Annotated in this window: 223 protein-coding genes, 4 pseudogenes and 1 riboswitch (1 of these 228 only partly in view); of the genes and pseudogenes, 94 read left to right on the top strand and 133 right to left on the bottom strand. The window is 70.7% G+C overall.

Annotation, left to right across the window (positions count from 1 at the left end; genetic code table 11):
- Positions 1 to 81: 81 nt before the first annotated feature.
- Both ACLJOK_RS30175 and mshB read right to left on the bottom strand, forming a co-directional pair.
- Positions 82 to 519, bottom strand: a complete 438-nt coding sequence (locus ACLJOK_RS30175) for a hypothetical protein (RefSeq protein WP_410821910.1) — start codon at positions 517 to 519, stop codon at positions 82 to 84.
- Between the two features lie 17 nt (positions 520 to 536).
- Positions 537 to 1,463 (bottom strand): N-acetyl-1-D-myo-inositol-2-amino-2-deoxy-alpha-D-glucopyranoside deacetylase, encoded by a 927-nt coding sequence (gene mshB, locus ACLJOK_RS30170; protein ID WP_410821909.1) that lies wholly within the window; start codon positions 1,461 to 1,463, stop codon positions 537 to 539.
- 87 nt (positions 1,464 to 1,550) lie between these two features.
- Here mshB and ACLJOK_RS30165 point away from each other — a divergent pair, with 87 nt between their 5' ends.
- The 3 genes from ACLJOK_RS30165 to ACLJOK_RS30155 all read left to right on the top strand — a co-directional run bounded on the left by ACLJOK_RS30165 (position 1,551) and on the right by ACLJOK_RS30155 (position 5,201).
- Positions 1,551 to 3,695: a prolyl oligopeptidase family serine peptidase gene (locus ACLJOK_RS30165; RefSeq protein ID WP_410821908.1), complete on the top strand. Its 2,145-nt coding sequence runs from the start codon at positions 1,551 to 1,553 to the stop codon at positions 3,693 to 3,695.
- Between the two features lie 126 nt (positions 3,696 to 3,821).
- Positions 3,822 to 4,742 carry an alpha/beta fold hydrolase gene (locus tag ACLJOK_RS30160; RefSeq protein WP_410821907.1) on the top strand — a complete coding sequence of 307 codons (921 nt, stop codon included), beginning with the start codon at positions 3,822 to 3,824 and terminating at the stop codon, positions 4,740 to 4,742.
- Positions 4,743 to 4,988: 246 nt separating this feature from the next.
- Positions 4,989 to 5,201: a DUF1737 domain-containing protein gene (locus ACLJOK_RS30155; protein ID WP_410821906.1), complete on the top strand. Its 213-nt coding sequence runs from the start codon at positions 4,989 to 4,991 to the stop codon at positions 5,199 to 5,201.
- A 30-nt stretch (positions 5,202 to 5,231) separates the two neighbouring features.
- Here the strand turns inward: ACLJOK_RS30155 and ACLJOK_RS30150 are convergent, their stop codons facing one another.
- Both ACLJOK_RS30150 and ACLJOK_RS30145 read right to left on the bottom strand, forming a co-directional pair.
- Positions 5,232 to 5,645 carry a nuclear transport factor 2 family protein gene (locus ACLJOK_RS30150; protein WP_410822218.1) on the bottom strand — a complete coding sequence of 138 codons (414 nt, stop codon included), beginning with the start codon at positions 5,643 to 5,645 and terminating at the stop codon, positions 5,232 to 5,234.
- 253 nt (positions 5,646 to 5,898) lie between these two features.
- Positions 5,899 to 6,297: a winged helix-turn-helix transcriptional regulator gene (locus ACLJOK_RS30145; protein WP_410821905.1), complete on the bottom strand. Its 399-nt coding sequence runs from the start codon at positions 6,295 to 6,297 to the stop codon at positions 5,899 to 5,901.
- A 104-nt stretch (positions 6,298 to 6,401) separates the two neighbouring features.
- On the opposite strand from ACLJOK_RS30145, the gene ACLJOK_RS30140 reads away from it, so the two are divergent.
- From ACLJOK_RS30140 to ACLJOK_RS30115, 6 genes are all read left to right on the top strand, one after another.
- Positions 6,402 to 7,304 carry an NADP-dependent oxidoreductase gene (locus ACLJOK_RS30140; RefSeq protein WP_410821904.1) on the top strand — a complete coding sequence of 301 codons (903 nt, stop codon included), beginning with the start codon at positions 6,402 to 6,404 and terminating at the stop codon, positions 7,302 to 7,304.
- A gap of 133 nt (positions 7,305 to 7,437) precedes the next feature.
- The gene (locus ACLJOK_RS30135; RefSeq protein ID WP_410821903.1) at positions 7,438 to 8,175 is read left to right on the top strand and encodes an ABC transporter ATP-binding protein; all 738 of its coding nucleotides are present in this window, start codon (positions 7,438 to 7,440) and stop codon (positions 8,173 to 8,175) included.
- A complete protein-coding gene (locus ACLJOK_RS30130) occupies positions 8,172 to 9,512 on the top strand; it encodes an FtsX-like permease family protein (RefSeq protein WP_410821902.1) in 1,341 nt (446 codons plus the stop codon). The genes ACLJOK_RS30135 and ACLJOK_RS30130 overlap by 4 nt, the downstream gene beginning before the upstream one ends.
- Positions 9,509 to 10,726: a sensor histidine kinase gene (locus ACLJOK_RS30125; protein WP_410821901.1), complete on the top strand. Its 1,218-nt coding sequence runs from the start codon at positions 9,509 to 9,511 to the stop codon at positions 10,724 to 10,726. The genes ACLJOK_RS30130 and ACLJOK_RS30125 overlap by 4 nt, the downstream gene beginning before the upstream one ends.
- Positions 10,717 to 11,367 carry a response regulator gene (locus tag ACLJOK_RS30120; protein ID WP_410821900.1) on the top strand — a complete coding sequence of 217 codons (651 nt, stop codon included), beginning with the start codon at positions 10,717 to 10,719 and terminating at the stop codon, positions 11,365 to 11,367. The genes ACLJOK_RS30125 and ACLJOK_RS30120 overlap by 10 nt, the downstream gene beginning before the upstream one ends.
- Positions 11,368 to 11,652: 285 nt before the next feature.
- The gene (locus ACLJOK_RS30115) at positions 11,653 to 12,120 is read left to right on the top strand and encodes a nuclear transport factor 2 family protein (protein ID WP_410821899.1); all 468 of its coding nucleotides are present in this window, start codon (positions 11,653 to 11,655) and stop codon (positions 12,118 to 12,120) included.
- Between the two features lie 49 nt (positions 12,121 to 12,169).
- On the opposite strand, the gene ACLJOK_RS30110 is transcribed toward ACLJOK_RS30115, so the two are convergent.
- From ACLJOK_RS30110 to ACLJOK_RS30075, 8 genes are all read right to left on the bottom strand, one after another.
- Entirely contained in the window at positions 12,170 to 13,270 is a 1,101-nt protein-coding gene (locus tag ACLJOK_RS30110) for a hypothetical protein (protein WP_410821898.1), read from the bottom strand.
- Complete coding sequence (locus tag ACLJOK_RS30105; RefSeq protein WP_410821897.1) at positions 13,267 to 14,292, bottom strand: hypothetical protein; 1,026 nt, start codon at positions 14,290 to 14,292, stop codon at positions 13,267 to 13,269. The genes ACLJOK_RS30110 and ACLJOK_RS30105 overlap by 4 nt, the downstream gene beginning before the upstream one ends.
- A gap of 144 nt (positions 14,293 to 14,436) precedes the next feature.
- Complete coding sequence (pip, locus tag ACLJOK_RS30100) at positions 14,437 to 15,396, bottom strand: prolyl aminopeptidase (protein ID WP_410821896.1); 960 nt, start codon at positions 15,394 to 15,396, stop codon at positions 14,437 to 14,439.
- Between the two features lie 62 nt (positions 15,397 to 15,458).
- Positions 15,459 to 17,201 (bottom strand): ABC transporter substrate-binding protein, encoded by a 1,743-nt coding sequence (locus tag ACLJOK_RS30095; protein ID WP_410821895.1) that lies wholly within the window; start codon positions 17,199 to 17,201, stop codon positions 15,459 to 15,461.
- Between the two features lie 147 nt (positions 17,202 to 17,348).
- A complete protein-coding gene (locus ACLJOK_RS30090; protein ID WP_410821894.1) occupies positions 17,349 to 18,335 on the bottom strand; it encodes an ABC transporter permease in 987 nt (328 codons plus the stop codon).
- An 11-nt stretch (positions 18,336 to 18,346) separates the two neighbouring features.
- Positions 18,347 to 19,354 carry an ABC transporter permease gene (locus tag ACLJOK_RS30085; RefSeq protein WP_410821893.1) on the bottom strand — a complete coding sequence of 336 codons (1,008 nt, stop codon included), beginning with the start codon at positions 19,352 to 19,354 and terminating at the stop codon, positions 18,347 to 18,349.
- A complete protein-coding gene (locus tag ACLJOK_RS30080; protein ID WP_410821892.1) occupies positions 19,351 to 20,406 on the bottom strand; it encodes an ABC transporter ATP-binding protein in 1,056 nt (351 codons plus the stop codon). Before ACLJOK_RS30080 ends, ACLJOK_RS30085 begins: the two co-directional genes overlap by 4 nt.
- Before the next feature lie 55 nt (positions 20,407 to 20,461).
- Positions 20,462 to 21,526, bottom strand: a complete 1,065-nt coding sequence (locus ACLJOK_RS30075) for an ABC transporter ATP-binding protein (RefSeq protein ID WP_410822217.1) — start codon at positions 21,524 to 21,526, stop codon at positions 20,462 to 20,464.
- Positions 21,527 to 21,803: 277 nt separating this feature from the next.
- Here ACLJOK_RS30075 and ACLJOK_RS30070 point away from each other — a divergent pair, with 277 nt between their 5' ends.
- From ACLJOK_RS30070 to ACLJOK_RS30045, 6 genes are all read left to right on the top strand, one after another.
- Positions 21,804 to 22,352 (top strand): Uma2 family endonuclease, encoded by a 549-nt coding sequence (locus tag ACLJOK_RS30070; protein ID WP_410821891.1) that lies wholly within the window; start codon positions 21,804 to 21,806, stop codon positions 22,350 to 22,352.
- Between the two features lie 32 nt (positions 22,353 to 22,384).
- A complete protein-coding gene (locus tag ACLJOK_RS30065; protein WP_410821890.1) occupies positions 22,385 to 23,821 on the top strand; it encodes a TldD/PmbA family protein in 1,437 nt (478 codons plus the stop codon).
- Between the two features lie 58 nt (positions 23,822 to 23,879).
- Positions 23,880 to 25,286 (top strand): TldD/PmbA family protein, encoded by a 1,407-nt coding sequence (locus ACLJOK_RS30060; protein WP_410821889.1) that lies wholly within the window; start codon positions 23,880 to 23,882, stop codon positions 25,284 to 25,286.
- Between the two features lie 265 nt (positions 25,287 to 25,551).
- Complete coding sequence (locus tag ACLJOK_RS30055) at positions 25,552 to 26,358, top strand: hypothetical protein (protein ID WP_112583731.1); 807 nt, start codon at positions 25,552 to 25,554, stop codon at positions 26,356 to 26,358.
- A 12-nt stretch (positions 26,359 to 26,370) separates the two neighbouring features.
- Positions 26,371 to 28,299: a fumarate reductase/succinate dehydrogenase flavoprotein subunit gene (locus ACLJOK_RS30050; RefSeq protein ID WP_410821888.1), complete on the top strand. Its 1,929-nt coding sequence runs from the start codon at positions 26,371 to 26,373 to the stop codon at positions 28,297 to 28,299.
- The gene (locus tag ACLJOK_RS30045) at positions 28,296 to 29,360 is read left to right on the top strand and encodes a succinate dehydrogenase/fumarate reductase iron-sulfur subunit (protein WP_410821887.1); all 1,065 of its coding nucleotides are present in this window, start codon (positions 28,296 to 28,298) and stop codon (positions 29,358 to 29,360) included. The genes ACLJOK_RS30050 and ACLJOK_RS30045 overlap by 4 nt, the downstream gene beginning before the upstream one ends.
- Positions 29,361 to 29,496: 136 nt before the next feature.
- Here ACLJOK_RS30045 and ACLJOK_RS30040 read toward each other — a convergent pair whose 3' ends face one another.
- Positions 29,497 to 29,940, bottom strand: coding sequence for a (deoxy)nucleoside triphosphate pyrophosphohydrolase (locus tag ACLJOK_RS30040; RefSeq protein WP_210785865.1), 444 nt, complete (start codon positions 29,938 to 29,940; stop codon positions 29,497 to 29,499).
- A gap of 183 nt (positions 29,941 to 30,123) precedes the next feature.
- Here ACLJOK_RS30040 and ACLJOK_RS30035 point away from each other — a divergent pair, with 183 nt between their 5' ends.
- Together ACLJOK_RS30035 and ACLJOK_RS30030 are read left to right on the top strand one after the other, a co-directional pair.
- Positions 30,124 to 30,432 carry a 4a-hydroxytetrahydrobiopterin dehydratase gene (locus tag ACLJOK_RS30035; protein ID WP_030491895.1) on the top strand — a complete coding sequence of 103 codons (309 nt, stop codon included), beginning with the start codon at positions 30,124 to 30,126 and terminating at the stop codon, positions 30,430 to 30,432.
- A 117-nt stretch (positions 30,433 to 30,549) separates the two neighbouring features.
- The gene (locus ACLJOK_RS30030) at positions 30,550 to 30,873 is read left to right on the top strand and encodes a hypothetical protein (protein WP_410821886.1); all 324 of its coding nucleotides are present in this window, start codon (positions 30,550 to 30,552) and stop codon (positions 30,871 to 30,873) included.
- 66 nt (positions 30,874 to 30,939) lie between these two features.
- Here ACLJOK_RS30030 and ACLJOK_RS30025 read toward each other — a convergent pair whose 3' ends face one another.
- The gene (locus ACLJOK_RS30025; RefSeq protein WP_410821885.1) at positions 30,940 to 31,341 is read right to left on the bottom strand and encodes a VOC family protein; all 402 of its coding nucleotides are present in this window, start codon (positions 31,339 to 31,341) and stop codon (positions 30,940 to 30,942) included.
- The gene (locus ACLJOK_RS30020; RefSeq protein WP_410821884.1) at positions 31,338 to 31,691 is read right to left on the bottom strand and encodes a DUF1801 domain-containing protein; all 354 of its coding nucleotides are present in this window, start codon (positions 31,689 to 31,691) and stop codon (positions 31,338 to 31,340) included. Before ACLJOK_RS30020 ends, ACLJOK_RS30025 begins: the two co-directional genes overlap by 4 nt.
- Positions 31,692 to 31,805: 114 nt before the next feature.
- On the opposite strand from ACLJOK_RS30020, the gene ACLJOK_RS30015 reads away from it, so the two are divergent.
- The 7 genes from ACLJOK_RS30015 to ACLJOK_RS29985 all read left to right on the top strand — a co-directional run bounded on the left by ACLJOK_RS30015 (position 31,806) and on the right by ACLJOK_RS29985 (position 36,862).
- Positions 31,806 to 32,690, top strand: a complete 885-nt coding sequence (locus ACLJOK_RS30015) for a LysR family transcriptional regulator (protein WP_410821883.1) — start codon at positions 31,806 to 31,808, stop codon at positions 32,688 to 32,690.
- Positions 32,687 to 33,442 carry a class I SAM-dependent methyltransferase gene (locus ACLJOK_RS30010; protein ID WP_410821882.1) on the top strand — a complete coding sequence of 252 codons (756 nt, stop codon included), beginning with the start codon at positions 32,687 to 32,689 and terminating at the stop codon, positions 33,440 to 33,442. The genes ACLJOK_RS30015 and ACLJOK_RS30010 overlap by 4 nt, the downstream gene beginning before the upstream one ends.
- Before the next feature lie 10 nt (positions 33,443 to 33,452).
- On the top strand, positions 33,453 to 33,815 hold the full coding sequence (locus tag ACLJOK_RS30005; protein ID WP_030337500.1) for a PH domain-containing protein: 363 nt from the start codon (positions 33,453 to 33,455) through the stop codon (positions 33,813 to 33,815).
- 223 nt (positions 33,816 to 34,038) lie between these two features.
- A complete protein-coding gene (locus ACLJOK_RS30000; RefSeq protein WP_410821881.1) occupies positions 34,039 to 34,770 on the top strand; it encodes a class I SAM-dependent methyltransferase in 732 nt (243 codons plus the stop codon).
- Between the two features lie 99 nt (positions 34,771 to 34,869).
- Positions 34,870 to 35,070, top strand: a complete 201-nt coding sequence (locus tag ACLJOK_RS29995) for a hypothetical protein (RefSeq protein WP_410821880.1) — start codon at positions 34,870 to 34,872, stop codon at positions 35,068 to 35,070.
- A gap of 151 nt (positions 35,071 to 35,221) precedes the next feature.
- Positions 35,222 to 35,503, top strand: coding sequence for a hypothetical protein (locus tag ACLJOK_RS29990; RefSeq protein WP_410821879.1), 282 nt, complete (start codon positions 35,222 to 35,224; stop codon positions 35,501 to 35,503).
- Between the two features lie 81 nt (positions 35,504 to 35,584).
- The gene (locus ACLJOK_RS29985; protein WP_410821878.1) at positions 35,585 to 36,862 is read left to right on the top strand and encodes an MFS transporter; all 1,278 of its coding nucleotides are present in this window, start codon (positions 35,585 to 35,587) and stop codon (positions 36,860 to 36,862) included.
- On the opposite strand, the gene ACLJOK_RS29980 is transcribed toward ACLJOK_RS29985, so the two are convergent.
- Genes ACLJOK_RS29980 through ACLJOK_RS29970 form a run of 3 tightly spaced genes read right to left on the bottom strand, consistent with a single transcriptional unit; the run spans position 36,846 to position 38,097 of the window.
- On the bottom strand, positions 36,846 to 37,289 hold the full coding sequence (locus ACLJOK_RS29980; RefSeq protein ID WP_410821877.1) for an SRPBCC family protein: 444 nt from the start codon (positions 37,287 to 37,289) through the stop codon (positions 36,846 to 36,848). The two genes, ACLJOK_RS29985 and ACLJOK_RS29980, sit on opposite strands and share 17 nt — an antisense overlap.
- A 2-nt stretch (positions 37,290 to 37,291) precedes the next feature.
- On the bottom strand, positions 37,292 to 37,642 hold the full coding sequence (locus ACLJOK_RS29975) for an ArsR/SmtB family transcription factor (protein WP_410821876.1): 351 nt from the start codon (positions 37,640 to 37,642) through the stop codon (positions 37,292 to 37,294).
- Positions 37,639 to 38,097 carry an SRPBCC domain-containing protein gene (locus ACLJOK_RS29970; RefSeq protein WP_410821875.1) on the bottom strand — a complete coding sequence of 153 codons (459 nt, stop codon included), beginning with the start codon at positions 38,095 to 38,097 and terminating at the stop codon, positions 37,639 to 37,641. The genes ACLJOK_RS29975 and ACLJOK_RS29970 overlap by 4 nt, the downstream gene beginning before the upstream one ends.
- A gap of 114 nt (positions 38,098 to 38,211) precedes the next feature.
- On the opposite strand from ACLJOK_RS29970, the gene ACLJOK_RS29965 reads away from it, so the two are divergent.
- The 3 genes from ACLJOK_RS29965 to ACLJOK_RS29955 all read left to right on the top strand — a co-directional run bounded on the left by ACLJOK_RS29965 (position 38,212) and on the right by ACLJOK_RS29955 (position 39,928).
- Positions 38,212 to 38,586, top strand: coding sequence for a VOC family protein (locus ACLJOK_RS29965; protein WP_410821874.1), 375 nt, complete (start codon positions 38,212 to 38,214; stop codon positions 38,584 to 38,586).
- A 184-nt stretch (positions 38,587 to 38,770) separates the two neighbouring features.
- Positions 38,771 to 39,040, top strand: coding sequence for a hypothetical protein (locus ACLJOK_RS29960; protein WP_410821873.1), 270 nt, complete (start codon positions 38,771 to 38,773; stop codon positions 39,038 to 39,040).
- An 81-nt stretch (positions 39,041 to 39,121) separates the two neighbouring features.
- Positions 39,122 to 39,928 carry a nucleotidyltransferase domain-containing protein gene (locus tag ACLJOK_RS29955; RefSeq protein ID WP_410821872.1) on the top strand — a complete coding sequence of 269 codons (807 nt, stop codon included), beginning with the start codon at positions 39,122 to 39,124 and terminating at the stop codon, positions 39,926 to 39,928.
- Between the two features lies 1 nt (position 39,929).
- Here the strand turns inward: ACLJOK_RS29955 and ACLJOK_RS29950 are convergent, their stop codons facing one another.
- Positions 39,930 to 40,259 (bottom strand): hypothetical protein, encoded by a 330-nt coding sequence (locus ACLJOK_RS29950; protein WP_410821871.1) that lies wholly within the window; start codon positions 40,257 to 40,259, stop codon positions 39,930 to 39,932.
- Between the two features lie 47 nt (positions 40,260 to 40,306).
- Positions 40,307 to 41,077, bottom strand: coding sequence for a class I SAM-dependent methyltransferase (locus ACLJOK_RS29945; protein WP_410821870.1), 771 nt, complete (start codon positions 41,075 to 41,077; stop codon positions 40,307 to 40,309).
- Positions 41,078 to 41,117: 40 nt separating this feature from the next.
- Between ACLJOK_RS29945 and ACLJOK_RS29940 the strand changes: the two genes are divergently transcribed.
- Both ACLJOK_RS29940 and ACLJOK_RS29935 read left to right on the top strand, forming a co-directional pair.
- On the top strand, positions 41,118 to 41,672 hold the full coding sequence (locus ACLJOK_RS29940; protein WP_410821869.1) for a DUF3592 domain-containing protein: 555 nt from the start codon (positions 41,118 to 41,120) through the stop codon (positions 41,670 to 41,672).
- A gap of 108 nt (positions 41,673 to 41,780) precedes the next feature.
- Positions 41,781 to 42,128 (top strand): hypothetical protein, encoded by a 348-nt coding sequence (locus tag ACLJOK_RS29935; protein ID WP_410821868.1) that lies wholly within the window; start codon positions 41,781 to 41,783, stop codon positions 42,126 to 42,128.
- A 44-nt stretch (positions 42,129 to 42,172) separates the two neighbouring features.
- Here the strand turns inward: ACLJOK_RS29935 and ACLJOK_RS29930 are convergent, their stop codons facing one another.
- Positions 42,173 to 42,523 (bottom strand): hypothetical protein, encoded by a 351-nt coding sequence (locus ACLJOK_RS29930; protein WP_410821867.1) that lies wholly within the window; start codon positions 42,521 to 42,523, stop codon positions 42,173 to 42,175.
- 57 nt (positions 42,524 to 42,580) lie between these two features.
- Complete coding sequence (gene ychF, locus ACLJOK_RS29925; RefSeq protein ID WP_410821866.1) at positions 42,581 to 43,666, bottom strand: redox-regulated ATPase YchF; 1,086 nt, start codon at positions 43,664 to 43,666, stop codon at positions 42,581 to 42,583.
- A gap of 102 nt (positions 43,667 to 43,768) precedes the next feature.
- On the opposite strand from ychF, the gene ACLJOK_RS29920 reads away from it, so the two are divergent.
- A complete protein-coding gene (locus ACLJOK_RS29920; protein WP_410821865.1) occupies positions 43,769 to 44,380 on the top strand; it encodes an exonuclease in 612 nt (203 codons plus the stop codon).
- Positions 44,381 to 44,383: 3 nt separating this feature from the next.
- On the opposite strand, the pseudogene ACLJOK_RS29915 reads toward ACLJOK_RS29920, so the two are convergent.
- Both ACLJOK_RS29915 and ACLJOK_RS29910 read right to left on the bottom strand, forming a co-directional pair.
- Positions 44,384 to 45,117, bottom strand: a pseudogene (locus tag ACLJOK_RS29915) (Type 1 glutamine amidotransferase-like domain-containing protein).
- Positions 45,118 to 45,238: 121 nt separating this feature from the next.
- A complete protein-coding gene (locus tag ACLJOK_RS29910; RefSeq protein ID WP_410821864.1) occupies positions 45,239 to 45,742 on the bottom strand; it encodes a hypothetical protein in 504 nt (167 codons plus the stop codon).
- A gap of 139 nt (positions 45,743 to 45,881) precedes the next feature.
- Between ACLJOK_RS29910 and ACLJOK_RS29905 the strand changes: the two genes are divergently transcribed.
- The 10 genes and pseudogenes from ACLJOK_RS29905 (at position 45,882) to valS (ending at position 58,779) form a co-directional block, all read left to right on the top strand.
- Positions 45,882 to 46,391, top strand: coding sequence for a SigE family RNA polymerase sigma factor (locus ACLJOK_RS29905; protein WP_410821863.1), 510 nt, complete (start codon positions 45,882 to 45,884; stop codon positions 46,389 to 46,391).
- Entirely contained in the window at positions 46,388 to 46,888 is a 501-nt protein-coding gene (locus tag ACLJOK_RS29900; protein WP_410821862.1) for a hypothetical protein, read from the top strand. The genes ACLJOK_RS29905 and ACLJOK_RS29900 overlap by 4 nt, the downstream gene beginning before the upstream one ends.
- Positions 46,889 to 47,105: 217 nt before the next feature.
- Entirely contained in the window at positions 47,106 to 48,530 is a 1,425-nt protein-coding gene (locus ACLJOK_RS29895; protein WP_410821861.1) for an FAD-binding oxidoreductase, read from the top strand.
- Positions 48,531 to 48,608: 78 nt separating this feature from the next.
- Positions 48,609 to 49,631, top strand: a pseudogene (locus tag ACLJOK_RS29890) (bifunctional transcriptional activator/DNA repair enzyme AdaA); the annotation flags it as partial.
- A gap of 81 nt (positions 49,632 to 49,712) precedes the next feature.
- Positions 49,713 to 50,090 (top strand): annotated as a pseudogene (locus tag ACLJOK_RS29885) (DNA-3-methyladenine glycosylase family protein); the annotation flags it as partial.
- Positions 50,087 to 50,596, top strand: a complete 510-nt coding sequence (locus tag ACLJOK_RS29880; RefSeq protein ID WP_410821860.1) for a methylated-DNA--[protein]-cysteine S-methyltransferase — start codon at positions 50,087 to 50,089, stop codon at positions 50,594 to 50,596. The pseudogene ACLJOK_RS29885 and the gene ACLJOK_RS29880, both read left to right, overlap by 4 nt.
- A gap of 38 nt (positions 50,597 to 50,634) precedes the next feature.
- Positions 50,635 to 52,491: an ABC transporter ATP-binding protein gene (locus tag ACLJOK_RS29875; RefSeq protein WP_410821859.1), complete on the top strand. Its 1,857-nt coding sequence runs from the start codon at positions 50,635 to 50,637 to the stop codon at positions 52,489 to 52,491.
- On the top strand, positions 52,488 to 54,368 hold the full coding sequence (locus ACLJOK_RS29870) for an ABC transporter ATP-binding protein (protein WP_410821858.1): 1,881 nt from the start codon (positions 52,488 to 52,490) through the stop codon (positions 54,366 to 54,368). The genes ACLJOK_RS29875 and ACLJOK_RS29870 overlap by 4 nt, the downstream gene beginning before the upstream one ends.
- Positions 54,369 to 54,491: 123 nt before the next feature.
- On the top strand, positions 54,492 to 56,054 hold the full coding sequence (locus ACLJOK_RS29865; protein ID WP_410821857.1) for a trypsin-like serine protease: 1,563 nt from the start codon (positions 54,492 to 54,494) through the stop codon (positions 56,052 to 56,054).
- A 160-nt stretch (positions 56,055 to 56,214) separates the two neighbouring features.
- Complete coding sequence (valS, locus tag ACLJOK_RS29860; RefSeq protein WP_410821856.1) at positions 56,215 to 58,779, top strand: valine--tRNA ligase; 2,565 nt, start codon at positions 56,215 to 56,217, stop codon at positions 58,777 to 58,779.
- Between the two features lie 44 nt (positions 58,780 to 58,823).
- Here the strand turns inward: valS and ACLJOK_RS29855 are convergent, their stop codons facing one another.
- From ACLJOK_RS29855 to ACLJOK_RS29835, 5 genes are all read right to left on the bottom strand, one after another.
- Positions 58,824 to 59,468: a hypothetical protein gene (locus tag ACLJOK_RS29855; protein WP_091406529.1), complete on the bottom strand. Its 645-nt coding sequence runs from the start codon at positions 59,466 to 59,468 to the stop codon at positions 58,824 to 58,826.
- Positions 59,469 to 59,561: 93 nt separating this feature from the next.
- Positions 59,562 to 60,272, bottom strand: a complete 711-nt coding sequence (locus ACLJOK_RS29850; RefSeq protein ID WP_210785834.1) for an ABC transporter permease subunit — start codon at positions 60,270 to 60,272, stop codon at positions 59,562 to 59,564.
- 1 nt (position 60,273) lies between these two features.
- Positions 60,274 to 61,185 (bottom strand): ABC transporter ATP-binding protein, encoded by a 912-nt coding sequence (locus ACLJOK_RS29845; RefSeq protein ID WP_410821855.1) that lies wholly within the window; start codon positions 61,183 to 61,185, stop codon positions 60,274 to 60,276.
- Positions 61,185 to 62,090 carry an ABC transporter permease gene (locus tag ACLJOK_RS29840; RefSeq protein WP_410821854.1) on the bottom strand — a complete coding sequence of 302 codons (906 nt, stop codon included), beginning with the start codon at positions 62,088 to 62,090 and terminating at the stop codon, positions 61,185 to 61,187. The genes ACLJOK_RS29845 and ACLJOK_RS29840 overlap by 1 nt, the downstream gene beginning before the upstream one ends.
- Positions 62,083 to 62,997 (bottom strand): ABC transporter ATP-binding protein, encoded by a 915-nt coding sequence (locus ACLJOK_RS29835; RefSeq protein ID WP_238681676.1) that lies wholly within the window; start codon positions 62,995 to 62,997, stop codon positions 62,083 to 62,085. The genes ACLJOK_RS29840 and ACLJOK_RS29835 overlap by 8 nt, the downstream gene beginning before the upstream one ends.
- Before the next feature lie 239 nt (positions 62,998 to 63,236).
- Here ACLJOK_RS29835 and ACLJOK_RS29830 point away from each other — a divergent pair, with 239 nt between their 5' ends.
- The 4 genes from ACLJOK_RS29830 to galT all read left to right on the top strand — a co-directional run bounded on the left by ACLJOK_RS29830 (position 63,237) and on the right by galT (position 68,379).
- Entirely contained in the window at positions 63,237 to 64,751 is a 1,515-nt protein-coding gene (locus ACLJOK_RS29830; RefSeq protein WP_410821853.1) for a glycosyltransferase family 2 protein, read from the top strand.
- Positions 64,752 to 64,839: 88 nt separating this feature from the next.
- Positions 64,840 to 66,369, top strand: coding sequence for an adenylyl-sulfate kinase (gene cysC / locus ACLJOK_RS29825; protein WP_410821852.1), 1,530 nt, complete (start codon positions 64,840 to 64,842; stop codon positions 66,367 to 66,369).
- 112 nt (positions 66,370 to 66,481) lie between these two features.
- Entirely contained in the window at positions 66,482 to 67,306 is an 825-nt protein-coding gene (locus ACLJOK_RS29820; RefSeq protein WP_410821851.1) for a DeoR/GlpR family DNA-binding transcription regulator, read from the top strand.
- Positions 67,303 to 68,379, top strand: coding sequence for a galactose-1-phosphate uridylyltransferase (gene galT / locus ACLJOK_RS29815; RefSeq protein ID WP_410821850.1), 1,077 nt, complete (start codon positions 67,303 to 67,305; stop codon positions 68,377 to 68,379). The genes ACLJOK_RS29820 and galT overlap by 4 nt, the downstream gene beginning before the upstream one ends.
- A 316-nt stretch (positions 68,380 to 68,695) precedes the next feature.
- Here galT and ACLJOK_RS29810 read toward each other — a convergent pair whose 3' ends face one another.
- The gene (locus ACLJOK_RS29810; protein ID WP_124773753.1) at positions 68,696 to 69,913 is read right to left on the bottom strand and encodes an NADP-dependent isocitrate dehydrogenase; all 1,218 of its coding nucleotides are present in this window, start codon (positions 69,911 to 69,913) and stop codon (positions 68,696 to 68,698) included.
- Positions 69,914 to 70,050: 137 nt separating this feature from the next.
- Here ACLJOK_RS29810 and ACLJOK_RS29805 point away from each other — a divergent pair, with 137 nt between their 5' ends.
- Positions 70,051 to 70,860 (top strand): MBL fold metallo-hydrolase, encoded by an 810-nt coding sequence (locus ACLJOK_RS29805; RefSeq protein ID WP_410821849.1) that lies wholly within the window; start codon positions 70,051 to 70,053, stop codon positions 70,858 to 70,860.
- Positions 70,861 to 70,994: 134 nt separating this feature from the next.
- Here the strand turns inward: ACLJOK_RS29805 and ACLJOK_RS29800 are convergent, their stop codons facing one another.
- A complete protein-coding gene (locus ACLJOK_RS29800; protein ID WP_091406331.1) occupies positions 70,995 to 71,945 on the bottom strand; it encodes a malate dehydrogenase in 951 nt (316 codons plus the stop codon).
- A 139-nt stretch (positions 71,946 to 72,084) separates the two neighbouring features.
- Positions 72,085 to 72,945 carry a bifunctional methylenetetrahydrofolate dehydrogenase/methenyltetrahydrofolate cyclohydrolase gene (locus ACLJOK_RS29795; RefSeq protein WP_410821848.1) on the bottom strand — a complete coding sequence of 287 codons (861 nt, stop codon included), beginning with the start codon at positions 72,943 to 72,945 and terminating at the stop codon, positions 72,085 to 72,087.
- A 483-nt stretch (positions 72,946 to 73,428) separates the two neighbouring features.
- On the opposite strand from ACLJOK_RS29795, the gene ACLJOK_RS29790 reads away from it, so the two are divergent.
- The 5 genes from ACLJOK_RS29790 to ACLJOK_RS29770 all read left to right on the top strand — a co-directional run bounded on the left by ACLJOK_RS29790 (position 73,429) and on the right by ACLJOK_RS29770 (position 79,222).
- Positions 73,429 to 75,030, top strand: a complete 1,602-nt coding sequence (locus ACLJOK_RS29790; protein WP_410821847.1) for an ABC transporter substrate-binding protein — start codon at positions 73,429 to 73,431, stop codon at positions 75,028 to 75,030.
- Positions 75,031 to 75,227: 197 nt separating this feature from the next.
- Positions 75,228 to 76,166: an ABC transporter permease gene (locus ACLJOK_RS29785; RefSeq protein ID WP_410821846.1), complete on the top strand. Its 939-nt coding sequence runs from the start codon at positions 75,228 to 75,230 to the stop codon at positions 76,164 to 76,166.
- Positions 76,167 to 76,208: 42 nt separating this feature from the next.
- Entirely contained in the window at positions 76,209 to 77,165 is a 957-nt protein-coding gene (locus ACLJOK_RS29780) for an ABC transporter permease (RefSeq protein WP_410821845.1), read from the top strand.
- 7 nt (positions 77,166 to 77,172) lie between these two features.
- Positions 77,173 to 78,204, top strand: a complete 1,032-nt coding sequence (locus tag ACLJOK_RS29775; protein ID WP_112583768.1) for an ABC transporter ATP-binding protein — start codon at positions 77,173 to 77,175, stop codon at positions 78,202 to 78,204.
- Entirely contained in the window at positions 78,185 to 79,222 is a 1,038-nt protein-coding gene (locus ACLJOK_RS29770) for an ABC transporter ATP-binding protein (RefSeq protein ID WP_410821844.1), read from the top strand. Before ACLJOK_RS29775 ends, ACLJOK_RS29770 begins: the two co-directional genes overlap by 20 nt.
- Before the next feature lie 95 nt (positions 79,223 to 79,317).
- Here the strand turns inward: ACLJOK_RS29770 and purH are convergent, their stop codons facing one another.
- The 3 genes from purH to ACLJOK_RS29755 are packed head-to-tail and all read right to left on the bottom strand — an operon-like array spanning position 79,318 to position 81,784.
- Positions 79,318 to 80,889: a bifunctional phosphoribosylaminoimidazolecarboxamide formyltransferase/IMP cyclohydrolase gene (gene purH, locus ACLJOK_RS29765; RefSeq protein ID WP_410821843.1), complete on the bottom strand. Its 1,572-nt coding sequence runs from the start codon at positions 80,887 to 80,889 to the stop codon at positions 79,318 to 79,320.
- Positions 80,886 to 81,506 (bottom strand): phosphoribosylglycinamide formyltransferase, encoded by a 621-nt coding sequence (purN, locus tag ACLJOK_RS29760; protein WP_091406347.1) that lies wholly within the window; start codon positions 81,504 to 81,506, stop codon positions 80,886 to 80,888. Before purN ends, purH begins: the two co-directional genes overlap by 4 nt.
- Complete coding sequence (locus tag ACLJOK_RS29755; protein ID WP_410821842.1) at positions 81,503 to 81,784, bottom strand: hypothetical protein; 282 nt, start codon at positions 81,782 to 81,784, stop codon at positions 81,503 to 81,505. The genes purN and ACLJOK_RS29755 overlap by 4 nt, the downstream gene beginning before the upstream one ends.
- Before the next feature lie 12 nt (positions 81,785 to 81,796).
- On the opposite strand from ACLJOK_RS29755, the gene ACLJOK_RS29750 reads away from it, so the two are divergent.
- On the top strand, positions 81,797 to 82,351 hold the full coding sequence (locus ACLJOK_RS29750) for a DUF4190 domain-containing protein (protein ID WP_112583772.1): 555 nt from the start codon (positions 81,797 to 81,799) through the stop codon (positions 82,349 to 82,351).
- Positions 82,352 to 82,405: 54 nt separating this feature from the next.
- Here the strand turns inward: ACLJOK_RS29750 and ACLJOK_RS29745 are convergent, their stop codons facing one another.
- Entirely contained in the window at positions 82,406 to 83,695 is a 1,290-nt protein-coding gene (locus ACLJOK_RS29745; protein WP_410821841.1) for a DUF6350 family protein, read from the bottom strand.
- Positions 83,696 to 83,895: 200 nt separating this feature from the next.
- Between ACLJOK_RS29745 and ACLJOK_RS29740 the strand changes: the two genes are divergently transcribed.
- Complete coding sequence (locus ACLJOK_RS29740) at positions 83,896 to 84,162, top strand: hypothetical protein (protein WP_091406354.1); 267 nt, start codon at positions 83,896 to 83,898, stop codon at positions 84,160 to 84,162.
- Positions 84,163 to 84,235: 73 nt separating this feature from the next.
- On the opposite strand, the gene sucD is transcribed toward ACLJOK_RS29740, so the two are convergent.
- The 3 genes from sucD to ACLJOK_RS29725 form a co-directional block, all read right to left on the bottom strand.
- Positions 84,236 to 85,123: a succinate--CoA ligase subunit alpha gene (gene sucD, locus ACLJOK_RS29735; RefSeq protein ID WP_410821840.1), complete on the bottom strand. Its 888-nt coding sequence runs from the start codon at positions 85,121 to 85,123 to the stop codon at positions 84,236 to 84,238.
- A 2-nt stretch (positions 85,124 to 85,125) separates the two neighbouring features.
- Positions 85,126 to 86,304 carry an ADP-forming succinate--CoA ligase subunit beta gene (sucC, locus tag ACLJOK_RS29730; RefSeq protein ID WP_112583775.1) on the bottom strand — a complete coding sequence of 393 codons (1,179 nt, stop codon included), beginning with the start codon at positions 86,302 to 86,304 and terminating at the stop codon, positions 85,126 to 85,128.
- A 432-nt stretch (positions 86,305 to 86,736) separates the two neighbouring features.
- On the bottom strand, positions 86,737 to 87,141 hold the full coding sequence (locus tag ACLJOK_RS29725; protein ID WP_088950145.1) for a cobalamin B12-binding domain-containing protein: 405 nt from the start codon (positions 87,139 to 87,141) through the stop codon (positions 86,737 to 86,739).
- 485 nt (positions 87,142 to 87,626) lie between these two features.
- On the opposite strand from ACLJOK_RS29725, the gene ACLJOK_RS29720 reads away from it, so the two are divergent.
- Positions 87,627 to 88,334, top strand: a complete 708-nt coding sequence (locus ACLJOK_RS29720; RefSeq protein WP_354947888.1) for a M23 family metallopeptidase — start codon at positions 87,627 to 87,629, stop codon at positions 88,332 to 88,334.
- Between the two features lie 273 nt (positions 88,335 to 88,607).
- Positions 88,608 to 89,378: a M23 family metallopeptidase gene (locus ACLJOK_RS29715; RefSeq protein ID WP_410821839.1), complete on the top strand. Its 771-nt coding sequence runs from the start codon at positions 88,608 to 88,610 to the stop codon at positions 89,376 to 89,378.
- 97 nt (positions 89,379 to 89,475) lie between these two features.
- On the opposite strand, the gene pcrA is transcribed toward ACLJOK_RS29715, so the two are convergent.
- On the bottom strand, positions 89,476 to 91,881 hold the full coding sequence (gene pcrA / locus ACLJOK_RS29710; RefSeq protein ID WP_410821838.1) for a DNA helicase PcrA: 2,406 nt from the start codon (positions 91,879 to 91,881) through the stop codon (positions 89,476 to 89,478).
- A 326-nt stretch (positions 91,882 to 92,207) separates the two neighbouring features.
- Here pcrA and ACLJOK_RS29705 point away from each other — a divergent pair, with 326 nt between their 5' ends.
- Positions 92,208 to 92,597: a chorismate mutase gene (locus ACLJOK_RS29705; RefSeq protein ID WP_410821837.1), complete on the top strand. Its 390-nt coding sequence runs from the start codon at positions 92,208 to 92,210 to the stop codon at positions 92,595 to 92,597.
- A 179-nt stretch (positions 92,598 to 92,776) separates the two neighbouring features.
- Here ACLJOK_RS29705 and ACLJOK_RS29700 read toward each other — a convergent pair whose 3' ends face one another.
- From ACLJOK_RS29700 to ACLJOK_RS29670, 7 genes are all read right to left on the bottom strand, one after another.
- A complete protein-coding gene (locus ACLJOK_RS29700) occupies positions 92,777 to 93,790 on the bottom strand; it encodes an ABC transporter ATP-binding protein (protein WP_328652170.1) in 1,014 nt (337 codons plus the stop codon).
- Positions 93,783 to 94,811, bottom strand: coding sequence for an ABC transporter ATP-binding protein (locus ACLJOK_RS29695; protein ID WP_410822216.1), 1,029 nt, complete (start codon positions 94,809 to 94,811; stop codon positions 93,783 to 93,785). The genes ACLJOK_RS29700 and ACLJOK_RS29695 overlap by 8 nt, the downstream gene beginning before the upstream one ends.
- A 26-nt stretch (positions 94,812 to 94,837) precedes the next feature.
- Positions 94,838 to 95,806 carry an ABC transporter permease gene (locus ACLJOK_RS29690; protein ID WP_410821836.1) on the bottom strand — a complete coding sequence of 323 codons (969 nt, stop codon included), beginning with the start codon at positions 95,804 to 95,806 and terminating at the stop codon, positions 94,838 to 94,840.
- Complete coding sequence (locus ACLJOK_RS29685) at positions 95,799 to 96,725, bottom strand: ABC transporter permease (RefSeq protein WP_210783360.1); 927 nt, start codon at positions 96,723 to 96,725, stop codon at positions 95,799 to 95,801. The genes ACLJOK_RS29690 and ACLJOK_RS29685 overlap by 8 nt, the downstream gene beginning before the upstream one ends.
- 148 nt (positions 96,726 to 96,873) lie before the next feature.
- Positions 96,874 to 98,514, bottom strand: coding sequence for an ABC transporter substrate-binding protein (locus ACLJOK_RS29680; RefSeq protein ID WP_410821835.1), 1,641 nt, complete (start codon positions 98,512 to 98,514; stop codon positions 96,874 to 96,876).
- A gap of 580 nt (positions 98,515 to 99,094) precedes the next feature.
- On the bottom strand, positions 99,095 to 99,781 hold the full coding sequence (locus ACLJOK_RS29675) for a response regulator (protein ID WP_030337843.1): 687 nt from the start codon (positions 99,779 to 99,781) through the stop codon (positions 99,095 to 99,097).
- Between the two features lie 2 nt (positions 99,782 to 99,783).
- Complete coding sequence (locus ACLJOK_RS29670; RefSeq protein ID WP_410822215.1) at positions 99,784 to 101,049, bottom strand: PspC domain-containing protein; 1,266 nt, start codon at positions 101,047 to 101,049, stop codon at positions 99,784 to 99,786.
- A 155-nt stretch (positions 101,050 to 101,204) separates the two neighbouring features.
- Here ACLJOK_RS29670 and ACLJOK_RS29665 point away from each other — a divergent pair, with 155 nt between their 5' ends.
- From ACLJOK_RS29665 to ACLJOK_RS29655, 3 genes and pseudogenes are all read left to right on the top strand, one after another.
- Positions 101,205 to 102,992 (top strand): PspC domain-containing protein, encoded by a 1,788-nt coding sequence (locus ACLJOK_RS29665; RefSeq protein ID WP_410821834.1) that lies wholly within the window; start codon positions 101,205 to 101,207, stop codon positions 102,990 to 102,992.
- Positions 102,989 to 103,237: pseudogene (locus tag ACLJOK_RS29660) on the top strand (hypothetical protein); the annotation flags it as partial. The gene ACLJOK_RS29665 and the pseudogene ACLJOK_RS29660, both read left to right, overlap by 4 nt.
- A 601-nt stretch (positions 103,238 to 103,838) precedes the next feature.
- On the top strand, positions 103,839 to 105,092 hold the full coding sequence (locus ACLJOK_RS29655) for a phosphatidylserine decarboxylase (protein ID WP_410821833.1): 1,254 nt from the start codon (positions 103,839 to 103,841) through the stop codon (positions 105,090 to 105,092).
- 75 nt (positions 105,093 to 105,167) lie between these two features.
- On the opposite strand, the gene ACLJOK_RS29650 is transcribed toward ACLJOK_RS29655, so the two are convergent.
- From ACLJOK_RS29650 to ACLJOK_RS29640, 3 genes are all read right to left on the bottom strand, one after another.
- Positions 105,168 to 106,118 (bottom strand): CDP-alcohol phosphatidyltransferase family protein, encoded by a 951-nt coding sequence (locus ACLJOK_RS29650; RefSeq protein ID WP_410822214.1) that lies wholly within the window; start codon positions 106,116 to 106,118, stop codon positions 105,168 to 105,170.
- A 330-nt stretch (positions 106,119 to 106,448) separates the two neighbouring features.
- Positions 106,449 to 107,459 carry an NUDIX domain-containing protein gene (locus ACLJOK_RS29645; protein WP_410821832.1) on the bottom strand — a complete coding sequence of 337 codons (1,011 nt, stop codon included), beginning with the start codon at positions 107,457 to 107,459 and terminating at the stop codon, positions 106,449 to 106,451.
- Between the two features lie 673 nt (positions 107,460 to 108,132).
- A complete protein-coding gene (locus ACLJOK_RS29640; protein WP_410821831.1) occupies positions 108,133 to 109,083 on the bottom strand; it encodes an NUDIX hydrolase in 951 nt (316 codons plus the stop codon).
- A gap of 143 nt (positions 109,084 to 109,226) precedes the next feature.
- Here ACLJOK_RS29640 and ACLJOK_RS29635 point away from each other — a divergent pair, with 143 nt between their 5' ends.
- Positions 109,227 to 109,595 (top strand): PspC domain-containing protein, encoded by a 369-nt coding sequence (locus ACLJOK_RS29635; protein WP_124822169.1) that lies wholly within the window; start codon positions 109,227 to 109,229, stop codon positions 109,593 to 109,595.
- 7 nt (positions 109,596 to 109,602) lie between these two features.
- Here ACLJOK_RS29635 and guaA read toward each other — a convergent pair whose 3' ends face one another.
- Positions 109,603 to 111,159 carry a glutamine-hydrolyzing GMP synthase gene (guaA, locus tag ACLJOK_RS29630; protein WP_410821830.1) on the bottom strand — a complete coding sequence of 519 codons (1,557 nt, stop codon included), beginning with the start codon at positions 111,157 to 111,159 and terminating at the stop codon, positions 109,603 to 109,605.
- A 145-nt stretch (positions 111,160 to 111,304) separates the two neighbouring features.
- Positions 111,305 to 113,002, bottom strand: a complete 1,698-nt coding sequence (locus ACLJOK_RS29625; RefSeq protein ID WP_410821829.1) for an FAD-dependent oxidoreductase — start codon at positions 113,000 to 113,002, stop codon at positions 111,305 to 111,307.
- Positions 113,003 to 113,147: 145 nt separating this feature from the next.
- Between ACLJOK_RS29625 and ACLJOK_RS29620 the strand changes: the two genes are divergently transcribed.
- Positions 113,148 to 114,266: an LCP family protein gene (locus ACLJOK_RS29620; protein WP_410821828.1), complete on the top strand. Its 1,119-nt coding sequence runs from the start codon at positions 113,148 to 113,150 to the stop codon at positions 114,264 to 114,266.
- Between the two features lie 7 nt (positions 114,267 to 114,273).
- Here ACLJOK_RS29620 and ACLJOK_RS29615 read toward each other — a convergent pair whose 3' ends face one another.
- Both ACLJOK_RS29615 and ACLJOK_RS29610 read right to left on the bottom strand, forming a co-directional pair.
- Positions 114,274 to 115,731 carry a M1 family metallopeptidase gene (locus tag ACLJOK_RS29615; protein ID WP_410821827.1) on the bottom strand — a complete coding sequence of 486 codons (1,458 nt, stop codon included), beginning with the start codon at positions 115,729 to 115,731 and terminating at the stop codon, positions 114,274 to 114,276.
- 110 nt (positions 115,732 to 115,841) lie between these two features.
- On the bottom strand, positions 115,842 to 117,266 hold the full coding sequence (locus ACLJOK_RS29610) for a M1 family metallopeptidase (RefSeq protein ID WP_410821826.1): 1,425 nt from the start codon (positions 117,264 to 117,266) through the stop codon (positions 115,842 to 115,844).
- A 184-nt stretch (positions 117,267 to 117,450) separates the two neighbouring features.
- Between ACLJOK_RS29610 and ACLJOK_RS29605 the strand changes: the two genes are divergently transcribed.
- A complete protein-coding gene (locus ACLJOK_RS29605; protein ID WP_410821825.1) occupies positions 117,451 to 118,566 on the top strand; it encodes a sugar phosphate isomerase/epimerase family protein in 1,116 nt (371 codons plus the stop codon).
- A gap of 71 nt (positions 118,567 to 118,637) precedes the next feature.
- Here ACLJOK_RS29605 and ACLJOK_RS29600 read toward each other — a convergent pair whose 3' ends face one another.
- Positions 118,638 to 119,756: a GuaB3 family IMP dehydrogenase-related protein gene (locus ACLJOK_RS29600; protein ID WP_410821824.1), complete on the bottom strand. Its 1,119-nt coding sequence runs from the start codon at positions 119,754 to 119,756 to the stop codon at positions 118,638 to 118,640.
- Between the two features lie 30 nt (positions 119,757 to 119,786).
- Complete coding sequence (gene guaB, locus ACLJOK_RS29595; RefSeq protein ID WP_091406429.1) at positions 119,787 to 121,349, bottom strand: IMP dehydrogenase; 1,563 nt, start codon at positions 121,347 to 121,349, stop codon at positions 119,787 to 119,789.
- A gap of 185 nt (positions 121,350 to 121,534) precedes the next feature.
- On the opposite strand from guaB, the gene ACLJOK_RS29590 reads away from it, so the two are divergent.
- Positions 121,535 to 121,954 (top strand): DUF5319 domain-containing protein, encoded by a 420-nt coding sequence (locus ACLJOK_RS29590; protein ID WP_030337860.1) that lies wholly within the window; start codon positions 121,535 to 121,537, stop codon positions 121,952 to 121,954.
- A 176-nt stretch (positions 121,955 to 122,130) separates the two neighbouring features.
- Here the strand turns inward: ACLJOK_RS29590 and ACLJOK_RS29585 are convergent, their stop codons facing one another.
- Positions 122,131 to 122,946: a response regulator transcription factor gene (locus ACLJOK_RS29585; RefSeq protein WP_410821823.1), complete on the bottom strand. Its 816-nt coding sequence runs from the start codon at positions 122,944 to 122,946 to the stop codon at positions 122,131 to 122,133.
- 253 nt (positions 122,947 to 123,199) lie between these two features.
- Between ACLJOK_RS29585 and ACLJOK_RS29580 the strand changes: the two genes are divergently transcribed.
- On the top strand, positions 123,200 to 123,583 hold the full coding sequence (locus ACLJOK_RS29580; RefSeq protein WP_410821822.1) for a WhiB family transcriptional regulator: 384 nt from the start codon (positions 123,200 to 123,202) through the stop codon (positions 123,581 to 123,583).
- Positions 123,584 to 124,293: 710 nt separating this feature from the next.
- On the top strand, positions 124,294 to 124,857 hold the full coding sequence (locus ACLJOK_RS29575; protein ID WP_410821821.1) for a hypothetical protein: 564 nt from the start codon (positions 124,294 to 124,296) through the stop codon (positions 124,855 to 124,857).
- A 314-nt stretch (positions 124,858 to 125,171) separates the two neighbouring features.
- Here ACLJOK_RS29575 and ACLJOK_RS29570 read toward each other — a convergent pair whose 3' ends face one another.
- The 3 genes from ACLJOK_RS29570 to groES form a co-directional block, all read right to left on the bottom strand.
- Entirely contained in the window at positions 125,172 to 126,797 is a 1,626-nt protein-coding gene (locus ACLJOK_RS29570; RefSeq protein WP_410821820.1) for a molybdopterin-dependent oxidoreductase, read from the bottom strand.
- Positions 126,798 to 126,935: 138 nt separating this feature from the next.
- A complete protein-coding gene (gene groL, locus ACLJOK_RS29565) occupies positions 126,936 to 128,576 on the bottom strand; it encodes a chaperonin GroEL (RefSeq protein WP_410821819.1) in 1,641 nt (546 codons plus the stop codon).
- Between the two features lie 70 nt (positions 128,577 to 128,646).
- Positions 128,647 to 128,961, bottom strand: a complete 315-nt coding sequence (gene groES, locus ACLJOK_RS29560) for a co-chaperone GroES (RefSeq protein ID WP_030330046.1) — start codon at positions 128,959 to 128,961, stop codon at positions 128,647 to 128,649.
- A 259-nt stretch (positions 128,962 to 129,220) separates the two neighbouring features.
- Here groES and ACLJOK_RS29555 point away from each other — a divergent pair, with 259 nt between their 5' ends.
- From ACLJOK_RS29555 to ACLJOK_RS29520, 8 genes are all read left to right on the top strand, one after another.
- Positions 129,221 to 130,417 (top strand): THUMP-like domain-containing protein, encoded by a 1,197-nt coding sequence (locus ACLJOK_RS29555; RefSeq protein ID WP_410821818.1) that lies wholly within the window; start codon positions 129,221 to 129,223, stop codon positions 130,415 to 130,417.
- Between the two features lie 47 nt (positions 130,418 to 130,464).
- On the top strand, positions 130,465 to 130,947 hold the full coding sequence (gene ybaK / locus ACLJOK_RS29550) for a Cys-tRNA(Pro) deacylase (protein WP_410821817.1): 483 nt from the start codon (positions 130,465 to 130,467) through the stop codon (positions 130,945 to 130,947).
- Between the two features lie 179 nt (positions 130,948 to 131,126).
- A complete protein-coding gene (locus ACLJOK_RS29545; RefSeq protein WP_410821816.1) occupies positions 131,127 to 132,212 on the top strand; it encodes a sugar ABC transporter substrate-binding protein in 1,086 nt (361 codons plus the stop codon).
- A gap of 114 nt (positions 132,213 to 132,326) precedes the next feature.
- The gene (locus ACLJOK_RS29540; protein WP_238679445.1) at positions 132,327 to 133,145 is read left to right on the top strand and encodes an ATP-binding cassette domain-containing protein; all 819 of its coding nucleotides are present in this window, start codon (positions 132,327 to 132,329) and stop codon (positions 133,143 to 133,145) included.
- Entirely contained in the window at positions 133,142 to 134,404 is a 1,263-nt protein-coding gene (locus ACLJOK_RS29535; RefSeq protein ID WP_410821815.1) for a sugar ABC transporter permease, read from the top strand. The genes ACLJOK_RS29540 and ACLJOK_RS29535 overlap by 4 nt, the downstream gene beginning before the upstream one ends.
- A gap of 22 nt (positions 134,405 to 134,426) precedes the next feature.
- Positions 134,427 to 135,608: an ROK family protein gene (locus ACLJOK_RS29530; protein WP_410821814.1), complete on the top strand. Its 1,182-nt coding sequence runs from the start codon at positions 134,427 to 134,429 to the stop codon at positions 135,606 to 135,608.
- Positions 135,609 to 135,627: 19 nt separating this feature from the next.
- Positions 135,628 to 135,924: a DUF1707 domain-containing protein gene (locus ACLJOK_RS29525; protein WP_410821813.1), complete on the top strand. Its 297-nt coding sequence runs from the start codon at positions 135,628 to 135,630 to the stop codon at positions 135,922 to 135,924.
- Positions 135,925 to 136,049: 125 nt separating this feature from the next.
- Complete coding sequence (locus ACLJOK_RS29520; protein ID WP_410821812.1) at positions 136,050 to 136,790, top strand: DUF4142 domain-containing protein; 741 nt, start codon at positions 136,050 to 136,052, stop codon at positions 136,788 to 136,790.
- A 33-nt stretch (positions 136,791 to 136,823) separates the two neighbouring features.
- Here ACLJOK_RS29520 and ACLJOK_RS29515 read toward each other — a convergent pair whose 3' ends face one another.
- Genes ACLJOK_RS29515 through tsaB form a run of 4 tightly spaced genes read right to left on the bottom strand, consistent with a single transcriptional unit; the run spans position 136,824 to position 139,288 of the window.
- Positions 136,824 to 137,078: a hypothetical protein gene (locus tag ACLJOK_RS29515; protein ID WP_053660576.1), complete on the bottom strand. Its 255-nt coding sequence runs from the start codon at positions 137,076 to 137,078 to the stop codon at positions 136,824 to 136,826.
- Between the two features lie 14 nt (positions 137,079 to 137,092).
- Entirely contained in the window at positions 137,093 to 138,139 is a 1,047-nt protein-coding gene (tsaD, locus tag ACLJOK_RS29510) for a tRNA (adenosine(37)-N6)-threonylcarbamoyltransferase complex transferase subunit TsaD (RefSeq protein WP_410821811.1), read from the bottom strand.
- Positions 138,132 to 138,614 (bottom strand): ribosomal protein S18-alanine N-acetyltransferase, encoded by a 483-nt coding sequence (gene rimI / locus ACLJOK_RS29505; protein ID WP_410821810.1) that lies wholly within the window; start codon positions 138,612 to 138,614, stop codon positions 138,132 to 138,134. The genes tsaD and rimI overlap by 8 nt, the downstream gene beginning before the upstream one ends.
- A complete protein-coding gene (gene tsaB / locus ACLJOK_RS29500) occupies positions 138,611 to 139,288 on the bottom strand; it encodes a tRNA (adenosine(37)-N6)-threonylcarbamoyltransferase complex dimerization subunit type 1 TsaB (protein ID WP_410821809.1) in 678 nt (225 codons plus the stop codon). Before tsaB ends, rimI begins: the two co-directional genes overlap by 4 nt.
- A 378-nt stretch (positions 139,289 to 139,666) precedes the next feature.
- Here tsaB and ACLJOK_RS29495 point away from each other — a divergent pair, with 378 nt between their 5' ends.
- Complete coding sequence (locus ACLJOK_RS29495; RefSeq protein WP_410821808.1) at positions 139,667 to 139,858, top strand: hypothetical protein; 192 nt, start codon at positions 139,667 to 139,669, stop codon at positions 139,856 to 139,858.
- Positions 139,859 to 140,071, top strand: a complete 213-nt coding sequence (locus tag ACLJOK_RS29490) for a hypothetical protein (RefSeq protein WP_410821807.1) — start codon at positions 139,859 to 139,861, stop codon at positions 140,069 to 140,071.
- Between the two features lie 26 nt (positions 140,072 to 140,097).
- On the opposite strand, the gene ACLJOK_RS29485 is transcribed toward ACLJOK_RS29490, so the two are convergent.
- The 6 genes from ACLJOK_RS29485 to ACLJOK_RS29460 form a co-directional block, all read right to left on the bottom strand.
- Positions 140,098 to 140,799, bottom strand: a complete 702-nt coding sequence (locus ACLJOK_RS29485) for a uracil-DNA glycosylase (RefSeq protein ID WP_410821806.1) — start codon at positions 140,797 to 140,799, stop codon at positions 140,098 to 140,100.
- Between the two features lie 65 nt (positions 140,800 to 140,864).
- Positions 140,865 to 141,347 carry a tRNA (adenosine(37)-N6)-threonylcarbamoyltransferase complex ATPase subunit type 1 TsaE gene (tsaE, locus tag ACLJOK_RS29480; protein WP_410821805.1) on the bottom strand — a complete coding sequence of 161 codons (483 nt, stop codon included), beginning with the start codon at positions 141,345 to 141,347 and terminating at the stop codon, positions 140,865 to 140,867.
- Positions 141,344 to 142,447, bottom strand: coding sequence for an alpha/beta fold hydrolase (locus ACLJOK_RS29475; RefSeq protein WP_410821804.1), 1,104 nt, complete (start codon positions 142,445 to 142,447; stop codon positions 141,344 to 141,346). Before ACLJOK_RS29475 ends, tsaE begins: the two co-directional genes overlap by 4 nt.
- A complete protein-coding gene (alr, locus tag ACLJOK_RS29470; RefSeq protein WP_354944288.1) occupies positions 142,444 to 143,562 on the bottom strand; it encodes an alanine racemase in 1,119 nt (372 codons plus the stop codon). Before alr ends, ACLJOK_RS29475 begins: the two co-directional genes overlap by 4 nt.
- 90 nt (positions 143,563 to 143,652) lie before the next feature.
- Entirely contained in the window at positions 143,653 to 145,122 is a 1,470-nt protein-coding gene (locus tag ACLJOK_RS29465) for an NAD(P)H-hydrate dehydratase (protein ID WP_410821803.1), read from the bottom strand.
- Between the two features lie 55 nt (positions 145,123 to 145,177).
- Positions 145,178 to 145,546 (bottom strand): holo-ACP synthase, encoded by a 369-nt coding sequence (locus tag ACLJOK_RS29460; RefSeq protein WP_328652141.1) that lies wholly within the window; start codon positions 145,544 to 145,546, stop codon positions 145,178 to 145,180.
- 173 nt (positions 145,547 to 145,719) lie between these two features.
- Here ACLJOK_RS29460 and ACLJOK_RS29455 point away from each other — a divergent pair, with 173 nt between their 5' ends.
- Complete coding sequence (locus ACLJOK_RS29455) at positions 145,720 to 146,016, top strand: hypothetical protein (protein WP_410821802.1); 297 nt, start codon at positions 145,720 to 145,722, stop codon at positions 146,014 to 146,016.
- Positions 146,013 to 147,605, top strand: a complete 1,593-nt coding sequence (locus tag ACLJOK_RS29450; RefSeq protein ID WP_410821801.1) for an alpha/beta hydrolase — start codon at positions 146,013 to 146,015, stop codon at positions 147,603 to 147,605. The genes ACLJOK_RS29455 and ACLJOK_RS29450 overlap by 4 nt, the downstream gene beginning before the upstream one ends.
- A gap of 3 nt (positions 147,606 to 147,608) precedes the next feature.
- Here the strand turns inward: ACLJOK_RS29450 and glmS are convergent, their stop codons facing one another.
- Positions 147,609 to 149,522, bottom strand: a complete 1,914-nt coding sequence (glmS, locus tag ACLJOK_RS29445; protein ID WP_354944292.1) for a glutamine--fructose-6-phosphate transaminase (isomerizing) — start codon at positions 149,520 to 149,522, stop codon at positions 147,609 to 147,611.
- Between the two features lie 435 nt (positions 149,523 to 149,957).
- Between glmS and ACLJOK_RS29440 the strand changes: the two genes are divergently transcribed.
- The 3 genes from ACLJOK_RS29440 (at position 149,958) to ACLJOK_RS29430 (ending at position 152,047) form a co-directional block, all read left to right on the top strand.
- Complete coding sequence (locus tag ACLJOK_RS29440; RefSeq protein ID WP_410821800.1) at positions 149,958 to 150,260, top strand: hypothetical protein; 303 nt, start codon at positions 149,958 to 149,960, stop codon at positions 150,258 to 150,260.
- 25 nt (positions 150,261 to 150,285) lie between these two features.
- The gene (locus ACLJOK_RS29435) at positions 150,286 to 150,810 is read left to right on the top strand and encodes an MmpS family transport accessory protein (RefSeq protein ID WP_410821799.1); all 525 of its coding nucleotides are present in this window, start codon (positions 150,286 to 150,288) and stop codon (positions 150,808 to 150,810) included.
- Positions 150,811 to 150,889: 79 nt separating this feature from the next.
- Positions 150,890 to 152,047 (top strand): pyridoxal phosphate-dependent aminotransferase, encoded by a 1,158-nt coding sequence (locus ACLJOK_RS29430; RefSeq protein ID WP_410822213.1) that lies wholly within the window; start codon positions 150,890 to 150,892, stop codon positions 152,045 to 152,047.
- Here ACLJOK_RS29430 and ACLJOK_RS29425 read toward each other — a convergent pair.
- Positions 152,013 to 152,645 (bottom strand): PadR family transcriptional regulator, encoded by a 633-nt coding sequence (locus tag ACLJOK_RS29425; RefSeq protein ID WP_410821798.1) that lies wholly within the window; start codon positions 152,643 to 152,645, stop codon positions 152,013 to 152,015. The genes ACLJOK_RS29430 and ACLJOK_RS29425 overlap by 35 nt on opposite strands.
- A gap of 72 nt (positions 152,646 to 152,717) precedes the next feature.
- Here ACLJOK_RS29425 and ACLJOK_RS29420 point away from each other — a divergent pair, with 72 nt between their 5' ends.
- A complete protein-coding gene (locus ACLJOK_RS29420) occupies positions 152,718 to 155,543 on the top strand; it encodes an FtsX-like permease family protein (RefSeq protein ID WP_410821797.1) in 2,826 nt (941 codons plus the stop codon).
- A 5-nt stretch (positions 155,544 to 155,548) separates the two neighbouring features.
- Positions 155,549 to 156,295: an ABC transporter ATP-binding protein gene (locus ACLJOK_RS29415; RefSeq protein ID WP_410821796.1), complete on the top strand. Its 747-nt coding sequence runs from the start codon at positions 155,549 to 155,551 to the stop codon at positions 156,293 to 156,295.
- 18 nt (positions 156,296 to 156,313) lie between these two features.
- Here ACLJOK_RS29415 and glmM read toward each other — a convergent pair whose 3' ends face one another.
- The 7 genes from glmM to ACLJOK_RS29380 all read right to left on the bottom strand — a co-directional run bounded on the left by glmM (position 156,314) and on the right by ACLJOK_RS29380 (position 161,839).
- Positions 156,314 to 157,669, bottom strand: a complete 1,356-nt coding sequence (gene glmM / locus ACLJOK_RS29410) for a phosphoglucosamine mutase (protein WP_410821795.1) — start codon at positions 157,667 to 157,669, stop codon at positions 156,314 to 156,316.
- A gap of 120 nt (positions 157,670 to 157,789) precedes the next feature.
- Positions 157,790 to 158,281, bottom strand: a complete 492-nt coding sequence (gene rpsI, locus ACLJOK_RS29405) for a 30S ribosomal protein S9 (RefSeq protein WP_410821794.1) — start codon at positions 158,279 to 158,281, stop codon at positions 157,790 to 157,792.
- 20 nt (positions 158,282 to 158,301) lie between these two features.
- Positions 158,302 to 158,745, bottom strand: coding sequence for a 50S ribosomal protein L13 (gene rplM, locus ACLJOK_RS29400; protein ID WP_238679468.1), 444 nt, complete (start codon positions 158,743 to 158,745; stop codon positions 158,302 to 158,304).
- A gap of 209 nt (positions 158,746 to 158,954) precedes the next feature.
- Positions 158,955 to 160,337: a nitrate/nitrite transporter gene (locus ACLJOK_RS29395; RefSeq protein ID WP_357199086.1), complete on the bottom strand. Its 1,383-nt coding sequence runs from the start codon at positions 160,335 to 160,337 to the stop codon at positions 158,955 to 158,957.
- A 176-nt stretch (positions 160,338 to 160,513) separates the two neighbouring features.
- Positions 160,514 to 160,807: a hypothetical protein gene (locus ACLJOK_RS29390; RefSeq protein WP_091402325.1), complete on the bottom strand. Its 294-nt coding sequence runs from the start codon at positions 160,805 to 160,807 to the stop codon at positions 160,514 to 160,516.
- Positions 160,797 to 161,054, bottom strand: coding sequence for a DUF6364 family protein (locus tag ACLJOK_RS29385; RefSeq protein ID WP_091403518.1), 258 nt, complete (start codon positions 161,052 to 161,054; stop codon positions 160,797 to 160,799). The genes ACLJOK_RS29390 and ACLJOK_RS29385 overlap by 11 nt, the downstream gene beginning before the upstream one ends.
- Before the next feature lie 89 nt (positions 161,055 to 161,143).
- On the bottom strand, positions 161,144 to 161,839 hold the full coding sequence (locus tag ACLJOK_RS29380; RefSeq protein WP_410821793.1) for a class I SAM-dependent methyltransferase: 696 nt from the start codon (positions 161,837 to 161,839) through the stop codon (positions 161,144 to 161,146).
- A gap of 267 nt (positions 161,840 to 162,106) precedes the next feature.
- On the opposite strand from ACLJOK_RS29380, the gene ACLJOK_RS29375 reads away from it, so the two are divergent.
- From ACLJOK_RS29375 to ACLJOK_RS29355, 5 genes are read left to right on the top strand one after another with little or no spacing between them, the layout of a single operon-like run.
- Positions 162,107 to 164,281 carry a molybdopterin oxidoreductase family protein gene (locus tag ACLJOK_RS29375; RefSeq protein ID WP_410821792.1) on the top strand — a complete coding sequence of 725 codons (2,175 nt, stop codon included), beginning with the start codon at positions 162,107 to 162,109 and terminating at the stop codon, positions 164,279 to 164,281.
- Positions 164,278 to 165,717, top strand: coding sequence for an FAD-dependent oxidoreductase (locus ACLJOK_RS29370; protein ID WP_410821791.1), 1,440 nt, complete (start codon positions 164,278 to 164,280; stop codon positions 165,715 to 165,717). Before ACLJOK_RS29375 ends, ACLJOK_RS29370 begins: the two co-directional genes overlap by 4 nt.
- Entirely contained in the window at positions 165,714 to 168,251 is a 2,538-nt protein-coding gene (gene nirB / locus ACLJOK_RS29365) for a nitrite reductase large subunit NirB (RefSeq protein WP_410821790.1), read from the top strand. The genes ACLJOK_RS29370 and nirB overlap by 4 nt, the downstream gene beginning before the upstream one ends.
- Positions 168,248 to 168,595, top strand: coding sequence for a nitrite reductase small subunit NirD (gene nirD / locus ACLJOK_RS29360; protein ID WP_091402335.1), 348 nt, complete (start codon positions 168,248 to 168,250; stop codon positions 168,593 to 168,595). The genes nirB and nirD overlap by 4 nt, the downstream gene beginning before the upstream one ends.
- On the top strand, positions 168,595 to 169,683 hold the full coding sequence (locus ACLJOK_RS29355; RefSeq protein WP_327033960.1) for a uroporphyrinogen-III synthase: 1,089 nt from the start codon (positions 168,595 to 168,597) through the stop codon (positions 169,681 to 169,683). Before nirD ends, ACLJOK_RS29355 begins: the two co-directional genes overlap by 1 nt.
- Before the next feature lie 44 nt (positions 169,684 to 169,727).
- Here ACLJOK_RS29355 and ACLJOK_RS29350 read toward each other — a convergent pair whose 3' ends face one another.
- The 4 genes from ACLJOK_RS29350 to ACLJOK_RS29335 form a co-directional block, all read right to left on the bottom strand.
- Entirely contained in the window at positions 169,728 to 170,351 is a 624-nt protein-coding gene (locus ACLJOK_RS29350; RefSeq protein ID WP_030329978.1) for a GTP-binding protein, read from the bottom strand.
- Entirely contained in the window at positions 170,332 to 170,697 is a 366-nt protein-coding gene (locus ACLJOK_RS29345) for a DUF742 domain-containing protein (RefSeq protein WP_410821789.1), read from the bottom strand. Before ACLJOK_RS29345 ends, ACLJOK_RS29350 begins: the two co-directional genes overlap by 20 nt.
- A gap of 89 nt (positions 170,698 to 170,786) precedes the next feature.
- A complete protein-coding gene (locus ACLJOK_RS29340; protein WP_007465177.1) occupies positions 170,787 to 171,194 on the bottom strand; it encodes a roadblock/LC7 domain-containing protein in 408 nt (135 codons plus the stop codon).
- On the bottom strand, positions 171,191 to 174,355 hold the full coding sequence (locus tag ACLJOK_RS29335) for a nitrate- and nitrite sensing domain-containing protein (RefSeq protein ID WP_410821788.1): 3,165 nt from the start codon (positions 174,353 to 174,355) through the stop codon (positions 171,191 to 171,193). Before ACLJOK_RS29335 ends, ACLJOK_RS29340 begins: the two co-directional genes overlap by 4 nt.
- A gap of 444 nt (positions 174,356 to 174,799) precedes the next feature.
- Here ACLJOK_RS29335 and ACLJOK_RS29330 point away from each other — a divergent pair, with 444 nt between their 5' ends.
- Positions 174,800 to 175,978 carry an ABC transporter substrate-binding protein gene (locus tag ACLJOK_RS29330; RefSeq protein ID WP_410821787.1) on the top strand — a complete coding sequence of 393 codons (1,179 nt, stop codon included), beginning with the start codon at positions 174,800 to 174,802 and terminating at the stop codon, positions 175,976 to 175,978.
- Between the two features lie 204 nt (positions 175,979 to 176,182).
- Here ACLJOK_RS29330 and ACLJOK_RS29325 read toward each other — a convergent pair whose 3' ends face one another.
- Together ACLJOK_RS29325 and ACLJOK_RS29320 are read right to left on the bottom strand one after the other, a co-directional pair.
- Positions 176,183 to 177,040: an ABC transporter permease gene (locus tag ACLJOK_RS29325; RefSeq protein WP_410821786.1), complete on the bottom strand. Its 858-nt coding sequence runs from the start codon at positions 177,038 to 177,040 to the stop codon at positions 176,183 to 176,185.
- A gap of 103 nt (positions 177,041 to 177,143) precedes the next feature.
- Entirely contained in the window at positions 177,144 to 178,175 is a 1,032-nt protein-coding gene (locus tag ACLJOK_RS29320; protein WP_410821785.1) for an ABC transporter substrate-binding protein, read from the bottom strand.
- Positions 178,176 to 178,445: 270 nt separating this feature from the next.
- Here ACLJOK_RS29320 and ACLJOK_RS29315 point away from each other — a divergent pair, with 270 nt between their 5' ends.
- The 4 genes from ACLJOK_RS29315 to ACLJOK_RS29300 all read left to right on the top strand — a co-directional run bounded on the left by ACLJOK_RS29315 (position 178,446) and on the right by ACLJOK_RS29300 (position 183,808).
- Positions 178,446 to 179,231 (top strand): ABC transporter ATP-binding protein, encoded by a 786-nt coding sequence (locus ACLJOK_RS29315; RefSeq protein WP_410821784.1) that lies wholly within the window; start codon positions 178,446 to 178,448, stop codon positions 179,229 to 179,231.
- Positions 179,232 to 179,233: 2 nt separating this feature from the next.
- Positions 179,234 to 180,184: an LLM class F420-dependent oxidoreductase gene (locus ACLJOK_RS29310; RefSeq protein ID WP_410821783.1), complete on the top strand. Its 951-nt coding sequence runs from the start codon at positions 179,234 to 179,236 to the stop codon at positions 180,182 to 180,184.
- The gene (locus ACLJOK_RS29305) at positions 180,181 to 180,489 is read left to right on the top strand and encodes a cupin (RefSeq protein WP_410821782.1); all 309 of its coding nucleotides are present in this window, start codon (positions 180,181 to 180,183) and stop codon (positions 180,487 to 180,489) included. The genes ACLJOK_RS29310 and ACLJOK_RS29305 overlap by 4 nt, the downstream gene beginning before the upstream one ends.
- A 76-nt stretch (positions 180,490 to 180,565) precedes the next feature.
- Positions 180,566 to 183,808, top strand: a complete 3,243-nt coding sequence (locus ACLJOK_RS29300; protein WP_410821781.1) for a hypothetical protein — start codon at positions 180,566 to 180,568, stop codon at positions 183,806 to 183,808.
- 161 nt (positions 183,809 to 183,969) lie between these two features.
- Here ACLJOK_RS29300 and thiC read toward each other — a convergent pair whose 3' ends face one another.
- The 7 genes from thiC to thiE all read right to left on the bottom strand — a co-directional run bounded on the left by thiC (position 183,970) and on the right by thiE (position 189,786).
- Complete coding sequence (gene thiC, locus ACLJOK_RS29295) at positions 183,970 to 185,562, bottom strand: phosphomethylpyrimidine synthase ThiC (protein WP_410821780.1); 1,593 nt, start codon at positions 185,560 to 185,562, stop codon at positions 183,970 to 183,972.
- Between the two features lie 17 nt (positions 185,563 to 185,579).
- On the bottom strand, positions 185,580 to 186,365 hold the full coding sequence (gene thiD, locus ACLJOK_RS29290; protein ID WP_410821779.1) for a bifunctional hydroxymethylpyrimidine kinase/phosphomethylpyrimidine kinase: 786 nt from the start codon (positions 186,363 to 186,365) through the stop codon (positions 185,580 to 185,582).
- Entirely contained in the window at positions 186,362 to 187,039 is a 678-nt protein-coding gene (locus tag ACLJOK_RS29285; protein WP_410821778.1) for a thiamine phosphate synthase, read from the bottom strand. The genes thiD and ACLJOK_RS29285 overlap by 4 nt, the downstream gene beginning before the upstream one ends.
- The gene (locus ACLJOK_RS29280; protein WP_410821777.1) at positions 187,036 to 187,815 is read right to left on the bottom strand and encodes a thiazole synthase; all 780 of its coding nucleotides are present in this window, start codon (positions 187,813 to 187,815) and stop codon (positions 187,036 to 187,038) included. Before ACLJOK_RS29280 ends, ACLJOK_RS29285 begins: the two co-directional genes overlap by 4 nt.
- Positions 187,812 to 188,012 (bottom strand): sulfur carrier protein ThiS, encoded by a 201-nt coding sequence (gene thiS / locus ACLJOK_RS29275; RefSeq protein WP_410821776.1) that lies wholly within the window; start codon positions 188,010 to 188,012, stop codon positions 187,812 to 187,814. Before thiS ends, ACLJOK_RS29280 begins: the two co-directional genes overlap by 4 nt.
- Positions 188,003 to 189,166, bottom strand: coding sequence for a glycine oxidase ThiO (thiO, locus tag ACLJOK_RS29270; protein WP_410821775.1), 1,164 nt, complete (start codon positions 189,164 to 189,166; stop codon positions 188,003 to 188,005). The genes thiS and thiO overlap by 10 nt, the downstream gene beginning before the upstream one ends.
- Positions 189,160 to 189,786 (bottom strand): thiamine phosphate synthase, encoded by a 627-nt coding sequence (thiE, locus tag ACLJOK_RS29265; RefSeq protein WP_410821774.1) that lies wholly within the window; start codon positions 189,784 to 189,786, stop codon positions 189,160 to 189,162. The genes thiO and thiE overlap by 7 nt, the downstream gene beginning before the upstream one ends.
- Positions 189,781 to 189,890: riboswitch (TPP riboswitch) on the bottom strand. (Overlaps the previous gene by 6 nt.)
- A 312-nt stretch (positions 189,891 to 190,202) precedes the next feature.
- Between thiE and ACLJOK_RS29260 the strand changes: the two genes are divergently transcribed.
- Positions 190,203 to 196,034, top strand: a complete 5,832-nt coding sequence (locus ACLJOK_RS29260) for a ThuA domain-containing protein (protein WP_410821773.1) — start codon at positions 190,203 to 190,205, stop codon at positions 196,032 to 196,034.
- Between the two features lie 71 nt (positions 196,035 to 196,105).
- Positions 196,106 to 196,648 carry a hypothetical protein gene (locus ACLJOK_RS29255; protein ID WP_410821772.1) on the top strand — a complete coding sequence of 181 codons (543 nt, stop codon included), beginning with the start codon at positions 196,106 to 196,108 and terminating at the stop codon, positions 196,646 to 196,648.
- Positions 196,649 to 196,836: 188 nt separating this feature from the next.
- Here the strand turns inward: ACLJOK_RS29255 and ACLJOK_RS29250 are convergent, their stop codons facing one another.
- Genes ACLJOK_RS29250 through ACLJOK_RS29240 form a run of 3 tightly spaced genes read right to left on the bottom strand, consistent with a single transcriptional unit; the run spans position 196,837 to position 200,162 of the window.
- Positions 196,837 to 197,799, bottom strand: a complete 963-nt coding sequence (locus tag ACLJOK_RS29250) for an aldo/keto reductase (protein WP_410821771.1) — start codon at positions 197,797 to 197,799, stop codon at positions 196,837 to 196,839.
- A 36-nt stretch (positions 197,800 to 197,835) separates the two neighbouring features.
- Positions 197,836 to 199,515, bottom strand: coding sequence for an ABC-F family ATP-binding cassette domain-containing protein (locus tag ACLJOK_RS29245; RefSeq protein WP_410821770.1), 1,680 nt, complete (start codon positions 199,513 to 199,515; stop codon positions 197,836 to 197,838).
- 41 nt (positions 199,516 to 199,556) lie between these two features.
- Positions 199,557 to 200,162, bottom strand: coding sequence for a class I SAM-dependent methyltransferase (locus tag ACLJOK_RS29240; protein ID WP_410821769.1), 606 nt, complete (start codon positions 200,160 to 200,162; stop codon positions 199,557 to 199,559).
- Positions 200,163 to 200,264: 102 nt separating this feature from the next.
- On the opposite strand from ACLJOK_RS29240, the gene ACLJOK_RS29235 reads away from it, so the two are divergent.
- Complete coding sequence (locus ACLJOK_RS29235; RefSeq protein WP_410821768.1) at positions 200,265 to 201,374, top strand: hypothetical protein; 1,110 nt, start codon at positions 200,265 to 200,267, stop codon at positions 201,372 to 201,374.
- Between the two features lie 12 nt (positions 201,375 to 201,386).
- On the opposite strand, the gene truA is transcribed toward ACLJOK_RS29235, so the two are convergent.
- The 38 genes from truA to ACLJOK_RS29045 all read right to left on the bottom strand — a co-directional run.
- Entirely contained in the window at positions 201,387 to 202,217 is an 831-nt protein-coding gene (truA, locus tag ACLJOK_RS29230; RefSeq protein ID WP_410821767.1) for a tRNA pseudouridine(38-40) synthase TruA, read from the bottom strand.
- A 68-nt stretch (positions 202,218 to 202,285) separates the two neighbouring features.
- Complete coding sequence (rplQ, locus tag ACLJOK_RS29225) at positions 202,286 to 202,843, bottom strand: 50S ribosomal protein L17 (protein ID WP_091402374.1); 558 nt, start codon at positions 202,841 to 202,843, stop codon at positions 202,286 to 202,288.
- Between the two features lie 34 nt (positions 202,844 to 202,877).
- Positions 202,878 to 203,900 carry a DNA-directed RNA polymerase subunit alpha gene (locus ACLJOK_RS29220; protein ID WP_007465227.1) on the bottom strand — a complete coding sequence of 341 codons (1,023 nt, stop codon included), beginning with the start codon at positions 203,898 to 203,900 and terminating at the stop codon, positions 202,878 to 202,880.
- Positions 203,901 to 203,998: 98 nt separating this feature from the next.
- Positions 203,999 to 204,625 carry a 30S ribosomal protein S4 gene (rpsD, locus tag ACLJOK_RS29215; protein WP_030489600.1) on the bottom strand — a complete coding sequence of 209 codons (627 nt, stop codon included), beginning with the start codon at positions 204,623 to 204,625 and terminating at the stop codon, positions 203,999 to 204,001.
- A gap of 13 nt (positions 204,626 to 204,638) precedes the next feature.
- Positions 204,639 to 205,046 (bottom strand): 30S ribosomal protein S11, encoded by a 408-nt coding sequence (gene rpsK / locus ACLJOK_RS29210; RefSeq protein WP_030329919.1) that lies wholly within the window; start codon positions 205,044 to 205,046, stop codon positions 204,639 to 204,641.
- Between the two features lie 87 nt (positions 205,047 to 205,133).
- Positions 205,134 to 205,514, bottom strand: a complete 381-nt coding sequence (gene rpsM / locus ACLJOK_RS29205; RefSeq protein ID WP_030329917.1) for a 30S ribosomal protein S13 — start codon at positions 205,512 to 205,514, stop codon at positions 205,134 to 205,136.
- A gap of 267 nt (positions 205,515 to 205,781) precedes the next feature.
- Positions 205,782 to 205,895 (bottom strand): 50S ribosomal protein L36, encoded by a 114-nt coding sequence (rpmJ, locus tag ACLJOK_RS29200; protein WP_088952025.1) that lies wholly within the window; start codon positions 205,893 to 205,895, stop codon positions 205,782 to 205,784.
- A 91-nt stretch (positions 205,896 to 205,986) separates the two neighbouring features.
- Positions 205,987 to 206,208, bottom strand: a complete 222-nt coding sequence (gene infA / locus ACLJOK_RS29195; RefSeq protein WP_007073013.1) for a translation initiation factor IF-1 — start codon at positions 206,206 to 206,208, stop codon at positions 205,987 to 205,989.
- A gap of 321 nt (positions 206,209 to 206,529) precedes the next feature.
- Entirely contained in the window at positions 206,530 to 207,063 is a 534-nt protein-coding gene (locus ACLJOK_RS29190; protein ID WP_410822212.1) for a DUF1707 domain-containing protein, read from the bottom strand.
- Positions 207,064 to 207,207: 144 nt separating this feature from the next.
- Positions 207,208 to 208,059: a type I methionyl aminopeptidase gene (gene map, locus ACLJOK_RS29185; RefSeq protein WP_410821766.1), complete on the bottom strand. Its 852-nt coding sequence runs from the start codon at positions 208,057 to 208,059 to the stop codon at positions 207,208 to 207,210.
- An 87-nt stretch (positions 208,060 to 208,146) separates the two neighbouring features.
- A complete protein-coding gene (locus tag ACLJOK_RS29180; RefSeq protein ID WP_088950228.1) occupies positions 208,147 to 208,800 on the bottom strand; it encodes an adenylate kinase in 654 nt (217 codons plus the stop codon).
- Positions 208,801 to 210,129 carry a preprotein translocase subunit SecY gene (gene secY, locus ACLJOK_RS29175; RefSeq protein WP_124860510.1) on the bottom strand — a complete coding sequence of 443 codons (1,329 nt, stop codon included), beginning with the start codon at positions 210,127 to 210,129 and terminating at the stop codon, positions 208,801 to 208,803.
- A gap of 232 nt (positions 210,130 to 210,361) precedes the next feature.
- Positions 210,362 to 210,805: a 50S ribosomal protein L15 gene (gene rplO, locus ACLJOK_RS29170; protein ID WP_030329906.1), complete on the bottom strand. Its 444-nt coding sequence runs from the start codon at positions 210,803 to 210,805 to the stop codon at positions 210,362 to 210,364.
- Positions 210,805 to 210,987 (bottom strand): 50S ribosomal protein L30, encoded by a 183-nt coding sequence (gene rpmD / locus ACLJOK_RS29165; RefSeq protein WP_007465262.1) that lies wholly within the window; start codon positions 210,985 to 210,987, stop codon positions 210,805 to 210,807. Before rpmD ends, rplO begins: the two co-directional genes overlap by 1 nt.
- Entirely contained in the window at positions 210,987 to 211,601 is a 615-nt protein-coding gene (gene rpsE, locus ACLJOK_RS29160; RefSeq protein WP_007465263.1) for a 30S ribosomal protein S5, read from the bottom strand. The genes rpmD and rpsE overlap by 1 nt, the downstream gene beginning before the upstream one ends.
- A 33-nt stretch (positions 211,602 to 211,634) precedes the next feature.
- Positions 211,635 to 212,012: a 50S ribosomal protein L18 gene (gene rplR, locus ACLJOK_RS29155; protein ID WP_181518401.1), complete on the bottom strand. Its 378-nt coding sequence runs from the start codon at positions 212,010 to 212,012 to the stop codon at positions 211,635 to 211,637.
- Positions 212,013 to 212,020: 8 nt separating this feature from the next.
- Entirely contained in the window at positions 212,021 to 212,563 is a 543-nt protein-coding gene (gene rplF / locus ACLJOK_RS29150; protein WP_091402383.1) for a 50S ribosomal protein L6, read from the bottom strand.
- A 16-nt stretch (positions 212,564 to 212,579) separates the two neighbouring features.
- Positions 212,580 to 212,987, bottom strand: a complete 408-nt coding sequence (rpsH, locus tag ACLJOK_RS29145) for a 30S ribosomal protein S8 (RefSeq protein ID WP_007465270.1) — start codon at positions 212,985 to 212,987, stop codon at positions 212,580 to 212,582.
- A gap of 116 nt (positions 212,988 to 213,103) precedes the next feature.
- Positions 213,104 to 213,289: a type Z 30S ribosomal protein S14 gene (locus ACLJOK_RS29140; RefSeq protein ID WP_007465272.1), complete on the bottom strand. Its 186-nt coding sequence runs from the start codon at positions 213,287 to 213,289 to the stop codon at positions 213,104 to 213,106.
- A 1-nt stretch (position 213,290) separates the two neighbouring features.
- Complete coding sequence (gene rplE, locus ACLJOK_RS29135) at positions 213,291 to 213,857, bottom strand: 50S ribosomal protein L5 (RefSeq protein WP_091402385.1); 567 nt, start codon at positions 213,855 to 213,857, stop codon at positions 213,291 to 213,293.
- A complete protein-coding gene (rplX, locus tag ACLJOK_RS29130; RefSeq protein ID WP_172899047.1) occupies positions 213,857 to 214,177 on the bottom strand; it encodes a 50S ribosomal protein L24 in 321 nt (106 codons plus the stop codon). The genes rplE and rplX overlap by 1 nt, the downstream gene beginning before the upstream one ends.
- A complete protein-coding gene (gene rplN, locus ACLJOK_RS29125; RefSeq protein ID WP_007465279.1) occupies positions 214,174 to 214,542 on the bottom strand; it encodes a 50S ribosomal protein L14 in 369 nt (122 codons plus the stop codon). The genes rplX and rplN overlap by 4 nt, the downstream gene beginning before the upstream one ends.
- Positions 214,543 to 214,639: 97 nt before the next feature.
- Entirely contained in the window at positions 214,640 to 214,918 is a 279-nt protein-coding gene (gene rpsQ, locus ACLJOK_RS29120; protein WP_030489590.1) for a 30S ribosomal protein S17, read from the bottom strand.
- Positions 214,915 to 215,151 carry a 50S ribosomal protein L29 gene (rpmC, locus tag ACLJOK_RS29115; RefSeq protein WP_007465283.1) on the bottom strand — a complete coding sequence of 79 codons (237 nt, stop codon included), beginning with the start codon at positions 215,149 to 215,151 and terminating at the stop codon, positions 214,915 to 214,917. The genes rpsQ and rpmC overlap by 4 nt, the downstream gene beginning before the upstream one ends.
- A complete protein-coding gene (gene rplP / locus ACLJOK_RS29110; protein ID WP_053653940.1) occupies positions 215,151 to 215,576 on the bottom strand; it encodes a 50S ribosomal protein L16 in 426 nt (141 codons plus the stop codon). Before rplP ends, rpmC begins: the two co-directional genes overlap by 1 nt.
- Positions 215,577 to 215,579: 3 nt before the next feature.
- Positions 215,580 to 216,449: a 30S ribosomal protein S3 gene (gene rpsC, locus ACLJOK_RS29105; protein ID WP_091402401.1), complete on the bottom strand. Its 870-nt coding sequence runs from the start codon at positions 216,447 to 216,449 to the stop codon at positions 215,580 to 215,582.
- Positions 216,449 to 216,907 (bottom strand): 50S ribosomal protein L22, encoded by a 459-nt coding sequence (gene rplV, locus ACLJOK_RS29100; protein WP_007465297.1) that lies wholly within the window; start codon positions 216,905 to 216,907, stop codon positions 216,449 to 216,451. Before rplV ends, rpsC begins: the two co-directional genes overlap by 1 nt.
- A 41-nt stretch (positions 216,908 to 216,948) precedes the next feature.
- On the bottom strand, positions 216,949 to 217,230 hold the full coding sequence (gene rpsS / locus ACLJOK_RS29095; RefSeq protein ID WP_007465299.1) for a 30S ribosomal protein S19: 282 nt from the start codon (positions 217,228 to 217,230) through the stop codon (positions 216,949 to 216,951).
- 12 nt (positions 217,231 to 217,242) lie between these two features.
- Entirely contained in the window at positions 217,243 to 218,082 is an 840-nt protein-coding gene (gene rplB, locus ACLJOK_RS29090; protein ID WP_088950237.1) for a 50S ribosomal protein L2, read from the bottom strand.
- A 12-nt stretch (positions 218,083 to 218,094) separates the two neighbouring features.
- On the bottom strand, positions 218,095 to 218,397 hold the full coding sequence (gene rplW / locus ACLJOK_RS29085) for a 50S ribosomal protein L23 (RefSeq protein WP_007465304.1): 303 nt from the start codon (positions 218,395 to 218,397) through the stop codon (positions 218,095 to 218,097).
- Positions 218,394 to 219,044, bottom strand: a complete 651-nt coding sequence (gene rplD, locus ACLJOK_RS29080) for a 50S ribosomal protein L4 (protein ID WP_410821765.1) — start codon at positions 219,042 to 219,044, stop codon at positions 218,394 to 218,396. The genes rplW and rplD overlap by 4 nt, the downstream gene beginning before the upstream one ends.
- Positions 219,041 to 219,706 carry a 50S ribosomal protein L3 gene (rplC, locus tag ACLJOK_RS29075; protein WP_366612191.1) on the bottom strand — a complete coding sequence of 222 codons (666 nt, stop codon included), beginning with the start codon at positions 219,704 to 219,706 and terminating at the stop codon, positions 219,041 to 219,043. The genes rplD and rplC overlap by 4 nt, the downstream gene beginning before the upstream one ends.
- Before the next feature lie 11 nt (positions 219,707 to 219,717).
- Complete coding sequence (gene rpsJ, locus ACLJOK_RS29070) at positions 219,718 to 220,026, bottom strand: 30S ribosomal protein S10 (RefSeq protein ID WP_007073037.1); 309 nt, start codon at positions 220,024 to 220,026, stop codon at positions 219,718 to 219,720.
- A 350-nt stretch (positions 220,027 to 220,376) separates the two neighbouring features.
- Positions 220,377 to 221,570, bottom strand: a complete 1,194-nt coding sequence (tuf, locus tag ACLJOK_RS29065; RefSeq protein WP_030489585.1) for an elongation factor Tu — start codon at positions 221,568 to 221,570, stop codon at positions 220,377 to 220,379.
- Positions 221,571 to 221,782: 212 nt separating this feature from the next.
- Positions 221,783 to 223,879, bottom strand: a complete 2,097-nt coding sequence (gene fusA / locus ACLJOK_RS29060; RefSeq protein ID WP_410821764.1) for an elongation factor G — start codon at positions 223,877 to 223,879, stop codon at positions 221,783 to 221,785.
- Between the two features lie 74 nt (positions 223,880 to 223,953).
- Positions 223,954 to 224,424: a 30S ribosomal protein S7 gene (rpsG, locus tag ACLJOK_RS29055; protein WP_007465317.1), complete on the bottom strand. Its 471-nt coding sequence runs from the start codon at positions 224,422 to 224,424 to the stop codon at positions 223,954 to 223,956.
- Between the two features lies 1 nt (position 224,425).
- Complete coding sequence (gene rpsL, locus ACLJOK_RS29050) at positions 224,426 to 224,800, bottom strand: 30S ribosomal protein S12 (protein ID WP_007465318.1); 375 nt, start codon at positions 224,798 to 224,800, stop codon at positions 224,426 to 224,428.
- A gap of 508 nt (positions 224,801 to 225,308) precedes the next feature.
- Positions 225,309 to 225,609, bottom strand: partial view of a hypothetical protein gene (locus ACLJOK_RS29045; RefSeq protein WP_410821763.1) — the 3' portion only. The gene runs 80 nt beyond the window's last position; the window shows 301 of its 381 coding nt (coding positions 81-381); its start codon lies off the right edge, out of view — the gene reads right to left on this strand; it ends in the stop codon at positions 225,309 to 225,311.

The following is a 225,609-nucleotide window of genomic DNA, read 5'->3' as shown; positions in this document are numbered from 1 at the left end:
GGTTCGCATCCTGGCAGGAATATCTACCACCCTTACCTGGGAGACGTCATCATCCTGCAGCAACCCGGAACCAGCCCGGCGTCAGCTGCCGAGCATGGGCGGCTGCGGGGCGAGGATCTGCCGGAAGCCCATCACCGCGAAGGTCATCGCTCCGGCCACGATCATGGCCAGCCCGACCCAGTTGTCGCCGGCCAGCAACAGGTCGCCCTCGTTGGTCCGGATGGCGGCGACAGCCATCAGCGCGAACCACGGCACCGCCGGCAACGCCACCGCCCAGCGACGGCCGACCGCCTCGTACGCGAACCAGCTCAGCACGATGTTGGCGCCGATGGCGAGGAGTACCGACACGCCGACCAGTTGCCCGCCGACGCGGACCGTGGCGAGCAGCAGCTCCAACACGCCGGTCAGCACGCCGGCGAGGACCACAACGATCGCACCGACCAGCCGGACGCCCAGGTCCAGCAGTCGCGGCGGGGGCCCCGCCGGGGGCGGGGCTTCCTGGTCCTCCACGACCGTCATCGGTGCGGCCGGCAGGCTCACCGGAGACCCGCCGCCGCGACCGGGGACCGGTCCGGCGCGGTCTCCGCGGGCAGGCCGGCGAAGAGGTCGTCCTCCCAGCCGTACGGCCCGGCGCCCGGGCCCTTCTCACCGACAGCGAGGGTGAAGAACTCCACGCCCATGAACTCGCCACCGAAGTTGCCGGCGATCGAGTAGAGCCAGGAGTTGGCCGGGATCTGGGTGGCGTGCGCCCGCATCGCGGCCTCCTTGGCCGTGTGCTGGTCGGTGCCGTCGATCCGGGCGGCGATCTGGGCGTCCGGGGTGCCGAAGGGCAGGTCGGCGATGTCCTCGATGCCGCCGAACGGGTTGTCCGACGACTCGGCGAAGTGCGCCATGCCGGCCTCCAGGACGCTGAGCGGCATGGCCGTCCAGTAGACCTTGAGCGGGGCGCAGCCCTCGACGGTGGCCAGCTCGACGGCGCGCATTGCCACCCGGTGCGCCTGGATGTGGTCGGGGTGGCCGTAGAAGCCGTTCGGGTCGTACGTGACGAGCACCTGCGGGCGTACCTCTCGCATGATCTCCACGAGGTGCCCGGCGGCCTCGTCGAGGTCGGCCTGCCAGAAGGCCCGGGGGTGCTCGTTTGTCGCGAGCCCCATCATCCCCGAGTCGCGGTAGCGGCCGGCGCCGCCGAGGAAGCGGTGGTCGCCGACGCCGAGCGCGGCGCACGCGGCGGCCAGCTCGGCCACCCGGTACCCGCCGAGCTGGTCGGCCTCGGCGGCCGCGAGCTGCGCGAGCGCGGGCACGTGGATCTCGCCCTCCTCGCCGAGCGTGCAGGTCACCAGCGTGACGTGCGCGCCGTCGGCGGCGTAGTGGGCCATCGTCGAGCCGGTGCCGATCGACTCGTCGTCGGGGTGCGCGTGGACCAGCAGCAGGCGGCGGTCGGGCAGCATCGTCACGACGGTCACTCTAACCGGCGGTTCTCCCCCGGCCGACGCTGACGCGTCCGCCCAGGTCGGCCACATCACCTCCGCTCCCGCTCTACGATTTGGGCTGTGGACTTTCCGGAGCTGGCCGCCCGCACCCGCCGGTTCAGCCACGGCGCGCCACGCGCTGTCTCGGTGGCTGAGGACGGCTCCCGGGTGATCTTCCTGCGCTCCGCCGGCCCCGAGGATCCGGCGGACGCGCTCTGGTTGCTGGACGTGGGCAGCGGCGAGGAACGGCTGGTCGCCGATCCGGCGACCCTGCTGGGCGAGAACGGGGACGTCCGGTCCCTCTCCCCCGGTGAACGCGCCCTGCGCGAGCGGCTGCGGCTCAGCGCCGCCGGCATCGGCTCGTACGCCTTGGACGCGGCCGGTCGGGTTGCGGTGTTCGCGCTGGCCGGGCGGTTGTTCCGGGCCGATCTGGTGCACGGCGACGTGGTGGAGGTGGCGGCCGTCGGCCCGGTGCTGGACCCACGCCCCGACCCGAGCGGGCAGCGACTGGCGTACGTGACCGACGCGGCCGAGGGTGTGCGCCGGGGTGAGCTGCGGGTGATCGACCCCGACGGCACCGACACCCTGCTGGCCGGCGAGGACGCCGGGGTGAGCTGGGGGTTGGCCGAGCACATCGCGGCGGAGGAGTTCGGCCGGTTCCGGGGGTACTGGTGGGCCCCGGACAGCCGCTCGGTGCTGGCCGCCCGGGTCGACGAGTCCCGCCTGGAACGGTGGCACCTGCACGACCCGGCCGAGCCGGCGAGCCCGCCGACCGCCGTCGCGTACCCCCGGGCAGGCGGGCCGAACGCGGAGGTCAGCCTGCACCTGCTGGACCTGGACGACGGCTGGGTCGACGTGCACTGGGACCGGGAGACCTACCCGTACCTGACCGGGGTGAGCTGGGGTGAGGGCAGCCCGTTGATCACCGTGCTGCGCCGCTCGCAGCAGCACGGGCTGGTGCTGGCTGTGGACCCGCGTACTGGTGAGACGCAGGTGCACGCCGAGCTGGCCGATCCGCGCTGGGTCGAGCCGATCGCCGGGACCCCCGCGCACCTGCCCGACGGCCGGGTGCTGGTCGGTGGGGAACTGGCCCACGACGGGTACGACGCCCGGTGCCTGTTCGCGGACGGCACCCTGCTCACCCCGCCGTCGCTGTACGTACGACGGGTGGTGGGTCGGCTGCCGGCCACCACCGGCCCGGCCGACCTGCTGGTGGAGGCGAGCGACGGCGAGCCGAGCGAGCGGCACCTGTTCCGGGTCCGCACCACCATCGGCGGTGGGGTGGACGCGCGCCGGCTCACCACCGACTCCGGCTGGTACACCGCCGCGGTGGGCGGGGACGTTCTGGCCGTCGGCGTCGCGTCGCTGGATCACGCCGGGGTGCGCTGGACGGTCCGCCGCGGTGATCAGGGAATCGCCGAGCTGCGCTCGTTCGCCGCCACCCCGCCGTACTCGCCGTTGCCGCTGCTGGAACGGGTGACCGACCGGCGGCTGCCGGCGGCGGTGCTCTACCCGGACAACCACGTGACGGGCCGGCGGCTGCCGGTGCTGCTGGACATCTACGGCGGCCCGGGGCACCAGGAGGTCGTGGCGGCGCGGGCCGCGTGGTTGGAACGGCAGTGGTGGGCCGACGCCGGGTTCGCTGTGGTCACCATCGACAACCGGGGTACGCCGGGCGTGGCGCCGTCGTTCGAGAAGGCGATCCACCGGCGGCTCGCCGACGTGATCCTGACCGACCAGATCGACGCGCTCACCGCGCTCGCCGGCAAGCACCCGGACCTGGACCTGGGGCGGGTCGGGGTGCGTGGTTGGTCGTTCGGCGGGTGGCTGGCCGGGCTGGCGGTGCTGCGCCACCCGGAGTTGTTCCGCTGCGGGATCGCGGGTGCCCCGGTGACCGACTGGGCGCTCTACGACACCGCGTACACCGAGCGTTATCTGGGGTTGCCGGAAGACGGCCAGGACATCTACGCGCACCACTCGCTCGTCGAGTTGGCCGCCGAGCCGGTCACCAGCCCGGACCAGGCCCGCCCGTTGCTGCTGGTGCACGGGATGGCCGACGACAACGTGGTGGCCGCGCACACGCTCCGGCTCTCCGCCGCCCTGCTGAGCACCGGCCGGCCGCACGCCGTGCTGCCGCTGACCGGGGCCACCCACCTGGCCGCGAACGGGACCGCCGAGCGACTACTCCCGCTGGAACTCGACTTCCTCCGCACCCACCTGCTGTAAGCGCCGTTCGATAAGTGAGTTCGGCATACCGAGCCGTCCGGTGAATGCCATGCTGGCCGAAGCGGTACCGGCGGCGCGATCACCCCGTGGAGACACGGCTTTCCCTTATGCCGAAAGGACTCCAGGATGGTTGGCATCGCGCAGAAACCCTCGGTCGCCGCCGTCCAGGAAGGCGAACTTCCGGTCACGCACTTTCGCACGGCGACAGTGAACGGGATCGACATCTTCTACCGCGAAGCCGGACCGGCCGACGGGCCCGCAGTCCTGCTGCTGCACGGATTCCCCACATCCTCCGCGCAGTTCCGTCATCTGATCCCCCTGCTCGCGGACCGCTACCGGGTGATCGCGCCGGACTTCCCGGGTTTCGGCCACAGCGCCAGCCCGGACCGGTCGACGTTCGACTACACGTTCGCCAACTTCGCCGACCTGATGGACGGCCTGATCGGTCAGCTCGGCGTGGATCGCTACGCGCTCTACTGCTTCGACTACGGGGCACCGACCGGTTTCCGGCTGGCCCTCAAGAGGCCCGAGCGGGTCAGCGCGCTCATCGTGCAGAACGGCAACGCGTACGAAGAGGGCCTGAGCCCGTTCTGGGATCCGATCAAGGCGTACTGGGCGGAGAACACCGACGAGCGCCGCCAGGCCATCGCGTTCATCCTCAACTCCGACACGGTCAAGCAGCAGTACACGGCAGGGGTGAAGGACCTCACCCGGCTCGACCCCGACATGTGGCTCCACGACGACGCGCAGCTCGCCCGCCCCGGAAACGCGGACATCCAGCTGGATCTGTTCTACGACTACGGCAGCAACGTCACGTTGTATCCGGAGTTCCATGCCTTCTTCCGCGACCACCAGCCACCGACGTTGATCGTCTGGGGCCAGAACGACGCCATCTTCCCGCCCGATGGCGCCCATCCCTATCGGCGCGACCTGCCGTCGGCCGAGTTTCATCTGCTCGACACCGGCCACTTCCTGCTGGAAGACAAGCTCGACGTCGCTGCGCCGATGATCCACGATTTCCTGGACCGCTCCATCGGCCGCTCCTGAACGCAGGAGCAGATTGGCCAGTCCGCCGCCCAAGATCGCACTGGATCCAGGATTTAGTGGCATTCCGGCGTCAAATGGCCACTAGATCCAGGATCGGGCGCGATCTTGAACGAGGCGGGGCAAGCCCAGCTTCGACCGGAAGGGCTCGGCGCCCTACGCCGGCCATCCGCCTGGATCCTTCCGAGGCTGCACAACGGGTTGCTGGCCGGGACGACGTTCTGACATCCGAGCAGGGACAATGCGGCGGTGTCGGATTTCGCGAAGCCGCTCGGCTACCGCCTCATCACCGGGCCCGATGATGCCGAATTCTGCGCCCGCGTCAGCGCGCTGCTCGATCAGGGCTATCAGCTGCACGGGTCGCCGGCGCTGACCTTCGATGGCGACCGCGTCATCGCCGCCCAGGCGTTGGTGCTGTCGCACCCTGCCGGCTCCGAGGCGGCCGAGGAAAGCCCCAGGTAGAGACGCATGCTCATGGCGGCAAGCTGACGATCACCAACGTTCCACGAGGTGTTCCCGGCCCTGCGGCGGGTCGTACGGTTCGGGCCAGTAGTCGATGATCTTGCTGATCAGCCCCTGCTCGGACATCTCCAGCCAGACGCACGCGTCCTGCTGCTCGTCGCCGACACTAACGTCGAGCACCAGGGCAGCAAGACGGCCATCGGCGATCACCCGTCGTGGCCGCAGGTGCCAGTCGCCCGGATACTCGGTGTTGAACCGCAGGAACGCGTCCTTGCCGCGAATGCGCTCCCGAGTCTGCGGCATCTCGTAGACCACATCATCGGTGAGCAGGGCGGCCAACCCGGACCAGTCGCGGCGCTCCGAAAGATCAACGTAGGCGTGGGCGGTCCGCCGAGCCGTCGAGGTGTCATCCACGGCCCGGACCCTAGCCGCCGCCAGCGACAATCTGGCGAGCCGTCGGTGCATCACCGGCCTTGCCCGCACCGATGCCCGCAGCACGTCTCCCCAGGCCGGATGACCTGATCTGGCGACGCCGAAAACGTGAATCTTGGACAGTTTCCGTCAGCGTGGAACGGAAACTGTCCAAGATCTCTTCTTCGCGCAGCGGCAAGCGACGGTGATCTTGGCGGTCCACATCAGCGAGGCCGTCGAACGGATACCGTGCGGCGGACTCTGACGTCATCGGCGTCGCAGGTTCTCAGGGGCGTGCGTCGTATCGGGTCCGGGCTTCGAAGACGCGGTCCATGTGCGTCTCCGCCCAGTCCTTGATCGCGATCATGACCGGGAACAGTTCATGGCCGAGCGGGGTGAGCTCGTAGTCGACGCGGACCGGTACCGAGGCAGTGACAGTGCGGGTGACCAGGCCGTCGCGCTCCAGGGTGCGCAGGGTCTGGGTGAGCATCTTCTGGCTGACGCCAGCGATGCGCTGGGCCAGCTCGCCGTGCCGCTGCGGGCCGTCGACGAGCGCCGGGATCACCAGGGCGACCCACTTGTCGGTGAGCCTGCTCAGCAGCTCACGGGTCGGGCACTGGTCCAGGAACGCGTCGTAGTCAAGTTTCGCCTGCTCACGGCGTTGCGCTGCGGTCGACGTCGCCATTCTTTCCTCCTTGGTGCCCTAGGCACTTTAAGGTACCTACTTTCTCATAGTGCCGATGATTCGTACGGTCGTGGTGATCACGAAATCCCACGAAGGAGACGGCGATGCGCGCAGTCAGCTATGACAAGTTCGGAGGGCCGGAGGTCCTGCACGTGGCCGAGGTGCCGGTGCCCGAGGCCGGCCCGGGGCAGGTGCGGGTGCGGGTCGCCGCGTCGGTCGTACACCCGGTCGATCTGATGGTCCGCTCCGGGCGGTTCCCGGCCCCGTTGCCGACCGGCCTGCCGTACACGCCCGGCTGGGACGTCGCCGGCAGCGTCGACGCGGTCGGCCCGTCGGTCGACGAGTTCTCGATCGGCGACGAGGTCATCGGCTTCTCGCCGTGGCTGCAAACCACTGCCGGCGCCCACGCCGAATACGTACTCCTCGACGCCGCCTGGCTGACCCCCGCGCCCGCCGGCGTCCCCGCCACCGAGGCGGCGACGCTGCCGACCAATGGCCTCGCCGCCGCCCAGGCACTCGACCTGCTCGCGCTCCCGGCGGGTTCCACGGTGCTCGTCACCGGCGCCGCCGGGCAGGTCGGCGGGTTCGTTCTGGCGCTGGCCCGGGCGACCGGTCTGCACGCCACGGGACTCGCCGGGGCCGGCGACCGCGAGTTCGTCGAGTCGCTTGGCGCGGCGTTCCTGTCGCGCGACGACGATCCGACGGGGACGTTCGACGCGGTCGTCGACCTGGCGGTGATCGGGGCCTCGCTGCTGGACCTCATTCGGGACGGCGGCGGCTACGTGGCCGCGTCGCCTCCGCTGCGCCCGGAGCCGGTGCGGGGAATCCGGACCTTCGCGCTGGAGGTGCTACCGGACGGAACCCGGTTGGGCGAACTGGTCAAACTCCTCACCAGCGGCGACATCCCGCTCCGGGTCGCTGACGTGTACCCCTTCGCCGACGCGGCAGCGGCCCACGAGCGGCTGGCCCAGGGCGGCGTCCGCGGCGGTGTGGTGATCGTCCCCTGATCGGCGGCGGAAGCTCGATGAGAGGCTTGCATCTCAAGCCGCTTGAGATCGCAGGGGTGGTACGGATAACCGCACCCGTACCGTGCGGGCCACCCGGATGTCCGTGCCGCCGCCAGCGCCGAGGCTGGAACGCATGGACAACGTGGTGGAACTCGACGGGGTGACCCGCATCTACGGCTCGCGCCGCCGGCCGGTCGCCGCTCTTCGCAGCGTCTCACTCGCGGTGGCGGCCGGCACGTTCGTGGCGGTGATGGGCTCGACCGGATCGGGCAAGAGCACGCTGTTGCAGTGCGCGGCCGGGCTGGACCGGCCGACGTCGGGCCGGGTCCGGCTGGTCGGCCGGGACGTCACGCGGATGCGCGAGGGTGCGCTGACCCGGCTGCGCCGCGACCGGGTGGGTTTCGTTTTCCAGTCGTACAACTTGCTGTCGGAACTGACGGTGCGGCAGAACGTGCTGCTGCCCCGTCGGCTGGGTGGTCCGCGCCCGCGCCCGCTCGACGAGGTGCTGGCCGAGGTTGGGCTGTCCGGGATGGCTGGCCGGTCGGTCGGTGAGTTGTCCGGTGGCCAGCGCCAGCGGGTCGCCATTGCCCGTGCGTTGGCTGGCCGTCCCGCCGTGGTGTTCGCGGATGAGCCGACCGGGGCGTTGGACCCGACCACCGGTGGGCAGATTTTGCAGTTGTTCCGTAGCGGGGTCGACCGGGCCCGGGTGACGGTGGTGATGGTCACCCACGACCCGGCGGCAGCGGCCTGGAGTGACCGGCTCATCCTGCTGCGCAACGGCGAGGTGGTGGCGGACGGCCCGACGCCCGATTCGACAAGCATCGCGGAGCGGCTGGCCGCCACCGTGACCGACCCGGTGGTGGCCCGGTGAACGCGGGGCTGACCAGGCAGGCGTTACGCAAGCAGCCGTGGGCCTTCGCTGGACCGTTCGTCACGCAGTGCCTGGCCGCCGCGCTGGTGTCCGGAGCGCTCGGCGCCAGTTCCTCGATGTCCGGTGCGCGGTTGGACCCGGCCGCACGGCAGGCGCTGACCGAGAGCTCGCTTCCCGAGATGGCCGCGCTGTTCGTGGTGATGTCGGTGTACCTGACCGCGTTGATCGTCGGGTTGACCATGACGTCGTCGATCGCCCGGCAGGGCCGGGACATCGCGCTGGTGCGGGCGGTCGGTGCCACCCCTGGCCGGGTGCGCCGCGCGGTGGCGGCCCAGGCGGCTGCGGTGGCGGTGCCGGCGACACTGCTCGGTGTGCCGCTCGGTGCCCTGCTCGCCCGCGCCTGGTTGGCGGGGCTCACCGGGCACGGGGCGATCCCACCCGGCGTGACGTTCCACAATTCGGCTGCGGCACTGCCCGCCGCGTTGGGCATCACCGTCGGGGCGTCGCTGGTTGGCGCGCTGGTCGCCGCGATACGCCCAGCGCGAGTACGCCCCGCCGCCGCGCTGACCGAGACGGCCGTCCCGCGGCGTCGGATCAGCATTGTGCGTACCGCGATCGGGGTGGTGCTCGTGGCTGGCGGCGTGGTGCTGTCGGTCCTGATCGCGAAGGGCGACCCGGCGAAGGCTGGTGAGTTGGGCTTCTTCACGATGCTGGCGATGTGCGTAGGGGTCGGCTTCCTCGGTCCGGTCCTGCTGCGGCTGGTCGCCCCGCTGGCGCGACTGTTCGGGGGTACCGGGGCGCTGGCCGCGGACAACCTCGCGGTGCGATCCAAGGCGCTGTCCGGCGCCCTGGTACCGCTGGTCCTCGCGATCGCGTTCGCCACGGTGAAGGTGGTCACGCACACCACGTCCGTGTACGTGCGCGCCGCGCCCGACCCACCGGCACAGGTGTGGACGGAGTACTCCGGTACCGCCGTCTACGTCGCTTTCGCCGCGGTCGCCGCGGTGAACACGCTGGTGACCGTGCTGCTGGCCCGACGTCGGGAGCTTGCGGTGACCCGGCTGGTCGGCGCGAGCAGGACGCGGGCGCTGGCCGTGGTCGTCTGCGAAGCTCTGATGGTGACAGTGACCGCGCTGGCGGTGGGTACAGTGGTCGCGATGGTCACCGTGGTGCCGATGCTGCACGGCATGCTGGGCACGTGGATGCCGTACCTGCCGACCGGGCAGCTGATCGTCGGCCTGGCCGCGGTGATCGGCCTGGTCCTGCTGGGCACCGTGGTGCCGGCGCTGGTCGCGATGCGCCGCCCGGCGGTGGAGTCGCTGGCGGTGGACCCGTGAGGTCGGTCGTCAGCAGCGTCCTGCGCGCGCCGGTGGCCGCCCGCACCTGGAGTGAGGTCGGGTACGCGGTCACCGGCGCGGTACTGGCCGTGCCGACGTTCGTGATCGCACTGCTGGGGCTGGTGTTCTCCGCGCTGTCGCTGCTGACGATCGGGCTACCGCTGCTGACAGGTGTACTGGTGCTGGCCCGGCTGACCGTGCGGTACTTCCGTGGGCCGGCCCGGCTGTTCCTCGGCTGGAGTTGGCCGAACCCGCCGCCCGTACGCCGTCGCGGGCCGGGCCCTGTGCGCTGGGCCGGCGCGGTGCTGACCGACGCCAGCGCTTGGAAGGCCCTCGCGTACTGCTTCGCCCGGCTGCCGCTGATGACCGCGGCCGCCTACCTCGGCGGGGTCCTCATCGTCGGAGGGCTGCTGGGAATCACCTATCCCCTGTGGATGAACAGGTTTCCGCAGGATTCGCCGTGGGGCGGGCCCTGGGGTCTGGCCGCGCAGGGGTTGGCCGCGCTGCTGGCGTTTCCGTGGTACTTCCGGCTGATCGTGTGGCTGGACCGGCGGTTGGTGGGGGCGCTGCTGGAGCCGGGCCCGGAGCGAGCCCGGATAGCGGCGCTGGAGGCCAGCCGGGCCGCCTTGCGGGCGGACGCGGCCGCGCTGCTGCGCCGGGTGGAGCGGGACCTGCACGACGGTACGCAGGCCCGGCTGGTCGCGCTGGGCGTGGCGCTGTCGCGCATCGAGCGGCGAGCCGGCGAGCCGGAACTGCGGGCGCTGGTGACGCAGGCCCAGGGTGCGGTGGTGGAGGCGCTGACCGAATTGCGGGACATCGTTCGGGGCATTCACCCGCCCGCGCTGGACGCCGGCCTGAGCACGGCGATCGAGACGCTGGCCGCGCGCAGCGCGGTGCCCGTCGACGTGCACGTGGACCTGCCCCAGCGACCAACGCCCGAAATGGAGTCGGCGCTCTATTTCAGCGCCGCCGAACTGCTCACCAACGTGGCAAAGCACGCCGGGTCCAGCCGGATCCGGCTGGACCTTCGCGCGCTGGGTGGCGTGCTACGCCTGACTGTCACCGACGACGGGCGCGGCGGGGCGAGGCCGGGGAGCACGGGTACCGGCCTGGCGGGGCTGGTCCGGCGGGCCGAGTCGCTGGACGGCGCGCTGCGGGTGGACAGCCCACCCGGCGGGCCGACGACCATCACCGTGGAGTTGCCATGCGAGTAGTGATCGCCGAGGACAACCCGTTGCTGCGCGACGGGATCAGATTGCTACTGACCGATCACGGCATCACCGTCGTGTCGACGGTGGACAACGGTGAAGACCTGCTGGCGGCGGTCGGCGAGCACCGGCCGGAGGCGGCGGTGGTCGACGTGCGAATGCCACCGACCTTCACCGACGAAGGCTTGCGTGCGGCACTGGCGATCCGAGCGAGGTACCCGGAGACCGGCGTGCTGGTCTTCTCACAGTGGGTGGAAACCCGGTACGCGCGGCAGCTGATCGCCGAGCACCCCGGGCGGGTCGGGTATCTGTTGAAGGACCGCATCGTCAGCACCGACGACTTCGTCGACGCGCTGCGAAGGGTGGCCGCCGGCGGGACAGCACTGGACCCGGAGGTGGTGCGGCAGTTGCTGGCGGCGCCGGCGGTGGACGCGGGCGTCGCCCGCCTCAGCGAGCGGGAACGAGAGGTCCTGGGGATGCTGGCCGAGGGCCGGTCCAACGCTGCCATCTGCGAGTCGCTGCACCTCGCCCCGCGCAGCGTGGAGAAGCACGTGACAGCCATCTTCACCAAGCTGGACCTACCCCAGGCGCGGACCGACCACCGGCGGGTACTGGCCGTGCTGCGCTACCTGAACGCGGCGCGCTGAGCCCAGCGGGAGCGCAACCTCCAGCGTGCGCTCTGCCCGCATGTCGATGCAGGTAACGGACGGTGTCGAGCCTGGCCACGCCAACGCGCAAGCCGCTCGCGAACCCGGGCCGTGGGAGCTGACCTTCCGGGATGCTTCGACGTCCAAGGCGACGCTCGACCAGTAAAATACCTCGCCCGAATAGCACGCTCTGCTGATGACAACGCACTCGATGGGGCTGCGGCCAATCCCGAATCTGGTCCTCGGCGTGCCCAGGTGACATCCACCCCTTTGAAGGAGCCCGGCATGAGTAGCCCACGCGAAACCTTCCTCCGGCTGGTGAACGGTGTCTGCGCCGGTCCGTACGATGACTTGGCTGACCTGTACGCCGAACAAACCCATGTCACGCATCCGTTCCACCCGCTCAACCCGCCTCCGCTGCTCAGCCGCAGCGAGCTGCACGAGCACTTCACCGCGCCACCTCCGGTCGCCCGGACGCTGAACCGTAAGCCGGTCGACGTGACGATTCATGAAACCGCCGACCCGGAGGTGATTGTCGCCGAGTTCGCCTATCAGGGGCGGGTCAACGAGACAGGCGAGGCGTTCACGGTGCCGTGTGTCTTCGTGATGCGCATCCGCGACGGGCTCATCATCGAGTCCCGGGACTACATCGACCACATCTCCAGTGCGCGGGCCTGGGGTCAACTCGACAGTCTGCTGGCCGCGCTTCGTCCGCAGGAAAGCACCATCATTGAAAGTGCAGCCCAGCCCTGATTCAAGTCCGACGTCCTGCGCACGGTTCTGCCGCAATGGCCTGAAGAGCTCACGCGCGTCCACGTCTCCGGTCATCTCGCTTCAGCTCGTCGCCGGGGCCACAGGCAGCACATTGCTCGCGGCGGCGGAGGTAGTAGGCGTAGGCCGCGACACCGAGCGCGACCGCCCATATCGGCCACAGTGCGTGGATACCAACCAGCCACGGCTGCGCCCCGAGTTCGCCGAAAAGGATGTCGGTGTTGCTGAGCAGACCCAACCCGGCCGACATGATCAACACAGCGATCACCATGGCCGGGATCACCGCCAGGCGCACCGGCACCCGCCTCCCCCCGAGCCGGAAGACCCACCGAGGGAACACCTCTCCCCAGTGCTGCACAAGTCCCAGCGTCAGCCCCGCCCCGATCACGGCAAAGGTGGCCAGTGCACCACCGCGCCACCGACCGTCGGTGTCCAGCAGATGCCGCATCGCCGCGTCATTGATACCGAGTGGAACACCGGCCATCCAGGCGTACCGGGTGGCCGCGAACAGCAGTGGCACGGCGATCGCCACGGCTGTCGCCCATCGACCCACCGTGGCCACGGGCGTGGACGGTCCGGTGCGGGGATGCACCCGGCCGCACGTGACGCAGGCGCCCCGGCTGCCGCGCTGCCAACGCACCATCCTGATGGCCACCAGCACTCCTGCGAACACACTGACGCCCTGCCAGGCTATCGGCGCGGTGACGATCGAGCTGTAATCGACGTCCGGCCAGCCGAACGGCGCTCCCAGAACGAGCATCGGCAGGTAGGCGACCAGGGCCAGGAGCCGGATGTCGGGCACCACAAACAGCAGCACAACCACCGCCGTCCAACCCAGCGCGAGCATCGAAGCCCGACCCGCGCCCGAACGCGCGGCACGTTGACCCCCCGTCCCGAGCATGATCAGCACCGACACGAACAGAATGCTCGCCAACAGTGCTGCACCGATCCCCGCCGGAACGGCACGGATCAGCGACATGTCATCGACCGGGTCGTTGGGTCCGAACGGATAGCCCTGCCCGGTTACCGCGCACAGGAACGCCAACATGGCCAGACCACCGGTGACGATCGCAGCGGCGTCGCCGTACCGGTCCCGGGTCCGGACACGGCCAGGACGGTCCGCCGCGGTCACAGCGTGTCCCCGGGCAACGGAGCGTGATTGTTGCCGGTTCGGCGTTCCAGGAGGTGCAGAGCACCGGCGATCGCCAGGACTGGCCCGGCGAGCAGCGCACCCAACTGGGTGAGCCCGTTCAGGGCGGTGACGTTGTCCGACTCGGGCGCGCCGAGCACCACCGCCAGGAGGGTCAGCATCGCGTATCCGAACATCGCGCCTGTACCGATCCAGGTGAGCACCAGCCCCACCCGCGTGCGGCTGCCACTCGCAGGCCAGCGCAGCATGAGCAGCACGCCGGCGGCAGCGGACACCGCCATCACCCCGTTCACCACCTCACCCGAGCGAGCCGTGTACTCCCAACCCTCCTGGTAGGCACCCGTGAAAGCGCCTTCCGCGCTGAACGCCATCACCAGGTGAGCGACCGCGACCGCCCCAGCAGCGGTGCCACCCGCCCAGGCGAGCACCACCTGCAGACCACGGGTCGCGCCGGTCCCGGCGGCCGGAGGCCGGTCGAAGATGTACGACCAGCGCGTTCGCGCGTACGCGACGAAGGCGGCACCCAGCAGCAGGCCCTGCAACGCGAACGACGTGTAGACCACCACATAGACCCACGGGGCCACGAGTCCACCGGCAAGACTCACTTCCCGGCCACCGGTTATCGCGCCGGCCAACGCCCCATTGACCACCTCGATCACGGCCGGCATCAGCAGCCCGGTCCCGACCCAGACCGGCGCCAGCACCAGCCACACCGGCAACCGCATCCCCCAGCGGTGTGTGAAGGCCAACGCGACAAGGATGGCCACAACGTCCATCGTCGCGGTGACGACGTTCGGCCCGACGAAGTCCGCTCCACGCGCCGGCGAACCCTCAGGCACGCCGACCATCACCCCGCCGATCCACAGCACCTTCAGCAACAGATACGGCAGCACCGCAACGACAACCCCGTAGCCGACCATCAACCGGGTCACCCGCGCCCGACGTGACCGGTCGACAACCGGCCCGTCCGCACCAGAATTACGCAACGAAACATCGACAGCCATAGGCCGATGATCCGTGTCGACGGGGCGGCACTCCTCCCCACCTGAAGCGAACTCTCTCCCTCTACCGAGGGAGCGCCGGCTGTCCGAGTACCACGGCGCGATTCAACTCCTGGTCGAGCCCACCCGCCGACGGTTACGCAGCCCTCAAGAGCGGATTGAAGCGAGGAACTGGGTGGTGGCTTCGATGAGCAGGCTGCGGGTGCCAGGTTCGGAGCCGCTGTGGCCCGCGTTCTCCACGATGTGGAACGTCGCCTCAGGCCAGACCCGATGCAGGTCCCAGGCTTGGTTCGGCGGCGTCTTGATGTCGTAACGGCCGTTCACGATGACCGTCGGGATGTGTCGAATGCGGTCGACGCCCGCCAGGAGACCTTCCGGCGGGAGGAAGCCGCCGTTGCTGATGTAGTGGTGTGTGATGCGGGCGAACGCCAGCAGGCTGCTGTCGTCGATGCCGGGCGGCGTCATCGGCAGCAGAGTGTTGGCCGAGAGCTCCCAGCTCATCCAGGCGCGGGCCGCCGGGCCGTGTACCGCGGGGTCAGGGTCGGTGATGCGGCGGCCATAGGCGCCGACAAGATCGTCTTGTTCCGTCACCGGGATCGCAGCACGAAATGCCGCCCACTCGGCGGGGAACAGGTGCGCTGCGCCCGCCGGGGTGAACGCCCATGCCTCGTCTGACCTGCGAACCAGCCACACGCCACGGAGCACGAGTTCGGTGACCCGCTCAGGATGGGCCTGCGCGTAGGCCAGGCCGAGGGTGCTGCCCCAACTGCCGCCGAAGACGAGCCAACGCTCGATCCCCAGGTGCTCGCGTAGTTGCTCAATGTCCGCCACCAGGTGCGGAGTGGTGTTGTGTTCCAGTGACGTCTTCGGGTCGCCAGCGAAGGGCCGGCTGCGACCGCAGTTTCGCTGGTCGAACAGCACGACCCGGTAGCCGGACGGGTCGAAGTACCGCCGATTGTCCGGGAGCAGGCCACCGCCGGGGCCGCCGTGCAGGAACACTGCGGGTTTGCCGCCGGGATTCCCGCACAGTTCCCAGTAGACCTCATTACCGTGGCCGACGCTGAGCATCCCGGAGTCGTACGGCTCGATGGGCGTATACCAGTCCATGACAGAAGGGTCCCCTCCCGACGACGTTGTCGGGAGGGGACCCTTCTGGTCTGCGGTGTGACTTACGGCTTGACGTGCGCGTTCACGAACGACGGGTAGCCGAAGACGCTGGAGATGAAGATCCCGCCGGCCTTGGACCCGTGCACGTTGTAGGCCACGTCGACGAAGAGCGGCACCACCGGCGCGTGCTCCTTCATGATCCGCTCGTCGAGCTTGGCCCATTCCGGACCCTGCTCGGCCGCGGGCAGCGCCGAGATGCGGTCCATCTCGGTGTTGATCGCCGGGTCGTTGAAGTAGGCCTGGTTGCTGTTGCCCTCGGCCTTGATGGTGCGGCCGTCGTAGAGCACCGGCAGGATCGAGGCTCCGCTCGGCCAGTCCGCCGCCCAGTTACCGATGTACAGGTCCCAGGGGTTGTTCTTCTTCTTGATCTCGTCGAGCTTCGCGTCGTCGGAGATGTTCCGCAGCGTGATCTTGAAGCCGGCTCGCTCCAGGTTGGCCTTGAGCTGGGCGCCCTGCTGCTGCTCGACGGAGTTGTCGGCGACACCGAGGACCAGCTCGGGCGTCTTCCCGCCGAGCAGCTCCTTGACCTTGTCGACGTTGCCGTTGGCACCCGCCGGGTACGTGTCGTACGCCTTGTAGCCGATGGTGGCCGGCGGCATGAGCGTGGTCAGCGGCGCGGCGACGGTCTGCCCGCCCATGGCCTTGATGAGGCCCTCGCGGTCGATGGCGTAGTTGAGCGCCTGCCGCACCTTCAGGTCGGTGACCCGCTGGTTGTTGATGACCAACTGGTTGGCGCTCGGGGTCGGCGAGAGGATCGTCCGTGACTTGAGGGCGGCGTCCCCGGCGACCTTGGCGACCAGCGAGGCGGGCACGGTGTTGAAGGCGAGCGCGCTCTGGTCAGCGCCGTTGTCGGCGATCACCCGGTTGTTGGCGGCGTCCGCGGTCGGGCCGAAGCTCCAGACGAACTGGTCCGGGTACTGGTGCCGGACCGGGTCGGTGTTCGGGTCCCAGTTGGTGTTGCGGTCCAGGGTGATCTGCACGCCGACCTGGTTCTTGGCGACCTTGTACGGGCCGGACGAGAACGGCTGCTTGTCCAGGTCGACGCCGGTGTCCTTGTCGGCGGGCAGCGGCGCGGTGGTCGGCAGCGAGACCGCGAACGGCAGGTCACAGCGGGGCTTGGCGAACTCGAAGCGCAGCGTCTTGGCGTCCGGCGTGCTCAGGCCGGGCGGCAGGGACGTCTTGTTCTTCTTGAAGTCCCACTTGGTGTCGAACTGCGCGGTGTCGGCCAGCCACTCCTGGATGTAGGTCGGGCCGCCGGACAGGTCCGGGTCGAAGGACCGGGCAATGCCGTACGCGATCTCCTTGGAGGTGATCGGCCGTCCGTCCTCGAACTTCACCCCGTCCTTGACGGTGAATTCCCAGACCTTGCAATCGTTGTTGACGTTCTTGCCCGGCGTCTCAGCCAGGTCGCCCACCAGGACCAGGCCGCCCTTGCCGTCGTCCTTCCAGGTGGTCAGGTAGCGGGCGAAGAGCGGGTTGGCCATCAGACCGGCGAACGAGTACGTCCGCTGCGGGTCGAGGTGGGAGATCGGCGACTCCCGGATGATGGTGAAGGTGCCGCCCTTCGCAGCTCCGCTCACCTCGGCCGCCGGCCCCTGCGAGTCCTTGGGGTCGGTCGCGATGACCCCGGTCTGCTGCCGTTCGTTGTCGACAGTGGTGCCGTCGCCCGTGTTCTTCGAGCACGCACCCAATGCCACAACCAGAGCGATCGCGCCGCCCGCGGCAAACGCCACGCGTGGTCTCATGAAGTACCCCCTTCACCCATGTGCCGTGCGGTTTCGTCGGGGCGAGAACCGCCGACGTCCCGAGGATCGTATGGAAGAAAACCTACGAGTTGTGTAACAGTTGTCGATAAATTTCGCCATCGGTGGGCGCGCCGGACACCCTTTCGCTCAGCGCAGCCGCACCCGGGGGTCGATGGCCGCGTAGAGCAGGTCCACCAGCACGTTCGCCAACACCACGAAGACGGCGGCGATCAGCACTGTGGCCATGATGGTGGGCAGGTCGCCCGAGCGCACCGCGTCCACCGCCGTACGCCCCAACCCCTGGATGCCGAACGTCGTCTCGGTGATCACCGTCCCGCCCAGCGCCCCGCCCACGTCCAGCCCGGCGATGGTCACCACCGGGGTGATCGCCGCACGCAGCGCGTGTCGCCCGTACACCTTTGGTTTGGCCAGGCCCTTGGCCCGCGCGGTCCGGACGAAGTCCTCCGACAGCGTCTCCAACATCTGCGCCCGCGACAGCCGGGCGTAGATGGCCGAGAAGAGGAAGGCCAGCGCCACCCAGGCCAGCACCAACCCGCTGGCCCACTTCGCCGGGTTGTCGAAGATGGAGGTGTAGCTCGGCACGGGCAACAGCCGCAGGTTGTAGACGAACACCAGCAGCAGCACAGCGCCCACGAAGTACAGCTGCAACGAGGCGCCGGTCAGCGAGAAGCCGATCGCCAGCCGGTCCAGCCAGGTGCCCCGGCGCAGCGCGGACACCATGCCGAGCCCCACGCCGAGCAGCAACCAGAGGATGGCCGCCGGGATCACGATGCTCAGCGTCACCGGCAACACCCGGGCGATGGTGTCCGAGACGGCCTCGTTGGTGACGTACGACCAGCCCAGGCAGGGCGCGTCGCACCGGCCACCCTGGGCGCTGCCCAGGTCCCGACCGGTCACGATGCCCTTCATGTAGCCGGCGTACTGGCTGACCAGCGGGTCGTTGAGGCCCAGGTCGTCGCGGACCCGCTCCAGCCGCTCCGGGTTGCAGTTCTTCGAGCAGATGCTGCCGACCGGGTCGCGCGGCAGGGCGAAGAACATCAGGAAGGTCAACACGCTCACCGCGAAGAGGGTCAACGTCGCGGAGAAGAGTCGCTTGAGCAGAAATCGCGGCATGATTTTGACCCCTACCGGGACGACTTCGGATCGAGCGCGTCCCGCAACGCGTCGCCGAAGAGGTTGAAGGCGAACACCAGCGCGAAGATCGTGATGCCCGGGAAGAACACATACGCCGGGTCGGTCTGGAGGAAATCCAGACTGCGGTAGATCATTCGGCCGAAGCTCGGCGTCTCGTCGCTGAGGCCGACGCCGATGAACGACAGCGCCGCCTCGCTGGTGATGAACTGCGGCACCGCCAGGGAGAACGACACCAGGATCGGTGCCCAGATGTTCGGCAGCAATTGCCGGAAGAGCATGTGCCCCAGCCCGGCCCCGCTGGCCCGGGCCGCCTCCACGAACTCCCGCTCGCGCAGCGCGATCACCTGCCCGCGGACCAGCCGGGCCGTGCTGGTCCAGCCGAAGATGGCGAAGACGGCGATCAGCACCCCCACCCCGAAGGCGGACGACACCTGCCCCCGCTCACCGTAGAAGCGCAGCGTGATGGTGGGCGTGAGCGCCAGCGCGATGATCAGGAAGGGCATGGCCAGGGTCAGGTCGGTGATCCAGTTGATCACCGCGTCGAGCCAGCCGCCGAGGTAGCCGGCGAGCGCGCCCAGCACGATCCCGATCGTCGCGGTGATCAGGGCCGCCGCGAACGCGATGAACAGCGAGGTCCGCAGCCCGTAGATCAGCCGGATGAAGATGTCCCGGCCCAGCCCCGGCTCCAGGCCGAACCAGTGCCCACCGCTGACACCGCCGGCGTACCCCAGCGGCATGCCGAAGCCGTCCAGCATGTTCTGGAACTGCTCCCGCGGGCCGATCCCGTAGGCCATCTCGATCAGCGGGGCGGCCAACCCCAACAGCAGGAAGAAGATCAGGAGTACGCCGCTGACCATCGCCGTCCGGTCGCGGCGCAGCCGCAGCCAGGCGAGCTGACCGGGTGAGCGGCCGACGACGCCCTTCACGGCGGGCCCGCCCGGGTCCGTGCCGGACTCGATCTCGGCCAGCGCCACACCCTCCACCGGGGAGAGACTCACGACGACACCTCCTCGGTGACCTGGGCAGTCGACTCCGGGCCCGTGCTGGCCGCTTCCCCTTCGGGGCCCGTGCTGCCCGCTTCCCCTTCGGGGAAGTGGCACGCGGTGGCCTGGTTGCCGCCGTCGCGCGGGACCAGCGCGGGTTCCTCGGTGGCGCAGATGTCCTGCGCCTTCCAGCAGCGGGTACGGAACCGGCAGCCCGACGGCGGGTCCAGCGGGGTGGGCACGTCACCGGTCAGCCGGATCCGACCCGCCGGGCCGAGCTGGGTGACGTCCGGAATCGCCGAGAGCAACGCCCGGGTGTACGGGTGCTGCGGGCGCTCGTAGATGTCCGCCCGGTCGCCGATCTCCACGATCCGACCCAGGTACATGACCGCGACCCGCTGGCAGAAGTGCCGGACCACGGCCAGGTCGTGCGCGATGAACACGAAGGCCAGACCAAGCTCGCGTTGCAGGTCGCGCAGCAGGTTGACGACCTGCGCCTGGATCGAGACGTCCAGCGCGCTCACCGGCTCGTCCGCGACGATCAGCTTCGGCCGCAGGGCAAGCGCGCGGGCGATGCCAATGCGCTGGCGTTGACCACCGGAGAACTCGTGCGGGTACCGGTTGTAGTGCTCCGGGTTCAGCCCGACCAGCTCCAGCAACTCCTGCACCCGGGCCTTGATCCCACCCGGCGGCTTGATCCCGTTGACCTGCAGCGGCATCGCCACGATCCGGCCCACTGTGTGCCGGGGGTTCAGCGAGGCGTACGGGTCCTGGAAGATGATCTGAAGTTCCTGGCGCAACGGGCGCAACTCGCGGCGGCCGGCGTGCGTGATGTCCCGCCCGTCGAACTCGATGCTGCCGCTGGTCGGTTCCAGCAGCCGCACCAGCATCCGACCGGTGGTGGTCTTGCCGCAGCCCGACTCCCCCACCAGGCCGAGCGTCTCGCCCGGGCGCACGTCGAAGTCGAGCCCGTCGACCGCCCGCACCAGACCGGTGGCGCGCAGCCCCTGGCGTACCGGGAAGTGCTTGCTCAGGCCGCGTACCCGCAGCAGTGGTTCATCGGTCATCTCCACGGTCCTCCGTTCGGGACTGCGGTACTCCGCTGCGCTGCGTTCCTCGCCCTCACACAGCCACCCCCACTCGTGCGACGTCCTCGGCGTAGAACGCGGCGCGCTCCTCGGCACTCAGGTGGCAGGCGACCAGGTGACCGGCCGAATCACCCTCCCCCGCCGGGCGCAGCTCGGGGACCTCGGTGCGGGAGCGGCTGCCGGCGCGGTCCGCGTACCGGCAGCGTGGGTGGAACGCGCAGCCCGGCGGAAGGTTGATCAGGCTGGGCGGGTTGCCGGGGATGGGCACCAGGTCCGCGTCCGCGTCGCCGTGCAGCGACGGCACGCTGGAGAGCAACCCCCAGGTGTACGGATGCTGCGGCGCCCGGAGCACCTGCTCGACGCTGCCCCGCTCGACGGCCCGCCCGCCGTACATGACCAGCACGTCGTCGGCGACCTGGCCGACCACGCCGAGGTCGTGGGTGATCAGGATGATCGCGGAGTGGAACTCGGCCTGGAGGTCGGCGAGCAGGTCCAGGATCTGCGCCTGCACTGTGACGTCCAGTGCGGTGGTCGGCTCGTCGGCGATCAGCAGCGCCGGGTCGTTGACCAGGGACATCGCGATCATCGCCCGCTGGCGCATGCCACCGGAGAACTCGTGCGGGTACTGGTCGAAGCGGCGCGCCGGCTGCGGAATGCCGACCCGGTCCAACATGTCGACCGCCCGTTGGCGGGCCTCGCGCCGGTTGGCCTTCGGGTGGTGCACCCGGTACGCCTCGGCGATCTGCCGGCCCACCGTGTAGTAGGGGTGCAGCGCCGACAGTGGATCCTGGAAGATCATCGCCATGTCGCGGCCGCGCAGCCGGCGTACCTCCTCGTCGCCGAGACCGACCACCTGCCGGCCACCCACGGAGATCTCCCCGGTGATGGTGGTCCGTTTCTGGTCGTGCAGGCCGAGGATCGCCAGCGAGGTGACGCTCTTGCCGGAGCCGGACTCCCCGACGATGCCGAGGGTGCGGCCCCGCTCGACGGCGAACGACACCCCGTCGACAGCGCGCACCACGCCGTCCTCGGTGTCGAACCGGACCCGAAGGTCATTCACCCGCAGGTAGGCGTCCTGGTCGGAGCGCTGCGCCGGCACGGCGGGACGGTCGTCCGGGTCCCCGGACGGCGAGGGTTCCGAGCTGTCCACGGCCACCTCCCTCAGTGACGAAGAGAACTTACAGCAAAGTCCCGAGGGTGAAAATAAGCTACAAAGCCGGCATGTGTCAGCGGGCCCGAGCGTAACGAGTCAGCATCGGCCCCGCACCCCCGTCACCTCGCCATCCACGCCCATTCATGGCCGCACTCGCACGTCGGGTGCGACCATTGGACGAGCAACCAGCAGAGGCTGCCCATGGCACGAGGTGGAGGTGACGATGACCGCGGCGGTGTTCAACCACGAAGGCCCGTGGACCGAAGAGCAGTACCTCGCCCTCGGCGAGACGCAGCAACGCGTCGAACTCTTCGACGGGAGCCTCCACGTGACCCCAGCCCCCACCCCCCGGCACCAACGCATTTCCCGCAGGCTCGGCAACATCCTCGAAACAGCCTCCAAGGCCGCCGGCCTCGAGCTGCTGGAGGCGGTGAACGTCCGGCTCAGACCCGGTCGGATACCGATCCCCGATCTCGTTCTCACCAACCCGATCGATCTCGACGAGCTCACCATCGAGGCGACCGACGTCCAACTGGTCTGCGAAATCATTTCGCCGAGCAACGCGTCCACGGACAAGGTGCTCAAGATGCACTACTACGCGGCTGCCGGCATCGGGTGGTACCTGTTGGTGGAACAGGAGACCGGCACGCTGCACCTTTACCGACGTCAAGGCGGCCACTACGTCGAAGCGGCGTCCGCAAAGCGTGGTGAGGTGTTGGAGTTGGCGGAGCCGGTGCGGGCCACCATTCGGCCGGAGGATCTGCTGGCCTGACGGGTGTCGGTCGGCTGGCCTAGGGTCGGTCCATGACCGAGTTCGACGCGGCCACCGCCGCCGTCCAGGCCGCCCTCGACGCGGGCGCCCGGTACGCCGACGCCCGGGTGATGCACCGCCGCTACGAGTCCATGACCGCGCGCAACGGTGACGTGGAGGAGCTGACCCAGGACGAGAGCATCGGGCTCGGGGTCCGAGCGTTGGTCGGGGCGAGTTGGGGCTTCCACGCCGTACCCGATCTGTCGGACGCCGCCGCCCGCGACGCCGGCCGGCGCGCGACGCGGACCGCCATGGCGAGCGCGCGGGTGCCGGGCCCTCCGGTCGACCTGGTGCCGGTCGAGGCGGTCACCGCGAGCTGGGCCTCCGGCTGCCAGATCGACCCGCTCGGGGTTCCCCTGTCGGACAAGGGCGATCTGCTGGTCGACGCGACCCGCACGATGGCCGAGCACGGCGCGGACCTGGCCGAGGGCCTGTACCAGATCTGGGACACCACAAAGTGGTTCGTCTCCAGCGAGGGCCACCGGATCGACCAGCGCACCCGCGAGTGCGGCGGCGGCATCTCGGCCACCTCGATCGGTGACGGCGAGACGCAGCGCCGGTCCTGGCCGAGCTACCGCGGCCAGTACGGCACCACCGGATGGGAGCTGGTCGAGTCGCTGGACCTGGCCGCGCACGCCGCGCAGATCGCCGAGGAGTCCCGGGCGCTGCTCACCGCGCCGCTCTGCCCGGCCGGCGAGACGGATCTGATCCTCGGCGGCGAGCAGTTGGCCCTGCAGATCCACGAGTCGGTCGGGCACGCCATCGAGTTGGACCGGATCCTCGGCTGGGAGGCGGCGTTCGCCGGCACGTCCTGGCTGGACCTGGCCCAGCTCGGCTCGCTGCGCTACGGCTCGGAGCTGATGAACATCACCATCGACCCGACCATCCCGGGGGCGCTGGGCAGCTTCGGCTTCGACGACGAGGGCTCCCCGGCGGTCAAGCGGGATGCGGTCCGGGACGGCCGCTGGGTGGGTGTGCTCGCCGGCCGGGATTCCGCCGCCATGGCCAGCCTCGACTACGGCGGCAGCGTACGGGCCGACGGGTGGGCCCGGCTGCCGATGGTGCGGATGACGAACGTCGGCCTGGAACCCGGCCCGCACACGTTGGAGGAGATCATCGCGGCCACCGACGACGGCGTGCTGATGGACCTCAACCGGTCCTGGTCGATCGACGACAAGCGGCTCAACTTCCAGTTCGGCTGCGAGATCGGCTGGGAGATCAAGAAGGGGCGGCGGGGGCGGATGCTGCGCAATCCCACGTACACCGGGATCGGCCCGCTGTTCTGGCGCTCGATGGACATGCTCTCCGGCGAGACGGTCTCCTGGGGGACGCCCAACTGCGGCAAGGGCCAACCCGGCCAGGTCGGGCACACCGGCCACCCGGCCGCGCCGGCCCGGTTCCGCAACGTCCGGGTGGGAGTTTCAGCGTGAGCGCGAGGAGTGAGCCGGGGTTGCGAGCCCCGCAGTCGCGAACGAAGGGTGGCTCGGCATGAGTGCGCGGAGTGAGGTTGAGCTGGCGGGGCAGGTTGTCGAGCTGGTCCGGCGTCTTGGCGGGCCGGCCGCGCAGGCCGAGGCGGTGGTGACACGTGCGGACCTGGCGCTGACCCGGTTCGCCAACTCGGGCATCCACCAGAACGTGTCCGAGTCGACCGTCGGGGTCTGGCTGCGGGTGCACGTCGACGGCCGGACGGCTGCCGGCGGGGGCAGCGTGGTCACCGCTGACGGGTTGTCCGCCCTGGTGGAGCGCACCCTGGCCGCGGCGCGGCTGTGCCCGCCGGACCAGGGCTGGCCGGGGCTGGCTCCGCCCATGCCCACGCCGGACGCCCCGCCCGTCGACGAGGCCACCGCTCACGCCGAGCCGGATCAGCGGGCCGATCGGGTGGGGGCGTTCGTGGCCGCTGCCGGGGGCCTCAGCACCGCCGGTTACTGCCGCACCGCGCACCGCTCGTCGGCGTTCGCCAACTCGGCCGGGCACTCGGCGTACGGCCGCTCGGTGGAGGCGGCGATGGACGGCATCGCGCGCCGCGATGGCGCGGACGGGGTGGCCCGGCGCAGCGCCGACCGGCTGTCCGACCTCGACGGCGCCGAGTTGGGCGCGCAGGCGGCCGCGAAGGCACAGGCGGCGGCCGACCCGGTCGAGCTGCCGCCGGGGCACTACGAGGTGGTGTTCGAGCCGGCCGCCGTGGCGGACCTCCTGCAGAACCTGTCCTTCTACGGCTTCAACGGCAAGCGGTACGCCGAGCGGCAGTCGTTCGCCGAGCCGGGCGCCGCACAGTTCGACCGGGCGGTGACAGTGGTGGACGACCCGCTGGGCGGGTCCGGGTTGCCGTTCGACGCGGAGGGCACCGGCCGAGGGGCGCTGACGCTGGTCGAGGCGGGCACCACCCGGGCGGTGGCGCACGACCGCCGGACCGCCGCCCAGGCGGGCGCGGAGTCCACCGGGCACGCCGTGGCGGGGGGTGCCACCTGGGGCCCGATGCCCCGCAATCTGCGACTGACCGGCGCGGTGGCGGGCCCGGCCAGTGCGGTGGGCCGCAGCACGACCGGCGCGGCGGCCGGAGCGGTCGTCGACGCGGACACCGCCGCGTTGGTGGCCGGCGTACGCCGAGGGCTGCTGGTCACCGACCTCTGGTACACGCGGGTGCTCGATCCGAAGAGCCTCGTCGTCACCGGGTTGACCCGCAACGGCGTCTGGCTGATCGAGGACGGCACTGTCGTCCGAGCGGTCCGTGACCTGCGGTTCACCGAGTCGTACCCGCGGGCGCTCGGGCCGGGGGCGGTGCTCGGGCTGGGCGCGCGGGCGGTGCGCCAACCGGAGCGGGTGGACGGTGCCTGGTGGGCGGCGCCCTCGCTGCGGCTGGCGTCCTGGCACTTCACCGGAGGCGCCTCCGGCTGACGTTCCGGCGGCGCGCGCTGATCTTCTCGTCTACGCGCCCAAACCGGCGCGTCGAGGGCTTTTCCGCAGGCCAGACACACGGGACACTCCCTTGCGCGGACGGCTCGCGGAGATCGGCGTAACGTGTGTCACTTAGCTGCGTCGGTCGATCCGGCGTGGTCGTTGGTGTGCGCATGACGTGGCAGCGGGTGCGGGTTCGCCGGTCCGCGTGCCGACCGGAGAGAGACCAGCCCGCCCGTACGGGCCCGTCGAGGAGACGACTCGAATGACTTCAACGGCAACGAGGCCGAGGGGGGCGCGGGCGCGCGCCGCCATCGCGGCGAAGACGTTGCGTACCGACCGATGGTGGTTCGCCCCGCTGATCACCGTGATCGGGCTCAGCGCCTGGGTCGCGTACGCGACGGTCCGGGTCTTCATGCACAAGTGGTACTGGGTGGACCAGTTCCACTACCTGACCCCGTTCTACTCCCCGTGCGTGACAGACCGGTGTGTCGAGGAAGCCTCGCACTTCGGCCGGTTCCTGCCCGGCTGGTGGATCATCCCGGACGCCGCGCTGACCCTGCCGTTCCTGCTGCTGTTCCGGCTCACCTGCTACTACTACCGCAAGGCCTACTACCGGTCGTTCTGGCTGTCGCCGCCGGCCTGCGCCGTCCCGGACGGTCACAAGGAGTACGGCGGTGAGACCCGCTTCCCGCTGCTCGGGCAGAACCTGCACCGCTACTTCTTCTACGCCGCCGCGATCATCTCGCTGATCAACACCTGGGACGCGATCCTCGCCTTCCACTCGCCGAAGGGCTTCGGCTTCGGGCTGGGCAACATCATCCTGCTGCTCAACGTGGTGATGCTCTGGGCGTACACGATCTCCTGCCACTCCTGCCGGCACATCATCGGCGGTCGGCTCAAGCACTTCTCCAAGCACCCGGTGCGGTACAAGGCCTGGACCTTCGTCTCGGCCCTGAACGTCCGGCACATGCAGCTCGCCTGGATCACCCTCGGCACCCTGGCGCTGGCCGATTTCTACATCATGGCGCTCGCGGCCGGCTGGTTCTCCGACCTGCGGTTCATCAACTAAAGGGCCCCTGACATGACCACAACCACTCGCATCGAACGACACCACTACGACGTCGTCGTCATCGGGGCCGGCGGCGCCGGTCTGCGCGCGGCGATCGAGGCCCGGCTGGCCGGCAAGAAGACCGCGATCATCTCCAAGTCGCTGTTCGGCAAGGCGCACACGGTGATGGCCGAGGGCGGCGCGGCCGCCGCGATGGGCAATGTGAACAGCCGGGACAACTGGCAGGTGCACTTCCGCGACACCATGCGCGGCGGCAAGTTCCTCAACAACTTCCGGATGGCCGAGCTGCACGCGAAGGAGTCGCCGCAGCGGATCTGGGAGCTCGAGACGTACGGTGCGCTCTTCGACCGCACCAAGGACGGCAAGATCTCGCAGCGCAACTTCGGCGGCCACGAGTACCCGCGCCTGGCGCACGTGGGCGACCGGACCGGCCTGGAGCTGATCCGCACCCTCCAGCAAAAGATCGTCTCGCTCCAGCAGGAGGACCAGCGGGAGTTCGGCTCGTACGACGCCCGGATCAGGGTTTTCTCCGAGACGACCATCACCGAGCTGCTGCTCGACGGTGACCGGGTGGCCGGCGCGTTCGGCTACTACCGCGAGTCGGGCGAGTTCATCCTCTTCGAGGCGCCGGCGGTCGTGCTGGCCACCGGCGGCGTCGGGCGCTCCTACAAGGTCACTTCGAACTCCTGGGAGTACACCGGGGACGGGCACGCGCTGGCGCTGCGCGCCGGGGCGACGCTGATCAACATGGAGTTCCTCCAGTTCCACCCGACCGGCATGGTCTGGCCGCCCTCGGTGAAGGGCATCCTGGTCACCGAGTCGGTGCGTGGTGACGGCGGCGTCCTGAAGAACTCCGAGGGTAAGCGGTTCATGTTCGACTACGTCCCCGACGTCTTCCGCAAGCAGTACGCGGAGACCGAGGAGGAGGCGGACCGCTGGTACACCGACCCGGACAACAACCGGCGCCCGCCGGAGCTGCTGCCCCGCGACGAGGTGGCCCGCGCGATCAACAGCGAGGTCAAGGCCGGCCGGGGCTCCCCCGCCGGCGGTGTCTTCCTGGACATCGCGAGCCGGCGCTCGGCCGACGAGATCCGCCGCCGGCTGCCCTCGATGTACCACCAGTTCAAGGAGCTGGCCGACGTCGACATCACTGCCGAGCCGATGGAGGTCGGGCCAACCTGCCACTACGTGATGGGTGGCGTCGAGGTGGACCCGGATTCGGGTGCCGCCTTCGGCCACGTACGCGGGCTGTTCGCCGCCGGTGAGGTCTCCGGCGGCATGCACGGCTCCAACCGACTCGGCGGCAACTCCCTGTCCGACCTGCTGGTCTTCGGCAAGCGGGCGGGCGGGCACGCGGCCAGCTACGCCGACGGGCTGACCGCCCGGCCGAAGGTGGCTGTGGACGAGGTCGAGGCCGCCGTGGAGACCGCCCTCGCTCCGCTGCAGCGGGACACCGGCGAGAACCCGTACACCCTTCAGCAGGACCTCCAGGTGGTCATGGGGGACCTGGTGGGCATCATCCGCCGGGAGGGCGAGCTGGCCGACGCGCTGGTCCGGCTCGCCGAGCTGCGTGAGCGGGTGGCCAAGGTAAGCGCGGCCGGCGGCCGACGCTACAACCCGGGCTGGCACCTGGCCCTGGACCTGCGCAACATGCTGGTGGTCTCGGAGTGCACCGCGAAGGCGGCGCTGGAGCGGCAGGAGTCGCGCGGCGGGCACACCCGGGAGGACTACCCGGCGATGGAGCCGAAGTGGCGGCAGGTCAACCTGGTCTGCGCGCTGGACGGCGACACCGTGCAGCTGACCCGCAAGCCGCTGCCGACGATGCGGCCGGAGCTGATCGGCCTCTTCGACCGGGCCGAGCTGGGCAAATACCTCACCGACGAGGAGCTCGCCGACTTCGATGCCCTCGTTGCCGACGCTGGAGAGGCGGACAACCGATGAGCGGGAAGCGTCAGTTCCGGATCTGGCGGGGCGACGAGAGCGGCGGTGACCTCCAGGACTACATGGTGGAGGTGAATGAGGGCGAGGTCGTCCTCGACGTCATCCACCGCCTGCAGGCCACCGACGCGCCCGACCTGGCCTGCCGGTGGAACTGCAAGGCCGGCAAGTGCGGCTCGTGCTCCATGGAGATCAACGGCAAGCCACGGCTGGGTTGCATGACGCGAATGTCGACCTTCGGCGACGACGAGACCGTCACTGTCACCCCGCTGCGTACCTTCCCGGTCATCCGGGACCTGGTCACCGACGTCTCGTTCAACTACGAGAAGGCACGGGAGACCCCGGCGTTCGCCCCTCCGGCGGACGTGGCCCCGGGTGACTACCGGATGCAGCAGGTCGACGTGGAGCGCTCGCAGGAGTTCCGCAAGTGCATCGAGTGCTTCCTGTGCCAGACGGTCTGCCACGTGATCCGCGATCACGAGGAGAACAAGCAGGCGTTCTCCGGCCCTCGGTACTTCATCCGGGCGGCCGAGCTGGACATGCACCCGCTGGACGCCCGGACCGACCGCAAGGAGTACGCGCAGGCCGAACAGGGCCTCGGCTTCTGCAACATCACCAAGTGCTGCACCGAGGTCTGCCCCGAGCACATCAAGATCACTGACAACGGGATCATCCCCATGAAGGAACGGGTCGTCGACCGCAGGTACGATCCCCTTGTGTGGCTTGGTAGCAAGATCTTCCGTCGGGGCGAGACGCCCCAGACCAGCGTGACCACCGCCCGTCAGGGCTCGGCGACGCCGGGCTCCGCCCGAGGTGGGGTGCACTCGCACGCGGGTGGCTCCCACGATTCGCGGGCTGAGGCGCAGGCGCAGAGCGGCGTCAACTGGGACCGGGAGGTGCCCCACCCGACCGCTCCGGCGGTCGACGACCGGGGCCGGTTGCCGCTGACCGAGCTCACCTTCGACCGGGCCGCCGCGCCGTCGCCGTTCGGCGACGACGTGACCTTCCCGCTGCCTCCGGAGCACCTCAACTTCGCGCACCCGGAGCAGGACAACAAGCACTGACCACCCGAACAACAACGGGGGCCGTGGCAGTAGCCACGGCCCCCGTCCCACGTCCAGCCCTCGGACCCCTCGCCCCCCGCGTTGATCATGAAGTTGTTGCCACGACACGCCGCCCGTGGTGGCAATAACTTCATGATCAACGCGAGTTGAGCAGGAGGGGGCGGAGGGCGGCCACTATGGGGGCGTCGGCGGGGAGCCAGGTGACCGAGTCCAGTTCGTCGGCGGTGAGCCAGCGGAGCGCCTCGTGCTCCAACGCCTGTGGCTGGTCGCCGCCGAGCAGGCGGGCCGCGTACACCTTGAGCACCGAGCGGCCGTGCGCCATCCGTACGTTGCGGCCGACCCGGTCGCCGATCTCGACGCGTACGGCCAACTCCTCGGCGCACTCCCGGATCAACGCGTCGGTCTCGGCCTCCCCCGGCTCGACCTTTCCGCCCGGAAACTCCCACATGCCCGCTACCTCGGGTGGGGCGGAACGCGCACAGGCGAGCACCCGCCCATCCCGGATGATCGCCGCACCGACGATCACCTTCAGGTCCCGTCGTTCGGCCTGCCCGCCATCATTCGCCCGTTCGGTCCGCACGGGCGTCCAGGGTGCCAGATCAATCGGCGGTTTGGGTACCGTAGCCGTCCGCTAGGCCAATAAGACACGGAAGTGTGGGCGTGGACACCCCCTCCGAGCAGCGAGAGACTAGGAGACACCGACAAGACACGGGATGGCGACGATTTGGCCACAAGCCGGCAACGGCGCTTGGGGGGTGCGGTGATGCGCGTGCTGTTCAACAGCAGGGCCAAGCACGACTACCTTTCCGACGCGTTGACCTTGCTATCTGGTTGGACGCGCGAGGGCGAGCAGATCCGACGGACGCTCGTGATCGACGATACCCAACACGCCGCACTAACTGAACGGGTCAAGGTCGTCGCGGATGCGCTGCATCTGCGACCCGAGATCAGCCGCCGGGCCGACAGCACCCAGATCCGGGTGGGGCACGGCAGCGGCGGCCCCCTGACCGAGGGCGAGGTGCTGTTGGCCGCCCGCATCGAGGATGCCTACCGGGCGGTCACCGAATCCTGAATCCCGGCAGACAGCTGAGGGTTTCCTGAAAGGCGCTCGGGTACCAGTTCGGTACGGGAGTAGACAAGGCCCCCGAAACCGACCGGATCTTCCAAACAGCGCTTTTCAGGAGCTGAGATGACCACGCCCACCCAGAATCGCGCCAAGGACAATGTCGAGCACGCCGGGCAGCACGACGTCCGCCGGGTCCACCGTGGCGGCGACGAGACGAAGCCGTCCTGGAAGACCAGCGAGCTGGCAATCTACGTACTCGCCGTCATCGGTGTGCTGATCGCTTCGAACGCCGTCGGGGATGGTGCCGCGAACGACGGCGGCGACTACTTCGCCGCCGACAAGGCCTGGTGGTTCATCACCCTGCTCACCATCGGCTACCTGGTGAGCCGCGGTCTGGCCAAGGCTGGCAGCCGCAGCACGGACCACGACCCGCGCAGCGACCACTGACGCATCCCGCTAGCCCCGCGGCTCCCATTTTCCGATGAGAACCGCGGGGCTCGCGTGTGGACGTGCTCACGCGTCTACCCGGGCGTCCTGCGGGTACCAGCGCAGCTCCACCGAGTTGCCGTCCGGGTCCCGCACATAGATCGAGGTCGCCGAACCACGGGCACCGAACCGGCTGACCGGGCCGGTCAGCACCGTGAAGACTCCCGATCCGATCACCTGCTCCCAGTCCAGTGGTGCCACCACCAGGCAGAAGTGGTCCACGTTCGCGCCGTGCGGCTCACCTCGGACGAGGTCGATGATGCTGTCGGGGCTGATCCGCACCGACGGGAACGGGACGCTGCCCGCGCGCCACTCGTCGACCCGTACCGGCGCGAGCCCGAGCCGGCCACAGTAGAAGTCAAGGGACCGTTCCACGTCGGCGACGGTCAGCACCAGGTGGTCGAAACCGGTTACCCGCACCGCGCTCACGCCTCCTCCAGCCCGGCCGCCGCGCGCAGCCAGCCACTGAACAGGGCCGGGTCGATGTCGGCGACCTCGCGCAACTTCACCGCCGCCATCGCCCGCGCACCGGGGATCAGCCGCCCCGACGGGTCGGCGATCTCCTGCCCCCGCCACAGCCCGAAGGTGACGTACGACCCGTACGCCTTGACCAGGCAGACCGGGCGCTGGCCGGGCCGGTCGCCCAGGCCCCAGACCGGGTGCCCGTGCCACATCGCGCCGGTCGCGCCGGGCAGGGCCGCCGCGATGATCGGCGTCAGCTTCTCGCCGATCTCGCGCAGTGGGCCGGCCAGGCCGGTCAGGTAGTCGTCAATGCTCACGTCAGAGCCTTCCGCTCGGTGTTTCCTGCCGCGTTCACGATCCCCGGACGAGGGACGCCGACCAAGACCTGATGCCGCTACGATCGTTGCCTACAGGTCAACGATGGGAACGGTGTGCTGGAGCGGTACGAGGTCGAGACGTTCCTGACCCTCGCGGAGGAACTGCACTTCGGCCGGACCGCCGAGCGGTTGACAGTCAGCACCGGCCGGGTCAGCCACATCGTGAAGAAGCTGGAACGCCGGATCGGCGCACCGCTGTTCGCCCGCACCAGTCGGGTCGTCCGGCTCACCCCGATCGGCCGGCAGCTCGCCGACGAGCTGGCCCCGCTGGTCGCCGAGATGGATGGCGCGGTCCGCCGCGCGACCGACGCCGCCCGGGGCGTCACCGGGACGCTGCGGGTGGCTTTCCTCGGCGAATGGACAGCGCCGGTGCTGCTCCGGGCGGTGGCCCTGTTTGGCGAACGGCACCCGGAGTGCCGGGTGGAGGTGCACGAGGCGCAGTTGTCCACCACCCGATCGGGGCTGCTCGACGGCTCGACCGACGTGTTGATCGCCTCGTACCCGTTCGACGGGATGGCCACCGGCCCGGCGCTGCTCTCCGAGGACCGGGTGCTGGCGGTGGCGGCGGGTCACCCGCTCACCCGGGAGCGGTCGGTGTCGTTGGAGGTGCTCGCCGACCACCCGGTGGTGCAGTACCCGACAGTGACGTCGCTGGAGTTCAAGCGGGACCGCACCCCGGAGCGCACCCCGTCCGGCCGGCCCGTGCCGAAGGGACCCGCCGGGAACACCTTCTCCGAGATGCTGTCACTGGTCGCGCTCGACCGGGGTGTCCTGCCGGTGGGCGAGCACACGCGGCGCTACTACCCGCGGCCCGACGTGGCGTACGTGCCCATCCACGACGCGCCACCGATCGAACGAGGGCCGGTCTGGCTGCCCAGTAACACCACCACCCGGGTACGCGAGTTCGTCCGCGCCGCGACCGACGCGAACCCCCGATGAGGCACGCCGAGTTTCGCCACCACCGGCTGGTCCAGGTGTACGACGCGGAGTGCCGGTGGGGGCCGGACGACGACTTCTTCCAGACGGTGGTCGACGAGACCCCGGCCGCCCGGGTGCTCGACCTCGGCTGCGGCACCGGCCGGCTGACCATTGCCCTCGCCGCCGCCGGCCACACCGTCACCGGTGTGGACCCGGCCGAGGCGTCCCTGGCCGCCGCCCGTGCCAAACCGGGCGGTGAGCGGGTGACCTGGCTCGCGGGCACCTCGACGCTGCTGCCGGAGAGGGCGTTCGACGTGGCGGTGCTGACCAGCCACGTCGCCCAGTTCTTCGTGGACGACGCGGAGTTGGCGCGTACCCTCGCCGACCTGGCCCGGGCGCTCGTGCCCGGCGGCCGGCTGGTGTTCGACGCCCGCGACCCGGCGGACCGTCGCTGGGAGCTGTGGAACCCGGTGGATTCGCACCGGCTGGTCACGCTGCCCGACGGCGGCGAGGTCCACGCCTGGACCGAGGTCACCGGGGTACGCGACGGAGTGGTCGACTTCACCCACCACTACCACTTCGACGACGGGGAAGAACTCCTCAGCTCGGCGACAGTGCGCTTCCGCACCGAGGCCGAGCTGCGCACCTCCCTGACCAGGGCGGGCTTCATTGTGGACCGCGTCCACGGGGGCTGGCACGGCGAGCCCGTCGGCCACGGCGACGGCGAGTTCGTTGTCCTCGCCCGGGTGGGCACGCTGGCACCGGTTTTCTAGCCTGGAATACATGGCGAACATCGCGTACGACCGCAAAGAGCAGGTCCAGCAGATTGAGAGTGGCCTCCTCGAAGGCGAGCAGATCATCGCCGTCTACGACGCCGTCGGCACCGGCACCGGGTTCATCGGGCTGACCGACCGCCGCGTGATCATCCAGGACCGGTCCTTTGTCGGGAAGCGGTTCGCGATCACCAGCATCCCGTACTCGAAGATCACCAGCGTGAGTGTGGTCAGCAACAAGTCGTGGGGCGGGTCGTTCTTCTCCACCGGCGCCATCGCCATCCACGTCGGCACGCACACCTACGAGGTGGAGTTCCGTGGCGCGCAGAAGAGCCACCACGTGCACAACGTGATCCTGCACCACATCTCCTGACCGCATGTCCCGTCGTGGGCCCGGCTGGCGTAATTGCCTTGCCGGGCCCGCGGCGTCTCTGGTGTCCTCGGTCGACAGCCGCGCGAAGGGAGCAGCCACCATGCCCAACACGACGAAGTCCCCCGAACCAACCGTCATCCGACCCGAGGAATCGAGACTTCGTGAGCAGGACTGTTCCCCTGGCGCAGCTAAGCGCCTCTGACCCCACCCCCGGAGGCCGCTGATGTCGGTCTTCGACGATCCCGGCCTCTTCGGCCGGCTCTGGGCCGCCGACTACGACGGCCCAGGCAACCCCGACCCCACGCCAGCGGTGGACTTCCTGGCCGATCTGGCCGAAGGGGGTCCGGTTCTCGAACTGGCGATCGGCACCGGCCGGGTCGCGCTGCCGCTGGCCGAACGCGGCCTCGCCGTGCACGGCGTCGAGGCGTCCGAGGAGATGCTCGCGCAGCTGCGGGCGAAACCCGGCGGCGACCACATCCCGGTGGTCGTCGCCGACATGGCGGACGTGCCGGTGGCCGGTGAGTTCCGGCTCGCGTACCTGGTCTTCAACACCCTGTTCAACCTGGTGGACGCCGAGCGGCAGGCGGACTGCTTCCGCAACGTCGCCCGGGTGCTGTCGCCCGGCGGCGCGTTCGTCATCGAGACGTTCGTGCCCGACCCGCGCAGCTTCGACTCGGACGAGCAGATGCAGGTGCGTGAGGTCACCGAGGACTCCGCGACGATCCGATTGCACCGGTACGACCGGCCGGCGCAGCGGTTCATCCGGCAGACGATCACCTTCGACGCGGACGGTGTGCACCTGAAGCCGTTCGCCATGCGGTACGCCTGGCCGCACCAGATCGACGAGATGGCGCAGCAGGCAGGGCTCCGGCTCACCGAGCGGTACGCCGACTGGCACCGGCGGCCGTTCCAGGCCGACAGCCCGTCGCACATCTCCGTCTACCGGACGGAGTAGCGGTTTGGTCGGCTCGGGTTCCGGAGAAGTCGGGGTGACATCGCCACGACGTCGAGGAACCCGAGTCGATCTCCCGCCGCCCGGAAGTGAGAGGCCGCCATGAGCAGACGAGCCATCCAGGTAGTCCTGACCCTGTCGGTCGTCCTGATGGCCGCCGGCATCATCCTCAAGGTAGCCGGGGACGGCGGTGCCGACACGGCCGGCACGATGGCGGTGGCACTCGCCTCGGTGGGTTCGATCGTGGCGAGCATCGGCTCGTCCTTCCGCACTGCCCGCGGAAACGACGGCTCGGAACGGTGATCCGGCCAGCTCGCTGTCCGATCAGACGGGCACGGGAGGCTTGATCGACTCCAGCCATCGGGGGCATGGGCGTGCATGTGTCACTGTGGGCACGACGACCTGTCACCGAGGGGCCGGGGTCGATCTCCGTCAGCGGAAGCGGGTGCCCACGATGACCAAACGAGTCGAACGGGTTCTCCTGGCGCTGGCGCTCGGTCTGCTCGTCGCCGGCTGGATCCTCCGGGAGAACGAGCACGGCAGCGCCCATACGATCGGCCGGGTGCTGGTGCCCCTCGGCTGGATCTGTTTGATCGTCGCGGCTTTCCGCCGGGACCATCGCGCCAAGCGCGAGAACGACCGGCTACGCGCGGCGTTGCTCGGCGGCCAGACCGCAACGGGAGCAGACGAGCGCCCGGACAGTCCTCCCAGCGAGGACGACCGCCCGAGCCGGTGATTCGAGCCTTTCACCCTCGGCTGATTCTGCTGGTAGCAGTAGGTGTTGATCCGCAGGTCCCGCGCCGGGTGAGCTGACAGCATGCCGGACACATCCCGTTTCCCGCGCTCCTCTCCGTACTGGCCGGTGGTCAGTCACCCTCAGCTCCGGCGCGTTCTGCCCGGGTTGGCCGTCTCCGCGTTGGGCGACGGCCTGGCGGTGGTCGCGGTGACCTGGCTCGCCATCCAACTCGCCCCGCACGATCAGCGGGGCACCTGGATCGCGCTGGCCATGGCGGCGTACACGCTGCCCAGCGCGGCCGGGACTGTCGTCTTCGGCCGGCTGCTGCGTGGGCGTAGCGGTGCCCAACTCGCCGGGTGGGACGCCATCCTGCGGGCGAGCGCGCTCGGGGCGATCCCCCTCGCGCACGTCGCCGGTGTGCTCACCGTCTGGCTGTACGTCTTCCTGCTCGCCGCCTCGGCGTTACTGCACTCGTGGGGTACCGCCGGGCGCTTCACCCTGATCGCCGAGTTGCTGCCGCCGCAGCACCACCTGCCGGCGAACGCGCTGCTCACCACCATCGCCGCGTCCGCCACCATCGTCGGCCCGCCGCTGGCGGGCATCCTGATCGGCTGGGTGAGCCCGGTGTGGGTGATCGCTGTCGACGCCGTCACCTTCGCCGCGCTGGCCCTCACGTACCATTTCGCCCTCCCCGTAACCGGCGGCGTCCATCGGTCCGAACGCGGCGCGTCGCGGACGGCCGGTTTCGCTGTCATTCGCCACGACCCCACCCTGCTGGGCCTGCTGGTGCTGAGCCTCGGGTTCTTCTTCCTCTTCGGACCGGTCTACGTGGCGATGCCAATCCACATCACCGACGACCTGCACGCCTCCGCGACGCTGCTCGGCGCCTACTACACCGCCTTCGGTCTCGGCGGCCTCGTCGGCGGTGTGATCGCCGGCCACCTTCGCGACTGGCCGCTGCGTGCCACCACCATCGGCATCGTCGTCGGGTTCGGGGTGGCAATGCTGCCTCTCGGCTTGGGCGCACCGGTCAGCCTGTCGCTGCCTGCCTTCGCGCTCGCGGGCGTGATCTGGGCACCGTACGGGTCCACCTCGATGGCGCTGTTCCAGCGGAGCACGTCGACCGCGCAGCTCCCGGCGGTGCTCGCCGCGAACGGGGCCATCCTCGTGCTGGCGGTGCCCCTGGGCACCATGCTGGGTGGCCCGTTGGTGAGCACCGTCGGTGCACGCCCGACGCTGCTGCTCTGCGCGGTGGCGATAGCCGCTCTCGGCCTGGCCGCCGGGGGGATCGCGATCTCGCGGCGAAGCGTGCGATCCCCCGGCGGTCCCACCAACTCCGAGGTCAGTGCCCGTCGCTGATCTGGACGTCGTCCGGCGCCGGCCGGCCGCGCCCCGTCTCGACCAGCTCCTTGAGGCTCATCAGGAAGATCGCCCACTTGGTGCTGCACTCGTGCATGAGTTCGGTCGGCTCGCGCCAAGCGGCGTGCGTGAAGTCGACGATCGTGTACCGACCGCGCTGGTCGAGCCGCCAACTGATCTCGGTGCCGATCCACTCCTCCGGGCCGCCGCCGACCCGCCACCGCACCCGGCCAGCCGGGTCCAGCTCAAGGATCTCCAGGTCGAACCCTCCCTCGTCACCGAAGTGGACGGCCAACTGCCCGCCGACCTCGCCCTTGCCGGTCGTGTCGACCGACCACCAGCCGGCGACGCCCTCGGGGGTTGCCACGGCCCGGTAGACGTCGGCGAGCGGAGCGACGACGCCGACCTGGTGCAGAATGTCGACCATTCTCAGCCTCCCTGGTTGTCGGTGCGGTGGCGTTCGATCGTCTCGGCGATGCGCTTGATCCGGCGGAGGCGGGCGTCCCAGGTGGAGCCGACCGCCGACAACTGGGCGACCGCGCGGGCGAGTTGCGCCTCGTCCACCTGGTAGTGGCGCTCGCGACCGGCCGGTTCGGCGTGGATCAGCCCAACCCGGTCGAGGACCGCCAGGTGCTTCGAGACGGCCTGACGGGTGACGGGTAGCCGCCTGCTCAGCGAGGTGGCAGTGCCCGGCTCGTCAGAGAGAAGAAGATCGATCATCGTACGACGAATGGGGTCGCCGATCGCCGACCACAACTCGTCGTCGACCGCCGCGCTCACGGGGTCGCGACCAGCCGTGCAACGTACCCGCCCAGTCGGGGCATGTAGTGGTCCCAACCGTTCTCGTGGTCGCGGTACTGCTCTTCCAGGACAGCGACCTCCCAACCCAGCTCGCGGAACCCGGTCTCGGTCATCCGGATCAGCGTCCCAGCGCCGCTGGGCACCAGGTTGAAGGTGACGAACAGCGCCTGCCCGCTCCGGTCCGGCTCGGTGAAGCACCACCGGAAGGAGAACCGCTTCGGCGGGTCGACCTCGACGACGGCCAGCGCGACGGTCTTCGTCTCGCCGGTGTCGGTGTCGCGCCAGACCAGCTCGCCGGGTGCGCCGGCGACCGACTCGAACCGCGCGTCGTCGGGCCACCACTCCCGCATGTGCTCGGGCTGGCTGACCACCTCGAAGACGACCTCGGGGGACGCGTTGACGTGGATGTCGCGTTCGATAGTTCCCTGTTCCATGCTCACAACCTCTCGCAACCTATGGTTGCACTCAACCTACGACAGCCCGCGCCCCTTGCGCAACCTTTCGTTGCACGTCGCGGTTTCGTCGTACCCGGGGTGGACGATCGGCGCATGTCTGAGCCATCGCCGCACCGACACCACGCCATCGACTACGTCGAGCTCACTGTGACCGACCTCGCCGTGGCCAAGCGCTTCTACGCCGACGCGTTCGGTTGGCAGTTCAACGACTACGGGCCGGAGTACGCCGGCATCCGCAGCCCCCACGGCGACACCGCGCCCGAGGTCGGCGGTCTCCGTCTGGACAGCGAAGTTCGGGCGGGCGGCCCGCTCGTGCTGCTCTACTCCACCGACCTGGACCTGTCCGTGCAGGTCGTGAAGGAGGCCGGCGGCCACGTGGTGAACGGGCCGTACGAGTTCCCCGGCGGCCGGCGCTTCCACTTCACCGACCCCAGCGGCAACGAGTTGGGCGCCTGGGCCGAGCAGTAGCACCCTCGCACCCATGCACACGTTGTTGGGAGCCGTGAACCCCGAGGCCGGGTCCTGACGCACCATGTGGTCCGGCGGCTTGAGGCCGCGCTGCGCCCGGGGTCGGGCGAGATCGCCGACCTGGCACAGGAAGGCTTCGACCCGAGGTACACCCTGGCCGATCGCGAGGCGTACCAGAAGCGTGGTGGGTCCCCACCCGCGGCTGCAACGCCTCACCACCCACCTGCTCCCCGTCGCCGGTGACGACGCGGGCCTCGACGAGCGACACGGGTACGGGCACGCGCTACGAACGCAGATCGAGCACGGCATCGTGGACTACTGCGGCAGCCGTCGTGGCGTCACGGCCTTCGTGCACGAGTCCGAGCAGGACGACTCCCAGGCCACGGCACGAAACGTCGACCAAGCCGTAACCCTGATCCGCGACGCCATCTCCGTTCCGCTGGACGCGCGTTAGGAGGGATGCTGCCTCTCAGGCCACTCCAAGATCGCCCGGGCGGTGGGTGATCGTCGTCGCCAGCTCCGGCAGAGTGTCCCCATGGCCGGAAGAGGACTGGACGTCGAGGGCTGGATTGCGCGCGAGGGTGCGCTGGGTCGGGTCCCGGCCGCGTTCGCCGGTGTTGTCGACGCGGCACGCGCTCAAATAGCCGATTCGTTCGACGGTGGTCGGCTGCACAGCGCCTACATCTACGGCAGCATCCCGCGTGGCACCGCCACCCCCGGGCTCTCCGATCTCGACCTGCTGCTCGCCCTGCACACCGAACCAACCGAGGCCGACCGGGCCGCCGCCACGAGGATCGAGCAGGCTCTCGACGAGTCCTTCACGCAGGTCGACGGCGTGGGCATTCTGCTGTTCAGTACGCGTACGCTGCTCAGCGAGCTTGAGCGGCACGACCTCGGCTTCTTCGTCGCCTGCCTGTGCACTCCCCTGCTGGGCGACGACCTCGCCGGCCAACTGCCCCGCTACCGGCCCACTCCCCTGCTCGCCCGCGAGACGAACGGCGACCTGTCGCTCGCGCTTCCGGGGTGGCGCCGCCAGGCAGCCGCAGCGAACACCGACCAGCAACGTAAGGCCCTCAGCCGACTCGTCGCTCGTCGCATCGTCAGAACAGGATTCACGCTGATCATGCCTCGGTGGGGAGGCTGGACGAGCGACCTCACCGAATCCGCCGAGGCGTTCGGGCTCCACTATCCGGAACGTGCCGGGCACATGCGGAGAGCTGCTGTTATCGGCCGCACGCCTTCGGCGGTTCCGGGTGTGCTCCGCGAACTCATCGACGACCTCGGGCCCTGGCTCGCCGCGGAGTACGCAACCGTCCATGGCGAGAAGGCCGTCCGCCCCTGACCTATCGGAGGTCGTCGCCACTCAGGACGAGACAGCCGAACATGTCCGTGAGGACGGCCCGCTGGTGGTCGGTCAGGGGGTTCACGAAGACCACGACACCGACCCCGCCCTGCCGGCAGGCGTCGGCGACTTCGCGGGCCCTACCGGGGCTGAGCAATGTCCGCCTCGAGAGCGGGTCGCCCATCTTGTCCGCGCCGCCGGAAGAGACACCCCGCCGCTGCACGTGCCGGCTCACGACCTGGCCGCCGTGGGCTTCCACCACGCTGGCAAGCAGATCGACCTTGCGGGCAAACTCCTTGTCCTTCGCCGAGAACAGGCCCACCAGCGCCACGTCGGCGCCTGCCAGCACAGCTTTCAACGCCCCGGGTCGCCGGGCCGTCAGCGCCGGCGGGCGCGCAGCACGCCGGTCAGCATCGGCAGCGTGAACTCGCCATGCGCGGTTTCGGGTCGGCTCCCGAGGAAGGCGCGGATCCGGTCGAGCGTGGCCGCTCGCTCCTCTTCCGGCATGACCAGCATCCCGGCCCGCGTCGCAAGCGTCGCGACGAGCGAGTCGGCGGTCCGGCGCTGCCCGTGCGGGAACTCGACCTGCTCCGCCGACCCGAACCGGGCGATCAGGCCGGTGCTCGGAACGAGCATGTCCTCCGTAGCCGTGCGCCAACTGCTTCGGGTGTCGCGGGGGCCGATGGCGGCACTCCCGCTGACCCGTTCGAGCCCGGCAACCCAGTCGATCCGGTCGTCCATGACGTTCCACAACCCGGCCAGGACGCCGCCAGGAGCGAGGACCCGGGCGATCTCCGCCCCGGCCACTGCCATGTCGAACCAGTGCAGGGCGTTGCCGGCCAGCACGGCGTCGACGGAAGCATCCGGCAGCGGGATCGACTCCGCGCTACCCGGCAGGGCACGGACGGCCGGCACCGCACGGCGTAGCTCGGTGAGCATCGCCGGGTCGGGTTCGACCGCCACGACGTCCGCGCCCACAGCGGCCAGCGTCGCGGACAGCTTGCCAGTGCCGGCGCCCAGGTCGAGCACGCGTAGACCCGGGGCGGGCTCCAGCGCCCACCGCACCGCGGCCTGCGCGTAGTCCGGGCGGTGCTCGGCGTACGCGGTCGCCGCCGCGCCGAACGACGATCGGAGCGCTCGTTCCGTCATGCGGTCAACGTACCGCCGTTTGTCGACATCGACTGCGACCATGGCCACCGTGCAGATCCTGCGGAGCCGGTGGCTCATCTACACACTCGGCCTCGCGGTCGGGATGGTCATGATGTGGCTGCCCTTCAAGACCTTTCAGGACAACAACGCTTGGGCAAGTCGACTGCGGGTCGACGGTGTGCCAGCCCAGGCAGTCGTCGATGAACTCGTGCACAAGCGGCGGAACACGATGCACTTGCGCTACGAATTCGCCGACGCCCAGCGTCAGGCCGAGGTGGGCTGTTGGGAGGTCTGCCTGCCGGCCGGCAGCGCGGTGCGGATCTGGGTCAACCCCAACGATCCGGGGGATTTCGTCACCGATTTCGGCATACTCAGCGGACACCGGGGCCGGCTGCAAGGGTTGGTCGGGGCGGCAGGTCTGGTTCTGTCCGGGTGGATGGCGCTAGCCGTGATCGCCCGCCCTTACCAGGGCCGACGCGACCGCCAGCGACACGACTGGCAACGGCAGCAACGAGACCAGCGCCAACGACAGTTCGCCAACGCCAGGGCCGGAAGAAAACGCAAGCCGAGCCGGCGACGGCCGAACCCAGACTGATCTCGCGACAGACGGGTGACGGCAGTGAACTGCATCGAGGTCCGCTGTTGGCACGGTTTGGCGTTCCTCTGCAACCTCGCTACCCGACTCGTCGGTCCGAAAGGAACAATGGCCGCTCCGCTGCTACGCGCCACGATGGAGTCCGGCCAGATCTGGCACGACCCGTCAGAGGACCTGCTGTTCGAGCTGCTGTCGGACATGGAACGTGGCGAGGAACAGTTCCTCGTCGTGGAACGTCTCGCCGATGCCACCGGTCAGACGTTCGCGCAGGTTGCCCGCATCGAGGCGAACGGTTACCAGGTCGAGCACCGCGAGGGTGACGAGGACAGCCACTTCCAAGCGTTCACCGAGGACAAGCGGCTCGTCCACTCGGTGCTCACGGCTTGGGCCTTCGACCTGCCTGGCTGGCACACGGCGTTGCCGTGGATGCTCCTGCGGTTCGACAACCACAGGTGAGGGTGGGCCCAGCTGACCGCCGAACTCACTGACGGGCGCGCCTGTCATTGACGCCGTAGCCAGCCCGGAGCTGCGGGTGAGGAGACCGGCAACGGTCCGCGGCGGTCACGGATGTACGTCGCATAGTCCGCGAAATGGCGACGACGGCCGAGAAAGTGCGGGTAGTGATCGAAGTGCCACCGGCAGGCCTCGACAAACTCCGTGTGGTCATCCAGCCCTTGGCGAGCACAGACACGTGCGAACTCGTCCAAGCCGTCCAACATCTCGGCGCACTGGGCAGGTGTCGCGCCATCGGCACCCCAGAGCACACCGGCCGGCAGCTCGTGGAGCGCATAGTCGAGCCACTGGTGATCACTGATGTAGCGGGCCCTGTCATCGTCGGCCGAGGCGTTCACCAGTGCCTCCGTGCCTGCACCATCTGACCAGCCTAGGCAGCAGACGTCGGACCTGAGTCAGACGTTGAAGCGGAACTCCACCACGTCGCCGTCCTGCATGACGTACTCCTTGCCCTCGATGCGGACCTTGCCCGCCGCCTTGGCCGCCGCCATCGAACCGTGCTCGACCAGGTCGTGGTACGAGACCACCTCGGCCTTGATGAAGCCGCGCTGGAAGTCGCTGTGGATGACACCCGCGGCCTCCGGCGCGGTGGCGCCGACCGAGACGGTCCAGGCGCGCGCTTCCTTGGGGCCGGCCGTGAGGTACGTCTGGAGGCCGAGGGTGCGGAAGCCGACCCGGACGAGCTGGTTGAGGCCGGGCTCGTTCTGCCCGATCGACTCCAGCAGCTCGCGGGCCTCGTCCTCGGGCAGGTCCACCAGCTCGGATTCGATCTTGGCGTCCATGAAGATGGCCTCGGCGGGGGCGACCAGGGCGCGCAGCTCGTCGAGGAACGTCTCGTTGGCCAGCTCGGCCTCGTCGACGTTGAAGACGTACAGGAAGGGCTTGGTGGTGAGCAGGTGCAGCTCGCGCAGGTGCTCCAGCTCGATCTTGGCGGCGGCGGCCCCGGAGTAGAGGGTGGTGCCACCGTCGAGCACCTCGATCGCGGCCTTCGCGGCGGCGACAGCGGCGGCCCGGTCCTTGCGGAGCTTGGCCTCCTTCTCCAACCGGGGCAGCGCCTTGTCCAGGGTCTGCAGGTCGGCGAGGATCAGCTCGGTGTTGATCGTCTCGATGTCGTCGGCCGGGGAGACCTTGCCGTCGACGTGCACCACGTTCGGGTCGGAGAAGGCCCGGACGACCTGGCAGATCGCTGAGGCGTCCCGGATGTTGGCCAGGAAGGCGTTGCCCCGGCCCTGCCCCTTCGACGCGCCGCGGACCAGGCCGGCGATGTCGACGAACGACACCGGCGCGGGCAGCACCTTCTGCGAGGAGAAGATCTCGGCCAGCTTGCCCAGCCGCTCGTCGGGCAGCCCGACCACGCCGACGTTGGGCTCGATGGTGGCGAACGGGTAGTTCGCCGCCAGCACGTCGTTCTTGGTCAACGCGTTGAAAAGCGTGCTCTTGCCGACGTTGGGCAGGCCGACGATGCCGATGGTGAGACTCACGACGGGCCAGCTTACGCCGGTCCCGGCCAGGCCGGTCCAGGCGGCTCCGATTTGGCGCCTCGCCGGTGGTCGATCGTCGCTCCCGCCGGGCCCCGTCGGGCGTTGCTAATCTCCCGGTTCGGTGTTCCGCTGCTGGAGGTGGAGATGACCTCGACGTCGCCTGAGCTGTACATCGCCGTCGATGTGGAGGCGGACGGGCCGATCCCCGGTCCGTACAGCATGATCTCGCTGGGCATGGCCGTGGCCGGCCGACCGGACCTGACCTTCTACACCGAGCTGCGTCCCATCTCCGACGAGTTCGTCCCGGCCGCGTTGGCCGTCTCCGGCCTGGACCGGGACCGGCTGCTGCGGGAGGCGCCCACCGCGCAGGAGGCGATGTCCGCCGCGGCGGCCTGGGTCGACGGGCTGCGCCGGGTCGGCCGTCCGGTCTTCCTCGCCGCCCCGGCCGTCTGGGACGGCATGTTCGTGCACTGGTACTTCGTCCGCTTCGTCGGGCACAGCCCGTTCGGTGCTACCGGCTCCGGTGTTGATCTCCGCAGCTACTGGATGGGGTTGACCGGCAGCGAGTGGGCCCGGACCCGCCAGGGCACGATCAAGCACGAGCTGGGCCTGCACGACATGCCGCACACGCACCACGCCGGGGAGGACGCCGCCGAGCTGGCGCAGGTCTTCGACGCGGTGCTGCGCCGCCGACAGCCGGTCGAGGAGGCGTGACGCTCAGCCGAGCCGGCGGGGGGCGATGACCGCCTCCCGGACGCTGCCGTCCGCGCCGCGGCTGACCTCGTACGCCGAGACACCCTCGCGGTCCGCGATTGCCTCGACCAGCCGGGTGCCCCGGTAGACCAGGCCGACGCCGTCGTCGGTGCAGTGGCTGGTGGGGAGCGTGCCGTCGCCGACCAGCTCGTGCATGAGCGGACGGCGTTGGCCCTCGCTGTCGTAGTGCACCCCGTTGCCGTACGGCAGCCAGGCCAGCGCCTCGGTGAAGCCGCGCAGCCGGGGGCCGAAGCTGTCGGTGGCACCGCCAACATGCCAGCAGATCGAGCCGGCGGAGACGCCGGCCAGCACCACGCCGGCCTGCCAGCACTCGTGCAGGATCTCGTCGAGCCCGTGCACCCGCCACACCGCGACCAGGTTGGCCACGCTGCCGCCGTCGACCCAGATCACGTCCTGGCGAGCAGGTGGGCGCGAACATCTTCGACGTTCGGCATCGGGAACAGGGCGAGGTGTGACAGCCGGAACCGGGTGTCGGCGAACGCGCCGTAGACGGCGGCCAACGAGGTGGGCTGGTCGCCAACGGCCTGCCCGAGGTAGCAGACCCGCGGCTGCGGACCGGCCTCGGCCAGCTCGGCCGCCAGCTCGAAGACCGGGCTGGGGCGCAGGTCGTAGGGCCCGCGGCCGCCCCGGAAGAAGCCCATGCTGGTGGCGATGATGGTCGGTTCGCTGGCGGGCATCGGAGCGTCCTTCCGTCGGGGCGGTGCGGCGTCCATCCTGCCGCAGCCGGTCTCCCGCCCGCTCGATGCGGGGGCCCGACTGCCACCCGCGGGTGGCGGTCCGGCCCCGCCAGCCCCATGGTCAACGAGACTGGTCGGGCCGCCTTTGGCGGGGCACCTCGACCTCCGGCCAATGACCCAGGGCCGGGCGGTCGGCCGGGGGTAGCTGCCCGGCGGCGGCGCGGGGCAGTGTGAACCGGTCGGCGGCGGCCGGGCCGACAGAGACCGACTCGCGCAGCATCCAACGCACCTCGTCGGCAGTCCAGCCCAGCCCCGGCCGCGCGGCGATCTCGCGGATCAACCGCCGGCCGACAGTCGTGTCGTCATCGTAGAAGCGCATGCACCAGTGGTGCGTCCACATCCCTAGGGCCCGCAGGCCCGCGTCGTCCAGGGAGCCGACCAACCGGCCGCAGGCCGTGTCGGGGAAACTCTGCTCGGGGCCGCCCGCCCGGTCTCGTTCGATGGCGCCCACCGCGGCCGGCGCGACGGCCCGCATCCGGCGGTAGAAGGACTGCGCCACCGCGCGGGGCAGCGGCGGGAACGCACCCGGTGTCGACGCCGCCGCCCAACCCGCCACGCTCGTCATCCGCCGCACCCCTTCTTCAGTTGGTGGCCGGACGCTACCCGGCACGACCGACACTTTCGGGCCGAAAAACCCCACCGATCGTGGATAGCGGCGATGACCTGGGACGTCTGTATCTGTGACAACGAAACGGGGGTGGTGGGTGGACGAGGACGAGCGCGCGCGGCTGGCCGAGTTCGTGGGCAGCCGGACTCCGGCGCTGATGCGGGTCGCGTACCTGCTGACCGGGGACCGCAACGCCGCCGAGGACCTGTTCCAGTCGGCGTTGGCGCGGACCATCCCGAAGTGGGGAACCATTCGGCACGCCGATCCCGAGGGCTATCTGCGGGTGGTGATGTACCGCGAGCAGATCAGCTGGTGGCGGCGACTTCGCCGGTGGCGGGAGACACCGCTCAACCCGGCGGACGAACCGGTCGGGGGCGACCCGAGCGGCGGCTCCGACGTGCGGTTGGCGATGCGGGCCGCGCTGCGTCACCTGCCACCGACGCAGCGGGCGGTGGTGGTCCTCCGCTACTACGAGGACCTGCCCGAAGCCCGGGTGGCCGAGTTGCTGGGCTGCTCGGTGGGGACCGTACGCAGCCGTACCCATCGAGCGGTGCAGCGACTGCGCGACCTGCTGCCGGACGTCGACAGGCTGGAGGTACGGCGATGACCGAACCCTTCGAGCACCTCATCCGCTCCACCCTCACCGACCTGGCCGAGGAGGCACCGATCGTGTATGACCAGTTGAGCCGAGCGGAACGGCGGGTGCGCAACAGACGCCGCGCCACGGTGACGGTGGGGGCGGTGAGCACCCTGGCGGCGATCCTGATCGCCACCCCGCTCGCCCTGGCCGCGACCGGCTCGGACGAGCCTCCCCCGGCCGTGCCCAGCCCGGCCGGCCCGGCGGCCGTGCCCAGCCCACCCGTGCCCACCCCGTCCGCGCCCACCACGGTGCCGACCGTCGTACCGAGCCCTGGGGGCGCGGAAGCGAACCCGTCGATCACGCCGGGCCCGCCCGGCGTGCCGGGCCAACCGACGGTCGAGCCGAGCCCGTCAGGCCCGCCCGGTGTGCCGGGCCGGCCGACGGTCGAGCCGAGCCCGACGACTCCGCTGGGCCCGCCCGGCGTGCCGGGCCGGCCGACTGCCACGCCGAGCCCGTCTCGTTGAGCAGAACGGTCAGGTCGGTGGCTCCTCCGCGCCGGCCTGACCGGTCAACCCAGGAGATTCCGGTCACCTTCGCGCGGCGCTGCCCGTACCGGCGAGCGTGGCGCGTCGCAGCGGCCAGCGGGCATCGGTCCACCGAATTTGTCGAGGCCGGCGTGCCCGCTCATTCTTGGGCCATGACCGATCCCGGACGCCCGAGGTGCGAGCTGCGGGGGCAACGATGAGCACCGCCATGGCCCGGGTGCCCGACTCCCTCCGGGGGCAGATCGTCACACCCGGCGACCGCCGGTACGCGCAACTGCGCTCGACGTACACCAGGTCGGCGTCGCCAGCCGCGGTTCTGCTGCCGAAGACCACCGCGCAGGTGGTCGACGCCCTCCGCTACGCGCGGGAACAGCGGCTGCCCATCGCGGTCCGCAGCGGCGGGCACGGCCTGTCCGGAGCCTCGTCCAACAACGGTGGGGTGGTCATCGACCTCTCCATGCTCAACCGGGTTCAGGTGATCGACGAGCGGGCCGGGTTGGTCCGGGTCGAGGCCGGCGCACGCTGGGCGAACGTGGCGAAGGCGCTGGCGCCGTACGGCCTGGTGATCAGCTCGGGTGACTACGGCGGCGTCGGTGTCGGCGGCCTGGCCACCGGCGGTGGTGTCGGCTGGCTGGTCCGCGCCCACGGCCTCACCATCGACCGGGTCCGCGCCGTCGAGGTGGTGCTGGCGGACGGGACGCTGGTCCGCGCGGACGCCGAACACGAGCCGGAGCTGTTCTGGCTGGTCCGCGGGGCCGGGGCCGGCGCGGGCATCGTGGTGGCCTTCGAGATCGAGGCGGCCGAGCAGCGCAACGTCGGTGTCGCGCAGTTGGTCGTCGAGGCGCATCCGGACGGTCGCACCGTCCGGGAGTGGACGAGCTACCTCGCCCAGGCGCCACGGGAGTTGTCCGCGGCCGCCGTGGTGTTCGCGGAGGGTCGATCGGTCCTCATGTCCATCACCGCAGTGGTCGCCGCCGAAAGCCTGCGCCGGGCCCGACCGGCTGTGGAACCACTGCTCGCCATCGGCAAGGTGCTCGAACACCGGACCGACTTGCTGCCCTACCCGACGCTGGTGCCGACCGCGCACCTCAACCCCAACGTCGGGCAGCAGCGCGGCACGACCACCAACGGCCTGTTCACAGCGCTGGACGACGCCGGGGCGCGGGCCGTGACACGAGCGGTGACCGGGCCGGGGCGGGCGGTGATCCAGCTCCGCTCGTTGGGTGGGGCTGTCAACGACGTCGCTCCCGACGCGACCGCGTACCCGCATCGCCACCAGGACACGTTGATCGTGGCCTCGGTGTTCCCGCCGCAGGCCGACGCCGCGTTGAACGCCGCCTGGCGGGCCGTCGGGGCACGCGCCGACGGCGCGTACGTCAACTTCGAGAGCCGGCCGGACCCTGTCGCGTTCGCCCGGATCTACCCGGGCGAGACCGGGTCGCGGGTCCGGCGGCTGTGGAAGCGGTACGACCCGGACGGGGTGTTCCGTTCGGCCCTGCTGACCGGCCAGGCCAACCGCGCCAGCCAGGGCAACCGGTCCAACCGCGCCGGCCAGGCCGACCGGAGCGGGCAGGCCACCCGGACCGGGCGGTCCGGTCAGCCGCACCGACGCCGCCGCTGACGCCGAGGCCCGCCGCGCGCACACCCAGGTCCGATTCCCGCCAGCCGATCACCTGTCGAGCGGGGCATCATCGGTGACATGGAGATGGACTTCGAGCGGTGTTACCGGGCCGTGGACAGCCGTGACCAGCGGTTCGACGGCTGGTTCTACACCGGTGTGACGTCCACCGGGATCTACTGCCGGCCGTCCTGCCCGGCGATCACGCCGAAGCGGCAGAACGTCCGGTTCTTCCCGTCCGCCGCTGCGGCGCAGGGTGCCGGGTTGCGTGCCTGCCGCCGCTGCCGCCCGGACGCCGCGCCCGGCTCACCGCTCTGGGACGTCCGGGCGGACGTGGTCGGTCGGGCGATGCGGTTGATCGCCGACGGGGTTGTCGATCGGGACGGCGTACCGGGGTTGGCCTCCCGGTTGGGCTACACCGAGCGGCACCTGCACCGGATGCTGAGCGCCGAGATGGGCGCCGGACCGCTCGCGCTGGCCCGGGCCCAACGCGCCCAGACCGCCCGGATCCTGATCGAGACGACCGAGCTGGCGATGGCCGAGATCGCGTTCGCCGCCGGCTTCGGCAGCGTGCGGCAGTTCAACGACACGCTTCGCGAGGTGTACGCGAGCGCCCCGTCGGACCTGCGCACGGCCCGTGGCCGCCAGCAGGCGCCGGCCGGGGCGGGGACGATCGCGCTCCGGCTGGCGTACCGCCCGCCGCTGCACACCCGGGCGCTGCTGGACTTCCTGGCGGTGCGGGCGTTGCCCGGCGTGGAGGAGGTCCGCGACGGGACGTACCACCGGGGTCTGCGGTTGCCGCACGGCACCGGCCAGGTGGCGCTGACCCCGGCGGACGGGCACGTGGCGGCGACGTTGCGGCTCGCCGACCTGCGCGACCTGGCACCGGCGGTGGCCCGCTGCCGCCGGTTGCTCGACCTGGACGCGGACCCGGCGGCCATCGACGCGACACTGGCCGCCGACCCGGCGCTGGCCCCGGTGGTCGCCGCCGAACCAGGCATCCGCGTTCCCCGCGCCGTCGACGGCTTCGAGCAGGCGGTCCGCGCCATCATCGGCCAACAGGTCTCGGTCACCTCCGCGAGAACAACCCTCACCCGCCTCCTGACCGCCCACCGCGTTGATCATGAGGCTGTCGAGGCGAATGACGATCAAACCCCAGGTCAACCTCATGATCAACGCGGTGAGCTGCGGGGGTTCTTGAGCGCGGAGGACCTCTTGTCGCTGAGGGACTCGGGGTTTGGGATGCCTGCAGGGCGGCGGGAGGCTTTGCGGGGGTTGGCTCGGGCCGTTGTGGACGGTTCTGTCGACCTTGCCGCGGGGGTGGATCGGGAGGAGGCCGTTCGGCGGCTGCTCGCACTGCCCGGCATCGGCCCGTGGACCGCCAACTACCTGGCCATGCGCGCCTTCGGCGACCCCGACGTCCTCCTCAGCTCCGACCTCGCGGTCCGGCGCGGCGCCGCCACGCTCGGCCTACCCGACACCCCACCGACCCTCGACAGGTACGCCGAGCGTTGGCGTCCCTGGCGGTCCTACGCCACGATCAGACTCTGGAGAGCGGCATGAAGATCGACAGCACCGTACTGAGCACACCGGCCGGCCCACTGAGCATCCTCGCCGGTCCCGACGGTGACGTACTGGCGGCCGGCTTCACCCCGGACCCGGCGGCGCTGCTGCCACTGGTCCACCCGACCCTGCGGGCACCGCTGCGGGCGCGGGCCGACCTCGGCCCGGTCAGCGCGGCGGTCCACTCCTACCTGGACGGTGACCTCGCCGCCATCGACGTGGTGCCGGTCCGTCAACGCACCGGTGGAGAGTTCATGGCGCACGCCTGGCAGGTGCTGCGCGAGGTGCCGCCGGGCACCCCGGTCACCTACACCGGGTACGCCGCGCTGGCCGGTCGACCACCGGCGATCCGTGCCGCAGCGGCCGCCTGCGCCCGGAACGCGGCAGCCCTCTTCGTGCCCTGCCACCGGGTTCTTCGCACCGACGGCACGCTCGGTGGCTACCGCTGGGGGCTGGACGTAAAGAAGTGGCTTCTCGGTCATGAGCGACGCTTGACAGCAAACTGACAGAGGCATCGACACCTGTTAGACGCTACCGTCTGGTAGTGCCTGTGGAGAGCGACGGCGAACCGGCCGCCCGGGCCGCCGCGGGCACCCACCCCGTGCACAACCTCTGGCGGCTGCGCCCCTACCTGCGCCCGTACGCTGCCGAGTTCGCCTGGCTGCTCGTCGCGGGCCTCGCCGGCACCGCGGCCGGGATCGCCGTACCACTTGTCGTGCAGCGGGTCGTGGACGGGCCGGTGGCCCGACACGAACCGGCCGGGCTGCTCCAGCTCGGCGGCCTGGCGCTGCTGCTCGGCGTCGTCGAGGCGGTGCTCATCTTCATCCGCCGGTGGGTGCAGTCGTCCTCGGCGGTGGGCATGGAGGCGGCGCTGCGCGCCGACGTCTACGCCCACCTGCAACGGCTGCCGACGAGCTTCCACGACCGCTGGCAGTCCGGCCAGTTGCTCTCCCGGATCACCAGCGACCTGTCGGTGATCCGCCGGTTCCTCTCCTTCGGCGTGTTCTTCCTGGTGCTCAACCTGACCACGTACCTGGTCGTGGTGATGCTGCTGATCAACCTGCACCCGGCGCTCGGAGTGCTGGTCGCGGCCAGCGCGGTGCCGCTGCTGCTGATCAGTCGCCGCTTCGGCCGGCACTACCACGCCGCGTCCCGCCGGATGCAGGATCAGCAGGGCGACGTGGCGACGCTGGTCGAGGAGACCGCGCAGGGCCTGCGCACCATGAAGGCGTACGGGCGGGGGCCCGAACTGGCCGCTCGCTTCGCCGGTGCGGCCCGGCGGCTGCACGACACTGGCATCGGCAAGGGGCGGCTGCTGGCGAACACGTCGGCGCTGCTCGACCTGGTGCCCAACGTGACACTGGGCGTGGTGCTGGCGGCCGGGGCGGCCGCCGCCGCGCAGGGCGCGCTCACCATCGGCGAGCTGGTCGCGTTCGTCAGTCTCCAACTGATGCTCATCTGGCCGGTGCAGTCGCTGGGTTGGATCATCGCCAACGGTCAGGAGGCGGCCACCGCCGCCGACCGGATCCAGGAGGTGCTGGACACTCCGCCGGAGATCGTGGATTCTCCCGGCGCTGTCGCGTTGCCGCGCGACGCGGTGCGCGGTCGGCTGCGCTTCGAGCGGGTCGCGTTCAGCTACCCGGGTGCCACCACCGGGGTGCTGCGCGAGATCGACCTGACCATCGAGCCGGGTGAGACGCTGGCCCTGGTCGGCGCCACCGGCTCCGGCAAGAGCACGCTGCTCTCCCTGGTGCCCCGGCTGCACGAGGTGACCACCGGCCGGATCACCCTGGACGGGCACGACCTGCGCGAGCTGCGGCTGGCCTCGCTGCGCCGGCTGGTCGGGGTGGCGTTCGAGGAGCCCACGCTCTTCTCCATGTCGGTGCGGGAGAACCTCACACTGGGTCGCCCGGACGCCGGTGACGACGAGATCCGCGAGGCCCTCGCGCTGGCCCAGGCCGACTTCGCGTACGACCTGCCCTGGGGGTTGGCGACCCGGGTGGGCGAGCAGGGGTTGTCCCTCTCCGGCGGGCAACGGCAACGGCTCGCGTTGGCGCGGGCAGTGCTCGGCCGACCGGCGGTGCTGGTGCTGGACGACCCGCTCTCCGCTCTCGACGTGCACACCGAGGCCCTGGTCGAGGCGGCGCTACGGCGGGTCCTGCGCGACAGCACAGCGCTGCTGGTGGTGCACCGGCCGTCGACGATCGCGCTGGCCGACCGGGTCGCCCTGCTGGAGGACGGGCGGATCACCGCGACCGGCCGGCACTCCGACCTGCTGGCCACCGTTCCGGCGTACCGGGCGCTGCTCGCCGCCGAGCCGCCCGTCGGGCATCCACCGTCGGACGGGGCCAGCGGGCCGAGCTCGTCCCCTTCGGACGGGTGGGGGCTGGTGCGCTCGTGAGCGTGCCGGAGCAGCCCGACCCACCTCCCGAGGAGGAGCCCGAGGTCACCCGCTGGCGCGGGACCGCCACCGACCCGGAGGCCGACCGCAGTCGAGCCGAGGACACCAGCCCCGAGGCGGTGGCCCGGCTGCGCCGGCTCAGCCGCACCCTGCTGGGCGGCCTGCTCCGCCCGCATCGGAGGCGTCTCGCCGCGGCGGTCACCCTGCTGCTGGCCCAGAACGCCGCCGCGATGGCCGGCCCGTACCTGGTCATGATCGGCATCGACCGGGCCATCCCGCCGTTGCGTGCCGGCGACGCCGGCCCGCTGGTCACCGTCGCCGGGGCGTTCGCGGTGGCCGCGGTGACCGAGTACGCGGCCCGCCGCGGCTTCCTCACCCTCTCCGCCCGGATCGGCCAGGCCGTCCTGCTCGACCTGCGGCAGCGGGTGTTCGGGCACTTCCTGCGGCTGTCGGTGGGCTTCCACGAGCGGTACACGTCCGGCCGGATGGTCTCCCGGCTCACCAGCGACCTGGACTCGATCGCCGAGCTGGTCGACGGTGGGATCGACAGTCTGGTGCTGGCCGGGCTCTCGATCCTGTCGGTGGCCGCCATCCTGCTCTGGCTGGACCTGCCGCTGGCGGCAGTGACGCTGATCGCCTTCCCGTTCCTGTTCTGGCTCTCCCGCTGGTTCGCCCGGTCGTCGGCCACCGCGTACCGACGGACCCGGGACGCTGTCGCGCTGGTCATCGTGCATTTCGTCGAGTCGATGCGGGGCATCCGGGCGGTGCAGGCGTTCCGCCGGGAGCCTCGCAACCAACGGATCTTCGTGGCGCTCGGCGACGACTACCGGCGGAGCAGCCTGCACGCGTTCCGGCTCATCGCCACGTACTCGCCCGCGATCAAGCTGATCGGCAACGTCACAGTGGCGGTGGTGCTCTGCTACGGCGGCTGGCGGGTGCTCGGCGGGCAGACCGAGATCGGTGTGCTGGCCGCGTTCCTGCTCTACCTGCGCCGCTTCTTCGAGCCCATGCAGGAGCTGAGCCAGTTCTACAACTCGTTGCAGTCGGCCACCGCCGCGCTGGAGAAGTTGGCCGGGGTGCTCGACGAACGACCGGCCGTCGCCGAACCGGCCCGGCCCGCACCGCTGCCGACCGGCCCCGGCCGTGGTGAGTTGATCTTTAGGGCGGTCGGCTTCGGCTACCGGGCCGACACCCCGATTCTCTGCGGGCTGGAGCTGACAGTGCCGGCCGGGCAGACCGTGGCGCTGATCGGCCCCACCGGGGCGGGCAAGTCGACGATCGCCAAGTTGGTCGCCCGGTTCCACGACCCCGACACCGGCACCGTCCGGTTGGACGGGGTCGACCTGCGCGACGTACGCGACGCCGACCTGCGCCGCGCCGTGGTGCTGGTGACGCAGGAGAACCACCTGTTCAGCGGGACCGTCGCGGAGAACATCCGGTTCGGCCGCCCCGGGGCCGACGACGCCGCCGTCCAGGCCGCCGCGCGGGCGATCGGCGCACACGACTTCATCGCCGCACTACCCGAGGGGTACGCCACTCAGGTGCACCGGCGCGGCGGCCGGCTCTCCGCCGGGCAGCGGCAACTTGTCGCGTTCGCCCGCGCGTTCCTGGCCGACCCGACAGTGCTCATCCTGGACGAGGCGACGTCGTCGCTGGATGTGCCGACGGAACGTCTGGTGCAGAGGGCACTCGGCACCATCCTGCGCGACCGCACCGCACTGGTGATCGCCCACCGGCTCTCCACAGTGGAGACCGCCGACCGCGTGCTCGTCCTCGACGGCGGAACTGTCGTCGAGGACGGTCCACCCGCCGTGCTGGCCGAGGCCGACGGCCGGTACGCCGCCCTGCATCGGCAGTGGCGGGAATCACTGGTCTAGCTACAATCACGGCTCGTCGGCCGCACCCGCCTGGTGAGGCCGACAACAACGACCGGATCGTTCCGGTCGGCACCACCGAACACACGGGGAGGGTACGGGGTGCGCACACGGGGACGCGTGATCGTGGCTGGGCTGACCGCCATCGGTCTGATCGGAGCCGCCGTCGCGGTGACCACAGGAGACGGAGCCGAGCGCCCGTCGACGACGGCGGCAGCGGCTGAGGAAGGGCTGGGCAGCGCGACAGCCGGCGGAGCGAGCACGGCACCGGGCGCAACCGCCTCCGGTGGCGTCGCGAGCGGGCCGCAGAAGGAGCAGAAGACGGAGCCGGATGCCGCCTCCGGGCCGGTGCGCGTCCGACCGGCCCAGGCGGTCGCTCAGGCTGCGCCCGAATCGGTCGCGTACCTGCGCGACCGCTACCGGATCTCGACCACCGAGGCGGCCCGACGGCTCGCCCTTCAGGAACTCTCCGCGCCCCTCGCCGCGCGGCTGACCGAGCAGGTCCCGCGCTCGTACGGCGGCATGTGGCTCGACCAGAAGGCCGGCGGCGTGCTGACCGTCGGAGCTACCGACGTCGCGGCGGTGCAGGCGGCCGTGGCCGGGGTAACGGACCCGGTGAACGTCCGGGTGGTCGCCGTGCGGCACACGGTGAGTCAGCTCACCGGGGCCGCAGCCGCCATCGCCGTCGCGCTCGACGCGTCAACCGGCTCGGATGTCGTGGTGGATCAGCAGGCCAACGAGATCGTGGTGCTCACCGGCGACAAGATCACGGCGGACCACCCGCGGCTGGCCGAGGCGCGCCGCGCCGCTGGCGTGCCGACCCGGACCCAGGCCCGGACCCCCGCGACGAACGTGCAGAAGGCGTGCGACCCGCGCTACTGCCCGCAGGCGCCAATGCGCGGCGGCATCCGCCTGGACGTGCCCCGCGACGACGGCACAGTCGGCGGCTGCACCACCGGCTTCAACCTCATCGTCGGAGTGCGCGAGGCGTACGTGCTGACCGCGGGGCACTGCGTCGTCGGCGGACGGCACCAGCAGGTCGACCGGACCTGGCATCAGTTCCTCGGCCCGAAGGTGCCCGTGACGGTGGAGGCGCCGAACCCGGACCTGGCCGAGAACGCCTACCCGTACGACTACGCGATCATGCCGTACCAGCCTGCGGCTCTGCGCCAGTGGACGTACCCGCGGGGGACCACAAGCACGCCCAGCCTGGTCAACTACTGGTGCGTCGCGGACAACCCGCGATGCGCCACCAGCGGCAGCCGGGACGTGCGGATCACCGGTTACGTGCCGTGGAGTTCCATCCAGAGCGGTTGGGTCGTCTGCGCGACCGGGTCGGCGTACACCCCGAAGGCCGGTGAGAAGTACGTCGACTCCGGCGCCGGCGCCGGCTATGTGCCCGGCACCCGGTGCGGGGAGATCACCGGCAAGAGCAGCGGCGGCATCGACGTGCGGATCTGCGCCCGGCCGGGAGACAGCGGCGGGCCGCTGTTCACCGAGGCCGACGGCAAGGCGCTGGGCATCCTCTCGAACGGCGACCCGGGGCAGGGCGCCTGCACCAACCCGAACGAGCAGAACTCCTACGCCCCGATCTCCACGATCCTGGAGCGGGCCAACGCCCGCAGTGGCGAAAGGCTGCGGATCCGGCTGGCCACGTCCGGCCCGGTGGCCGGCCCGGTCGCTCGCTGACGAGTGGGCCGGCCGGCACCAGCCGGTCGGCCCCCAGCTGTCAACCCGAACACCTCGTCGGTGGTTGCCGCCGCGCCGGCCGAGAGCCCTTCGGCACGAATTCTCGTGGCGCGCCGGTTAACCCGTGGTCCGGCCGTTGGCCCCTGCCTACGATCGCAGGATGACCGATACGGCGAGGACGGCCCGCGCCGGCGTTCCCGAGCGTCCGACCCTGGACGGGCTCGAGGAGAGCTGGGCACGTCGCTGGCAGGAGGAAGGCACGTACGCGTTCGACCGCTCGAAAAAGCGGAGCGACGTGTTCTCGATCGACACCCCGCCGCCGACCGTATCGGGCGAGTTGCACATGGGGCATGTCTTCTCGTACACGCACACCGACACCACGGCGCGGTACCAGCGGATGCGCGGCAAGGCCGTCTTCTACCCGATGGGCTGGGACGACAACGGCCTGCCCACCGAGCGTCGGGCGCAGAACGTGTACGGGGTGCGCTGCGATCCGGCGCTGCCGTACGACCCGGTGTGGCGACCACCGGCGGCTCCGGTCGACGACGCGGCCCGCCGCGACCCCACCCCGATCTCCCGGCGCAACTTCATCGAGCTGTGCGAACGGCTGACGGTCACCGACGAGCAGGCCTTCGAGGCGCTGTGGCGGCGGCTCGGACTCTCGGTGGACTGGTCCCTGACGTACACGACGATCGGCCGGATCGCCCGGACCACCAGCCAACGGGCATTCGTGCGCAACCTGCGCCGTGGCGAGGCGTACCAGTCGGAGGCGCCGACCCTCTGGGACGTCGGCTTCGCCACCGCTGTCGCCCAGGCGGAGTTGGAGGACCGGGAGCGCCCCGGTGCCTACCACCGACTGCGGTTCACGGCGGCCGACGGGCGTGAGGTGCTCATCGACACCACCCGGCCCGAGCTGTTGCCGGCCTGTGTGGCGCTGGTCTGCCACCCCGACGACGAGCGGTACGCCGACCTGGTGGGCGCCACGGCGCGCAGCCCGCTCTTCGACGTCGAGGTGCCGGTGTACGCCCATCCGCTCGCCGATCCCGGCAAGGGCACCGGCGTCGCGATGGTCTGCACGTTCGGTGACCTGACCGACGTGACCTGGTGGCGTGAGCTGGGGCTGGACACGCGGGTGGTGATCGGCCGGGACGGTCGGCTGCTTCCCGAGCCGCCGCACGGGGTGCCGGCGCAGCCGTACGCGGCGCTGGCCGGGCAGACCGTCAACGGCGCCCGCCGGGAGATCGTCGGGATGTTGGCCGACGCCGGTGACCTGATCGGCGAGCCGCGCCCGATCACCCACCCGGTCAAGTTCTACGAACGCGGCGACCGGCCACTGGAGATCGTCTCGACTCGACAGTGGTATCTGCGCAACGGCGGCCGGGACGAGGCGCTGCGCGCGACCCTGCTGGCCCGGGGCGAGCAGCTGCACTGGGTGCCGGCGCACATGAAGCACCGCTACGACAACTGGGTGGGCGGCCTGAACGGGGACTGGCTGGTCAGCCGTCAACGCTTCTTCGGGGTGCCGGTGCCGGTGTGGTACCGGCTCGACGACACTGGCGAGCCGGACTGGTCCCACCCTCTCACGCCGGACGAGTCAGCGCTGCCGGTCGATCCATCCAGCGATCCGGCCCCTGGTTACGACGAGTCGCACCGAGGCCAGCCGGGCGGCTTTATCGGCGATCCGGACGTGCTGGACACCTGGGCCACGTCCTCATTGACCCCGCAGATCGTCGGTGGCTGGGAGACCGACCCGGACCTGTTCGCCCGGGTCTTCCCGATGGATCTCCGCCCGCAGGGGCAGGAGATCATCCGAACCTGGCTCTTCGACAGCGTGATCCGTTCGCACTTCGAGCACGGGGTGCTGCCCTGGCGGGACACCGTGCTCTCGGGCTGGATCCTCGACCCCGACCACAAGAAGATGGCCAAGTCCAAGGGGAACGTGGTCACCCCGCTGGCACTGTTGGAGCAGCACGGCTCGGACGCGGTGCGCTACTGGGCGGCCAGTGGCAAGCCCGGCATGGACCTGGCCTTCGACCCGGCGCAGATCAAGGTCGGCCGGCGACTGGCCACCAAGCTGCTCAACGCGTCCAAGTTCGCGCTCGGGCTGGGCGCGGCGGACGCGTTGCGCGCCCCGGCGACCACACCACTGGACCGGGCCATGCTCGCCGAGCTGGCCACCGTGGTCACCGCCGCGAGCACCGCCTTCGACTCGTACGACCACACGGCGGCCTTGCAGGTCACCGAGGCGTTCTTCTGGCGGTTCTGCGACGACTACATCGAGCTGGTCAAGGAGCGGGCCTACGGCACCGGCGCGGCGGCCGACTCCGCACGGGCGGCGCTGGCGTCGGCGCTGTCGGTGCAGCTGCGGTTGTTCGCCCCGGTGCTGCCGTATGTGACGGAGGAGGTCTGGTCGTGGTGGCGGTACGGCTCGGTGCACCTGGCGCCATGGCCCACCACCTACGAGGTGGCCCGGACGATCGAGGGGTCGGGTGAGCCGGCGCTGCTGCGGCTCGCCGGTGACGCGTTGAGCCAGGTGCGACGGGCCAAGTCGGAGCGGAAGCTGTCGATGAAGGCAGAGGTGCCGTTGGCGGAGGCGCTCGGCCCGGCGGCGCTGCTGGAGCAGCTCACTCTGGTCGCCGACGACCTACGGGCGGCCGGCCGGATCGCCAAGCTCGATCTGCTCCCGGACCGTACCCCGGAGCTGGTCATCGCCTGCGCCTTCTGACCGGGGTCCGCCGCCGCCCGCTCGGGCGGCGGCGGACCGGCGGGTCACCAGCCGCGCAGGAAGCGCAGCCCGAGCAGGAACGCGATCACGGCGGGCCCGACCAGCAGGGTGATCGCCTGGAGGCGGTACGGCATCCGGTGCCGGGTCAGTTCGCCCGCGTTGCCCAGCACGATGGCCCCGGCCAGCATCAGGAACGCGCCCCACCAACCGGTCTCCAGGTGGATCAGATCCACCCGGATCAGTTGCAGGGTCAGGCCGAGCAGCGCTCCGGTCAGCGCGAGCAGGGCCACCGCCCGGTGCAGGCCGCGGGCCAGCGGGTGGGCCGCGCGCCAGCCGTAGGTGCCGGCCACCGCCAGGCAGGGCAGCACCACCATGAGCGGCCAACCGCGCCCCATCACGCCGAACATCAGTAGCGCGCCGACCGCGAAGACCATCGTGCCGACGCAGGCGAGCATGTACCCGGCGAAGGCCCGGCCGCCGCCGCGAGCCAGCAGCGGCCCGCCGCTGGCCGCGATCAGCGCGGCCGGAATCAGGATGAACACCGCCCACCAGTGGAACTGGCCGCTGCCCTGAGCCGCCGTGGCGACAGTGGCACAGGCCAGCCCGGCGACGGCCAGGCTGGTCAGCCACGGCCGGCTGCTCCGGGAGTATGGCTCAGCCAACGACGTCCGCTCCGCTTCGACGCTCACGCCCACCAGCCTGGCCCGATGTGGCCCGGCCGGTCCATCCGGCCAGCCCTACCGCCACGCGGGGGCTGGCCGGAACAGCGTCTCGCATCGTTGTCAGCTCGTCTCGCCGGCCACGCTGAACGAGCGCAGGCGGTCGATGGCGAGCACCGTGAAGCCGACGCTGACCAGCGCGGTCATCACCGACGCCACCGGCACCGACACGCTGGTCTCCAGCAGACCGGTGGGGGCGATCCGGTCGGCGAGGGCGATCACGTACTGCTGGATGGAGAGCACCTTGGTGCCGCTGACGAAGTTGCCCAGCAGCCCCTCCCAGATCAGCACGTAGACCAGCCCGAGCAGCACCGGCCGCCTGGTGACCAGGCTGAGCGCGAGGAACAACGCCGAGTACGCCAGCGCGCCGAGCGCCGCCGCGACCGCGAGCGCCAGTCCGAGGCGTACCGAGTCGGCGAGCACGCCCGCGACGTAGAGCGGCACCGCGACGGTGACCGCTGTGACCCCGGCGGCCACCGCGAGCTTCGGCAGCACGATCTGCCAGCGCGGCAGCGGCTTGGTCAGGATGTGCACCACGGTGCCGTCGTCGATCTCGGCGCCCAGCACGCCCGTGCCGATGATCAGCGCAACCACCGGCAGCACCACGGCCAGCCCGAGGCCGACCAGCACCGGCGGCCCCCACTCGCCCGGGTCCACCCCCAGCGACCGGCAGAGCACGGCCAGCCCGAGCAGCACCAACGGCAGCGGTAGCAGCAGCAGGAACCGACGTCGGCCGAACAACCCACGCGCGGTGATCCAGGTAACTGTCGACATGTCAGGCCTCCACCAGGTAGGAGAAGACGCTCTCCAGGGACTCGTCGGACGGCACCAACTGGCGCACCCGGATGCCTTTGTTCAGTGCGATCCGGGGTAGCGCCCGGGTGAAGGCGCCGTAGTCACCGGCCCGCACGGTCAGGCCGGTCGGGTCCAACTCGACCCCACTGACCGACGGCTCGGCGATCAGCGCGACCGCCAGGGCCCGGTCGTCCGTGGAGCGCACCGCGAACACGTGTGGGCGGTTGGTCATCAACCGGCGGATGGTCCGGAAGTCGCCGGAGGCCGCCAACCGCCCGGCCACCATCACCTGCACCGTCCCGGAGACCTGCTCGACCTCCTCCAGAATGTGCGAGCTGAACAGGATCGTCCGACCGGCGTCACCCAGGGTGTGCAGCAGCTGCATCATGTGCAGCCGCTGGCGCGGGTCCATCCCGTTGAACGGCTCGTCGAGCAACAGCACCTGCGGGTCGTGCACCAACGCGGCGGCCACCCGGGCGCGCTGGCGCATGCCCTTGGAGTACGTGCCGATCCGGCGGTCCTGCGCCGACTCCAGCTCCACCAGATCGATCGCCCGTCGCGCTGCGGCCGCCGGATCGGGCAGCCGGTGCAGCTTCGCGCTGGCCAGCACGAACTCGTACGCGGTGAGGAAACCCTGCACCGCCTCCCGTTCACTGACCAGCCCCAGCCGCCGGTAGACGTCGGGGTTACGCCAGGTCGGATCGTCGTCGAGGGTGACCGTGCCGCGCGACGGGGAGAGGAACCCGGCCATCATGTGCAGCAGCGTGGTCTTGCCGGCGCCGTTCGGGCCGAGCAGCCCCGTCACGCCCGGCCCCAGGGCCATGCTGATGTCGTTGACCGCGACCACGTTGCCGTACCACCGGGACACCCCGGTCAGGCTCAGCGTGCTCATCAGGAGGCGACCTTCCGGTAGCGAGCCAGCAGGAGGGCGGTCGCGCCGGCGACCAACAGCACCGCGGCCAGGGCGTAGACCGGGCCGAACCCGCCGATCATCATCTCGCCCGGATCGCCCTCGACCAGCAGGTCACCCAGCGACCAGATGCCCACCCCCTGCACCAGCGTGGAGGGCGAGGCGAGCCCGGCCAACTCGTTGGCGGCGCGCGACGGCAGGATGCTCAGCACCCCGACGATCGGGGTGGTCATCAGGAAGACCGCCACCACCCCACCGGCGGCGAAGGCCCGCTTGCCGGTCAGCGAGGCGACCAGCAGCCCGACCGAGGCGAAGACCACCGCCCACAGCCCTGCGTAGAGCAGCCCGGGCAACAGGTCGAGCAGCTCGTTCCACACCCCGCGCATGCCCTGCTTGGTGGTGAAGGCGGCACCCAGGAACATCAGCAACTGCGGTCCGCCGAGCAGCAGCCAGAGCGCGGTGACCAGCGCCAGCAGCTTGGCCAACGCGTAGTCGGCGCGCGGCAGCGGCCGGGAGAAGTACAGCGGCAGCACACCGCTGCGCAGGTCCCGGGAGACCAGCTCCGGAGCGACGACCGCGACGAAGAAGATGACAAGCCAGCTCATCGCGTCGGCGAACTGGGCGTACGTGGCGACCGGCTCGCCGATCTGGCTGCGTACCGCGGCCAGGGCCACCGCGACCAGGGAGACGATGCCGACCACCAGCCACGGGAAGATCTTGGCCTTGGCGCTGCGCCCGAACCCGAACGCGGTGCGCAGACCGTGCAGGTAGAGCGCGCCGAAGACCTGTCGGCGGCCCAGCCTCGGACCCTCGTAGCGTTGGTAGCCGATGTCGTGGATGACGCCGGTCGGCGCGGGGCGCGCGGCGGCTGCGGTCGGCTCAGGCATGAGTGAGCTCCCTCGTGGCGAAGAGTTCGGCCACCCGGTGCCGGCGCTGGTCCAGTCGGTGCAGTGGCAGGTCCAGTTCGGCGACCGCACCGAGGATCAGGTCGTAGGTGCCGTCGTCGGCGAGCGGCACGAGGAGCAGTCGCCCGTCCCGGGCGACCGGCAGTTTCAATTCGGCGAGTCGGGCGGCGAGTTCCTCGGTGCCCTCGCTGACCTCCACGGCGAGCACGTCGGTGGCCGTGGTCATCGCGGAGATGTTGTCGGCGCGCAGCAACCGGCCGCCGTCGATGGCGATCAGCGTGTCGCAGATCCGCTCGACCTCGCCGAGCAGGTGCGAGCAGACCAGCACGGAGATGCCGAACTCGGTGCCGATCCGGTGTACCAGGGCCAGCATGGCGTCGCGGCCAGCCGGGTCCAGGCCGTTTGTCGGCTCGTCCAGCAACAGCAGGTCGGGGTCGTGCACCAGCGCCTGGGCCAGCTTGACGCGCTGCTTCATGCCGGTCGAGTAGCCCCCGACCGGGCGGTAGCGCTCCTCATAGAGCCCCACGTGCCGCAGCGCCTCCGAGGCCCGCTCGCGGGCCGCGGTGCGGGGCAGGCCGCTCATCCGGCCAAGGTGGGTGACCAGCTCGGCGGCGGACAGGTCCGGTGGGAGGCAGTCGTGCTCCGGCATGTAGCCGACCCGGCTGCGGACAGCCGCCGGGTCTGCGGTCGGGTCGATGCCGAGCACCGAGACCTGACCGCTGGTTGGTGCGATCAGGCCGAGCAGAATCTTGATCAACGTGGATTTGCCGGCGCCGTTCGCGCCCACCAGGCCGATGATCCCGGGCTCGACGGCGACGGTGAGGTCGGCCAGCGCGGTGACCCGACCTCCGTACGTCTTGGTGAGCGACTGGGTCGCGATCAGTGTCACGCGCCCAGCGTAGGGAGTCGATGCCCAGCAGGGACACCGGCACGCCCCCGGCACTCCCCTGATCCTTTCCCCGCCGGACCCCTAAGGTCCCCCGCCGAGGCCCTCGCGACGTTTCCGCCGGTCCCGCGTTCGGCCCGACCCCGCCTTGGGAAAGACACATCCAGGGTGACACCATTCACCTCCCGTTCACCAGGCATCGACCCGCCCGGTGATCGACCGACGACGCGGGAGGGATCCTGATGGCCGAGGTGGGCGTCCCCAAGGTGAGCGTCGTGGTGCCGGCGTACAACTGCGGCCCGCACATCGAGAAGCTCGCCGCCTCGCTGCTGCGCCAGTCACTGCCCGCCGACGAATTCGAAGCGATCTTCGTCGATGACGGCTCGACCGACGACACCGCGGAGCGGCTGGACCGGCTGGCCGCCGAGCACCCGCACATCAGGGTGTTGCACATCGAGAACTCCGGCTGGCCTTCACGTCCGCGCAACCTCGGCATCGACCACGCCCGCGGCGAGTACGTCTTCTTCGCCGACGACGACGACTGGTTCGCCGACGAGGCGCTGGAGCGGCTCCACGCCTGCGCGAAGGCGAACGACGCCGACATCGTGGTGGGGAAGATGGCCGGGTACGGGCGCCCCGTGCCGCGGGAGCTGTTCCGCAAGAACCGCTTCGACGCCACCCTGGGCAATGCCCCCCTGATCGACAGCCTGACCTGCCACAAGCTGTTCCGGCGGTCGTTCCTCAACGAGCACGGTCTGCGGTTCCCGGAGGGCGGCAAGCGTCGGCTGGAGGACCACTCGCTGGTCGTCCGGGCCTACTTCCTGTCCCGGCGCACCTCGGTGCTGTCCGACTACACCTGCTACCACCACGTCCAGCGGGCCGACGCGCGCAACGTCACCGCGGGCCAACTGGACCCGTCGAGCTACTACGCCAGCGTGCGGGAGGCGCTGGACGTCGTGGACGCCAACACCGAGCCGGGTCCGCTGCGGGATCGGCTGCACCGGCGCTGGCTACGCAACGAGATGCTCAGCCGGCTGCGCGGCAAGCGGCTGCTGAACGCCCCCGAGGCATGGCTGGAGCAGGTCGCGCTGGAGATCCAGAAGGTCATCCAGGACCGCTTCGCCCCCGGTGTCGCGGGCGGTCTGCCGCCCCTGCTCCGAGCCGTGGCGTACCTGGCGGAGCAGGGCCGCGTCGCGGACCTGCGCAGGCTTGCCAGCTGGGAGGCGGGCATCGCCGCACACGGCACGATCGACGAACTCCAGCGTGCCGAGCACGCCGTCACGGTGACCGTCGCCGCCGAGCTGCGCGCTGCGGACCAGCCGGTCGGCTTCCGCGCCGACGACGGCCGCGACGTGCTGGTGCTCCCGATGGAGGAGATCGCCCCCGAGGTGCTCGACGCCACCGCGCAGGTGCGCAAGGCCCGCCTGGACCTGGTGGCCCGCCACCGGGAGACCGGTGCCGAGATCTTTCTTCCGAACACCTTCGAGACCGAGCGGATCACCGGTACGACCGGGGCGGACACCGTCCACCTGGTGCACCGGGCCACCGCGACGATCGACTTCGCCGCCCTCAACGGCGGCCGCACCAGGGGCAGTTGGCTGCTCAAGGCCCGGATCACCAACGTGGGCTGGACCGAGGACGCGCGACTGCCGCTGGTGTTCATCTGCCGCGCCGACGGCTCGCGACCCCGGATCCGCGACGAGCGGAAGGTGTGGAACCGGGTGCGGTCGGCGATAGGCCGTCGGATCAAGCGCTGATCCGCCCGCCGGGGTCCTGGAGTGGCGCCCTCGACCGATGGGCGGTCGGCTGCGAAACTGTGTGCCGGTCAGCGAGTGGGGGGTGTGGATGAGCAACGGCTGGGTGCTGCCCGACGAGGTCCTACGGGACGCACCGGCGTACACGCCACGTCCCGGTGAGCTCGCGGATCTGGAGCTGCTGCTGACCGGCGCGTACGCCCCTCTGACCGGCTTCATGACCCGCGCCGACCTGGTCTCGGTCAGCCGGCGCGCCCGGCTGGCCGACGGCACACCGTGGCAGGTAGCTGTCGTCCTCCAGGTGCCGGCCACGCTGGCGCAGAGCTTCGATCCGCGCGACCCGGCCCGCCGGGCGCTCGTGCTGACCGACGGGGAGGGCGCCCCGGCGGCCGCCCTGGACGTGGCCGACGTCTGGCCGGTGCGCGAGGGCGTGGCCGGGGTGGGCGGCCAGGTTCGGCGGCTGGGCGACGGTGTGCACGGTCCGTTCCAGCGCCTGCGGCGCAACCCGGACGAGGTCCGCGCGCTGCTGCCCCCGGGCCGGGTGCTCGGGGTGATCGCCGATCGGCCCCTGCATCGTCCACAGCTCGCCCAGATCGCCCACGCCGCCCGCACCCTGGCCGCTCATCTGCTCGTGATGATCCCGGTCGGCGAGGGCGGCGTCGACGGGCTCCCGCCGGAGGCGCTGGTCCGTTCGATCTTCGCCGCGCGGGACCGGATGCCACCCGCCACCCTTGTCGCGGTGCCGCTGTCGCACCGACGCGAGGAGATCAGCGACGCGTTGCTGCGCGCCCGGGTCTCGGCCGCGTACGGCGTCACCCACCTGCTCTCCACAGGGGAGATGCTCAGCGGCGCCGGGCTGCGGGTGCTGGTGCCACGCGAACTCGCCTACGACAACCGGGACGGGCAGTGGCGTTGGCGGGAGGACATCCCACCGCGCAACCGCCGGCTCGCGCTGACCCAGCCGGAGATCGACGACCTGCTCGACCGGGGCTTCCCGCTTCCGGAGTGGCACACCCCGCCCGCCGTGGCACGGGAGTTGGCCCGGGCCCGGCCGCCGCGTCGGCAGCGCGGGCTGGTGGTCTTCCTGACCGGCCTCTCCGGCTCCGGCAAGTCGACTATCGCCCGAGGGCTGGCGGACGCGTTGCGGGAGAGTGGCGACCGTACGGTGACCCTGCTCGACGGGGACGTGGTGCGCCGGGAACTCTCCGCCGGGCTGGGCTTCAGCAAGGCCGACCGGGATCTCAACGTCCGGCGGATCGGCTGGGTGGCCGCCGAGATAGCCCGGCACCATGGGGTGGGCATCTGCTGCCCGATCGCCCCGTACGCGGCGGCCCGGGCCACCGCCCGGGAGATGGCTCTCGCCGCCGGGGCGGGTTTCGTGCTGGTGCACGTTGCCACCCCGCTCGAGGTGTGCGAGCGGCGGGACCGCAAGGGTCTGTACGCGCGAGCGCGGGCCGGCCTGCTCACCGGGATGACCGGCATCGACGACCCGTACGAGGAGCCGACCGACGCCGATCTGGTGCTCGACACCACCGCAATGAGCGTGGCGGACGCGGTGCAGGCGGTGCTGCACCATCTGACCGAGACCGGCTGGGTGGAGCTGAAGATCGCCACCGCCTGAGGCGTTGCCGTACCCGTTCCTTCCACCGCTGAGCGGCACGCGCTAGTGTTCATCTTTGTTGGAACACGTTTGACCGCGTGAGGGTACGTGGACGCCCGGGGAGGCACGGCGGATGCTCGCTCAACAGCGGCAGGCGGCCATCCTGGAGCGGGTCCGCTCGACCGGCGGCGTCCGGGTCAGCGAGCTGGCAGGCGAGTTCGGCGTGTCCGACATGACCATCCGGCGTGATCTCGATGCGCTGCACGAGCGCGGCCTGCTGGCCAAGGTGCACGGCGGCGCCACCACGACCGGGCCAAGCTCCACCGACGAGCCGGGCTTCCGCGCCAAGTCGGTCCGCCAACTGTCGGAGAAGGCAGCCATCGCCGACCGGGCGGCTCAGCTGGTCCGGCCGGGAGCGGCTGTCGCGCTCTCCGCCGGCACCACCACGGCCGAGTTGGCCCGCCGACTGGTGAACGTGCCCGAGCTGACGGTGGTGACCAACTCGCTGCCGGTGGCCGAGATCATGCACGCCGGCGGCCGCCCGGACCAGACGGTGGTGCTCACCGGCGGCGTACGCACACCGTCGGACGCGCTGGTCGGTCCGCTCGCGGTCGGGGCCGTCCGGTCACTGCACCTGGATCTGCTCTTCCTGGGCGTCCACGGCATCACCGAGCGGGCCGGCTTCACCACCCCGAACCTGATGGAAGCGGAGACCGATCGGGCGCTCGTGGCGGCGGCGGACCAACTGGTGGTGCTCGCCGACCACACCAAGTGGGGCACGGTCGGCATCTCCTCGATCGTCGCGTTGGCGGCGGCCCACGTACTGGTCAGCGACGACCGGTTGCCTCCACCCGCACGACGGGTACTCGGCGAACAGGTGGGCGAACTGATCATGGTGAAGGCGACAGGGGCGGGCCGCGTGACGCGCACGCCGACAACTGAGGGGACGGCGCCGTGAAGCGCACCGCGATCGACCTGGCCGACGGCCGGGAGCTGATCTACTTCGACGAGCGCGACGACGCGGTCCGCGACCAGCCGGACCGCCGGGACCTGCCGCCGCCTCCCCCCGCCTCGCAGCTGCGCTACGACCCGTTGACCGACGAGTGGGTGGCGGTCGCCGTACACCGGCAGACCCGCACCTTCCTCCCGCCGGCGAACGAGTGCCCCCTCGACCCGTCGGTGGGCGACCGGTTGACCGAGATCCCCGCACCCGACTACGACGTGGTGGTCTTCGAGAACCGGTTCCCCTCGCTGAGCGGTCGGGTGGCCGAGGAGCCCGGGGAGATCACCCCGTTCACACCGGTCCGGCCGGGCCTCGGCCGATGCGAGGTGGTGTGCTTCACGTCGGATCACAACGCCTCCTTCGCCAGCCTGCCCCCGCGCCGGGTCCGCACCGTGCTGGACGCGCTCGCCGACCGCACCGAGGTGCTCGGCGCGCTGCCCGGCGTCGAGCAGATCTTCTGCTTCGAGAACCGGGGCGTCGAGATCGGTGTCACGCTGCACCACCCGCACGGCCAGATCTACGCGTACCCCTTCGTGACGCCGCGCACCCGCGCGCTGCTGACCGCGGCACGCCGGCACGCCGAGCGGACCGGCGGGGGCAACCTGTACGCGGATGTGCTGGCCGCCGAGCGCGCCTCCGGCGACCGGGTGGTCACCGAGAACGAACACTGGACGGCGTTCGTCCCGGCGGCCGCCCGCTGGCCGTTCGAGGTGCACATCGCGCCGCACCGCGTGGTGCCGGACATCCCGGCGCTCGACGACAGCGAGCGGGATGCCTTCGGGCCGCTCTACCTGGACCTGCTGCGCCGCTTCGACGGCCTGTTCGACATGCCGATGCCGTACATCTCGGCCTGGCACCAGGCACCCGTGCGGGTCGACCGCGAGTTGGGCCACCTGCACCTACAGCTGTTCAGCATCCGGCGGGCCACTGACAAGCTGAAGTACCTGGCGGGCTCGGAGTCCGGGATGGGCGTCTTCATCAACGACATCGCCCCGGAACGGGCCGCCGACCTGCTGCGCGCCGTCTGAAAACCTGCCGCGCGCGGAGCCTGAGCGCGGCGCGGCGCGGGCTTGTCGGGAAACAGGGCGCGGGGGGCCCGGGACAGGGCCCCCCGCAGGGAAGGGACGGCTGGCTGTGCACGGCACAGCCGGGAAGGCTGGCTGATCGGCGCACGGGTGCCGCGGGTCGACCGAGGTCAACCTTCCTGGACGCGACTGGCATCTCGTCCATCCTGGTCAACGAGGCGCGCCGGCCGCAGTGACGCCGACCGGCGCGGCGGCGCCGGACACGCCGAAGCCCGCCGGCTGAGCTGCCGGCGGGCTCCGATGACGCGGTACGCCTGGATCAGGCAGCGATCTTGCGGGCCAGGTTCTCGTCGAGCGCGTTCATGAACTCGTCGGTGGTCAGCCACGGGGCATCGCGCGAGATGAGCAGCGCGAGGTCCTTGGTCATCTGGCCGCCCTCGACGGTGTCGACGATGACCTGCTCCAGGGTGTTGGCGAACTCGGTGACCGCCGGGGTGCCGTCCAGCTTGCCCCGGTGGGCCAGGCCCCGGGTCCAGGCGTAGATCGACGCGATCGGGTTGGTCGAGGTCTTCTCGCCCTTCTGGTACTGCCGGTAGTGCCGGGTGACAGTGCCATGCGCGGCCTCGGCCTCGACGGTCCGGCCGTCCGGGGAGAGCAGGACGGAGGTCATCAGACCCAGCGAGCCGAAGCCCTGCGCGACGGTGTCGGACTGCACGTCACCGTCGTAGTTCTTGCAGGCCCAGACGTAGCCGCCCTCCCACTTGAGCGCGGCGGCGACCATGTCGTCGATGAGCCGGTGCTCGTAGGTGATGCCGGCAGCGGCGAACTCGGCCTTGAACTCGGTCTCGAACACCTCGGCGAAGATGTCCTTGAACCGGCCGTCGTACGCCTTGAGGATGGTGTTCTTGGTGGACAGGTAGACCGGGTAGTTGCGGTCCAGTCCGTACCGGAACGACGCCCGGGCAAAGTCCCGGATCGACTCGTCGTAGTTGTACATGCCCATGGCGATGCCGCCGCCGGGGAAGTTGGCGACCTCCATCTCCATCGGCGCGCCGCCGTCGGCCGGGGTGTAGGTGATGGTCACCGTGCCCGGGCCGGGGACGACGAAGTCGGTGGCCTTGTACTGGTCACCGTGGGCGTGCCGGCCGATGATGATCGGCTTGGTCCAGCCGGGGACCAGCCGCGGCACGTTGGACATGATGATCGGCTCACGGAAGACGACGCCGCCGAGGATGTTGCGGATGGTGCCGTTGGGCGACCGCCACATCTTCTTCAGGCCGAACTCCTCGACCCGGGCCTCGTCCGGGGTGATGGTCGCGCACTTGACGCCGACGCCGTGCTCCTTGATGGCGTTTGCGGCGTCGATCGTGACCTGGTCGTCGGTCTCGTCGCGGTGCTGGATCGACAGGTCGTAGTAGTGCAGGTCGACGTCGAGGTAGGGCAGGATCAGCTGCTCCCGGATCTGCTTCCAGATGATCCGGGTCATCTCGTCGCCGTCGAGTTCTACGACCGGGTTGTTTACCTTGATCTTCGCCATCGGCCGGCGCTCCTCTCGGGGGACACGTGCTCAAGCAGTACGAGCGTACTGCAATTGGGCCGGCAACCCCCAGCCGGCCTCGACCGGCCGGCGGAACCGGGCTGCGCGGAACAGGAATGCCCTGGAATCATCGTCCGATGCCTCTGAACCGCACCCTCGGGTCTATCACGGTCACCGCACTCACCGACGGTGAGAGTGCCTTCTTCCAGCCCCGCGCGGAGGCGTTTCCGCAGGCCACAGCGGCGCACTGGGCGGAGGCCGACCGGCGCGGCCCCGATTCGGTGACCGCCGACGGGCAGTGGTGGCTGCCGTTCCGCAGCTTCGCGATCCGCGCCGGCGACGGGCCGGTCACAGTGGTCGACGCCGGGATCGGCCCGGCCGACGCACCCGCCGCGGGCTGGGCTCCAGTGCCGGGGCGGCTGCCCGCCGAGTTGACCGCCGCGGGCATCGACCCGGCCGATGTCGACACTGTCGTCCTGACCCACCTGCACAGCGACCACATCGGCTGGGCGGTCACCGGCACACCGGGGCGGCCGTACTTCCCGAACGCGAGCTACCTGCTACAGCGCGCCGAACTCGACGCGGCGGAGACGCTCAACCCCGGGCTGCCGGCCGGCCTCGTCGCGCCCTTGCGCGCCGCCGGCCAGCTCCGGGTGGTCGACGGCGAGACCACCCTCACCCCGGCGGTACGTCTGCTGCCCACCCCCGGCCACACCCCCGGCCACCAGTCGGTGCTCCTGACCTCGGCCGACGAACGGATGCTGCTCACCGGGGACCTGCTGGTGCACATGGTGCAACTCGTCGACCCCGACCTGGCGTACGCCCACGAGGTAGACCCGGAACAAGCCCGCACCTCCCGGCGAACCGCCCTGCGCACCCACTCCCCCACCGTCCTGGCCACCCCCCACCTGGGCACCCCCTTCACTCCCCACCCCAACCCCCGTTGATCATGAAGTTATTGCCTCGACTCGCCGATGAGACTGGCAATAACTTCATGATCAACGGGGGTTGGGGGCGGGGACGGCGAAGGGCGCGCCGGGGGTTGCCGGCGCGCCCTTCACTGAAGCGGTTCTTCGGGGAACTACATGCTGGAGATGTCGCCCTGCTTGGCGCGGACGGCTTCGGCAGCCTCCAGGAGGCTGGCGCGCTCGTCGGCGTCCAGGTCGGTCTCGACGACCCGCTTGACGCCCTCGGCGCCGATCTCGGCCTCGACACCCAGGTAGACACCGGAGATGCCGTACTCGCCGTCGACCCAGGCGCAGACCGGCATGACCTCGCCGGAGTCCTCCGCCACGGCCTTCGCCATCCGGGCGGCGGCGGCCGACGGGGCGTAGTAGGCCGAACCGGTCTTGAGCAGCGCGACCACCTCGGCGCCACCGTTGCGGGTCTTGACGACCAGTTCCTCGATCTGCTCGGCCGGCATGGCCTCACGCAGCGGCTTGCCGTTCACGGTGCTCTTCGACGGCACCGGCACCATGGTGTCGCCGTGCGAGCCCAGGGTCAGCGTGCGTACCGAGGCCACCGGCACGTTCAGCGCCTCGGCGACGAAGTTGCTGAACCGGGCGGTGTCGAGCATGCCGGCCTGGCCGAGCACCCGGTTCTTCGGGAACTGGGTGGCGAGCTGGGCCAGCGCGGTCATCTCGTCCAGCGGGTTGGAGACCACGATGACGACGGCGTTCGGGGCGTACTTGGCGACGTTCTCGGCGACCTGGCGGACGATCTTGGCGTTGGTCTCCAGCAGGTCCATCCGGCTCATGCCGGGCTTGCGCGGCAGACCAGCGGTGATCACGACGACGTCGGAGCCCTCGATGCTCTCGTAGCCCTCACCGTTGGGGCCGGTGGTCACGCCGACCACCTTGGTCTCGAAGCCCTCGATGGCCCGGGACTGGTTGAGGTCGAGCGCGAGGCCCGCGGGCTTGCCCTCCACGATGTCAGTGATCACTACGGTGTCGAAGACGTCGTACTCGGCCAGGCGCTGTGCGGTGGTGGAGCCGTAGAAGCCAGCCCCGACGACAGTGACCTTCTTACCCATGGTCGTCCCACTCCCTGATACCAGTCGGTTTTCCGGACCGTATCAGTCATCCTGGCACCGATCAGGCCAGGGGCGGCGGCCATCGCCGGGATGGGGCGAACGTCACCGCCGTCCTGGTTCGGCGCTGCCGACGTGTGGGTCAGCCGCGCTCGGCGCGCTCGACGACGTTGGTGAGCAGCATGGCCCGGGTCATCGGGCCCACGCCGCCGGGCATGGGGACCAGGGCGCCGGCCGTCTCGGCCACCTCCGGGGCCACGTCGCCGGTGTAGCGGCCCTTGCCGTCCGCGCCGATCACGCGCGTGATGCCGACGTCCACCACCACCGCGCCAGGGTTGATCATGTCGGCGGTGAGCAGACCCGGCACGCCGGCCGCGACGATCACGATGTCGGCGGCCCGGGTGTGCGAGGCGAGGTCGAGCGTGCCGGTGTGGCAGAGGGTGACAGTGGCGTTCTCGCTGCGGCGGGTGAGCAGCAGGCCGAGCGGTCGGCCAACAGTGTTGCCGCGACCGACCACCGCGACGGTGGCCCCGCGCAGCGCCACGTCGTGCCGGCGGAGCAGCTCGACGATGCCGCGCGGGGTGCACGGCAGCGGACCGTCGTAGCCGAGCACGAGGCGACCCAGGTTGACCGGGTGCAGGCCGTCGGCGTCCTTGTCCGGGTCGATCGACTCCAGCACCCGCTGGGTGTCGAGGTGGGCCGGCAGCGGCAGTTGAACGATGTAGCCGTGGCACGCCGGGTCGGCGTTCAGCTCGGCCAGCACGTCGTCGACCTGCTCCTGGGTGGCGTCGGCCGGCAGTTCGCGGCGGATCGAGGCGATACCCACCTCGGCGCAGTCGCGGTGCTTGCCGTTGACGTACGCCTGGCTGCCCGGGTCCGCCCCGACCAGGACCGTGCCGAGCCCGGGGATGATGCCGCGTTCCGCGAGTGCCTTCACCCGGATGCGCAGCTCGTCCTTGATCTCCGCTGCGGTTGCCTTGCCGTCCAGAAGCGTCGCCGTCACGACCAGATCGTCTCACGGCCACCACCCGCGGATCAGACGACCTCGCTCGGGCCGTCCGGCGCCGCTGCGGTGGGGGCGGCCACCGGGCGGGCCGGGCCACGTTGGGGCGATCGCCGACGGAGTGACCGTGCGTGAGGTGTTGCTCGTCACTCTCGGTCACAATTTGTGGATTCGGTCACGATCGAACCAGACAGGACGGGCCTGTGCCGCAGAGACGGGACGGCCGCCCCAGGCGGTATCGAAGCGGCCCAGGCGGGGCCAACCACTTCGTGAACCATCGCGATTTCCGCAGGCCACCGTCGATAAACCCGGTTTCGGTTAGCAGATTCGCTCGCCCCCGACAAGGGAGGCAACCCCGGACCGTTACCCACCCGCAACCGCGTCGTTGCCGAAGGCCCATCGCCGACCTACCGTTACCGCTTGTTGCGCAGCGTAACCCAGCGTCGGGCCTGACTGCGCAGCGTGAGGAGATGAGGAGGCTCAATGCGAGTTCGTAGACTCGCCGCCTGGACCGCCCTCCCGCTCGCGGTGACGCTGGGCCTCGCGGCCTGCGGCAGCGGCGGAGACGGTGGATCCGGTGGCAACGACAGTTCAGTGGTCAGCATTCAGATCGCCGAGCCGAAGCACCTGGTTCCCACAAACACCACCGAGACGTCCGGGTCGCAGGTGATCGCCGGCCTGTTCAGCCCGCTCGTCGACTACGACGCCCAGAACAAGCCGTACGAGGTCGCCGCGCAGTCGGTCACCTCGTCCGACAACAAGGTCTGGACGATCAAGATCAAGGACGGCTTCACCTTCCACAACGGTGAGAAGGTCACGTCCCAGAACTACATCAACGCGTGGAACTACGGCGCGTACGCCCCGAACGGTCAGGACACCAACCCCTTCTTCGAGAAGATCGCTGGTTACGCCGACCTCCAGGGCAAGGCGCCGAAGGCCAAGGAGATGTCCGGTCTGAAGAAGGTCGACGACCTCACCTTCACCGCGACGCTCTCCGAGCCGTACATCGACTTCAAGACGACGCTGGGCTACAACGCGTTCTTCCCGATGCCGGACGCCGCGTTCTCGGCTCCGGGCGTGCTCAAGGACTCCTACGAGCAGGCGCCGATCGGGCAGGGCCCCTTCAAGATGAAGGGCACCTGGCAGCACGACAGCAAGATCGACGTCGAGCGCTACGACGCGTACCCGGGCGAGAAGCCCAAGGTCAAGAACATCGAGTTCCGGATCTACCAGCAGCTCACCGCTGCCTACGCGGACGTCCTGGCGGACAACCTGGATGTGCTGCCCACGATCCCGACCGAGAGCCTGAGCACCGCGCCGAGCGACCTGGGTGACCGGTACAAGACCAGCCCGATGTCGTCGTTCCAGTTCCTCGCGTTCCCGACGTTCGACAAGGACTACAGCAGCCCGGACGTGCGCAAGGCCATCTCGATGGCGATCGACCGTGACGAGATCACCAAGTCGGTCTTCAAGGGTTCGCAGACGTCGGCGCGCTCCTTCGTCGCGCCGGTCCTGCCGGGCTACCGGGAGGACACCGCGGGCAAGGCCGCCGAGTTCAACCCGACCGAGGCCAAGAAGCTCTACCAGGCCGCCGGCGGTCCGTCGAAGATCGTCATCTCGTACAACGGCGATGGCGGGCACAAGGACTGGGTCGACGCCACTGTCAACCAGCTCAAGACCAACCTGGGCGTGGACGCGGTCGGCTCGGTCGAGCCGAAGTTCGCCGACCTGCTGACCAAGGTCGAGAAGAAGACGCCGGTGGGTGCGTTCCGGATGGGTTGGGTCATGGACTACCCGACCATGGAGGACTACCTCGGCCCGCTGTACAGCACGAACGGCTCGTCGAACTACTACGGCTACAGCAACCCGGAGTTCGACAAGCTGGTCAAGGAGGGTTCCGCCGCCAAGACGCAGGACGAGGCGATCGCCAAGTACCAGCAGGCGGAGGACATCCTGGCCAAGGACATGCCGGTGATCCCGCTCCGCTTCGGCGAGAACGTGTTCGGCCACTCGTCCAAGGTCAAGAACGTGGAGATGGACCTGTTCCAGCGGGTCAACCTCGTCAAGATCGAAGCAGCCAGCTGAGCTGACCATGGTGCGGGCCACCCGGGCGACGAAGCCCGGGTGGCCCGGACCGCACCACCGGGGCCGGGCCGCAGCAGCGGACCCGGCGTCGGTGGTGCCGGCTCCCCCGGGCCGGACGGCACGTCTCGGATATTTCGGGTACGACCAGAGATGCCGTCCTGCGACCCTTTCGCACATTTCCGGAGAGACTGCTAAGCATGTTCCGCTACATCCTGCGGCGCCTACTGCAGATGGTCCTGGCGTTCTTCGGGACCACCCTGATCGTCTACGCGCTGACATTCGCCGGGCAGGGCGACCCGATCCAGGCGCTCGCCGGCGAACGGCCGGTGACGCCAGCGCAGCGGGCCTACCTGACCGAGAAGTACCACCTGGACGCCACGGGCGTCGGCGGCTTCTTCTACCGCTACTTCGACTACGTGAAGAACCTGCTCCAGGGCAACCTGGGCGAGTCACTCACCGGTCGGAACATCGGTGACATCCTCCAGCAGGCCTGGCCGGTCACCGTGCGGCTCGCGCTCATCGCGCTCGCTGTGGCGATCATCTTCGGCGTCACCGCCGGGGTGCTCGCCGGCATCCGCCGGGCCAGCATCTTCGACAACTCGACGCTGGTGCTGACACTGCTGGTGCTGGGCATCCCGACCATCGTGCTGGCGCCACTGGCCCAGTACTTCCTGGGCGTCAAGTGGCAGCTCTTCCCACCCACCGCCGGCTCGGACCCGACGTTGTACGCGCTCCTGCTGCCGGGCATCGTGCTCGGCTCGCTGTCGCTGGCCACCGCCCTACGACTCACCCGGGCCTCGGTGGCGGAGAACCTGCGCGCCGACTACGTCCGGACCGCCCGGTCCAAGGGCCTGGTCAAGCGGCGCATCGTCGTCGTCCACGTGCTGCGCAACTCGCTGATCCCGGTGGTCACCTTCCTCGGTGTGGAACTGGGCAACCTGATGAGCGGCGCGATCATCACCGAGGGCGTCTTCAACATCCCCGGCGTGGGCTTCAACCTCTTCCGCGGCATCCGCACCGAGGACGGCCCCCTGGTGGTGGGCATCGTCAGCGTGCTCGTCGTGGTCTACCTGGTCTCGAACCTGGTGGTGGACGTCCTGTACGCCGTACTCGACCCGAGGATCCGCTATGAGTGAGCGCAGCGACCGTGCCGGCGCCGAGCGCAGCGAGGTGCAGGCATGAGTGACTTCGAAACTGTGGCTGCCACCGAGAACCAGGCCGCGCGACGTGGCCCCTCGGGGGAGCCGGGCACGCCCAACCAGGTCGGTGCGGCGAACAAGCCCCGCAGCCTGGCCGGGGACGCCTGGCGCGACCTGCGCCGCAACCCGATCTTCTGGATCTCGCTGGCGCTGGTCGTCATTTTCACCCTGATGGCGCTGCTCCCCGGGATCTTCACCGCCAACAACCCGAACGACTGCCTGCTCTCCCGGCAGCACGCCGGGCCATCCGGCGGGGCCATCTTCGGGTACGACTTCCAGGGCTGCGACACCTACTCCCGGGCGGTCTACGGCACCCGGGCGTCGCTGCTGGTCGGCGCGCTCGCCGCGCTCGGCACCGGAATCATCGCGCTGGTGATCGGCATGCTGGCCGGCTACTTCGGCAGCTGGATCGACGCGGTGCTCTCCCGGGTGATCGACGTGGTGCTCGGCATTCCGCTGCTGCTGGCCGCGATCGTGCTGCTCAAGCGGGTGTCCAGTGACAGCCAGTGGGCTCGGATCGGCGCCGTCGTCTTCGTGTTGGCCCTCCTCGGCTGGACCACCGCCGCGCGCGTGGTCCGGTCCTCGGTGATCACCGCGAAGGAGCAGGACTACGTCGCGGCGGCCCGGATGCTCGGCGCCGGCAACAGCCGAATCATGTGGCGGCACATCCTGCCGAACTCGCTGGCCCCGGCGATCGTCGTACTGACCATCGCGCTCGGCTCGTTCATCGCGGCCGAGGCGACGCTCTCCTTCCTCGGCATCGGCCTGAAGGCGCCCACCATCTCGTGGGGCCAGGACATCGACACCGGCCGGATCCACATGCGGGAGGCGGCCACCCCATTGATCGTCCCGTCGGCCTTCCTGGCGCTGACCGTGCTGGCGTTCATCATGCTCGGCGACGCGATCCGTGACGCCTTCGACCCGAAGCTGCGGTGAGAACCTCATGACCGTCAATCCCACTCCCGCCTCCGCCACACCCGAGGGCGGTCACCTGCTGGAGTTGCGGGACCTGCACGTCGAGTTCCGCACCAACGAGGGCGTCGCCCGGGTGATCAACGGTGTGTCGTACCACCTGGACGCCGGCGAGACCCTTGCCGTGCTCGGCGAATCCGGCTCGGGTAAGTCGGTCACCGCCCAGGCGATCATGGGCATCCTGGACACCCCGCCCGCGTTCGTCCGCTCCGGCCAGATCCTCTACCAGGGTGAGGACCTGCTCACCCGCTCCGAGGAGCAGCGCCGGCAGGTACGCGGCAAGGAGATCGCGATGATCTTCCAGGACGCGCTCTCCGCCCTCAACCCGGTCTTTCCGGTCGGCTGGCAGATCGGTGAGACGCTGCGCCAGCGCGCCGGCATGTCCCGGGCCGACGCTCGACGTCGTGCCGTCGAACTGATGGATCTGGTCAAGATCCCCGGTGCCGCCAAGCGGATCGGTGACTACCCGCACCAGTTCTCCGGCGGCATGCGGCAGCGCGTCATGATCGCCATGGCGTTGGCGCTGGACCCGAAGGTGCTGATCGCCGACGAGCCCACCACGGCCCTCGACGTGACAGTGCAGGCCCAGATCATGGACCTGCTGGCTGACCTGCGTCGGGAACTCAACATGGCGATGATCCTGATCACCCACGACCTGGGTGTGGTCGCCGGCGTCGCGGATCGGATCGCCGTCATGTACGCCGGCCGGATCGTCGAGCACGCTGACGTCCGCTCGCTCTACAAGGCGCCCGCCCACCCGTACACGAAGGGTTTGTTGGAGTCGATCCCGCGCCTGGACGTCCGCGGCCAGGAACTGTCGACGATCAAGGGGTTGCCGCCGAACCTGATGCGCATCCCGTCCGGCTGCCCGTTCCACCCCCGGTGCCCGTACGTCCAGCAGGTCTGCGTGGACGAGGTGCCGCACGACCTGGTCCTCGGCGACGGCCGGACCAGCGCTTGCCACTTCGCGCAGGAGGTCCGTGATGACAGCGTCGCCCGCTAACCCCACCAAGGTCCGCGGCGAGACGATCCTCTCCGTCGACAACGTGGTGAAGCACTTTCCGATCACTCAGGGCGTGCTGTTCCAGCGACAGATCGGAGCGGTGAAGGCCGTCGACGGGGTGAGCTTCGAGCTGCGTCGGGGCGAGACGCTCGGCGTGGTCGGCGAGTCCGGCTGCGGCAAGTCCACCCTCGCCCGGCTGCTGATGCGGTTGGAGACGCCCACCTCCGGACGCGCCACCCTGGAGGGCAAGGACCTGTTCAAGGCTTCCGGTGGCGAGCTGCGCCGGCTGCGCCGCAACATGCAGATGGTGATGCAGGACCCGTACACCTCGCTGAACCCGCGGATGACCGTCGGCGACATCATCGGCGAGCCGTTCGAGATCCACCCGGATGCCGCGCCGAAGGGCAGCAAGGCCAAGCGGGTCCAGGAGCTGTTGGACCTGGTCGGGCTCAACCCGGAGCACATCAACAGGTACCCGCACCAGTTCTCCGGCGGTCAGCGTCAGCGCATCGGCATCGCCCGCGCGCTCGCGCTGAAGCCCGAGGTGATCGTCTGCGACGAGCCGGTGTCGGCGCTCGACGTCTCCATCCAGGCCCAGGTGATCAACCTGCTCAAGCAGCTACAGGGCGAGCTGGGGCTGTCGTACATCTTCATCGCCCACGACCTGTCCGTGGTGCGGCACATCGCCGACCGCGTCGCGGTGATGTACCTCGGTCGGATCGTCGAGATCGGCACCGAGGACGAGATCTACGAGCGGGCCACCCACCCGTACACTCAGGCCCTGCTCTCTGCCGTGCCGGTGCCCGACCCGGAGGCCCGCGACCAGCGCAACATGATCCGGCTGGTCGGCGACGTGCCCAGCCCGGCCGACCCGCCGAGCGGGTGCCACTTCCGGACCCGCTGCTGGAAGGCCCAGGACATCTGCGCCACCGAGGACCCTCAGACGGTCCCGAGAGCAGCGGACCCCCACCCCTCGGCCTGCCACTTCGCCGAACTCCGCCCCACAACCCCGGCCTGACCCCCAGCCACGGTGATCATGGGGTTGACGGGCCGTTCGTCCGGCTTGTTGCCCGTCAACCCCATGATCAACCCACCCTGCGGTGGGACGGTGGGTTAGTGGAAGAAGTGGCGGGTGTTGGTCAGGTACATCGTTACGTTGGCCTTCTTGGCTGCTTCGATGACCTCTTCGTCGCGGATGGAGCCGCCGGGCTGCACGATGGCGCGGACGCCGGCGTCGATGAGGATCTGCGGGCCGTCGGCGAACGGGAAGAACGCGTCCGAGGCGGCGACCGAGCCGCGGGCCCGGTCGGCGCCGGCGCGGCTGACCGCGAGCTGCGCCGAGTCGACCCGGTTGACCTGACCCATGCCCACGCCGACGGTGGCGCCGTCCTTGGCGAGCAGGATCGCGTTGCTCTTCACCGCGCGGACCGCCCGCCAGGCGAACGCGAGGTCCCGCAGCAGTTCCTCGCCGGCGGCCTCGCCGGTCGCCAACTGCCAGTTGGCCGGGTCGTCGCCGGGGGCGTTCACCCGGTCGGCGACCTGGGCCAGCACGCCACCGGTCACCTGCCGCAACTCCACCAGCGCCGGCTTCCAGGCCGGTGCCCGCAGCAGCCGGATGTTCTTCTTACCCTGCAACACCTCGACCGCGCCCTCGTCGAAGCCGGGAGCGACCACCACCTCGGTGAAGATCTCGGCGACCTGCCGGGCCAGCTCGACCGAGACCGAACGGTTGACAGCGATGACGCCGCCGTACGCCGACACCGGGTCGCAGGCGTGCGCCCTGCGGTGCGCCTCGGCGACGTCCGCGCCGACAGCGATGCCGCACGGGTTGGCGTGCTTGATGATCGCTACCGCCGGCTGGTCGGCGAAGTCGTTCGCGGCCCGCCAGGCGGCGTCGGCGTCGACGTAGTTGTTGTACGACATCTCCTTGCCGTGCAGCTGCTCGGCCTGGGCCAGCCCGGCCGGGGCGTCCGGGTCGGTGTACAGCGCGGCGGCCTGGTGCGGGTTCTCGCCGTAGCGCAGCGCTGTCGACTTGCGCAGCGCCAGCCCCGCGAACTGCGGCCACCAGTCGTCGGCGGGCGCCAGCTCCTGGGCGCACCACTGGGCCACCGCGACGTCGTACTCGGCGATGTCGGCGAACGCCCGGGCGGCCAGCGCGCGACGCTGCGCAAGGGTGAAGCCACCCTCGCCGAGCGCGCCGAGCAGGGCCGGGTAACCGGCCGGGTCGGTGAGCACGGCGACCGAGGCGTGGTTCTTTGCGGCTGCCCGCACCATGGCCGGGCCACCGATGTCGATCTGCTCCACGCACTCCTCGACACCGGCGCCGGAGGCGACGGTGGCCTGGAACGGGTAGAGGTTGGAGACCAGCAGGTCGAACGCCGCCACGCCCAGCTCGTCGAGCTGTGCCACGTGCGTGTCCTTGCGCAGGTCCGCGAGGAGACCCGCGTGCACCTTCGGGTGCAGGGTCTTCACCCGGCCGTCGAGCACCTCGGGGAACCCGGTCACCGTCTCCACCGGCGTCACCGGCACCCCGGCGGCGGCGATGGTGCCCGCCGTGCTGCCGGTGGACACGATCTCCACACCGGCCGCGTGCAGGGCCTGAGCCAGCTCGACCAGCCCGGTCTTGTCGTAGACGCTGACCAGCGCCCGCCTGATCGGGCGGCGCCCGTCCTGAGTGGGACTCACGGAACCGTGACCTTCCTTCCGGTGATGGTCCAGCCTTCGCGGACCAGCCGACCGACCTGCTCGACGAGCTGGCGTCGCTCGGCTTCCTTGATGCGCTCGGTGAGCGTGTCGACGTCGTCGTCGTCCAGCACCGGCACCGCGACCTGCGCGACGATCGGCCCGGTGTCCATGCCGGCGTCGACGAAGAAGAGGGTGGCTCCGGTGAGCTTCACGCCGTAGGCGAGGGCGTCACGCGGGCCGTGGATGCCGGGAAACGCCGGCAGCAGCGTGTTGTGCGTGTTCAGGTAGCGGTCGCCGAAGGCGGCGAGGAAGTGCGGGCCGACCAGCTTGAGGAAACCGGCGGAGATGACCAGGTCGGGCTGGTGCTTCGCGACGTGCGCGGTGAGCGCGCGGTCCCAGTCTTCACGGGTGTCGTGGTCGCGGACCCGCTCGACGAAGGTCGGCACCCCCGCCGCGTCGGCCCGGTCCAGGCCCGCGATGCCGTCGCGGTCCGCGCCGACAGCGACGACCTGTGCGCCGTACGCGGGGTCGGCGGCGGCATCCAGCAGCGACTGAAGGTTGCTCCCGGAGCCGGAGATGAGGACGACGATGCGGGCGACAGGCGCGGGCTCGGTCACCGGGCCACCCTATCGGGCAGGTCAGGGACGCCCTCCGACTGGGCGGTGCGCCGATCTTCGACGGTGCCCACGTGCGGCGACCCGGTACGCTGCCGCTCGCTCGGGCCGAACGCCGCACCGGCCCACACACCGCCCCTGATCCGGCACACGAAGCGGTCGACAAGGGCCTGTTTGCCTGCTTTGAGAGACATGTCGTCCTGTTGCTGTACTGGGCTTTGGGAGGACTGACCGCGATCATGGATGGAAACAAAGAGCACCAACTGACGGAACCAGTCCAAGGAGCTTCTCGAATGCAGCCCGGTAACCCCGGTCAGGACCCGTACGGCCAGCAGCCCAACCAGGACCCGACCGCTCCCCAGCCGCCGGCCGCCCCGTACGGCCAGCAGCCCACCTCCGGCCAGCCGTACGGCCAGCAGCCGCAGGACCCGTACGCCGCGCCGCAGGCGCCGTACGGTCAGCAGCCCACCTCGGGACAGCCGTACGGTCAGCAGCCGCCGTACCAGGACCCGTACGCGCAGCAGCAGCCGCCGTACGGCGCCGGCCCGACGTACCCGAACGCCGGGTACCCGCAGGCGCAGGGGCAGAACAACACCCTCGGCCTGGTGTCGATGATCCTCGGTATCGCGTCGATCCCGCTGGTCTGCTGCCTGTACCTGGGCATCCCGGTCGGCATCGCTGGCATCGTGACCGGCTACCTCGCCAAGCAGAAGGTGGCCCAGGGCCAGGCCAACAATGCCGGCCAGGCCAAGGCCGGTCTGATCTGCGGCGCGGTCGGCGTCGGGCTGGGCATCCTGCTGCTCATCCTGAGCGTCGTGGCGCAGGTCAACCTGCCCACCCAGCCCTGACGGGCTCGGATTCGACGGGGCGCTCCGGGTCTACCCGGGGCGCCCCGCGCTCGTCTACTGCACGGGGCCGCGGGTCAGCGCCCGGGTGGCGGCGGCGCCGAGCAGCGCGCCGACCGCTATGACACCGGCCGCCACCGCCCCGACCTGCCAACCCACCGGCCCGACCTGGGCCAGCCGACCCGCGCCGAGCGGCCCGCCGGAGACCGCCGCAGCCGCACCCAGCAGAACCCCGGCGACCGGCCCGGCCAGCACCGCCGGCGCCAGCAACTCGGCCCAGCGCTGCGCGGCCCGCTCCGGCCCGGCGAGTCGAGCCACCCGCCGGGCGAGCAGCCAACCGGCGACCATCCCGGCCAGCACCGGCACCGCGAGCAGCAGCGCGCCGAAGCCGTCCACCGGGCCGCGCGGCAGGCCGGCGAGCAGCGGCACGGCCGGCAGCGCGCCGACCGACACCTCGCTGGTGCGGACCGCGGTGTCGGTCCCCACCGAGAAGCCCGGCCCGAGCAGGTAACTGGTCGACCAGACCGCCGCGTTGGGCGCGTACGCGACGCTGACCAGCGTGATGCCGGCCTGCCCGGCGACCCCGGTCCGGTACGCCCCGATCATGTCGGCCGCATCGCCGCCGCCGGTGGCCACCGCCAGGCCGGCCGCTCCCGCGCCCGCGCCGAGCAGCAGCAGCCCGGCCACCAGACCGGTGCGAACGCCGTCGCGCACCGGGCCCGGCAGGCGGGTGACGAGCAGCCGGGTCACGGCGGTGATCCGTACCGCGCCGACCAGCGCGGCGAGTGTGCCGACCGCCGCGAACGTGCCACCCGCCCGGATCACTGACACCTCCGGCCCACCGGTGCCGACCAGCACCGCCGCGAGCGCGCCGAGCAGCGCGTACGCGATGCCGACCGCGACCGCGGCGAGCAGTGCCCGGCGCGGCGAGCGGGTGTCGCGAGCACCGATCGCGCGGCTGACGTGCACGCCGGCGCGGGTCAGCCGCCAGAGCGCGAGCACTGTCAACGCCAGCGGGGCGAGCCCGAGCGGCCCGGACTCGGTGTGCAGCGGCACGCCGTGCCCGAGCAACCAGCCGGCCAGCGCGGTGCGCAGGGTGCCGGTGAGGGTGGTGGAGTCCGCGCCGAGCTGCACCAGGCCGAGCACGATGGCGACCGGCAGGTATGAGGTGAGGGCGGCCCAGCAGGCGGCCACCCCGGCGGCGACGGGCAACGGCGCCCGCCCGCGCGGCGACCCGCCCGCGCGGGGCGCGGGCACCCGCCGGGCCGGTGCGGCACGGTCGACCGGCCGGTCGTCGGCGCGCACACCGCCGGGACGGCTGGGACGGTCAGGGGTGACGGGGGACATCCGCTCTACTCTGGCACGTCGCGCGGGCGGTGGCAGTCCGTTAACCCCTCCTAAGGTCGGCGAGTTCACCGAACCGACGTCCTGCCCACCCGGGCCGGTCTAGCCTCGGCCGTGAGGGGGCGCGAGTCGCCGCCACCCGGGACGGGCCGGCCGGTAGCGGTCCGGGCCGGCACGTCGCCCATGACCGCTCGGAGGAAGCTGTGACGACGCCATACCCGCCTCCCCCACCACCACCGGCCCAGGGACGCGACCGCACCACCCTCTGGGGCGTGCTGGGCATCGTGCTGGGGCTGATCTGCTGCGGCATCTTCGGCATCGTCTTCGGCTACCTGTCCATCCGCGACGCCCGGCGGTACGGGCAGTCGCCGCTGCTCGGTTACCTCGCCATCGCGTTCGGCGTGATCAACATCATCGGCGGGGCGATCCTGCGCTCGACCGGCAACTACCCGTTCTGGAACAACGACTGACCAGCGCGGAGCGCGCGTACGCCGAAGGGGGTCGACCGTGATCGGTCGACCCCCTTCGTCCTGCCTGACCGGCTCAGTTGCCGGACATGATCTCCCGCATCAGCTTCGCGGTCTCGGTCGGCGTCTTGCCGACCTTGACGCCGACGGCCTCCAGCGCAGCCTGCTTCGCCTCGGCGGTGCCGGCCGAACCGGAGATGATCGCCCCGGCGTGACCCATGGTCTTGCCGGGCGGAGCGGTGAAGCCGGCGATGTAGCCGACCACCGGCTTGGTGACGTTGGCCTTGATGAACTCGGCGGCCCGCTCCTCGGCGTCGCCACCGATCTCACCGATCATGACGATGGCGTCGGTCTCCGGGTCGGCCTCGAACGCCGCGAGGGCGTCGATGTGGGTGGTCCCGATGATCGGGTCACCGCCGATGCCGACGCAGGTGGAGAAACCGATGTCGCGCAGCTCGTACATCATCTGGTAGGTCAGCGTGCCGCTCTTGCTGACCAGGCCGATCCGGCCGGAGCCGGTGATGTCGGCCGGGATGATGCCGGCGTTGGACGCGCCCGGCGAGGCGATGCCCGGGCAGTTCGGCCCGATGATCCGGGTCTGCTCGCCCTGCGCCACGTTGTACGCCCAGAACGACGCGGTGTCGTGCACCGGGACGCCCTCGGTGATCACCACGGCCAGCGGGATCGCGGCGTCGATCGCCTCGACCACTGCGGCCTTGGTGAACTGCGGCGGCACGAAGATGACTGTGACGTCGGCCCCGGTCTCGGCCATCGCGTCCGCGACGGACGCGAAGACCGGCAGTTCGGTGCCGTCGAAGTCAACTTTCTGGCCCGCCTTGCGCGGGTTGACGCCACCCACCACGTTGGTGCCGGCGGCCAGCATCCGCCGGGTGTGCTTGGAACCCTCGGAACCGGTCATCCCCTGGACGATGACCTTCGAGTCCTTGGTCAGCCAGATAGCCATGATCAGACCCCCGCAGCTGCCAGCTCGGCGGCCCGCTCGGCCGCACCGTCCATGGTGTCCACCCGCTGCACGAGCGGGTTGTTCGCGCTGTCCAGGATCGCCCGGCCAGCTTCGGCGTTGTTGCCGTCGAGGCGGACGACGAGCGGCTTGGTGACCTGCTCGCCGCGCTGCTCGAGCAGGGCCAGCGCCTGGATGATGCCGTTGGCGACCTCGTCGCAGGCGGTGATGCCGCCGAAGACGTTGACGAAGACGCTCTTCACGGCCGGGTCGGAGAGCACGATCTCCAGCCCGTTCGCCATCACCGCGGCGCTCGCGCCGCCGCCGATGTCGAGGAAGTTGGCCGGCTTGACGTTGCCGTGCCGCTCACCGGCGTACGCGACCACGTCGAGGGTCGACATGACCAGACCCGCGCCGTTGCCGATGATGCCGACCTCGCCGTCGAGCTTGACGTAGTTGAGGTCCTTGGCCTTGGCGGCCTGCTCCAGCGGGTCCACAGCGGCCTGGTCGACAAGCGCCTCGTGGTCCGGGTGCCGGAACGCCGCGTTCTCGTCCAGGCTGATCTTGGCGTCGAGCAGCAGCATCCGGCCGTCGCCGTTCTTGGCGAGCGGGTTGACCTCGACCAGTGTGGCGTCCTCGGCGACGAACGCCTGCCACAGGCCGACGGCGATCTCGACCACCTGGTCGGCGACAGCGGCCGGGAAGCCGGCAGCGGTCACGATCTCGCGGGCCTTGGCCTCGTCCACGCCCTTCACGGCGTCGATCGGGGCCTTCACGACCTTGTCGGGGGTCTCGGCGGCGACCTGCTCGATGTCCATGCCGCCGGCGACGCTGGCGATGCAGAGGAAGGTGCGGTTCGCCCGGTCGAGCAGGTACGAGAAGTAGTACTCCTCGGCCACGTCCGCGGTCACCGTGATCATGACCTTGTGGACGGTGTGACCCTTGATGTCCATGCCGAGGATGTCGGTGGCCCGGGCCACCGCCTCATCCGGGCCCTCGGCCAGCTTGACGCCGCCGGCCTTACCTCGGCCGCCGACCTTTACCTGCGCTTTGACGACCACACGGCCGCCAAGGCGTTCGGCGATCGCGCGGGCCTCTTCCGGGGTAGTGGCGACGCCGCCGGCCAGCACGGGCAAGCCGTGCCGCTCGAACAGGTCCCGCCCCTGGTACTCGTACAGGTCCACGATTGCGCGTCCCGTCCCGTCTCCGCGGCGCGCCGTCGCGCCGCCACCAGCGTTCAGAAAACAGTTTGACGCCTGTCATCAGTTGAAACAGGCCATTGGCCGCAGCCTAGCGAGGTCGGCACCACCGGCAACCGAGCGGGTGCACGGTGTGCGGTAATGCACAACCGGACATCAGATGTGGCCGGTTTCCGGTCATGACTCGGGCGGCATCCACCGTCCGGGCGATGTTGTCCGGCTTGCGTAACCCTGCCGTGGGGGCGTCGTTGAGTCAGGTGTCGGAGCGCTGAACAGCGCAAAGACGGGATACGGCCGATGCCCTGTCGGTCGAGGGGTGGCGGCGGGGCATCGTGCATAGAGGGGCCGGACGTGTGAGGGGTGCGTCCGGCCCCTCCCCCGTGCCCAAAATCCGGTGACGCAGCAGATCGGCGTGTTTCAGGAAACCGGCTGGGCCACGTTCTGTCGGACCCACTCGACAATCGCCTGGGTGGTGGCGCCCGGCGTGAAGATCTTCGCGACGCCCAGCTTCTCCAACTCGGGAATGTCGCCGTTCGGAATGATGCCGCCACCGAACACGACGATGTCGCGGGCGTCCCGCTCACTGAGCAGTTCCAGCACCCGCCGGAAGAGCGTCATGTGGGCGCCGGAGAGCACTGACAGGCCGACGGCGTCGGCGTCCTCCTGGATGGCGGTCTCCACGATCTGCTCGGGGGTCTGGTGCAGGCCGGTGTAGACGACCTCCATCCCGGCGTCCCGCAGGGCGCGCGCGACGACCTTCGCGCCCCGGTCGTGGCCGTCCAGGCCGGGCTTGGCGACGACGACCCGAATCCGAGAGCTCATCAGCGCACACCTTTCACCGGCTTGACCGCCTTCACCTTAACGAACGGTAACCCGGCGGGCCCGGCCCGGGAAATCCGGGCTCTGCCACCGGCCGTTACCGGCGTGTCCACCTGGCAACCCGGAGAGCTCCGGCCCGTTCCCGTCCCGACCTCGCCGCCGCCGCGTCGCTGGCAGGGCCGGGGACACCATCCTGGCGCCGTCCGGAGTCAAGCCGGACGACTCCGCCGGAACGGTCACGCTCGGCGACGAACGGGCAGCGACGGGGGCACCGTTCGGCGTCGCGATGCATGACAATCATGGACGCAAACGGACAGATCGACACGCCAATTTTTCGGTCTAGCTTGTGACTCGCCTGGCTGTTGGCTAACGTGTCCACGGTTGTCATCAGGTCCATGGACGGGTGACGACGCGGTCAGCGGACGTTTCACTGGAGCCTCAGGCGACGCCCAACGGCCGCTTCGGAACCCCGACAACGGAGGGTGTGCGTGCGCCAGCGCCTGTCGTCTGAGCCCGATCGATATCGCGGTCGCCGCCGCGTACCCACCCCACCCCGCAGCCGTTACGCCGCTGTCGTCACCACCGCGTTCGTCGGTGCCGGCATCGTGGCCCTCGGCGCGAGCGCCCTGCCGGACGCCAAGGACGTCAGCCCGACGGTCCTCGACGAGCTCAAGCAGGCGTCCGTCACCAGCCAGGACGCCGCGGCCCGTTCGGAGAACGCCGACCGCGCCTCCCGGGACAGCCGCAGCAAGGACAGCGCCGAGCCCGAGGTCTGGCTGCTGCCGCTGCAGGGTTACGACTTCAACTCCCCGTACGGGATGCGCTGGGGCAAGCTGCACACCGGCGTGGACCTGGTCGCCGGCGAGGGAACGCCCTACGTGGCGATCCACGACGGGTTGGTCACCAAGGCCGGCTGGTTCGGCGGGTACGGCAACGCGGTGATCGTCCAGCACGCCGACGGCAGCGAGGCCATCTACGGCCACTCCTCCGCGGTGAGCGTCAAGGAAGGCCAGCAGATCAAGGCGGGCGACCAGCTCGGCCTCGTGGGTCAGACCGGCCACGCGTACGGCACCCACCTGCACCTGGAGATCCATGTCAAGGGGCAGCCGATCGACCCGGTGCCGTTCCTCCAGGAGCGCGGAGTGGACATCAAGCTGCAAGTCGAGGCAATCTACAGCGAGGTAGCCGCCTCCTGACGGTGCGTAACGACCGCTGACCGCCCGGATCTGTCGATCCGGGCGGTTTTGCGTTAGCCAGTCCTGGCGGATGTATCCCCCGTCACAGCGTCGACTGTGACCGACGGCACCCACCAACATGATCACTTTTCCGGATGTAGCGCCGCACAGCGGGTCATATCCGGGCACCCGACCGTCAGCTCTCCGTCCGAGGGTTCGGTCCCCGCGCCTGCCCCTTCTCGGTCCGACACCAGTATTTCGAGGTCAAGTGCCCCTCGACTGTGAAGGTCCGCCGTGCAGGAAGACAGCCCCGTCCAGAACGAGAACACCCCCGACACCAGCCAGACCGTGCCGCCGCGGCGCACCGGCCGGCGGAACCGCCTCATCGTGCTGGGGGCCGCCGCCCTGGTGGCCCTCGGCCTCGGTGGTGTCGCCGTCGCCACCAGCGGCACCGACCACCCGGCACCCGCCGCCGTCTCCCTCGACGCCCAGGCCCGAGCCGACAGCGCGAGCCGGGCCGACCGCTCGGTCCGTGAGTCGAGCACCCCGGTCGCCCCCTCGCTGAGCCCGACACCCAGCCCGTCGGCGGTCAGCGCCAGCCCGACCCCCGCGAAGACGGCCACCGCGAAGGCCAAGCCGAAGCCGAAGAAGACCACCAAGCCCACACCCGCCTGGGTCGACCCGATGCCGGGCGCTGCCATCACGTCCTGCTACGGGCAGCGCTGGGGCACCCTGCACGCCGGTATCGACCTGGCGTTGCCCTCGGGTACGCCGATCCACGCGGCGGCGGCCGGCACCGTGACCCAGGCCGGCGACGCCGCCGACGGGTACGGCAACTCGGTCTTCATCGACCACGGCAACGGCTACCTGACCCACTACGCCCACCAGAGCCGCATCGCGGTCACCGTCGGCCAGAAGGTGAAGGCCGGCCAGGTCATCGGCTACGAGGGCGCCACCGGCGACGCCACCGGCCCGCACCTGCACTTCGAGGTGCACCAGGGCATGTGGAACCAGATCGACCCGGCCCCGTTCATGCGGGCCCGTGGCGTCGACCTGGGCTGCTGAGGCGACATCCCGGCGCGGTCCGCGCGCAACAGCAGGGAAGGAGGGGCCTGAGGCCCCTCCTTCCCTGCTTCAGTGCAATGGTGCGGGCGCGACGGGGTCAGAGCTTGTCGACCGGGGCGTGCCGGAGCACCAGCCACATGGTCTGGTCGCCGAAGTCGATCTGCGCGCGGGCACCCGGGCCGTGCCCCTCGACGGCGAGCACCCGCCCCAACCCGTACCGCTGATGGTTGACCCGGTCGCCCGCGGACACCTTCGGCCCCTGCGGCAGCTCGCTGGCGGTGGTCAGCCGGCTGGCGTCCACGCCGAGCCGCTGCGCCAACTGCGCCGCCTTCGGCGTACCCCCGGTGAAGTTGCCACGCGCGCCGGGCGCGCGGTCCGCGCGGCCACCGACGCCGCCGCCCCCGCCGGCCCAGGAGGTGTACGACCCCTCGGTGCGCTCCCAGTGCACCAACTCGGTCGGCAGTTCCTCCAGGAAGCGCGACGGCGGGTTGTAGGACGGCTGCCCCCAGGCCGAGCGGGTGACCGCCCGGGACAGGTAGAGCCGCTGCCGGGCACGGGTGATGCCGACGTACGCCAGTCGGCGCTCCTCCTCCAACTCGCGGGTGTCACCCAGCGAGCGCAGGTGCGGGAAGACGCCGTCCTCCAGCCCGGTCAGGAAGACCACAGGGAATTCCAGCCCCTTGGCGGTGTGCAGCGTCATCAGGGTGACCACGCCCTGGTGGTCGGGGTCGTCGGAGGGGATCTGGTCGGCGTCGGCCACCAGCGCCACCTGCTCCAGGAAGCCGGCCAGGGTGGCCCGCTCGCCCTCCTCGCCCAGCGCCTCGATCCGCTCGGTGTACTCGCGGGCGACGCTGACCAGCTCCTGGAGGTTGTCCACCCGGCCGGCGTCCTGCGGGTCCAGGCTCTCCTCCAGCTCGGTGAGGTAGCCGGAGCGGGTCAGCAGCGCCTCCAGCACCTCCTCGGGGGTGCCGGTCTCGGCCAGCTCGCGGGCGCCGTCGAGCAGCGCCACGAAGTCGGCGATGCCGTTGGCCGCCCGGCTGGAGATGCCCGGCGCCTCCCGGGCCCGGCGCAGTGCCGCGCCGAAGGAGATCCGGTCGCGGCTGGAGAGCGCCTCGACACACGCCTCGGCGCGGTCGCCGATCCCCCGGCGTGGGGTGTTGAGCACCCGCCGCAGGCTCACCGTGTCGTCGTCGTTGACCACCGAGCGCAGGTACGCGAGGGCGTCGCGAACCTCCTTACGCTCGTAGAAGCGCACACCGCCGACCACCTTGTAGGGCAGGCCGACCCGGATGAACACCTCCTCGAAGACGCGGGACTGGGCGTTGGTGCGGTAGAAGACGGCGACGTCGCCGGGGCGGGTCTCGTCGGCGTCGACCAGCCGGTCGATCTCCCGGGCCGCCCAGTCGGCCTCGGAGTGCTCGGTGTCGGCCACGTAGCCGACGATCTGCTCGCCGGCGCCGGCCTCGCTCCACAGCCGCTTGGGCTTGCGGGAGGTGTTGCGGTCGATCACCGCGTTGGCCGCGTTGAGGATGGTCTGGGTGGAGCGGTAGTTCTGCTCCAGCAGGATCGTCCGCGCGTCGGTGAAGTCCCGTTCGAACTCCAGGATGTTGCGGATCGTCGCACCCCGGAAAGCGTAGATCGACTGGTCGGCGTCGCCGACCACGCACAGCTCGGCGGGCTCCAACCCGTCGGTGCCGGAGACCAGCTCCTTGATCAGCGCGTACTGGGCGTGGTTGGTGTCCTGGTACTCGTCCACCAGCACGTGCCGGAACCGCCGGCGGTAGCTCTCCGCGACGTGCGGGTGGGACTGGAGCAGGTGCACCGTGGTCATGATCAGGTCGTCGAAGTCCAGTGCGTGTGCCTCACGCAGCCGGCGCTGGTAGAGCGTGTACGCCTCGGCCAGCGCCCGCTCGTTGGGCCCGCTGGCCCGCGCCGCGAACTGCTCCGGGTCGACCAGCTCGTTCTTGAGGTTGGAGACCTGGGCGGCCAGCCCACGCGCCGGGTAGCGCTTCGGGTCGAGATCCAGCTCGCGGGTCACCAACTGCATCAGCCGGCGGGAGTCGTCCGCGTCGTAGATCGAGAACGTCGACTTGAGGCCGGCGTGCTCGTGCTCGGCACGCAGGATCCGCACGCAGGCCGAGTGGAACGTCGACACCCACATCAGGCGGGCCCGGGGGCCCACCAGCGCGGCGACGCGCTCCTTCATCTCACCGGCGGCCTTGTTGGTGAAGGTGATCGCGATGATCTCACCGGGGTGCACGTCCCGAGCGGCGAGCAGGTAGGCGATCCGGTGCGCGAGCACCCGGGTCTTGCCGGACCCGGCGCCGGCAACGATCAGCAGCGGCGAGCCGGCATGGCTGACGGCGTCGCGCTGCGGCCCGTTCAGCCCGGCGAGCAGCTGCTGCGGATCGAGGCGCGCGGCGGCCGCCGCGGGTCGGTGCGGGCGGGCCGGCGCGGACTCCGGCGCAGGCGGGGACGCGGGGATATCGAAGAGAGGATGCATCGCCCGACAAGTCTATGCCGCAGGCCGGACACTGCGCCTCTGGCGCTCAGCAGCTCGTGCCCGACGGTGCGCACCACCGCCCCGTACGCCCACCGGCGGGAAAGGTGCCCTTCGCGACGCGGAATGCTTGCGCACCCGACAACGACGTGGGCATACTCGACGGCGTGATCGCTGCGCGTTTCTACTTTTACTATGGCACCGGGAGTCCGGCTGCCGTAGGTCGCGCCTGATCGATTCAGACCTGCTAAAGCCCCGGCCTCCTGGAGTCCGGGGCTTTTTCCGTCCCAGGTTCCGGGCACCGGGCACCACAGTGCGAGAGGTACCCGATGATGACAGACGTGATGGAGCAGAGCGGCAGCCCGATCCGACCGGGGCAGCCCGCCGCGCAGGAGGCTGAGCCGGCGGTGGCCACACCACCGGCGGGTGCGGACGCCGAGCCGGCTGAGCAGCAGACCGGCACCCAGGAGCCGTCCGCCTCAGCGCGGATCGTGCAGATCAGGGAACGGATCAACGAGATCGACCACGCGTTGATCACGCTCTGGCAGGAGCGGGCCGCGCTGTCCCAGGAGGTCGGCGTGACCCGGATGGCGTCCGGTGGGACCCGCCTGGTGCTCTCCCGGGAACGGGAGATCCTGGAGCGGTTCCGGGTCGCACTCGGCGCCGACGGCACCCAGCTGGCCCTGCTGCTGCTCCGAGCGGGCCGCGGCCCGCTGTGAGCCGCCCCAGCCCGCGCTGAACCGGGCCACGGCTACCTGGTGCGCCACACCGCCCGTCGTGGGCGACACGGCTTGCTGACGCCGCGGGGGCAACCAGGCGCCGCGCGGCCGATCCGGCTCACGAACAGACGAAACCGCCTGCCGTCGTCGTGGCGACGGCGGCAGGCGGTTTCGGTGACTCACACCTCGTGGGTGGCGACGATCTCGCGCTTCTCCGCGAAGTGGCAGGCGCTCGGGTGGTCCGAGTCCCGACGGATCTCCAGCAGCGGGACCTGCTCGGCGCAGACGTCCTGCGCCTTCCAGCAGCGGGTCCGGAACCGGCAGCCCGAGGGCGGGCTGATCGGCGACGGCACGTCACCAGTGAGCCGGATGATCGTCTTGTTGTTCCGCTGGGTCGGGTCCGGCACCGGCACCGCGGAGAGCAGCGCCTGGGTGTACGGGTGGGTCGGTCGCTCGTAGATCTCGTCCTCGGTGCCGATCTCGACGATCTTGCCGAGGTACATCACAGCGACCCGGTCCGAGAGGTGGCGGACCACCGACAGGTCGTGCGCGATGAAGACGTACGAGAGGCCGAACTCGCCCTGCAACTGCTCCAGCAGGTTCATGACCTGGGCCTGGATGGAGACGTCCAGCGCCGACACCGGCTCGTCGCAGACGATGATCTCGGGCCGCAGCGCGAGCGCGCGGGCGATGCCGATGCGCTGACGCTGACCGCCGGAGAACTGGTGCGGGTACCTGTTGATGTGCTCCGGGTTGAGCCCGACCAGGTCGAGCAGTTCGCGGACCTTGGCCCGGCGGCTGCCCTTCGGCGCCACCTCCGGGTGGATCTCGAACGGCTCACCGAGCAGGTCACCGACGGTCATCCGCGGGTTCAGCGAGGTGTACGGGTCCTGCATGACCAGCTGGATCTGCCGGCGCAGACGCCGCAGCGCCCCACCGGACAGCTTGGAGATGTCCTGGCCCTTGTAGACCACCTTGCCGGCGGTCGGCTTCTCCAGGTTCATCAGCACCCGGGCGAGCGTCGACTTGCCGCAGCCGGACTCGCCGACCACACCGAGGGTCTCACCGGCGCGCAGTCCGAACGAGACCCCGTCGACCGCCTTGACCTGGCCGACGGTCTTCTTAAACACCACACCCTGGGTGACGGGGTAGTGCTTGACCAGGTCATTGACCTCGAGGATGTTCTCAGACACGGTTCACCAGCTCCTCGGCGAAGTGGCAGGCGCTGGCCCGGGCGGGGCCGATCTGCAGCAGCGGCGGGACCTTCTCCCGGCACACCGGCTGAGCCATCGGGCACCGCGGGTTGAACGGGCAGCCCGGCGGGATGTTCATCAGGTTCGGCGGGAGGCCCTTGATCGTCCGGAGCTGCTGCCCCTTCTCGTCGAGGCGCGGGATCGAGTCGATCAGACCCAGCGTGTACGGGTGCGCCGGCTTGGCGTACAGCTCGTACACGTCGGCTTCCTCGACGATCCGGCCCGCGTACATGACAGCGATCCGGTCCGCGACGTCGGCGACCACGCCGAGGTCGTGGGTGATCAGGATCATGCCCATCTGCCGCTCGCGCTGAAGCTCGGCCAGCAGGTCCATGATCTGGGCCTGCACTGTCACGTCGAGGGCCGTGGTCGGCTCGTCCGCGATCAGCACCTCCGGGTCGAGCGCCAGCGACATCGCGATCATCGCGCGCTGCCGCATACCGCCGGAGAACTGGTGCGGGTAGTTGTTGAACCGATCCTTGGCGTTCGGGATCTTGACCTGGTCGAGCATGTCGATCGCGCGCTTCTTGGCCTCCGCGCGGCCCATGCCCCGCCGGACCCGGAACTGCTCGGCGATCTGGAACCCGACGGTGAAGACGGGGTTCAGCGCGGAGAGCGCGTCCTGGAAGATCATCGCGATGCCCTCGCCGCGGATGCGGCGGCGCTCCTCGTCGGACATGCGGAGCATGTCCTTGCCGTGGAAGCGGACCTGCCCACCGGTGACGAAGCCGGGCGGCGTGTCGAGGATGCCCATGATGGTCTGCGCGGTGACGCTCTTACCGGAGCCGGACTCGCCGAGCACGGCGAGGGTCTCCCCCGCGTCGACGTGGTACGTGACCCCGTTGATGACCTTTGCGACGCCGTCCCGGGTACGGAACTCCACCCGCAGGTCGTCGACCTCGAGCAGGCGGCCGGAGGGACGCCCGGACCCGCCGGGTCCCGGCGCTGACTGCTCGGACACGAGAATGTCGGACAACTGGATCTCCCCTAGCGGAGTTTCGGATCGAGGGCCTCGCGGACCGACTCACCGAGCATCACGAAGCTCAGCACTGCGGTGACGAGGAACGCGGCGGGGAAGAACACCAGCCCCGGCGCGACCCGGACGAACTGCTGCCCATCACTGATCATGATGCCCCAGGACACCACCGGCGACTTCAGACCGACGCCCAGGAACGACAGGGTGGCCTCGGCGCCGATGAACGAGCCGACCATGATCGTGCCGTAGACCAGCAGCGGGGCCAGGCAGTTCGGCAGCAGGTGCTTGAGGATGATCCGGCCGGTGCCGGCACCCAGCGCGCGGGCCGCAACGATGTAGTCGGCCTCCTTGGTGGCGAGCACCGAGGAGCGCATCAGCCGCATCACGACCGGCCAGCTCAGCACGATCAGCGAAGCGGTCACCAGGCCCATGATCTGGGCCTTGCTGTTGCCGGCGCCCGACCCGTTGAAGGTGGTCAGGATGACGATCGCGCCGAGCACGAAGGGCAGACCGAAGAATACGTCGGCGATCCGGCTCAGCAGCGCGTCCACCCAGCCACCGCGGTAGCCGGAGATGATGCCCATCGTCCCGCCGATGAGCAGGGTGCCCAGCACGGAGAGCACGGCGACCACGATGGAGGCCCGTGCGCCGTAGATGACGCGGGCGTAGACGTCGCGGCCCTGCACGTCGTAGCCGAACCAGCCATTGGCGGACGGCTTGTCGAGGCTGCGGGACAGCGAGCCGTTGACCGCGTCGCCCGGAGCGAACAGCGCCGGGAAGGCCGCCATCAGCAGGAAGATCACGATCAGCGTGGCCGAGATCCAGAACAGTGGCTTGCGCCGCAGGTCCCGCCAGGCGTCGGCGAGCAGGCCGCGCGGCTTCTCGTTGCTCTGCGGCTGGCCCAGGGTGGCGGGGGCGGCGGAGTCGGTGGGGTGTGCGCCAGGGGTGCTGACGATCGATGCGGTACTCGGGTCACTCATAACGGATCCTCGGGTCCAGGGCGGCGTAGAGCAGGTCAACCAGCAGGTTCATCACGAGATAGACCAGCACCAGGACGACCACGATGCCTACCACCGTGGCGCTCTCCTTGGTGATGATCGCCCGGAAGACCTGGCGGCCGATTCCGTTGATGCCGAAGATTCCCTCGGTGACGATCGCGCCACCCATCAGGGCACCGAGGTCGGTGCCGAGCAGGGTCACCACCGGGATGAGCGAGTTGCGCAGCAGGTGCACGCCCACCACTCGGCGCATCGGCAGGCCCTTGGCGATGGCGGTACGCACGTAGTCCGCGCGGCGGTTCTCCGCGATGCTCGTTCTTGCCACCCGGGCTATGTACGCCACTGACGCGCTACCGAGCACGAAGCCCGGCACGATCAGCTCGGACCACCGCATCTCGGAGGAGACGGTCGGCTTGATGATGCCCCACTGCACGCCCAGCAGCCACTGGAGCACGAAGCCGACCACGAAGACCGGCAGCGCGATCAGGAAGAGGGTGGAGACCAGGACCAGGTTGTCCAGGAAGCCGTTACGCCGCAGACCGCTCAGCACGCCGGCGCCGAGGCCGATGATCGCCTCAATGGCGAGCGCCACGAGGGCCAGCTTCAGCGTGTTCGGGTACGCGGTCAGGATGATGTCGCTGATTTCGCGTTGCTGGAACGTCTGACCGAAGTCGCCCTGGAGCAGGTTCTTCATGTAGTTGCCGTACTGCACGAAGACGTTCTGGTCGAGGTGGTACTTCTCGGTCATGAAGGCGATGTACTGGTCCGGGCAGCGACGCTCACCGCACTTGCCGGCGAACGGATCGCCCGGTACGGCCCAGACGAGCCAGTAGATCAGGAACGTCGTACCGATGAAGACAGGCACGAGTTGGAGCAGCCGTCTCAACAGATAACGGCCCATGGGGTGGTCCTCCAGACAGGGGGCGCGTCGGACGGCCGACACGGTGGTGACAACGTGCGAGTGGAGTGTTGTAACACCCAATCGCGGAACGGCCCCGGGTCGGGCTCACCGGATGTGGCGAGCCCGACCCGGGGTCAGACCGTTCGGATCAGAGCTCGACCGAGGTGATGTCGATCTCGCCGACGTTGTTCAGCTCGAGCTTCTTGATCTTCTCCGAGTGGCCGGACTGCTGACCGTAGAAGTAGACCGGGATGCTCGGAACGTCCTGGTCGACCTTCTCGACCGCCTTGGCGAACGCCTCGTGCGAGGCCTCCAGGCTCGGAGCGCCGCTGGCCTGCTTGGCAAGGGCGTCGACCTCGGGGTTGCTGTAGAGGCCGTCGTTCGAGGAGCCGTTGGTGACGAACAGCGGGTTGACCCAGTTCTCGACGTCCGGGTAGTCCTGCTGCCAGGCAGCACGGTACGGGCCCTTCATCGCGTGGGCGTTGATGTTCTGGCGGAACACCGCGAAGGTCGGCACACCCTCGGCCCGGGCGTTGATGTTGAGGTTGGTCTTGATCTGCTGCGCGACGGCGTCCATCCAGTCCTTGTGGGCGGAGTCCGCGTTGTAGTAGAAGACCATCTCACCGCTGAAGCCACCGGCCTCGGCGAGCAGCGTCTTGGCCGTGGCCGGGTCGAACTTGCAGGCGGTGCAGTTGCCCGGCTTGGCGCCCGGGGTCAGCGGGTTCGCCCAGCTGTCGGCCGGCTTGCGGGTGCCGAAGAAGATCTTGTCGGAGATCTCCTGCCGGTTGACCGCCAGCGACACGGCGCGACGCAGCTTCGGGTTCTGGAAGCGCTTGTCGTAGATCGGGAACGCGATGAACGCGGTCGACGGCGTGACGGTCGAGCGGCCCCGGTCAACGAGGTCGGTCTTCCACTTGTCACCGGCGAGCGCCGAGGTGGGAACAACCTCCATGAAGTCGAGGTTGTTGGCCAGCAGGTCGGCGTAGGCCGCGTTGTCGTCCTGGTACAGCTTGACGTCGACGTCCTTGACCTTCATCTTGTCGCGAAGGTTGTAGTCGTCAAAGCGCGTCAGCTTGATGAGGGAGTTGTCCTCCCACGACACGAACTTCACCGGGCCGTTGGCGATCGGCTTGCGGCCGAACTCTTCCGGCTTCATGGTGAAGAACACGTCCGGCAGCGGCATGAAGGCGCTGTAGCCGAGCTTGGTCGGGAAGACCGCGGTCGGGGCGGCGAGGGTGACCTCGAAGGTCTGGTCGTCGATGATCTTCAGGCCGGACAGCTTGTCAGCCGTCGGCGCCGGGGCCTTCTGCGGGCCGTCCGCGCCATCCGGGTCCGAGGTGTAGGTCTTGTCGAAGCCCGCGATGTCCGCGAAGAAGGTGCCGTTCTGCGCGCCGTTCGGCGAGTAGGCGGCCCAGTTCCAGGCGTCGACGAAGTTCTTCGCCTTCACCTCGGTACCGTCGTGGAACTTGGTACCGCCCTTGATCTTGATCGTGAAGACCTTGGAGTCGGTGGTGTTGATGGACTCCGCCAACGCGTTACGCGGGGCCCCACCGTCGTTCGGGTACTCGACCAGGCCAGTGAAGAGCCAGTCGATGATCTTGCCACCGCCGGTCTCCGTGGTGTTCGCCGGGACCAGCGGGTTCTCCGGCTGGACGCCGTGGACAACGATCGAGCCGTCCTTGCTGGCGGCAGCGTCGCCGTCGCCTTCACCGCTCGAGCAACCGCTCGCGACAAGCGCGGCAGCCGCGCTGAGCGCGATCGCGCTCGTCGCCCGCTTCGAGACTCTCATTCCGAGGGGCCTCCTCTTTCTAACCAGGTTCCGTCGTGGGTTTCACGCACGTTTGGGGGTGACACCGCCCGACCACCCCGGGGGCGCGGGTCGCCGGGACCACAGGGAAGTTGGGGACACCCCTGATGTTCCGATCCGCCGGGCTCCCCACCAACGAGACCTGACACGACGCAATCGACACAGCCACGGGCCGCCGAGATCGGCAGAATCGTGGTCGTGGGGCGTACGGAGTGCCACACACCGATGGTGAGGTGCTGCCACTGTGACACCCACTGGCCTCTTCCGTGAAGGTGCCGTTATCAAGCCGTTAGTTGCCCGCCACGTTGCCGATACTTGAAAAATGATCATAAAACGCCCGAGGCGGGCGGCACTGAGCAGGAAATACGTTGCGCAACCCGAAGAGCCAGCCTCGGCCCGTGCGCAAGCCCCGGGGTAACCCGAGCCCGGTAGGACGTCCGTCACCACTCATGTTTCGACCCATCCGGATGAGGGCCCCTACGGCTACCCGGACACGATCATCGGCTGGGTGTACGAGGGCGCGCCGGACGTTTTTCTGATCCTCACCGGTGGCGACGCACCGTCACACGAGCCGGCGATCCGCCGCCCAGCGGGAGAGTTCGTAGCGATTGGACATCTGAAGCTTGCGCAGCACGTTCGACACGTGCGTCTCCACCGTCTTGATGGAGATGAACAGCTCCTTGGCGATCTCCTTGTACGCGTACCCCCGGGCCAACAGCCGCAGCACCTCCCGCTCACGGTTGGTGAGCTGGTCCAGCTCCGGGTCGGCAACCGGCGCGTCCGGCCGGGCCGCGAAGGCGTCCAGCACGAACCCGGCCAGCCGTGGGCTGAACACCGCGTCCCCGTCGGCCACGCGACGGATCGCGGCAGCCAGCTCGTCCGGGGAGATGGTCTTGGTGACGTACCCGCGGGCACCGGCGCGGATCAGCCCGATCACGTCCTCCGCCGCGTCGGAGACGCTCAACGCGAGGAACTTGACCTGCGGGTGTGTACGGCGCATCGCCTCCAGCACCGCGCGACCGCCGCCGTCGGGCATGTGCACGTCGAGCAGCACCACGTCCGGGCCGACGGCGGCGATCCGGGTGACCGCCTCAGCCACCGTGCTCGCCTCGCCCACCACCTCGACGTGGGCGCCCAACTCCGCGCGCACCCCGGCTCGGAACATGGCGTGGTCGTCCACCAGGAACACCCGCAGCCGCTCGGGGCGGGCATCCGCCGGGTCGAGGTGCTCGGTCGACTGCTCGGCCATGGTCATCTGTTCCTCTCCGCTGCGGACGAGTCCCGGGAGATCGGCAGGATCAACCGGACCTCGGTCCCCTCCCCCGGGCCGGACCGTATTTCGGCCCGTCCGCCGTGCCGCTTCATCCGCCCGATGATCGAGCCGCGTACGCCGTGCCGGTGGTCCTCCACGGTATCCGGATCGAAGCCCTTCCCCCGGTCCCGGACGAAGACACTGACCTGATCCGGTTCCACCTCGGCGTAGAGCGACACGGTCTGCACGCCGGCGTGCCGGGCCGCGTTCACCAACGCCTCCCGGGCGGCCGCGACCAGCGCGCCGACCTTCTCGTCGGTCTCCCGGTCACCCACCACCACCGTCTCCACGCTGATCGCGAAGGTGTCCTCGACCTCGGCTGCGGCCTGTTCCAGCGCGGCGGCGAAGCGCTCGCTCGGCGAAGCCGTCGGCTTGTAGAGCCAGTTGCGCAGGGAACGCTCCTGCCCCCGGGCCAGCCGCTGCACCGTCTTGACGTCGCCGGGGTTGCGCTGGATCAGGGCCAACGTGTGCAGCACCTGGTCGTGCACCATCGCGGCCAACTCGGCCCGCTCCTGCTCGCGGATGCGCCCCTCGCGCTCCGAGCGGAGCTGGCTGTACGTCCGCCAGAGCACCGGCGCGGCGACAACGCCGACGCCGGCCAACCCGACCAACGCGAAGATCACGCCGTTGATCACCGCGTCGAAGTTCTGTGCCGGCGAGTAGACGGCCGCGACGCCGATGATGCCGACCGCGACCAGCACTCCCCCGCCGATGAACCGGAGCACGAAGGCCCGCCGGTCGCTCTCCTCGACGACCGCGCCGAGCCAGGGCACCGGCATCGCGTCGCCCCACTGTCGCCGCCGCTCGGGCGCGGACTGGTGCCAGATCACCCCGGCGCCGACAGCGATGATGGCGACCAGCCAACCGGCGGTGCCCGCCGCGCCGACCGAGTCGAAGACCATCACCTGGATCAGCAGGACACCCAGCCCGATCCCCACGAACGGCAGGAGTTGGGCGACGTCCCGCCGGGGCGGCACCGCGGTGTCGCCGGGACGAAGCGGCACCACCGCCCAGAAGGCCGCGTAGAGCAGCAGGCCGAGCCCGCTCAGCCCGAGCAGGACCATGAACGCGACGCGCACCCGCAGCACCGAGATGCCGAGATGGTCGGCGATACCGGCGGCGACGCCGGCGGCCATCCGGTGCTCCGGGGCGCGGTAGAGGCGCGGGGGCGGGGTCACGGTGCTGATCGGAGGCTCCCTGGTCACTGTGGCGGACAGGTCGAGGTCGGTGACTCGATCGTCACACGCTGCGGCGTCCGCGACCACGGGGACGCCCCCGACATTCCGGCCCCCGGATCTCAGGGTGGGGTCAGGGTCGGGTCCTGAGGTCGTTCGGGTGGACCGGGCAGCAGGATCGAAGCATGACCGAGGAAGCTGCCCCGCCGCCCCGACCGGGGTCGGCACAGCCGGGCGGTTCAGCACCGCCCCCGCCCACCACCACGCCCACCGAATGGACCGAGCCCAGCACGTTCGGTCCGCACGCTGGCACCGACGCGACCGCCGGCACCGCACCCGGCGAGCCGGCCGACAGCTACGCGCCGCCCACGGCGGGCTACGGCCCGGGCCCGGGGTTCGCGGCGGGCACCGGCTACGGCCCGGGCGGCACGCCACCCGGGCCGGGGGGTCCCGGTCCGTCCGCGCCGCAACCGCCGCTGGGCGGCACCGGCTTCACCTCGCGGTACGGGCTGGTCCGGCCGCGCGAGGGGCGGTACCTGGCAGGTGTCTGCGCGGCCATCGGGCGCGCCACCAACACCGATCCGGTGCTCTGGCGGGTGCTGCTCGCGGTGCTCGGGTTCTTCGGAGGCATCGGCATCCTGGTGTACGTCGCCGCCTGGCTGATCATCCCGAACGAGGGCGACACCGCGTCCCCCGTCGAGTCCATGCTCGGACGCGGGCGCTCCAGCATGTCGCCGGTGACGGTGATCGTCCTGGGCATCCTGGTCGCGGCCAGCTTCGCGTACATCGTCACCGACGCCTTCCGCGCGGTGCTGCTCGGCGCGGCGATCCTGGTGGCCGGCGCGCTCCTACTCAACCGGGACGGCCGCAATCAACGACCCGGCACCCCGGGTGGCCCGCCGCCGGCCGCACCGTCCGGCAACCCGGCCGGCCCGGTCGTCCCACCGGTGACCTGGCCGTCGTACGGCGCGGCGCCGTCGACCGGCCCAGCGGCGACGCCGCCGATGTACAGCACCGGTCCGGGGTACGCCACCGCGACGACGGGGGCGGCGCCCACCGTCACCATCCCGACGTACGACGCGCCGCCGACCAGCGCGACGCAGCCGGTGTCCGGGGTCGGCCCGGTGTCCGGGCAACCGGCCGGCATGACGGCCGCCCAGCCCGGCTGGCCGAGCGTCGCGATGCCCAGCGCCGGCTGGCCGTCGGCACCGGTGAGCAGCACACCCGCGGCCCTGGGGGGCTATCCGACCGCCCCGCCGCCCTCCGGCTACCGCCCCCCGTTCGCGCCGCACGGCCCGTACGCTTCGCCGACCCCGGCCGCACCTCCTCCGCCGAAGCCACCGAAGCCGCCAAAGCGCCCCAAGGAGCGGTCGCCGCTCGGCGCGGTGACCTTCTCACTGATCTTCCTGGTGCTCGGTCTGGTCGCCCTGCTCGACCTGCTGGACGTCTTCGCCATCAGCGCCTCGGCGTACTTCGCGGCCGCGCTGGCCACCATCGCGCTGGGGCTGCTGGTCGGCACCTGGTTCGGGCGGGCCCGCTGGCTCATCGCGCTCGGTCTGGTGACCGCGGCAGCGCTGGGCACGGCGACCGTCGCCGAGTCCTACGACCGGATCCGGGGGGTCGACGGCGCGGTGACCTGGGCGCCGACCGACTACCGCGACCTGGCGGACCGGTACGAGAACAGCTTCGGTGACGCCGTGCTCGACCTGCGCGGGATCGACTTCGCGAAACGGGACAGCCAGGTGACAGTGGCCGTCAACTTCGGCAAGGCAACAGTGGTCGTGCCGCCGAACGTGGACGTCACCACAGTGGCCGACGTCAACGCGGGTGACGCCACGGTTTTCGGCAACCGCTCCGGCGGGCTGGACGGCCGCCTGCGGGAATCCACAGACGTCGGCGCGGACGGGCCCGGCGGCGGGACCCTGCGCCTCTACATCCATGTCAATGCCGGCAACCTGGAGGTGACCCGGTGAAGGCTCACCGCACGGATCTGGTGTCGTTCGCCTTCGGGCTGGTGTTCCTGGCCCTGTCCGCTTGGTGGCTGCTCGCCCAACTGCTCGGGCTCGCGCTACCGCCGGTCGGCTGGTTCCTGGCCGGCGCACTCATCCTGATCGGGGTCTTCGGTCTGGTCGGCGCGCTGCGCTCGGGTCGACCGAGCCAGCCGGCGCCGATTGCCGAGGCCGGTGCCGCCGAGGCGGTGGCGCCCGTCTCCGGCACATCCGTCTCCGGCGCACCCGTTTCCGGCGCCGCCACGTCGACCTCCGGCGCGGCCCTGCCGGTCTGGGAAGCCGAAAGGTCCACCTGGGACACTCCCTCCCCCGACCCGACGCTCATCTCGGACCCGACGCGCTCCTCGGACCCGACGCTCTTCGCGGACCGGACGCTGGAGACGCCGACCACCGAGGTGCGGGCGGAGGATTCAGCGGCCATCGACGTGATCCACCCGGCCTGGCTGGCACATCCGCCGTCGGAGCCGCCGACTGAGCCCATCCCCGACCAACCCGGCAACGGGGACAACGAGCCGACCATCGGCAAGCTCACCCGTCCGGCCTCGTCCGAGGGGGACGAGGCGACCCGTTCCGACCAACCGGTCGAGGCCGTCGGCGACCGGCCGGGTGACGAGCGGGAGGGTCCGCGCCGGGAAGCCTGACCTCGGGCAGCTGTCCGCGTCGGTCCACCGCATCCCCACGGCGGTGCGGCCGGCGCGGACGGACGCATATGCTGGCTGGTGGAGATCTCGCCTCCGCCGGCCGGCCCGTCCCGCCCATGGCGGTCCCGCCGCGATTCCCGTCTCTACCCCCGTCAGGAGCCCGCCCGACATGACCCAGTCCCCCGCCGTGCGTACCACCGGCCGGTCCGGTCCGGTCCGCATCGGCGAGCGAGCCGCCCGTACCCTCGTCGCCGAGCTGGCCCGGATCAACGACGCCAAGGCCGCCCTGCTGGTCGGGGTGACCCCGGACTCCGCGGTGCTGGCCGCGGCGGTCGATGCGCTGCTCCCCGGTGACCGGCTCACCGTGGTGCCCGCCGAGCCGTTCGGCGCCGCGGCGCTCCGCGAGCACGTCACCGCCCAGGGCCGCTGGGTCGCCGACCGGGTGAGCGTCGTCGACTCACTGGCCGAAGCCGAGGCCGCCGCGGTCGTCATCGCCGGTGAGGTGTTCACCGGCACCGCCGAGGCGACCCGCAGCGGCGTGGAGGGGTTGGCCAAGTACCTCACCGACGGGGCGGTGTTGAGCGTGGCGACCGTCGCCACCCCCGGCCGGACCGAGGGTGCCGCCGCCGAGCTGGCCCGACAGGACGCCCTCTACGGCGTCGGCGCCGATCTGGTGCTGCTCAACTCGCCGCCGGTGCGGGTCTACCGCCTGCGGTTCACCCCGGCCAGCCCGGCCACGGCCGACAGCCTGGCCCCCGCGTACCGGCCGTCGAGTGTGCCGGTGACCCGGGGCATGCACATCGACTCCAACGGCGTGGCGGCGGCGGGCATCGCGCTGGGCCTCGCGGCGCTGGCCCGGGTGGCGCGCCCGTCGTCCAAGCTGTGGCTGCTGCCGGCCCTGGCCGCCGGGCCGGTCGCCGCGTTCTTCCGGGATCCCGAACGGGACGTGCCGGAGGACCCGAGCGCCGTGGTCGCCAGCGCGGACGGGAAGGTCCTGTCGGTGCAGCGGCTGCACGACGAGCGTTTCGGCGACGGCGAGTGGCTGCGGATCGCGGTGTTCCTGTCGGTGCTGGACGTACACGTCAACCGCGCCCCGGTCGCCGGCAAGGTGGTGGACTACTTCGTCGCCGACGGCGGCTTCGTCAACGCGATGAAGCCGGACGCCGAGCACAACGTGGCCGCGTACACCGTTCTGGACACCGCGCGCGGCACTGTGGTGGTCGCGCAGCGGACCGGGCTGATCGCCCGCCGGATCGTGCAGCGCGCGCCGATCGGCGCGTTGCTGGCCAAGGGCGAGCGCTTCGGGCTGATCCGGTTCGGCTCCCGGACCGACGTCTACCTGCCCGCCGATGCCGCGGACCCGCTGGTCGGGCCGGGCGACAAGGTGGTCGGCGGGTCCACGGTCATCGCCCGCTGGCGCTGACAGCGCAAACGAGGAACGGGGCGCCGCTGTCCGCGGCGCCCCGTTCCTCGTTTGCTCAGATCACGTTTGCTCAGATCACGCGGTACGACGCTGCCGCAGCCAGAGGACCGGCCCGCTGACCAGGTAGCCCACCACGATCAGGGCGAATGTCAGCCGAATGTCGACCAGCGCGCCGATCACCGGGGCCAACCAGAGCCACGGCGGCAGCTTCACCAGGCGGGCGAGCTTGGCGTACGGGAAGCTGGAGACCATCGCGAAGGCCAGCAGCGCCACCCCGGCGACCAGCACGGCACCGGGCACCGGCAGGCCGATCGCCACTGTCACGGCGAGCACCGCGGCCGCCATGGTGGTGGGCACCCCGCAGAAGAACCGGCCGTCCTTCGGCGAGACGTTGAAGCGGGCCAGTCGGACCGCGGCACACGCCGCGACCAGGGCGCACGCCACCGCCGCCGCGGCCGTGGAGACCGAGCCGGCGAGCGAGGCGTAGACCACGACCGGCGCGGCGAGACCGAACGAGCACATGTCGGCCAGTGAGTCCATCTGTGCGCCGAACGGGCTGGCCACCCCGAGCCGTCGGGCCAACGCGCCGTCCAGACCGTCGAAGCCGACGCAGGCGATCAGGCAGAGCGCCGCGATGCGCACCTCGCCCTGCATGGCCAGGAAGATGGCGAGCATGCCGAGCATCAGGCTGGCCAGCGTGCAGGCGTTGACCAAGGCGAACTTCATCCGGCGCGCCATGGTGCGCTCGCCGGGAAGCAGCGGGATCGAGCGGGCCTCGTCGGCCTGCGCCATCGGCGGCATCGCCGGGCTGACCGGCATTACCGCGTCGATGTCGACCCGGTCCAGGCCCAGTGTCGGGTCCACGCCCAGCGTCGGCCGGCTGAGCCGGTCCAGGCCGTAGCGACGGCGCTGCCGATCGGCGTACCGGTGCTCGGTCGGGGCCAGGTCGGTCGGGTGCAGGTCGCCGTCACGGCGACCGACCCGGACCAACAGCACCTGGCGGGCGAACGTGCTGCTGCGGCGCAACCGGCCCGCCCAGCGACGCCCTGCGGGGCGCGGACTGTCAGTAGTACGACGCCGGCGCCATGGGGCTCTCGGCACGTTTCCTCCATCACCGGATCTGCTGACCGCCAAGTGGCGGGTGTCCGGCTGTCTCGTGCCGGACCTTGCATGGCCCGGCAGCCGTTTTGCGGAGTACACCATCGCATAGGGGAACATGGCTTGGCGATAGCTGCCGGCGGTACTTATATCTGGCTTAAACCGCTCGAACCGCTCGCTTGTTCCCATCCCGGGCTTCATCGCCCGTTTCCTCCATCATTCCCGCCTTTGACTGTACCGGAGGGTCACCAAGTCGGCTCACCGAGCGGAGTGCTTTCGGCCACTCTGTCCGATTGCTATGACAGCGATGTCGCTCAACGGCAGGTCAGCCGCCTCTGCCCGGGTGAACCACCCCGCCCGCGCCGTCGACCCGCCAGCGGTCTCGGTGACCACCGCGTCAGTAGGTACGTCTACCAGCACCCGATAGATCACCCGTACGCCATGCCAGTCCAGCGGCCGGCCCTCCGGGCCCATCGCGGCGGGATTGTGCAAGTTGTTGACGCCGAGAAGCTCCACGACCCGGCCCACCTGCCCGCCCTCCTCGACCAACTCCCGCAGCAACCCGGCGGCCGGCTGCTCACCGTGATCGGTGCCACCACCGGGCAGATGCCACAGACCGGCCCCCGGATAGCCCTCCGCGATCTGAGTGAGCAGGATCCGCCCAGCAGGGTCGGTCACCAGCCCGTACGCCCCGAAGCGCAGCCGACGGTCGGGGTGCGGCGGCGGGAACAGGTCCCGCGACCGGTGCGCTCCCGGCGGCAGTGGGGTGACCGGCAGGCCGAGCGCCTCGGCGGTGAACGGGGTCAGCGGCAACTGCGCCACCTCCGCCAGTGAGAGCCAGCAGGTTTGATCAACCAGTCCAACCCCCGCCTCACCCACCCCGCTCCCGGGCCGCACGCCCTCGGGCCGCACGCCCTCGGGCCGCGCGCTTTCGGGCAACGCGCTTTCGAGCAGCGCACCCTGAGAAGGTGCGTCGTGGGGCGTGCTGAGGTCGAACAGCAGCCGGTCGGTATGCAACGCGACCTTGCCCTCCGGGAAGGTGGCCACATCGGCGACGACCGCGAGCAGTCGCGTCACAGTGACCGCCAGCCCAGCCTGTCCAGCGAGTTCGCGGACCACGGCGCGCTCCGGGTCCTCGGCATGCCCGACGGCACCGCCCGGCAACCGCCAGATCCCCGGAAACTCACCCTCCACCCCGTCCCGAACCACCAGGACCCGGCCCGAGTCCCGCAATAGCCCGTAGGCCCCGACTCGCCGCGTAAATCGCACCTTCGCTCGCCCCCGCTTCGCACCCCGAACTATTGATCATGAAGTCATCGCCGTCCATCTCGCGCCTGACGATAGCTTCATGATCAACGCGAGGCTGCGCGGGGAAACCCGCAGAACTGGGCGAGCCGAGGCGTTCAAGCCGAGGTAACCGACCCACGACGACGACTTGCCCCATAAATACCTTTTCGCCCTATTTACAGCCGTGGTCGCTTCACTCCGTTAGCCCGCATTGTGGAGTCCATTCGCGTCGCGGCAGTCGAGACGAACGCTGATCACCTCGGGTTCACGGAAGGCGCGGTATCCCAGCGCCCGGGATACCGCGCCTTCAAGGAACCCGAGGTGATCAAAGGCTGGAGGCACGGACCCCCAGAAGCCGGACGACCCCATGGGCGGCGCCGAGGAGACTCCCTGCCCGGGACGCCCGGATGGAACCCCTCCGCGGGGTGTCCCCGAGCTCAAGATCGCGCAATATCTAGGATGTAGTGGCATCGGCGCGTCGGTGAGGCCACTACATCCTGGTTCGAGCACGATCTAGGCCCGAGGCCCGAGGCCCGAGGCCCGAGGCCCGAGGCCCGAGGCCCGAGGCCCGAGGCCCGAGGCCCGAGGCCCGAGGCCCGCTGGCCCGAGGCCCGAGGCCCGCTGGCCCGCCGGCCCCTCGTGGACCCGGTCGGGGTCAGGTGAGTTGGGCGGCTTGGACTGCTTCGGCGGTCACCTCGGTGAGGCGGTCGGTGGGAAGGGCACCCAGCTCCTCGCGGCCGAACCAGCGGGCTTCGCAGGTGGACCCACCCACGTCGGCAACGGTGAGTGGGTTGGGCTGGTCGACGACGACCCGGTAGAAGGCGCGTACGCCGTGCCAGTCGATCGGGTAGCCCTCTGGGCCGAGTGAGGCGGCGTCGCGGTGGCTGGCGACGCCGAGAAGCTCGACGAGGCGGCCGGCCTGGCCGGTCTCCTCGACCAGCTCCCGGATCAGTGCCGCGCCGGGCTGCTCGCCGTAGTCGGTACCGCCGCCGGGCAGGTGCCAGCAGCCGGCGCCCGGGTAGCCGTCGGAGATGCGGGTGAGCAGCACTCGACCGGCGGGGTCGGTGCAGACCGCATACGCGGCGAAGCGTTGGGCCCGGTGCAGCCCGTCGGGGCCGGGCACGGCGTAGAAGGAGGGGAACTCGGGTGCCTCGTCGGGCACCACGTCGGCCGAGGACGCGGGCAGCCCGAGGGCGCGTGCGGTGAACGAGCGCAGCGGCAGCTCGCGCGCCTCGTCGAGGGTGTACCACCGGGCCAGGTCGGTGGGGCGCTCGCCGACCCGGTCTGCGAGGGTGCCGCCGCGCACCGCCACCCGGTAGATCAGCCGGTCGGTGTGGATGGTGATGCCGCGGTCCGGGAGTGCCCGCATGTCGGCGAGCACGTCGGCCAGGCTGGAGACGGCGACGGAGAGGCCGGTTTCGGCGGCGGTCTCGCGAACGACTGTGTGGTTCGGGTCCTCGCCATGGTCGACCGCCCCGCCGGGCAGCGACCACGTGCCGGGGGTGCCGGAGCGCTCCGATGCGCGGACCAGCAAGACTCGGCCGCTTGAATCAGCACAAACTGCGTATGCCGCGATCCTGCGGAGCGGCTTGAGCAAGGTGGTCACGGAAGCAAATTCTCCCCGGGCCGGGTTACCGGAACGGAAAAGAGTCGGATTCCTGACTATCCGTTCCCGGTCAGGGATTGGTCAGGGTAAGGATCCGGGCGGTCACCGAGGGCGGGCCGGGCGCCAGCGCGGACGGTAGGGGTATGACATCGACCACCGCTCCCCGCGCTCCGTACAAGCAGCTTCGGCGACCCACCACCGACCGCATGGTCGCCGGCGTCGCCAGCGGCGTCGGCCGCTACTTCGCCGTCGATCCCACACTGGTCCGGGTTATCTTCGCGGTCACCGGCCTGCTCACCGGCGGGCTCGCGCTGTTCGCGTACCCGATCATGTGGTTCCTCATGCCGGAGGAGCCCACCGGCGCGCCGGCCTGGCCGCACGCCGCGGGCGTCGCGCCGCAGAACGGCCCGCCGCCCACCGCCGGGCCCGCGCCGGGCGGACCACCGCAGGGGTACGCCCCGACGCCGCCCTACCCGCCGACGACCCCGCCCAGCATGCCGCCGGCCGCGTGAGCGGCGCTCACTCCCACTCGATGGTGCCCGGCGGCTTGCTGGTGACGTCCAGGACCACCCGGTTGACCTCGGCGACCTCGTTGGTGATCCGGGTGGAGATCCGGGCCACCACGTCGTAGGGCAGCCGGGACCAGTCGGCGGTCATCGCGTCCTCGCTGGAGACCGGGCGCAGCACCACGGGGTGCCCGTAGCTGCGCCCGTCTCCCTGCACACCGACGCTGCGTACGTCGGCGAGCAGCACCACCGGGAACTGCCAGACACCCCGGTCGAGGCCGGCGGCGGTCAGTTCCTCGCGGGCGATCAGGTCGGCCTGGCGGAGCAGGTCGAGGCGTTCCTGGTCGACCGCGCCGATGATCCGGATGGCCAGGCCGGGGCCGGGGAACGGGTGCCGCCAGACCATCGCCTCGGGCAGGCCCAGTTGGAGGCCGAGCGTCCGAACCTCGTCCTTGAACAGGGTGCGCAGCGGCTCTACCAGCGCGAACTTCAGGTCCTCCGGGAGGCCGCCGACGTTGTGGTGACTCTTGATGTTGGCGGTGCCGGTGCCGCCGCCGGACTCCACCACGTCGGGGTAGAGGGTGCCCTGGACGAGGAACTCGACGTCGCCGTGTGCGGCGATCTCGCGGGCCGCGGCCTCGAAGACCCGGATGAACTCCCGGCCAATGATCTTGCGCTTCTGCTCCGGGTCGATCACTCCGGCGAGCGCGCCGAGGAACCGGTCGGTGGCGTCGACCACCTTCAGCTTGATGCCGGTGGCGCTGACGTAGTCCTTCTCCACCTGCTCGGCCTCGCCGGCGCGCAGCAGGCCGTGATCGACGAAGACGCAGGTGAGCTGGTCACCGACCGCCTTGTGCACGAGTGCCGCGGCGACCGCCGAGTCCACCCCGCCGGAGAGGCCACAGATGACCTCCTTGTCGCCGATCTGGGCGCGGATCCGGGCGACCTGTTCGTCGATGATGTTCTCGGGCGTCCAGGTCGGCTCGATGCCGGCGATGTCGTAGAGGAAGCGGGTCAGCATCTCCTGGCCGTGCGCGGTGTGCCCGACCTCCGGGTGGAACTGCACGCCGGCCCGACGACCGGCCAGGTCCTCGAAGGCGGCAACCGGCGCGCCCGCCGACTCGGCGGTCACCGTGAAGCCCTCCGGCGCCTCGGTGACGCAGTCGCCGTGGCTCATCCAGACCGGCAGGTCCGCCGGCAGGTCACGCAGCAGCACGCCGGGGTCGAGGAGGCGAGGGCGCAGCGGGGTGCCGCCGTACTCGCGGTTGCCGGTCCTGGTGACGGTGCCGCCGAGCGCCTGGGCCATCGCCTGGAAGCCGTAGCAGATGCCGAAGACGGGCACGTCGGCGTTGAAAACGCCCGCGTCGATCTGCGGTGCGTCCGGGGCGTAGACGCTGGCCGGACCACCGGAGAGAATGATCGCGGCGGGGTTCTTCGCCAGCATCTCGGCGATCGGCATCGAGTGCGGCACGATCTCGGAGTAGACCTTCGCCTCACGGACCCGGCGGGCGATGAGCTGGGCGTACTGGGCTCCGAAGTCCACCACGAGGACGGGGCGAGGCAGGCTCATGTGCACGAAGCCTACCGACAGTCACGGCCGCTCCCGGCACCGGCTCGCCGACAACCCACCTTCCCCGCGATCTTGCACTTCCCGTCCGGACAAAAACCACAAAAGCCACATAACGACGACCGAAACTGCACGATCGCCGCAGGGGTCAGGGACGCAGCGCGCCGGGGGCGTCCGCCGGGACTGCTGGGTTTTTCGGGGGTACGGGTGCCAGGCGGCGGTACGGGGAACCGAGGGTTGGGCGGGGGTCCTTGTCGCCCTTGTTGGGCCAGTAGGACATCGCCCGTTCCGCCTGTGCGGTGATCGTCAGGGACGGGTTCACGCCCAGGTTGGCCGAGACGGCCGCGCCGTCGACCACGTGCAGCCCGGCGTGCCCGTACACCCGGTGCCAGGGGTCGATCACCCCGTCGGCCGGGGTGGCCCCGATGACCGCCCCGCCCAGGATGTGCGCGGTCATCGGGATGTCGAAGGGTTCGGTGAGCGAGCCGCCGGGGGTGCCGCCGATCTCGTCGGCGAGCATTCGGGCGGCCGTATTGCCGGCCGGGATCCAGGTGGGGCTGGGCGTGCCGTGGCCCGGGCCGGTGACCAACCTGCGGCCGAGCGGGCCACGCCGCCACCGGGTGGTCAGCGAGTTGTCCACGGACTGCATGACAAGGGCGATCACCGTCCGTTCCGACCAGCCGCGTACCGACAGCATCCGCGCCGCCAACCGGGGCTGCCGCACGATGCTGCCCAGCCAGCGGCGTACCCGGTGCGGGCCGCCGTCGACAAGCAGCGACTGGAGCAGCCCCATCGCGTTGGAGCCCCGCCCGTAGCGGACCGGCTCGATGTGTGTCTGCGGGTCGGGGTGGAACGAGCTGGTGATGGCCACCCCCTCGGTGTAGTCCAACCGCTCGGACCGGGCCCGTTGGCGTGGCACCGAGGCGCCGAGGATCGCCTCCGAGTTGGTCCGGGTGAGCTCGCCGAGGCGGGGCGAGAGCCCGGGTAGCGCGCCGTCGGCCCGCATCCCGTGCAGCAGCCGCTGGGTGCCCAGCGCCCCGGCGGCGAAGACCACCTGGTCGGCGTGGATGACCTGCCGACCCTTGCGCAGCCAGGCGCCGGTGCGTTCGGTGCGCACCTCGTACCCGCCGCCGTCGGCGGGCCGGACGGCGGTCACCGTGGTCAACTGACGGACCGTGACCCCGAGCCGTTCGGCGAGCCAGAGGTAGTTCTTGACCAGCGTGTTCTTCGCCCCGTGCCGGCAACCGGTCATGCACGAGCCGCAGTGCAGGCAGCCGGTGCGTTCCGGGCCGGCACCGCCGAAGTACGGGTCGGCGATCCGCTGGCCGGGCCGGCCGATGTGCACGCCCACCGGGGTGGCGTGGAAGGTGTGCCCCACTCCCATCCGCTCGGCCACCGCGCGCATGGCGCGGTCCGCGCCGGTGTGCACCGGGTACGTGGTGACGCCGAGCATCCGTTTCGCCTGGTCGTAGTGGTGGGCCAACTCGTCGCGCCAGTCGGTGATGTCCCGCCACTGCGGGTCGCTGTAGAAGGCCGGCAGCGGTTCGTAGAGGGTGTTGGCGTAGACCAGCGACCCGCCGCCCACCCCCGCCCCGGAGAGCACCAGCACCCCGCCGCCGGATCGTCGGTCGGCCGGGCGGAGCAGGGTGAGCCGTTGGATGCCGTAGCAGCCCAGCTTCGGTGCCCAGAGGAACCGGCGGACCCGCCAGGACGTCTGCGGGAACTCGTCGTCGGCGAAGCGGCGGCCGGCTTCCAGCACCGCCACCGAATAGCCCTTCTCGGCCAGTCGGAGCGCTGTGACGCTGCCACCGAAGCCGGACCCGATGACGACCACGTCGTACCGCATGCACGCATCATTACTCGCGAGTAGCGCTCGCGCCAGCGGCACTTTTCGCGCGATCATGCTCCGGCCGACCGACCCGGCGCCTTCCGGCCGCAACCCGGAGCACCCGTCGGAGCGTTGTTCACCAGACGGGTGGAAGGAATCCAACATGGTTCTCGGGTCGATGGCGCCGCGCCGACGGTGGCTGCTGCTGGGGTTGGCGGCGCTCGCCGTCGTCGCGCTGATCGCGGCCGGCACTGTGGTGATCACCCGGCTGACCGGCGACAACAAGCCGGGCGGGGCTCCGGTGGCCGGTTCGCCGACCCCGTCGCCGGTCGGCACGCCGACGCCGAGCCCCAGCGGCCCACCGCCGGGCGCGGACATCACCGGCCCGCTCAACCTGTTGCTGGTCGGTGTGGACACCCGGGTCAGCGTGCCCGGGTGGGAGCCGCACTCGGACGCCGTGCTGGTGCTGCACGTGCCCAAGGGGTTGGATCGGGCGTACCTCTTCTCGCTCCCTCGCGACCTGCTGGTGGACATCCCGGCGTTCCCGAAGGCCGGCTACAAGGGCGGCAAGACGAAGCTCACGCACTCGATGAGCTTCGGCAGCCGGGTGCCGGGCAAACCCAAGCAACCCAGCACGGCCCAGGGGTACGAGCTGCTGCGCAGCACTGTCAGCGGTTACACCGGACTGCGCATCGACGCGGGTGCGGTGCTCACCTTCAACGGGTTCGACAAGCTGGTCACGGCCCTGGGTGGGGTGGACATCTACGTCGACCAACGGGTCGAGTCGATGCACCGCCGACCGGACGGCAAGTACCGGGAGAGCGCGCCGGGCGGGTACAAGGGGCCGCAGCAGGTCTACGAGAAGGGCGACCGGCACCTCAACGGCTGGCAGGCGCTGGACTACGCGCGGCAGCGCTACATCACCGGCGGTGACTACGCGCGGCAGCGTCACCAGCAGCAGCTGATCAAGGCGATGACCCGCAAGATTCTGGACGAGGGCCTGGCCCGGCAACCGGAGCGCGTCGACCAGGTGGTCTCCGCGCTGGGCGACACGCTGGTCTACGTGGGCGGGCGCCGGATCGTCGACATCGCGTACGCCCTCAGTGGCCTGCCGGAGAACCGCTTCACGCTGGTCGGGCTGCCCGGTTCCGGCGTCGGCAAGGGCAGTGCCTACCGGGGCGAACAGCTGACCAGCGAGGGCCGCAAGTTCCTCACCGAACTCCGCGCCGGGCGCGCCGACGCGTACCTGGCCGCCCACCCCGCCCTGGTCGTCAAGAACTGACCGCCGCTCAGAGGCGCTTGGGCAGGGCGGGCTTCTTGGTGGCGTAGAGCCAGGCGTCGAAGATCGGGTCCAGCTGTTTGCCGGAGACCCGCTCGGCCACTGCCACGAATTCGGCAGTGGTGGCGGTGCCGTCGCGCTTCTCCGCCGCCCAGGTTTTGACGATCTCGAAGAACGCCTTGTCGCCGACGGCCACCCGCAGGGCGTGCAGGGTCATCGCGCCGCGCTGGTAGACCGACTCGCTGAACAGCTTGGCCACGCCCGGCTTACCCGGCGGTGTCTGCCACACCTGCGCGGACATGGTGGCGTACCGGCTGTCGAACGCCTCCTTGGCGGTGTACGCCTTGGTGTGCTCGGCCCAGAGCCACTCCGCGTACGTCGCGAAGCCCTCGTTGAGCCAGATGTCCTCCCACGTGGCCAACGCGACACTGTCGCCGAACCACTGGTGGGCCAGCTCGTGGGCGACGACCTCGGTGTTCTCGCCCTGCCGGAAGAAGCTCGCCGCGTACACCGGTCGGCTCTGCGTCTCCAGGGCGTAGGAGATCCGGCTGTCGGAGATCACCACCCCGCCGTACGCGTCGAACGGGTACGGCCCGAACACACTCTCCAAATAGTCGGCCACCTCGACCGTCTGCGCGATGGACGCGTCCGCGTTGCCCTTGGCCTCGGTGGTGGTGACCGCGTTGTAGACCGGGCGACCCTTGTGCTCACCGGTGGTGATCCGGAACTTGCCGATCACCAGCGTGCTCAGATAGCTGGCCATCGGCGACTTCTCCGACCACTTCCAGGTGGTCCAACCGCCCGTGCTGGTCTTCCCGCCGGGAACGCCGTTGCTGATCGCGGTCAGGCCGTCCGGAACGGTGACCTCAAAGTCGTAGGCCGCCTTGTCCGACGGGTGGTCATTGACCGGGAACCAGGTGCTGGCCGACTCGGGCTGGCCCAGCGCGATGGCACCGTCGGCGGTGTGCAGGAAGCCGCCGTCGCCGAGCGTCTCGTTCTTCAGCGGCTTCGGCTTACCGGCGTAGGTGACCTCGGCGACGAACCCGTTGCCGTTGATCAGGCCGGAAGCCGGCTTGATCACCAGCTCGTTCCGCTTTCGGCTGTGGGTCGCCGGTGCGCCGTCGACGGTGACCGCGCTGACGGTCAGGCCGGCCAGGTCGAGGTTGAACGTCGACAGGTCCGCCGTCGCGGTGGCCCGCACCGTGGTCGTACCCGTCAACTGGTCCTTGGCCGGGTCGTAGCGCACCTTCACCGTATACCGCGCGACGTCGTAGCCGCCGTTGCCGTAGGTCGGGAAGTAGGCGTCGCCGACCCCGTCGGCGCCCGCCGTGAACGTCCGTGCCGGCGTGGGGGACGCGCTCGGTGGTGGGGCCGTCTCCGGGCCCGCCGAGTCGCATCCGGAGAGTGCGAGCGCACCGGTCACCAGCAGGCCGGCAGCCACTCGCAGTCTGTGCCGCGTCCCCCGCATCCCACACCCTCTCCGCACGGTGGCCGGTCACGGCCTTCGCCGTTCCGCGCGAACGGGCGCCTACCCGCCGTTCGCAGGCGGCAGCATATCGACCGGGCAGCGGGGCCGGGTCACGGCAGTGTGGGGGCCGACCCACCCACCAACCAGGCGTCGAAGAGCGGACGCAGTTGCCGCCCGGCGACCCGCTCGGCCAGCGCGACAAGGTCCGCGGTGGTCGCGTTGCCGGCCGCCCGCTCGGTGGTCCAGGTACGCAGGATGCGGAAGAAGAGGTCGTCACCGACGGTCCGGCGCAGCGCGTGCACGGCCAGCGCCCCGCGCTTGTAGACGGCCGAGCCGAACATCTGCTCCCGGCCCGGCTCGACCGACGGCTGCGTCCAGTCGGTCGCCGCGTACTGGATCTCGAAGTTGCGCTGGGCGGTCCGGCCGCCGTCGTGCTCCTCCCACAGCCACTCGGCGTAGCTGGCGAAGCCCTCGTTGAGCCAGATGTCGCCCCACCTGGTCAGCGACACGCTGTCGCCAAACCACTGGTGCGCCAGCTCGTGCGCGACGACGCTCGGGTTCGGCCGGTCGTCCGCGAAGAAGCCAGGCCCATAGACCGGCCGGGACTGGGTCTCCAGCGCGTACCCGATCCGGTCGTCGGCGATCACGATCCCCCCGTACGAGTCGAACGGGTACGGGCCGAAGCGGCTGGCCAGGAAGTCGACGATCGCACCGGTGCGGGCCAGCGAGGTGGCCGCGCCGCCGGTCGCCGGCAGGCTCGCGGCCACCGCCGTGACCATCGGCCGGCCGGCGTGCGTGCCGGTCACCACCCGGTAGTCGCCGATCACGAGCGTGCTCAGGTAGCTGGCCATCGGCGCGCGCTCGGACCAGCGCCAGGTGGTCCAGCCGTCGGCGCTGCTCTTCGGCCCGGGTACGCCGTTGCTCAGCGCGGCCAGGCCGTCCGGGACGGTCACCGCCAGGTCGTAGGTGGCCTTGTCCGACGGGTGGTCGTTGACCGGGAACCAGGTGGCGGCCGAGTCGGGTTGGCCGAGCGCCACGGCACCGTCGGCGGTGTGCAGGAAACCGCCGCTGCCCAACGCCCCGTCGTCGACTGCCGTGGGGACGCCCGCGTACTCGACAGTCACTGTGAACTGCCGACCACGCGGCAGTCCGTCGCGGGGTGTCACCACCAACTCGCCGTCGCCACGCCGGTGCTCGGCCGCCGCGTCACCCACGCTGACCGCGCGGACCTCCAGGCCGACCAGGTCCAGGTTGAACCGGGACAGGTTCTGGGTGGCGGTGGCTGTGATGACGGCTCGACCGGTCAGCCGGTCGGTCGACGGGTCGTAGCGGACGTCGAGGCCGTAGTGCCCGACGTCGTAACCGCCGTTGCCGTGCCCCGGCACGTACGGGTCGCCGACGTCGGCGGCACCGGGCCGGAAGCCGTCGCTGTCGTCGCCGGTACAACCGGCGGCGGCCAGCCCGATCGCGCAGGTCAGCGCGGCGGTGGTGGCGGCCAACCGACTGCCGGCCGACCTCCGTCCGGTCCGGACCATGCACACCCCCTGAGGTACCTCCGGTCAGGACGAGCGTAGTCAGCGCCACCGTCCACGCAGCCGGTATCGACGATCATCAGTGACTTTTGTTGAAACAAGCAGAAGTTGTCATCGATCGACGCTTTCTTTCGACTTAGACCGACGTTAGTGTCTGTCTCCGACCACCGTCGCGAAAGGTGGAACCATGCCAGACCACACCGCCCCCGACGCCACCCCCACCGGCCGGCTCAGCCGCCGATCCCTGCTCGCCGCCTCCGCCGGTGCCGCCGCCGCGATCGGCGCGGCCGGCCTACCCGTCCTCGCCACCGGCACCCCCGCGCTCGCGAACCCCGGCAACGCGAGCAAGCTGCGGGTCGAGCCGCTGATCCCGGCCAAGAACCGCGGCATCATCCTCTACAGCGTCCGCGACCGGATCACCGCCGCGCCCGACGACAGCGGGGTGCCGTACGGCTTCGAGCGCGTCCTCGCCCGACTCGCCGAGATCGGCTACAAGGAGATCGAGTTCGCCGGCTACACCCAGAGCACCGAGATCCTGGGTCGGCAGATCACCCCCGCCGAGATCCGCAAGATCCTCGACGACAACGGTCTGGTGGCCAACGGCACCCACGCCTCGATCCAGCCGGCCACCTTCCAGCAGCAACTGGACATCGCCGAGGAACTCGGCATGAAGAACATCGGCACCGGCAGCGACCCGACCAGCAGCGCGTACAAGGCCGAGTGGGACGCCGCCGCGGACATCTGGAACGAGCTGGGCCGGCAGGCCAAGGCCCGGGGCATGCGGCTCTACACGCACAACCACGACGCCGCGTACAGCTTCCTGATCGACCGGGGCCCGCGCGACGCGCAGGGCCGGCAGACCCGGTCCTCCGGCATCCGCCGACTGGAGTACTTCTTCGAGATCACCGACCCGCGGTACGTCTTCTTCGAGCTGGACATCTACTGGGCCTACGTGGCCCGCTACAAGCACCAGAAGTACGTCAACCCGGCCGGCCAGGAGGTGACCGACCTGTTCGACCCGATCCTCACCGTGGCCGACCGGACCACCCGGTTCCCGCTCTTCCACGCCAAGGACGGCGACCGGGACACCAGCGTGCCCAACGGGTACCAGATGACCCCGCTGGGTGACGGCGACCTCAACTTCCAGCAGTTCTTCCAGACCATCGGCGAGCGCAACTTCCACCACGCCAACTGGGAGATGGACACCGCCCCCGGCGGCGCGGACAACAAGGGCCAGTCGCTCGACTTCGCGGCGACCAGCTACCGCAACATGTCCGACCTGACCATCTACGTGGAGAAGTAACTCCCGGCTGAACGCGACGAAGGCCGGCCCCGCAGCAGGCGGGGCCGGCCTTCCGGCGTCTGACGGTTCGGTCAGCGGTCGAGGACCAGACCGACCTTCTGGAACTCCTTCAGGTCGCGGTAACCGCACTTGGCCATCGCCCGACGCAGCCCACCGAACAGGTTGAGCTGGCCGTCGGCCTCGTCCGCCGGCCCGAAGAGCAGCTGCTCCATCGACCCGAGCGGCTCACCGGAGACCTCGAAGGCGCCCCGGGGCAGCGACGGGTGGCTCGCCGCCGAGTGCCACCAGGCACCACCGGCGGGGGCCTCCTCGCAGAGCGACAGCGGCTCACCGAGCATCACCGCGTCCGCGCCGCAGCCGAGCGCCTTGGCGATGTCACCCGAGGTCTGGATGTCACCGTCGGCGATCAGGTGCACGTACCGGCCGCCGGTCTCGTCCAGGTAGTCACGGCGGGCCGCCGCGGCGTCGGCGATCGCGCTGGCCATCGGCACCCGGATGCCCAGCACCGACTCGGTGGTCGACCACTCGTCGCCACCGATGCCCACGATCACGCCGGCCGCGCCGGTACGCATCAGGTGCAGCGCCGTCTTGTAGTCCGTGCAGCCACCGACGATCACCGGCAGGTCGAGGTCGGCGATGAACTCCTTGAGGTTCAGCGGCTCATCGGTGGTCGACACGTGCTCGGCCGACACGATGGTGCCCTGGATGACCAGGATGTCCACCCCGGCGTCCAGGATCACCGGCGCCAGCGCGAGGGTGTGCTGCGGAGAGACCCGCACCGCCACCGTGCCGCCACCGGCGCGCAGCTCACGGACCCGCTCGGCGATCAGATCCGGGCGGATCGGCTCGGCGTACACCTCCTGCAGCCGCTTGGTGGCGCGGGCCTCCTCGTCGAGGCCGGCCAGCTCGTCCAGCACCTTCGTCGGGTTCTCGTAGCGGGTCCAGAGCCCCTCGACGTTGAGCACGCCGAGGCCGCCGAGCTGACCGAGACGCACCGCCGAGGACGGGCTCATGGTGGCGTCGGAGGGGTGGCCGACGCACGGAATGCCGAACGGGTACGCGTCGAGCTGCCAGGACGTCGAGACGTCATCGACGTCCCGGGTGCGGCGGCTCGGCACGATGGCGATGTCGTCCAGGTGGTAGCCGCGCTGCGCGGTCTTGCCCAGCCCGATCTCGACCACGTCACGCATGGGGGACTCCAGGTGGTTGGGGGTGGTGGGTCAGCGGGTGTGGTAGTTGGGCGCCTCGACGGTCATCTGGATGTCGTGCGGGTGGCTCTCCTTTAGGCCAGCCGCGGTGATCCGGATGAGCTGGCCCCGGCGGTGCAGATCGGGAATGTTCTCCGCACCGGCGTACCCCATGGCCAGTCGCAGACCGCCGACCAACTGGTGGGCCACCCGGGAGAGCGGCCCCCGGTAGGGCACCTGACCCTCCACGCCCTCGGGGACCAGCTTGTCGTCGCTGAGCACGTCCTGCTGGAAGTAACGGTCCTTGCTGTACGACTTGGCCTGACCCCGGGACTGCATCGCGCCGAGCGACCCCATCCCGCGGTACGTCTTGAACTGCTTGCCGTTGACGAAGATCAGCTCGCCGGGGCTCTCCTCGCAGCCGGCCAGCAGGCTGCCGAGCATCACCGTGTCGGCACCGGCCACCAGGGCCTTGGCGATGTCGCCAGAATATTGAATGCCACCGTCGCCGATCACCGGCACGCCGGCCGGGCGGGCGGCCCGGGCCGCCTCCATGATCGCGGTCACCTGCGGCACGCCGACCCCGGCGACGATCCGGGTGGTGCAGATCGCGCCCGGCCCCACGCCCACCTTGACACCGTCGGCGCCAGCGTCGACAAGCGCCTTCGCGCCGGCGTACGTGGCCACGTTGCCGCCCATGATGTCGACGGTCACGTCGGCCTTGAGCCGGCGGACCATGTCCAGCACGGCGCGCTGGTGACCGTGCGCGGTGTCCACGATCAGCACGTCGACGCCCGCGTCGACCAGTGCACGAGCCCGCTTGTACGCGTCCTCGCCCACACCGATCGCGGCGGCGACCCGCAGCCGGCCGGCGTCGTCCTTGCTGGCGTCCGGGTACTGCTCGCTCTTCGTGAAGTCCTTGACGGTGATCAGGCCACGCAGCCGGCCCGAGTCGTCGACGATAGGCAGCTTCTCGACCTTGTGCTGACGCAGCAGCGCCAGGGCGTCGTCCTTGCTCACCCCGACCCGCGCGGTGACCAGCGGGGTGTGGGTCATGATCTCGCGGACCGGAGTGTTCGGCTCGGAGACGAAACGCATGTCCCGGTTGGTGACGATGCCGACCAGCTGGCCGTCGCCGTCCACCACCGGAACGCCGGAGATGCGGTAACGCCCGCACAGCTCGTCGACCTCGCGCAGCGTGTCGTCCGGGCTGGCGGTCACTGGGTTGGTGATCATGCCGGACTCGGAGCGCTTCACCAGGTCGACCTGGAGGGCCTGGTCCTCCAAAGAGAGGTTGCGGTGCAACACGCCGATGCCACCCTGGCGCGCCATGGCGATCGCCATCCGGGCCTCGGTCACCGTGTCCATCGCGCTGGACAGCAGCGGAATGGACAACTCGATGTTGCGGGTGAGCTTCGTCCGGGTGTTGACCCGGCTGGGCACCACGTCCGACTCGCCCGGCTGGAGCAGCACGTCGTCGAAGGTGAGGCCGAGCGGAACCACCCGGGCGGAGCCGGCCGGCAGCTCGGGCAGGTGGCCGCCCAGGTCGGCGTGCTCGACGCCGGCCGGAAGATCGGTGCTGGGCGAATTTTCCACGATTGCTCCCCTGAGCTGCTCGGATGGGCTTCAGCGAGGTGGCGCGGGCGGGCACCGGAGCGCGCCACGGTGCCGGCACGTCGCCTCATCGTACCCAGTGAGCTGGGCGACCCGTCCGTGGCAGGCCGGCCGGCGCGGGGGCCGGGGGGCGGACGTTCGCGCCGCGTTGGGTCTACGGTGAGGGGGTGCACGACGAGCCCATCGACCCGTTCAATGGCGACCCGGCCGATCCGACCGCGGGTCTGGATGACCCGGGCGATGACGCGACGCCGGATCCGCTGACCGACGTCGAGCGGCAGGATGTGCTGGAAGACCTCGCTGACCTGGAGATCTACCAGGCTCTGCTGGCCCCGATCGGGGTCCGCGGGCTGGTGATCGAATGCGAGGACTGTCGCGAGCCCCACTACTTCGACTGGGACCTGCTCCGCGGCAACCTGCGGCACCTGCTCAACTCGGGCCGCCCCCGGGTGCACGAGCCCGCCTACGACCCGGACCCGGACCACTACGTGACCTGGGACTACGCCCGGGGTTACGCGGATGGGGTGCACGACACCCTGTCCGAGGGCACCGAGGACGAGCCGGGCGCCCCGACCGCCACCAAGTGACGCCGCCGGGCGGCGGGTGCCCCCGCTGCCGCGCGTCCCGGGTGCTCCGCATACCGCGCGTCGTGCCCTGCTTCCGCGCGTCCCGGGCGCCCTGCTGCCGCTTGGCGTGCCCTGCTGCCCCGCGGCGTGCCTGGGCTGCCGCGCGGCCGGCCCGGCTGCCGCGCGACGCGCGTATGTCAGGCGACCAGACCGGCGCGGAAGCCCGCCGCGACCGCGTGTGCACGGTCCCGGGCGCCAAGCTTGCGGAACAACCGGCGGGCGTGCGTCTTGACGGTGTCCTCCGAAACGAACAACTCCCGGCCGATCTCCGCGTTGCTCTTGCCCTCGGCCATCCCGAGCAGCACCTGAAGCTCACGCTCGGTGAGGCCGATCGACGCCCGACTGGGTCGGGCGTTCGGGGCGGGACGGCCCTGGTCGGTCTGCCCCGCCGACTCGCCGGCCCCCGCCTCCGCCTCGTCGTCGCCCCGCTGCACCGGCACGGACGCCAGCCCGGCAGGTCCGTCGGCGGCCGTGGCGGCCCAGCCGGGCTCACCGGAACCACGCGGCGACGGCCCGGAGCGGCCGGAACCACCCACCGCCGCCGCATCCCGAGCCGGATCGGTGATCCGCTGCCGGGAGGCTCGGCCGGGCGCGGTCAGCAGAAGTAGTGCCTTCGCCACCGCGCTGGTCAGGTCATGGTCGACATTCTGGATGAGCCCCCGGGCGCCGGCGCTGATGGTGGCCGCCGCGGCCTCGGACTCCTCGGTGCCGAGCAGCAGCACCGCCGCCTGCGGCGCACGCGCCAACACCCGGCGGACGAAGCCGGCGCTGTCCGGCCGGGTGAGTGCCGTGTCGGCCAGGACCACGTCGGCCGGCCGCTCGGCCAGCCGCAGCATCACCTCGGGATCAGAGACGGCGGTACGAACGATCGCGGACAACCCCAGCCGCGCGGCAGCAGAAGTAAGGTGCTGGGCCGCGAGTGGTGTCCGAACGCACACAAGAACGGTACGCACTGTGGTCTCCTCTCCGCCAACGAGCAGACCATGACGCGGTCGGCTGGGGAGGGGGTTCCCGGCAATCCTTCGAACTTTTCCGACAGATGGGGCAAAAGCGGCAATTTCCCGGACGTTTTCGATCACAGACGTGTGAGTTGACGACAGCCCGGGTACCGGGAGATCCAGGCCGGGAACGGTGCGCCTGCGCGGCCCGCCGCCCGGATGCCGGCCATAAGGATTCTCGCGGAGCCGCGCGGGAGGAGGGGTGCTGATGTCGAACGTACGTAGACTGCCCGGACCCATCGTCGATCTCTGGGACTGGCAGCGACTCGGTGCCTGCCGAGGGCGCGACAGCGCCCAGTTCTTCCACCCCGACGGTGAGCGTGGTTCGTCCCGGCTGCGTCGCGAATCCGCCGCCAAGTCGGTCTGCCGTGCCTGCCCGGTCCGCGCCGAGTGCGCCGCCCACGCCCTGGCGGTACGCGAGCCGTACGGCGTGTGGGGTGGCTTCAGCGAGTCGGAGCGCCTGCGACTGCTCGCCGTCGGCTGGGAGGACTTGGCAGACCGCCGGCACGCCCGGGTCGACGTCGCGCGGCTGGAGGCCCGCCTGGGCCGCCCGCACAAGTCGACAGTCCCGGCCCAACGCAACGTCGCCTGACCCGAGGCGTCCCCAACATCCGCGAAGCCGTGCCCCCGCCCAGGGGGCACGGTTTCGCGCCGTTCATGCGGTTCGGTGCGGTCAGGGTCCCCGCCGCCGCCGACACGGCTGCGATCCACTCGGGTTCCTTGATGTCGGGGCATCCCGCCCGCGAGGACACCCCGATTTCAATGACCCCGAATGGATCAAGCCGAGCGCGCGGTCGCGAGGGCAAGCAGAGACGATGCCCTGGCGAGGTTTGTCCGGTCTGGGGTATTCAGGCCCGGCGCAGGGTTTAGGCTGCTGCGAGGTACGCGGCCTTTTGTCCAGTGATCGGATGCACCCGTGGGCCGGAATCCTGGCGGGGTCGGGGTCGTTACATACCCTGACGATCGCAGTACCACCGACCCGCCGCCCGAGCGCTGGGGGCTGGTCGCGCAGGTGGGAATGCCAGCCAGCACCCGGTCGTTACAGTCCCCACGAACGACCGACGGGCACCGCCCCGACGAGGGTGCCGGCCCCGGAATGACCCCGGGCCCCCGGTCGTTACACCTGGACCCGGCGCCACGAGCCCTCCGCTCGCCAGGCCGCCGACCCGACGCCCGACAGGCGTCAACCCCCCAGACTTTCCCCCCTTTGTTAGTGCAGCGCCGGACGAGGTGCTCACACCCGTGACTGCCGTTTCCCCGATCGGTGTGTGCGGGTGTCCTACCCCCGAAGGAGCTCCCCCCATGAACACGATCTTCCGTAAGAGCATGCTGTCTGTTGCTGGTCTCGCGTTCGCCGGTGGTGTCTTCGCCGGTCCGATCGCCGCCCACGCCGCTACCCCGGCTGTGGACGCCAAGCCCGTCGCCGTGGCCGTGCAGTCGGCGCCGAAGCCGCAGGGCGACCAGTCCCACATCACCCTCAACGACGAGCAGACCGCGAACGCCAAGGCGATCATCGCCGCCACGAAGAAGGCCGGCCTGCCCGAGCGGGCCGCGGTCATCTCGATCGCAACGAGCCTGCAGGAGTCCAAGCTGGAGAACCTCGGCCACCTCGGCGACATGAACGACCACGACTCGCTGGGCCTGTTCCAACAGCGCCCGAGCTCGGGTTGGGGTACCCCGGAGCAGATCACCAACCCTGAGTACTCCACCACCGCGTTCCTCAAGGGCCTCAAGCAGGTCGACGGGTGGCAGGACATGCCCCTGACCGACGCGGCACAGACCGTGCAGGTGTCGGCCTACCCGGACGCCTACGCCCAGTGGGAGCAGCAGGCCACCGACCTCGTCGCCCAGCACTGGAACAGCTGACCCACACGGCAAGACCACAGCACCACACCGACCGCTGGCCGGCACCCCCAACCCGGGTGCCGGCCAGCGGCCTTTCTGCGCACGGAGCCCGCAGATCTTGGACACTTTCCGTTCCGCGCGAACGGAAAGTGTCCAAGATCTGCATGCACGGTCTGGGTACCACCGGTCAGCCAGCCGGCCCGACCGACCCGCAAGGCCGGTCGCGAACCAGCCCGCCGACCCACAGAACAGGTCGCGGACACAGCCCACCGACCCCTGAGCACGTCGCGGACACAGGTCGCGGTCGCAGCCCGGGGGCGACGTCAGGCTGTTGGTCAGCGGACGGTGACGGTGATCGTGTGCCAGCCGGTGGCGCCGTCGGGGACGACGTCCTGCGTACGGTCAGTCTGGGTTTCACCTGTCGCGTCGGTCGCGCGGACCTGGAGCCGGTGTTCGCCCGGTGTGGCGTCCCAGCGCCAGGACCATTGCACCCAGGTGTCCACCGACACGGCCGGGGCCAGCGCGGCTTCCTGCCACTGGCCGTCGTCGACGCGTACCTCGACTCGACGGATGCCCCGGTGTTGCGCCCAGGCCACACCGGCGACGGTCACCGGTCCGGCGGTCAGCCGGTTACGCCCCCGGGGCGTGTCGATCCGCGACTGGGTCTTGATCGGCCCCTGGGGGGACCAGCCGCGCGGCACCCAGTACGCGTCGAAGTCGGCGAACCGGGTCAGCTCCAGTTCGGTCACCCACTTGCAGGCCGACACGTAGCCGTAGAGGCCCGGCACCACCACCCGGACCGGGAAGCCGTGTTCGACCGGCAGCGGCTCGCCGTTCATACCGACGGCCAGCAGGGCGTCCCGTCCGTCGCGCAGCGCGGCGGTGGGGGTGCCGCAGGTCCAGCCGTCGACCGACCGGCCGACGACCTGGTCGGCGTCGTCGTCCGGCTCGACCTCGTCCAGCAGTTCCCGCAGGGGTACGCCGAGCCACAGGGCATTGCCGATCAGGTCCCCGCCCACCTCGTTGGAGACGCAGGCCAGCGTGACGTACCGCTCGACCAGCGGTCGGGCCAGCAGATCCGCGTAACTGTAGGTGCGCTCCCTGCCGACCCGTCCGTGGATCCGCAGCCGCCAGGTGTCCGGGTCGACCTGGGGCACTACCAGCGCGGTGTCGATCCGGTAGAACCCGAAGTTCGGGGTGACGTACGGCGCGAGCTGGGTCAGCGAGAGGTCCGCGCCCGCCGGCACGGCCGGTGCGGCGGCGACCGGCGCGGGCAGGCGGATCGCGTCGCGGGCTGCGGACACGCCTCGCCGCCCTGCCAGCCACCGGCCACCAAGACCGGCCACCACGGCCGTGCCGAGAAGCACTCCGCTTCCGGTGAGGAACCGCCGCCGCGACTCCGGGTCCACTTCGGCGGGCCCGACGGGTTCGACAGCCGCCGTCGGCCCGGCGGGAGTCACCGGCACCGGCCCTGCCGGAGACACCGGACGAGTGGGCGGCGTGGGTGGTGACCAGGACCAGGGGTCCAGCTCGAGCGGTCCGCCGATGAACAGCCAGAGCACCAGGGCGCCGAGACCGGCGCCGACCAGGGACGGCAGCGCGTCGGCGAGGTCTGCGCCGGAGCGGGTCAGCGCGGCGGCAGCGCCGATGGCGCCGAACGCGGCGATGCCGGCCAGGCCGAGTGCCAGCCGGCGGATCGCCAGTACGCCGAAGAGGGCGGCGAAGCCTCCCAGCAACACGGCCGTGCCGACCAGCAGCGCGATCTTGTCGGCGGTGCCGAAGAGGTCGATGGCGAGTTGCTTCAGCGACTCGGGGACGGCGTCGACGATGACCCCGCCGACCGCTACCAGGGGCGCCGACCGGGGGCCGGTCAACACCGCGACCGGTTCGGCGATCCCGATCGCGACGGCGGCGGCGGTGATTCCGGCCAGCGCGGCGTACCGCCGTGACGTGGTGCTCATCGGCCCAGTGTGCGCGATCATCTCGCCCGGTCGCCAACAACGTCAGCGTTCGGTAATGACTGACCTACCAGCCGGCGAGAACGAGCCGGGGCGCACCGCCGTACGGCGGTGCGCCCCGGAACGCGTGTCGCTACCGGGTCAGAAGCCCGGGCCGTGCTGGTGGCCGTGACCGTGGCCGTGGCCGCCGCCGGCGGACTGCTCGGCCTGCTCCGGCTTCTCGACCACAAGGCTCTCCGTGGTGAGCAGCAGACCGGCGATCGAGGCGGCGTTGGTGACCGCGTTGCGGGTCACCTTCACCGGGTCGATGATGCCGGCCTTGACCAGGTCGACGTACTCGCCCTTGGCGGCGTCGAGGCCGTTGCCCCACTCCAGGTCGGCGACCTTCTGCGTCACGACGTAGCCGTCGTGACCGGCGTTCTGGGCGATCCAGCGCAGCGGCTCGACGAGCGACTTGCGCACGACCGAGACACCGATCTTCTCGTCACCGGTGAAGCCCAGGTCGTCGTCGAGGACCGAGCGGATCTGCACCAGGGCGGCGCCGCCGCCGGGCACAGTGCCCTCCTCGACCGCAGCCTTGGTCGCCGCGATGGCGTCCTCGATGCGGTGCTTGCGCTCCTTCATCTCGACCTCGGTCGCGGCGCCAGCCTTGATGACGGCGATGCCACCGGAGAGCTTCGCCAGCCGCTCGGCCAGCTTCTCCCGGTCCCAGTCGGAGTCGGAGGCCTCGATCTCCTTGCGGATCTGGGACACCCGGTCGGCGACGTCGGCCTTCTGGCCACCGCCGTCGACGATCGTGGTGTTCTCCTTGTCGACCACGACGCGCCGGGCGGTGCCGAGCACCTCAAGGCCGACCTGGTCGATCTTGTAGCCCAGCTCCGGGGCGACCAGCTCGGCGCCCGTGGAGATCGCGATGTCCTGGAGCATCGCCTTGCGCCGGTCACCGAAGCCCGGGGCCTTGACCGCGCAGACCTTGAGGGTCTTGCGCAGCGAGTTGACCACCAGGGTGGAGAGCGCCTGGCCGTCCACGTCCTCGGCGATGATCAGCAGGGGCTTGCTGTTCTGCAGGACCTTCTCCAGCAGCGGCAGCAGCTCTTCGATCGCCGAGATCTTCTGGGTGGTGACCAGGATGTACGCGTCCTCAAGGACGGACTCCTGGCTCTCCAGGTCGGTGACGAAGTTCGGCGAGATGAAGCCCTTGTCGAACTGGAGACCCTCGGTCACGTCCAGTTCGGTGGTGAGCATGGAGCCTTCCTCGACGGTGATGACACCGTCGCGGCCGACCCGCTCCATCGCCTCGGCGATCAGGTCGCCGATCGTGGCGTCCTGCGCGGAGATCGTCGCCACGTTCGCGATCGACTCTTTGCTGGTGACCTCGGCGGCACGGCCGAGCAGCGCCTCGGAGACCTTGGCGGCCGCCGCGTCGATGCCCCGCTTGAGGCCGGCCGGGTTGGTCCCGGCGGTCACGTTGCGCAGACCCTCGCGAACCATCGCCTGGGCCAGCACTGTCGCGGTGGTGGTCCCGTCGCCGGCGACGTCGTTGGTCTTGGTCGCCACCTCCTTGACCAGCTGCGCGCCAAGGTTCTCGTACGGGTTGGTGAGCTCGATCTCCTTGGCGATGGTCACACCATCGTTGGTGATCGTCGGCGCACCGAATTTCTTGTCCAGGACGACGTTGCGCCCGCGCGGGCCGAGGGTGACCTTGACCACGTCCGCGAGGGCGTTGACACCGTGCTCCAGCAGGTGCCGGGCGTCGTCCGAGAAGCTCAGGATCTTCGCCATTTATGTCCCTTCGAAGCGCCATTGCCCCGGCCCGGCGAGCCGGACCGGGGCATTGGCACTGATCGGTTGCTTACTTCTCGATGACCGCGAGGACGTCGCGGGCGGAGAGCACCAGGTACTCCTCGCCGGCGTACTTGACCTCGGTGCCGCCGTACTTCGAGTAGAGGACGGTGTCGCCGACCTGCACGTCAACCGGAACCCGGTTGCCGTTGTCGTCGACGCGCCCCGGGCCCACAGCGAGGACGGTGCCCTCCTGCGGCTTCTCCTTGGCGGTGTCGGGGATCACGATGCCCGACGCCGTGGTGGTCTCAGCCTCGTTCGCCTGGACCACGATGCGGTCCTCGAGCGGCTTGATCGCAACCTTGGTCGCGGTAGTCACGGGCATACCCTCCTGGGGTACTGGTTTCGTTGCTGGCCAGCGGGGCTGACCAGCGTCAATCTGCCTCATGCCACCGGGCGGTGCCGTCGTCGCGGGTGCCGGTCCGCCTGGCGTGCGCACCCGGGTCGCGAGACCCGGACGCTGGCACCCTCAGGGTGAGAGTGCTAATCGCAGGTTATTCCGTGGCTAGCACTCCGTCAAGGAGAGTGCCAGCGCGTCGCGCCCCGCCAGCCAGGATTTCCGGGTCAGCCGGGACAATGGCCGGGTGGATCTCGATCAGCTGGCGGCGCTGCGTACCCCAGAGGGGTCGGCCGCGCTCACGGCGGCGGCCGACCTGGCCGGCGGTGATCCACTGGTCGCGGCGTCGGCGCTGCGCGCGACCGGGGTGCCGCCGACGTTGGCCGCGGCGGCCCTCACCCAGGCCGAGCTGCGCCACCGGGCGGTGGGCAAGTTCGGCCCGGCCGCCGCTGGGATGTTCCTCACCCGTCCCGGCCTGGAGCAGGCCACCCGCCGGGTGGTCGCCGACCGTCGGGCCGCCCGGCTGTACGCGGCCGGCGTGCGCACCCTGGCCGACCTCGGGTGCGGGCTCGGGGCCGACGCGCTGGCCGCCGCCCGTGCCGGCATCCGGGTGTACGGGGTGGAGGCCGACCCGGTGACCGCGGCGATGGCCGCCGCCAACGCCGAGGCGGCCGGCCTGGCCGAGCTGTTCAGCGTCGAGTGCGGCGACGCGACCGGGTTCGACGTGTCAGGGGTCGACGGGGTCTTCTGCGACCCGGCCCGCCGCACCACCGGCACCGGGCGGCGGATCTTCGACCCTCGCGCCTACTCGCCACCGTGGGACTTCGTCACCGGGCTGGCCGAGCGGGTGCCGCGCACAGTGGTGAAGGTCGCCCCGGGCCTGGACCACGCGCTCATTCCGGTCGGCGCGGAGGCCGAGTGGGTCGGCGTGGACGGCGACCTGGTCGAGGCCGCGCTCTGGTGCGGCGAGCTTGCGGAGGTGCCCCGCCGCGCCACCCTCTACCGCCAGCGGGGCGCCGAGGCGCACCTCCACCAGCTCACCGGCTCGGGTGCCGCCGAGGCACCGGTCGGGCCGCCGCGCCGCTACCTGTACGACCCGGACCCGGCGGTGGTCCGCGCGCACCTCGTGGCCGAACTGGCCACCGAACTGGACGCCACCCTGGGCGATCCGAGCATCGCCTACCTCTACGCCGACCAGCCGATCCGCACCCCGTACGCGCGCTGCCTGGAGATCACCGACGTGCTGCCGTTCTCACTCAAGCGCCTGCGGGCGCTGCTGCGCGACCGGCGGGTGGGCCGGGTCGAGATTCTCAAGCGGGGTTCGGCGCTCACCCCGGAACAGCTCCGGCGGGACCTGCGGCTGGCTGGGGACGCGGCGGCGAGTCTGGTGCTCACCCGGGTCAACGGCGCACCGACGGTGCTCGTCGGCCAGCCGGTCGCCTAGCGTCGCCTAGCGTCGCCTCGGCCAGCCGGTCGACTAGCCTCGTCGCTGTGGCGGGACAGGGCACGCCGGCAACGGCACTGTTGGTCAGGCGCGGGATCGCGCATCGCACCCATCCGTACCGGGTGGCGCCGGACGCCCCGAACTACGGCGCGCTGGTGGCGGTGGCGCTCGGCGTGGCACCGGAGCGTGTGTTCAAGTCGCTGGTGACCGAGGTCGACGGCGCGCTCACAGTAGTGGCGGTCGTCCCGGTCACCGGCGAGCTGGATCTCAAGGCGCTCGCGGCGGCGGTCGGTGGCAAGCGGGCGGCGTTGGCCGACCGGGCGGTCGCCGAGCGGGCCACCGGTTACGTACGCGGTGGAATCAGCCCGCTCGGGCAGCGTCGACGGTTGCCCACAGTGCTGGACGAATCCGCGCTGGATCTCCCGACGATCTACGTCTCGGCTGGTCGGCGCGGTCTGCAACTCGAACTGGCCGCGGCGGATCTGGTGGCGCTGACCGACGCCCGCACCGCGCCGTTGCAGACCCACTGACGACAGTCGTTACGTCGACTCCCCCGTGGGATACCCGGGGAGTAACAGTCGCGTTGCTGAATTGTTATCGCTCCCAACAAACTATGCACCTGCGCGGTCTTGTGGAGCCGGTGTGACGCGAAATACGTTGCCGGACACAACAAAACAACACCTCCCCCACCTCCGAAAGGACCCTGCACATGCGTAAGGGGATCCTCACCATCGCCGCCGTGGGCCTGCTCACGACCGGCGGCTTGACCGCCTGTGGCGACGACTCCGGCGACAAGGCCGCCTCCGCCAAGACCCCCAAGATCGGCGTGATCCTCCCGGACAGCAAGTCCTCGGCCCGCTGGGAAACGGCGGACCGTCGGTTCCTGGAGGAGGCGTTCAAGGCCGCCGGCGTCAAGTACGACATCCAGAACGCCCAGAACGACAAGACCGCCTTCCAGACCATCGCCGACCAGATGATCACCGGCGGCGTGACCGCCCTGATGATCGTCAACCTGGACTCCGGCACCGGCAAGGCCGTGCTCGACAAGGCCAAGTCGCAGGGTGTCGCCACCATCGACTACGACCGGCTCACCCTCGGCGGCTCCGCCCAGTACTACGTCAGCTTCGACAACGAGACCGTCGGCAAGCTCCAGGGCGAGGGTCTGTCGAAGTGCCTGACCGAGAAGGGCGCCAAGAACCCCGTCGTGGCGTACCTGAACGGCTCCCCCACCGACAACAACGCCACCCTCTTCAAGGCCGGCTACGACTCGGTGCTCAAGCCGAAGTTCGACGCCAAGGAGTACGTCAAGGGCCCTGAGGACGCGGTGCCCGCGTGGGACAACGCGCAGGCCGCGACGATCTTCGAGCAGCAGCTCACCAAGGCCAACGGCAAGATCGACGGTGTGCTGGCCGCCAACGACGGTCTCGGCAACGCGGCCATCTCGATCCTGAAGAAGAACAAGCTCAACGGCAAGGTGCCGGTGACCGGGCAGGACGCCAGCACCGAGGGCCTGCAGAACATCCTCGCCGGTGACCAGTGCATGACCGTCTACAAGGCGGTCCGGGAAGAGGCCAAGGCCGCCTCCGACCTGGCCATCGCGCTCGCCAAGGGCGAGAAGAAGGACACCGGCCAGACGGTCAAGGACGGCGACCGGGACGTTCCCTCGGTGCTGCTCACCCCGAAGGCCATCTACAAGGACAGCGTCAAGGACGTCATCGCCGACGGCTACGTGACCAAGGAAGAGGTCTGCACCGCGGCGTACACCAAGTTCTGCGCCGAAGCCGGCATCAGCTGACCGACGCCGCAGTACCCGCCGGAACGACCATCGCCGCCCGGCACGGGAGAACCCTCCCGTGCCGGGCGGCGCCCGCCGGACGGGCCCCGACCCTCCCTTAAGAAGGAGACCCCCGTGTCCGCGACCCCCCTGCTGGAACTCCGCGGGATCGACAAGAGCTTCGGTCCCGTCCAGGTGCTCCGCGACGTCGCCCTGACCGTCCACCCCGGCGAAGTGACCGCACTGGTCGGCGACAACGGCGCCGGCAAGTCGACCCTGGTGAAGTGCATCAGCGGCATCCACCCCACCGACGCCGGAGAGTTCCTGTTCAACGGCGAACCGGTGCACATCGGCAGCCCCCGCGACGCCGCCACGCTCGGCATCGAAGTCGTCTACCAGGACCTCGCGCTCTGCGACAACCTGGACATCGTGCAGAACATGTTCCTGGGCAGGGAGAAGCGCAGCGGCATCGTCCTCGACGAGCCGACAATGGAACAGCTCGCCGCCGAAACCCTGGCGGGGCTCTCCATCCGCACCGTCACCTCACTTCGCCAGCACGTGTCCAGCCTCTCCGGCGGTCAACGCCAGACCGTGGCCATCGCCAAGGCGGTGCTGTGGAACAGCAAGCTCGTCATCCTGGACGAGCCGACCGCGGCGCTGGGCGTGGCGCAGACCGCCCAGGTGCTCGAACTGGTCCGCCGCCTCGCCGACAACGGCCTGGCCGTGGTGCTCATCTCGCACAACATGAACGACGTCTTCGCCGTCTCCGACCGGATCGCCGCGCTGTACCTCGGCCAGATGGTCGCCCAGGTGAAGACCACCGACATCACCCACGCCCAGGTGGTCGAGCTGATCACCGCCGGGCGCTCGGGCGGGCTCGGCCTCGCCACCGACCCGGGCAGCAACGGCGACGGCCCGCAGGCGGCCGACTCGATCTCAGGAGGCGTCCGATGACCACCACCGCCGTGCGGAAGGACGGCCCCGCCGCCGTCACACCGACGCCGACCATCGGAGGCCACTTCCGCAACTACCTGAGTCGGGTACGCGGTGGCGACGTCGGTGCGCTACCAGCCGTGCTCGGCCTGATCGTGCTCTGCACCGTCTTCGCGATCATGCGGCCGTCGTCGTTCCTGTCGGCCGGTAACTTCGCCAACCTCTTCACCCAGGGCGCGGCGGTCACGCTGATCGCGATGGGCCTGGTCTTCGTGCTGCTGCTCGGCGAGATCGACCTCTCCGCCGGCTTCGCCAGCGGCGTCTGCGCGGCGGTGCTGGCCAACGTGGTCACCGTGCTCGGCTACCCCTGGTGGGTCGCCGTGCTCGCCGCGGTCGCCACCGGTGTGGTCATCGGCACCACGCTCGGCATGCTCGTCGCGAAGATCGGCATTCCGTCCTTTGTGGTCACCCTCGCCGGCTTCCTCGCCTTCCAGGGCGTCGTGCTGCTGCTCGTCAAGGAGGGCACCAACATCGCCGTCCGCGACGAGGTGCTGGTCGCTATCGCCAACCGCAACCTCGCCCCCATACTGGGCTGGGGCCTGACCGCCCTCGCGGTCATCGGTTACGCGGCGGTGCAACTGCTGCGCCACCGCAACCGGGTGGCCCGCGGCCTGATCACCGACCCGCTCGCGGTGGTGGCGCTGCGGATCGGCGGGCTCGCCGTCATCCTCGGCACCGCGGTGTACGTGCTCAACCTGGAGCGCAGCCGCAACGTCCTCATCGTCTCGCTCAAGGGTGTGCCGATCGTGGTGCCGATCATCGCGGTGCTGCTGGTCATCTGGACCTTCGTGCTCCAACGCACCAGCTACGGTCGGCACATCTACGCCGTGGGCGGCAACCGCGAAGCGGCCCGCCGGGCCGGCATCGGAGTCGACCGGATCCGGATCTCGGTCTTCGTGATCTGCTCCTCGATGGCAGCCATCGGCGGCATCGTGGCGGCCAGCCGGGCCAACTCGGTCGACCCGAACACCGGGGGCAGTAACGTACTGCTCTACGCGGTCGGCGCAGCGGTGATCGGCGGCACCAGCCTCTTCGGTGGCAAGGGCCGCGTCCTCGACGCCGTACTCGGCGGTGCGGTGGTCGCGGTCATCGAAAACGGAATGGGCCTGATGGGGTACAGCGCGGGAGTCAAGTACGTGGTCACGGGCGTCGTGCTGCTGCTCGCCGCCAGCGTCGACGCGCTCTCCCGCCGCCGCGCGGCAGCCACCGGCACCCGCTGACCGCGCGGGAGGTAGCACCAGCATGCGCCCAGGACCGAGCCAGGATGACGTACGACGGCAGAACCTCGGGGCCCTGCTGCGGCACGTGCACGTCAATGGGGCGACCACGCGTGCCGAACTGACCACCACGCTGGGCCTCAACCGCAGCACCATCGGCGCGCTCACCGCCGACCTGTCCGCAGTAGGGCTGGTCAGCGAAGGGGCACCGAAGGAGACCGGCCGGGCCGGACGACCGTCACTGGTCGTCCGGCCCGAGTCGGCCCGGGTCTACGCATACGCGTACTCGGTGGAGGTGGACCGACTGCGTGCCGCCCGGATCGGTCTGGGTGGCGCGGTCCTGGACCGCCGGGATCTGGATCGGCCACGCGGGTTGCTGGCCGCGGAGGCCGCGCCGCTGCTGGCCGGCGCGGTCAAGGAGATGCAGCAACTGGTGCCGGCGGACGCGATCTGCGTCGGTGCCGGCGTCGCGGTCTGCGGCATGGTCCGCCGGGACGACGGCCTGGTCCGACTCGGCCCCACCACCGGTTGGGTGGACGAGCCGATCGGCGCGGCCCTGGCCGACGAGTTGGGCATCGACGTACCGATCACAGTGGGCAACGTCGCCGACGTCGCCGCGTTCGCCGAGCACGCACGAGGTGTGGCGGCGGGTTGCGACAACGTCCTCTACCTCTACGGCGACGTCGGCGTGGGTGCCGGCATCATCGCCGGCGGGCGCAGGCTGACCGGGCACGGTGGGTACGGCGGCGAGGTCGGCCACATGAAGGTGGTCCGCGACGGCAGGCCCTGTGAGTGCGGCTCCCGGGGCTGCTGGGAAACCGAGATCGGCGAGCACGGCCTCCTGCGCGCCGCCGGACGCTCCGACGCCCGGGGCCGTGACGCGCTGCTGGAGGTCTTCGACGCGGCCGACCGCGGTGACGCCAGAGCCCAGACGGCGGTCCGCCAGGCCGGCGACTGGCTCGGCTTCGGGGTTGCCAACCTGGTGAACGTCTTCAACCCCGAGATGGTCATCTTCGGCGGGACCATGCGTGACCTCTACCTCGCGGCGGCGGCCCAGATCCGCAGCCGGCTCAACTCCAACGCGCTCGGCGCCTGCCTGGAGCACGTCCGGCTACGCACACCGAAACTGGGTGCGGACGCGCCCCTGATCGGTGCCGCCGAACTGGCCTTCGAACGGCTCCTCGCCGACCCCCTCGACGTGGGCTGATCCGCGTACGCTGTCCGGCGTGGATGTCGAGCTGCGCGCCTCCGACGACGACCGCAACCGGGTGGTCGCCGCGCTGCACCAGCACACCGCGGCGGGCCGGCTGACGCTTGACGAGTTCTCCGATCGGGCCGGTGCTGTGTGGACGGCGCGCACCCTCGGTGACCTGGCCGCGCTGACCCGCGACCTGCCGGCCCTGCCCAACACGGTCGTCGACGCCGGCCCGGTCACGCGTGGGCGTCAGGAGTTGCTGATGGTCTTCGCCGCGGCGGCGCTCACGCTGCTGCTGCTCGGCGGTCTGCTCGCCGTCACCCGCTGATCCCTGTCGCTCCGCGGTGAACTGATCACGCGATCAATCCGTACCAGTGGGCGGACGGGCAACCGGCAGGGTACGGCTGCCCGGTCCAGACGCGTTCCGGTCCGGACCGAGGAGGCACCACAGACATGGCACCGCTCAGATCCGCCCATCGCCGAATGGGCACCCGGACCCACCGAGCGGCGATGCTGCTCATCGCGGTCATCGCGGGGGTCGGTGTCCTGCCCGGCGTGGCCGTCGCCGCGCCCGCCGGTGGCCAGCAGCTCAACGCCGCCGACATGACACTGCTCAACGGGGTGCGGCTGGCCGGGCTGTGGGAGATGCCAGCCGGCCAGATGGCCGCCGAGAAGGGACAGTCGGCGAAGGTCCGGGAGATTGGCGCCGGCATCGCCAGCGAGCACCAGAAGCTCGACCAGCTCGTGGTCGACGCGGCCAACAAGTTGGGCGCGACGATCCCCAGCGAGCCGACCGCCGAGCAGAAGGGCTGGCTGGCCGAGATGCAGAAGGCGTCCGGCGCTCGGTTCGACCAGATCTTCGTCACCCGGCTCCGGGTCGCCCACGGCAAGATCTTCCCGGTGATCGGCGCGGTCCGCGCCAGCACCCGGGACGCCACAGTCCGCAAGCTCTGCGACGACTCCAACGGCTTCGTGATGCACCACATGCAGATGCTGGAGAGCACCGGCCTGGTCCGCTGGCCGGAGCTGCCGCCGGCCGCCCTGCCCGCCCCGGGTGAGGACGGGCTCCTGGCCGCCGCCGCCGCCAACTCCGGCCCGCAGGTCGGAGTCAGCAGCACAGTCGTCTGGCTGGTCTTCCTCGCCGCGCTGGGCACAGGCGGAATCGCCACCTACCGGATGTTGCGCCGCAGCTGACCAGTCAGCCGGCAGCCTGGATGGTGGCTCGCGTCAACGGTCTACCTGGGTGAAGTCCCAGGAGTGCGGGGCGCGGGCCACCAGCAGGGCTGGCGGGTCCGGAAGCGGGCGGGGGTTGCTGCGCCACTTGGAGATCACCACCACCCGGTGGTCGGTGGAGGAGAAGACCTCGCTGGAGACGTGGAGCGGGTCGTGCTCCAACTCGGGCAGGGCGGTGTCGCACACCCAGGTGATCAGGTCGGCGACCCCGTACGCCTCGGCGCGCGCCTCCCACATCCGCACGATCATGTCCGCCGCTCCCGTCACACGCTGACCGTGGTCAACGGCAGTGCCGAGTCGGCTGGCAGGTCCAGTCGGCTCGGAGCGACCCCGGCGGCGACCAGGTGCGAACCGAGCGCGGCCACCATCGCGCCGTTGTCGGTGCACAGCTTCGGCCGGGGTACCCGGACCCGGATGCCGTACTTCTCGGCTCGCTGCTCGGCCATCGCCCGCAGCCGCGAGTTCGCCGCAACTCCCCCGCCGATGACCAGGGTGTCGATGCCCTGCGCGCGGCAGGCGGCCAGCGCCTTGCTGGTCAGGACGTCACAGACCGCCTCCTGGAAGGACGCGGCCACGTCGGCCAGCGGCACCGGCTCACCGGCACGCTGGCGAGCCTCGACCCACCGGGCCACCGCCGTCTTCAGGCCCGAGAACGAGAAGTCGTACCGGTGGGCGGCGAGATCCTTCGCCGCGGTCAGACCACGGGGGAACGCGATTGAGGCCGCATCGCCGGCCCGGGCCTCCCGGTCGATGGGCGGACCGCCCGGGAACGGCAACCCGAGCAGCCGGGCGACCTTGTCGAACGCCTCCCCGGCCGCGTCGTCGATGGTGGCGCCCAGCGGGGTGACGCCCCGGGCCAGGTCGTCGACGAGCAGGAGGGACGAGTGGCCGCCGGACACCAGGAGCGCGATGGCGGGTTCAGGCAGCGGGCCGTGCTCGAGGGTGTCCACCGCGACGTGGGCAGCGAGGTGGTTGACGCCATAGATGGGTTTCTCGGCGGCGACCGCGTACCCCTTGGCGGCGGCGACGCCGACCAGCAACGCGCCGGCCAACCCCGGCCCGGAGGTGACGGCGATAGCGTCGATGTCGGCCAGTGTGACGCCGGCCTCGGTCAGTGCCCGGTCCATGGTCGGCACGATGGCCTCCAGGTGTGCCCGGCTGGCCACCTCCGGCACCACACCCCCGAACCGGGCGTGTTCCTCGACGCTGGAGGCGAGCGCGTCGGCCAGCAGGGTGTGCCCCCGCACGATGCCGACGCCGGTCTCGTCGCAGGAGGTCTCGATTCCCAGGATCAGTGGTTCGTCAGCCATGGTCGTGTGGTCCGTCCCCGGTCGGCTCGGCGTCGCGCCGCATGACCAGCGCGTCGGTGTTGCTCGGTTGGTAGTAGCCCCGCCGCACCCCGATCGGCTCGAAACCGTACGTCGCGTAGAGCCGCTGGGCTGCGGCGTTGTCCACGGCGACCTCCAGCAGGGTGCTGCGGGCGTCGCGCCGGACCGCCTCGGTGAGCAACTCCTCCAGCAGGGTCCGGCCCACGCCGCGCCGCTGGGCGTCCCGGCGGACGGCGATGTTCTGCACCCACACCTCGTCGGGCGGAACGCCGGCGAGCCCGGCGTAGCCGAGCACTGAACCGTCAGCGTCGACGGCGACCCGGTAGTGGTGCCCGTTGGCGAGTTCGCTCCAGAACATGGCGGGCGACCACTTCTCAGCGCCGAAGAGGTCCGCCTCGATCGGCAGCACGTCGTCGATGTGCCACCAGCGGAACGGTTCGAGCCGTACCGCCGTCATGGCAGGACCGGTTTGCGGCCGGTCGCCGCCACCGCGTCGGGGCGGCGCAGGTACAGCGGGGTGAGCCGCTCACTGGACGCGCCCGCCCGGATCCGCTCGGCGGCGAGCAGAGCCAGCACTGTCGAGTCCGGGTAGCGCGGTTCGACCCGGACGGGCAGGTCCAGGACCTCGGCGTACCGGTGCGCCCCGTCACCGACGGCGATCGTCGCGCCCAGTTCGCGGGCGCGCGCGGCGGCGACCGCCGGCGCGGACACCTCGGGCCCGACGATCCGCTGGCCGGCGCCGTCGTAGACGGCCCAGTAGAGCTCCTTGCGCCGGGCGTCGCTGGCGGCCAGGACCGGCGCGCCGGACGCCGCCGGGTAACCGATGGCGTCCAGCGAACAGACGCCGTAGGTGGGGATGCCGAGCACCTGACCCATGGTCGCGGCGGTGACCAGGCCGACCCGCAGCCCGGTGAACGGCCCCGGGCCGAGACCGGCGACGATGGCGGCGAGGTCACGCGGGCGCGCGTCAGCGTCGGCGAGGACCGCATCCACCTGGGGCGCGAGCAGCTCACCGTGCGCGCGGGCGTCGACAGTGCACCGGTGCGCGCGCGACGCCACGCCGTCTGCCGAGACCTCCACCAGCGCCGCGGTGACCGCGGGGGTCGAGCTGTCCACCACGAGTACGAGCACGGTAAGCCAGCCTAGCCGCCCCGCCGCAGCCCTCAGTCACGCCCCGCCCCGTCACCGCCCACGCGGCCGGGTCAACCGCCTGGCCCCGAACGAGCGGTGGAGCCACATCACGCTCATTGGAGTAAGTCCCGCCATCCGCCGCCAGATCACGGACCGGGCGATTCTCGGGGTCGGATCGACGGCAAGCCGCCGATCTGCCGCAACGGGATCGCGGACGTCTCGCCCTCGGTCGACCATGCGGGATGTCATCCACCCGCCTTGTCACCCTTCTCGGCACTGCCGTACGGCAGCAACGACATCTGCGCGACCTGAGTCAGCGTCAGTTGGCCGCACTGGCCGATCGCCGAGCGGATCGATGAGCTTGGCCTGGATCGGCTGTTGGACCGGCTCACCGACTTCCCGCAGGTGATCACCGGGAGCACGGCGGCGCTGCTACAGGGCCCACCGGTGCCGGCCGACACGCTGGAGATCGCGCTGCGCTGGCAGGACTCCAAACCGTTCACCCGCTGGCTGGAGACGAACTACGGCCAGCGGTGGAACGCCCGCTGGGGTGAGTTCTGCGGGGTGTAATTGGAGCCCGAGGAGCCGGGCGAACACCTGTGGTCGACCCCGTACGGGGAGATCAGGGCCACCATGTGCGACGAGCTGCCCGAGACGATCGAGGTGCGCCACGGTGAGCGGAGGTACCAGGTGGTGCCCCTCGTCGAGCTGGAGCTGAGCGAGCCTCGCGCCGCCGCACTGTTACGCCGCTACCGGAACCGGCAGCCGGCCAGCAGCAGCTGAGCCAACTGCCGGCCCGAGGTGTCGGCTCAGCCGGCGGTGCGCTCCCAGTCGATGGTGGGCAGGCCGGCGTCGGCGAGTGCCTTGTTGGCCGCGCTGAACGGGCGGCTACCGAGGAAGCCGCGCGGGTTCATCGGGCTGGGGTGACCCGCCTCGAGCACCACGTGCTGCGGATTGGTGACCAGCGCCGCCTTCTTGCGGGCGTAGCCACCCCAGAGCAGGAAGACCACCCGCTCCGGTGCCGCGTCCAGTGCCCGGATGGTCGCGTCGGTGAACTCTTCCCAGCCGGCGTTGGCGTGCGAGCCCGGGGTGGCCTGCCGGACGGTCAGCACCGCGTTGAGCAGCAGCACCCCCTGGGCGGCCCACCCATCGAGGTTGCCGTTGCGCGGCTTGGGGACGCCCACATCCTCGCCCAGCTCCTTGAAGACGTTGCGCAACGACGGCGGCACCGTCACACCGTCGCGGACGCTGAAGCTCAGCCCGTGCGCCTGCCCGGCCCGGTGGTAGGGATCCTGCCCGAGGATGAGCACCCGGGTGCCCTGCGGCGGGCAGAGCCGGTATGCCGAGAACAGATCCTCCACCGGCGGGAAGACCGTCTGCGTCGCGTATTCCCGGGCGACGAACTCGCCCAGCGCGGCGGTGCGTGCCGGGTCGAGGTGCGGGGTGAGCACGGTGCGCCACTGCTCCGGCAGCAGGGCCAGCAGATCCAGGGCGGGGGCGTCGTCGGGCATCAGGAACCTCTCACAGCGCGGGTCGGTCTCCCGCACTCTAGGCATCGGGTACGACAGCGGCCGACCTAGCCCAGGTCGGCGAGCCGCCGGGCCCAGTCGCCGCCGATCGGGTCCAGCTCGACGATGCGGGTGTCGTCGTCGCGGCGGTCGATACGCACCCGCAGGTGCGCGTCCACCAACTGCTCCACCAGGCCCTCGCCCCACTCCACCACTGTCACCGAATCGTCCACCGACGCGTCGAGGTCCAGGTCGTCGATCTCGGCGCGCGGGTCGGTGGCTTCACCCAACCGGTACGCGTCGGCGTGCACCAGCGCCACCCGGCCGCCCCGGGCCGGATCGGGGCGGTGCACCCGGGCGATCACGAAGGTCGGCGAGGTGATGTCCCCGAGGACACCGAGCCCGGCGCCGATGCCCTGGGTGAGCGCTGTCTTGCCGGCGCCCAACGGGCCGGTCAACAGCACCAGGTCGCCGGCGCGCAGCAGCCCGGCCAGCCGCCGGCCGAAGTCCCGAGTGTCCTCGACGGTCGACAGCTTGACGACGTGACTCACCGTTCCTCCACGCTCTGCAATGACTCCAGGAACCGCGCCAGGGCGGCGTTGACCTCGTCCGCGTGCTCCAACATCACCACGTGACCGCTGTCCTTGATCTTCACGAATTCGGCGTGCGGCAACCGGCGGACGATCTCCTCGGAGTGGGTCACCGGCGTGATCATGTCCTTGTCGCCGACCACCACCAGCACCGGAGTCGCCGCCAGCGCCGCCAGCGCCGGGAAGCGCGAGTGGGTGGCCAGGGTACGCAGGTAGCGGGTCACCGTGTCGGCCGACGTCCGGGAGTTCATCGTCTCCACGTAGGACACCAGCGACGGGCTGGGCTTGCGGGTGCCGAAGCCGTACTTGCGGGTCAGCAGCCACGCCACGTTCGACGTCGACTTGCGGGCCTTGTCGATCACCGGCCCGCCGTACCGGGTGGCGTTGCTGACCATGTAGAGCACCGGGCCACCGACCCGGCCGAGCAGCGCGGGTGCGACCAGCTTGGTCTCCGCGACGAGCCCGCCCGACGTGGCCATCAGAACGGTGCCCACCACCCGGTCGCCGAACAGCTCCGGGAACAGCTCGGCGAACGCCATGATGGTCATGCCGCCCATCGAATGGCCGACCAGCACCAGCGGCCCGTCCGGGGCGGTTCGGTCGATCACCTGGCGCAGCGTGCGGCCGAGCACGGCGAGGTCGTACTCCCCGGTCTCCAACCGCCCGGACCTGCCGTGGCCGGGCTGGTCGTACGACACGATCCGGTAGTCGCCGCGGGCGGCGAGCATCTGACGCTGGAAGTGGAACGTCCCCATGTCCAGGCAGAAGCCGTGCACCAGCACCACCGTCGGGCGCCCCGGCACCGGTCGGGTCGGCTCGACCACCTCGACGTGGATGTCCGTGCCGTCCGGCAGTTCCAGGCGGAACGCCTCGTCGTACCGCTGCTGGTCGAACGTCTCGTGCGCGTAGCGGTCGGCCGGGTCCGCCTTGAGCCGGCGGACCAGGGTCCGCTCGGTCGCGACGCCTGCCGCCAGACCCGCCGCGGCCACCCCCACCGCCGCGCCGACGATCCCCGCGACCCGGCCGGCGGCCGTCCGCGGACGCGGAATGCGGTAGCTCATGGTTTCTCGCCGTCGTAGACCCGGGGCACCCGCGTGCCGCCGAACCGGGTGACGATCTCGTAGTTGATCGTGCCGACCGCCTCTGCCCAGTCGTCCGCGGTCGGCTCGCCGTCGGCACCGCTGCCGAAGAGCGTCGCCACGTCGCCGTCGGCCACCGGGTCGTCGCCGCAGTCGAGCACGAACTGGTCCATGCAGACCCGCCCCGAGATCGTCCGGCGTACGCCGCCTAGCTGCACCGGGCCGGTGTTGGACGCGTGCCGGGGGACCCCGTCGGCGTACCCGAGCGGCACCACTGCCAGGTTCGCGTCGGCTTCCGTCGTGTAGGCGTGCCCGTAGGAGATACCGGTGCCGGCGGGCACCCGCTTGGTGAGCATCACCCGGGCCCGGGCGGTCATCGCCGGGCGCAGCCCGTACGTCTCGCCGGCCACCGGGGAGAGCCCGTAGATGGCCAGGCCGGGGCGGACCAGGTCGAAGTGGGTGTCCGGGCGGGTGAGGGTGGCCGCCGAGTTGGCGAGGTGCCGCCAGCGCGGTCGCAGCCCGGCCCGCTCGACCATGGCCAGCCCTTCGTGGAAGACGGCCAGTTGACGGTCGGTGGTGGGGTGGCCGGGCGAGTCCGCGTACACGAAGTGGCTCCACACGCCGACCACCTCGACCAGGCCGTCGGCCTGCGCCTTCGCGGCGGCGTCCAGCAGCGCGGGCCAGTCGGCGACTGTCGCTCCGCCCCGGGACAGACCTGTATCGATCTTGAGGTGCAGGCGGGCGGGTCGCCCGGCGAGGCGACTCGCCTCGATCATCTCGTCCAGTTGCGCCAGGCTGGCCGCGCCCAGGTCCACACCGGCGGTGACACCCTCGTGCAGCGGCAACCCGGGGGCGAGCAGCCAGGCCAGCACCGGAACCGTCACCCCGGCCCGCCGCAGGGTGAGCGCCTCGTCGAGGGTGCAGACACCGAGCCAGTCAGCGCCGGCGTCGAGCGCCGCGCGGGCGGCCGGAAGCATGCCGTGGCCGTACCCGTCGGCCTTCACCACCGCCATCAACTCGGCGGTGGTGCCGGACCGGAGCCTGCTCACGTTCTCGCGGATGGCGTCAAGATCGACGCGTACCTCGGCCTGCCACATGCGCCCAGCCTACTTTCCGCCGTGATCACCGCGGGCGGCGACGCACGTCCCGACGCGGTGATCCGGTCATCGCACCCCGAAGCGCCCCGTTCAGCCCAGCCGGGCCAGCACCGGACGCAGCGCGGTCGCCACGTCGGGCGCGGTCACCGGCCCACCCCGGGCCGCCTCCCGTCCGGCGAGCCCATGCAGGTACGCGGCCGAGGCGGCGGCCCGATCGGCGGGCACCCCGGCCGCCAGCAGCGAGCCGAGCAGCCCAGCCAACACGTCGCCGGTGCCGCCGGTGGCCAGCGCCGGGGTGCCGGTCGGGTTGACGTACGCCCGACCGTCCGGCGTGCCGATCACCGTGCGGTCGCCCTTGAGCAGCACCACCGCGTTCATCCAGGCGGCCAGCCGCAGCGCGGCGCCGACCCGGTCGGCGCCCGGCTCCTCCCCGCAGAGGCGGGTGAACTCCCGGTCGTGCGGGGTGACCACGATGGGCGCGTCCCGACCCCGCAGCCGGTCGGCGAGCGAGCCGTCCACCAGCAGGGTCAGCGCGTCGGCGTCGAGCACCACCGGCACCGGGGCGGCCAGCACGGCACGCAACTCGGCCGCCGCGTCGGCACCGGTGCCCAGCCCGGAGCCGCAGACCCATGCCTGCACCCGACCAGCGTCGGCGACCCGCCCACCGGCGATCACCGAAGGGTGCTGGTGCAGCACCTCGGCGCGGGCGCTGCCGGCGTAGCGGACCAGTCCGGTCGGCCCGGCCAGCGCGCCGCCCACGGAGAGCACCGCCGCGCCGGGGTAGGTCGCCGAGCCGGTCGCCACCCCCACCACGCCCCGGGTGTACTTCTCCGATGCCGGGCCCAGCTGGGGCCACCAGTCGACCAGGTCGGACCATTCGGTCACCCGCAGCGCCGGGGTGCCGCGCAGCCACGGCCGCAGCCCGATGTCGACCAACTCGACCTGCCCGGCCAGCGCGGCGGCCGGCCCGACCACCAGGGCGGGCTTCAGCGCGCCGAAGGCCACCGTCACGTCGGCGCGGACGGCGATGGGCCGACCGGACGCGGAGAGCGGCACGTTGCCGGTGTCGACAGCGACCCCGCTGGGCACGTCGACCGCCAGCACTGTGGCCCGTTCCCCGTCGCGTCCGCGCAGTTCGCCGAGGCGCTGGACCACCTCGTCCGCGTTCGCCCGCAGCCCGCCGGTGCCGCCGATGCCGACAATGCCGTCGAGGACCAGGTCGACCGGGCCGGTCGGATCCGGCACCAGCCGGCCGCCAGCGGCTCGCAGTGCGGCCAGGCCGGCGGCGTGCGCCCGCCCGGGGGTGAGCAGCAGGGCGGACACCTGGACACCTCGGCGGGCCAACCGCTCCCCCGCGTACAGCGCGTCGCCGCCGTTGTCACCGGAGCCGACCAGCAGCAGCACCCGGCCCCCGTAGACGCCGCCCCGCTCGGCGAGCAGGAGCGCGGCGCGGCGGGCCAGGCCGGCGGCGGCCCGCTGCATCAGCGTCCCCTCCGGCAGCGTGCCCATCAGCCCCGCCTCGGCCGCCCGTACGTCGGCCACCCGCCACACCGATCTCATGCCACCGTGTCCCATTCCGTGAGCGGGCGGACCTGACCGGCCCTCCCGGCCGACGTCATCGTTCCGCGACCACCATCGCCGACGCGATCCCGCCGTCGTGCGACAACGAGAGATGCCAGTGGTTGACCCCACGTGCGTCGGCCACCGCCGCGACAGTGCCGGAGACGGCCAGCCAGGGCCGACCATCCGGGTCGGGCACGATCTCGCAGTCGTGCCAGTTGAGCCCCGCCGGAGCGCCGAGCGCCTTGGCCACCGCCTCCTTGGCGGCGAACCGGGCGGCGAGCGACTCGGGCGAGCGCGGGCTGCCGGAGCGGGTGTGCCGCTCGGCCTCGGTGAACAGCCGGTCGGCGAGCAGCGGCGTCCGTGTCAGGGCCCGGGCGAACCGGTCGACCAGGACGACGTCGATGCCGACAGCGACGATCACCACACCACCCTACCGGCGGTCGGGGCCGCAGATTAGCCGTCGGGCTCGCGCTGGGCAACGCCTGTGGACACCCCGGGTACGCCTCGACGTCGGCTGTCCACAGGGCACCGCGCGACCTCCGGTACGCGCCTAGCGTCAGCGCGTCGATGCCGATCGTCCACGGGGGTGTGGCCATGACCGACGAGCCGTTCGCCGTCCAACCGGAGGAGCTGCGGGCCGTCGCCGTCCTGCTCGACGACGAGGCGCGCCGGTTGGCGTTGGGCCTCGCGGGGCTGCCCGGGCTGGTGGTGGCGGCGCCCGAGTGGCGGGCTGGCCTGGCCCTGGCCGGGTTGGAGGCCGCCGGGCACGCCTGGTTCTGCCGGCTGGGTGCCCGGGTCGCGGCGACCTCCGGCGGGGTGCGGGTGGCGGCCGAGGCGTACGAGACGGTGGACGACCGGGCCGCCGGCCGGTTCGCCGCCCTGCCCCGGTGAGCAGCGTCGGCTACCGACAGCTGTGGGCTGCCGATCCGGACGGGTGGCGGGCCGCCGGGGCGGCGTGGACGGGGTTGGTCGGGCCGCTCGATCGTCGCGTGGGCGGGCTGCGCGCGGCCGGCGGGCGGTTGCGGGGCGGTTGGACGGGTGCGGCAGCCACGGCGGCAGCCACGCGCCTCACTGGTCTGCGTGACGAGCTGGCCTCGATCGCACCCGCGCTGATCGAGGTCGACCAGGTGCTGGCCGAGTTGGCCGGTGGGCTGGCGGTGGCGAAGGCGCGGCTCTCCCAGGCGGTCGCCCAGGCGGAGGCGGCCGGCCTGCTGGTGGACCGTTCGGGCGGGGTGCGGGTCGATCCCGCCCGGGTTCGGCCCACCGAGCGGGCCGGGGTGGCAGCGGCTGGGGTGGCCGCGGCCCTGCGGGCCGCGCTCGACGGGGCAGCCGCCGCGGACCGGGTCGCCGCCGACCGGCTGGATGACCTGGCGAGGGCCGCCGGCGCCGGCTGGGCGTCCCCGCCCCCGCCGGGCCGACCGGCCCCCGGCGCCGCGCCCGCGCTGGTCAGCTCCTGGTGGTCCGGGTTGACCCCGGCGCAGCGTCGGTGGCTGATCGGGCACGAGCCGGCCCTGGTCGGCCGGTTGGACGGGCTGCCGGTGGCCGCCCGCGACCAGGCCAACCGGTTACGGCTCGACGCCTGGCGTGCGGAGCTGCTGGCCGAGCGGCGACGGCTGCTGTCCAGGGTGCCGCCGGGGCCGCTCGCGTCGATCCGGTTGCGCGGGGTGGCCGGCCGGTTGGCCGGCCTGGACGCGCTGGTCGGGCGGCTGACGGCCGGCGGGGCGCCGCGGGCGTACCTGCTCGGGTTGGATCCGGCGGGTGAGGGTCGGGTGGTGGTGGCGCTCGGCGACCCGGACCACGCCGACCGGGTGCTGACCTACGTGCCGGGGATGACCGCCGGCCTGGACGACGCCTCCGGCGAGCTGGGCAGAGCGGCCCGGGTGCTGGAGCGGTGCGCCGCGATCGCCCCGGGTGACCGCAGCGCGGCGGTGCTCTGGCTGGACTACGACGCTCCGGATCTGCTGACCGAGGCCGCCTCGGCGGGTCAGGCCCGGGACGCCGGCCCGGCGTTGCACCGCTTCCAGGAAGGGCTGCGCGTCAGCCACGACGGGCCGCCGGCCCGGCAGACGGTGCTCGGGCACAGCTACGGGTCGCTGGTGGTGGGGGTGGCCGCCCGGGAGCACGGCCTGGCCGCCGACGCGCTGGTCTTCGTCGGCTCCCCCGGTATCGGTGCGTCGCACGCCGCCGAGTTGGGCGTGCCACCCGGGGAAGTCTGGGCGAGCAGTGCCCCCGACGACGTGATCCGCGCCGCCCGCCCGGCGGACGAGCTGGGTCGACGCGCCCTGCTCGGCGCGGCGCCACTGGCCGCCGTGCTGGGCTGGCCCGACCGCACCGGGCACGAGCTGTGGTTCGGTCACGACCCGTCGGACCCGGGATTCGGCGGTCGGGTCTTCGGCAGTGGGCGAGGCGGGCACACCGGTTACTGGGACCCGGGCAATCCCGCGCTGGACGGGATGGCCCGGGTCGTGCTGGGCCGCTGAGGCTTACTCGACGGTGACCGACTTGGCCAGGTTGCGGGGCTGGTCCACGTCGTGCCCCCGGGCGGCGGCGATCTCGGCGGCGAGCACCTGCAACGGCACCGTGGTGACGAGCGGCGCCAGCAGGGTGGGCGTACGCGGCACGTAGATCAGGTGGTCGGCGTAACGGACGACAGCCTCGTCACCCTCTTCCGCGATCACGATGGTCCGAGCGCCCCGCGCCCGGACCTCCTGGATGTTGGAGACGACCTTGTCGTGCAGCATGCCCCGGCCCACCGGGGAGGGCACCACGCAGATCACCGGGGTGCCCTTGTCGATCAGGGCGATCGGGCCGTGCTTCAGCTCACCGGCGGCGAAGCCCTCGGCGTGCATGTACGCCAACTCCTTGAGCTTCAGCGCGCCCTCCAGGGCCACCGGGTAGCCGACGTGCCGGCCGATGAACAGCACTGTCGGCTCGGACTTCAGCTCCCGGGCCAGCTCGCGGACGGGCTCGATCCGGTCGAGCAGCTCACGCAGCTTGCCGGGAATCTCCTGCAACTGGGCGACCACAGCGCCCACCTCGTCGGCGAACTTGATCCCGCGCACCTGGGCCAGGTGCAGGCCGATCAGGTAGCAGGCGACGACCTGGGTGAGGAACGCCTTGGTGGAGGCGACGGCGATCTCCGGCCCGCCGTGGGTGTAGAGCACGGCGTCGGACTCGCGGGGGATGGTCGAGCCGTTGGTGTTGCAGATCGCCAGCACCCGGGCCTTCTGCTCCTTGGCGTGGCGCAGCGCCATCAGGGTGTCCATGGTTTCGCCGGACTGCGAGATGACCACGATCAGCGTGGACCGGTCGAGCACCGGGTCCCGGTAGCGGAACTCGCTGGCCAGCTCCACCTCGCACGGGATCCGGGTCCAGTGCTCGATGGCGTACTTGGCGACCATGCCGGCGTGGTACGCCGTGCCGCAGGCCACGATGAAGATCTTGTCGACGTCGCGCAGATCCTGGTCGCTGAGGCGGACCTCGTCGAGGGCGATCTCACCGCTCTCGGTGAGCCGGCCCAGCAGCGTGTCGGCGATGGCCTGCGGCTGCTCCTCGATCTCCTTGAGCATGAACCAGTCGTAACCGCCCTTCTCCGCGGCCGAGGAGTCCCAGTCGATGTGGAAGTCCTTGCCGGCGGCGGGCTGGCCCTCGAAGTCGGTGATCTCGATGCTGTCACCGGTGATCAGCACGATCTGGTCCTGGCCCAGCTCGACAGCTTCCCGGGTGTGCTCGATGAACGCGGCCACGTCGCTGGCCAGGTAGTTCTCCCCGTCGCCACGGCCAACCACCAGCGGCGAGTTGCGCCGGGCGCCGACGACCGCACCGGGCACCGCGGCGTCCACAGCGAGCAGGGTGAACGCGCCCTCCAGCCGCTGGCAGACAACGCGCATGCCGGCGGCGAGCAGCTGCGGGCTGTCCGGCTGGCCGGCGGCGCGCAGGTCGGCCAGCGCGGCGGCGAGCAGGTGCGCGGCGCACTCGGTGTCGGTGTCGCTGGTGAACTGGACGCCGTCGGCCTCCAGCTCGGCGCGGAGCTTGGCGAAGTTCTCGATGATGCCGTTGTGGATCACCGCGACCCGCCCGTCGGGGGCGACGTGCGGGTGGGCGTTGCGGTCGGTCGGGCCGCCGTGGGTGGCCCACCGCGTGTGCCCGATGCCGGTGGTGCCGTCACCGATGCCGATCGGGCTGGCCGCGCAGGAGGTCGGGTCGTCGGCGGCCCGCTCGGACAGCACCTTCTCCAGGTTGGCCAGCTTGCCGGCCTTCTTCTCGGTCAGCAGTTGGTCGGCGCAGACGATCGCGACGCCTGCCGAGTCGTAGCCGCGGTATTCCAGCCGCCGCAGCCCGTCGAGGACGATGCCGAGTGCAGGGCGCGCGCCCGCGTATCCCACGATTCCACACATGGCCCGCAGCCTAACCCAGTTTCACTCATGATGGGTGCTCGAAAGTCGGGTTATCGATCACGGAATCTGAGCGATCGGTGGTTGGGAGGCCGCAACCGGGACGAGCTTCGCGGCCCACTCCTGTCCCGTCCGGAACGACGGGGTTGCGGCACGCCTTCGGGTACGACAGTCTCTCGGCGGGTTCGGCGCGCCCGTCCTCGGCTCGTTCGTCCCATACCCACTCCCGCCCGGAGCAGCCATGTCCGACGCGTCCCCGCCCGATCCGTCCCCCTCCACCTCACCGGACCCGTCAGCTGGCGGCGCGTCGGGGTCGCCGGCTGAGCCGTACTCGCCGGGTGCGGGCGCTCCGGCACCGGATCCGACGGCGCCGCCCTCGGCCGCGTTCCCGGCGCCCGACCCGCTGGCCCCGGGTCAGCCCTGGGCACCGCCGGCGCCGTGGGCACCGGCACCGCCGGCCGCGCCGTGGGCGCCTCCCCCGCCCGCGACCCAGTGGATGCCCCAACCGCCCGCGACGCCGTGGACACCGGACCCGCCGACAGCCCCGTGGACGCCGTCGTCGCCACCCGACGCCTCCGGCCCGACGCCCGCCGGGCCGCCGTCGCCGGGTTGGCCCACGCCCGGCGGGTGGCCCACACCCGTCGGACCGCCGCCCGCAGGGTGGTCGCCGTCAGCCGGATCACCGCCGCCCGGCTATCCGCCGCCGTACGCGTACCCCGGCCATCCGCAGCCCGGGGGTAGCCCGGCCACGCACAGCGGCCGAGCCGTGGGGATCGTCATCGCCGTCCTGGTGGCGCTGATGCTGACCGTCTGTGGCTGCCTCTGCGCGGCCAGCCTGGTGCTCGACGGGAACGACCCCGACCCATTCGCCGAGCAACCCTTCGGCACTCCCGACGACGACGACTGGATGGAGCCCACCGCCGGGCCGCTCATCCCCGAGCGACCCACCGCGCCGCCGCCCCCCGCGTCTCCCACTCCCAGCAAGAAGCCGGTCACTCGACCTACGTCAGGGCCGGCACCCGTGACGGTGGTCTACGAGGTCACCGGCTCGGGTACGGCGGACATCGCGTACTACGACGCCGAGAGCGATCTCATGCACGTCGACGGCCAGAAGCTGCCCTGGCGCACCACCATCCGGACAAACGGCAAGACCAGGGTGCTCGTGGAGGCCAGATGGGTCGACGATGAGGGTCAGCGACCAATCGACTGCACCGTCACGGTCACCGGCGCCGGCAAGCCGGTCGTCAACAAGACCCGGGGGTACTGGTCGACCAGTTGCGCGCCCGAGTGAGGCTGGGGTTCGGGCGGCGGGTGGCCGTAGGCTGGCGCAGGTGACGACGAGCACCGATGTCGACCCGCTGGTGGCCCGGATGCGGCCGTTCGGCACGACGATCTTCGCCGAGATGTCCGCCCTCGCCGTACGCACCGGCGCGGTCAACCTCGGCCAGGGCTTCCCCGACACCGACGGTCCACCGGAGATGCTGGCCGCCGCCGCCGAGGCGCTGCGCAACGGGCAGAACCAGTACCCGCCCGGCCCAGGGATCCCCGCCCTGCGCGCGGCCGTCGCGGCGCATCAGCGGCGGTTCCACGACCTGGCGTACGACCCGGACGGCGAGATCGTGATCACCGCGGGCGCGACCGAGGCGGTGGCGGCGAGCATCCTCGCGCTCTGCGAACCGGGCGACGAGGTGGTGTGCTTCGAGCCGTACTACGACTCGTACGCCGCCTCGATCGCGTTGGCCGGCGCGGTCCGCCGGCCGGTGACGCTGCGCCCCTCGGCCGACGGCCGGTACGCCTTCGACCCGGCGGCGTTGCGTGCGGCGTTCGGCCCGCGCACCCGGCTGGTGCTGCTGAACTCACCGCACAATCCGACCGGGAAGGTCTTCACCCCGGCCGAGTTGGCGCAGGTCGCCGAGTTGTGCCAGGAGTTCGGCGCGTACGCGGTCACCGACGAGGTGTACGAGCACCTGGTCTTCACGGACGCGGCGAGCCCGCACGTGCCGCTGGCCAGCCTGCCCGGGATGCGGGAGCGGACGCTGCGCATCTCGTCGGCCGGCAAGACGTTCTCCTGCACGGGGTGGAAGGTCGGCTGGGCGAGCGGTCCGGCGGCGCTGGTCTCGGCGGTGCTCCGGGTGAAGCAGTTCCTCACCTATGTCAACGCCGCGCCGCTGCAACCGGCGGTGGCCGTGGCGTTGGCTTTGCCGGACGACTACTACACCGGTTTCCGGGACAGTCTCCAGCAGCGGCGTGACCAGCTCGTCGGCGGTCTGACCGACGCCGGGTTCGAGGTGCTCGACTCGGAGGGGACGTACTTCGTCACCGCCGACATCACCGCCCTCGGCGGCCGGGACGGGGTGGAGTTCTGCCGCTCGTTGCCGGAGCGCTGCGGTGTGGTGGCGGTGCCCACCCAGGTCTTCTACGACGACGTCGAAGCGGGCCGGCGGCTGGTCAGGTTCGCCTTCTGCAAGCGCCCGGAGGTGCTGACCGAGGCGGTCAGCCGGCTGCACGCTCTGGGCCCGAGCCGCTGACCCGCCCGGAGCCGGTCGATCCCGGGTCGGTCGCCGACTGATCCGCTGTCGGCGTCGCGAGTCGGGTGAGCAGCCGACCCTCGTCACCGAGCAGCACCGACTCGGCGTCGTCCACGAACGACAGGTCCGCGGTGACGTGCCGGCTGGCCGCGGTGAGCAGCAACCCGACCACCGGGTCCTCGGCGGCCCGCCGTAGGCCGTCCAGATTGCGCAACTCGCGCAGCAGGTGCCCACGCTGGTTGCTGAGCACCGCGCGAACAGTGGCCGCAGAGCCGGACCGGGCGGCGGCGGTGACCTTGAGGAAGAAGTCGTCCCGGAATCCGCCGCTGCGCGGGCTCGGCTCGGCCAGCCACCGCGTCAACTCCGCGCGGCCGGCGGGGGTGATCTCGTAGACCACCCGGTCCGGCTTGATCGGCTGCGGTTGCCGTTCGGCGACGACCAGCTCGTCCCGGGAGAGCCGGTCGAGGATCTGGTAGAGGTGGCCGATGTTCAGCGGCCCCCACTGCGGGCCGACGGCGGCTTCGAACGCGCCCTTGAGCTGGTAGCCGTGGCTGGGGCCACCAGCGAGCAGGGCGAGGACAGCGTGCTGGATCGCCATGTCACCTCCGGTACGGGTCTTGCATTGTCACAATGTATCGCGCAGAGTGGGGACAGCACACGGGGAGGCGCGATGCTCGGCTTCATCTGGAGACAGCTGCGCGGCCGTGCGGGGCGGTCGGTGGCGCTGCTGGTCGGCGTGCTGGTGGCCACCACCGGCTTCGTGGTCCTGACCGGCGCCACCACCACCTCTCGTCTGGACGTCACCGGCACCGTCGAGCGCAACACCCAGGTCGCCTACGAGATCCTGGTCCGTCCGAAGGGGACCCGCACGCCGCTGGAAGCCGAGCGCGGGCTGGTCCGCCCCAACTATCTCTCCGGGCTCTTCGGCGGCATCACCACCCAGCAGTACGAGCAGGTGACGACAGTCCCCGGCATCGAGGTGGCGGCCCCGATCGCGATGCTCGGCTATTCCACCACCCTGCTACCGACGCCGATCGACCTCACCGACGCCGTCGACCGCTCGCTGGACCAGCAGGTCATCCGGGTCGACCCGACCTTCCACGCCGAACGCGGTCTCTCCACCGCGCCGGGCAAACCGCGGTACGTGTACGTGACCAAGAAGCCGCTGATCTACCCCCGGATCGACTGGGGAACCGACAGTGACGCCGTACCGTACTCCGATGGGCGGTCCTACTCCTGGTCGGACACCTGCGGCCCGACCCCCCGCGAGGTGCAGCCGGACGGGCGCAGCCTGCCCATCTGCGATCCGGGATACGCGCTGCTAAGCAACCCGGGCACCTACTCCGAGCGCGAGGACTGGTCCCTGCACGCCGTTCAACTGCTGCCCGACGGTCGGTTCCAAGCCGACTCCTACATCCTCGCGACCGACCGGGACGGCTCCGCCACACCCACCGACCGGCTGGTGATGGCGTACGACCTGACCGTGCCGTTTCTCCTGGCCGCCGTGGACCCGGCAGCCGAGGAACAACTCGTCGGACTCGACGACGCCGTCGTCACCGGTCGAGCCGTCCGCACCGACGACAAGGTCGCCGTCAACCGCCGGGGCTCAGCGGACAACCACGAGGTCCCGGTTGTCGTCACCAACCGGCCCTTCATCGACGAGTCGCTGGCGGCCAGGTTCACCCGGCTCTCGATCAGCCCCGCCGGGGTGGAGGCGATCGACCTGGAGAAGACGTTGAGCCGCCCCGGGGGGACTCCCGCCGGGTCCGGTCGGTACGACCTCACCGCCGGGCACCAGGCGATGCTCACCGAGGAGCTTTCCCTGGCCGGGTGCTGCCACGGCCAACTTCAGACGGTCGTGCAGTCGGCCGAAGTGCAGTACGACCGGCTACCCGACGGCAGCCTGCGGGCCCGCCAGCAACCGCCCGGCGACCCCGAGGTGTACGGCAAAATGGAGGCGTTCAACCCGCTGCCCCGACCCTGGCTCGCCGACGACACCGGTTCCCGATCGATACGGGCGCTGCCACTACCCGTTGGCGCAAACACCGCCAATCGTTTCTGGCGGGCCGTCGGTGTCTTCGACCCGGGCCGGCTGGCCGGCTTCAGTGACCTCGGCCAACTGCCGCTGGAGACCTACCAGGCGCCGACGGCGCAGGGTGCCGACGACCGCAGCCGGGCGGCGCTGGGTGGTCAACCGCTGGCGCCCAGCGGCAATCCCGCCGGCTACCTCTCCGCGCCGCCGCTGCTCCTCACCAACCTCGGCAGCGTGCCGAAGATCCTGCAGGGTGGCGGCGGGCCACAGGCCAAGGCCCCGATCAGCGCGATCCGGGTACGGGTGGCCGACGTGGGCGGCTACAACGAGCGGTCGGCCGAGCAGGTCCGACTGGTCGCCGAGCAGATAGCGGCACGCACCGGGCTGGACGTCGACATCACCCTCGGCTCGTCGGGCGCGCCGCAGACGGTGGAACTGCCCGCCGGCTCGTTCGGCCGGCCGATGCTGCGGCTGACCGAGAACTGGTCGGCACTCGGCGTCGCCTCGATCATCACCCAGGCGGTGGACCGCAAGAGCCTGGTGCTCTTCGTGCTGGTGCTGGTGGTCTGCGTGCTCTTCCTCGGCAACGCGGTCAGCGCCGCCGTCCGGGACCGGCGCTCCGAACTGGCGGTGCTCTCCTGTCTCGGCTGGCCGGTCCGCCGCATCGCGGCGCTGATCCTGGGCGAGGTCGCCCTGCTCGGGTTCACCGCCGGTCTGCTCTCGCTGGCCCTGGCGGTGCCGCTCGGAATCGCGCTCGGCGTCGACGTCGACTGGCGGCGGTCCGCCCTGGCCGTACCCATCGCCCTGCTTCTCGCGCTGGCCGCGGGCCTGGTGCCGGCGCTGCGGGCCGCGCGCGCCCACCCGGCCGCCGCCCTCCGCCCGATCGTCGCTCCCGCCGGCTGGGTACGCCGGCCACGCACCCTCTTCGGGTTGGCCCTGGTGAATCTGGCCCGCACCCCCGGGCGCACGCTCCTCGGCGCCGGCGCGCTGGCCATCGGGGTGGCCGCGCTGACGCTGGTCACCGCCGCCGCGTGGGCCTTCCGAGGCGCGATCGTCGGCAGTCTTCTCGGCGACGTGGTCTCGCTGAGCGTGCGCGGCGCGGACACCGTGGCCGCTACGGCCACCGTGCTGCTCGGTGCCGCTGCTGTCGCGGACGTGCTCTACCTGAACATCCGCGACCGGGCCGCCGAGCTGGCCACCCTGCGGGCCATCGGCTGGACCGACGCCGAACTCGGCCGGCTGGTCGGCTACGAAGGGCTGGCGCTGGGGCTCGTCGGTTCGACCGCCGGCGCGGCGGTCGGCCTGGCCGGCGCGGGTTGGCTGATCGGCGCCCTCCCCGGCGCACTGCTCCTGGTGGCCGCACTGGTCGCGCTGGCGGGCGCGCTGGTCAGCGCCGTCGCCGCGCTGGTGCCCGCCGCCCTGTTGCCGCGCCTACGACCCGCCCGACTTCTGGCAGAGGAGTAGCAGTCATGAGCGAGCAGATCGGCAGCGCGATCTCGGTCGACCACCTGACACGACGATTCGGCACCGGCGCGGACCGACTGACGGCCGTCGACGACGTGTCCCTGACCATCGCGGCCGGAGCGGTGGTGGCGCTGACCGGGCCGAGCGGGTCGGGCAAGTCGACGCTGCTGCACCTCATCGGCGCCATCGAGCAGCCCGACGAGGGCAACGTGACAGTTGACGACGTGGTGGTCAGCGACCTGCGCCGGGCCGCGCTGGCCCGCTACCGGCAGCGGGTCGGGTTCGTGTTCCAGCGCTACCATCTGCTGCCCGCACTCACAGTGCTGGACAACGTGATCGCGCCGGTCCTCCCCCGCCGGGGCCGGGCCGATCACGCGACCCGAGCCCGTGAGTTGCTCGACGCGGTCGGCCTGGCCGGTCGGGAGCGCGCCCTGCCCGCGCAGCTCTCCGGTGGCCAGCAGCAACGGGTCGCCATCGCCCGCGCCCTGATGGGGGCACCGGGCCTGCTGCTGGCCGACGAGCCCACCGGCAACCTCGACTCCACCACCGGCGGGCAGATCCTCGACCTGCTGCTCGACCTCCGTGACCGGCACGGCATGACCATCCTGCTCGCCACCCACGAACAGGCCATCGCTGCCCGCTGTGACCGACTCGTCCGGCTGACCGACGGACGCGTCACCGAGGACCTCGACCTCACCGACGGCGAGGACCCCGCCGACACGTACGAGCGGGCGGCCCGACTGCGGTTGTGAGGCCGCCCCGAGGTGGTCTCAGGCGACCGGGCTCGCGGTGCGGACCAGCTCGGCGATCCGCTCGGCGACCTCACGGGCGGTCGCCTCGGTGGCCGCCTCGACCATGACCCGGACCAGCGGCTCGGTGCCCGACGGGCGCAGCAGCACCCGGCCGGTCTCCCCCAGCTCCGCCTCGGCCCGCTCGACCTCGGCGCGTACCGCTGGGGCGGCGGCGCCGATGGTCCGGTCGCCGACCGGCACGTTGATCAGCACCTGGGGCAGCTTGGTGACCACCGAGGCCAAATCGGCGAGGGACTGGCCGGTGGCCGCCATCCGAGCCATCAGGTGCAGGCCGGTGAGCACCCCGTCGCCGGTGGTGGCGTGCGCGGGCATGACGATGTGGCCGCTCTGCTCACCGCCGAGCGCCAGCCCGGAGGCGCGCAGCTCCTCCAGCACGTACCGGTCGCCGACCTTGGTCTCGAGCAGGCGGATGCCCTGGGCGGACATCGCGAGCCGCAGCCCGAGGTTGCTCATCACGGTGGCCACCAGGGTGTCCTGGGTGAGCGTGCCGGCGTCCCGCATGGCCAGCGCGAGGATCGCCATGACCTGGTCGCCGTCCACCTCGTCGCCGTCGGCGGTGACCGCCAGGCAGCGGTCGGCGTCGCCGTCGTGGGCGATGCCCAGGTGGGCGCCGTGCTCGACCACGGCGGCGCGCAGCGCCTCGATGTGGTTGGAGCCACAGTCGTCGTTGATGTTCAGCCCGTCGGGCTCCGCGTGGATGGCGATGACCTCCGCGCCGGCCTCCCGATAGGCGACGGGGGCGACCTCGGCGGCGGCGCCGTTGGCGCAGTCGACAACTACCTTGATCCCGTCGAGCCGGTGCGGCACGGTGCCCACCAGGTGCTGGACGTAGTGGTCGGCACCGTCGAGCAGGTCGTGCACACGGCCGACGCCAGCACCGATCGGGCGATCCCAGGCGGTGGTGGCGTTCGTCTCGACGGCCGCCTCGATCTGCATCTCGATCTCGTCGGGCAACTTGTGCCCACCGGCGGCGAAGAGCTTGATGCCGTTGTCCGGCATCGGGTTGTGCGACGCGGAGAGCATCACACCCAGGTCGGCCTTGGCCTCGGCGGTGAGGAACGCCACCGCGGGGGTGGGCAGCACGCCGACCCGCACCACGTTGGCGCCGGCGCTGGTCAGCCCGGCGACCACTGCGGCCTCCAGCATCTCGCCGCTGGCGCGGGTGTCCCGGCCGACGACCGCGAGCGGCGGATGACTGCGGTCCGTCTCGGCGAGTGTGTGCGCGGCGGCCACCGCGAGCGCGAGCGCCAACTCCGGGGTGAGATCCGCGTTTGCTCGCCCGCGTACGCCGTCCGTGCCGAACAACCGACCCATACCCGCCAACCTCCGATAGAGCACTGCCAGTGAGGAGAAAGCGGAACGGCCGACCCACCTCCCCCCGACGAGGGGGAGGCGGACCGGCCGTCCGTCAGAAGTACAACGCGCTGGTAAAGATCAGCGCTTCGAGTACTGGGGAGCCTTACGGGCCTTCTTGAGGCCGTACTTCTTGCTCTCCTTGACCCGGGCGTCACGGGTGAGGAAGCCGGCCTTCTTCAGGGCCGGGCGGTCGTCCGGCTCGTTGATGATCAGCGCACGGGCGATGCCCAGCCGCAGCGCACCGGCCTGGCCGGTGGTGCCGCCGCCACGCAGGTTCGCGATGACGTCGAACTGCTCGAGCTTCTCGGCGGTGACCAGCGGGTCCTTGATGAGCTGCTGGTGCACCTTGCTCGGGAAGTAGGCCTCGAGGTCCTGGCCGTTGCAGGTGATCTTGCCGGTGCCCGGGACGATGCGGACCCGGACGATGGCCTCCTTGCGGCGGCCCACGGTCTGGATCGGCCGGTCACCACGAGGCGCGCGGGCAACGGGCGCCGGCGCCTCGGTGACCTCGGGGGCCTCGGGGGCTTCCGTGGCTTCCGGGGCGACCTCGGTCTCGATGATGTCGGTCATGCTGCTTCCTTCGCCCGCGCTCACTGCGCGATCTGCTTGATCTCGAACGGCACCGGCTGCTGCGCGAGGTGCGGGTGCTCGGCACCGGCGTAGACCTTCAGCTTCTTGATCAGCTGACGGCCGAGCTTGTTGTGCGGGAGCATCCCCTTCACGGCCAGCTCGATGGCCCGCTCGGGACGCTTGGTCAGCAGCTCGTCGTAGCCGATCTGCTTCAGACCACCCGGGTAACCCGAGTGGCGGTAAGCGACCTTGGTGTGGCGCTTGTTGCCGGTCAACGCAACCTTGCCCGCGTTCACGATGACGACAAAGTCGCCCGTGTCGACGTGCGGCGCGAAAGTCGGCTTGTGCTTACCACGCAGCAACGTGGCGGCGTGGGTGGCCAGGCGGCCCAGCACGACATCAGAGGCGTCGATGACGTGCCACTGACGCTCGATCTCACCCGGCTTCGGGCTGTACGTACGCACAGGTCTACCTTGTCTCGTCGTCGGTCTGGGGTCGCGCGCCGAGGTGACCAGATCTAGCAGGCCGGACCAGCGCGCACGAACGACCAAGCGTACCTGAAGGGGCACGCCTCTGGATGTCGTACAACAGCAGGCAACGATACCCGGCGCCCCGTCCGCAGGTCAAAACGGGGGTGCGGTCCCGCGCGGCGACGCGCCGAGGGTGTCTCAGCTCACACGTTGGTGAGTCGACCGGCCCTCGGACGGCGGTAGACCACCCAGGTGACCGCGAAGCACAACGCGTACCAGCCGATGAAGGCCAGGTAGGCGGCGTCGGCGTTGCCCGAGCTGAGGAACGACTGGCGGAAGGCGATGTTGACCAGCACCCCGCCGAAGGCGCCGATCGCACCCGCGATACCGATCAACGCGCCGGTCATCCGCCGCGCCCAGCGTGCGGCGGCCTCCGGATCACGCTGACCGGTGGCCACCGCGTCCGCCGAACGGGCCCGGAAGATCGCCGGGATCATCTTGTACGTGGAGCCGTTGCCGACGCCGGAGAAGACGAAGAGGGCGAGGAACCCGGCGAGGTAGAGCCCGAACGAACGCTCCCGCGCCGCGTACAGCACTGTGCTCGCCCCGGCCGCCATCGCCACGAAGTTCCAGAAGGTCACCCGGGCCCCACCCAACCGGTCGGCGAGGTGCCCGCCCAGCGGCCGGATCAGCGATCCGACCAGCGGGCCCAGGAAGGTCAGCCAGGCGGCGTCGACAGGGGTGGGGAACCGCTCGGCGAACTGGAGCTGGAGCACCTGACCGAAGGCGAAACCGAAGCCGATGAACGAGCCGAAGGTCCCGATGTAGAGCAGCGACATCACCCAGGTGTGCGGGTCGCGGGCCGCCTCCCGCAACGCGCCGGGCTCGTTGCGCGCCCCGGGCACGGTGTCCAACCAGCGGGCCGCGGCCAGCGCGGCCAGCACGATCAGCGGCAGGTAGACCGCCGGCACCAGCCGGGGGTACGCGGCGCCCGCCGTGGCGAGGACCGCCAGGCCGACCAACTGCACGGCGGGTACGCCCAGGTTGCCGCCCCCGGCGTTGAGCCCGAGCGCCCGCCCCTTGAGGCGCTGTGGGTAGAAAAGGTTGATGTTCGCCATTGAGGAGGCGAAGTTGCCGCCACCGACCCCGGTGAGGCAGGCGAGCACCATCAGGGTGGTGTAGGACACCCCGGGCTCCAGCAGCACCGTCATCGGCACCGCTGGCACCAGCAACAACAGCGCGCTGATGATCGTCCAGCGTCGTCCACCGAAGCGGGCCACCGCCAGCGTGTACGGCAGCCGCAGCACCGCGCCCAGCGCGGCCGGCACGGCGGTGAGCAGGAACTTCCCGGCCGGATCGATGCCGTACGCGGGGCCGAGGAAGAGCACGGTGACCGACCAGAGACTCCACACCGAGAAGCCGACGTGCTCCGCGAAGATCGAGACCCAGAGGTTGCGCCGGGCGATCGGCGCGCCGGTGGCCTGCCAGAAGTCCGGGTCCTCGGGGCGCCAGTCGTGCAGCGGCTGCCGGCGACCGGTGACGGCAGGCGGCTCGGCGGTGACTACGGTGCTGGTGAGCGTGCTCACGGCGGCTCCTCCTCGTCGATGTGACGAGGGGAAACGCTAGGAACGCCCGGTTACCTGGCAGTGCCCGTCGCGGGTCGGGCCGGAAACGGCTATCGCACCACGGGCCGGCGGCGATGGTGAGCACACCACCGGGGGCGCGCGGTCAGAGCCCGCCACGGTCAGAGCCGCTGCCACGGTCAGAGCTGCTGGAGGATGCGCAGCGCACGGCCGACCCGGAGCATGGTGTCGGTGTCGGCGACGTCCACGCACGCGGTGAACCACTTCTTCATGGGCGAGGAGATCCGGTCTGGCATCACCACGTACCGGCCCATCGACACGGCGAGCGGCGAGTCCCGCAGGAGCGACTCCTCGACCACCTCGACCACGATCACGATGGGCACGTCTGTGGAGTTGTAGACGTCCGAGCTGATCACGAGACCGAGGCGTTCCCGGGCGCCCTCGATGCGCCAGATCTCACCCCTACGCAGCACGCGGCCGTCCGCCGGAGAACAGGTCGTTGACCATGCCCACCTCGCGGGCGTCGGCGAGCGCGGCAGACTCCAGATCCAGGCTGGCGCGGCCCACGGCAGCGGCGTGCGCGGTGAAGACCTCGCGCAGCGCCTTCTCCCGGGCGGCCTGGTCCATCCACGCGGAGAGCGACAGCCCCTCGCGCTTGGCGAACCGCCGCGCCTCCTCGATCGTCTCGTCCGTGAACGAGAGAGTCACCTTGGCAGTCATGCCGAGCAGATTACCCGCGGGTGTGACCACCAGTCATCCCTGCGCTTGCCGCCTCGCACCGGGGCGGCGAAACGCACATTCCGCCGGTCCTACCCGGCCCGGCCGCCGAACACCGCGAAGCGCCACTCCTTGAAGTAGCAGTCGACGTCGACCAGGCCCGCCTCGGTGAGCCACCGGCACTGGTCGGCCACCGTCGCCGGGCGGTCGTGGCGCATCCGCTCGCGGGAAGCCGCGATCTCGTCGGGGGACGCACCCAACTCGGTGATCCGCTCCAGCCACACCTCGTCGTAGCGCCGGTCCAACTCCGGGGTCGGGCCGGCGACCTGCTCGGCGTTGACGAAGACCCCGCCCGGCGCCAGCGCGCCGGCGGCCCGCCGGTAGAGCGCGCGCTTGCCGGCGTCATCCAGGTGGTGGATCGCCAGGGCGCTGACCACCGCGTCGTACCGACCCGGTGGCAGTTCGTCGGCCAGGTCGGCGTAAACCGTGCGGTGTGGCACGGACCGCGCGTCCAACTGGTCGGTGGCGCGGGCGAGCATCGCCGGCGCGCCGTCCACCAGGGTCAGCCGGACTCCGGGCACCGCGGCCGACAGCAGCAGGGAGAGCAGGCCGGTGCCGGCGCCCAGATCCAACACCTCCGGGGTACGCCCGGCGGCGAGCGCGGCGCGCAGCGGCGGCGCGGCCACCTGAACGGCAGTGCCGTAGAAGGCGTCGAAGCACGGGATCAGCCGCCGCCGTGCCTCGTCGTAGGTGCCGGCCACCGCGTCGAAGACGTCCGTCACGCCCATCGCCATCTCCCAGATTTTGAGACAGTTTTCCCACATTATAAGCCAGCGACGGCACCACGGAACCCGGCGGACGCGTTCGAGTCGGGGCTGCCCTTGACCTGGCGAGATCTTGGACAGTTTCCGTTAGGGGGGAACGGAAACTGTCCAAGATCTCCGCCGTCAGCCACCCGTCACACCCGCTGCTCCTGTGCGGTGTGAGCCCCACTTGACAGGACCGAAACAGAAGGGACCCGGACCGGAAACCGCCCGGCGGCACGCTTTCCCGACATGACAGACGGTGCACGGTCGGCGACTCCGCCGGGGCTGACGCCCCGGGAAGTGGCGACGCACTGCCCGTACTGCGCCCTGCAGTGCGGGATGACGCTGCGCGCTGACGACGCCGGGGTGACGGTCCACCCGCGCCAGTTCCCCACCAACCGGGGCGGGCTCTGCCAGAAGGGTTGGACCGCCGCCGAACTGCTCGACCACCCGGAGCGGCTGACCACCCCGCTGGTGCGCGACCCGGCCACCGGCGAACTGCACAGGGCGAGCTGGGACACGGCGCTCGACCGGGTGGTCGCCGGCATCCGCGCCGTCCAGGACGACGGCGGTCGGGACGCGGTCGCCGTCTTCGGCGGCGGTGGCCTGACCAACGAGAAGGCGTACGCGTTGGGAAAGTTCGCCCGGATCGGGCTGCGCACCCGGCACATCGACTACAACGGACGGTTCTGCATGTCCTCGGCGGCGGCCGCCGGGATGCGGGCCTTCGGCATCGACCGCGGGCTGCCGTTCCCTCTCGCCGACCTGGGCCGGGCCGACACCCTGCTGCTGGTCGGCGCGAACCCGGCGGAGACCATGCCGCCGCTGGTGCGCTGGCTGACCGAGCAGCGCCGCAACGGCGGAAAACTGATCGTCATCGACCCCCGGGTCACCGCCACCGCCCGCCAGGCCGACCTGCACCTGCAACCGCTGCCCGGCACCGACCTCGCGGTGGCCAACGCGCTGCTGCACATCGCCCTCACCGAGGGTTGGGTCGACCGGGCCTACGTGGCCGACCGCACCACCGGATTCGACGCGGTCCGCCGAGGTGTCGCCGCCTGGTGGCCGGCCCGTGCGGAACAGCTCTCCGGGGTGCCGGTGGCCGATTTGGAGGCGACCGCCCGTGCGCTGGGCACCGGCGGTCGAGTGATCATCCTGACCGCGCGCGGCGCCGAGCAGCACGCCAAGGGGGTCGACACCGTCACCGCGTACGTCAATCTCGCCCTGGCCCTCGGTCTGCCCGGCCGCGACGGTTCGGGGTACGGCTGCCTCACCGGCCAGGGCAACGGCCAGGGCGGGCGGGAGCACGGGCAGAAGGCCGACCAGCTCCCCGGCTACCGGCGGATCGACGACCCGGCGGCCCGGGAGCACGTGGCAGGGGTCTGGGGCGTGCCGGCCGACGAACTGCCCGGCCCGGGAGTACCCGCCTACAAACTGCTCGACTCGCTCGGCACGCCGGGCGGCCCGCGCGCGTTGCTGGTGTTCGGGTCGAACCCGGTGGTCTCCGCACCCCGGGCGGCCCGGATCGAGGGCCGGCTGCGCGACCTCGATCTGTTGGTCGTCGCGGACCTCCTGCTCTCCGAGACGGCCGCGCTGGCGGACGTGGTGCTGCCCACCGCGCAGTGGGCCGAGGAGGACGGCACCATGACCAACCTGGAAGGTCGGGTGCTGCGTCGGCGCGCGCTACGGCCGCCCCCGCCGGGCGTCCGGACCGACCTCGCCATCATCTCCGACCTGGCGGCGCGACTGGCCGACACCGAGTCGACGGACGCCGACCCGGCCGACGCCAACCCGGCCAGCGTGCGACCGGCCGCCGTCGCGGCGGCTCGGTTCCGGGCCGACCCGGCTGTCGTCTTCGCCGAGCTGCGCCGCGCCTCCGCCGGTGGGGCCGCCGACTACGCCGGTATCAGCTGGGACCGGATCGACGCCGACGACGGGGTCTACTGGCCCTGCCCGACGGAGGACGGGCCGGACACGCCCCGACTCTTCGCCGACCGGTTCGCCACCCCGGACGGCCGGGCCCGCTTCCACCCCGTCGACCATCGGCCGGCCGCCGAGGAGGTCTGCGCCACGTACCCGTTGCACTTCACCACCGGTCGGGTGCTGGCGCAGTACCAGTCGGGCACCCAGACCCGACGGGTCGCCGCGCTGCGCCGCGCCGCCCCGGAGGCGTTCGTCGAACTGCACCCCGACCTGGCCACCCGGCTGGGCATCGACGACGGCGACCCGGTGCGGGTCACCTCGCGCCGAGGTGAGTTCCGCGCGCCGGCCCGGCTCAGCACCGGGATCCGACCCGACACCGTCTTCGCCCCGTTCCACTACGCGGGGGCGGGACGCGCCAACTCGGTGACCAACGACGCGGTGGACCCGATCTCCGGGATGCCCGAGTTCAAGATCTGCGCGGTCCGGGTGGAGAAGGCATGACCGCCCGGGTGGTCATCGTCGGCAACGGAATGGCGGGCGCGCGCCTCGCCGGTGAGCTGCACGCCCGGGAGGGAGACCGGAAGGTCACAGTGCTCGGGGCCGAGCCGCACCGCGCGTACAACCGGATCCTGCTCTCCACACTGCTGGCCGGCCGGATCGACGAGCCGGACGTGGAGCTGACCGAAGCCGCCGGGCACGGCGTCGACCTGCGCAGCGGCGTACCGGTGACCGTCGTCGACCGGTCCGCCCGGGAGGTCCGCACCGGCGACGGCGAACGCATCGGATACGACCACCTGGTGCTCGCCACCGGCTCCCGTGCGGTGGTGCCGTCACTGCCCGGCCTCGACCCGGCGAACCTGCCGGAGCGGGTGGTCCCCTTCCGGACCCTGAACGACTGCCGACGGATCCTCGCCGCGGCGGACGGCGCCCGCAGCGCGCTGGTGCTCGGCGGCGGGCTGCTCGGTCTGGAGGCCGCCCGAGGGCTGGCCACCCGAGGGCTGGCCACCACAGTGGTGCACCCGAGAGAGCACCTGATGGAACGGCAACTGGACCCGACGGCCGGCGCGGTGCTCGCGGGCACGCTCGCCGGTTTCGGCGTCACCGTCCAACTGGGGGTGTCGGCGACCGGCGTGGCCGCGGACGCCAGCGGTGTCCGCCTCGACCTGGCCGACGGCCGATCGCTGCGCGCCGACCTGCTGGTGCTCTCCTGCGGCGTACGCCCGGACACCGCCCTCGCACAGGCCGCCGGCCTGACCGTGCGGCGCGGCGTGGTGGTGGACGACCGGCTGCGCACCAGCGACCGGTCCATCTCGGCGATCGGCGACTGCGCCGAGCACGACGGCGTGCTCACCGGGCTGGTCGCGCCCGCCTGGGCCCAGGCCCAGGTGCTCGCGGACGTGCTGACCGGGACGGACCCACTGGCCCGGTACCGGCCCCGGCCGGTGGTGACCCGGCTGAAGGCCGCCGGGATCGACCTCGCGTCGATGGGTGACGCGGCCAGTGGCGGGCCGGGCGAGGAGTTGACCTTCGCCGACCCGACCCGGGGCACGTATGCCCGGTTGCGGATCCGGGACGAGCGGCTGATCGGCGCGATCCTGCTCGGCGACAACCCGGCGGTCGGCACGGTGATCCAACTCTTCGACCGTGGTCAGCCGGTGCCGAGTGACCGCCGGGCGCTGCTGCTCGGCCGGGCACTCGGCGCGGCCGGCGCGACCCCGGCCGCCTCACCGGCGCTGATGCCGGACGCGGCCACTGTCTGCCAGTGCAACACGGTGAGCAAGGGCGCACTCGTCAGAAGCTGGCGCTCCGGTGCCCGGACGGTCGATGCGGTGGTGGCCGCGACCCGGGCCGGCACCGGATGCGGCGGATGCCGGGACGCGGTGAGCGGCATCGTCGACTGGCTCAGCCAGGCGGAATCGGTGGAGGTGACGCGATGAGCGGCGGCAACCTGGTCGTCATCGGCAACGGCATGGTCGGGCAGCGTTTCGTGGACGCGCTGCGCGCCCGAGACCCACAGGGCAACTGGCGGGTGACAGTGCTGGCCGAGGAGGGGCGCCCGGCGTACGACCGGGTGCGGCTCTCGGCGTACTTCGACGGGGTGGGTGAGAGCGAACTCAACCTGCACACCCCGCACGACGGGGTGCGGCTGCGACTCGGCGAGCCGGCGACCGCCGTCGACCGGGACCGACAGGTGGTGACCACCGCCGTCGGCGAATACCGCTACGACGCGCTGGTGCTGGCCACCGGGTCGTACGCGTTCGTACCGCCGGTGGCCGGCACGGAACTGCCCGGGGTCTTCGTCTACCGGACCCTGGACGACCTGGCGGCGATCCGGGCGTACGCGCGGGGCCGGCGGGTCGGCGCGGTGATCGGTGGCGGCCTGCTCGGTCTGGAGGCCGCGAATGCCCTGCGACTGCTCGGCCTGAGCACCGACGTGGTCGAGTTCGCGCCCCGGTTGATGCCGGTGCAGGTGGACCAGGCCGGCGGCGCGATGCTCCGCCGCTACGTCGACGAGTTGGGCGTACGGACCCATCTCGGGGTGGCGACCACAGCGATCCGTCCCGGCCCGGACGGCGGCGTCGCGGCCCTGGAACTCTCCGACGGCACCGCCCTCGACGCCGAACTGGTGGTGGTGGCCGCCGGCATCCGGCCCCGGGACCAGTTGGCCCGGGACGCCGGTCTGCCGTTGGGCCCGCGCGGCGGGGTGCTGGTCGACGCGACCTGTCGTACCGCCGACGAGCGGATCTGGGCCGTCGGAGAGTGCGCGGCGGTCGACGGCACCTGCCACGGTCTGGTCGCGCCGGGGTACGCGACGGCCGAGGTGGTGGCCGATCGGCTGGTCGGCGGCGCGGCGACCTTCCCCGGCGCGGACACCGCCACCAAACTCAAGCTGCTCGGCGTCGACGTGGCCTCGTTCGGCGACGCCCACGGCACGACCGAGGGCTGCCTCGACGTCACGTTCACCGACCCGGCCACCCGGGTCTACGCGAAGCTGGTCCTCTCCGACGACGCGCACACCCTGCTCGGCGGGGTGCTGGTCGGCGACGCCAGCGCGTACCCGACGCTGCGGGCCAGTGTGGGCGGCCCGCTGCCGGCCGCGCCGCTGGCGCTGCTCGCCCCCGACGGCGGCGGGGCGGACGCCGGGGCGCTGCCCGCCGCCGCGCAGGTCTGCTCCTGCAACGCGGTGACCCGGGGCGACGTGGACGCCGCCATCGCCGACGGTTGCGCGGACGTGCCGGCGTTGAAGGCGTGCACCCGGGCCGGCACCAGCTGCGGTTCCTGCGTGCCGATGCTGAAGCAGCTCCTGGACGCGGCCGGGGTGGTGCAGTCCAACGCGCTCTGCGAGCACTTCGACGTCAGCCGGCGGGAGCTGTTCGAGATCGTCCGCGTCCGCGGCATCCGCACCTTCTCCCGGCTGGTCGCCGAGCACGGTCGGGGCCGCGGCTGCGACATCTGCAAGCCGGTGGTGGCGTCCATCCTCGCCTCGCTGGGCAGCGGACACGTGCTCGACGGCGAACAGGCGTCGTTGCAGGACACCAACGACCACTTCCTGGCCAACCTTCAACGCGACGGCAGCTACTCGGTGGTGCCCCGGATCCCGGGCGGCGAGATCACCCCGGAGAAGCTGATCGTGATCGGCGAGGTCGCCCGGGACTTCCAGCTCTACACGAAGATCACCGGTGGGCAGCGGATCGACCTGTTCGGTGCGCGCGTGGAGCAGCTGCCGCAGATCTGGCGGCGGCTGGTCGACGCCGGCTTCGAGTCCGGGCACGCGTACGGCAAGGCGCTGCGCACTGTGAAGTCGTGCGTGGGCGAAACCTGGTGCCGGTACGGGGTGCAGGACTCGGTGGGGCTGGCCGTCGCGCTGGAGCTGCGCTATCGCGGGCTGCGTGCCCCGCACAAGCTCAAGTCGGCGGTCTCCGGTTGCGCTCGGGAGTGCGCGGAGGCGCGCAGCAAGGACTTCGGCATCATCGCCACCGAGACCGGCTGGAATCTCTACGTCGGCGGCAACGGTGGTTTCCGGCCCCGGCACGCCGACCTGTTCGCCACTGATTTGTCCACGGACGCGCTGATCAGGCTGATCGACAGGTTCCTGATCTATTACATTCGCACCGCCGACCGACTGCAACGCACCGCCGGCTGGATCGAGGCCATGGACGGCGGTCTGGACCACCTGCGCTCGGTGATCGTGGACGACTCGCTCGGGCTCTGCGAGGACCTCGACGCCGCGATGGCCCGGCACGTGTCGTCGTACTCCGACGAGTGGCGCGACGTCCTGGACGACCCGGATCGGCTGCGCCGCTATACCTCCTTCGTCAACGCCCCCGACGTACCCGACCCGTCGATCACCTTCACCCGTGAACGCGGTCAGCCGGTCCCCGTACGCGACCAGTCCCCGACCGGATCCGAGCCGACAAACGGTCACCGTCGGCAACCGGTCACCCTCGGCCTACCGGAGGTACGGCGATGACCCAGACCCTCACGCTGACCTGGACCACCGTCTGCCTGCTCGACCGGTTGGAACCGGACCGGGGCGTCGCCGCCCTGGTCGACGGGGTGCAGATCGCCCTCTTCCGGACCGCCGACGAGTTGTTCGCGATCGACAACCGCGACCCGGTCTCCGGGGCGTACGTGCTATCCCGGGGCATCGTCGGCAGCCGTGGCGGAGTGCCGACGGTCGCCTCACCGCTGCACAAGCAGGTGTACGACCTGCGCAGCGGGCACTGCCTCGACCTGCCCGGGGTGGCCGTGGCCCGACACGACGCACGTTGCCGCAACGGGCTGGTCGAGGTGCGGCTGCGACAGGAGGGTTGATGCGGGAAGAACTGGCGGGCTTCACCATCGGGGTGACCGCCGACCGGCGGCGCGACGAGTTGGCCGCGCTGCTCGAACGACGGGGCGCCCGGGTGGTTCTCGCCCCGGCGCTGCGAATCGTGCCGCTGTCCGACGACACTGAACTGCGCGAGGCGACCCGCGCCTGCCTCGACCAGCCGCCGGACATCCTGATGGCCAACACCGGCATCGGCATGCGCGGCTGGTTGGAGGCGGCCGAGGGCTGGGGGCTGGCCGAGCCGCTGCGCTCCGTGCTGGCCAGCTCGTACGTGGTGGCGCGCGGCCCGAAGGCACGCGGCGCGATCCGGGCGGCCGGGCTGCACGACCAGTGGTCGCCCGCCTCGGAGAGCTGCGACGAGGTGGTCGACCACCTGCGGCGGCGCGGTGTGGCCGGGCAGGTGATCGCCATGCAGCTGCACGGCGAGCGGCAGCCCGAGTGCACGCTCGCGCTGGAGGCGGCGGGCGCCACTGTCATCGAGGTGCCGGTCTACCGCTGGGCGCCGCCGACCGACCCGGCGCCGCTGCACCGGCTGATCGACCTGATCGCCGGCCGACTGGTGGACGCGGTGACGTTCACCTCGGCGCCGGCGGCCGAGGCGTTGCTGCGGGCCGCCGGTGACCGCACCGACGCGGTGTTGTCCGCGTTGCGCGGCGACGTGCTGGCCAGCTGCGTCGGCGCGGTGACCGCCGAGCCGCTGCTGCGGCACGGGGTGCCCGTGAGCGCGCCCGGTCGGGCCCGGCTGGGCGCGCTGGTGCGGACCATCGTCGACGAGCTGCCCCGCCGGACCGTGACGTTCAAGGCCGGCGGGCATCTGCTCACGTTGCGCGGGCACGCCGCGGTGATCGACGGCGAGCTGCGGCCCCTCGCGCCCGCGCCGATGGCGGTGCTGCGGGCGCTGGCCCAGTCGCCGGGTCGGGTGCTGTCCCGTACGGCGTTGCTGCGGACGCTGCCCCGGGGCGCGGACGAGCACGCAGTGGAGATGGCCGTCGCCCGGCTACGGGCGGGCCTGCGCGCGCCTCGCGTGGTGCAGACAGTGGTGAAGCGCGGCTACCGGCTCCGGGTCGACTGACCGTGTCACGGCCGGCAGTCGTACGCCGGCCGTGACACGACGGTTCAGCCGACCGGCGTCGGGAAGCCCCGCCCGTGCTCGGACTGGAGCCGGAGCATGGCGTGCTCGACCACAGTCACCAGCACCTGCTTTACCGAGTCCCGCTGCCGGGCGTCGGTCATCACCAGCGGCACCTGCGGCGAGATGGCCAGCGCTTCGCGGACCTCCTCGGCCTCGTACTGCGGGGCGCCGTCGAACTTGTTCAGCGCCACCACGTACGGCAGGTTGCGGTTCTCGAAGTAGTCCAGCGGGGCGAACGCGTCGGTGATCCGGCGGGTGTCCACCAGCACGGCGGCACCCACCGCCCCCCGGATGATCTCGTCCCACATGAACCAGAACCGAGTCTGACCCGGTGTACCGAAGAGGTACAGGATCAGGTCCTGGGCCATGGTGATCCGGCCGAAGTCCATGGCGACCGTGGTGGTCTCCTTGCCCGGCACCTTGGACGGATCGTCGATGCCGACACCCGCCGCGGTCATCAACGCCTCGGTGGTCAGCGGTGTGATCTCGGAGATCGCCCCGACCAGTGTCGTCTTACCGACGCCGAAGCCGCCCGCGACGACGATCTTCGCGGAGACGATTCCCCGGCCCGGCCGCCCCCCTGCGGGGTCATAGCCTGCGAAGTCCACTTAGCACCCTTCCAAGCAGTTCCATCCGCTCCTCGAACCCCTCGGCGGGAGCAGCAGTGTGTAACGTCAGCAGGCTCTCGGCCACCATGTCGGCGACCAATACCCGGGCGACGCCCAGCGGCATCCGGGTATACGCGGCGATCTCCGCCAGCGACTGTGCTCGGCCCTCACAGACCGTGGCGATGCGGTGCTTGTCGTGCCCGGCGAAGCGGGACTCGGCGAGCTGGGTAAGAGAGGCGGTGAGGACGGCCTCGAGGGCGATGTCCTGCCGCGGCTCGGTACGACCACGGGTGACCGCGTACGGACGCACCAGCGCGCCACGTGGGTCAGTGCGTCGTTGGTCCATTCCCGATCACCTCCTCGTCCCCTGTTGAGCCGGACTGTGCCGCCTCTCGTCCCTGGTCCGGCGCTCGGAACGAGCGCCGCCTTCCGGTGCTAAGAGCGCACCGCGTCGCGCGGCAGCGGCACCAGCGCGGCACCCACCCGCTCGACCAGCAGCGCCATCTCGTAGCCCACCTGGCCCACGTCGCAGCTGCGCGCGGCCAGCACGGCCATCGAGGAGCCGTCGCTGATCGACATCAGGAAGAGATACCCGCTGTCCATCTCGATGACTGTCTGCAACACCCCGCCCGCGCTGAACATCCGGGCCGCGCCCTCGGTCAGGCTCACCACCCCGGAGGTGATCGCTGCGAGCTGATCCGCCCGGTCCCCCGGCAGATCCCGGGAGGACGCGAGCAGCAGCCCGTCGGCGGACACCGCCACCACGTGGGCGATACCCGCCACGCTGTCGGCGAAGTTGGTGAGCAGCCAACCCATGTCCTGCATGGCAGCTGGCCTGTTCATCGGCTCTCCTTGGTCGAGGTGCTGTTCAGGTCCGTTCCGGCCGTCCGACCGCGCTGCACACCGCGGTGGTAGGCCGACAGCAGACCACGTACTTCATCCGGGGTCCGCCGGCTGCGGTCCCGGCCGCTCTTCGGTTCGATGCCACCCGGCACGAGCTGTTGCTGCGGCACCCGCTTGGGCAGTCCGGAGCGGGTGGTCCCGGCGGGAGCCGGCTCGGCAGCCCGGCTGGCCCGGGACCAGCCTTCGTCCGCCGCCGTACGCCATGCCCCCGGGTCGGGGGCGGGGGCGGGGGCGGGTGCTGGGGCGGGGGCGGGTGCGGCCGGAGCCGTCCGACCGGCCGGGGGCGGGGCGTACGTCGGCGGCGCCGACGGCCGTGCCCCGAACCCGTCCATGGTGGCGCCGAGGCCGTCGGCGCCCGGGGTGGCAGTCCCGTCGGTGCCGGAGCTGCCCGGGGTACGGGTCGGCAGTTTCGGTCGGGCCGGCGACGCGGCCGGCACCGACCCGGCGCTCGGCTGGCCGCCGTTGCCGGTACGCAGGCCAAGGTCGGCCGCAGCGGTGGTGGCGGGCGCGGGCGGCTCGTCGAAGTTGGGCCGGGTGAAGATCGCTGTGGCGTCGTCGCCGTGCGACCGGAACCAGACCGCCTCCATCTCCCGGAAGATCGGAGCCTCGGCCGGGAAGTCGGGACGGGTGCTGACCGGTGCGGCGGGCACCGACGGAACAGCCGGCGGTGCCACAGCTCCCGGCCCGGCGACCGGCCCGACCGGGAGGCCCTGGGCGCCACGCCCGTCCGCGGTGTCCGCGGCCTCCGGGGTGGAGCCACGCCGAGGCAGCGGGTCGATGGTCGGGTAGGCAACGGTCGGGCTGCCCAGCGAGGCGCCCGCGCCGTTGCTGTAGGCCGGCTGGGCCGGCGGGAGCGGGGCGGCAGGTGCCGGGGCGGCAGGTGCCGGTGGCATGGTCGAGCGCGGGCCGGTGTAGCCACCCGCCTGCACGGCCGGGCTGGTGTCCCGCGAGTCCAGCGGCGACTGCCACTGGGCGGGTGTCGGCGTGCTGGTCCGCCACTGGTCGGGCAGCGTCGCCGCCGACGTCGCGGCACCGGCGAACTGCTCGGCGTGACCGGCCGAGGTGAGCGGCGCCTGCTCCACGGCCATCGGCTGACGCGGCCGGGTGAGCACCTGCTCGCGGCCCCGGTTGCTGGGCAGCACCACTGTGGCGGCCGGCAACGTCACCTGGGCGACGGTGCCGCCCTCGACGTTGCGGCGCAACTCCACCCGGATGCCGTAGCGGGAGGCGAGCCGACTCACCACGGCCAGACCCATCAGTCGGAACGCGGCGACGTCCACGCTCGGCGGGGCCGCCAGACGCCGGTTGAGCGAGTCGAGCTGGTCGTCGGTGAGGCCGAGCCCGCGGTCCTCGATCTGGATCAGCACGTAGTCGCGGATCCGGCGACCGTCGGCGACCACAGTGGTGTTCGGCGGCGAGAACCGGGTGGCGTTGTCGAGCAGCTCGGCGACCAGGCGTACCACGTCGTTGACCGCGTGCGCGGCCACCGAGATGTCGGTGTCCACGGTGCCGAACTCGATGCGGTTGTACAGCTCAACCTCGGACTGGGCGGCGCGCAGCACGTCCACCACCAGCGCGTTGTCATGACGCGGTGCGGCGGAGTCGGCGCCGGCCAGGACGAGCAGGTTCTCGTCGTTGCGGCGCATTCGGGTGGCCAGGTGGTCCAGTTCGAAGAGCTGCGCGAGCCGCTTCGGGTCCTCCTCGCCGCGCTCGATCGCGTCCAGCTCGCCGATCATCCGGTCGACCAGGGTCTGACTGCGGCGGGCCAGGTTGAGGAACATCGCCGAGACGCTGGTACGCAGTGCCGCCTGCTCGGCGGCGACCCGCACCGCCTCCCGGTGTACGACGTTGAAGGCCAGCGCCACCTGACCGACCTCGTCGCGGGTGTTGAGCTGGATGGGGTCCCGGACCTGGCGGACGATCTCGTCCACCCCGCCGTCACCCACGCTGCCCATGTTCTGCAGCCGCTGCACGGCGTCGGGCAGGTCGTGGTTGGCCACCGAGAGGGCGCCCTCACGCAGCCGGCGCAGCGAGTGGTTGAGCGAGCGGGCCAGCACCACGGCCAGCGACACGGCGATGATCAGGGTCAGCAGCACCAGGATCGACTCGACCACGGCCTGCCGGATGACGTCCGAGCGGGCCTGGTCGGCCTGCTGGAGCAGTCGGTCCTGTAGTTGGATCTCGGCCCAGCGCATCAGGTCGTTCACGGCGCCGATGGCCGCGGTGGCGTCCTGCGCGGTGACCAGGGGGCGCTGCCCGACCGAGCGGGTGATGTCGGTGGCCACCCGGTCGGCCAGCCCGACCGCGTCGCCGGAGACGGTGCTGTCGACCAGCGCGCGCTGCACCGGGTCGGCGGCCAGCGAGAAGGCGACCAGGGCCTCCTGCTGGCCGGTCAACGTTGCCACGAAGGAGGAGAACTGCTCCGAGTCGAGCTGGCCGGCCGTCAGCGCGGTGAAGGCGACGGCCTCTTCCTCAGCGACGGAAGCCTTGGCGCGGGCGAAGGCGGCGACCGCGCGCCGGCTGTCCGACAGGCTCTCGTCGCCGGGCAGCTGGGCCAGGCCGTCACCGTACGACACCAGGTCGGTGAGGATGACTCCGTAGCGGAGCACCGCCTCGGCGACGGCCATCTGCCGGCGGTCCAGCACCTCCTGACGGGTGCTGTCCAGGGTGGCCAGGTGGTCGTCGATGGCGGCCAGCCGGTCCCGCAGGGCGGTCGGCACGTCGCCGATCCGGCCCCGCTCGGCGCGGTACTCGTCCACCTGCTGCTGCGTCTGGCGGACCCGCAGGTTGTACGCGTCGGCCGGCTGCTGCGGAGCGGCCAGGTAGGCGGCCGCTGCCATCCGTTCGGCCTGGAGGTCCTGGGTGAGGGCGCTGACGTCGACGGAGAGGGCCGTCAGTGACCGGGCCCGGGTGGCGTCGAACGCGCCCTCGCCGACGGAGATCAGGCGGACCGTGGCCAGCGCGATCACCGCCGCCACCGGGACGACAAGAATCAACGCCAACTTGGACCGGATCCGGGCGTCACGCAGTCTCGGCATCCGTCGGCGCGCACGCCGACCGCTATCGCCGAGCGCGGGCAGGGTCGTCGGTCCGGTGCTCACGACATCGCCTCCGTCGTTTCTTCCCCGCCTGAGCCGCCGAGCCATGCCGTAAGCGGAGGGGACCACGCGCGGCACGGCCGCGATTTCATCAGAGATGATCGTGTTTGGGAAGCCGCAGTGAGGTAGGAAACGGTCGGACGGAGCGCATCCCGTGATCCGGGCAACTGATACCTTCATTTCCGCAAGCCCCTGAACAGGGCATGTAACTCCAGAGTGGTCACGCGTGTATGCAAAGTGAGCTTTTGCAAACATTGCGTTACCCCAGCATGTGGGATGGCCGTCCCGAAAATGCTGCCGGGGTCCGCGCTTGACCACAGCGCCGGCCATTGGCAAGGTTTTGCAGGCTTCGCGCACACCGTACGGCAGAGGAGATCCCGTCCTCCACTGAGGACGGATTAGCGGCGGTGACCGGGCAGCGCCCGCGCCCGCACCTGGAGGACTGAGTTGAGCCCCATCCGCTCCGCGACCATCGCGGCGCTCGCATCGGCCGTAGTGGCCACCACGCTCACCGGCTGCCAGTTTGGCGAGGCGGAGAAGGACACGAGCCCCATCGTGATCGCCGCCGATCTCGAACTCTCCGGCGCCGCAGCCACGGTTGGCCGGACATACCAGCGAGCCCTCGAACTCAAGGTCGAGCAGTTGAACTCCTCCGGAGCACTGAACGGCCGGAAGATCGACCTGAAGGTGAAGGACAACCGTTCCGACTCGGCCGAGTCACTTCGCAACATCGTCGACTTCAGCAGCGATTCGAAGGTCAGCGCCATCATCATGGGCGGCTGCAACGAATGCGCGGTCGGAGCGGTCGGGACCATCAACGAGAAGCGGATTCCCACCATTGCGCTAGCCGCTTCCGGCGCGATCGCCGCGCCGGCCGCCGAACGGCGCTACGTGTTCAAGCTGGGCCCTAACGCCCCGGACAGTGCGGCCGCACTGACCACCGAACTGCGCCGCAACAACATCCGTAAGGTGGGGATGCTGGTCAGCGACGACGACTACGGCCAGGAGGGCGCGACCGCGCTCAAGAACGAGCTGGACAAGGTCAAGATCACGCTTCGACAGCAGCGGATCAAGACCACCGACACCGACGTCAGCCAGCAGGTCCAGCAGCTCGCGTCGGGCAAGCCCGACGCGATGGTCTTCTGGACCCCGCCGGAGCAGGCGACACTGGCCGCCACCAGCGTCCAGCAGACCACCTTCCGTGGGTCGATCTACTTCGACGCGGGAGCGGCCGGGGACCTCTTCCTCGGCGCGGCGGCCAAGGCGACCGAGAAGGCCACGCTGATCTTCACGCAGACCATGGTGATCGACGACGTGATCGCGACCACGCCGGCCAAGGCAGCGCGGCGGCAGTGGTTCCAGGACTACACGGCACGCTTCGGTGGCTACAACGGTTCCTCGTCGTTCGCCGCGGACGCCGTCCAATTGATCGCCGACGCCGAACTGCGCGCCGGTGGCGAGATCGGCAAGGTGGACCGCAACGGCATCCGGGACGTGCTGGAGACGTCCCAGATGGACGGCCTCTCCGGCCCGATCCGCATGACGCCGGACAACCACAGCGGCCTGATGCCGCAGGCACTCACCACGCTGGTCGCCCGCAACGGTCGCTGGCGGTTGGCGGGGTAAACGCTCGGGCCTGTCATCCGGCGGATTCGTCGGGGTGCCGGGTGGGGGGTGTGGCCGACCGTGCCCGGCTCCGGGCGGTCAGGCTTGATCCCTCCGCCGGGCACGGTCGGCCACACCCTTTGCGCCGGCAGCGTCGATGAAAGGGCCGGCCTCCTGAATGGGGGCCGGCCCTTCGCGTTTCTTGTGATTGATCTCTTCTGTTGGTCAGCGGCTGCTGGTGGTTTCTCGTACCCAGGGGAGGGCGAACCGCTCGATCAGCAGGAGCGCCGAGTAGAGCAGGATGCTCACCAGCGCCACCAGCATGATCGCCGCCCAGGCAGTGGCGGCGTCTCCGATGCCGGCGTACTGCGTAATGAGGTAACCGAGGCCGCTCTCGCCGGCCTGGAACTCACCGATCACCGCGCCGATCGCGGCCAGTGGCATGGCCACCTTGAGCCCGACGAAGATCTGCGGCAGCGCGGCCGGGAAGCGCACCTTGCGGAACGCCTGCCAGCGGGAGGCGTTCCAGGAACGCACCAGTTCGGCCAGGTCGGCCGGCGTGGTGGTCAGCCCGGTCGCGGTGGAGAGCACGATCGGGAAGAAGCAGAGCAGGAACACCATGGTCAGGATCGGCTTCTGGCCCCAGCCGAGCGCCACCACCAGCAGCGGGCCCAGCGTGATCTTCGGCACCGCGTTCACAGCGACCAGCAGCGGCGTGAACATCCGCTCCACAGTGCGGGAACTGGCCAGAGAGAGCCCGATCAGCACACCGGCGGCCACCGACAGGGCGAACCCGGTCAGGATCTCCAGCGTGGTGTCCCAGGTGTGTTCCAGCATCTGGGCGGGCTTCTCGACGAACGCGCTGAACACGTCGCCGGGTGGCGGCAGGGCGACAGGGTGTACCAGTTCCAGTCGGGCGATCAACCACCACGCCGCCAGCGCGACCAGGATGCCGACCGCGGGCAGCACCGCCTCGGCCCCGGCCCGCAGGCCGGCACCTCGACCCGTGCGCCCCGCCTCGGGGCCGGCACTCGGGGGCGCGGGTTCCGCCACCGCCGGATCCGCTGACCGGACGTCGGTCATCTCTGTCCTCCTCGAAATCCCACGGCCCGCCGGGGGCCGACGAGCGACGGGGGTACGCCCCACCGGGATCGGCGGGACGTACCCCCTGATGACGACCGGACGATCAGGCCTTCGGCGCGAGGCTGAAGTCGATGATCTGCTCGGGGGTGATGTTCTGCTTCAGCGCGCCGGCGCCCTGCAGAATGGCGATGCTCTTGGCGACCCGACCGCTGTCCAGGGTGCCGATCGCGGTGCCGGTGTTGCCGGAACGGACGTACGCGGCCATCAGCTCCAGCTCGGCGGCGGCGGCGACCGGGTTGGCGGTCTCGACGTTCTTCTTCAGGATCTCGCCGGCCTCCTTGGAGTTGGCCAGGCTGTACTCCAGGCCCTTGAGCAGCGCCGCGGTGAACCGCTTCACCATCTCGGGCTTCTCCTTGGCGGTCTTCGAGGAGGTGATCAGCACGTTGCCGTAGAGGTCCTGCATCACGTTGCTGTACGGCAGCATGACGGCCTTCTTCTTGGCCACCGCCTCGATGGTCGGCTGACCGACGACGAACTGGCCGATGCCGTCCACCTGGCCGGTGGCCAGCGTGCTGATCAGGTTCTGCGCCTCACCGTTGACCCAGGTCACCTTGGTCGCGTCCACACCGGCGAGCCGGGCGTACGTCGGGAAGAGGTTGCGAACCACGGACCCGGGGGTGTCGGCGAGCTTCTTGCCCTCGAGGTCCTTCGGCGAGCTGATGCTCTTGCCCTCGACGGTGGCGATGCCCGCCATGGTGCGCTGCTGGATCGCGGCCACCGCGGTGAAGTCCTTGGCCTGGCCGTTGCCGAGCTGGAGCAGACCGCCGGTGAGGTCGATCGGGCCGAAGTCGGCCTGGCCGCCGACGACGGTCTGGATCACGCCACCGGTGCCCTGACCAGCCTTGATCTCAACGTCGAAGCCGGCTTCCTTGAAGAAGCCCTTGTCCTTCGCCACCCAGGCGTAGGAGTCACGGCCGAAGTTACCGAACGAGGTGAGGTAGGTCACCTTATCCGGCGTCTTGCTGTCGCCGCCCTTGGCGTCGCCGGCCGAATCCGACCCGCTGCTGCAGGCGGAGACAAGGGCGAGGGCGGTGGCCAGCGCGGCCGTAGCGACCGTACGGGTCAGCCTTCTCATCAGTGCACCATGTCCTTTCCGACCGGGGCCGGCAGGCCACCGGAGGGGGTTGTCGTGACGGGCCGGCGGGAGGGGTGGAAGCCGGGCGCCGCCGTCGTGAGGGGACTCTTCGCGGGCACAGCGTACGAGAAACCCACAGTTGTGACGCCAGGCGTATCGGGTTGCGGAACGGAAACAACCTGACGACGACCCCAGCCGGTGCCATACCTCGACTGGGCGGCTAGCCTTTGTCGGATTCCTGACCGTCGACTCAGCGGAGGTACGCCGGAGATGATCCGACTGTCCGGGGTGTCCCGTACCTTCGAGGGCCGTTCCGGCCGGGTGGAGGCGCTGCGTGGCATCAACCTCGACGTCGCCGAGGGCGAGTTCGTCGCCGTGCTCGGCCGCTCCGGCTGTGGCAAGTCCACGCTGCTGCGGCTGATCGCCGGGTTGCTCCCGCTGAGCGCCGGTGAGATCACCGTCGCCGGCACGCCGATCGCCCGCCCCCGCCAGGACATCGCCATGCTGTTCCAGAAGCCGGCGCTGCTGCCCTGGCGCACCGTGCTGGACAACGTCCTGCTGCCGGTGGAGGTCTTCGGCTGGGGCCGCGCCAAGCACCGGGAGCGGGCCCGGCAACTGCTCGACGTGGCCGGGTTGGCCGGCTTCGAGAAGCGGCTGCCGCACGAGCTCTCCGGCGGTATGCAGCAGCGGGTGTCGCTGTGCCGGTCGTTGATCGGTGAGCCCCGGGTGATGCTGATGGACGAGCCGTTCTCCGCGCTGGACGCGCTCACCCGCGAGGAACTTTCCGGCGAACTCCAGCGGGTGCACATGGAGAACAAGCCGACAATCGTCTTCGTCACCCACTCGATCGACGAGGCGGTGCTGCTCGCCGACCGGGTGGTCGTGCTGAGCCCCCGCCCCGGCCGGATCCGCAAGGTCGTCGACGTGACCATCCCCCGGCCCCGCACCCTGGGCCGCAACGCCCACCTGGCCGACGTCGCCCAGGTCAGCGCCGACCTGCACGAACTGCTGATGGAACGCGAGCAGCCGGCCACCGCCGGCGCGGAAGGACACTGACCATGCGGGTGTCGGTCTTCACCGAGCCGAACCGTGGCGCCAGCTACGACACCCAGCTCCGGTTCGCCCGGCTGGTCGAGGCCTGCGGCTACGAGGGCTTCCTCCGCGCCGACCACTACCAGTCGATGGGCGCCGACCCGGGCCTGCCCGGCCCCACGGACGCCTGGCTGACCCTCGCCGCGCTGGCCCGGGAAACCGAGCGGATCCGACTCGGCACCCTGGTGACGTCGGCCACGTTCCGTCTGCCCGGCCCCCTCGCCGTGATGGTCGCGCAGGTCGACCAGATGAGCGGCGGCCGAGTCGACCTGGGCATCGGCGCCGGCTGGTACGAGCGCGAGCACACCTCGTACGGCATCCCGTTCCCGGCGGTCGGCGAGCGCTTCGACCGGTTGGCCGAGCAGCTTGAGGTGATCACCGGGTTGTGGGGAACCCCGTCCGGCGAGACCTACAGCTTCACCGGCGACCACTACCGGCTGGTGAACGCGCCCGCCCTGCCCAAGCCGGTGCAGGTGCCCGGCCCACCGATCATCGTGGGCGGGCGCGGCCCCAAGCGCACCCCTGAACTGGCCGCTCGGTACGCAGACGAGTTCAACATGCCGTTCAAGTCCGTGGCGGCCACCGCCGAGGCGTACGACCGGGTGCGCGAGGCGTGTGAGCGCACCGGACGGACGGAGTCCGGGCGAGACCCGCTGGTGCTCTCCGCCGGGCTCGTCGTCGCCATCGGCCGGACCGACGCGGAGGCCCAGCGCCGGGCCGCACCCCTGCACGAGAAGAGCGCGCTGCCACCGGAGGACCCGGTGGTCGGCTCCCCCGCGCAGCTCGCGCAGCGGATCGGTGAGTTCGCCGCGATCGGCACCACCCGGGTTCACCTACGCCTGATCGACTTCGATGATCTCGACCACCTTGAGCTGATCGCCGCCGAGGTGCTGCCCCAACTGGACGGAGCACGATGACCGACGTGATCGACGGAACCGAACTCGGACCGGTGGGTCAGGAGGTCGTGTACGAGAACGACCGGGTCCGGGTCTGGCACATCCGCCTCGAACCGGGCGAGCGGCAGCCGCTGCACCGGCACGACCACCCCTACCTGGTGGTGGCGATCGAGGGCGCCAAGAACGTCGTACAGACCATCGACGGCACCCGGATCGACGCCGACGAGCCCACCGGCGGAGTGGTCTACCGGGACCCGGGCGCGGTGCACATGCTGACCAATGTCGGGGATACGACTTACCTGGCCCGGCTGGTCGAACTCAAGTAGACCCGCCGATTGCCACCGGCGTGCCGCGCGGCGCGCCGGTGGCAATCGGGTGTACCGGGTGCGTAACGTGCCGGACATGGCCTTTCGGACCTGGGGCAGACTGCTGCTCACGGCGCTCGGGGTGAGCGTGCTGGCCGGAGCCGGCCAGCTCGGCGTCGCGTACGGTTTCGGCATCGTCCGCCTGACCGGCGCATTCACCGGTACGACCGTCAACCAGTGGCCGGCCCAGCTCGTCTGGGTGGGCTGGTTCGCCGCGAACGCAGCCGTTGCCGGCGCCGTCCTGACCGGACGTCTCGCGCGCCGCGACACTCCGGCGGTCGGCACCGGCCGGCAGTTGGCGGTCGGTGGCGCTGCAGCGCTCGGCGCCACAGTCATCGCCCCGCTCTGCATGCAGCCCGCCCGCGCCGCGGAGCTGATCTCCGTTGACCCGGTCTGGGCGGTGGGCATCTGCGCCATGGTCGGTGCGGTGATCGGGGCGGGGGCCGCGATCGCCGTCCTGCTCCGGCCCGAGCTGGGCTGGAACATGGCGGCCGTGGCCGGCGCGGTCTGGCTGCTGGCGCTGATCTCCGTCCTACCGTCGCTCGGCGCTGTCGGCCCACTGCCGACCGTACGGCTCGGCGTACTGGAGCCGAGCTGGCTCGACGACGCCGCAGCACAGCGGCTGGCGCTGCTCCTGCTGCCCATCGTGGCGCTGCTGGCCGGCGCGGCGACCGCCGGGCTGGCTCGCTGGCGGGGCCAGGCGCCACTGGTCAGCGGAGCCACCGGGGTGGCCGGTCCGGTGCTGGTGGCGTTCGCCTACCTGACCGCCGGTCCGGGCGACGCTGTGGACCGCTATCAGGCCGCCCCCTACTACGGCTCGTTGATCGCGATCCTCGCCGGAGCACTCGGCGCGGCCGCCGCCGCGCTGCTGCGCTGGCCGACGGGCACCCGTGCGGCCGATCCGCAGGCCATCGAGCCCACCGCCATCCTGCGCCCACTGCCCGCCGGCCCGGCGCTGCCCGGCGCGGCGAACGACCGGGACAGCGCCGAGCGCACCGACACGGAGACGACAAACGCCGAGCTGGCCACCGCGCAGCCTGGCGGCGTCGTTGCGGGTCCGTGGGCGGCGGGCGACCCCGATTCCGTACGCACCGTCCCGGCCCACTGGGACTGGCCGGAGACCACGGCGAGCGGACAGCACGGTCCGGCTCCCGCCACTGCTTCTCCTGCCGCCCCGACTCAGCCCGCGGCCTGGGTGACCGCGCCGACCGGTGAGTTCAGCGCCGCAGGGCAGACGCTGCCGCGCCACGATGATGTCCCGGCCACGACCGAGCCCTCGGCCAGCACCGACGTCAGCAAGGTCACCGACGCCTCCGCGATTGGCACCACGGCCGGACGCGTCGACGCCGCGACCCCGACGGGCGGCCGAGCGGCCGACGAGCTGACCGGCAGCGCGGCAACGGGCCGGGGCGGCAGCATCGCGACGGGCACGAGCGGCAGCTCGGCGACCAGTGGCGGGCCGACCGATGGGCGCACCACCCGCAGGTCCACCGCCACCCCGAGCAGCACGGGTGCACCCGGTTCCGGCACGACCAGCGCGGCCGCGACCAGCGCTCCGACCAGCTCGGACGCGCCCAGCCCCGCGACCGGCAGCACCGCCCGGACCAGCGCGGCCGCGATCCGGGAGGCCCGGAGCAGCGCAGCAGCGACCAGCACGGGCAGCGGCACCGAGGCGACCAGCACGGTCCCGACTGGCACGGACGCTCCCAGTCCCGCCGCCACCGGCACGAGCAGCACGGGCACGAGCAGCACGGGCACGAGCAGCACGGGCACGAGCAGCACGGGCACGGCCGACCAGGACACGCCCGAGGCGCCGCCGACGATCAAGCCGCGACGCAGCCGTAAGCCGAAGGCCAACCCGGACGCCACCGCCTCCGACGTGGCTGACGACACATCCCCTGCCGCTCCGGCAACCGCCAGCGAGACGACCACCAACGAGACGACCACCGACGCGACGCCCGCCCGCGAGACGACCACCGGCCGTGCCACGAAGGGCACCCGGCCGGGCAGGTCCGCCGACAGCACCGGCTCCGACGCGGCCACCGACACTCCGGCGCCCAGCCGGGGAAGCCTGGGCGAGCGGTCGAGCTCGACCTCCGAGGTCCTCTCGGCTGCTGCCGCCGGCACGGCAGCGGCAGCCCGGACCACCGCTACCGGTGCGAAGCGAGCACCGGCCACCCCCGTTACCGGGTCGAAGCAAAAGCCGGCCGCCTCGACGACCGCCGCAGACGGCGCGACGCAGGTGCCAACCAACCCGGAGTCCCCGACCACGGCAACCGACGCCACACACATCCCGACCACCGCCACCACCGCGACGCCAGCACCCACCACCGCAGCCGACGCGACGCCAGCAGCGGCGGTGCCAACCACCGCCGGCCAGGTTGGTGCGGAAGCCACAGCGCGCGTCCCGAAGGCCGACACGGGCAGCAAGGCAGCACCGGCGGACGCGACAAGCGATTCTGCAATCGCCGGGGCTCGTGGCACCGACAGCGCGCGGCCCGCCGCCGAGGACGTTCCCACCGCCGGGTTGTTCGGGGCCACCGCCGCCAGTGACCCGGACGCGGACCGGTGGACGCCAGCGCCTTCGGCCTGGCCGGTCACCCCGACATGGACGGTGCCACCGCAGGCCTCCGAGCCGGAGGCAACGGAATCTGAGGGGCCCAGCAATCCCGACGAGCCGACCGGGCCGACCGGGCCGATGCCCAGGCCCCGCCATCGGGCACCGTTGCCGGACCTGAGCCGGGCCGGCACCTGGAACGCATTCGACACCTCTCGGCGCCGCGGGTCGGCGGGATCGCAGGACAGCTCGACGGCACGCACAGCGCCGACCGATGCCAGCGATACCGCCACTCCGACCGAACACCCGGCTCCGACGGAGTTCCCGAGCACGCTGGGCGCGCCCTCCGGTTCCGCCACCACCACCAACGCCACCAACGCCACCACCGACAGCGCCACCACCGACAGCGCCACCGGCACCGGCACCGGCACCGGCACCGGCGATCTGACGCCTGCTGACGCCGCGTCGGCAACGTCGACGCCGCCGAAGGTGGCGGAGCAGCCCTCCCGGCGAGGGCGGCTCGGCGGGCTGTTCCGCCGCAACCGGTCCCGCGCCGACGAGGAGAGCCCGAAGACGTCGGACGCCGCCGAGCCGCTGGCGACCCAGGACGAGGAGTTCGTCGACTGGGTCGCCGGTCTGAGCAAGCCGGTGTCGGACAATGAGCCCGAGCAGGAGAACGGCCGCCGATCGTTGCGCTCCACCGGTCGACACCACCGCGACTGACCCACCACCCGGCGTTCAGGCACCGACCGATCGCCGCTTGATCGACTCGGGTTCATTGAAGCCGGGCTGTCCCGAGCTTCCGGACACCCCGAGATCAATGAACCCGAGTCGATCACCCCGCGACGCCAGACGGACGCCCCGGGGATGACTCACACTGTGGGTCAGGCGAGCGGTAGGTAGACCCGGCTGCCGCCGTAGACGAACTCCTCCGACTTGTCCTTCATGCCGCGCGCGGCGTACTCCTTGAGCTCTTGGGTGATCTTCATGGAGCAGAACTTCGGGCCACACATCGAGCAGAAGTGCGCGGTCTTCGCCGGCTCCGCGGGCAGTGTCGCGTCGTGGTACGAGCGCGCCGTCTCCGGGTCCAGCGAGAGGTTGAACTGATCCTCCCAGCGGAACTCGAACCGCGCCTTCGACAGCGCGTCGTCCCAGGCCTGCGCGCCGGGGTGCCCCTTGGCCAGGTCCGCCGCGTGTGCCGCGATCTTGTATGCGATCACGCCCGCCTTCACGTCGTCACGGTCCGGCAGGCCGAGGTGCTCCTTCGGCGTGACGTAGCAGAGCATCGCTGTGCCGAACATGCCGATCATCGCGGCGCCGATCGCCGAGGTGATGTGGTCGTACGCGGGCGCGATGTCGGTGGTCAGCGGGCCGAGCGTGTAGAAGGGCGCCTCGTGGCACCACTCCTGCTGAAGGTCCACGTTCTCCTTGATCTTGTGCATCGGCACGTGACCGGGGCCCTCGATCATCACCTGGACGTCGTACGCCCAGGCGACCTTCGTCAGCTCACCGAGGGTGCGCAGCTCGGCGAACTGCGCTTCGTCGTTGGCGTCGGCGATCGAACCGGGGCGCAGGCCGTCACCGAGGGAGAACGTCACGTCGTAGCGCGCGAGCAGCTCGCACAGCTCCTCGAAGTTGGTGTAGAGGAAGTTCTCCTCGTGGTGCGCCAGGCACCACGCCGCCATGATCGAACCGCCGCGGGAGACGATCCCGGTCACCCGGTCCACTGCCAGCGGCACGTACGGCAGGAGCACCCCGGCGTGCACGGTCATGTAGTCCACGCCCTGCTCGGCCTGCTCGATCACGGTCTCCCGGAACACCTCCCAGCTCAACTTCACCGGGTCGCCGCCGACCTTCTCCAGCGCCTGGTAGATCGGCACCGTTCCGATCGGCACCGGCGAGTTTCGCACGATCGCCTCACGGGTCTCGTGGATCCGCTTGCCCGTGGACAGGTCCATCACGGTGTCCGCGCCCCACCGGGTGGCCCAGGTCAGCTTCTCCACCTCCTCCGCGACCGAGGAGCTGACCGCCGAGGTGCCGATGTTGGCGTTCACCTTGACCAGGAACGCCTTACCGATGATCGCCGGCTCGCACTCCGGGTGGTTGACGTTGAGCGGGAGCACCGCCCGACCGGCGGCGATCTCGGCCCGCGCGAGTTCCGGGTCGACGTTCTCCCGGATCGCCACGAACTCCATCTCCGGCGTCACCACACCTGCCCGCGCGTACGCGAGCTGGGTGGGCCGGCGACCGTCCACCCCGGCGAGCGGCGTGCCCGCCCCCCGCACCGGCGCCACGTCACCCCGCTCGGCGATCCACGGCCCGCGCAGCGGCGGCAGCCCCACCTCCGGGTCCGAACCAGGGCCGGACGTGTCGTAGAGCCGCACCGGCGGCAGGTCCCCGGTCAGCCCCACCTCCGCGAACGGCACCCGGACATCCGGCCGCGAACCCTCGACGTACACCTTGCCTCGTGCGTGCATGACAGCCTCCCTGGTGATCAAGCGGACCAGCCGAAGTGGTTCAGCGGCCCGCGCCCCGCGCCCAGCTCCCAGCCCCGCGCGCCGGTCAGCGCACGGAGCACGTACTCCTTGGCGGCCCCCACGGCGGCCGGCACCGGATCGCCCAGACCGAGTCGCACCGCGATCGCCGCCGAGAACGAGCACCCGGTGCCGTGGGTGTGCCGGGTGGTCACCCGGGGCGCGCGCAACAGCGTGGTGACGCCGCCGCCGTGCAGCACGTCGACCGCCTCGCCCCCGTCCAGGTCACCGCCCGTGACCACCACGTACTCCGAGCCGCCGGCCACCAAGGCCTCGGCGGCCACGACCATCGCGGCCACGTCGTCCACCTGGCGTCCGGTGATCGCCGCGGCCTCCGCGCAGTTCGGGGTCGCCACAGTGGCGTACGGCAGCAGCCGCTCCACCGCTCCCACCACGCCCAACCGGTGACCGCTCGTGGCGACCAGCACCGGGTCGACGACGAGCTGAGGCAGCCGGCCGTCCCGGGCCGCCTCGGCCACCACGTCCGCGATCGCCGGGGTGCCGAGCATCCCCGTCTTCACCGCGCAGACGGTGAAATCGGTGAGCACGCTGTCCAACTGCTCGGCGACGGTGCGCGGGGGCAGCGGCAGCACCGCGTCGACACCCCGGGTGTTCTGCGCGGTGACCGCCGTGAGGACGCTGGTGCCGTACGCGCCAAGCGCGGCGAAGACCTTGAGGTCGGCCTGGATGCCTGCGCCGCCGCCGGAGTCCGAGCCGGCGATGGTGAGGATGGTGCTCGGGGTCACTTCTCCTCCTTGGTTGCGGTCGGCCGCAGCCCTGACGTGGAGACCTGGGTGACCCCGCGCCGGGTTTGGATCAGCACAGGGGTGACCGCCTCTGCATAAGCGCTGGTCAGGGTGGTGGCTGTTTCGGTGGGGTCTTCTGCTCGCATGAGTGCGCCCAGCACTGCCACCCCGACGGCTCCCGCCTTGACGCAGGCGGTTACCTGTTCTGGGGACTCCACTCCGCCCAGTGCCAGCACGGGCACGTTGCTGACCTCGACCAACCTCTGCAGGCCGTCCGGTCCCAGGGGTGGGCCGTAACCCGGTTTCGTCCTTGTGGGCCAGACCGGGGAGATGGTGGCGTAGTGCTCGGTGCTCAGGCGGTTCAGCTCGGGTTGGTGGTGGCAGGAGCGGCCGACCAGGCCGTGGGCTGGCGGTGGGTACGGCCCGGCGGCGGGCAGGTGCACGGCGTCGCCGCCGAGCGGGTCGGGGCCGGCCACGATGAGGGTCCCGCCGACGTCGGCGAGGATCGCGCGCAGGTCGGCGGCGAGGGCGGCGCGTTCGGCGCGCGGAAGGTCCTTCTCCCGCAGCACCACCCAGCGCACTCCCCCGGCCACGGCACCCGCCACCACCAGGTCGAGCCCGCCCCGCGCGACGAGCCGGTCGGTCAACACGACAACCCCGGACGGCGGGATCACAGCTCGGGTCTTCCCTCGTCGGGGGTGGAGGCGAGCGCGTGGAAGCGGCGCTCGATCCGGCCGGCCTGGGCCGCCAGTCGGCCCGCCTCGACCGCGTACCGCATCGCTGTGGCCATCGCCATCGGGTCGGCCGCCCGGGTGACGGCGCTCGCCAGCAGCACCCCGTCACAGCCCAGCTCCATTGCCAGCGCCGCGTCGGACGCGGTGCCGATGCCGGCGTCGAGGATCACCGGCACGTCCACGCCCTGCCGGATGAGTCGGATGTGGTGCGGGTTGCCGATGCCGAGCCCCGAACCGATCGGCGAGCCGGCCGGCATCACCGCGGCGCAGCCCACGTCGGCGAGGCGGCGGGCGAGCACCGGGTCGTCGCTGGTGTACGGCAGCACTGTGAAGCCGTCGGCGACCAACTCCTCGGCGGCGCGGAGCAGCTCCACCCCGTCGGGCAGGAGCGTCCGCTCGTCGCCGATCACCTCTAGCTTGACCCAGTCGGTGTCGAACGCGTCCCGGGCCAACCGGGCCACCTTCACCGCCTCGGTCGCGGTGTGGCAGCCGGCGGTGTTCGGCAGCAGGCGTACGCCGCACCGGTCCAGCAGCTCCAGCAGCCCACCGGAGGATCCCGGCGCCGTGCCCACCCGGCGCAGCGCCAGTGTGACCAGCTCGGTACCGGACGCCCGGATCGCCTGCTCCAGGACATGCAGGTTCGCGGCGCCGCCGGTCCCGAGGATCAGTCGTGAGGTGAAGGTCTCCCCACCCAGCTCGAACGGCACGCCGCTCACCCGCCCTGCGCCGCGGTGAGCACCTCGACCCGGTCACCGTCGCGCAGCGCCCGGGCCGGCCAGCCGGTCCGGGGCACCACCTCGCCGTTGACCGCGACCGCCACCCCACGGGGGTGCGGCAAGAGGTCGCGGACCAGGTCCGCCACGGACGCGCCGGCGACGACGCTGCGCCCGGCCCCGTTCACAGTCAACTCCACAGGTCCCCCTCCATCGTCGGTTCAGCTCCGCCCGCGGCCACCGCGGCACCCCCGAAGCGGTCAGCCCCGAAGGGCGCGAGCAGCGGGTCGGGTACGCCGCCGAGCACCAGGTCGACGATCAGGTCGGCGGTGATCGGGGTGAGCACGATGCCGTGCCGGTGATGCCCGGTGGCGGCCAGGACGTCCGGTCGGTCGGGCAGCGGCCCGAGGATCGGCGCGTTGTCCGGGGTGCCCGGGCGCAGCCCGGCGACCGCCTCGACCAGGTCGTACTCGGCCAGTTCGGGCAGCACGTCGACCCCGGCGCGCAGCAGCCGCTGCACAGCGCCGGCGGTGACAGTGGTGTCCGAGCGCTCCTCGACCGTCGCGCCGAGCACTACCTCACCGTCGGAGCGGGGCACCAGGTAGACGTGCTCGCCGTCGGCGTACCCCCGGATCACGTGCCGGAAGCCCGGCGCGACGCCGTCGGGCGCGCGGAGCCGGAGGATCTGGCCCTTCACCGGCCGCACGGGCAGGCCGGTGAGCGCGGCTGCCCCGCACCCGGCGGCTACCACGGTGACCGGCGCGTCCACATCGGACAACGACCGGACCGGCTGCGACACGAGCACCGCGCCGGCCCGCTGCGCGGCCGTGCGCAGCGCCGGCACCAGCAGCCGCGGGTCGACCTGGTGGTCGGTGAGCGCGAGCGCGCCGCCGCGCACCCGTGGGGCGAGCGCCGGTTCGCGGTCGCGCAGCTCGCTGGGGCGCAGCGGCGTCACCGGCAGGCCCAACCCCTGCTGGTACGCCCACAGCCGACGCGCCTCGGCCAGGTCGTCGCCGGTGAGCCCGACCATCAGGGTGCCCTCGGTCCGGTAGCCGATCTCGACTCCGGTCGTCGCGGTCAACTCGGCGGCGAACGCCGGCCAGCGGGCCGCGGACGCCAGCAGCAATCCGGTCAGCTGCCGCTCACCGAAGTACGCCTCGGCGACCGGGGAGAGCATGCCGGCGGCCACCGCCGACGCCCCCGAGCCGGGCGCCGGGTCGTGCACCACCACCCGCAGCCCGCGCGCGGCGCAACGCCAGGCGATCGCCAACCCGATCGGCCCCGCCCCCACCACTGCCACGTCCGGCCGGACCCGGTCGCTCGACGGCGGTGACGGGGACCGGCCGGTCAGCACGTCAGGGCCTCGATCAGCTCGGCGGTAGCCCGTGCCGGGTCGGCGGCGGTGGAGACGGCACCGACCACCGCCACCCCGTACGCCCCGGCGGCCCGCAGCGCCGGCACCCGGGCGGCGGTCACCCCGCCGATCGCGATGACCGGGACGTCGACGGCGTCGACGACGGCGCGTACCCCGGCCGGCCCGATGGGGTCCGGCAGGCCGGTCTTGGTGCTGGTGGTGTGACACGGCCCGACGCCGAGGTAGCTGGCGCCGGCAGCGACGGCATCGTGCGCCGGGCCCGGCGCGCGGGCTGTGGCGCCCAACACGCCGGTGGGGCCGAGCACCCGGCGGGCGGCAGCGACCGGCAGGTCGTCGGCGCCGACGTGGCCACCGGCGGCGCCCGCCGCCAGCGCCACGTGCAGCCGGTCGTTGACCAGGCAGGTCGCCTGGTACGACGCGCAGAGCGCCAGCACCCGCCGGGTCAGGTCGTAGGCCTCGCGGTCGGTGGCGGAATCCTCGACCCGGACCTGCACCACCAGGTCGGCGTGGGCCACTGTGAGGGCGGCGCGAACCACTGCGAGTGGGTCGCGACCGGGTCGGGTGTCGGTGATGAGATGCAATCGCCCCAGGGACGGCACGGCAACGCTCCTCCCTGCGCCGGCATTACCCGGATCAGGTTCAACGGTCGGGGGCTGTCAGCCCCCCTCTCAGCCCGGTACACCGGGCTCCCGTGGGTTACTTGCGTGTCACCGTACGACAGATCCGCCGGCCTGCCAAGGCGTGGGGTCGGTGGTGGCCGGCGGACCGGGCCGCACCAGAACGACCGAGATCCATGGGGCAGTTCATGTGGTCCTGTTCGGAATGTCGCCCCCCGTTGCAGAACCGTTACCCGTCCGCATCTTGCCCGACATCGAGCCAGCCGAATTAATTTGTTCAGCGATTCGACAAAATGTCGGTGGGGGCACCCTGGCACGGTGTGACCACCGGCTCCATCAGGGACGGCCTTCGGCGAGCCGACTCCCGCGAGCTCTGTCACTACGACACAGGAGGCGGCGTGTCCCGTTCTCGTCGTGCCCGCGTACCCATCACCGCAACCCTGATCTCCCTGGCCATGGCCTCGACCACCCTGTTCGGCGCGCCCGCCCAGGCGGCCGCCCAGGTCCCCCCACGGGATGCGAAAGCCGCAGCCCCGGTCAGCCAGGTGGCGCCGAAGGCGCCAAAGGCCGCGGCCGATCCCTTCTCCGTCCTCGTCTTTTCCAAGACCGCCGGCTTCCGGCACGACTCCATCCCCACCGGCGTCGCCGCCATCCAGCAGCTCGGCGTCGACAACGGATTCACAGTGGACAACTCCGAGGACGGCGCCGCATTCAACGACGCCAACCTGGCGAAGTACAAGGCGGTGATCTGGCTCTCCACCACCGGTGACGTGCTCAACGCCGACCAGCAGGCGGCGTTCGAGCGCTACGTGAAGGCCGGCGGCGGTTACGTCGGCATCCACGCCGCGTCGGACACCGAGTACAGCTGGGCCTGGTACGGCGACCTGGTCGGCGCGTACTTCGCCAACCACCCGCAGAACCAGCAGGCCACTGTCAAGGTGGAGGACCACGCCCACCCGTCCACGGCCGGGTTGCCGGACCGGTGGTCCCGGTTCGACGAGTGGTACAACTACCAGACCAACCCTCGGCCGGACGTGCACGTGCTGGCCAGCCTGGACGAGAAGAGCTACACCCCAGGCGCCGGCGCGATGGGTGCGGACCACCCGGTCGCCTGGTGTCAGGACTACGACGGTGGCCGGTCCTGGTACACGGGCCTGGGGCACACCCGGGAGTCGTACGCCGAGCCCGAGTTCCTCTCCCACCTGCTCGGCGGCATCCGCACTGCGGCCGGCGTCGAGAACGCCGACTGCGGCGCCTCGAAGACCTCGAACTTCGAGAAGGTCACGCTGGACAGCAACACCAGCAACCCGATGGAGCTGGACGTCGCCCCCGACGGGCGGGTCTTCTACATCGAGCGCGACGGTCGCGTGCAGATCGTGAAGCCGGACACCGGCAACACCGTCACCGCCGTCGACCTGGACGTCTTCACCGGTAACGAGGACGGCCTCATCGGCATCCGGCTCGACCCGGACTTCGCCACCAACAAGTGGGTGTACCTGTACTACGCCCCGAACGACGGGGTCACCCGCAACCTGCTGTCCCGGTTCACGGTTTCCGGCGACACCATCGACCTGGCCAGCGAGAAGCAGGTGCTACGGGTCGACACGCAGCGCAACACCTGCTGCCACGCCGGCGGCAGCATGGCCTTCGACGGCGATGGCAACCTCTACCTGGCCACCGGCGACAACACCAACCCGTTCGAGTCGAACTCGTACTCGCCGATCGACGAGCGGGCGGGGCGCCAGGACTACGACGCGCAGCGCACCTCCGGCAACACCAACGACCTGCGCGGCAAGGTGATCCGGATCCACCCGGAGGACGACGGGACGTACACCGTTCCGGCGGGCAACCTCTTCGCGGCGGGCACCGAAAAGACCCGTCCCGAGATCTACGCGATGGGCTTCCGCAACCCGTTCCGGATCGGCACCGACCCGAAGACCAACACGCTGTACGTCGCGGACTACGGACCGGACGCCAACGCGGACAACCCGAACCGGGGCCCCCGCGGTCTGGTCGAGTGGAACGTCGTCACCCCGGGCAACTACGGCTGGCCGTACTGCACGGGCACGAACGAGGCGTACAACGACTACACGTTCCCGTCCGGCCCGAGCGGTCCGAAGTTCGACTGCGCGGCGCCGGTGAACAACTCGCCCAACAACACGGGCCTGACCAACCTCCCGCCGGTGGTCCCGGCGACCGTCGACTACGGGTACGCCGGTGACGCGCGTTACCCGGAGATCGGCGGCGGCGGCGCCCCGATGGGCGGCCCGGTCTACCGCTACGACGCCGACCTGAACTCGAACCGCAAGTGGCCGGCGTACTACGACGGCAAGGCTCTGCTCGGCGAGTGGAACCAGAACAAGATGTACACCATGCAGCTGACCCCCGACGGCAAGTCGTTGGTGGACATCAACCAGTTGCTCACCGGCATGAGCATGGTCCGGCCGATGGACTTCGAGTTCGGCCCGGACGGCGCGCTGTACCTGATCGAGTGGGGCAGCGGCTTCGGCGGCAACAACGACAACTCGGGCGTCTACCGGATCGACTACACCGCCGGTGACCGCGCGCCGATCGCCGCGGCGTCCGCCAACCCGACCTCGGGTCCGGCGCCGTTGACGGTGACATTCTCCAGCGCCGGCTCCCGGGACCCGGACGGTGGCACGCTCACCTACGCCTGGACGTTCGGCGACGGGCAGACCTCGACCGAGGCCAACCCGACCCACACGTACGCCACGGCGGGCAACTACACCGCCCAGCTCACCGTCACCAACCCCAAGGGCCGGACCGCGGTGGCCAACGTGCCGGTTACCGTGGGCAACACCGCGCCGACGGTCACCATCGAGTTCCCACCGGACGGCGGCTTCTTCAACTGGGGTGACCAGGTCCGCTACTCGATCAAGGTGACCGACCCCGAGGACGGGCAGATCGACTGTGACCGGGTGCAGCTTCAGGTGCTGCTCGGTCACGACGAGCACGCCCACCCGCTGGAGCAGCACACCGGCTGCACCGGCACCGTCCAGACGTCGCTCGCCTCCGGGCACGGCGCCGAGGCGAACGTCTTCGCGGTCTTCGAGGCGACCTACACCGACGAGGGTGGTGCCGGCGGCGCCGGTGCCCTGACCGGTCGGCAGATCGAGATCCTTCAGCCGAAGCAGAAGCAGGCCGAGTACTTCACCGCCACCGGGCGTGCCCCGGTGAGCACCGGCGGTGGAGACCCCGGCGTGCAGCGGGAGACCGGCGCCGACACCGCCGGTGGCGGCCAGAGCGTCGCCTTCATCGAGGATGGTGACTGGTGGTCGGTCGCTCCGGCGGACCTGACCAACATCACCGAGATCCGGTTCCGGGCCGCCTCCGCCGCCGCTGGCGGTCGGATCGAGGTGCGCGCGGGTGCTGTTGACGGGCCGGTGGTCGCCACGGCCGTCGTACCGTCGACCGGCGCGTGGCAGACGTACACGGACGTGAGCGCACCGGTCACCGGCGCCGCGAGCGGCTCGCTGTACTTCCTGGCCCGCGACCCGAACGGCGGAACGGGTTCGCTGTTCAACGTCAACTGGATGGACTTCGTCGGCCGCGGTGTCACCGAGAACGGGCCGCCGGTGGTCAGCGCCACTGCCACCCCGGCCACCGGCACCGCACCGGTCACCGTCGCCTTCGACGGCACGGCCACCGACGCCGAGGGCGACACCCCGTTGACGTACGCCTGGGACTTCGGTGACGGAGGCTCGGCGACCACACTGGACGCCAGCCACACCTACACCAGCCCGGGCACCTTCACGGCCACCCTCACGGTGACCGACAGCAAGGGCGCCAAGTCGTACGCCACGGTGCCGGTGCGGGTCGACGCGCCGGACACGTCCTGCTCCGGGGCGCGTTCGGACGACTTCAACGGCAACAGCCTCGACAAGGAGCGCTGGACCAGCGTCGTCCGGGAGAACCAGCTCTACTCGCTCAGTGGCGGTGCCCTGCGGCTGCCCACCGGCGTGGGTGACCTCTACGGCGCTCGCAACGACGCCACCAACCTGGTGCTCCAGGCGGCCCCGACCGGCGCATGGGAGATGACCACCAAGGTCACCCTGCCGGTGACGGCCAACTACCAGCAGGCCGGCGTCCTGGTGTACGGCGACGACGACAACTACGCCAAGCTGGACCTGCTGTACAACGGCAGCCGGCGGGTGGAGTTCATCCGGGAGACCGCGGCCACGCCTCGCAACGAGGCCGCCGACGCCACCAACGCACCGGCGGGTGACACCGTGTACCTGCGGATCACCAGCGACGGGACGAACCTGACCGCGTCCGCCTCGGGCGACGGGCAGACCTTCACCCCGGTCGGCCGTTCGGCCGCGCTCGAGGGCATCACCAACCCGCGGATCGGGGTCTTCGCGCTCAACGGAGGCACCGAGGCGCCGGTTGTCGACGCCGCGTTCGACTCGTTCCAGGTCACGCCGGACGCCCCGGCCGGCCCGGTCGACCCGTCGGACGAGTTCACCGGCAGCACGTTGGACAAGTGCCGGTGGGACGCCGTGACGCGGGAGGACCCGAGCGGTTACCGGGTCACCGATGGCGCGCTGCGGATCGACGTGCCCAACGGTGACATCTACGGCACCGACAACACCGGGCCGAAGAACTTCATCCTCCAGACCGCGCCCTCGGGCGACTGGACCCTGGAGACGAAGGTCGACGGCAGCCTGCTGAACGAGCAGTACCAGCAGGCCGGTCTGCTCGTGCAGGCGGACGACGACAACTACCTGAAGCTCGACTTCATCGCGGACAACCAGGCCGGCCAGGCGGTGACGCGGCGGATCGAGTTCCGCAGCGAGATCGCCGGGGTGGTCCAGAACCCGCAGCCCGAGGCGGGCAACCTGACCTCGGCGGTGTGGCACCTGCGGCTGGCCCGCACGGGCGACACGTTCACCGCGTCGTACTCGGCCGACGGGACGACCTGGACCGCGTTGACGGCGCTGACCAACAGCGCGGTCGGGGCAACCCCGAAGGTCGGGCTGTTCACCCTCGGCGCCAACCAGACGGCGTCGAAGACCGCCTCGTTCGACTACTTCCGGCTCAGCACGGAGGTGGCCGACGAGACGGCGCCGGTGACCACCGCGGCGGTTTCCGGCACCCCGACCGACGGGTGGCACACCGGGCCGGTGACGATCACGCTCACCGGTGCCGACGAGGCCGGCGGTAGCGGGCTCGCCGGTACGGAGTACCAGCTGGACGGGGCCACCACCTGGACGGCGTACACCGCTCCGGTGGCGGTCAGCGGGGACGGCGAGCACGAGCTCCGGTTCCGCTCGACGGACGAGGCCGGCAACGTGGAGGCGACCAAGACCGTCTCCGTCAAGATCGATGCCACCGCGCCGGTGACCTCGGCGACGTTCGCTCCGGCGAACGACGCCGGTTGGCACAACGGGACCATCCCGGTCGTGCTGACCTCGACCGACGCCGGTTCCGGCGTCAAGACGGTGGAGTGGTCGCTGGACGGTGGCGCGTGGACGCCGTACTCGGCGCCGGTCGAGGTGACCGGTGACGGGCAGCACGAACTGCTGTTCCGCTCGACGGACAAGGCGGGCAACGTCGAGACGCTGAAGTCGGCGGTGCTGCGCATCGACGGCACCAAGCCGACGCTGCTGGTATCCGGGCTGGCCGACGGCCAGCTGTACGGCGACAGCCAGGACGTCCGGGTGGCCTGGCAGGCCGTCGACCCGACCTCGGGCATCGCGAGCGTGGTCGGTCAGCTCGACGGCCAGGCGTACGCCAGTGGCACCCTGCAGGCCATGTACGACCTGTCGCTCGGCCTGCACGAGCTGACCGTCACCGCTACCGACAAGGCGGGCAACAAGACCACCTCGACGGTCCGGTTCTTCGTCACCACCTCGTTCCGGGACATGCAGAGTCTGCTGGACCGGTTCAAGGCGACGGGGCGGCTCTCGACCAAGGCGCACAAGCAGCTGTCGAACAAGCTCGACGCTGTTCGTGCGTCCGAGGCGGCCGGCGACGACAAGGCTGCCGTCCGGCAGCTGACCGCGTTCCGGACGCTCGCCAGCGACGCCACGCTGGTGCCCGAGGCGGAGGTCCGGGACGTCCTGATCCGGGACGCCGACGCCATGATCGTTCGACTCGGCGGCGCGGCCAGCAAGGCCGGGGTCAAGGCGAACGACGGTGACCCGGTCAAGGGCACCGGGCGGCTCGGTGGCGATGCCACCCGGCTGGCACCCGGTCGCCAGCTCTGATCCGACGAGGCCCCTCCCCGGCGCTGCGGCGTCGGGGAGGGGCCTCCCTCATCGGTAGGGAGGGGATGTCCGTGACGGGTATCCGCAAGGTGTTGGCCGCCGTCTTCGTCGGACTGGCCCTGACCCTGTCCACCGCCGCCCCGGCGGCGCAAGCCGCTCAAGCCCCGGCGGCGCAGACCGACAAGCTCAAACTCACTGTGGCCGGCGACGGGGCTCAGGGCGTCACCATCCAGGCCACCTACGCCGATGGTCGCCGGCTGGAGCAGGTGGTGCGGTTGGTCCTCACCGCCACCGGCCCGGACGGGCAGCGGGTCGGGCCGGTGCAGCTCGAACCGCAGCCCGAGGGGCAGGGCTTCTACAGCAGCGGCCCGGTGCTTTCCACCGGCACGTGGAAGGTGTCGGTCAACTCCCCCGCTCCGCTCCAGAGCAAGGCCACCGCCACCGTGCAGGCGAAGGCGGCGCAGTCACCGCCGGCGCCCGCGCCGGTCGCGGTGACCAAGCCCGTCGACGGAGGGGCGGGCACCGGTTGGTGGCCGTTCGCGGCGGCCGGTCTCGTGCTCGTCGCCGCGGCGATGGGGGTGGCCATGCTCTTCGGCCGCCGCCGCACCGACTAAGCACACAGCATGAAACGACTGGGCCGGGCCGCGACGAGCGGCCCGGCCCAGTGTCGTTCGGCTTGATCGACTCGGCTCTCCTGAAGTCGGGGCTTCCCCGACCACAGGTGACACCGATTTCAAGGAACGCGAGTGGATCACGAGCAGGGCGCCCAGCGGCGCAGCCTGCGGCGCGCGCACCCTCCGACTCAGAGGACGGCGCGCAGCGCCGCCAGATCGTCGTCGCTGGGCTCCCAGACGCCGGCGGCGGCGTTGGCACGCACCTGCTCGGGCGTGGTGGCACCGGCGATCACCGAGGTCACCGCCGGCTGAGCGGCCAGCCCGCCGATCGCCACCTGGAGCATCGTCAGACCCCGCTCGGCCGCATACGCCTCGATGGCCTCGATGGTGTCCCAGTCGGCAGCGGCGAGCCGCTCCGCGTACCGGCCACCGCCGGAGAGCCGGCTGCCGGCCGGCGGCTGAGCCTCGCGCTTGTACTTGCCGGTGAGCAGACCGTTGGCGAGCGGGAAGAACGGCAGCATGCCGAGGCCGAACCGCTCACACGCCGGGATCACCTCGGCCTCCACCGAGCGCTCCACCAGGCTGTAGTGGTTCTGCGCGCTGATGAAACGGGACCGGCCGTTGGACGAGGCGACCCAGTCCGCGTCGGCGATCTGCCAGCCGGCGAAGTTGGAGTTGCCCAGGTAGCGCACCTTGCCGTCACGGACCAGGTCGTCCAGGGCGGCGAGGGTCTCGTCGATCGGGGTGCCCGGGTCGGGCTCGTGCATCTGGTACAGGTCGATGTGGTCGGTGCCGAGCCGGCGCAGCGACGCCTCCACGGCACGGGCGATGTAACGCCGCGCACCCCGCGCGCCGTAGTCCGGCCCGTTGAGGCCGTTCATGTCCATGCCGAACTTGGTGGCCACCACCACGTCGTCCCGGCGACCCTTGAGCGCCTGCCCGAGCAGCTCCTCGGAGCTGCCCTGCGGCTCGCCGTAGATGTCGGCGGTGTCGAAGAGGGTGATCCCGGCGTCCAGGGCGGCGTCCACCACCGCGCGCGTGCCGTCGAGGTCGAGCTTCCTGCCGAAGTTGTTGCAGCCGATGCCGACCACGGACACCACGAGCCCGGAGTCGCCCAGCCGGCGATAGGTCATCTCAGTCACGAGATCCACCCTATGCCGGCCGGACGCACCGCCGCCGGGGACCGCTCACCCGACGTCCCAGACCGGTTCCGGGGTCTCCACCACCTCGCTGTCGCCCCGGAACAGCACGAACCGGTCGAAGGAGCGGGTGAACCACCGGTCGTGGGTGACCGCGATCACCGTTCCTGCGAAGGCGTTCAGGCCCGCTTCGAGCGCTTCCGCGCTGGCCAGGTCGAGGTTGTCGGTGGGCTCGTCGAGCAGCAGCAGGGTCGCCCCGGACAGCTCCAGCAGCAGCACCAGGAACCGGGCCTGCTGCCCGCCGGAGAGCGTGCCGAAGCGCTGGTCGCCCTGCGCCGCCAGCTCGTAGCGACTGAGCACACCCATCGCCGCGTGCCGGTCCATCCCGGTGCGGTGCTCGTCACCCCGCCAGAGAATCTCGACGAGCGTCTTCGACATCAGCTCCGGCCGGTCGTGGGTCTGGGAGAAGTGCCCGGGGCGGACACGGGCGCCGAGGCGGGCCACGCCTTCATGCGCCACCGGAGTCAGCGCGCCCGCGCCGTCGACCGGCCCGTTCGCCGGGTCCGGGTCGCTGCCGCCGCGGGCCAGGAGCCGCAGGAAGTGCGACTTGCCGGTGCCGTTGGCACCGAGCACCGCCACCCGGTCGCCGTACCAGATCTCCAGGTCGAAGGGGAATGTCAGGCCGTCGAGCTCCAGCTGCTCGCAGACGACCGCGCGCTTGCCGGTCCGCCCGCCGCTGAGCCGCATCCGGATGTCCTGGTCCTTCGGGGGTACGGGCGGCGGCCCGGCCTCCTCGAACTTGCGCAGCCGGGTCTGCGCGGCCTGGTAACGCGAGGCCAACCCGTCGTTGTACGCGGCCTTCTGCTTGTACATCAGCATCAGCTCGCGCAGCTTCTGGTGCTCCTCGTCCCAGCGCCGACGCAGCTCGTCGAGGCGGGCGTGCCGAGCCACCCGAGCCTCGTGCCAGCTGGCGAAGCCGCCCGGGTGCACCCAGGCACTGCCACCCTCGACGGCGACCACCCGATCGGCGCTCTGAGCCAGCAGCTCGCGGTCGTGCGAGACGTAGAGCACCGACTTCGTCGACTCGCGCAGTCGCGCCTCCAGCCAGCGTTTGCCGGGCACGTCGAGGAAGTTGTCCGGTTCGTCGAGCAGCAGCACCTCGTCCGGGCCGCGCAGCAGCAACTCCAGGGCGAAGCGCTTCTGCTGGCCGCCGGAGAGGGTACGCACCGGACGGTCCCGGACGGCGTCCCACGGTTGGCCGAGCACGATGGTCGCGACGGTGTCGAAGAGCACCTCGGCGTCGTACCCGCCAGCCTCGCCCCAGGCGCCGAGCGCATCGGCGTACGCCAGCTGGGCCTTGCCAGCGGCGTTGCCGAACTTGCCGTGGGCCTCGGCCGCCCGCATGGCAGCCTCGGTCTCGCCGAGCCGCCGGCCGGCGTCGCGCAGCGCCGGCGGGGCCAGCGACAACGCCAGGTCGGCGAGGGTCGACTCGTCGCCGATCATGCCGATGAACTGGCGCATCACGCCCAGCCCACCGGCCCGCGCGACGACGCCGCTGGGCACGGGCAGGTCGCCGGCGACCATCCTCAGCAGCGTCGTCTTTCCCGCGCCGTTCGGCCCGACCAGGGCGACCTTGCTGCCCTCCCCGACCCGGAACGACACGTCGGCGAAGAGTTCCCGACCGTCGGGCAGGATGTGCCCGACCGCTGCCACGTCCACGTATCCCACGCCGGGATCCTGCCCCAGTGAGGGTCGGGCGGTATATCCAATTACCGGGTGACGCGCAGCACCCGGAAGCCCTTTTGGCTGGCGTACCGCTCGACCTGCCAACTCTGCTCGGTGAGCCAGCGTTGCAGCGAGTCGCCGCCGAGGTGCCGGGCGACGACCAACCAGCCGACGCCGTCCGGGGCGAGTCGGGGCAGCCAGCGCAGCAGCAGGTCGTGCAGCCCGTCCTTGCCGATCCGGATGGGCGGGTTCGACCAGAGCTGGGCGAAGCGGACGCCGTCCGGAACGTCGTCTGGCGCGCTGACCCGGACCCGGTCGGCGGCGCCGATCCGGGCCGCGTTGGCGGCGGTCAGCTCGCGGGCCCGGGCGTTGACGTCGACGGCCCAGATGGTGCTGGTGGGCGTGAGGTCGGCCAGCACGCAGCTGATCGGCCCGAACCCGCAGCCGAGGTCGAGCAGGTCGCCGGTGGTGTCGGCGGCGGGAAGCTCGGCCTTGCGCAGCAGCACCGCTGTGCCCGGGTCGAGCCGGCTGGCGGAGAAGACCCCGCCGGCCGAGGTGAGCCGGTAGTCGCGGTCGGCGACGGAGAACTCGACCTCGCGCGCCGGGGCGTCGCTGGTGGGCTGAGCGGTGAAGTAGTGGTCGCCGGTCACCCGGCAATTCTCGCACCGGTCCGGGGCGGACCTGACGCGGCCCACACGCACATTTCCCCGATATTACCCCCTAAAGGGACAATGACTCCTACTCTGGGCGACATGGTGTATCGGTACCAGTCCGATGAGGACGCTTTCGAGGAGTACCCGGAGCCCGGGTCCGACCTGTCGGTGCTCGGCGCCGGTCCGCCCCCGCCGGCGGGGCCCTCTCCGTCGCGCTTCCCCACGCCGTCGCTGCCCCGGCCGAACCAACTCTCGCTGCCCTCGTCGCAGCCCGCGCCGGCTCGTGCCGATGTGTCGCAGCCCAGGCCGGCCGCCCGCGCCGACGCGCCGCAGCAACTGCCGACTCGTGCCGACATCCCGCCCGCCCCGCCGCGCAGCCAGATCTACACCTCGTCGACGCCGGTGCAGCCGCCCACCCGGCGCGGCGGCGGCCGACTCTGGCAGGTGCTGATCGGCGGCGCGGCCGTCCTGGTGCTGCTCGCCCTCTGCGGCCTCGGCGCCGCCGCGCTGCTCACCAACCGCAACGAGCAGCCGCAGAGCGACCCGACGTACCAGCCGAACGCCGCCCCGACGTCGGCACCGGCGGAACGGCTGGCCCTCGACTCCCGGGACACCGACCAGGCCCCGCTCACCGCCAAGGAACTCTTCCCCGGCAAGGAACTGAAGCTCACCGCCGGCCAACCGAGCTACCAGGTGCTCAAGACACAGTCCAGCGGCAGTTGCGCCGTCGCCGCCACCGACGAGGTAGCCGACCTGCTGGTCCGGCTCGGCTGCAACCAGGTCGTCCGGGCCACGCTGAGCACGCCCGACGACAGCCACCTGGTCACCGCCGGCCTGTTCAACCTCACCGACAAGGTCAGCGCGGAACGGGCCCGAGACCGGCTCCGGCAACTGCTCGACGAGCGGCAGGGCCGTTTCCGTGGCCTCACCGCCGACGAGGGGGACGGCACCGATGTCCTGGCCAGCGCCCCGGCACGAGTCGGCTGGCAGGTTCGTGGCCACTACCTGGCGTACGCGCTGGTGGTCCGCAAGGACGGGGCGGCGGTCAAGGCGGGTGACGCCAAGGTCCGCGAGATCCTGTTCGACATGATCGAGCTGCACCTCAGCCGGGGCGTGCTGCAGAGCCGGGCCGACGGTGGCACCGCCGGGCAACCGACGGCGGCACCGACCGGCAGCAACGCCAACCAGGGCGATCTGCCGGGCAACTGACCCCGCGGGCGGTCAGCCCTCGACCGGGACCCGCAACCGGCGGGTGAGGGTGGCGCGGTGGGCGTACTCGGCCGGGTCCGCCGGGTAGCCGACGGCCACCAGGGTCAGCCCGCGCGCGGGGGCAACCGTCACCTCGCTGGACCGCTCCCGCTGGGTGAGCAGAGTGCCCGGCCACTCGACCGGGCGGCGGCCGTCCCCGGCCACCAGCATGGCCCCCACCAGGCTGCGCACCATCGCCTGGCAGAACGCGTCGGCCTGCACTGTGGCGACCAGAATGCCGTCCGGGTCGCGACGCCAGTCCAGCCGGGTCACCTCGCGCAGCGTGGTCGCGTGCTCCTTGCGCCGGCAGTACGCGGCGAAGTCGTGCTCCCCCACCAGCCCGTTCGCGGCGGCGTTCAGCGCCGCCAGGTCCAGCGGTTTCGGCCAGGCCAGCACCTCGTGACGGCGCAGCGGCTCGGCACCGAAGGGCGCATCGGTGACCCGGTACTCGTAGCGCCGGAAGGTGGCCGAGAACCGGGCGTCGAAGTCGGCCGGCACCTCGGTCATCGCCCGTACCCGCACGTCGGTGGGGAGCAGCCGGGCCAGGCGACGCAGCAGTCGTCCCTCGTGCTGCCGCCACACGTCCACGGGCAGGTCCACGTGGCACACCTGCCCCGTGGCGTGCACGCCCGCGTCGGTACGCCCGGCCACCGTCAGCCCGGTGGCCGTACCGGCGCCGAGGACCAGGTCCAGGGTCTCGGCGAGCACCCCCGCGACGGTGCGCCTGGTCGGCTGGGCTGCCCAGCCGGAGAAGTCGGTGCCGTCGTACGAGACGTCCAGCCGCAGCCGGATCCGCTCGTCCACCTCGTACCTCCTGTTACGGGTCGGGCCCGACACCCCCGATGGGGTGCCGGGCCCGACAATGCCCTTGATCAGGCCTTGTTCTCGGTGGCCTCGTCGCTGTCCTCGCGGGCGGCGTCGGTGTCACCGGACGCCGACACCGGCGCCTCGGAGTCCTGGTCGGCCGGAGCCGACTTCGGGGCCTCGTCGGCCGGGGCGAGCGCTTCGACCTTGTCCTGCTGCGCAGCCTTGCGGGCGGCGGTCTTCTTGTTCGCCTTCGGCTCGGCGACCTGAAGCTCCTCCACCAGCTCGATGATGGCCATCGGGGCGTTGTCACCCTTGCGCGGACCGGTCTTCACGATCCGGGTGTAACCGCCGGGGCGGTTGGAGTACCGGGGCGCGATCTGGTCGAACAGGGCGTAGACCACGTCCTTGTCCTTGACGACACCCAGCACCCGACGCCGCGAGGCGAGGTCACCGCGCTTGGCCTTGGTGATGAGCTGCTCGGCCAGCGGGCGCAGCCGCCGGGCCTTCGTCTCGGTGGTCTGGATCTTCCCGTGCTGGAACAGCGCGGTCGCCAGGTTGGCCAGCATCAGCCGCTCGTGCGAGGGGCTGCCGCCGAGGCGGGGGCCCTTGGTGGGCGTGGGCATTTTTGGTGCTCCTCAGTTGTGGCGGCAGCGCGGACTAGAGCTGCTCGGTCTCGCGGTAGTCGTCGGTGTCGTAGTCGGCCTCGCCGAAGGTGTCCACGACGTGCGCCGGGTCGAAGTTCGGAGCCGAGTCCTTCAGCCCGAGACCCATCCCGGCGAGCTTCATCTTGACCTCGTCGATCGACTTCTGACCGAAGTTGCGAATGTCGAGGAGGTCGGCCTCGGTACGCCCGATGAGCTCACCAACGGAGTTGATGCCCTCGCGCTTGAGGCAGTTGTAGGAGCGGACGGTGAGGTCCAGCTCCTCGATCGGCAGAGCGAGGTCCGCCGCCAGCTGGGCGTCCTGCGGGGACGGCCCGATGTCGATGCCCTCGGCGGTCTCGTCCAGCTCCCGGGCAAGCCCGAACAGCTCGACCAGCGTCGAACCGGCGGAGGCCAGCGCGGTACGCGGACCCATCGACGGCTTGGTCTCGACGTCGATGATCAGCCGGTCGAAGTCGGTGCGCTGCTCGACACGGGTCGCCTCGACGCGGTAGGTCACCTTCAGCACCGGCGAGTAGATCGAGTCGACCGGGATCCGGCCGATCTCGGCGCCGGACTGCTTGTTCTGCGCCGCCGTCACGTAGCCCCGACCCCGCTCGACGGTCAGCTCCATGTCGAGCCGGCCCTTGCCGTTCAGGGTGGCGAGCTTGAGATCCGGGTTGTGCACCGAGACGCCGGCCGGGGGCTGGATGTCGCCAGCGGTCACGTCGCCCGGGCCCTGCTTACGCAGGTACATGCTGACCGGCTCGTCATGCTCGGAGCTGACGCACAGCTCCTTGATGTTCATGACGAGCTCGACCACGTCCTCCTTGACACCGGGGATCGTGGTGAACTCGTGCAGCACACCGTCGATCTTGATCGAGGTGACGGCCGCGCCCGGGATCGACGACAGCAGCGTGCGCCGCAGCGAGTTACCCAGGGTGTAGCCGAAGCCCGGCTCCAGCGGCTCGATGGCGAACCGGGACCGGGTCTCGTTGATCGACTCCTCGGAGAGGGAGGGTCGCTGGCTGATGAGCATCTTTTCTCTTCTCTTCCGGGGCGCCCGCTATTTGACGCCCACGACACAAACTGTTCCGGTGGCCCGCCCCGAAGGGCGGGCCACCGAACGAGCTCGGACTACTTGGAGTAGAGCTCGACGATCAACTGCTCCTGGACCTGCGTGTCGATGACCTGCCGGGCCGGGAGGGAGTGCACGAGCACCTTCATCTGGCTCGGGATGGCCTCGAGCCACGCCGGAACCGTCTTCGAGCCGGCCTGAGCCTGCGCGACGATGAACGGGGTGAGCTCCTTGCTCTTGCCCCGAACCTCGATGATGTCGTGCTCCTTGACGCGGTACGACGGGATGTCGACCTTCTTGCCGTTCACCGTGAAGTGACCGTGCTTGACCAACTGGCGGGCCATGTCCCGCGAGTGGGCGTAGCCGGCCCGGTAAACGACGTTGTCCAGCCGCGACTCGAGGATCTGCAGGAGGACCTCACCGGTCTTGGCCTGCTTGCCAACGGCTTCCTCGTAGTAACCGCGGAACTGCTTCTCCAGCACGCCGTAAACCCGACGGGCCTTCTGCTTCTCGCGGAGCTGGAGCAGGTACTCCGTCTCCTTGGTGCGGCCGCGGCCGTGCTGCCCGGGCGGGAACGGCCGGGACTCGAACGGGCACTTCGGACCATCGCACTTGCTGCCCTTGAGGAACAGCTTCATCTTCTCCCGCCGGCAACGGCGGCAGTCTGCACCGGTGTAACGAGCCATCTCTCTCTACCTCTCAGACCCGGCGACGCTTCGGCGGACGGCACCCGTTGTGCGGCTGCGGGGTGACGTCGGCGATCTGGCCGACCTCGAGGCCCACGGCCTGCAGCGAACGGATGGCGGTTTCCCGGCCGGAGCCGGGGCCCTTGACGAACACGTCGACCTTGCGCATGCCGTGCTCCATGGCGCGACGCGCGGCAGCCTCGGCGGCCAGCTGCGCAGCGAACGGAGTCGACTTGCGGGAGCCCTTGAAGCCGACCTGGCCAGCGGAGGCCCAGGAGATGACCGCACCGGTCGGGTCCGTGATGGACACGATGGTGTTGTTGAACGTGCTCTTGATGTGCGCCTGCCCGTGGGCGACGTTCTTGCGTTCCTTGCGCCGGACCTTCTTTACAGCGGCTCCGGCACGAGCCTTCGGTGGCATAAGTCTGTGCGCTCCTAGTTGACTTTCCGGATTGGGTTGCGGCCTGACCCACCTCGGCGGCGGCCGACCCCGTCATCCGGTCAAGAACTACTTCTTGCCGGGCTTCTTCTTGCCGGCGACGGTCCGCTTCGGGCCCTTGCGGGTCCGGGCGTTGGTCTTGGTCCGCTGGCCACGCACGGGCAGGCCCCGGCGGTGCCGGATGCCGGCGTAGCAGCCGATCTCAACCTTGCGGCGGATGTCAGCGGCGACCTCGCGGCGCAGGTCGCCTTCAACCTTGTAGTTGCCCTCGATGTGGTCGCGGAGCTGCACGAGCTCCTCGTCCGTGAGGTCCCGAGCGCGCTTGTCCGGCGAGATGCCGGTAGCGGCGAGTGTCTCCAGGGCGCGGGTGCGACCGACCCCGAAGATGTAGGTGAGCGCGATCTCCAACCGCTTTTCGCGGGGGAGATCCACGCCGACTAGACGTGCCATGTGCGGGCGTACTCCTCGTGATGTGTGGCGGAGGTGTGGACCCGTCCCACCCCGCTACCGGCCGTCCCGTCTTTCCGACGCGGTGAGCGCCGGCGACCGGGATCGGTCGCTGCCCGAGCGGGCCCCGGCCTCCGACCGGGGGTCAGCCACGCAGAGGTACGACTGGCGTACCGCTCGCGGCTGGGACGAGCATGTGTGATGTGTGTGTCGCTGGGGATCCGCCTGGACCAACGCCACCCGGCCGGTGTTACGGCCGGACGGGCTGAGTCAGCCCTGGCGCTGCTTGTGGCGCGGGTCGCTGCAGATGACCATGACCCGGCCGTGCCGGCGGATAACCCGGCACTTCTGGCAGATCCTCTTGACGCTCGGCTTGACCTTCACGGTTGCCTTACTTCCCATCTGGCCCGGGGACGCGCTCTGCGCGACACCGGACGTCGAAGACGGACACGGGACTTCCCGGCCGTCGTCAGGACTACTTGTAGCGGTAGACGATGCGCCCGCGGGTCAGGTCGTACGGCGAAAGTTCGACGACGACCCGGTCCTCCGGAAGGATGCGGATGTAGTGCTGCCGCATCTTGCCGCTGATGTGAGCCAACACCTTGTGGCCGTTCGCGAGCTCCACCCGGAACATGGCGTTCGGCAGGGGCTCGATGACCCGACCCTCGATCTCAATGGCTCCGTCTTTTTTCGGCATGTCCTCCGCTGTCCTGACGTCGATTGCTCCGGGCGGCCCACAACGTCTTACACGGAAATCTGATCAGAATCAGAAGCCCGCGCCAGCCGCGGCTCCAGCTCCCACCGAAGCGCAGGGTGGGCATGCCGGAGTGGACGCTGTGCGCCGATCTGAAAGTGTACGCCGGCCTGGTGTCCCCCGCCAAACCGACCACCCACCAACCCGCGCGCCGCCCCATCCGGCCCCACCCTCAGCTCCGTTGATCATGGAGTTGTTGTCACGACACGCCGGAGCCGGCGGCATCAACTTCATGATCAACGGGACGGGCGGGGGTTGGGGGGATCAGAGAGTTGGGGATTGTTCGTCCGGTTTGGCGGCGCGCTTTGCCTGCTTGCGCTCTCGGCGGCGTTGGCGCTTGACGGCCTGGCGCTGGGGCTCTTTTCCGGCCAGCCCGGTGACCGTGCGGACCATCAGCACCGCGCCCCAGGGCCCCGCCACCCAGCCCGGCCAGAAGTAGAGCAGGTCCTGGCTGAGCAGCGACGTCACCGCCCAGATGGTCACCACGATGGCGATCACCCGTAGGTAAGGGAACCACACCTCAGCCAACCAGCGGGCGGTGACGCCCGCGGTGGGGGCCGGACCAAGCTGGTCACCCAGCTGGCTCACCGTCGACCTGGCGACCGGCGCCAGGCCCGACCGCTGCGCTGGCGTCACCGGCGGGAGGTCGGTGAGCAGGGCCTCAAGGTCGGCGTACGTGCGTGCCGCGTAGGCCCGCTGCAACCGCTCGTCGTACTCGTGCAGATCCAGTCGACCCTCGTCGAGGGCGACCCGCAACCGGTCGGCCACCGCCGCACGGTCCGAGTCCGCGGCTCGCATCCCGTCGCGCCCGTCCATGCCGGCAAGCATGCCACCGTCGCGCCAATCCCGCCCGAACCCTGCCCATCGGTCGATCATGAAGTTGTTGCCCGCCTCGCCGGCGTGTCAGAGCAATAACTTCATGATCGACGGGAGGAAGCGGGGTTAGGGGGTTTTTGTGGCTGCGGGTTGGCGGGCGGTTACCAGGTCGCCCAGGCGGGCGCGGCCACCGTCGAACGCGGTGAGCACCCAGACGCCGTCCGGCAGCAGCGCCATCGAGTGCTCGACGTGCGCGGCCACCGAGCCGTCCCGGGTGACGACCGTCCACCCGTCGGCCAACTCGACAGTACGCGGGGACGCCATGGTGATCATCGGCTCGATGGCCAGGGCCATGCCGGGAACGAGCCGCGGACCCTTGCCCGGCCGACCGTGGTTGAGCACGTGCGGGTCCTGGTGCATCTCGGTGCCGATGCCGTGCCCGCCGTAGCCGTCGACGATGCCGTACCGGCCGCCCTTGCGGACAGCGGTCTCCACAGCGTGCGAGATGTCGGTCAGTCGACCCTTGCCGCTTGCCGCGCCACGCGCCGCGGCGGCAATGCCGGCCCACATCGCGTCCTCGGCGACCTCGGCCATCGTCAGCAGCGCCGGGTCGACGTCACCGACCCCGACCGTGATCGCGGAGTCGCCGTGCCACCCGTCCAGCACCGCGCCGCAGTCGATGGAGATCAGGTCGCCGGCCTGGAGCACCTGCTTCGGCGACGGGATGGCGTGCACGATCTGCTCGTTGACCGAGGAGCAGATCGACGCCGGGAAACCGTGGTAGCCCTTGAACGACGGAGCGCCACCCGCCTCGCGGATGGTCGACTCGGCGATCGCGTCCAGATCGGCGGTGCTCACACCGGGGGCGACAGCCTCCCGCATCCGGCGCAGCGCCTCGGCCACCACCAGCCCGGCGGCCCGCATCTTCTCGATCTGGTCAGGGGTCTTCAGCTGGATGTCCAGCTGGGGACGACGCATGGAGCGGTTACCTTTCGTTGCCGAACAGCGGGGCACATAACGCGTACCCCGCCGTTCGCACTCTATCCGCCGTGGCCCGGCCGGACCTCAGCCGCCGTACGACCGCAACGCGTCGATGGCCCGGGTGGTGACGTCCTCCACCGGCCCGGTGGCGTCGATCCCGACCAGCTTGCCCTGGGCGCCGTAGTAGTCGACAAGGGGTGCGGTCTTCTCGCTGTACTCACGAAGCCGCGTGGCGATCGTCTCCGGCTTGTCGTCGTCGCGCTGGAACAGCTCGGCGCCGCACCGGTCACAGATGCCAGGCCGGGTGGTGGCGTCGAACTCGACGTGCCAGATCTTGCCGCAGCCCCGGCAGGTACGCCTGCCGGAGAGCCGCCGGATCACCTCGTCGTCGTCGACGACCAACTCCAGGACCAGGTCCAGGGCGGTGCCCAGATCGGCCAGGAGCTTGTCCAGTGCGGCCGCCTGCGGAGTCGTCCGCGGGAAGCCGTCGAGCAGGAAACCCTCGCTGGCGTCGGGCTCGGCCAGCCGGTCCCGGACCATGTTGATGGTGACCTCGTCCGGAACCAGCTCGCCCGCGTCCATGTACCGCTTCGCCTCGACACCGAGCGGCGTGCCCTGGGTGACGTTCGACCGGAAGATGTCTCCGGTCGAAATCTTCGGCACCGAGAGGTGCGCGGCGATGAACTCGGCCTGCGTGCCCTTGCCCGCGCCCGGCGGGCCAACCAGAACGAGTCTCATCTACCGCAGGAACCCTTCGTAGTTCCGCTGCATGAGTTGGCTCTCGATCTGCTTCACGGTCTCCAGACCGACGCCGACCATGATGAGCACAGCGGTGCCGCCGAACGGGAAGTTCTGGTACTGCTGGTTGTCCAGCCAGATGAAGAAGAAGTTCGGCAGGATCGAGATGACGCCGAGGTAGAGCGCGCCCGGCAGGGTGATCCGGCTGAGGATGAAGTCCAGGTAGTCGGCGGTCGGCTTGCCCGGGCGGATGCCCGGCACGAACCCGCCGTACTTCTTCATGTTGTCCGCGACCTCGGTCGGGTTGAACGTGATCGAGACGTAGAAGTACGTGAAGAAGATGATCAGCAGGAAGTAGACCGAGATGTAGATCGGGCTGCTCGGGTTGACCAGGTTGTTCTGGATCCACGACTGGGTCTTGCCCGGGTCGGTCTGGTCGAAGAACTGCAGCGCCAACTGCGGCAGGTAGAGCAGCGACGAACCGAAGATGACCGGGATCACACCCGCCTGGTTGACCTTCAGCGGGATGTAGGTCGAGGTGCCGCCGTACATCCGCCGGCCGATCATCCGCTTGGCGTACTGCACCGGGATCCGGCGCTGCGCCTGCTCGATGAAGGTGACAGCGGTGATGACCACCAGGACCAGCGCGATGACCAGGGCGAACATGTCCCAGCCCTTGCTGGTCTTGATCTGCCAGCCCTCGCTGGGCAGCCGCGCCGCGATCGAGGTGAAGATCAGGACGGACATGCCGTTGCCGACGCCGCGGTCGGTGATCAGCTCACCGAGCCACATGACCATGCCGGTGCCGGCGGTCATCGTCATCACCAGGATGGCCAGGGTCAGCCAGTCCGGGATGCCGGTGCCGGTGGGGATGATCGGGAACTGGTCGCACTTGTTCTGGAACAGCTGCCCGGAGCGGGCCAGGGCCACGAAGGCCGAGGCCTGGAGCACACCGAGGCCGAGGGTCAGGTAGCGCGTGTACTGCGTGATCTTCGCCTGACCGGCCTGGCCCTCCTTGCGGAGCTGCTCCAAGCGGGGGATCACGACGGTCAGCAGCTGCAAGATGATCGACGCGGTGATGTAGGGCATGATGCCCAGCGCGAAGACCGAGAGCTGTAGCAGCGCTCCGCCGGAGAAGAGGTTGAGAAGGTTCACCACCCCGGTGGTGTCACCCTGGATGGTGTCGAGGCACTTCTGCACGTTGCCGTACGAGACGCCCGGGCTGGGGAGCGTTGCACCCAGCCGGTAGACCGCGATGATGCCTACTGTGAACAGCAGCTTCTTGCGCAGGTCAGGCGTACGGAACGCACTGAGAAAGGCGGACAGCAACTTCTTCCTCCTGCGCGAGGCGGGCCGCCGGTGATCCCTGGCGGGTCGGGGTGGATCACGGGCGAGTGCCCGCAATCCATGGCTGGGATGGGACTCTAACAGCCTCACCCCGGTCCGGGCAGATGCGCCCGACTACATAAATCGATTCCGATGTTACCGGGCGCTCAGGCCCCGGGCAGACCATGGCGCCCGCCAGTTGCTCTCAACTGGACGGGCGCCATGGTCGTACGCCTTACAGCTCGGTGACGGAGCCACCGGCGGCAGCGATCTTCTCCTTGGCCGACGCACTGAACGCGTGCGCGGACACCTGGAGCGCCACACCGCCGAGGTCCCCGGTGCCGAGGACCTTGACCGGGTGACCCTTGCGGACCGCGCCGGACTCAACGAGCTCCAGCGGGCCGACCTGACCACCATTCGGGAACAGCTCAGCGAGTCGGTCCAGGTTGACCACCTGGAAGACCACCTTGAACTTGTTCTTGAAGCCCTTCATCTTCGGCAGGCGCATGTGGATGGGCATCTGCCCACCCTCGAACGCCGCCGAGATGTTCTTGCGGGCCTTGGAGCCCTTGGTACCGCGACCAGCGGTCTTGCCCTTGGAACCCTCACCGCGACCCACACGGGTCTTCGCGGTCTTGGAACCGGGCGCCGGGCGCAGGTGATGCACCTTGATCGTCATTACTCGACCTCCTCGACCTTCACGAGGTGGCTCACAGTGAAGATCATGCCGCGGATCTCGGGCCGGTCCTCCTTGACCACCACGTCGTTGATCCGCTTGAGACCGAGCGAACGCAGCGACTCACGCTGGTTGTGCTTGGTCCCGATACCGGACCGGAGCTGGGTGACCTTCAGGCGTGCCATCAGCGCGCCACCCCCGCACGCGACGCCAGCATGGCGGCCGGCGCGACGTCCTCCACCGGCAGACCACGACGCGCCGCGACCTGCTCGGGGGACTCAAGCCCCTTCAGGGCCGCCACGGTGGCGTGCACGATGTTGATCGGGTTCGACGAACCGAGGCTCTTGGAGAGCACGTCGTGGATCCCGGCGCACTCCAGCACGGCACGCACCGGTCCACCGGCGATGACACCCGTACCGGCCGAGGCCGGCTTGAGCAGCACCACACCAGCGGCGTCCTCACCCGTCACCGGGTGCGGGATCGACTGACCGATCCGCGGAACCTTGAAGAAGTGCTTCTTGGCCTCCTCGACACCCTTGGCGATGGCCGCGGGCACCTCCTTGGCCTTTCCGTAGCCCACGCCGACCGTGCCGTCGCCGTCGCCCACGATCACCAGGGCGGTGAAGCTGAAGCGACGACCACCCTTCACGACCTTGGCGACGCGGTTGATCGCGACGACCCGCTCAAGGTGCGGGGTCTTCTCGACGGGCGCGTTTCCGCGGCCGCCCTCACGGCGGTTGTCGCGGCGACCACCCTCGTTGCCACCGGACCCGCCGCCACGGCGCTGTTGACCTGGCATCAGCAGCCTTCCTTCTCTCTCGTGACGGGGTTGTTAGAACTCGAGCCCGGCTTCGCGGGCGGCGTCGGCAAGCGCGGCGACTCGCCCCGCGTACCGGTTGCCGCCGCGGTCGAAGACGACCTTGGAGACGCCGGCGGCCTTGGCCCGCTCGGCGAGCAGCGCGCCCACCTTGCCAGCCAGGGCGCTCTTGTCGCCCTCCGCACCGCGCAGCGAGGCGTCCAGGGTCGACGCCGACGCCAGGGTGTGACCCTTGGTGTCGTCGACGACCTGGGCGACCATGTGCCGCAGCGAGCGGGTGACGACCAGGCGCGGACGCTCGGCCGTACCGCTGACGTTCTTGCGGACGCGGAAGTGTCGACGCGCACGCCCAACGGCGCGCTTGGCGGCGACACCGCGGCGGCGCTTGAGCAGCGTGGCGCTCACTTCTTACCTGCCTTTCCAGCCTTGCGGCGGATGACCTCGCCCTGGTACTTGACGCCCTTGCCCTTGTAGGGCTCCGGCGGGCGGATCTTCCGGATGTTGGCGGCGACCTCACCGACCTGCTGCTTGTCGATGCCAGCCACGTGGAACAGGGTCGGCCGCTCCACCGTGAAGGTGATGCCCGCCGGGGCGGGGACGACCACCGGGTGCGAGAACCCGAGCGCGAACTCGAGGTCCGAACCCTTGGCGGTGACCCGGTAACCGGTGCCGGCGATCTCCAGGCTCTTGCGGTAGCCCTCGGTGACCCCGACGATCATGTTGGCAACCAGCGTACGGCTCAGGCCGTGGAGTTCCTTGGCCTTGCGCTCGTCGTTCGGCCGGTTGACGCTCAGCTGCCCATCCTCGGCCCGCTCGACCGTGATCGGCTCGGCGAGGGTGTGCTGGAGCTGGCCCTTGGGGCCCTTGACCTTGACGGTCTGCCCGTCGATCGTGATGTCGACGCCGGCTGGCACCGGGATCGACTTACGTCCAATTCGCGACATTTCTACCTGTCTCCCGTTACCAGACGAAGGCGAGGACTTCCCCGCCAACACTCCGCTTGCGGGCCTGCCGGTCGGTCAGCAGCCCCTGGGACGTCGAAATGATCGCCACGCCCAGCCCACCGAGCACCCGCGGGAGCCCGTCCGACTTGGCGTACACCCGGAGACCGGGCTTGGACACGCGCTTGATGCCGGCCAGGCTCCGCTCGCGGTTCTGGCCGTACTTCAGCTCGACGACCAGTCGCTTGCCGACGGCGCCCTCCTCGGGCTCCTCGACCGACCAGGTGGCGATGTAACCCTCGGCCTTCAGGACCTCGGCGATGTTCGCCTTGATCTTGGAGTAGGGCATCTTCACCTGATCGTGGTACGCCTGGTTGGCGTTACGCAGACGCGTGAGCATGTCTGCGATCGGGTCGGTCATCGTCATGGATTTCGTCAGCCTTTCTCGCCGGGGTTCCCGGGGCATCAGCCCCGGGCCTACGGCGAAGAGCAATACCTAATCGGTGCAGGAGTTCCCGGCCGACGGCCGGGACGCGGTCGCCCTTACCAGGAAGCCTTGGACACGCCCGGCAGCTCACCGCGGTGAGCCATCTCCCGGATGCAGACCCGGCAGAGCCCGAACTTGCGGTAGACCGCCTTCGGACGCCCGCACCGCTGGCAGCGGGTGTACGCGCGAACCGAGAACTTCGGCTTCGCGGCCGCCTTGATGATCAGCGCCTTCTTGGCCATCTCAGTTCTCCTTGAACGGGAAGCCCAGGAGCTTGAGCAGCGCCCGTCCCTCGTCGTCGGTCGTGGCGGTCGTGACCACCGTGATGTCCATGCCCCGCTGGCGATCGATCCGGTCCTGGTCGATCTCGTGGAACACCGACTGCTCGGTCAGACCGAACGTGTAGTTGCCGTGCCCGTCCAGCTTGCGCCCGTCCAGGCCGCGGAAGTCGCGGATACGCGGCAGCGCGATGGAGAGCAGCCGGTCCATGAACTCCCACATCCGGTCGCCGCGAAGGGTCACCTTCGCGCCGATCGGCATGCCCTCGCGCAGCTTGAACTGCGCGATGGACTTGGTCGCCCGCCGCACCTGCGGCTTCTGGCCGGTGATCGTGGCGAGGTCGCGGACCGCGCCGTCGATCAGCTTGGCGTCGCGAGCAGCCTCGCCGACACCCATGTTGACGACGATCTTGACCAGCCGCGGCACCTGCATGGGGTTGCCGTAGCTGCGCTGCTCACGCAGCTGGGCCACGATCTCGTTGCGGTACCGCTCCTTGAGGCGCGGCAGGGTCTTTTCGGTAGCCGTGGTCATCACAGGTCCTTACCGGTGCTACGCGCGATGCGGACCTTCTGGCCGTTGTCGTCGATCCGGTAACCGACGCGGGTCGGCTTGCCGTCGGAGTCCAGGACCTGCACGTTCGAGACGTGGATCGGGGCCTCCTGAGTGACGATGCCACCGGTCTTGGCGCCACGCTGGGTGGTGCTGATGCGGGTGTGCTTCTTGACCCGGTTCACGCCCTCGACAAGGACCTTGTCCTGCCGCGGGTAGGCCTGAATGACCTTGCCCTTGGCACCCTTGTCCTTGCCGGCGATGACGACGACCGTGTCGCCCTTCTTGACCTTCACGGTCACAACACCTCCGGCGCGAGGGAAATAATCTTCATGAACCGCTTGTCCCGCAGCTCCCGGCCCACCGGGCCGAAGATACGGGTTCCACGCGGGTCCCCGCCGTCCTTGATGATGACGGCGGCGTTCTCGTCGAAGCGGATGTACGAGCCGTCCGGACGCCGCCTCTCCTTGGCCGTGCGAACGACGACAGCCTTGACGACGTCGCCCTTCTTCACACCGGCACCCGGGATCGCGTCCTTGACCGTGGCCACGATGACGTCGCCGATGCTCGCGTAGCGCCGACCCGAGCCACCGAGAACCCGGATGCACAGGATCTCCCGAGCACCCGTGTTGTCGGCGACGCGAAGTCGCGACTCCTGCTGAATCACGTCTATCTCCTATGTCTGCCGGTTCTCCGGCCGCCGTAGCGGCCGGAGCCTGGCGGAACCTACGCCCGACGCAACGCCGGGCGAGCTCGAGCCTTCGCTACTTGGCCTTTTCCAGGATCTCCACGATCCGCCAACGCTTGGTGGCGCTCAGCGGCCGGGTCTCCATGATGAGAACCCGGTCACCGGTGCCAGCGGCGTTCTGCTCGTCGTGCACCTTCAGCTTGGCCGTACGGCGCATGATCTTGCCGTACAACGCGTGCCGAACCCGGTCCTCGACCTCGACGACGACGGTCTTGTCCATCTTGTCGCTGATCACCAGGCCCTCGCGGACCTTGCGGCGCGACCGCGCGGCGGCGGTGGCGGTCTCTTCGGTCATGATGCAGTCACCTCAGTCGGCGCGGCCGAGAGCCCCAGCTCACGCTCACGCATGATCGTGTAGATCCGGGCAATCTCCCGACGGATGACCTGCAACCGCCGGTTGTTGTCCAGCTGCCCGGTTGCGGCCTGCACGCGGAGGTTGAACAGCTCCGCCTTGGCCTCCCGCAGCTTCGTGACCAGCTCCTCTTCGGAGAGCTCACGCAGCTCGGTCGCCTTAACGCCCGCTGCCATCAGGATTCACCCACTTCGCGCGTAACAATGCGGCACTTCATCGGGAGCTTGTGGATCGCGCGACGCATGGCCTCTCGCGCGGTCTGCTCGTTGGGGAAGGACATCTCGAAGAGAACCCGCCCCGGCTTGACGTTGGCGACCCACCACTCGGGCGAACCCTTACCGGAACCCATCCGGGTCTCGGCAGGCTTCTTGGTGAGGGCCTGGTCCGGGAAGATCGTGATCCAGACCTTGCCACCACGCTTGATGTGGCGAGTCATCGCGATACGTGCCGACTCGATCTGCCGGTTCGTCACGTACGCCGGCTCGAGAGCCTGGATCCCGAACTCGCCGAACACCACCCGGTTACCACCCTTGGACGCGCCACTGCGGTCCGGGTGGTGCGGCTTGCGGAAGCCCTTCGGGGGCTTGCGCGGCATCAGCATCTGTCAGCCCTCCTGCTGCGTTTCTGCCGGAGCAGCAGTGGCGGCGACAGCTGCGCTGTCGACCGGCTCGCCGCTCGGCGTCTCGGCCTGCTGCGCGATGGTGGTCGCAGCAGCCCGACCGGCCTCGGTGCCACCAGCCGTGGTGCCGGACGAACCCGACCGGCCACGGCGCGGACGCTCGGGACGGTCGCCGCGCTCACCACGACGCGGGCGGGACGGACCGGCCTCGGCCGGAGCTTCCCGGCCCGGGACGGCGTCGCCCTTGTAGATCCAGACCTTCACACCGATCCGACCGAACGTGGTACGGGCCTCGAAGAAGCCGTACTCGATGTTGGCCCGCAGCGTGTGCAGCGGAACCCGGCCCTCACGGTAGAACTCGGTCCGGCTCATCTCGGCGCCGCCGAGGCGACCCGAGACCTGAACCCGGATGCCCTTGCAGACCGGGTTCTTCATCGCCGACTGCATGGCCTTGCGCATCGCCCGACGGAAGCTGACCCGGCTGGACAGCTGCTCGGCCACGCCCTGCGCGACCAGCTGAGCGTCCGACTCGGGGTTCTTCACCTCGATGATGTTCAGCTGAACCTGCTTGCCGGTGAGCTTCTCAAGCTCGCCGCGGATCCGGTCGGCCTCCGCACCCTTACGGCCGATGACGATGCCCGGCCGGGCGGTGTGGATGTCGACCCGGACCCGGTCGCGGGTGCGCTCGATGTCGACCTTGGAAATCCCGGCACGCTCGAGGCCCTTGGACATCATCCGGCGGATCTTTACATCCTCGCCGATGTAGTCCTTGTAGAGCTTGTCCGCGAACCAGCGGGACTTCCAGTCGGTCGAGATGCCGAGCCGGAACCCAGTGGGGTGAACCTTCTGACCCATTACTCGGCGTCCTCCGTCTTGCTCTGCGCTTCGGCCGGTGCGGCCTCCGTGGCCGGGGCGGCCTTCTTCGCCGCGGCCTTCCTCGGCGCTGCCGGCGCGACCGCTTCGACCGCCACAGTGATGTGGCAGGTGCGCTTGCGGATTCGGTACGCCCGACCCTGCGCCCGCGGCTGGAACCGCTTCATCGTCGGGCCCTCGTCCACGAAGGCCTCGCTGACGAGCAGCGCGTCGGGGTCCAGCCGCTCGTTGTTCTCCGCGTTGGCGATCGCGCTAGCGAGCACCTTGTACACCTGCTCGCTCGCAGCCTGCGGCGCGAACTGCAGCACCGTGAGCGCCTCCTTCGCGGGCAGGCCGCGGACGAGGTTGACCACCCGGCGCGCCTTCATCGGCGAGATGCGCACGTGCCGCGCAACCGCCCGCGCGCCCGGAAGCACCGGAGCGTCGCCCTTTCCTGGCATCGCTGTAACCCCTTGTTCCCTCTATCCGTATGCCCGCGGCGTCAGCGCCGACGGCTCTTCCGGTCGTCCTTCTCGTGACCCTTGAACGTGCGGGTCAGCGCGAACTCGCCGAGCTTGTGCCCGACCATCGCCTCGGTCACGAACACCGGGACGTGCTTGCGTCCGTCATGCACGGCGATCGTGTGCCCCAGCATCTCGGGGATGATCGTCGAGCGCCGCGACCAGGTCTTGATCACGTTCTTGGAGCCCTTGTCGTTCTGAACTTCCACCTTCTTGAGCAGGTGGTCGTCTACGAACGGGCCCTTCTTCAGGCTGCGAGGCATGTCTTATCTCCCTCAGCCGCGCTTACGCGTGGCGTAGCGGCGGCGGACGATCAGCCGGTCACTCGGCTGGCCCTTACGGCGGGTGCGGCCCTCGGGCTTACCCTGCGGGTTGACCGGGTGGCGACCACCGGAGGTCTTACCCTCACCACCACCGTGCGGGTGGTCGACCGGGTTCATGGCGACACCACGGACGGTCGGGCGCTTGCCCTTCCACCGCATCCGGCCGGCCTTGCCCCAGTTGATGTTCGACTGGTCGGCGTTGCCGATCTCGCCGACGCTGGCGCGGCAGCGCACGTCCACCCGCCGGATCTCGCCGGACGGCATACGAAGGGTCGCGTACGCGCCCTCGCGGCCGAGCAGCTGGATGCCGACGCCGGCGGAACGGGCCAGCTTGGCCCCGCCACCCGGACGCAGCTCCACGTTGTGGATCGTCGTACCGACCGGGATGTTGCGCAGCGGCAGGTTGTTACCCGGCTTGATGTCAGCGCCCGGGCCGGACTCGACGCGGTCGCCCTGCTTCATGTCCTTCGGCGCGATGATGTATCGCTTCTCGCCGTCGGCGTAGTGCAGCAGCGCGATGCGCGCCGTGCGGTTCGGGTCGTACTCGATGTGAGCGACCTTCGCCGGCACGCCGTCCTTGTCGACCCGCTTGAAGTCGATCAGACGGTACTGACGCTTGTGACCGCCACCGTGGTGCCGCGTGGTGATCCGGCCGTGGGCGTTACGCCCGCCCTTCTTCGGCAACGGAGCCAGCAGCGACTTTTCCGGCGTGGACCGGGTGATCTCGGCGAAGTCAGCGACACTCGAGCCACGTCGGCCCGGCGTCGTCGGCTTGTACTTACGGATAGCCATTGTCTACACCCCTCAGCTGACCGGGCCGCCGAAGGCCTCGATGCGGTCACCGTCAGCCAGCTTCACGATCGCCCGCTTGGTCGCCTTGCGCTGACCGAAGCCGGTCTTGGTGCGCTTGCGCTTACCTTGGCGGTTGAGCGTGTTGACCGTCAGGACGCGGACGTTGAAGATCTGCTGGATAGCGATCTTGATCTCGGTCTTGTTCGCGTCCGGGTGCACCAGGAAGGTGTACCAGTTCCGGTTCAGCTCGCTGTAGCTCTTCTCCGAGACGACCGGCGCCACGATGATGTCGCGCGGGTCGGCGATCGTGCTCACTTGCCACCCTCCTCGGTGGTCTCGGCGGGCACGCCCAGGAACTCGTCCAGGGCGTCCTTGGTGAAGACCACGTCGTCGGCCACCAGCACGTCGTACGTGTTCAGCTGGCCGGACTCGATCAGGTGCACCCGCGGCTCGTTGCGCAGCGACACCCAGTTCAGCTCGTCGGTGCTGCTCAGCACGACCAGGACCCGACGGGCCTCGGTGAGCTGGGTCAGCGTGGCCAGAGCGGCCTTGGTCGACGGCTTCTCGCCCGAGACGAACGCCTCGACGACGTGCACCTGCCCGGCGCGGGCCCGGTCGGAGAGGGCACCCCGCAGAGCGGCGGCCTTCATCTTCTTCGGGGTCCGCTGGCTGTAGTCGCGCGGCACGGGACCGTGCACGACGCCACCGCCGGCGAACTGCGGCGCGCGGATCGAGCCCTGGCGGGCGCGACCGGTGCCCTTCTGCTTGTACGGCTTCTTGCCGCCACCGGCGACCTCGCCGCGGGTCTTGGCCTTGTGCGTGCCCTGTCGGGCCGCCGCGAGCTGGGCCACCACGACCTGGTGCATCAGCGCGACGTTGGCCTGCACGTCGAAGATGTCCTCCGGCAGCTCCACGGAGCCGCTGGTGGTGCCTTCGACGGTGCGCACGTCAACGGTGGTCACTTGGCCGCACCGCCCTTCTTCACCTTGCTCTTGGCCGCGGTACGGACCAGAACGAGCGCGCCCTTGGGACCAGGAATGGCACCCCGGACGAGCAGCAGGTTGTTCTCGGTGTCGACCGCCTGGACGGTGAGGTTCTGCACGGTGTACCGCACGCCACCCATACGGCCGGCCATCCGGGTGCCCTTGAAGACACGACCCGGAGTGGCGCAGGCGCCGATGGAGCCGGGCGAGCGGTGCTTGCGCTCGACGCCGTGCCCGGCGCCCAGGCCGTGGAAGCCGTGCCGCTTCATCGGGCCGGCGTAGCCCTTGCCCTTGGTCTTGCCGGTGACGTCGATGGTGACGCCGGCCGGGAACTCCTCGACAGTGACTTCCTGGCCGAGCGAGTATTCCCCAGCGTCCGTGGTGCGCAGCTCGACGATGTGCCGGCGCGGCGCCACGTCCGCCTTGGCGTAGTGCCCGCTGACCGGCTTCTTGACCTTGCGCGGGTCGATGGTGCCGTACGCGAGCTGGACCGCGGAGTAACCGTCCTTCTCGGCGCTACGAACCTGGCTGATGACGCACGGGCCGGCCTCGACCACGGTCACGGGAACAACACGGTTGTTCTCCCAGACCTGGGTCATGCCGAGCTTGGCGCCCAGGATCCCCTTGACTTGCCTGTCCATTTGTCCGGTCCCTACAGCTTGATCTCGATGTCGACGCCAGCCGGCAGGTCGAGGCGCATGAGCGAGTCGACCGTCTTCGGGGTCGGGTCGATGATGTCGATCAGCCGCTTGTGCGTGCGCATCTCGAAGTGCTCGCGCGAGTCCTTGTACTTGTGCGGCGAGCGGATAACGCAGAAACGGTTGATCTCCGTGGGCAGCGGCACCGGGCCCGCGACCTGCGCCCCGGTGCGCGTCACCGTCTCGACGATCTTCCGAGCCGAGGAGTCGACGACCTCGTGGTCATAGGCCTTGAGCCGGATGCGGATCTTCTGTCCCGCCATGGTGGCTTCTGTTCCTTCTCTCGATGCCGCTGTGTTGCGGGCGCCTGTACCGGCTGGCACAGGCCCACTTCGCCGACCCCCGCGGTCGGGCGTGTCGCGCCCTCGGGCCGAGCTCCGCCCCTAGGTACCGGAGTGGTGCTGACCGCACGGGGGGTCAAGGCGCCGATCGCATTACCGCGACCTGAACGCCGTACGAGGGTGGTTGGCGACTGGGCCGCCAACCACCCTACGCTCGACTGACTCGCCACCCGGAGGTTCAGCGAAAGCCGAACACAGGCGACGAACTGTCGTTACGCAACCTGACTAGTATGCCGCACGACCGGCGGCGGGTCTAATCGGGGTTACCTAGTTCACTTGTTAATCTTGGTGACGAACCCGGCGCCGACGGTGCGGCCACCCTCGCGGATCGCGAACTTGAGGTTCTCCTCCATGGCGATGGGCTGAATCAGCTTCACCGACATGGACGTGTTGTCACCCGGCATGACCATCTCGGTGCCCTCGGGGAGGGTGACGACACCGGTGACGTCAGTGGTCCGGAAGTAGAACTGCGGACGGTAGTTCTGGAAGAACGGGGTGTGACGGCCACCCTCCTCCTTGGAGAGGATGTAGACCGTCGCCTCGAACTCCGTGTGCGGGGTGTTCGAGCCCGGCTTCACGACGACCATGCCGCGCTCGACCTCGTCGCGCTTGGTACCACGCAGCAGCAGGCCGACGTTCTCGCCTGCGCGGGCGTCGTCCAGGGTCTTCCGGAACATCTCGATCGCGGTGACCTTGGTCTTGAAGCTCTTCTCCTTGATACCGACGAGCTCAACATCCTCGTTCGGCAGGAGAACGCCGCGCTCCACGCGACCGGTGACGACGGTGCCACGACCGGTGATCGTGAAGACGTCCTCAACCGGCATCAGGAACGGCTTGTCAACCTCGCGCTCCGGCTGCGGGATCGAGGTGTCGACAGCGGTCATCAGGTCCAGCAGCTTGCCGGTCCACTCGGGGTCACCCTCGAGGGCCTTCAGCGCCGAAACCCGAACGACCGGCAGGTCGTCACCCGGGTACTCCTGCGAGGAGAGCAGCTCACGGACCTCGAGCTCGACGAGCTCCAGGAGCTCCTCGTCATCGACCATGTCGCTCTTGTTGAGCGCCACGACGATGTACGGCACACCGACCTGACGGGCCAGCAGCACGTGCTCGCGGGTCTGCGGCATCGGGCCGTCGGTCGCCGCGACCACCAGGATCGCGCCGTCCATCTGCGCGGCACCGGTGATCATGTTCTTGATGTAGTCGGCGTGCCCAGGGCAGTCGACGTGCGCGTAGTGCCGCGACTCGGTCTGGTACTCGACGTGCGCGATCGAGATCGTGATGCCGCGGGCCTTCTCCTCCGGCGCCTTGTCGATCTCGTCGAACGGCGTGTAGGGGTTCAGGTCCGGGTACTGGTCGTGCAGGACCTTGGTGATGGCCGCCGTCAGCGTCGTCTTACCGTGGTCGATGTGACCAATGGTGCCGATGTTGACGTGCGGCTTAGTCCGCTCGAACTTAGCCTTCGCCACTGGTGTCCTCCTGTGGACTTCTTGGTTCGTACGCCCGGCGCGCCGGTCGGCGCTTAGGACTCTGTCGACAGCCTTTCCGGCCTGACGGCCGGAGAGCCTTTGTGGGTTCTGCGGCGATGAAGCCTACAGGCCCGGTCTCACGCGATCCGATCGTGGTGGTCGCGGGCGGGTAAAACCTCCCGCGACCAACCACGAATCACCTGCTCAGGGCGTTACTCGCCCGTTGCCTTGGCGATGATCTCCTTCGCGACGCTCTGCGGAACCTCGGCGTAGGAGTCGAACTGCATGCTGTAGCTAGCCCGGCCCTGGGTCTTCGACCGCAGGTCGCCGACGTAGCCGAACATCTCCGACAACGGCACCAGAGCCCGGACGATGCGGGCGCCGCTGCGCTCCTCCATCGCCTGGATGATGCCGCGGCGGGAGTTGAGGTCACCGATGACGTCACCCATGTTCTCCTCAGGAGTGGTGACTTCAACGGCCATCATCGGCTCGAGCAGTGCCGGATCGGCCTTGCGGGCCGCGTCCTTCATCACCATCGAGCCGGCGATCTTGAATGCCATTTCCGACGAGTCAACCTCGTGGTACTGGCCGTCCAGCAGGGTCAGCTTCACGCCGACCAGCGGGAAGCCCGCGAGGATGCCGTACTGCAGCGCGTCCTGCGCACCGGCGTCCACCGAGGGGATGAACTCCCGGGGGATGCGGCCGCCGCTGACGGCGTTGGCGAACTCGTAGGTAGGCGAGTCGTTGTCCAGCGGAAGCGGCTCGACGCTCACGATCACGCGGGCGTACTGGCCGGAACCACCGGTCTGCTTCTTGTGGGTGTACTCGACCTTGTCCACCTTGCGGCGGATGGTCTCGCGGTACGCCACCTGCGGCTTGCCGACGTTCGCCTCGACGTTGAACTCGCGGCGCATGCGGTCGACCAGGATGTCCAGGTGAAGCTCACCCATGCCGGAGATGACCGTCTGACCGGTCTCCTCGTCCAGCTGGACGCGGAAGGTCGGGTCCTCCTCGGCCAGGCGCTGGATGGCGGTACCCAGCTTCTCCTGGTCGGACTTGGTCTTCGGCTCGATCGCCACCGAGATGACCGGCTCCGGGAAGGTCATCGACTCCAGGATGACCGGGTTCGCCGGGTCGGAGAGAGTGTCGCCGGTGGTGGTCTGCTTGAGACCCTGCACGGCGATGATGTCGCCGGCCTGCGCCGACGGACGCTCTTCCCGCTTGTTGGCGTGCATCTGGTAGATCTTGCCGATGCGCTCCTTGCGGTCCTTGGTGGAGTTGACCACCTGGGAACCGGAATCGAGCGTGCCGGAGTAGACCCGCACGTAGGTGAGCTTGCCCAGGTGCTTGTCCGTCTGGATCTTGAAGGCCAGGCCGGAGAAGGGCTCCGAGTTGGACGGCTTACGCAGCAGCGGGGTCTCGCCGTCGGTGGCCGTACCCTCGATCGCCGGGACGTCCAGCGGCGACGGCAGGAAGTCGACAACGGCGTCGAGCATGGGCTGAACGCCCTTGTTCTTGAACGCCGAGCCGCAGAGCACCGGGTTGGCCTTGCCGGCGATGGTGGCACGCCGGATGGCGGCCTTGATCTCCCCGACGGGGATCTCCTCGCCCTCCAGGTACTTCTCCATCACCGCGTCGTCGACGTCGGCGAGGGTCTCCATCAGCTTCTCGCGCCACTCAGCTGCGGAGTCGGCCAGCTCGGCCGGGATCTCCTCAACCGCGTAGTCCTCACCCTTCTGGGTCTCCCCGCGCCAGGTGAGCGCGCGCATGCCGATCAGGTCGACGACACCGATGTGGTCACCCTCGAGCCCGATCGGGATCTGGAGCACCAGCGGGGTGGCGTTCAACCGGTCGATCATCATCTGCACGCAGCGGAAGAAGTCGGCGCCGGTCCGGTCGAGCTTGTTGACGAAGCACATACGCGGGACGTTGTACTTGTCGGCCTGCCGCCAGACGTTCTCCGTCTGCGGTTCCACGCCGGCGACACCGTCGTAGACCGCTACCGCACCGTCCAGGACCCGCAACGACCGCTCGACCTCGACCGTGAAGTCGACGTGGCCAGGCGTGTCGATGATCTGGATCGTGTGGTCTTTCCACTCACACTTGGTAGCAGCGGAGGTGATGGTGATACCACGCTCCTGCTCCTGCTCCATCCAGTCCATGACGGCAGCGCCCTCGTGGACCTCACCGATCTTGTACGTGATGCCGGTGTAGAACAGGATTCGCTCGGTGGTCGTGGTCTTACCGGCATCGATGTGCGCCATGATGCCGATGTTGCGTACCTTGGCGAGCGCGTCTGCGGCGGCCACTTCAATCCCTACTTATCGTCGTCTCGACTCAACTGGTGGCGGTTCCGGCGCCCGAAGGCGCCGGAACCAGGGTGTTACCAGCGGTAGTGCGCGAAGGCCTTGTTCGACTCGGCCATCTTGTGCGTGTCCTCGCGCCGCTTGACGGCGGCACCGAGGCCGTTGCTCGCGTCCAGCAGCTCGTTCATCAGCCGCTCGACCATGGTCTTCTCGCGCCGAGCGCGGGAGTACGTGACCAGCCAGCGCAGGCCCAGGGTGGTCGCCCGGGTCGGGCGGACCTCGACCGGAACCTGGTAGGTGGCGCCACCGACACGACGGCTGCGCACCTCGAGGGTCGGCTTGACGTTGTCCATCGCCCGCTTGAGGGTGACGACCGGGTCGGTGCCGGACTTCTCGCGGCAGCCCTCGAGGGCCGCGTACACGATGGACTCGGCGAGCTGACGCTTGCCGCGGAGCAGGATCTTGTTCACCAGCTGGGTGACCAGCGGCGAGTTGTACACCGGGTCAGCGACCAGTGGCCGCCGCGGAGCGGGTCCCTTACGCGGCATGTCAGCTCTTCTCCTTCTTCGCGCCGTAACGGCTGCGCGCCTGCTTGCGGTTGCGGACACCCTGGGTGTCCAGCGAGCCGCGAACGATCTTGTAACGCACGCCGGGGAGGTCCTTCACCCGGCCGCCGCGAACGAGCACGATCGAGTGCTCCTGCAGGTTGTGACCGACGCCGGGGATGTAGGCGGTCACCTCGATCTGGCTGCTGAGCTTCACGCGAGCGACCTTGCGCAGCGCCGAGTTCGGCTTCTTCGGGGTGGTGGTGTACACGCGAGTGCACACGCCGCGCCGCTGAGGGGAACCCTTCAGCGCCGGGGTCTTGGTCTTGGTCGTCTTCGCCTGGCGGCCCTTTCGGACCAGCTGCTGGATCGTGGGCACCGGGTTTCTCCGCTCCCTTCGGCCGCATCCGCGGCCGCGCCGTCTGCTCGTTAGCCGGCCTGATGACCGGCTCTCCTACATTCCGACCAGGGTCGCCTTGCGGAGACCCCGGCACCCGCGGTCGGGCGTGTCGCCCTCGTCACGGCCCAGTTGCGACGCTTTCGCGTGCGTACCGGGTTTGGTCACCGGCGCGCGGGTCGCCCCGCCCCGGATCTTTGGCTTGTCGTGCCGCCGTCCGTAAGCCGGAAACAGCGCACGCACGAGTTGCCCGGGCATGCCCGGGCACAAGGGGAAAGAGTACCTACCACAACCGCCCAGGTCAAAACGGAATGGCCCGGCGACCGTCTCACAACCGCCAGCCGGATCTCGTCCTGCCCCGTCGCCCGCGATGGGCACCTACGAACGCAAGTGTACCGGCTTCCCCGCAGAAGCACCCATCGCCCCCGGGGTGACCGGAAGCCATCCGCGGGAAACCCCCGTCAGGTGCCGAAGTTGTCGGTGATCACCCTCACGTCACTGCGAGAAGGAGGGCCAGACCCAGGCCCAGCAGGCTGAGCAGTGCCCCCGCCGCGCCACAACTGACCCCGGCCATCGCCAGCCCGCGGCCGGTGAACTGGACCGCTGAGGGCGCGGTCGGCCGCCGGATCTGCCGCCGGCCGATCAGCCCGATGACGACCGCCGCCCCGCCGGCCAGCACACCCAGCGCGGCGAACGCCCCGGAGGCCCAGGCCCCGCCGTCGTTCTTGAAGGCCACTCCGAAGCAGATCACCAGCAGTGAGACCAGAACCGATGCGATCCCCGCCACCAGC

This window comes from Micromonospora sp. 050-3, assembly GCF_046549335.1.
Taxonomy (GTDB): domain Bacteria; phylum Actinomycetota; class Actinomycetes; order Mycobacteriales; family Micromonosporaceae; genus Micromonospora; species Micromonospora trifolii.
The sequence above is the reverse complement of the archived record's forward strand: the minus strand, read 5'-3'. Positions and strand labels throughout refer to the sequence as shown.

Bases quoted from the DNA above. Each gene is read 5' to 3' on its own strand.
- ACLJOK_RS30175 (WP_410821910.1), bottom strand. From the start codon at position 519: ATGACGGTCGTGGAGGACCAGGAAGCCCCGCCCCCGGCGGGGCCCCCG.
- ACLJOK_RS30160 (WP_410821907.1), top strand. From the start codon at position 3,822: ATGGTTGGCATCGCGCAGAAACCCTCGGTCGCCGCCGTCCAGGAAGGC.
- ACLJOK_RS30145 (WP_410821905.1), bottom strand. From the start codon at position 6,297: ATGGCGACGTCGACCGCAGCGCAACGCCGTGAGCAGGCGAAACTTGAC.
- ACLJOK_RS30140 (WP_410821904.1), top strand. From the start codon at position 6,402: ATGCGCGCAGTCAGCTATGACAAGTTCGGAGGGCCGGAGGTCCTGCAC.
- ACLJOK_RS30135 (WP_410821903.1), top strand. From the start codon at position 7,438: ATGGACAACGTGGTGGAACTCGACGGGGTGACCCGCATCTACGGCTCG.
- ACLJOK_RS30120 (WP_410821900.1), top strand. From the start codon at position 10,717: ATGCGAGTAGTGATCGCCGAGGACAACCCGTTGCTGCGCGACGGGATC.
- ACLJOK_RS30115 (WP_410821899.1), top strand. From the start codon at position 11,653: ATGAGTAGCCCACGCGAAACCTTCCTCCGGCTGGTGAACGGTGTCTGC.
- ACLJOK_RS30105 (WP_410821897.1), bottom strand. From the start codon at position 14,292: ATGGCTGTCGATGTTTCGTTGCGTAATTCTGGTGCGGACGGGCCGGTT.
- pip (WP_410821896.1), bottom strand. From the start codon at position 15,396: ATGGACTGGTATACGCCCATCGAGCCGTACGACTCCGGGATGCTCAGC.
- ACLJOK_RS30095 (WP_410821895.1), bottom strand. From the start codon at position 17,201: ATGAGACCACGCGTGGCGTTTGCCGCGGGCGGCGCGATCGCTCTGGTT.
- ACLJOK_RS30090 (WP_410821894.1), bottom strand. From the start codon at position 18,335: ATGCCGCGATTTCTGCTCAAGCGACTCTTCTCCGCGACGTTGACCCTC.
- ACLJOK_RS30080 (WP_410821892.1), bottom strand. From the start codon at position 20,406: ATGACCGATGAACCACTGCTGCGGGTACGCGGCCTGAGCAAGCACTTC.
- ACLJOK_RS30070 (WP_410821891.1), top strand. From the start codon at position 21,804: ATGACCGCGGCGGTGTTCAACCACGAAGGCCCGTGGACCGAAGAGCAG.
- ACLJOK_RS30065 (WP_410821890.1), top strand. From the start codon at position 22,385: ATGACCGAGTTCGACGCGGCCACCGCCGCCGTCCAGGCCGCCCTCGAC.
- ACLJOK_RS30060 (WP_410821889.1), top strand. From the start codon at position 23,880: ATGAGTGCGCGGAGTGAGGTTGAGCTGGCGGGGCAGGTTGTCGAGCTG.
- ACLJOK_RS30055 (WP_112583731.1), top strand. From the start codon at position 25,552: ATGACTTCAACGGCAACGAGGCCGAGGGGGGCGCGGGCGCGCGCCGCC.
- ACLJOK_RS30050 (WP_410821888.1), top strand. From the start codon at position 26,371: ATGACCACAACCACTCGCATCGAACGACACCACTACGACGTCGTCGTC.
- ACLJOK_RS30045 (WP_410821887.1), top strand. From the start codon at position 28,296: ATGAGCGGGAAGCGTCAGTTCCGGATCTGGCGGGGCGACGAGAGCGGC.
- ACLJOK_RS30035 (WP_030491895.1), top strand. From the start codon at position 30,124: ATGCGCGTGCTGTTCAACAGCAGGGCCAAGCACGACTACCTTTCCGAC.
- ACLJOK_RS30030 (WP_410821886.1), top strand. From the start codon at position 30,550: ATGACCACGCCCACCCAGAATCGCGCCAAGGACAATGTCGAGCACGCC.
- ACLJOK_RS30010 (WP_410821882.1), top strand. From the start codon at position 32,687: ATGAGGCACGCCGAGTTTCGCCACCACCGGCTGGTCCAGGTGTACGAC.
- ACLJOK_RS30005 (WP_030337500.1), top strand. From the start codon at position 33,453: ATGGCGAACATCGCGTACGACCGCAAAGAGCAGGTCCAGCAGATTGAG.
- ACLJOK_RS30000 (WP_410821881.1), top strand. From the start codon at position 34,039: ATGTCGGTCTTCGACGATCCCGGCCTCTTCGGCCGGCTCTGGGCCGCC.
- ACLJOK_RS29995 (WP_410821880.1), top strand. From the start codon at position 34,870: ATGAGCAGACGAGCCATCCAGGTAGTCCTGACCCTGTCGGTCGTCCTG.
- ACLJOK_RS29990 (WP_410821879.1), top strand. From the start codon at position 35,222: ATGACCAAACGAGTCGAACGGGTTCTCCTGGCGCTGGCGCTCGGTCTG.
- ACLJOK_RS29985 (WP_410821878.1), top strand. From the start codon at position 35,585: ATGCCGGACACATCCCGTTTCCCGCGCTCCTCTCCGTACTGGCCGGTG.
- ACLJOK_RS29980 (WP_410821877.1), bottom strand. From the start codon at position 37,289: ATGGTCGACATTCTGCACCAGGTCGGCGTCGTCGCTCCGCTCGCCGAC.
- ACLJOK_RS29970 (WP_410821875.1), bottom strand. From the start codon at position 38,097: ATGGAACAGGGAACTATCGAACGCGACATCCACGTCAACGCGTCCCCC.
- ACLJOK_RS29965 (WP_410821874.1), top strand. From the start codon at position 38,212: ATGTCTGAGCCATCGCCGCACCGACACCACGCCATCGACTACGTCGAG.
- ACLJOK_RS29955 (WP_410821872.1), top strand. From the start codon at position 39,122: ATGGCCGGAAGAGGACTGGACGTCGAGGGCTGGATTGCGCGCGAGGGT.
- ACLJOK_RS29945 (WP_410821870.1), bottom strand. From the start codon at position 41,077: ATGACGGAACGAGCGCTCCGATCGTCGTTCGGCGCGGCGGCGACCGCG.
- ACLJOK_RS29940 (WP_410821869.1), top strand. From the start codon at position 41,118: ATGGCCACCGTGCAGATCCTGCGGAGCCGGTGGCTCATCTACACACTC.
- ACLJOK_RS29935 (WP_410821868.1), top strand. From the start codon at position 41,781: ATGGCCGCTCCGCTGCTACGCGCCACGATGGAGTCCGGCCAGATCTGG.
- ACLJOK_RS29910 (WP_410821864.1), bottom strand. From the start codon at position 45,742: ATGACGAGCGTGGCGGGTTGGGCGGCGGCGTCGACACCGGGTGCGTTC.
- ACLJOK_RS29900 (WP_410821862.1), top strand. From the start codon at position 46,388: ATGACCGAACCCTTCGAGCACCTCATCCGCTCCACCCTCACCGACCTG.
- ACLJOK_RS29895 (WP_410821861.1), top strand. From the start codon at position 47,106: ATGAGCACCGCCATGGCCCGGGTGCCCGACTCCCTCCGGGGGCAGATC.
- ACLJOK_RS29880 (WP_410821860.1), top strand. From the start codon at position 50,087: ATGAAGATCGACAGCACCGTACTGAGCACACCGGCCGGCCCACTGAGC.
- valS (WP_410821856.1), top strand. From the start codon at position 56,215: ATGACCGATACGGCGAGGACGGCCCGCGCCGGCGTTCCCGAGCGTCCG.
- ACLJOK_RS29850 (WP_210785834.1), bottom strand. From the start codon at position 60,272: ATGTCGACAGTTACCTGGATCACCGCGCGTGGGTTGTTCGGCCGACGT.
- ACLJOK_RS29845 (WP_410821855.1), bottom strand. From the start codon at position 61,185: ATGAGCACGCTGAGCCTGACCGGGGTGTCCCGGTGGTACGGCAACGTG.
- ACLJOK_RS29840 (WP_410821854.1), bottom strand. From the start codon at position 62,090: ATGCCTGAGCCGACCGCAGCCGCCGCGCGCCCCGCGCCGACCGGCGTC.
- ACLJOK_RS29830 (WP_410821853.1), top strand. From the start codon at position 63,237: ATGGCCGAGGTGGGCGTCCCCAAGGTGAGCGTCGTGGTGCCGGCGTAC.
- cysC (WP_410821852.1), top strand. From the start codon at position 64,840: ATGAGCAACGGCTGGGTGCTGCCCGACGAGGTCCTACGGGACGCACCG.
- ACLJOK_RS29820 (WP_410821851.1), top strand. From the start codon at position 66,482: ATGCTCGCTCAACAGCGGCAGGCGGCCATCCTGGAGCGGGTCCGCTCG.
- ACLJOK_RS29810 (WP_124773753.1), bottom strand. From the start codon at position 69,913: ATGGCGAAGATCAAGGTAAACAACCCGGTCGTAGAACTCGACGGCGAC.
- ACLJOK_RS29805 (WP_410821849.1), top strand. From the start codon at position 70,051: ATGCCTCTGAACCGCACCCTCGGGTCTATCACGGTCACCGCACTCACC.
- ACLJOK_RS29800 (WP_091406331.1), bottom strand. From the start codon at position 71,945: ATGGGTAAGAAGGTCACTGTCGTCGGGGCTGGCTTCTACGGCTCCACC.
- ACLJOK_RS29790 (WP_410821847.1), top strand. From the start codon at position 73,429: ATGCGAGTTCGTAGACTCGCCGCCTGGACCGCCCTCCCGCTCGCGGTG.
- ACLJOK_RS29785 (WP_410821846.1), top strand. From the start codon at position 75,228: ATGTTCCGCTACATCCTGCGGCGCCTACTGCAGATGGTCCTGGCGTTC.
- ACLJOK_RS29780 (WP_410821845.1), top strand. From the start codon at position 76,209: ATGAGTGACTTCGAAACTGTGGCTGCCACCGAGAACCAGGCCGCGCGA.
- ACLJOK_RS29775 (WP_112583768.1), top strand. From the start codon at position 77,173: ATGACCGTCAATCCCACTCCCGCCTCCGCCACACCCGAGGGCGGTCAC.
- ACLJOK_RS29770 (WP_410821844.1), top strand. From the start codon at position 78,185: ATGACAGCGTCGCCCGCTAACCCCACCAAGGTCCGCGGCGAGACGATC.
- ACLJOK_RS29750 (WP_112583772.1), top strand. From the start codon at position 81,797: ATGCAGCCCGGTAACCCCGGTCAGGACCCGTACGGCCAGCAGCCCAAC.
- ACLJOK_RS29745 (WP_410821841.1), bottom strand. From the start codon at position 83,695: ATGTCCCCCGTCACCCCTGACCGTCCCAGCCGTCCCGGCGGTGTGCGC.
- sucD (WP_410821840.1), bottom strand. From the start codon at position 85,123: ATGGCTATCTGGCTGACCAAGGACTCGAAGGTCATCGTCCAGGGGATG.
- ACLJOK_RS29725 (WP_088950145.1), bottom strand. From the start codon at position 87,141: ATGAGCTCTCGGATTCGGGTCGTCGTCGCCAAGCCCGGCCTGGACGGC.
- pcrA (WP_410821838.1), bottom strand. From the start codon at position 91,881: ATGCATCCTCTCTTCGATATCCCCGCGTCCCCGCCTGCGCCGGAGTCC.
- ACLJOK_RS29705 (WP_410821837.1), top strand. From the start codon at position 92,208: ATGATGACAGACGTGATGGAGCAGAGCGGCAGCCCGATCCGACCGGGG.
- ACLJOK_RS29690 (WP_410821836.1), bottom strand. From the start codon at position 95,806: ATGAGTGACCCGAGTACCGCATCGATCGTCAGCACCCCTGGCGCACAC.
- ACLJOK_RS29685 (WP_210783360.1), bottom strand. From the start codon at position 96,725: ATGGGCCGTTATCTGTTGAGACGGCTGCTCCAACTCGTGCCTGTCTTC.
- ACLJOK_RS29680 (WP_410821835.1), bottom strand. From the start codon at position 98,514: ATGAGAGTCTCGAAGCGGGCGACGAGCGCGATCGCGCTCAGCGCGGCT.
- ACLJOK_RS29675 (WP_030337843.1), bottom strand. From the start codon at position 99,781: ATGGCCGAGCAGTCGACCGAGCACCTCGACCCGGCGGATGCCCGCCCC.
- ACLJOK_RS29665 (WP_410821834.1), top strand. From the start codon at position 101,205: ATGACCGAGGAAGCTGCCCCGCCGCCCCGACCGGGGTCGGCACAGCCG.
- ACLJOK_RS29655 (WP_410821833.1), top strand. From the start codon at position 103,839: ATGACCCAGTCCCCCGCCGTGCGTACCACCGGCCGGTCCGGTCCGGTC.
- ACLJOK_RS29635 (WP_124822169.1), top strand. From the start codon at position 109,227: ATGACATCGACCACCGCTCCCCGCGCTCCGTACAAGCAGCTTCGGCGA.
- guaA (WP_410821830.1), bottom strand. From the start codon at position 111,159: ATGAGCCTGCCTCGCCCCGTCCTCGTGGTGGACTTCGGAGCCCAGTAC.
- ACLJOK_RS29625 (WP_410821829.1), bottom strand. From the start codon at position 113,002: ATGCGGTACGACGTGGTCGTCATCGGGTCCGGCTTCGGTGGCAGCGTC.
- ACLJOK_RS29620 (WP_410821828.1), top strand. From the start codon at position 113,148: ATGGTTCTCGGGTCGATGGCGCCGCGCCGACGGTGGCTGCTGCTGGGG.
- ACLJOK_RS29615 (WP_410821827.1), bottom strand. From the start codon at position 115,731: ATGCGGGGGACGCGGCACAGACTGCGAGTGGCTGCCGGCCTGCTGGTG.
- ACLJOK_RS29610 (WP_410821826.1), bottom strand. From the start codon at position 117,266: ATGGTCCGGACCGGACGGAGGTCGGCCGGCAGTCGGTTGGCCGCCACC.
- ACLJOK_RS29605 (WP_410821825.1), top strand. From the start codon at position 117,451: ATGCCAGACCACACCGCCCCCGACGCCACCCCCACCGGCCGGCTCAGC.
- ACLJOK_RS29600 (WP_410821824.1), bottom strand. From the start codon at position 119,756: ATGCGTGACGTGGTCGAGATCGGGCTGGGCAAGACCGCGCAGCGCGGC.
- ACLJOK_RS29580 (WP_410821822.1), top strand. From the start codon at position 123,200: ATGTCGAACGTACGTAGACTGCCCGGACCCATCGTCGATCTCTGGGAC.
- ACLJOK_RS29575 (WP_410821821.1), top strand. From the start codon at position 124,294: ATGAACACGATCTTCCGTAAGAGCATGCTGTCTGTTGCTGGTCTCGCG.
- ACLJOK_RS29570 (WP_410821820.1), bottom strand. From the start codon at position 126,797: ATGAGCACCACGTCACGGCGGTACGCCGCGCTGGCCGGAATCACCGCC.
- groL (WP_410821819.1), bottom strand. From the start codon at position 128,576: ATGGCGAAGATCCTGAGCTTCTCGGACGACGCCCGGCACCTGCTGGAG.
- groES (WP_030330046.1), bottom strand. From the start codon at position 128,961: ATGCCCGTGACTACCGCGACCAAGGTTGCGATCAAGCCGCTCGAGGAC.
- ACLJOK_RS29545 (WP_410821816.1), top strand. From the start codon at position 131,127: ATGCGTAAGGGGATCCTCACCATCGCCGCCGTGGGCCTGCTCACGACC.
- ACLJOK_RS29535 (WP_410821815.1), top strand. From the start codon at position 133,142: ATGACCACCACCGCCGTGCGGAAGGACGGCCCCGCCGCCGTCACACCG.
- ACLJOK_RS29530 (WP_410821814.1), top strand. From the start codon at position 134,427: ATGCGCCCAGGACCGAGCCAGGATGACGTACGACGGCAGAACCTCGGG.
- ACLJOK_RS29520 (WP_410821812.1), top strand. From the start codon at position 136,050: ATGGCACCGCTCAGATCCGCCCATCGCCGAATGGGCACCCGGACCCAC.
- ACLJOK_RS29515 (WP_053660576.1), bottom strand. From the start codon at position 137,078: ATGATCGTGCGGATGTGGGAGGCGCGCGCCGAGGCGTACGGGGTCGCC.
- tsaD (WP_410821811.1), bottom strand. From the start codon at position 138,139: ATGGCTGACGAACCACTGATCCTGGGAATCGAGACCTCCTGCGACGAG.
- rimI (WP_410821810.1), bottom strand. From the start codon at position 138,614: ATGACGGCGGTACGGCTCGAACCGTTCCGCTGGTGGCACATCGACGAC.
- ACLJOK_RS29485 (WP_410821806.1), bottom strand. From the start codon at position 140,799: ATGCCCGACGACGCCCCCGCCCTGGATCTGCTGGCCCTGCTGCCGGAG.
- ACLJOK_RS29475 (WP_410821804.1), bottom strand. From the start codon at position 142,447: ATGAGCTACCGCATTCCGCGTCCGCGGACGGCCGCCGGCCGGGTCGCG.
- alr (WP_354944288.1), bottom strand. From the start codon at position 143,562: ATGTGGCAGGCCGAGGTACGCGTCGATCTTGACGCCATCCGCGAGAAC.
- ACLJOK_RS29465 (WP_410821803.1), bottom strand. From the start codon at position 145,122: ATGAGATCGGTGTGGCGGGTGGCCGACGTACGGGCGGCCGAGGCGGGG.
- ACLJOK_RS29455 (WP_410821802.1), top strand. From the start codon at position 145,720: ATGACCGACGAGCCGTTCGCCGTCCAACCGGAGGAGCTGCGGGCCGTC.
- glmS (WP_354944292.1), bottom strand. From the start codon at position 149,522: ATGTGTGGAATCGTGGGATACGCGGGCGCGCGCCCTGCACTCGGCATC.
- ACLJOK_RS29430 (WP_410822213.1), top strand. From the start codon at position 150,890: ATGCGGCCGTTCGGCACGACGATCTTCGCCGAGATGTCCGCCCTCGCC.
- ACLJOK_RS29425 (WP_410821798.1), bottom strand. From the start codon at position 152,645: ATGGCGATCCAGCACGCTGTCCTCGCCCTGCTCGCTGGTGGCCCCAGC.
- ACLJOK_RS29420 (WP_410821797.1), top strand. From the start codon at position 152,718: ATGCTCGGCTTCATCTGGAGACAGCTGCGCGGCCGTGCGGGGCGGTCG.
- ACLJOK_RS29415 (WP_410821796.1), top strand. From the start codon at position 155,549: ATGAGCGAGCAGATCGGCAGCGCGATCTCGGTCGACCACCTGACACGA.
- glmM (WP_410821795.1), bottom strand. From the start codon at position 157,669: ATGGGTCGGTTGTTCGGCACGGACGGCGTACGCGGGCGAGCAAACGCG.
- rpsI (WP_410821794.1), bottom strand. From the start codon at position 158,281: ATGACCGACATCATCGAGACCGAGGTCGCCCCGGAAGCCACGGAAGCC.
- ACLJOK_RS29385 (WP_091403518.1), bottom strand. From the start codon at position 161,054: ATGACTGCCAAGGTGACTCTCTCGTTCACGGACGAGACGATCGAGGAG.
- ACLJOK_RS29380 (WP_410821793.1), bottom strand. From the start codon at position 161,839: ATGGGCGTGACGGACGTCTTCGACGCGGTGGCCGGCACCTACGACGAG.
- ACLJOK_RS29375 (WP_410821792.1), top strand. From the start codon at position 162,107: ATGACAGACGGTGCACGGTCGGCGACTCCGCCGGGGCTGACGCCCCGG.
- ACLJOK_RS29370 (WP_410821791.1), top strand. From the start codon at position 164,278: ATGACCGCCCGGGTGGTCATCGTCGGCAACGGAATGGCGGGCGCGCGC.
- nirB (WP_410821790.1), top strand. From the start codon at position 165,714: ATGAGCGGCGGCAACCTGGTCGTCATCGGCAACGGCATGGTCGGGCAG.
- nirD (WP_091402335.1), top strand. From the start codon at position 168,248: ATGACCCAGACCCTCACGCTGACCTGGACCACCGTCTGCCTGCTCGAC.
- ACLJOK_RS29355 (WP_327033960.1), top strand. From the start codon at position 168,595: ATGCGGGAAGAACTGGCGGGCTTCACCATCGGGGTGACCGCCGACCGG.
- ACLJOK_RS29345 (WP_410821789.1), bottom strand. From the start codon at position 170,697: ATGGACCAACGACGCACTGACCCACGTGGCGCGCTGGTGCGTCCGTAC.
- ACLJOK_RS29340 (WP_007465177.1), bottom strand. From the start codon at position 171,194: ATGAACAGGCCAGCTGCCATGCAGGACATGGGTTGGCTGCTCACCAAC.
- ACLJOK_RS29325 (WP_410821786.1), bottom strand. From the start codon at position 177,040: ATGACCGACGTCCGGTCAGCGGATCCGGCGGTGGCGGAACCCGCGCCC.
- ACLJOK_RS29320 (WP_410821785.1), bottom strand. From the start codon at position 178,175: ATGAGAAGGCTGACCCGTACGGTCGCTACGGCCGCGCTGGCCACCGCC.
- ACLJOK_RS29315 (WP_410821784.1), top strand. From the start codon at position 178,446: ATGATCCGACTGTCCGGGGTGTCCCGTACCTTCGAGGGCCGTTCCGGC.
- ACLJOK_RS29310 (WP_410821783.1), top strand. From the start codon at position 179,234: ATGCGGGTGTCGGTCTTCACCGAGCCGAACCGTGGCGCCAGCTACGAC.
- ACLJOK_RS29305 (WP_410821782.1), top strand. From the start codon at position 180,181: ATGACCGACGTGATCGACGGAACCGAACTCGGACCGGTGGGTCAGGAG.
- ACLJOK_RS29300 (WP_410821781.1), top strand. From the start codon at position 180,566: ATGGCCTTTCGGACCTGGGGCAGACTGCTGCTCACGGCGCTCGGGGTG.
- thiC (WP_410821780.1), bottom strand. From the start codon at position 185,562: ATGCACGCACGAGGCAAGGTGTACGTCGAGGGTTCGCGGCCGGATGTC.
- ACLJOK_RS29235 (WP_410821768.1), top strand. From the start codon at position 200,265: ATGGTGTATCGGTACCAGTCCGATGAGGACGCTTTCGAGGAGTACCCG.
- rplQ (WP_091402374.1), bottom strand. From the start codon at position 202,843: ATGCCCACGCCCACCAAGGGCCCCCGCCTCGGCGGCAGCCCCTCGCAC.
- ACLJOK_RS29220 (WP_007465227.1), bottom strand. From the start codon at position 203,900: ATGCTCATCAGCCAGCGACCCTCCCTCTCCGAGGAGTCGATCAACGAG.
- rpsD (WP_030489600.1), bottom strand. From the start codon at position 204,625: ATGGCTCGTTACACCGGTGCAGACTGCCGCCGTTGCCGGCGGGAGAAG.
- rpsK (WP_030329919.1), bottom strand. From the start codon at position 205,046: ATGCCACCGAAGGCTCGTGCCGGAGCCGCTGTAAAGAAGGTCCGGCGC.
- rpsM (WP_030329917.1), bottom strand. From the start codon at position 205,514: ATGGCACGTCTAGTCGGCGTGGATCTCCCCCGCGAAAAGCGGTTGGAG.
- infA (WP_007073013.1), bottom strand. From the start codon at position 206,208: ATGCCGAAAAAAGACGGAGCCATTGAGATCGAGGGTCGGGTCATCGAG.
- ACLJOK_RS29190 (WP_410822212.1), bottom strand. From the start codon at position 207,063: ATGCGAGCCGCGGACTCGGACCGTGCGGCGGTGGCCGACCGGTTGCGG.
- map (WP_410821766.1), bottom strand. From the start codon at position 208,059: ATGCGTCGTCCCCAGCTGGACATCCAGCTGAAGACCCCTGACCAGATC.
- ACLJOK_RS29180 (WP_088950228.1), bottom strand. From the start codon at position 208,800: ATGAGACTCGTTCTGGTTGGCCCGCCGGGCGCGGGCAAGGGCACGCAG.
- rplO (WP_030329906.1), bottom strand. From the start codon at position 210,805: ATGACGATCAAGGTGCATCACCTGCGCCCGGCGCCCGGTTCCAAGACC.
- rpmD (WP_007465262.1), bottom strand. From the start codon at position 210,987: ATGGCACGCCTGAAGGTCACCCAGCTCCGGTCCGGTATCGGGACCAAG.
- rpsE (WP_007465263.1), bottom strand. From the start codon at position 211,601: ATGCCAGGTCAACAGCGCCGTGGCGGCGGGTCCGGTGGCAACGAGGGT.
- rplF (WP_091402383.1), bottom strand. From the start codon at position 212,563: ATGTCGCGAATTGGACGTAAGTCGATCCCGGTGCCAGCCGGCGTCGAC.
- rpsH (WP_007465270.1), bottom strand. From the start codon at position 212,987: ATGACGATGACCGACCCGATCGCAGACATGCTCACGCGTCTGCGTAAC.
- ACLJOK_RS29140 (WP_007465272.1), bottom strand. From the start codon at position 213,289: ATGGCCAAGAAGGCGCTGATCATCAAGGCGGCCGCGAAGCCGAAGTTC.
- rplE (WP_091402385.1), bottom strand. From the start codon at position 213,857: ATGACCACGGCTACCGAAAAGACCCTGCCGCGCCTCAAGGAGCGGTAC.
- rpsQ (WP_030489590.1), bottom strand. From the start codon at position 214,918: ATGACCGAAGAGACCGCCACCGCCGCCGCGCGGTCGCGCCGCAAGGTC.
- rpmC (WP_007465283.1), bottom strand. From the start codon at position 215,151: ATGGCAGCGGGCGTTAAGGCGACCGAGCTGCGTGAGCTCTCCGAAGAG.
- rplP (WP_053653940.1), bottom strand. From the start codon at position 215,576: ATGCTGATGCCGCGCAAGCCCCCGAAGGGCTTCCGCAAGCCGCACCAC.
- rpsC (WP_091402401.1), bottom strand. From the start codon at position 216,449: ATGGGTCAGAAGGTTCACCCCACTGGGTTCCGGCTCGGCATCTCGACC.
- rplV (WP_007465297.1), bottom strand. From the start codon at position 216,907: ATGCCAGGAAAGGGCGACGCTCCGGTGCTTCCGGGCGCGCGGGCGGTT.
- rpsS (WP_007465299.1), bottom strand. From the start codon at position 217,230: ATGCCTCGCAGCCTGAAGAAGGGCCCGTTCGTAGACGACCACCTGCTC.
- rplB (WP_088950237.1), bottom strand. From the start codon at position 218,082: ATGGCTATCCGTAAGTACAAGCCGACGACGCCGGGCCGACGTGGCTCG.
- rplC (WP_366612191.1), bottom strand. From the start codon at position 219,706: ATGGACAGGCAAGTCAAGGGGATCCTGGGCGCCAAGCTCGGCATGACC.
- rpsJ (WP_007073037.1), bottom strand. From the start codon at position 220,026: ATGGCGGGACAGAAGATCCGCATCCGGCTCAAGGCCTATGACCACGAG.
- rpsG (WP_007465317.1), bottom strand. From the start codon at position 224,424: ATGCCGCGTAAGGGACCCGCTCCGCGGCGGCCACTGGTCGCTGACCCG.